This is a genomic window from Chitinophaga sp. XS-30 (genome assembly GCF_008086345.1).
Classification (GTDB): domain Bacteria; phylum Bacteroidota; class Bacteroidia; order Chitinophagales; family Chitinophagaceae; genus Chitinophaga.
On the sequence record NZ_CP043006.1, the window covers coordinates 1960833 to 2191518 of the forward strand.

The 230686-nt window shown below is 52.1% G+C and carries 187 protein-coding genes, 1 tRNA gene and 2 pseudogenes (2 of these 190 only partly in view); 105 read left to right on the top strand and 85 right to left on the bottom strand.

Annotation, left to right across the window (positions count from 1 at the left end):
- Nucleotides 1-1339: the 3' portion of a SusD/RagB family nutrient-binding outer membrane lipoprotein gene (locus FW415_RS08100; RefSeq protein WP_148383761.1), read on the top strand. The gene continues 143 nt to the left of window position 1, outside the view; 1339 of the gene's 1482 nt are visible here — the last part of the coding sequence; its start codon lies off the left edge, out of view; it ends in the stop codon at nt 1337-1339.
- Nucleotides 1340-1355: 16 nt separating this feature from the next.
- On the opposite strand, the gene FW415_RS08105 is transcribed toward FW415_RS08100, so the two are convergent.
- A complete protein-coding gene (locus FW415_RS08105; protein ID WP_148383762.1) occupies nt 1356-1574 on the bottom strand; it encodes a hypothetical protein in 219 nt (72 codons plus the stop codon).
- A 22-nt stretch (nt 1575-1596) separates the two neighbouring features.
- Here FW415_RS08105 and FW415_RS08110 point away from each other — a divergent pair, with 22 nt between their 5' ends.
- Genes FW415_RS08110 through FW415_RS08120 form a run of 3 tightly spaced genes read left to right on the top strand, consistent with a single transcriptional unit; the run spans nt 1597 to nt 4341 of the window.
- Nucleotides 1597-1908 carry a DUF3467 domain-containing protein gene (locus FW415_RS08110; RefSeq protein ID WP_148383763.1) on the top strand — a complete coding sequence of 104 codons (312 nt, stop codon included), beginning with the start codon at nt 1597-1599 and terminating at the stop codon, nt 1906-1908.
- Nucleotides 1909-1917: 9 nt separating this feature from the next.
- Nucleotides 1918-2994, top strand: coding sequence for an Ldh family oxidoreductase (locus FW415_RS08115; protein WP_148383764.1), 1077 nt, complete (start codon nt 1918-1920; stop codon nt 2992-2994).
- A 24-nt stretch (nt 2995-3018) separates the two neighbouring features.
- On the top strand, nt 3019-4341 hold the full coding sequence (locus FW415_RS08120; protein WP_148383765.1) for an aspartate kinase: 1323 nt from the start codon (nt 3019-3021) through the stop codon (nt 4339-4341).
- A gap of 149 nt (nt 4342-4490) precedes the next feature.
- Here the strand turns inward: FW415_RS08120 and FW415_RS08125 are convergent, their stop codons facing one another.
- Nucleotides 4491-7481 carry a DNA polymerase III subunit alpha gene (locus FW415_RS08125; RefSeq protein WP_148383766.1) on the bottom strand — a complete coding sequence of 997 codons (2991 nt, stop codon included), beginning with the start codon at nt 7479-7481 and terminating at the stop codon, nt 4491-4493.
- Nucleotides 7482-7522: 41 nt separating this feature from the next.
- Nucleotides 7523-8761: a DNA polymerase IV gene (dinB, locus tag FW415_RS08130; protein ID WP_371417044.1), complete on the bottom strand. Its 1239-nt coding sequence runs from the start codon at nt 8759-8761 to the stop codon at nt 7523-7525.
- Between the two features lie 124 nt (nt 8762-8885).
- Between dinB and FW415_RS08135 the strand changes: the two genes are divergently transcribed.
- Nucleotides 8886-9560: an SdpI family protein gene (locus FW415_RS08135; protein WP_148383767.1), complete on the top strand. Its 675-nt coding sequence runs from the start codon at nt 8886-8888 to the stop codon at nt 9558-9560.
- Between the two features lie 79 nt (nt 9561-9639).
- Here FW415_RS08135 and FW415_RS08140 read toward each other — a convergent pair whose 3' ends face one another.
- Nucleotides 9640-10095 (bottom strand): cytochrome B, encoded by a 456-nt coding sequence (locus tag FW415_RS08140; protein WP_148383768.1) that lies wholly within the window; start codon nt 10093-10095, stop codon nt 9640-9642.
- 111 nt (nt 10096-10206) lie between these two features.
- Between FW415_RS08140 and FW415_RS08145 the strand changes: the two genes are divergently transcribed.
- From FW415_RS08145 to FW415_RS08155, 3 genes and pseudogenes are all read left to right on the top strand, one after another.
- Nucleotides 10207-10962 (top strand): LexA family transcriptional regulator, encoded by a 756-nt coding sequence (locus FW415_RS08145; RefSeq protein ID WP_148383769.1) that lies wholly within the window; start codon nt 10207-10209, stop codon nt 10960-10962.
- A 149-nt stretch (nt 10963-11111) separates the two neighbouring features.
- Nucleotides 11112-11402 carry a nucleotidyltransferase family protein gene (locus FW415_RS08150; protein WP_148383770.1) on the top strand — a complete coding sequence of 97 codons (291 nt, stop codon included), beginning with the start codon at nt 11112-11114 and terminating at the stop codon, nt 11400-11402.
- 78 nt (nt 11403-11480) lie between these two features.
- Nucleotides 11481-11729, top strand: a pseudogene (locus FW415_RS08155) (DUF86 domain-containing protein); the annotation flags it as partial.
- A 1-nt stretch (nt 11730) separates the two neighbouring features.
- On the opposite strand, the gene pdeM reads toward FW415_RS08155, so the two are convergent.
- From pdeM to guaA, 13 genes are all read right to left on the bottom strand, one after another.
- Nucleotides 11731-12381, bottom strand: a complete 651-nt coding sequence (gene pdeM, locus FW415_RS08160) for a ligase-associated DNA damage response endonuclease PdeM (protein ID WP_246858974.1) — start codon at nt 12379-12381, stop codon at nt 11731-11733.
- A 130-nt stretch (nt 12382-12511) separates the two neighbouring features.
- Nucleotides 12512-14953, bottom strand: a complete 2442-nt coding sequence (locus tag FW415_RS08165) for a ligase-associated DNA damage response DEXH box helicase (protein WP_148383771.1) — start codon at nt 14951-14953, stop codon at nt 12512-12514.
- Nucleotides 14954-15073: 120 nt separating this feature from the next.
- Nucleotides 15074-15889 (bottom strand): sulfite exporter TauE/SafE family protein, encoded by an 816-nt coding sequence (locus FW415_RS08170; RefSeq protein WP_148383772.1) that lies wholly within the window; start codon nt 15887-15889, stop codon nt 15074-15076.
- 322 nt (nt 15890-16211) lie between these two features.
- The gene (locus FW415_RS08175; RefSeq protein ID WP_148383773.1) at nt 16212-17342 is read right to left on the bottom strand and encodes a cytochrome-c peroxidase; all 1131 of its coding nucleotides are present in this window, start codon (nt 17340-17342) and stop codon (nt 16212-16214) included.
- 40 nt (nt 17343-17382) lie between these two features.
- Nucleotides 17383-18930 carry a DUF6850 family outer membrane beta-barrel protein gene (locus tag FW415_RS08180; protein WP_148383774.1) on the bottom strand — a complete coding sequence of 516 codons (1548 nt, stop codon included), beginning with the start codon at nt 18928-18930 and terminating at the stop codon, nt 17383-17385.
- Between the two features lie 7 nt (nt 18931-18937).
- A complete protein-coding gene (locus FW415_RS08185) occupies nt 18938-20272 on the bottom strand; it encodes a DUF4876 domain-containing protein (protein ID WP_148383775.1) in 1335 nt (444 codons plus the stop codon).
- A 12-nt stretch (nt 20273-20284) separates the two neighbouring features.
- Complete coding sequence (locus FW415_RS08190; RefSeq protein ID WP_148383776.1) at nt 20285-23275, bottom strand: TonB-dependent receptor domain-containing protein; 2991 nt, start codon at nt 23273-23275, stop codon at nt 20285-20287.
- Complete coding sequence (locus FW415_RS08195; RefSeq protein ID WP_148383777.1) at nt 23268-24308, bottom strand: FecR family protein; 1041 nt, start codon at nt 24306-24308, stop codon at nt 23268-23270. Before FW415_RS08195 ends, FW415_RS08190 begins: the two co-directional genes overlap by 8 nt.
- A gap of 67 nt (nt 24309-24375) precedes the next feature.
- Nucleotides 24376-24975 (bottom strand): RNA polymerase sigma factor, encoded by a 600-nt coding sequence (locus tag FW415_RS08200; protein WP_148383778.1) that lies wholly within the window; start codon nt 24973-24975, stop codon nt 24376-24378.
- Between the two features lie 214 nt (nt 24976-25189).
- A complete protein-coding gene (locus tag FW415_RS08205; protein ID WP_148383779.1) occupies nt 25190-26782 on the bottom strand; it encodes an ATP-dependent DNA ligase in 1593 nt (530 codons plus the stop codon).
- Between the two features lies 1 nt (nt 26783).
- The gene (locus tag FW415_RS08210; RefSeq protein ID WP_148383780.1) at nt 26784-27887 is read right to left on the bottom strand and encodes a ligase-associated DNA damage response exonuclease; all 1104 of its coding nucleotides are present in this window, start codon (nt 27885-27887) and stop codon (nt 26784-26786) included.
- Between the two features lie 258 nt (nt 27888-28145).
- On the bottom strand, nt 28146-29474 hold the full coding sequence (locus FW415_RS08215; RefSeq protein ID WP_168208729.1) for an ABC transporter substrate-binding protein: 1329 nt from the start codon (nt 29472-29474) through the stop codon (nt 28146-28148).
- Nucleotides 29475-29575: 101 nt separating this feature from the next.
- Nucleotides 29576-31114 (bottom strand): glutamine-hydrolyzing GMP synthase, encoded by a 1539-nt coding sequence (guaA, locus tag FW415_RS08220; RefSeq protein WP_148383782.1) that lies wholly within the window; start codon nt 31112-31114, stop codon nt 29576-29578.
- Nucleotides 31115-31203: 89 nt separating this feature from the next.
- On the opposite strand from guaA, the gene FW415_RS08225 reads away from it, so the two are divergent.
- From FW415_RS08225 to FW415_RS08270, 10 genes are all read left to right on the top strand, one after another.
- Nucleotides 31204-31917: a head GIN domain-containing protein gene (locus tag FW415_RS08225; RefSeq protein WP_148383783.1), complete on the top strand. Its 714-nt coding sequence runs from the start codon at nt 31204-31206 to the stop codon at nt 31915-31917.
- Nucleotides 31918-31976: 59 nt separating this feature from the next.
- Entirely contained in the window at nt 31977-32906 is a 930-nt protein-coding gene (locus FW415_RS08230) for a dialkylrecorsinol condensing enzyme DarA (protein ID WP_148383784.1), read from the top strand.
- A 142-nt stretch (nt 32907-33048) separates the two neighbouring features.
- Complete coding sequence (locus FW415_RS08235) at nt 33049-34185, top strand: beta-ketoacyl-ACP synthase III (RefSeq protein ID WP_148383785.1); 1137 nt, start codon at nt 33049-33051, stop codon at nt 34183-34185.
- A 117-nt stretch (nt 34186-34302) separates the two neighbouring features.
- Nucleotides 34303-34725: a hypothetical protein gene (locus FW415_RS08240; RefSeq protein ID WP_148383786.1), complete on the top strand. Its 423-nt coding sequence runs from the start codon at nt 34303-34305 to the stop codon at nt 34723-34725.
- A gap of 9 nt (nt 34726-34734) precedes the next feature.
- The gene (locus tag FW415_RS08245) at nt 34735-35736 is read left to right on the top strand and encodes a BtrH N-terminal domain-containing protein (RefSeq protein ID WP_148383787.1); all 1002 of its coding nucleotides are present in this window, start codon (nt 34735-34737) and stop codon (nt 35734-35736) included.
- Nucleotides 35733-36479, top strand: coding sequence for an ABC transporter ATP-binding protein (locus tag FW415_RS08250; RefSeq protein ID WP_168208730.1), 747 nt, complete (start codon nt 35733-35735; stop codon nt 36477-36479). Before FW415_RS08245 ends, FW415_RS08250 begins: the two co-directional genes overlap by 4 nt.
- 52 nt (nt 36480-36531) lie before the next feature.
- Nucleotides 36532-37779, top strand: coding sequence for an ABC transporter permease (locus FW415_RS08255; RefSeq protein ID WP_168208731.1), 1248 nt, complete (start codon nt 36532-36534; stop codon nt 37777-37779).
- Between the two features lie 52 nt (nt 37780-37831).
- Nucleotides 37832-38134 carry a phosphopantetheine-binding protein gene (locus FW415_RS08260; protein WP_256378907.1) on the top strand — a complete coding sequence of 101 codons (303 nt, stop codon included), beginning with the start codon at nt 37832-37834 and terminating at the stop codon, nt 38132-38134.
- A gap of 12 nt (nt 38135-38146) precedes the next feature.
- The gene (locus tag FW415_RS08265; protein ID WP_148383790.1) at nt 38147-39397 is read left to right on the top strand and encodes a beta-ketoacyl synthase; all 1251 of its coding nucleotides are present in this window, start codon (nt 38147-38149) and stop codon (nt 39395-39397) included.
- Between the two features lie 53 nt (nt 39398-39450).
- Nucleotides 39451-40464 (top strand): beta-ketoacyl synthase chain length factor, encoded by a 1014-nt coding sequence (locus FW415_RS08270; RefSeq protein WP_148383791.1) that lies wholly within the window; start codon nt 39451-39453, stop codon nt 40462-40464.
- A gap of 8 nt (nt 40465-40472) precedes the next feature.
- Here FW415_RS08270 and FW415_RS08275 read toward each other — a convergent pair whose 3' ends face one another.
- Nucleotides 40473-42203 (bottom strand): M14 family metallopeptidase, encoded by a 1731-nt coding sequence (locus FW415_RS08275; RefSeq protein WP_148383792.1) that lies wholly within the window; start codon nt 42201-42203, stop codon nt 40473-40475.
- A gap of 169 nt (nt 42204-42372) precedes the next feature.
- Complete coding sequence (gene rpsT / locus FW415_RS08280) at nt 42373-42633, bottom strand: 30S ribosomal protein S20 (RefSeq protein ID WP_148383793.1); 261 nt, start codon at nt 42631-42633, stop codon at nt 42373-42375.
- Between the two features lie 310 nt (nt 42634-42943).
- On the opposite strand from rpsT, the gene FW415_RS08285 reads away from it, so the two are divergent.
- Together FW415_RS08285 and odhB are read left to right on the top strand one after the other, a co-directional pair.
- On the top strand, nt 42944-45688 hold the full coding sequence (locus tag FW415_RS08285) for a 2-oxoglutarate dehydrogenase E1 component (protein ID WP_148383794.1): 2745 nt from the start codon (nt 42944-42946) through the stop codon (nt 45686-45688).
- A 67-nt stretch (nt 45689-45755) separates the two neighbouring features.
- Nucleotides 45756-47315 carry a 2-oxoglutarate dehydrogenase complex dihydrolipoyllysine-residue succinyltransferase gene (gene odhB, locus FW415_RS08290; protein ID WP_148383795.1) on the top strand — a complete coding sequence of 520 codons (1560 nt, stop codon included), beginning with the start codon at nt 45756-45758 and terminating at the stop codon, nt 47313-47315.
- Between the two features lie 263 nt (nt 47316-47578).
- On the opposite strand, the gene FW415_RS08295 is transcribed toward odhB, so the two are convergent.
- Nucleotides 47579-49012 (bottom strand): serine hydrolase, encoded by a 1434-nt coding sequence (locus FW415_RS08295; protein ID WP_168208732.1) that lies wholly within the window; start codon nt 49010-49012, stop codon nt 47579-47581.
- Between the two features lie 86 nt (nt 49013-49098).
- Here FW415_RS08295 and FW415_RS08300 point away from each other — a divergent pair, with 86 nt between their 5' ends.
- Nucleotides 49099-50268, top strand: a complete 1170-nt coding sequence (locus tag FW415_RS08300; protein WP_168208733.1) for an RsmB/NOP family class I SAM-dependent RNA methyltransferase — start codon at nt 49099-49101, stop codon at nt 50266-50268.
- A 109-nt stretch (nt 50269-50377) separates the two neighbouring features.
- Here the strand turns inward: FW415_RS08300 and mnmA are convergent, their stop codons facing one another.
- Nucleotides 50378-51472, bottom strand: coding sequence for a tRNA 2-thiouridine(34) synthase MnmA (gene mnmA / locus FW415_RS08305; protein ID WP_148383798.1), 1095 nt, complete (start codon nt 51470-51472; stop codon nt 50378-50380).
- 178 nt (nt 51473-51650) lie between these two features.
- Here mnmA and FW415_RS08310 point away from each other — a divergent pair, with 178 nt between their 5' ends.
- From FW415_RS08310 to FW415_RS08330, 5 genes are read left to right on the top strand one after another with little or no spacing between them, the layout of a single operon-like run.
- The gene (locus FW415_RS08310) at nt 51651-53159 is read left to right on the top strand and encodes a tagaturonate reductase (RefSeq protein ID WP_148383799.1); all 1509 of its coding nucleotides are present in this window, start codon (nt 51651-51653) and stop codon (nt 53157-53159) included.
- A gap of 8 nt (nt 53160-53167) precedes the next feature.
- Nucleotides 53168-54562: a glucuronate isomerase gene (gene uxaC / locus FW415_RS08315; RefSeq protein ID WP_148383800.1), complete on the top strand. Its 1395-nt coding sequence runs from the start codon at nt 53168-53170 to the stop codon at nt 54560-54562.
- On the top strand, nt 54562-55560 hold the full coding sequence (locus FW415_RS08320; RefSeq protein WP_148383801.1) for a sugar kinase: 999 nt from the start codon (nt 54562-54564) through the stop codon (nt 55558-55560). Before uxaC ends, FW415_RS08320 begins: the two co-directional genes overlap by 1 nt.
- Before the next feature lies 1 nt (nt 55561).
- A complete protein-coding gene (gene eda / locus FW415_RS08325) occupies nt 55562-56224 on the top strand; it encodes a bifunctional 4-hydroxy-2-oxoglutarate aldolase/2-dehydro-3-deoxy-phosphogluconate aldolase (protein WP_148383802.1) in 663 nt (220 codons plus the stop codon).
- A gap of 39 nt (nt 56225-56263) precedes the next feature.
- Nucleotides 56264-57556 (top strand): MFS transporter, encoded by a 1293-nt coding sequence (locus FW415_RS08330; RefSeq protein WP_148383803.1) that lies wholly within the window; start codon nt 56264-56266, stop codon nt 57554-57556.
- Nucleotides 57557-57658: 102 nt separating this feature from the next.
- Here FW415_RS08330 and FW415_RS08335 read toward each other — a convergent pair whose 3' ends face one another.
- A complete protein-coding gene (locus FW415_RS08335; protein ID WP_148383804.1) occupies nt 57659-59305 on the bottom strand; it encodes a UxaA family hydrolase in 1647 nt (548 codons plus the stop codon).
- A 318-nt stretch (nt 59306-59623) separates the two neighbouring features.
- Here FW415_RS08335 and kduI point away from each other — a divergent pair, with 318 nt between their 5' ends.
- The 10 genes from kduI (at nt 59624) to FW415_RS08385 (ending at nt 73012) form a co-directional block, all read left to right on the top strand.
- Entirely contained in the window at nt 59624-60466 is an 843-nt protein-coding gene (kduI, locus tag FW415_RS08340; RefSeq protein WP_148383805.1) for a 5-dehydro-4-deoxy-D-glucuronate isomerase, read from the top strand.
- A 119-nt stretch (nt 60467-60585) separates the two neighbouring features.
- Entirely contained in the window at nt 60586-61356 is a 771-nt protein-coding gene (locus FW415_RS08345; RefSeq protein ID WP_210420846.1) for an SDR family NAD(P)-dependent oxidoreductase, read from the top strand.
- 32 nt (nt 61357-61388) lie between these two features.
- On the top strand, nt 61389-62432 hold the full coding sequence (locus FW415_RS08350; RefSeq protein ID WP_148383806.1) for a LacI family DNA-binding transcriptional regulator: 1044 nt from the start codon (nt 61389-61391) through the stop codon (nt 62430-62432).
- A gap of 15 nt (nt 62433-62447) precedes the next feature.
- On the top strand, nt 62448-63629 hold the full coding sequence (locus FW415_RS08355; protein ID WP_148383807.1) for a glycoside hydrolase family 88 protein: 1182 nt from the start codon (nt 62448-62450) through the stop codon (nt 63627-63629).
- 72 nt (nt 63630-63701) lie between these two features.
- Entirely contained in the window at nt 63702-65978 is a 2277-nt protein-coding gene (locus FW415_RS08360; RefSeq protein ID WP_148383808.1) for a cation:proton antiporter, read from the top strand.
- Nucleotides 65979-66051: 73 nt separating this feature from the next.
- The gene (locus FW415_RS08365; RefSeq protein ID WP_246858976.1) at nt 66052-68265 is read left to right on the top strand and encodes a cation-translocating P-type ATPase; all 2214 of its coding nucleotides are present in this window, start codon (nt 66052-66054) and stop codon (nt 68263-68265) included.
- Between the two features lie 24 nt (nt 68266-68289).
- On the top strand, nt 68290-68499 hold the full coding sequence (locus tag FW415_RS08370; protein WP_148383810.1) for a heavy-metal-associated domain-containing protein: 210 nt from the start codon (nt 68290-68292) through the stop codon (nt 68497-68499).
- 72 nt (nt 68500-68571) lie between these two features.
- Complete coding sequence (locus FW415_RS08375) at nt 68572-69099, top strand: hypothetical protein (protein ID WP_148383811.1); 528 nt, start codon at nt 68572-68574, stop codon at nt 69097-69099.
- Nucleotides 69100-69219: 120 nt separating this feature from the next.
- Nucleotides 69220-70257 carry a LacI family DNA-binding transcriptional regulator gene (locus FW415_RS08380; RefSeq protein ID WP_246858977.1) on the top strand — a complete coding sequence of 346 codons (1038 nt, stop codon included), beginning with the start codon at nt 69220-69222 and terminating at the stop codon, nt 70255-70257.
- Nucleotides 70258-70720: 463 nt separating this feature from the next.
- On the top strand, nt 70721-73012 hold the full coding sequence (locus FW415_RS08385) for a GH92 family glycosyl hydrolase (protein WP_148383812.1): 2292 nt from the start codon (nt 70721-70723) through the stop codon (nt 73010-73012).
- A gap of 173 nt (nt 73013-73185) precedes the next feature.
- Here the strand turns inward: FW415_RS08385 and FW415_RS08390 are convergent, their stop codons facing one another.
- Nucleotides 73186-75468 carry a GH92 family glycosyl hydrolase gene (locus tag FW415_RS08390; protein ID WP_148383813.1) on the bottom strand — a complete coding sequence of 761 codons (2283 nt, stop codon included), beginning with the start codon at nt 75466-75468 and terminating at the stop codon, nt 73186-73188.
- Nucleotides 75469-75650: 182 nt separating this feature from the next.
- Between FW415_RS08390 and FW415_RS08395 the strand changes: the two genes are divergently transcribed.
- From FW415_RS08395 to FW415_RS08415, 5 genes are all read left to right on the top strand, one after another.
- A complete protein-coding gene (locus FW415_RS08395) occupies nt 75651-76811 on the top strand; it encodes a FecR domain-containing protein (protein WP_168208734.1) in 1161 nt (386 codons plus the stop codon).
- Nucleotides 76812-76850: 39 nt separating this feature from the next.
- Nucleotides 76851-77054: a hypothetical protein gene (locus FW415_RS08400; RefSeq protein ID WP_148383815.1), complete on the top strand. Its 204-nt coding sequence runs from the start codon at nt 76851-76853 to the stop codon at nt 77052-77054.
- A 232-nt stretch (nt 77055-77286) separates the two neighbouring features.
- On the top strand, nt 77287-77820 hold the full coding sequence (locus FW415_RS08405) for a sigma-70 family RNA polymerase sigma factor (RefSeq protein ID WP_148383816.1): 534 nt from the start codon (nt 77287-77289) through the stop codon (nt 77818-77820).
- A 132-nt stretch (nt 77821-77952) separates the two neighbouring features.
- Entirely contained in the window at nt 77953-81498 is a 3546-nt protein-coding gene (locus FW415_RS08410; RefSeq protein WP_148383817.1) for a SusC/RagA family TonB-linked outer membrane protein, read from the top strand.
- A 10-nt stretch (nt 81499-81508) separates the two neighbouring features.
- Nucleotides 81509-82897, top strand: a complete 1389-nt coding sequence (locus FW415_RS08415; protein ID WP_148383818.1) for a RagB/SusD family nutrient uptake outer membrane protein — start codon at nt 81509-81511, stop codon at nt 82895-82897.
- A gap of 64 nt (nt 82898-82961) precedes the next feature.
- Here the strand turns inward: FW415_RS08415 and FW415_RS08420 are convergent, their stop codons facing one another.
- The 3 genes from FW415_RS08420 to FW415_RS08430 all read right to left on the bottom strand — a co-directional run bounded on the left by FW415_RS08420 (nt 82962) and on the right by FW415_RS08430 (nt 84899).
- On the bottom strand, nt 82962-83234 hold the full coding sequence (locus tag FW415_RS08420; protein WP_148383819.1) for a hypothetical protein: 273 nt from the start codon (nt 83232-83234) through the stop codon (nt 82962-82964).
- 94 nt (nt 83235-83328) lie between these two features.
- Nucleotides 83329-83778, bottom strand: a complete 450-nt coding sequence (locus FW415_RS08425) for a MauE/DoxX family redox-associated membrane protein (RefSeq protein WP_148383820.1) — start codon at nt 83776-83778, stop codon at nt 83329-83331.
- Between the two features lie 179 nt (nt 83779-83957).
- Complete coding sequence (locus tag FW415_RS08430) at nt 83958-84899, bottom strand: helix-turn-helix domain-containing protein (protein ID WP_148383821.1); 942 nt, start codon at nt 84897-84899, stop codon at nt 83958-83960.
- Between the two features lie 367 nt (nt 84900-85266).
- Between FW415_RS08430 and nirB the strand changes: the two genes are divergently transcribed.
- The 6 genes from nirB (at nt 85267) to FW415_RS08460 (ending at nt 96015) form a co-directional block, all read left to right on the top strand.
- Nucleotides 85267-87765: a nitrite reductase large subunit NirB gene (gene nirB, locus FW415_RS08435; protein WP_148383822.1), complete on the top strand. Its 2499-nt coding sequence runs from the start codon at nt 85267-85269 to the stop codon at nt 87763-87765.
- A gap of 26 nt (nt 87766-87791) precedes the next feature.
- Complete coding sequence (gene nirD, locus FW415_RS08440; RefSeq protein ID WP_148383823.1) at nt 87792-88151, top strand: nitrite reductase small subunit NirD; 360 nt, start codon at nt 87792-87794, stop codon at nt 88149-88151.
- Between the two features lie 81 nt (nt 88152-88232).
- Nucleotides 88233-89525, top strand: a complete 1293-nt coding sequence (locus FW415_RS08445) for an alginate export family protein (RefSeq protein ID WP_148383824.1) — start codon at nt 88233-88235, stop codon at nt 89523-89525.
- 12 nt (nt 89526-89537) lie between these two features.
- Nucleotides 89538-90839: an MFS transporter gene (locus tag FW415_RS08450; RefSeq protein ID WP_148383825.1), complete on the top strand. Its 1302-nt coding sequence runs from the start codon at nt 89538-89540 to the stop codon at nt 90837-90839.
- A gap of 21 nt (nt 90840-90860) precedes the next feature.
- The gene (locus FW415_RS08455) at nt 90861-94370 is read left to right on the top strand and encodes a nitrate reductase (protein ID WP_148383826.1); all 3510 of its coding nucleotides are present in this window, start codon (nt 90861-90863) and stop codon (nt 94368-94370) included.
- 199 nt (nt 94371-94569) lie between these two features.
- Nucleotides 94570-96015 (top strand): rubredoxin, encoded by a 1446-nt coding sequence (locus FW415_RS08460; RefSeq protein WP_148383827.1) that lies wholly within the window; start codon nt 94570-94572, stop codon nt 96013-96015.
- Between the two features lie 6 nt (nt 96016-96021).
- On the opposite strand, the gene FW415_RS08465 is transcribed toward FW415_RS08460, so the two are convergent.
- The gene (locus FW415_RS08465) at nt 96022-97230 is read right to left on the bottom strand and encodes a molybdopterin molybdotransferase MoeA (protein WP_148383828.1); all 1209 of its coding nucleotides are present in this window, start codon (nt 97228-97230) and stop codon (nt 96022-96024) included.
- A 35-nt stretch (nt 97231-97265) separates the two neighbouring features.
- On the opposite strand from FW415_RS08465, the gene moaC reads away from it, so the two are divergent.
- Nucleotides 97266-97751 (top strand): cyclic pyranopterin monophosphate synthase MoaC, encoded by a 486-nt coding sequence (gene moaC, locus FW415_RS08470; RefSeq protein ID WP_148383829.1) that lies wholly within the window; start codon nt 97266-97268, stop codon nt 97749-97751.
- A complete protein-coding gene (locus FW415_RS08475; RefSeq protein WP_148383830.1) occupies nt 97738-98322 on the top strand; it encodes an NTP transferase domain-containing protein in 585 nt (194 codons plus the stop codon). Before moaC ends, FW415_RS08475 begins: the two co-directional genes overlap by 14 nt.
- 2 nt (nt 98323-98324) lie before the next feature.
- On the opposite strand, the gene FW415_RS08480 is transcribed toward FW415_RS08475, so the two are convergent.
- Both FW415_RS08480 and moaD read right to left on the bottom strand, forming a co-directional pair.
- Nucleotides 98325-98741, bottom strand: coding sequence for a molybdenum cofactor biosynthesis protein MoaE (locus FW415_RS08480; RefSeq protein ID WP_148383831.1), 417 nt, complete (start codon nt 98739-98741; stop codon nt 98325-98327).
- An 8-nt stretch (nt 98742-98749) separates the two neighbouring features.
- On the bottom strand, nt 98750-98983 hold the full coding sequence (gene moaD, locus FW415_RS08485; RefSeq protein ID WP_148383832.1) for a molybdopterin converting factor subunit 1: 234 nt from the start codon (nt 98981-98983) through the stop codon (nt 98750-98752).
- Nucleotides 98984-99052: 69 nt separating this feature from the next.
- Between moaD and FW415_RS08490 the strand changes: the two genes are divergently transcribed.
- Nucleotides 99053-99424: a hypothetical protein gene (locus FW415_RS08490; protein WP_148383833.1), complete on the top strand. Its 372-nt coding sequence runs from the start codon at nt 99053-99055 to the stop codon at nt 99422-99424.
- Nucleotides 99425-99465: 41 nt separating this feature from the next.
- Entirely contained in the window at nt 99466-100431 is a 966-nt protein-coding gene (gene moaA, locus FW415_RS08495; RefSeq protein WP_148383834.1) for a GTP 3',8-cyclase MoaA, read from the top strand.
- A gap of 18 nt (nt 100432-100449) precedes the next feature.
- Here moaA and FW415_RS08500 read toward each other — a convergent pair whose 3' ends face one another.
- The gene (locus tag FW415_RS08500) at nt 100450-101190 is read right to left on the bottom strand and encodes a sulfite exporter TauE/SafE family protein (RefSeq protein ID WP_148383835.1); all 741 of its coding nucleotides are present in this window, start codon (nt 101188-101190) and stop codon (nt 100450-100452) included.
- Between the two features lies 1 nt (nt 101191).
- Nucleotides 101192-101599 (bottom strand): helix-turn-helix domain-containing protein, encoded by a 408-nt coding sequence (locus FW415_RS08505; RefSeq protein WP_148383836.1) that lies wholly within the window; start codon nt 101597-101599, stop codon nt 101192-101194.
- Nucleotides 101600-101730: 131 nt separating this feature from the next.
- Between FW415_RS08505 and FW415_RS08510 the strand changes: the two genes are divergently transcribed.
- Nucleotides 101731-102300, top strand: coding sequence for a YceI family protein (locus tag FW415_RS08510; protein ID WP_148383837.1), 570 nt, complete (start codon nt 101731-101733; stop codon nt 102298-102300).
- 72 nt (nt 102301-102372) lie between these two features.
- Here the strand turns inward: FW415_RS08510 and FW415_RS08515 are convergent, their stop codons facing one another.
- Together FW415_RS08515 and FW415_RS08520 are read right to left on the bottom strand one after the other, a co-directional pair.
- A complete protein-coding gene (locus tag FW415_RS08515; protein WP_148383838.1) occupies nt 102373-102846 on the bottom strand; it encodes an acyl-CoA thioesterase in 474 nt (157 codons plus the stop codon).
- Nucleotide 102847: 1 nt separating this feature from the next.
- Complete coding sequence (locus tag FW415_RS08520) at nt 102848-103327, bottom strand: thermonuclease family protein (protein WP_148383839.1); 480 nt, start codon at nt 103325-103327, stop codon at nt 102848-102850.
- Nucleotides 103328-103428: 101 nt separating this feature from the next.
- Between FW415_RS08520 and FW415_RS08525 the strand changes: the two genes are divergently transcribed.
- On the top strand, nt 103429-104628 hold the full coding sequence (locus FW415_RS08525) for a glycoside hydrolase family 88 protein (RefSeq protein WP_246858978.1): 1200 nt from the start codon (nt 103429-103431) through the stop codon (nt 104626-104628).
- Between the two features lie 42 nt (nt 104629-104670).
- Entirely contained in the window at nt 104671-105924 is a 1254-nt protein-coding gene (locus FW415_RS08530; RefSeq protein WP_210420847.1) for a DUF2264 domain-containing protein, read from the top strand.
- Nucleotides 105925-105930: 6 nt separating this feature from the next.
- Here FW415_RS08530 and FW415_RS08535 read toward each other — a convergent pair whose 3' ends face one another.
- Both FW415_RS08535 and FW415_RS08540 read right to left on the bottom strand, forming a co-directional pair.
- Nucleotides 105931-107160 carry a PepSY domain-containing protein gene (locus tag FW415_RS08535; RefSeq protein WP_148383840.1) on the bottom strand — a complete coding sequence of 410 codons (1230 nt, stop codon included), beginning with the start codon at nt 107158-107160 and terminating at the stop codon, nt 105931-105933.
- Nucleotides 107161-107326: 166 nt separating this feature from the next.
- A complete protein-coding gene (locus FW415_RS08540) occupies nt 107327-107842 on the bottom strand; it encodes a hypothetical protein (protein ID WP_148383841.1) in 516 nt (171 codons plus the stop codon).
- A 147-nt stretch (nt 107843-107989) separates the two neighbouring features.
- On the opposite strand from FW415_RS08540, the gene FW415_RS08545 reads away from it, so the two are divergent.
- The 4 genes from FW415_RS08545 (at nt 107990) to FW415_RS08560 (ending at nt 110434) form a co-directional block, all read left to right on the top strand.
- Nucleotides 107990-108063 (top strand) — tRNA-Asp (locus FW415_RS08545).
- A 387-nt stretch (nt 108064-108450) separates the two neighbouring features.
- The gene (locus FW415_RS08550) at nt 108451-109032 is read left to right on the top strand and encodes a Crp/Fnr family transcriptional regulator (protein ID WP_148383842.1); all 582 of its coding nucleotides are present in this window, start codon (nt 108451-108453) and stop codon (nt 109030-109032) included.
- Nucleotides 109033-109117: 85 nt separating this feature from the next.
- A complete protein-coding gene (locus FW415_RS08555) occupies nt 109118-109744 on the top strand; it encodes a hypothetical protein (protein ID WP_148383843.1) in 627 nt (208 codons plus the stop codon).
- A 63-nt stretch (nt 109745-109807) separates the two neighbouring features.
- Nucleotides 109808-110434, top strand: a complete 627-nt coding sequence (locus FW415_RS08560; protein WP_148383844.1) for a hypothetical protein — start codon at nt 109808-109810, stop codon at nt 110432-110434.
- Between the two features lie 137 nt (nt 110435-110571).
- Here the strand turns inward: FW415_RS08560 and FW415_RS08565 are convergent, their stop codons facing one another.
- Nucleotides 110572-111441 carry an SDR family oxidoreductase gene (locus tag FW415_RS08565; protein ID WP_148383845.1) on the bottom strand — a complete coding sequence of 290 codons (870 nt, stop codon included), beginning with the start codon at nt 111439-111441 and terminating at the stop codon, nt 110572-110574.
- A gap of 138 nt (nt 111442-111579) precedes the next feature.
- Between FW415_RS08565 and FW415_RS08570 the strand changes: the two genes are divergently transcribed.
- The 3 genes from FW415_RS08570 (at nt 111580) to FW415_RS08580 (ending at nt 113811) form a co-directional block, all read left to right on the top strand.
- Nucleotides 111580-112008: a helix-turn-helix domain-containing protein gene (locus tag FW415_RS08570; RefSeq protein WP_148383846.1), complete on the top strand. Its 429-nt coding sequence runs from the start codon at nt 111580-111582 to the stop codon at nt 112006-112008.
- A 461-nt stretch (nt 112009-112469) separates the two neighbouring features.
- Nucleotides 112470-112868: a hypothetical protein gene (locus FW415_RS08575; protein WP_148383847.1), complete on the top strand. Its 399-nt coding sequence runs from the start codon at nt 112470-112472 to the stop codon at nt 112866-112868.
- Between the two features lie 124 nt (nt 112869-112992).
- The gene (locus FW415_RS08580) at nt 112993-113811 is read left to right on the top strand and encodes a hypothetical protein (RefSeq protein ID WP_148383848.1); all 819 of its coding nucleotides are present in this window, start codon (nt 112993-112995) and stop codon (nt 113809-113811) included.
- Between the two features lie 350 nt (nt 113812-114161).
- Here FW415_RS08580 and FW415_RS08585 read toward each other — a convergent pair whose 3' ends face one another.
- From FW415_RS08585 to FW415_RS08605, 4 genes are all read right to left on the bottom strand, one after another.
- A complete protein-coding gene (locus FW415_RS08585) occupies nt 114162-114428 on the bottom strand; it encodes a helix-turn-helix domain-containing protein (protein WP_148383849.1) in 267 nt (88 codons plus the stop codon).
- A 388-nt stretch (nt 114429-114816) separates the two neighbouring features.
- Nucleotides 114817-115104 carry a hypothetical protein gene (locus FW415_RS24950; RefSeq protein ID WP_168208735.1) on the bottom strand — a complete coding sequence of 96 codons (288 nt, stop codon included), beginning with the start codon at nt 115102-115104 and terminating at the stop codon, nt 114817-114819.
- Nucleotides 115105-115252: 148 nt separating this feature from the next.
- Nucleotides 115253-115639: a VOC family protein gene (locus FW415_RS08600; protein ID WP_148383851.1), complete on the bottom strand. Its 387-nt coding sequence runs from the start codon at nt 115637-115639 to the stop codon at nt 115253-115255.
- Nucleotides 115640-115756: 117 nt separating this feature from the next.
- Nucleotides 115757-116197, bottom strand: a complete 441-nt coding sequence (locus FW415_RS08605) for a YqgE/AlgH family protein (RefSeq protein ID WP_148383852.1) — start codon at nt 116195-116197, stop codon at nt 115757-115759.
- A gap of 90 nt (nt 116198-116287) precedes the next feature.
- Here FW415_RS08605 and FW415_RS08610 point away from each other — a divergent pair, with 90 nt between their 5' ends.
- On the top strand, nt 116288-119341 hold the full coding sequence (locus tag FW415_RS08610) for a PAS domain S-box protein (protein WP_148383853.1): 3054 nt from the start codon (nt 116288-116290) through the stop codon (nt 119339-119341).
- A gap of 77 nt (nt 119342-119418) precedes the next feature.
- Here the strand turns inward: FW415_RS08610 and FW415_RS08615 are convergent, their stop codons facing one another.
- The 8 genes from FW415_RS08615 to FW415_RS08650 all read right to left on the bottom strand — a co-directional run bounded on the left by FW415_RS08615 (nt 119419) and on the right by FW415_RS08650 (nt 126505).
- Nucleotides 119419-119649 (bottom strand): dodecin family protein, encoded by a 231-nt coding sequence (locus tag FW415_RS08615; RefSeq protein WP_148383854.1) that lies wholly within the window; start codon nt 119647-119649, stop codon nt 119419-119421.
- A gap of 194 nt (nt 119650-119843) precedes the next feature.
- A complete protein-coding gene (locus tag FW415_RS08620; protein ID WP_148383855.1) occupies nt 119844-120407 on the bottom strand; it encodes a YdeI family protein in 564 nt (187 codons plus the stop codon).
- Nucleotides 120408-120483: 76 nt separating this feature from the next.
- Nucleotides 120484-122073 carry an ABC-F family ATP-binding cassette domain-containing protein gene (locus FW415_RS08625; protein WP_148383856.1) on the bottom strand — a complete coding sequence of 530 codons (1590 nt, stop codon included), beginning with the start codon at nt 122071-122073 and terminating at the stop codon, nt 120484-120486.
- A 363-nt stretch (nt 122074-122436) separates the two neighbouring features.
- Complete coding sequence (locus FW415_RS08630; RefSeq protein ID WP_246858979.1) at nt 122437-123612, bottom strand: NRAMP family divalent metal transporter; 1176 nt, start codon at nt 123610-123612, stop codon at nt 122437-122439.
- Nucleotides 123609-124352 (bottom strand): 5-oxoprolinase subunit PxpA, encoded by a 744-nt coding sequence (locus FW415_RS08635; RefSeq protein WP_148383857.1) that lies wholly within the window; start codon nt 124350-124352, stop codon nt 123609-123611. Before FW415_RS08635 ends, FW415_RS08630 begins: the two co-directional genes overlap by 4 nt.
- 17 nt (nt 124353-124369) lie before the next feature.
- Nucleotides 124370-125353, bottom strand: coding sequence for a biotin-dependent carboxyltransferase family protein (locus tag FW415_RS08640; RefSeq protein WP_148383858.1), 984 nt, complete (start codon nt 125351-125353; stop codon nt 124370-124372).
- A gap of 12 nt (nt 125354-125365) precedes the next feature.
- A complete protein-coding gene (pxpB, locus tag FW415_RS08645; protein ID WP_148383859.1) occupies nt 125366-126079 on the bottom strand; it encodes a 5-oxoprolinase subunit PxpB in 714 nt (237 codons plus the stop codon).
- A gap of 57 nt (nt 126080-126136) precedes the next feature.
- Nucleotides 126137-126505: a DUF2784 domain-containing protein gene (locus FW415_RS08650; protein ID WP_148383860.1), complete on the bottom strand. Its 369-nt coding sequence runs from the start codon at nt 126503-126505 to the stop codon at nt 126137-126139.
- 176 nt (nt 126506-126681) lie between these two features.
- Between FW415_RS08650 and FW415_RS08655 the strand changes: the two genes are divergently transcribed.
- The 6 genes from FW415_RS08655 to FW415_RS08680 all read left to right on the top strand — a co-directional run bounded on the left by FW415_RS08655 (nt 126682) and on the right by FW415_RS08680 (nt 135641).
- The gene (locus FW415_RS08655; RefSeq protein ID WP_168208736.1) at nt 126682-127545 is read left to right on the top strand and encodes an alpha/beta hydrolase; all 864 of its coding nucleotides are present in this window, start codon (nt 126682-126684) and stop codon (nt 127543-127545) included.
- Between the two features lie 366 nt (nt 127546-127911).
- Nucleotides 127912-131289 carry a SusC/RagA family TonB-linked outer membrane protein gene (locus FW415_RS08660; protein ID WP_148389879.1) on the top strand — a complete coding sequence of 1126 codons (3378 nt, stop codon included), beginning with the start codon at nt 127912-127914 and terminating at the stop codon, nt 131287-131289.
- An 11-nt stretch (nt 131290-131300) separates the two neighbouring features.
- Complete coding sequence (locus FW415_RS08665; RefSeq protein ID WP_148383862.1) at nt 131301-132749, top strand: RagB/SusD family nutrient uptake outer membrane protein; 1449 nt, start codon at nt 131301-131303, stop codon at nt 132747-132749.
- Between the two features lie 9 nt (nt 132750-132758).
- Nucleotides 132759-133682 carry a putative zinc-binding metallopeptidase gene (locus tag FW415_RS08670; RefSeq protein ID WP_148383863.1) on the top strand — a complete coding sequence of 308 codons (924 nt, stop codon included), beginning with the start codon at nt 132759-132761 and terminating at the stop codon, nt 133680-133682.
- A 41-nt stretch (nt 133683-133723) separates the two neighbouring features.
- Nucleotides 133724-135031 carry a DUF4302 domain-containing protein gene (locus FW415_RS08675; protein WP_148383864.1) on the top strand — a complete coding sequence of 436 codons (1308 nt, stop codon included), beginning with the start codon at nt 133724-133726 and terminating at the stop codon, nt 135029-135031.
- A 34-nt stretch (nt 135032-135065) separates the two neighbouring features.
- Nucleotides 135066-135641 carry a hypothetical protein gene (locus FW415_RS08680; RefSeq protein WP_148383865.1) on the top strand — a complete coding sequence of 192 codons (576 nt, stop codon included), beginning with the start codon at nt 135066-135068 and terminating at the stop codon, nt 135639-135641.
- A 179-nt stretch (nt 135642-135820) separates the two neighbouring features.
- Here the strand turns inward: FW415_RS08680 and FW415_RS08685 are convergent, their stop codons facing one another.
- Nucleotides 135821-136474, bottom strand: coding sequence for a (4Fe-4S)-binding protein (locus tag FW415_RS08685; protein WP_148383866.1), 654 nt, complete (start codon nt 136472-136474; stop codon nt 135821-135823).
- Nucleotides 136475-136708: 234 nt separating this feature from the next.
- Between FW415_RS08685 and FW415_RS08690 the strand changes: the two genes are divergently transcribed.
- The 5 genes from FW415_RS08690 to dapA all read left to right on the top strand — a co-directional run bounded on the left by FW415_RS08690 (nt 136709) and on the right by dapA (nt 143050).
- Nucleotides 136709-137695 carry a GlxA family transcriptional regulator gene (locus tag FW415_RS08690; RefSeq protein ID WP_148383867.1) on the top strand — a complete coding sequence of 329 codons (987 nt, stop codon included), beginning with the start codon at nt 136709-136711 and terminating at the stop codon, nt 137693-137695.
- Between the two features lie 327 nt (nt 137696-138022).
- Entirely contained in the window at nt 138023-139366 is a 1344-nt protein-coding gene (locus tag FW415_RS08695; RefSeq protein ID WP_148383868.1) for a Gfo/Idh/MocA family protein, read from the top strand.
- Between the two features lie 147 nt (nt 139367-139513).
- Nucleotides 139514-140812 (top strand): putative oxidoreductase C-terminal domain-containing protein, encoded by a 1299-nt coding sequence (locus FW415_RS08705; RefSeq protein WP_246858981.1) that lies wholly within the window; start codon nt 139514-139516, stop codon nt 140810-140812.
- Nucleotides 140813-141121: 309 nt separating this feature from the next.
- Nucleotides 141122-142075: an acetyl-CoA carboxylase carboxyltransferase subunit alpha gene (locus FW415_RS08710; RefSeq protein WP_210420848.1), complete on the top strand. Its 954-nt coding sequence runs from the start codon at nt 141122-141124 to the stop codon at nt 142073-142075.
- A 93-nt stretch (nt 142076-142168) separates the two neighbouring features.
- Nucleotides 142169-143050: a 4-hydroxy-tetrahydrodipicolinate synthase gene (dapA, locus tag FW415_RS08715; protein WP_148383871.1), complete on the top strand. Its 882-nt coding sequence runs from the start codon at nt 142169-142171 to the stop codon at nt 143048-143050.
- Between the two features lie 117 nt (nt 143051-143167).
- On the opposite strand, the gene FW415_RS08720 is transcribed toward dapA, so the two are convergent.
- The 3 genes from FW415_RS08720 to FW415_RS08730 all read right to left on the bottom strand — a co-directional run bounded on the left by FW415_RS08720 (nt 143168) and on the right by FW415_RS08730 (nt 145438).
- Nucleotides 143168-144007, bottom strand: coding sequence for a DUF3575 domain-containing protein (locus tag FW415_RS08720; protein WP_148383872.1), 840 nt, complete (start codon nt 144005-144007; stop codon nt 143168-143170).
- A gap of 81 nt (nt 144008-144088) precedes the next feature.
- Nucleotides 144089-144997, bottom strand: a complete 909-nt coding sequence (locus FW415_RS08725) for a ribonuclease Z (protein ID WP_148383873.1) — start codon at nt 144995-144997, stop codon at nt 144089-144091.
- A gap of 66 nt (nt 144998-145063) precedes the next feature.
- Nucleotides 145064-145438 (bottom strand): STAS domain-containing protein, encoded by a 375-nt coding sequence (locus FW415_RS08730; protein ID WP_168208737.1) that lies wholly within the window; start codon nt 145436-145438, stop codon nt 145064-145066.
- Nucleotides 145439-145692: 254 nt separating this feature from the next.
- Here FW415_RS08730 and FW415_RS08735 point away from each other — a divergent pair, with 254 nt between their 5' ends.
- The 7 genes from FW415_RS08735 to FW415_RS08765 all read left to right on the top strand — a co-directional run bounded on the left by FW415_RS08735 (nt 145693) and on the right by FW415_RS08765 (nt 157629).
- Nucleotides 145693-148224, top strand: a complete 2532-nt coding sequence (locus tag FW415_RS08735) for an ATP-dependent Clp protease ATP-binding subunit (RefSeq protein WP_148383880.1) — start codon at nt 145693-145695, stop codon at nt 148222-148224.
- A gap of 302 nt (nt 148225-148526) precedes the next feature.
- The gene (locus FW415_RS08740) at nt 148527-150284 is read left to right on the top strand and encodes a hypothetical protein (RefSeq protein WP_148383882.1); all 1758 of its coding nucleotides are present in this window, start codon (nt 148527-148529) and stop codon (nt 150282-150284) included.
- Between the two features lie 92 nt (nt 150285-150376).
- On the top strand, nt 150377-151903 hold the full coding sequence (locus FW415_RS08745) for a hypothetical protein (RefSeq protein ID WP_148383884.1): 1527 nt from the start codon (nt 150377-150379) through the stop codon (nt 151901-151903).
- Nucleotides 151879-153510: a T9SS type A sorting domain-containing protein gene (locus tag FW415_RS08750; protein ID WP_148383886.1), complete on the top strand. Its 1632-nt coding sequence runs from the start codon at nt 151879-151881 to the stop codon at nt 153508-153510. The genes FW415_RS08745 and FW415_RS08750 overlap by 25 nt, the downstream gene beginning before the upstream one ends.
- A gap of 98 nt (nt 153511-153608) precedes the next feature.
- Complete coding sequence (gene cmk, locus FW415_RS08755) at nt 153609-154298, top strand: (d)CMP kinase (protein ID WP_148383888.1); 690 nt, start codon at nt 153609-153611, stop codon at nt 154296-154298.
- Nucleotides 154299-154893: 595 nt separating this feature from the next.
- Nucleotides 154894-156852, top strand: coding sequence for a tetratricopeptide repeat protein (locus FW415_RS08760; RefSeq protein WP_148383890.1), 1959 nt, complete (start codon nt 154894-154896; stop codon nt 156850-156852).
- 15 nt (nt 156853-156867) lie between these two features.
- Nucleotides 156868-157629, top strand: coding sequence for a LytTR family DNA-binding domain-containing protein (locus FW415_RS08765; protein ID WP_148383891.1), 762 nt, complete (start codon nt 156868-156870; stop codon nt 157627-157629).
- Nucleotides 157630-157974: 345 nt separating this feature from the next.
- On the opposite strand, the gene FW415_RS08770 is transcribed toward FW415_RS08765, so the two are convergent.
- Both FW415_RS08770 and FW415_RS08775 read right to left on the bottom strand, forming a co-directional pair.
- Nucleotides 157975-159210, bottom strand: a complete 1236-nt coding sequence (locus FW415_RS08770) for a 4-hydroxy-3-methylbut-2-enyl diphosphate reductase (protein WP_148383893.1) — start codon at nt 159208-159210, stop codon at nt 157975-157977.
- A gap of 23 nt (nt 159211-159233) precedes the next feature.
- Nucleotides 159234-160130 carry a rhomboid family intramembrane serine protease gene (locus tag FW415_RS08775; protein ID WP_148383895.1) on the bottom strand — a complete coding sequence of 299 codons (897 nt, stop codon included), beginning with the start codon at nt 160128-160130 and terminating at the stop codon, nt 159234-159236.
- A 183-nt stretch (nt 160131-160313) separates the two neighbouring features.
- Between FW415_RS08775 and rpsA the strand changes: the two genes are divergently transcribed.
- Entirely contained in the window at nt 160314-162212 is a 1899-nt protein-coding gene (gene rpsA, locus FW415_RS08780; RefSeq protein WP_148383896.1) for a 30S ribosomal protein S1, read from the top strand.
- A gap of 177 nt (nt 162213-162389) precedes the next feature.
- Here the strand turns inward: rpsA and hxpB are convergent, their stop codons facing one another.
- Together hxpB and FW415_RS24955 are read right to left on the bottom strand one after the other, a co-directional pair.
- Entirely contained in the window at nt 162390-163043 is a 654-nt protein-coding gene (gene hxpB / locus FW415_RS08785; RefSeq protein WP_168208738.1) for a hexitol phosphatase HxpB, read from the bottom strand.
- Complete coding sequence (locus tag FW415_RS24955; RefSeq protein WP_168208739.1) at nt 163021-163302, bottom strand: hypothetical protein; 282 nt, start codon at nt 163300-163302, stop codon at nt 163021-163023. Before FW415_RS24955 ends, hxpB begins: the two co-directional genes overlap by 23 nt.
- A gap of 239 nt (nt 163303-163541) precedes the next feature.
- Between FW415_RS24955 and FW415_RS08790 the strand changes: the two genes are divergently transcribed.
- From FW415_RS08790 to FW415_RS08800, 3 genes are all read left to right on the top strand, one after another.
- Nucleotides 163542-165656 carry a HEPN domain-containing protein gene (locus FW415_RS08790; protein WP_148383900.1) on the top strand — a complete coding sequence of 705 codons (2115 nt, stop codon included), beginning with the start codon at nt 163542-163544 and terminating at the stop codon, nt 165654-165656.
- Nucleotides 165657-165684: 28 nt separating this feature from the next.
- Complete coding sequence (gene cobA, locus FW415_RS08795; protein ID WP_148383902.1) at nt 165685-166461, top strand: uroporphyrinogen-III C-methyltransferase; 777 nt, start codon at nt 165685-165687, stop codon at nt 166459-166461.
- A 129-nt stretch (nt 166462-166590) separates the two neighbouring features.
- Nucleotides 166591-167175, top strand: coding sequence for a bifunctional precorrin-2 dehydrogenase/sirohydrochlorin ferrochelatase (locus tag FW415_RS08800; protein ID WP_148383904.1), 585 nt, complete (start codon nt 166591-166593; stop codon nt 167173-167175).
- 3 nt (nt 167176-167178) lie between these two features.
- On the opposite strand, the gene FW415_RS08805 is transcribed toward FW415_RS08800, so the two are convergent.
- Nucleotides 167179-167709, bottom strand: a complete 531-nt coding sequence (locus FW415_RS08805) for an acyl-CoA thioesterase (protein WP_148383906.1) — start codon at nt 167707-167709, stop codon at nt 167179-167181.
- 287 nt (nt 167710-167996) lie between these two features.
- Between FW415_RS08805 and FW415_RS08810 the strand changes: the two genes are divergently transcribed.
- The 3 genes from FW415_RS08810 to FW415_RS08820 all read left to right on the top strand — a co-directional run bounded on the left by FW415_RS08810 (nt 167997) and on the right by FW415_RS08820 (nt 172612).
- Complete coding sequence (locus FW415_RS08810) at nt 167997-169652, top strand: CTP synthase (RefSeq protein ID WP_148383908.1); 1656 nt, start codon at nt 167997-167999, stop codon at nt 169650-169652.
- A gap of 162 nt (nt 169653-169814) precedes the next feature.
- Entirely contained in the window at nt 169815-171647 is a 1833-nt protein-coding gene (yidC, locus tag FW415_RS08815) for a membrane protein insertase YidC (RefSeq protein ID WP_148383909.1), read from the top strand.
- A 20-nt stretch (nt 171648-171667) separates the two neighbouring features.
- The gene (locus tag FW415_RS08820; protein WP_246858982.1) at nt 171668-172612 is read left to right on the top strand and encodes a M20/M25/M40 family metallo-hydrolase; all 945 of its coding nucleotides are present in this window, start codon (nt 171668-171670) and stop codon (nt 172610-172612) included.
- Between the two features lie 55 nt (nt 172613-172667).
- Here the strand turns inward: FW415_RS08820 and FW415_RS08825 are convergent, their stop codons facing one another.
- Together FW415_RS08825 and FW415_RS08830 are read right to left on the bottom strand one after the other, a co-directional pair.
- On the bottom strand, nt 172668-175052 hold the full coding sequence (locus FW415_RS08825; RefSeq protein WP_148383911.1) for a penicillin-binding protein 1A: 2385 nt from the start codon (nt 175050-175052) through the stop codon (nt 172668-172670).
- Nucleotides 175053-175155: 103 nt separating this feature from the next.
- On the bottom strand, nt 175156-178131 hold the full coding sequence (locus tag FW415_RS08830; protein WP_168208740.1) for a tetratricopeptide repeat protein: 2976 nt from the start codon (nt 178129-178131) through the stop codon (nt 175156-175158).
- 304 nt (nt 178132-178435) lie between these two features.
- On the opposite strand from FW415_RS08830, the gene FW415_RS08835 reads away from it, so the two are divergent.
- The 5 genes from FW415_RS08835 to FW415_RS08855 all read left to right on the top strand — a co-directional run bounded on the left by FW415_RS08835 (nt 178436) and on the right by FW415_RS08855 (nt 180577).
- A complete protein-coding gene (locus FW415_RS08835; protein WP_148383915.1) occupies nt 178436-178837 on the top strand; it encodes a hypothetical protein in 402 nt (133 codons plus the stop codon).
- A gap of 95 nt (nt 178838-178932) precedes the next feature.
- Nucleotides 178933-179379 (top strand): polymer-forming cytoskeletal protein, encoded by a 447-nt coding sequence (locus FW415_RS08840; protein ID WP_210420849.1) that lies wholly within the window; start codon nt 178933-178935, stop codon nt 179377-179379.
- Nucleotides 179345-179569 (top strand): AtpZ/AtpI family protein, encoded by a 225-nt coding sequence (locus FW415_RS08845; RefSeq protein WP_210420850.1) that lies wholly within the window; start codon nt 179345-179347, stop codon nt 179567-179569. The genes FW415_RS08840 and FW415_RS08845 overlap by 35 nt, the downstream gene beginning before the upstream one ends.
- On the top strand, nt 179559-179954 hold the full coding sequence (locus tag FW415_RS08850; RefSeq protein ID WP_148383919.1) for a hypothetical protein: 396 nt from the start codon (nt 179559-179561) through the stop codon (nt 179952-179954). The genes FW415_RS08845 and FW415_RS08850 overlap by 11 nt, the downstream gene beginning before the upstream one ends.
- Nucleotides 179955-179956: 2 nt before the next feature.
- Nucleotides 179957-180577: a SprT-like domain-containing protein gene (locus FW415_RS08855; RefSeq protein ID WP_148383921.1), complete on the top strand. Its 621-nt coding sequence runs from the start codon at nt 179957-179959 to the stop codon at nt 180575-180577.
- Between the two features lie 54 nt (nt 180578-180631).
- Here FW415_RS08855 and FW415_RS08860 read toward each other — a convergent pair whose 3' ends face one another.
- From FW415_RS08860 to FW415_RS08885, 6 genes are all read right to left on the bottom strand, one after another.
- Entirely contained in the window at nt 180632-181039 is a 408-nt protein-coding gene (locus FW415_RS08860; protein WP_148383923.1) for an OsmC family protein, read from the bottom strand.
- Nucleotides 181040-181129: 90 nt separating this feature from the next.
- On the bottom strand, nt 181130-183052 hold the full coding sequence (locus FW415_RS08865) for a DUF4139 domain-containing protein (protein WP_148383924.1): 1923 nt from the start codon (nt 183050-183052) through the stop codon (nt 181130-181132).
- Nucleotides 183053-183119: 67 nt separating this feature from the next.
- The gene (locus FW415_RS08870; RefSeq protein WP_148383926.1) at nt 183120-184145 is read right to left on the bottom strand and encodes a DUF4407 domain-containing protein; all 1026 of its coding nucleotides are present in this window, start codon (nt 184143-184145) and stop codon (nt 183120-183122) included.
- Between the two features lie 83 nt (nt 184146-184228).
- On the bottom strand, nt 184229-184975 hold the full coding sequence (locus FW415_RS08875; protein WP_148383928.1) for an SDR family NAD(P)-dependent oxidoreductase: 747 nt from the start codon (nt 184973-184975) through the stop codon (nt 184229-184231).
- Nucleotides 184976-185068: 93 nt separating this feature from the next.
- Complete coding sequence (locus FW415_RS08880) at nt 185069-186112, bottom strand: LacI family DNA-binding transcriptional regulator (protein WP_148383930.1); 1044 nt, start codon at nt 186110-186112, stop codon at nt 185069-185071.
- A 26-nt stretch (nt 186113-186138) separates the two neighbouring features.
- Nucleotides 186139-187173 (bottom strand): LacI family DNA-binding transcriptional regulator, encoded by a 1035-nt coding sequence (locus FW415_RS08885; RefSeq protein ID WP_148383931.1) that lies wholly within the window; start codon nt 187171-187173, stop codon nt 186139-186141.
- A 165-nt stretch (nt 187174-187338) separates the two neighbouring features.
- On the opposite strand from FW415_RS08885, the gene uxuA reads away from it, so the two are divergent.
- Nucleotides 187339-188496 (top strand): mannonate dehydratase, encoded by a 1158-nt coding sequence (gene uxuA, locus FW415_RS08890; protein ID WP_246858983.1) that lies wholly within the window; start codon nt 187339-187341, stop codon nt 188494-188496.
- Nucleotides 188497-188581: 85 nt separating this feature from the next.
- Here uxuA and FW415_RS08895 read toward each other — a convergent pair whose 3' ends face one another.
- The 6 genes from FW415_RS08895 to FW415_RS08920 form a co-directional block, all read right to left on the bottom strand.
- Nucleotides 188582-190498, bottom strand: a complete 1917-nt coding sequence (locus FW415_RS08895; RefSeq protein ID WP_148383935.1) for a sialate O-acetylesterase — start codon at nt 190496-190498, stop codon at nt 188582-188584.
- A 106-nt stretch (nt 190499-190604) separates the two neighbouring features.
- Entirely contained in the window at nt 190605-191624 is a 1020-nt protein-coding gene (locus FW415_RS08900) for a glycoside hydrolase family 43 protein (protein ID WP_148383937.1), read from the bottom strand.
- A 12-nt stretch (nt 191625-191636) separates the two neighbouring features.
- Nucleotides 191637-193739 carry an alpha-glucuronidase gene (locus FW415_RS08905; RefSeq protein ID WP_210420851.1) on the bottom strand — a complete coding sequence of 701 codons (2103 nt, stop codon included), beginning with the start codon at nt 193737-193739 and terminating at the stop codon, nt 191637-191639.
- A gap of 12 nt (nt 193740-193751) precedes the next feature.
- The gene (locus FW415_RS08910; protein ID WP_148383939.1) at nt 193752-195251 is read right to left on the bottom strand and encodes an MFS transporter; all 1500 of its coding nucleotides are present in this window, start codon (nt 195249-195251) and stop codon (nt 193752-193754) included.
- Nucleotides 195229-196395 carry an endo-1,4-beta-xylanase gene (locus FW415_RS08915; RefSeq protein ID WP_148383941.1) on the bottom strand — a complete coding sequence of 389 codons (1167 nt, stop codon included), beginning with the start codon at nt 196393-196395 and terminating at the stop codon, nt 195229-195231. The genes FW415_RS08910 and FW415_RS08915 overlap by 23 nt, the downstream gene beginning before the upstream one ends.
- Nucleotides 196396-196399: 4 nt before the next feature.
- Nucleotides 196400-198967 (bottom strand): glycosyl hydrolase 115 family protein, encoded by a 2568-nt coding sequence (locus FW415_RS08920; protein ID WP_148383943.1) that lies wholly within the window; start codon nt 198965-198967, stop codon nt 196400-196402.
- Nucleotides 198968-199715: 748 nt separating this feature from the next.
- On the opposite strand from FW415_RS08920, the gene FW415_RS08925 reads away from it, so the two are divergent.
- From FW415_RS08925 to xylA, 3 genes are all read left to right on the top strand, one after another.
- A complete protein-coding gene (locus FW415_RS08925) occupies nt 199716-202856 on the top strand; it encodes a TonB-dependent receptor (protein WP_148383945.1) in 3141 nt (1046 codons plus the stop codon).
- A 19-nt stretch (nt 202857-202875) separates the two neighbouring features.
- Nucleotides 202876-204657: a RagB/SusD family nutrient uptake outer membrane protein gene (locus FW415_RS08930; protein WP_148383947.1), complete on the top strand. Its 1782-nt coding sequence runs from the start codon at nt 202876-202878 to the stop codon at nt 204655-204657.
- Nucleotides 204658-204773: 116 nt separating this feature from the next.
- Nucleotides 204774-206102 carry a xylose isomerase gene (xylA, locus tag FW415_RS08935; RefSeq protein WP_148383949.1) on the top strand — a complete coding sequence of 443 codons (1329 nt, stop codon included), beginning with the start codon at nt 204774-204776 and terminating at the stop codon, nt 206100-206102.
- A gap of 133 nt (nt 206103-206235) precedes the next feature.
- On the opposite strand, the gene sucC is transcribed toward xylA, so the two are convergent.
- On the bottom strand, nt 206236-207450 hold the full coding sequence (gene sucC, locus FW415_RS08940; protein WP_148383951.1) for an ADP-forming succinate--CoA ligase subunit beta: 1215 nt from the start codon (nt 207448-207450) through the stop codon (nt 206236-206238).
- A gap of 116 nt (nt 207451-207566) precedes the next feature.
- On the opposite strand from sucC, the gene FW415_RS08945 reads away from it, so the two are divergent.
- The 6 genes from FW415_RS08945 (at nt 207567) to FW415_RS08970 (ending at nt 212991) form a co-directional block, all read left to right on the top strand.
- Nucleotides 207567-208379, top strand: coding sequence for a purine-nucleoside phosphorylase (locus FW415_RS08945; protein WP_148383953.1), 813 nt, complete (start codon nt 207567-207569; stop codon nt 208377-208379).
- 30 nt (nt 208380-208409) lie between these two features.
- Nucleotides 208410-210392 (top strand): putative porin, encoded by a 1983-nt coding sequence (locus FW415_RS08950; protein WP_148383955.1) that lies wholly within the window; start codon nt 208410-208412, stop codon nt 210390-210392.
- A gap of 46 nt (nt 210393-210438) precedes the next feature.
- Complete coding sequence (locus FW415_RS08955) at nt 210439-210828, top strand: hypothetical protein (RefSeq protein WP_148383957.1); 390 nt, start codon at nt 210439-210441, stop codon at nt 210826-210828.
- Between the two features lie 61 nt (nt 210829-210889).
- Nucleotides 210890-211444, top strand: coding sequence for a heavy-metal-associated domain-containing protein (locus FW415_RS08960; RefSeq protein ID WP_148383959.1), 555 nt, complete (start codon nt 210890-210892; stop codon nt 211442-211444).
- Between the two features lie 106 nt (nt 211445-211550).
- Complete coding sequence (locus tag FW415_RS08965; RefSeq protein WP_148383961.1) at nt 211551-212417, top strand: hypothetical protein; 867 nt, start codon at nt 211551-211553, stop codon at nt 212415-212417.
- Between the two features lies 1 nt (nt 212418).
- A complete protein-coding gene (locus tag FW415_RS08970; RefSeq protein ID WP_246858984.1) occupies nt 212419-212991 on the top strand; it encodes an AraC family transcriptional regulator in 573 nt (190 codons plus the stop codon).
- Nucleotides 212992-213059: 68 nt separating this feature from the next.
- Here the strand turns inward: FW415_RS08970 and FW415_RS08975 are convergent, their stop codons facing one another.
- The 11 genes and pseudogenes from FW415_RS08975 to FW415_RS09020 all read right to left on the bottom strand — a co-directional run bounded on the left by FW415_RS08975 (nt 213060) and on the right by FW415_RS09020 (nt 224387).
- Nucleotides 213060-214280 (bottom strand): thioredoxin family protein, encoded by a 1221-nt coding sequence (locus FW415_RS08975; protein ID WP_148383963.1) that lies wholly within the window; start codon nt 214278-214280, stop codon nt 213060-213062.
- Between the two features lie 124 nt (nt 214281-214404).
- Nucleotides 214405-215763, bottom strand: coding sequence for an oxygen-independent coproporphyrinogen III oxidase (hemN, locus tag FW415_RS08980; protein ID WP_148383965.1), 1359 nt, complete (start codon nt 215761-215763; stop codon nt 214405-214407).
- Between the two features lie 77 nt (nt 215764-215840).
- Nucleotides 215841-216548: a sulfite exporter TauE/SafE family protein gene (locus FW415_RS08985; protein WP_148383967.1), complete on the bottom strand. Its 708-nt coding sequence runs from the start codon at nt 216546-216548 to the stop codon at nt 215841-215843.
- The gene (locus FW415_RS08990) at nt 216545-216982 is read right to left on the bottom strand and encodes a FixH family protein (RefSeq protein ID WP_148383969.1); all 438 of its coding nucleotides are present in this window, start codon (nt 216980-216982) and stop codon (nt 216545-216547) included. The genes FW415_RS08985 and FW415_RS08990 overlap by 4 nt, the downstream gene beginning before the upstream one ends.
- 12 nt (nt 216983-216994) lie before the next feature.
- Entirely contained in the window at nt 216995-218383 is a 1389-nt protein-coding gene (gene ccoG / locus FW415_RS08995; RefSeq protein ID WP_148383971.1) for a cytochrome c oxidase accessory protein CcoG, read from the bottom strand.
- A gap of 8 nt (nt 218384-218391) precedes the next feature.
- A complete protein-coding gene (locus FW415_RS09000; protein ID WP_148383973.1) occupies nt 218392-219462 on the bottom strand; it encodes a cbb3-type cytochrome c oxidase N-terminal domain-containing protein in 1071 nt (356 codons plus the stop codon).
- 2 nt (nt 219463-219464) lie between these two features.
- Complete coding sequence (locus FW415_RS09005) at nt 219465-219644, bottom strand: CcoQ/FixQ family Cbb3-type cytochrome c oxidase assembly chaperone (protein ID WP_148383975.1); 180 nt, start codon at nt 219642-219644, stop codon at nt 219465-219467.
- Nucleotides 219645-219647: 3 nt separating this feature from the next.
- The gene (gene ccoO, locus FW415_RS25735) at nt 219648-220478 is read right to left on the bottom strand and encodes a cytochrome-c oxidase, cbb3-type subunit II (protein ID WP_371417061.1); all 831 of its coding nucleotides are present in this window, start codon (nt 220476-220478) and stop codon (nt 219648-219650) included.
- 27 nt (nt 220479-220505) lie between these two features.
- Nucleotides 220506-221773 (bottom strand): annotated as a pseudogene (locus tag FW415_RS25740) (cbb3-type cytochrome c oxidase subunit I); the annotation flags it as partial.
- Between the two features lie 18 nt (nt 221774-221791).
- Nucleotides 221792-221944 carry a cbb3-type cytochrome oxidase assembly protein CcoS gene (ccoS, locus tag FW415_RS09015; RefSeq protein WP_148383977.1) on the bottom strand — a complete coding sequence of 51 codons (153 nt, stop codon included), beginning with the start codon at nt 221942-221944 and terminating at the stop codon, nt 221792-221794.
- A gap of 82 nt (nt 221945-222026) precedes the next feature.
- A complete protein-coding gene (locus tag FW415_RS09020; protein WP_148383979.1) occupies nt 222027-224387 on the bottom strand; it encodes a heavy metal translocating P-type ATPase metal-binding domain-containing protein in 2361 nt (786 codons plus the stop codon).
- A 414-nt stretch (nt 224388-224801) separates the two neighbouring features.
- Here FW415_RS09020 and FW415_RS09025 point away from each other — a divergent pair, with 414 nt between their 5' ends.
- Nucleotides 224802-226460 carry a murein L,D-transpeptidase gene (locus FW415_RS09025; RefSeq protein ID WP_148383981.1) on the top strand — a complete coding sequence of 553 codons (1659 nt, stop codon included), beginning with the start codon at nt 224802-224804 and terminating at the stop codon, nt 226458-226460.
- A 127-nt stretch (nt 226461-226587) separates the two neighbouring features.
- On the opposite strand, the gene FW415_RS09030 is transcribed toward FW415_RS09025, so the two are convergent.
- Both FW415_RS09030 and icd read right to left on the bottom strand, forming a co-directional pair.
- The gene (locus FW415_RS09030; RefSeq protein ID WP_148383983.1) at nt 226588-227820 is read right to left on the bottom strand and encodes an NADP-dependent isocitrate dehydrogenase; all 1233 of its coding nucleotides are present in this window, start codon (nt 227818-227820) and stop codon (nt 226588-226590) included.
- Nucleotides 227821-227979: 159 nt separating this feature from the next.
- Nucleotides 227980-229245: an NADP-dependent isocitrate dehydrogenase gene (icd, locus tag FW415_RS09035; RefSeq protein WP_148383985.1), complete on the bottom strand. Its 1266-nt coding sequence runs from the start codon at nt 229243-229245 to the stop codon at nt 227980-227982.
- Between the two features lie 280 nt (nt 229246-229525).
- On the opposite strand from icd, the gene FW415_RS09040 reads away from it, so the two are divergent.
- On the top strand, nt 229526-230278 hold the full coding sequence (locus FW415_RS09040; RefSeq protein WP_168208741.1) for a LiaI-LiaF-like domain-containing protein: 753 nt from the start codon (nt 229526-229528) through the stop codon (nt 230276-230278).
- 86 nt (nt 230279-230364) lie between these two features.
- On the top strand, nt 230365-230686 hold the 5' portion of the coding sequence (locus FW415_RS09045; RefSeq protein WP_246858986.1) for a DUF4288 domain-containing protein. 20 nt of this gene lie beyond the right edge of the window; 322 of the gene's 342 nt are visible here — the first part of the coding sequence; its start codon is at nt 230365-230367; its stop codon lies beyond the right edge, outside the window.

Consider the following 230686-nt stretch of genomic DNA (forward strand, 5'->3'; position numbering starts at 1 on the left):
CGGCAGCGCCGTAGTGGGCCTGGCCGGTGTGCCGAATGCCGCGGGCGGCGTGCTGTATGTGCAGCATCTGGCGGAATTTATCTATAATAACGAATCCCGTTACTTCAACCGGGAATACAGTTATAACGCCATATACACCGGAGCATTGATGGACCTGACGCGTATCATCGAACTGAATACGGACCCGGACACAAAGGATACCAAGGAAGTGACGGACAACAGTCCGAATGAGAACCAGCTCGGCCATGCCAGGACGTTAAGGGCTTTCCTGATGCTGCATATGACGGACCGATGGGGCGCCATTCCATATACAGAAGCGCTGAAAGGCACGGAGAATATCAAACCGAAGTTCGATGATCAGCAGTCGATATACGCGGATATCCTGAAAGAGTTGAAAGAGGCTTCCGCGCAGATCACCACGGCTATGCCCAACGATCCGCTGTTCGATGGCAACTGGCAGCGCTGGAAAAAATGGGCCAATACGTTACGTGCGATTGCCGCGCTGCGTATATCCGGAACGGAAGATGCCGCTGCGGGGCAGGCTGCTTTTCAGGAAGCCGTGGCTGCCGGCCTGATGACGGGTATTGAGGATGATGCGGCCTACAGTTATCAGGCTACGCAGGCTTTCGAGAGCCCCTGGTTCACCAATTACAGAAGCCGGTACGACTATGGCGTCAGCGAAACATTCGTTGATAAACTGACCACGCTGGCCGATCCCCGCTTGCCCATTTTTGCGCGGCCTCCGGCCAATGCCCCCGGCACCTACAGAGGGGTGCCCTATGGCAGGAATGCCCAATATTCCACTTCGGCCTACAGCCTGATCGGTACCACGCCGGCCAGGCAGGCTTTCCCGAGTGTGCTGACATCCTACGCCCAGGTCTGCTTCACCATGGCGGAAGCGGCCCTCATCGGATGGATACCCGGTGGCGATGCGGAAATGATCAGCTGGTACAACCGGGGGATCACCGCTTCCATGAAAAAATGGAACGGGCTGGCCGGCACCACTGTGGCAGCAGCGGATACCACCGTGTATCCCGTATCACCGGAGGTGGTGCTGTTACCGGCCCAAACGGCTGCCCAAAAGCTGGAGCGCATCCAGACCCAGAAATGGATCAATTTCTTCCTGGGCAACGGTTATGAAGCCTGGGCGGAATGGCGGAGAACAGGCTATCCCGTACTGCAGCCCGCTCCCGATGCAGTGAATGTTGGCGGGCAGATACCCCGCAGGCAATGTTATATCAGCACCGAACGTGATCTCAATACCGAAAATTACAAGGCCGTTGTTGCCGAACAGGGGCCGGACGAATTATCCACCAGGGTCTGGTGGGACAGGCCTTAACCCCAATCGTTTACTTTTATAGAAATTGGTAAGGGTCCGGCTGCTTTGTGCGCCGGACTTTTTTTTGCCCGAAGGCCTGCAGTTTTTCGATAGCCTGTTCCTGATCACCGTTTTTTTCCTGCCGGACGCTTCCCTGTGCAGATATGCCGCCCTGATAATCAGCCTCCCCTGTACGATACGCCTTTTTTCCGCCGCCTTGTTCCGGAATAATCAAAAACAGCCCTGTAAATCCCAAAGGGGTTCTTTACTTTTGTACCATGGAAAATCAAAATGAGCAGCAGCAGCTCAATATTGAATTGAGCGAGGAAATTGCAGACGGGACCTATGCCAACCTGGCGATCATTACCCATTCCCCGTCCGAATTTGTGGTGGATTTTATTAATGTGATGCCGGGTTTGCCGAAAGCAAAGGTGAAATCCCGGATCATCCTGACGCCACAGCACGCCAAGCGCCTGATGAAAGCCATGCTGGACAATATCAAGAAATATGAATCCGCACATGGCACGATCGAGGACCAGGAGCCTGTTACCGTTCCCATGAACTTCGGTGGCCCTACTGCACAGGCATAAATCAAGAGAATGGAGCAAGTTTTTTCCTACGATCATTTACGCACGTTTACAGAAGAGGTTTTTATAAAGATGGGTTGTCCGGCTGACCAGGCTGCCCTGGCTGCGGCCGTTCTCGTGTCCGCCGACCTCCGGGGGATCGATTCTCACGGTGTGGCAAGGCTTTCCGGGTACATCCGGTTGTGGGAGGCAGGCCGTATCAACGCTACCCCGGATATCCGGATCGTGCATGAATCCCCCAGTACCGCGGTAGTGGACGGGGACAGCGGTCTTGGCCTGGTAGTGGCTCCTTTTGCCATGCAGGTGGCGATTGAGAAGGCCCGTACCGCCGGCACAGGTTGGGTGAGCGTCCGCAATTCCAATCACTTCGGTATCGCCGGCTATCATGCCATGAAAGCCCTGGAACACGATATGATCGGTATGGCCATGACCAATGCCAGCCCGCTTGTGGCGCCTACTTTTGCCACGGAACGCATGCTCGGTACCAATCCCATTGCTGTGGCCATTCCGGCGGGGGAGCAACCGCCTTTTGTCGCCGATTTTGCCACCACCACCGCCGCTAACGGCAAACTGGAGATACTGCAGCGCAAACAGCAGGAAGCGCCGTTGGGATGGATACAGGATAAAGCAGGCACCCCCAGTCAGAATCCTGACGAATTGAAGAAGGGCGGGGCTTTGCTGCCGCTGGGAGGCGACCGGGAACACGGAAGTCACAAAGGCTATTGCCTGGGTGCAATAGTTGATATATTTTCGGCCGTGCTTTCGGGGGCAAATTATGGGCCCTGGGCGCCGCCGTTCGTGAGTTTTCTGCCGCTGCCGCCCGATCCGGTGGGGAAAGGGCTGGGCCATTTCTTTGGCGCTATGCGGATAGACGCATTCCGCCCGGCTGATGAGTTCAAAGCGAATATGGATACCTGGATCAACCGTTTCCGGAACGCAGGTACCGTAGCGGGACAGGAGAAAGTGCTGATACCCGGCGATCCGGAGCGGGAAATGGAGGCCGACCGCCTGAAAACAGGCATTCCGCTGCTTGCTCCGGTGGTAAAAGACCTGGGAGAAGTGGCCATGAAACTTAAAATCGATTTTTAAGCATTATATAGATCAAAATAACAAATGAAAGTCTTGAAATTTGGCGGGACCTCGGTTGGAAAACCGGAGCGTATGCATGCCGTAGCGAAGTTGATAACAGCGGATCCCGATGCCAAGATCGTGGTTTTGTCTGCCTTGTCGGGTACCACTAACGCCCTCGTAGAGATCAGCCAATCCCTTTCCGAAGGGAAAAAGGTACAGGCCAAACAGCAGATCGACAAGCTGGAAAGCCATTATCGTACTTTTTGCGAACAGCTGGTCAGCGGAAAAGACGGGCGGGAAAAGACGAAAGCCATTATAGATGAACATTTCGAATTCCTGAATATCATCCTCAAGATATCCTTCAACGAAGCGCTGAACAAAGATATCCTGGCACAGGGAGAACTGTTGTCCACGAAACTTTTCTGCGCCTATCTGGAAGAAGCGGGTATCAATGCAGTGCTGCTGCCGGCGCTGGAATTCATGAGCATAGACGAGTTCGAGGAACCGGAGATCCCGCGGATGAAAGTACGGCTGACCGCGCTCATAGAACAGCAGAAAGGACAGACGATCTTCATCACCCAGGGGTATATCTGCCGTAACGCAAAAGGAGAGATCGACAACCTGAAACGCGGCGGCAGCGATTATTCCGCTTCTCTCATCGGTGCAGCCATCCAGGCCTCCGAAGTGCAGATATGGACGGATATCGATGGCATGCACAACAACGATCCGCGTGTCGTGAAAAAAACCTTCCCGATAGATCAGTTGTCTTTCGATGAAGCGGCCGAGCTGGCCTACTTTGGCGCCAAGATACTGCATCCCGCGTCCATCTGGCCGGCACAGCATTTCAATATTCCGGTAAAGCTGCTCAATACCATGCAGCCCGATGCAAAAGGCACCATCATCACCGAAATGCCTAATGGCGACGGTGTGAAGGCCATTGCTGCGAAAGACGGCATCATCGCCATCAAGATCAAATCCAGCCGTATGCTGCTGGCCTACGGCTTCCTGCGCAAAATATTCGAGGTGTTCGAAAAATACCGTACGCCGATCGATATGATCACGACTTCGGAAGTAGCCGTATCCATCACGATAGATGACCAGAAGAACCTGGAGCAGATACTGAAAGAATTGCAACCCTTCGGAACGGTGGAGTTGGACCATCATCAGGCGATCGTCTCCATTGTGGGCAATGAAGTAGCGGCAACGCCTTCCATTATTAAAAAACTGTTCGATTCGCTGAACGAGATACCGCTGCGTATGATCTCCTACGGCGGCAGTCGTCATAACATCTCCATCCTTGTAAACGGACAATACAAGGAGCGTACACTGCAATTGCTGAACAAAGGGCTCTTCGATCTGGATTGATCGGGACCGTATGATATACCGGGGCTGTATCGCAGGTCGATGCAGCCCTTTTTTTATCCGGTGTCAGGCGCCTGCGCCCGACCGTCCCCGTACTTTGCGATAACTGCTGTGTTACATCGCACCATGCATTTGACCGGGTATAGCACACACTACAGGCTCAGACTATTCCGCATCGCTCCGGTTTCCACAGGTTTATCCTCAAAGTACCCGATCTTCCGCATTCGCTCCACATCGAGGGTAAACACCCCGAATTCTTCTATAATCTTTCCTTCCAGGATGTAAAACCCGCTTTTCTGAAAAGGATATTGCCGCAGGCTGGCGGGAAAATGCACGGTGTCCATGAATGTGCCTTCCCGGTCCAGGAACGTGCCGAAGCACATCGGTTCATTCTTGCTGGTGTACACATGTTTGAGGCATACGAGATAGCCGAGTGTGCAGATGTTTCTGCCGAGGTGCTGCGCAAATTGAGCGCCCGGCAGATAATGGCGCTGGTCGTGGTCCAGCACCTCAAAAGGAGAGCAAAGCGGGAATCCCAGCAGGGCTATTTCTTCAAAAGCGTCCTCATGCCGGTGGTATGCCAGGTCCGGCAGTTCCCAGTCGCGCGAAGGTTCCCGGAACAGACGGGGATGCAGCTCATCTGCGGCGGCATGCTTCAGCAGGGCCGAGCTTTTCCATAACAGCTCTTTTTTTGTGTATCCGGAAAAATTAAATGCCCCGATCCGGATGAGTATTTCCAATTGCGCCGGCGCGGGGGCTTCCCTTTCAACAAAGTTCTCGAACCCTGTAAAAGGCCCGTCCCGTTCCCGGTCTTCCAGCACTTTTTTTATCCAGGCTTCTTCCAGGCTGTCTACATGAATGAATCCTGTGAACACCTCATTGCCCCTGATATCGGTCAGGTAACTGCTGTTGTTGATGCAGGGCGGGAATATATGTACGCCGGTCTTTTCCAGTTCGCGGAAATAAAGCTCGCGGTTGTAGAACCCGCCGAAGTTATTGATCACGGCCACCATGAATTCGGCGGGATAATAGGTTTTAAGGTACAGGCTTTGGTAACTCTCTACGGCAAAGCTGGCTGAATGGGCCTTGGAAAAAGAGAAGTTGGCGAAGCTGGCGATCTGTCGCCATACCTCCCGGCTCACCGCTTCCGGGCGGCCCAGTTTTGCACAGTTATCGAAAAAGAGCTGCTCTATCTTCCCGAAATTATCTTCTCCCCGGTATTTACCGCCCATCGCCCTGCGAAGGGTATCCGCATCCGCCAGTTCCAGGTCGGCATAATGATGGGCTACCTTGATCACATCCTCCTGGTACACCATGACCCCGTAGGTTTCACCCAGCAGCTTTTTCATGATGGGATGCAGGTATTCCACTTTTTCCGGGGCATGAAAATTATGCACGTATTGCCGCATCATGCCGGCTTGCGCTACGCCGGGCCGGATGATGGAGCTGGCGGCAACGAGGGTGATGTAATCATCGCAGGCCAGTTTTTTCAGCAATTGCCGCATGGCCGGGGATTCGATATAGAAACAACCGATCGTATCGACGGTGCGCAGGGCATTTCGTACGTTTTCGTCTTCCATGAAATGCTCCACATCATGAATATCAATTTCCACGCCTTTGTTCCGGCGGATGATGTCCAGCGAATCGCGGATATGCCCGAGGCCGCGCTGGCTGAGAATATCGAATTTGTGCAGTCCCGCAGATTCTGCAATATGCATATCCATTTGCGCAGTGCTGAATCCTTTGGGCGGCATGTACGTGGTGCAGTATTGATGAATGGGCGCTTCGCTGATGAGGATGCCGCCGGCATGGATGCTCAGATGATTGGGGAAGGCGTGTTTTTTATTGGCCAGCATGGTCCCGAACGTAATGATCCGCTGATGCACCGGGTCTCCGCCAAGCTTTACCTGGTAAGGGTTTTCCAGTATTTTGTCGATCTCCTGCCTGGGAAGCCCGTACACCTTACCCAGTTCCCGGACGATGGCATTGGTCTGGAATGTGCTGATCGTGCCCAGGAGTGCGGTGTGTTCCTCACCATGGCGTTTGAAGATGTAATCGATGACCTGGTCCCGGTCCGCCCAGGAGAAATCAATATCGAAATCCGGCGGCGCTGTGCGGTGGGGATTGAGGAAACGCTCAAAATACAGGTCCAGTTTGATCGGATCTACATTGGTGATCTCCAGGCAATAAGCGATAATGGAATTGGCGCCGCTGCCGCGCCCAACATAAAAGAATCCGCGATGCCGGGCATAGCGCACAATGTCCCAGGTGATCAGGAAGTACGCATTGAAGTTCGCCTGATCGATGATACGCAATTCTTTCTCTATCCTTTCCCTGGCTGCTTCCCGCTTCGCGGGGGCGGTGTAACGCCGTTCCATCCCCTCCAGCGCAAGTGCCCGCAGCCGTTCCCGGTCCGCTTCCCGGCTGCCGGTGAAATATTTTTTATTAAGCTGCCGGCCGAATGTAAAATCTATTTCGCATTGCTCCATGACCAGCAGGGTATTTCTGACGATGTGCGGATGCGCTTTGAAATGCTCCAGCAGCTGATAAGGTGTAATAAAGCGCTCATCTGTGCCCGCGGTTTCTTCCGGGGGGAGCTGGCTGATCAGCAGATTGTTGTCGATCGCCCTTAGTACGCAATGCAGTTGATGCTGGCCGGCGTCCTGGAAAGTGAGCGGCTGCAGGATCACCAGCTTGTCCGCATACCGTTTTGTATCGGTGCGGAAGAGTTTGTTGATCTCCCGCGGCCTTATTCCCGCTAGCTCGTGTGGGGCCAGTGTTTCCGGGTCCCTGGCGCCCCAGGCATAAATAACAAACGTATGGGCGAGATAGGGCGCGGTCGCGGGAAAGGGAGTGCCGTTCATCAGGTGGGCGGACAAAAAACGGTTGATCTGCAACCAGCCTTCCATATCCTGCGCCAGCAATATATAGCAGAAAGCGTTGCCATTGCGGCATTCCAGCCCGAGGACAGGTTTGATCTGCTGCTCCCGGCATTCCCTGACGAACACCCAGGCATCCGTTGTGGCGTTGATGTTCGTTAATGCCAGGGACGTAATACCGTATTCTTTTGCAAGACCAACCAACTGACTGGTGCTGATGGTCCCATACCGCAGGCTGAACCAGGTTTTGCAATTGAGATACATGTTCCGTTTGTTTGATGGATGATTGATTTTCCCTGAAATGCTCATCCCGCCGGATACCGCTTTTTCCATACCAGTTCCCGCTGCTCCTTCTGGTAGGGCATCAGCTTTTCCCGGAACCGGCTCTGCTGCGTGCTGCCCCGCACCAGGTATTGCCAGCCATATTGACTTTTAATACTGTCTATCGCCTGGTATAAAGCAACCATTTCTGCCGTATCATCAAAAAGGCTGATCTGGTAGTTGCCCGACACAAGATGGCTGAAGCGGACGCCGATCAGTCTCACCAGCAACCTCTTGTCATACAATTTGCGGAAGAGCTCTTTTACTTTCTCCAGCAGAATATGATCGCTGGCGGTGTACGGGATGCTCATCTGCCTGGTGACCGTTTCAAAATCGGAATACCGGATCTTCACGGTCACACATCCCGTCAGCTTGTTCTGCGAACGCAGCTCAAAGGCTGTTTTTTCCGTCATCCGTACCAGTTCACAATGCAGCAGGTCCATATCTATCGTATCTGTGCCGAAAGTGTTTTCTGTAGACACGGATTTTTGTTCATGATAGGGGATAACAGGTGATTCGTCAATACCGTTGGCTTTATTCCAGAGGGATATGCCATTTTTCCCCAGCCAGGCTTCCAGCAGGCCGATGGGGATCTCGCTCAGCGTCTTTACGGTTTCCACTCCTCTGCGCCGCAGCTGGGCGGCGGTTTCTTTGCCTACCATGGGTATTTTACCAATGTCCATCGGTGCGAGGAACAGCTTTTCCTGTCCGAAAGGGATGGATAGCTGGCCATTAGGCTTCGCCTCGTTGGTCGCCACTTTGGAAACCATTTTGTTGGATGCCAGGCCAAGCGAAATGGGCAGATCGGTTTGTTTGATGATCTTTTGCCGCAGTTCGCTTGTCCATTTCAGCGATCCGAAATATTTATCCATGCCGGTCAGATCCAGGTAGAATTCATCGATGGACGACTTTTCATACAGTGGCGCTATACCGGCGATGATCTCTGTTACCTCCCGGGAATGCCTGCTGTATTCTTCCATGTCCCCGCCGCGGACAATGGCATGTGGACAAAGCCGCAGGGCCACTTTCATGGGCATGGCGGAATGAATGCCAAACTTTCGCGCTTCATAGCTGCAGGCGGCCACCACGGCCCGGTCACTACGCCCGCCCACCAGCAACGGCTTCCCTTTGAGGCTCCGGTCTTTCTTGCATTCGACGGAAACAAAGAAGCTATCCATGTCAAAATGCGCGATCGTGCGCTGACCATCCAGCAACATACTCATGTCTTTATAGCTAAATTACTAAAATAATTAGCATAAACTAAAAATGTTAGCAATTATTTTTCAGTTTTTAAAACATATTGGCCTGATAACTGTAGATTATATAGAGAACTAATCCAAAGCAGCCATGAAACAAACAGGCCTTGTCAAAGAAGTGCTGTTGCTCGCACTTGTGATATTGCCGATGGTGTACCTCGGCGCGATCTGGAATAGCCTTCCGGAGATCATCCCCACCAATTTCAACCTGAACGGCGTGCCGGACAGGGCGGGGGATAAAAGTGAGTTCCTTTTACTGATGATTTTCCTGTTCTTCACCAACGCGTTGCTGTATTTTCTCTTTCGTTATGTACCGAAAGTGGAGGAGGACGAAACCACGGCGGCAGAGGTGGCGGCCCATGTACGGGCGTATTACGGGATCCGTTTCAGGATACATATTTATCTCGCTGTATTTACTTCGCTGATCATTTATCTCGTGAGCGCGGGCCGGGAGCTTTTCCTGGAAAAATGGGTATTTGTGGGCGTGGGCGTGCTGATCGTCTTCATCGGTTTCTATCTGCGCCGGCTGGAGCCCAATAACTTTGTGGGTGTCCGTACGCCCTGGACGCTGAAGGAGGTCGGTATCTGGAGGGAGACGCACCGCATGGCCGGTTTATTATGGATATTCGTAGGGATCGGGATCATTGTGGGTGGAATATTCCTCACTGTGGTGAGCGGGGTGTTCCTGTTCATCTTCGCGGCGGGCGCACTGGCGGCGCTGCCCTACATCTATTCTTACCGGCTTTTCTATAAAACGCAGGGATAAAGGCAAGCGCCCTGTATCAAACAAAAAAGTAAGAACGGGGAAACCTGTTCTTACTTTTTTTGTATAAATAGATGATGATCTAGAATTGCGGAAACCACCCCCTGCCCAGGGCTTCCCGGAACGGCCAGGGAATAAGGGCCAGGATCACGATCAGGGCCAGGCCGAAGAATATCAGCGCGGTACGGTGTTTTTTTGCATCGTCCGTCAGTTTTTTGATCTTGCCGCGACCGATATGTACCAGTGCAATAGCAATGATGGCCATGATCGTGTGTTCAACCGTGAAGAAACGGAGCCCCGGGGACTTCATGGTGGTGCCCATATCGAAGCTCACAAAAGGGCTGATGAACAACAGCACAATGCCCAGCAGCATCTGGATGTCCAGGAAGATCATGAAAAAAAGCCCTGCCTTTGCATCGGAAGAACTGTATGCGGATTTGCCGCTAACGCCCATCAATGCACGAATAACCGCCCAGATGCCAAAAAGCAGGATCAGCCATCTTACGAGTGAATGGATGATCACTAAAGTATGTTGCATAATAATTGAGTTTGTCCGGAACAAAAATAAGCGTTGTGCAGAAGATATATTTGGTTATTATCAAAATTATTTGCTAATTTTGTTAGCATTGTTGTACTAAATAATTTAGGGATGTCTACTGTTTGCCGTAATCTGAAATATCTGCGCAAGCAAAAAGGCTGGACGCAGCAGGAATTTGCAGACCGTTTAAATATCAAACGCTCCTTGCTTGGGGCGTATGAGGAAGAACGGGCCGAGCCGCGCACAGAAGTGCTGGAACAGGTCAGCGATATGTTTCGTGTATCGATCGATGACCTGTTGCGCAGAGATCTGAGCTCCCAGAAGGAGAGCTTCCTGGAAAGGCGCCGCCAGCAAAAGCTGGGGAGCAATAACCGCCAGAATGTGGTCTTCGTACCCGTAAAAGCCGCTGCCGGTTACCTGGCTGGTTTTAATGATGATGAATTTATCGAAGAACTGAACACCTTTACCCTGCCCATGCTGGGTGCAGGAAGTTACCGGGCCTTCGAGATCGCAGGGGACTCCATGCTGCCTACGCCCTCCGGCTCGGTCGTCGTTTGCCACAAAGTAGAAGGATGGGAAGATATCCGGAACAATGAGGCATACGTTGTTGTGACGAACCGGGAAGGCATCGTGTATAAAAGAGTGCTCAAAAGCAACCGCTCCAAAAGCAAGGTGACCCTCGTATCGGATAATCCGCAATACGATCCCTATCCTGTTAATATGGAAGAAGTACTGGAGATCTGGCAGGCCGATGCGGTCATTCAGAAAATGGGGCAACAGCACCGCATGAGTGTAAACCACCTCGCCGGTATGGTCAACCAGTTGCAGGAACAGGTGAGCCTGCTCAAAAAGCAGATGAAAAATTAACATCCTCCCCAATTATATGCAATGAACAGCTCCATTGTGCGTTCCCCTTGGGTTAACCATTAACCAGGTGCCGGATTTTCTCCCCGGCACCTTTTTTGTTTCCGTTATTTCCGCCATGATCGCATGGAAATGTTTGATATATTTGTAAAATGACAGACTTGCGGACCATAAAACAAATATTGCTGCAATTGAAACCGGAATTGGTGGATAAATACCATGTCCGGTCTATTGGGTTATTTGGCTCTGTTGTAAGGGATGATTTCTCCGCTGCGAGCGACATTGATATAATTGTGGATTTCAGCCAGCCTGTCGGCATTGAATTCATAGATTTGGCCGACTACATCGAGAAAAAAATGAAGCGTCCCGTTGATCTCGTTTCGAGAAACGGTATCAAACAGAAATATTATAAGGAAATAGAACCCGAAATAGTCTATGTCTAAACGGCAACTCAGGCTCCTGATTGAAGATATTATCGATAGCGGTGAAAAAATCCTGTCTTATACGAGGAAGCTGACTTACGAACAGTTATCGCGGATAGTATGGTTGTAGACGCCGTGATCAGGAATTTTGAAATTATTGGAGAAGCGGCCAACAGATTACCGGAAGATTTTAAGGACAACTATCCTGCGATCGACTGGCACCGCATAAGAGGGTTTAGAAACAGGATAGTGCATGATTATTTCGGAATCGACTACGGAATTGTTTGGGAGATCAAAAACACCTTTCTGCCGGAGCTGCTGTTGAAATTGAGAGAAATTACCTTCTGAACTACACCCGGAACACCTTCTTCTCCGCAATCACAAACACCGCAGATGCCGGTTCCGGCTCCAGCGAATAAGTACCGGTAAAATGACTGAACGCCGGCAGTACCGCCGCATCAGGACCAAAATAAAAGCAGGGCAGCCGCAGGCTTTGTTTTCCATATCCCACCAACCGCACTCCCGGATGGATATGCCCGGACAGCACATACTGGTCTTTCAGTGTTTCGGGAGTATCAGCGGCATCATGTACAAAGAATATATTACGGAGGCTCAATGTATCCTGCAGGCTGATGCGGAGATCATCGTACATGGCCGGTTCAAGAATATCGTGGTTGCCGGTGATCAGCATAAAATGAATATGCGGGAACTGTTGCCGCCATATCCTGAAATATTGCACATCATTGTTGGCGGAACTGTGAAACATATCCCCCACAACGATCACCCGGACCGGGCAATACTTCGTGATCAGCTGCTGCAGACGATAAAGGTCTTCCTGCACAATATTCGCCGGAACGGCAATGCCGGCTTTCCGGAAGTGGGCCGATTTGCCTGCATGCAGGTCCGCCAGGATCAGGGTTTGTTCCTCCTCCCAATACACGGCTCTTCCGGCGGACAACCGCCAGTGTTGTTCCTTCCACTCAAATGAAACGTCTTCCAAAATATAATGCTGTTTTTGATATGATGCCTGCAAAATTAAAAGATTCCTGCCAGTAGTATTTTAAGCCGCGCAGTTTTTATGTTCACCGCAGCAATATCCCGCGGCGGCATATTGACAATCGTAAAAGCACTTACCAAATGATCATTTTTTTGATCCGGTCTTCCAGTTTTTCACTGGTCAGCTGTTCCCGCAAGCTGTCCACCTTGATCGGGAAGCAGAAAGGTGTCAGCCTTTGCGGAAAAGTGATCACGATCTTGTTATGATAGATGCGTTCCATTGTTTCCCGGAGGCGGGCTTCTTCCATCTGGTAAAAGAATGCTTCATTGAACGCCTGGCGAAGGAGAATATTTTGCGGATCGTAGTCGTGAAAAACGTTGAACAGCAGCGAAGCGGATGATTGCAGGTGCCGGTTGGCCTTGTGCTTTCCCGGAAATCCCTGGAATATCAATCCTGCTATCACGGCAATATCCCTGAATTTCCGCCGCGCCATTTCCGTGGCATTCACACTGCTTTGCAGATCCTGCGTCAGCTGCTCCAGCGAAAAAAGCTCCTGCACATTGGTATCGTCTACCGGGATAGGCTGATCAGAAAGCAGCTCGAAACCGTAGTCGTTCATTGCCAGCGAAAATGTGATCGGGTGCCGCCGGCTGATGCGCCAGGCCAGCAAAGTTGCCATGACTTCATGTACCAGCCGTCCTTCAAAAGGATAGACGAAAAGATGATACCCGTCTTTCGTCTCGATCTGTTCCATCAGCAATTCGTCTTCCCGCGGGATGTGCGAGAGGGCTTGCTGCAGTTCGAACAGGGGTTGCAGGATCAGCACTTCTTCTTCCTGCGCGGTGCCGGACATGGCCTCGTGGAACTTTCGCCGCAGCATCATGCCAAGGTTGGCGGAAAGCGGCATCCGGCCGCCATTCCAGCTGGGCACAATACTTTTTTTCGATTTGGATCTTCGCACGATCACCGTCATATCCTTGATCATCACATATTCCAGGTTTTGTCCGCTCAGGCTGAAGGTATCTCCCGGGGACAAACGGGAAATGAAATATTCTTCTATCAGCCCGATGAACCCGCCTGTCATGAACCGCACTTTCAGCATAGCATCGCTCACGATCGTGCCGATATGCAGGCGGTGGCGCATGGCCTGCTGACGGCTGACGCAATGGTATTCATCGCCTACGCGGTGCAGCTTGCGGAATTCATCGTAGCTGTGCAATGCTTCTCCGCCGGTGGTCAGAAACGCCAGTATCCATTGCCATTCTTCGGGTTGGAGGTCCCGGTAACAGAAAGTGGCGGTCACTTCCTGCCATATCTGTTCCGCGTTAAAGCCATCGGACACGCCGAGGGTCATCAGGTATTGCAGCAGTACATCAAATGCGAGCACCACCGGCATGCGGCTTTCGATGAGATTTATTTTCATGGCATCTTTCAGCGCAGCGGCTTCCACCAGTTCCAGGGAATGAGTGGGCAGGAACCAGATATTGCTCACGGCATCCGGCCGGTGGCCGCTTCTGCCTGCGCGCTGCAGGAACCGCGCTACGCCTTTAGGGCTGCCTACCTGTATCACGGTGTCAACGGGCCGGAAATCCACCCCGAGGTCCAGACTGGAGGTGCAGACAACCAGTTTGAGCGTGCCGGTATGCAGGGCTTCTTCCACCCATATCCGCAGTTCACTGTCAATGGAGCCGTGATGCAAGGCAATAGCGCCGGCCAGTTCCGGGCATTGTTTGAGTATCTGCTGATACCATATCTCGGACTGGCCGCGGGTGTTGGTAAACAACAGGGTGGTTTTGCTGGCATGTATCACCGGCAGTACTTTATGCAGCAGTTTAAGCCCCATATGCCCGGCCCAGGGGTATTTTTCGATCTCGTCAGGCAGGATGCAATGTACGGCGATCTCCTTGCGCACTTCGGCGCGTATGATGGCGGCAGGCTGACCGGACTGGCCCATCAGTACATCCAGGGCTTCTTCCAGGTTACCGATGGTGGCGGATATCCCCCAGGTCTGCAAATGCTTGCCCTGAAGCCCTTTCAGCCGGCTGATCCCCAGTTCCACCAACACGCCGCGTTTGCTGCCCAGCAGTTCATGCCATTCATCCACCACTATTGTATGTAATGAGGAAAAACGCCGGGCATAATCTTTTTGCGCAAGCAGAATGTGAATGGATTCCGGTGTGATGATCAGGACTTCCGGCATCTGTTTTTTCTGTTGTTCCCTTACATGTGTGGCTGTATCACCGCTGCGGATGCCCACTTTCCAGGGAATGTGCAGTTCGTGCAGGGCTTCTTCCATGGCTCTGCCGATATCTTTGGCGAGTGCGCGCAGCGGCGTTACCCACAGCAGTTGCAGCCCATTGTTGGTTTGATGGTGATATGCCGGTTGTTCATTCATCCAGCGGATGAGCACACCAAGGAAAAGGGAGAAGGTTTTTCCGAAGCCGGTTGGGGCATTAACGAGGCCCGAGCGGCCGGCAAGATAGTGTTCCCAGGCTTCTTCCTGAAAAGCAAATGGCTTCAGCTCCTTTGCTGCCAGCCACTGTTCTATCGCCTGCCATCCGGTTGTGTTTTTCATGCGGACATGAAATTAGGCAAGATGACGCCGATAAAAAAATTTGCGTGTGCCGGCAAACGGGTACTTGCCTTCCGGATAAGACTGCGCCGCTGACGGAGACCGTTTGCGCAAAGCGGAGGATCAGGCGAAGATCAGCCGTACGCCTACGATCAGCAAGGCCCCTGCAAGTGCAAGAATGATGCCTTTGGGCTTGACTTTGCCCGATAGCCCGGCACCCAGCTGCGCACCCATGATCACGCCGGCGCCAATGGCCGCGGCGGTCTGCCATCCCTGCTGGAAGCTGCCCTGGATGATGTGTACAACGGTTCCGGCCAGCGCCATCACGGCCAGTATCAGATGGGAGGTGGCTGTGGCGATATGTATCGGGAAATTCAGGAGGCTGATGAGTGCGGGAACATGGATGATGCCGCCGCCAATGCCAAGCAGGCTACTCAGGAAACCGACCGCAAAACTGATGAGGATCCCCGTCCAGATATTGAACGAAAAGCGGTGTTCCTCCCCGTTGCGTTCAACCACATGGCGGTCCACACACCTGCCGCGGTTCATTTTGGCGGCATAAGCGCCCTGCTGCGGCTTCAGCATGAGAAAAACCGATACGGCGATCAGCAACAGGCCGAGAATAATATTAAAGGCATGGCGGGAGATCACGGTGGTGATCATGGCGCCGGCAACAGCGCCTGGCAGTGTGGCTACTGCGAAGATGATGGCGGAGCGGTAGTCGATACGCTTTTTGCGTGCATAGGCAATGGAGCCTGAAGTCGCATTGAGAAAGACGACGGAAAGAGAGATACTGGTAAGGACGTCAGGGGGCATGTCGGGGTACATCAGCAATAGCAGCGGCATCAGTATAAAACCGCCGCCGGCACCGATGAGCGTACCGAACGTGCCGATAAAAAATCCTAGTCCAACTAATAACAATACAGACAACAGGTCCATGTCCTTGCAGGCAATTTTTTTACGTGAAATAGTGCATCCGTCATGCCATGCAGGGAAAAGAAACAAACATTGATCACAGCAAGGAAATGCCGCCAGGAGCGGACAATTGCGTTTTTTTTAATGTTGGTTTTTGCGCGATCTGATCTGCCGGATCAAGGCAGATGACAATTAATGATTGGTTCCTTTTCCTTAATATCTGTTACGGCATTAAGGATGTTTTGGTGGCTGGAACGTGCCAGCAGAGGTAAAGGTAGGGTATTTTTTCGCCACCAAAATTGTAGACTAAAGGACTTTTTTTGAAGTGCCGGAGCGGGTTTTTCCCTTACTCCGGCAGCTCCGGCCGTCTCATTTTATACGGGACGCCCGTTATGGCGTGCAGGAATGCTACCAGGGCCTTTTTCTCTTCCGCGCTGAGATTGAGTGGCTGCATCAGCGGGTCCGTCCGCGGAAAGAGGGGATCGTTTTCCTGGCCGGGCTTGGGCTTCATCATTTGCATGCCGCTGTTATAGATATTGATCAGGCCATCGATATTGTCGAAAAGGCCGTTATGCATCCAGGGGCGGGTTAGCATGACGTCCCGCAGGGACGGAGTGCGGAAACGGCCAACGTCGGCGGGGTCTCCCGTTACGTTGTAGCGGCCGAGATCTTCATATTTCCTTTTATAATAAGTAAGGCCGATATTATGGAACTGGTTGTCCGTCATAAATTGCCCGTTATGGCAGTTCATGCAGCGGGCTTTTGTACGGAAGAGATGGAGGCCGTGTATTTCTTCATCGGAAAGGCGCTTGTAATTGCCGTTTATAAAGTGATCGAAACGGCTGGTGCGGCTGCGAATGGTGCTTTCAAACGCTGCAAGCGCTCCCAGTATGCGATCCACGCTGATGCTGTCATTGCCATACGCAGCGTTGAATAATTGACGGTAACCTGCTATTTCCCTGAGTTTTTCCGGCAGTACGCCTGGGTCCATATTCATTTCGTGGTGTGTACCGATGGGATTGAGGGCCTGGGCTTCCAGTGAGGCGGCCCGCCCGTCCCAGAAAAACTGTTTGTGGATGGCCACATTCAGCAGTGATGGGGTATTCCGGGAACCCTGGAGGTGGTCGTGACCGAGTGATACGCGTCGCCCGTCGCCCCAGGCCAGGTCGGGGTCATGGCAACTGCTGCAGGATATCTGCTTCGAACCCGAAAGGCGGGGATCAAAGAAAAGCATTCTTCCCAGGTTAACCTGCGGGTCATTCAGTTGTGTAACAAGGCTGGTATCGGGCAGCAGCGGGACCAGTTCTTCCCATTGCACGCCGCTGTCTATTACCGGGCGGGGCCACTCACTTATGGGCCGCTCATATAACGCTCTCAGACTGTCTGATTCCCTGTTCCCCCTTTCTGTTCCCGGGTTCAATGAGCACATGAACACGATCAGCATCAACATGGAGAATACAATTGATATACTTTTCATCGTAATGATTTAATACTTCCTTACCGTTGCTCCGCTTTTTTTAAAGATAAAGACTAAAACTTAATGCGCCCTGCAGGCGGTACGCACCGATCTCCGGCACATCTGCCACGGTTCTTTCCGTTTCGCGGAGCAGGCGGTCATATACGATCTTCAGGCGAACGCCCGCCGGCATTTTGTCGATGATCTTCCGCGATATATAATTGGCATGCAGCTGCAATGTTCCGGCAGTGGACGACCAATAGTAGTAATCCCTGAATAACACGTCCATCGAAAATGCTGTTCTTTGCGTTGGCAATACGTTGATCATTTGTGTTAAAGGGCAGCGTACACCCGCTTTCAATTGCAGATAAAACTGTTTGCCCGCGTATAATTCACCATGCACCATTGGCGTGAGATGGGAATATTGCAGGGAATGAGCAGTAACAAAATCCTCCCGTTCCGACTGCTGCCATTGGATGGATGCTCCCCATCCTGTGTTTTTAACACCAGTTTTGCCGTAATCCAGCACTATGCTGCTGAAGCGGTTCCGGTAATTCTGCGCGTTGAGAGCTGGCAACAGGGGGGAACCGCTGTAGGTGTTCTTGTCGTCTCCCCTGATATAGCTGGCTTCCAGGTTAAATGTATGCTGCAGGCCGCTTGCGGCACTGAGGTTCAGGCGATAATTATCCAGCGTGTAAGTTCCCCATTCGAGATCTTTAACGGTGGTTGACTGGGGGCTGCCATACTTGTCCAGGCGGCGTTCCCATGAAAGGCTGTTCTTCCATTGCCAATCTGTGCCGTTATATGCATGATGCACGGCACTGCCCCATGTGCGTACCCGCACATCCAACTGCTGGCTGTTGCTCGCCCGGGGTTGCATATACCCCATCCCCATCATCAGCCAGGTCCTCCGTTCCGGATAACTGTCGTAATTAAACTGATAACGGGGATTCATGTATTTAATGCTGTTGCTCTCATAGCCATATCCCCACATGGCCATGATACCGGTAACATGACGGCCCTGTTGCCAGGCCAGTTCCGGTTTCAGCACCAGTGAAAAATTCTTCACAGATGGTCTGGGATCTTCCTGACGGTGCGCGGTATGGTAAAGGTATGTTACGCCCGATCCTATATAAAGCCGGTCTTCTTTCAGCGTATAGGCAATACGGCCGCTGATATCATACAATTGCCGGTCGAAGCTGCCTGCCTTGCGGGAAGCATAATAAAAAGGGCGCATATGGTCCGGTATCCCCATCAGTGACCAGGACAAGCTGTCCTGGCTGCTGCGCTGATAAGTGAACTTTCCGTAAACCCTGAACCGTTGTATGGTACGTAAACCGGTTGTTGAAAAGGTAATATCCTTGTGTTGCTGAGGGACTTGCGCCTGCCGCAGTCCGCCATCCTCAATGCGCCCGGTGAGCGACAGCATGCCGGTATTCGCAACGGGATAGCTTGCCAGGCCCGCCACTGAGCTGACGGCTTGCCGGTATGCAGCCTGTGCCGGGCGGTACAGCCATATGCTGTCTGATACTGTCTGCGCTGTAGCGGTTGCAGACAGTATCAGCAGCAATCCTGAAAATATTACCCTGGTAAAATGAGTTTCGGTCATCTTCCAATTATTGCGCAAATGCATTTCCGGAAGGGTCTGCATGTATGGTCACAAAATCTATAGATGAATTATTCGTATCCTGCAGCACTATTCTGCCACCCTCTGTTTTTTGTGTTTTGCGGATCAGTGCCTGGGATGAATAAGAGCCGTTAGTTACATAATTGAATCCCGCATCGAGGTCAAGTGAAACCCTTTTGGGACAACGTTTGGTTTGCTCGGTGGGTTGAATTTCCACTATATCGAAGATGTTCATGGCACTTTTAGGCATTTGCAACCTCAGTTTGCCGGAGGTCAGGTTGTCCGGCGTTTTGAATGCTCCCCAGGTGGTAATGTCCGCACCGGATTTAAAGATCAGTACGGCTTCCCTGCCCGGGTTGTCCAATACCAGGTCGCGGTTGGAATTCAGGATAACCGCAAGATGGGTCTTATTGGTATTCATATCGGAGGCGAGCGGGTTTACGCCGGGCTGGTCTCCCATATATACATCAAAATCCGCATGGCTCAGGTCTACGGTCAGATCGGGGTTGCGTACGGTTATTTCCTTGCCGTTAACGCCGATGTAAGGTGCTTTGTGATTGATTGCAGTGGCAGCGATGATAATGCTTTTGCCGGGCTGTACCGGGTAGGTAGTGCCGTTGCCGGGGATGCGGAACAGCGCATCTGCGTAAATATAGTCCGTATTGGCATTTGCATCTGCCATACCCGGGCTTTTCGTCCAGTCCCATTGGCCGGTGGGCAGGTAATATGGTTCGGTCAGATCGATTTTTTCCATAGCGGTATTCACACCTTCCACCTGGCAGATATACAAACTGTCCGCATACAACACTTCCGCTGAGTTATTGTACAGTTCGATGAATTGATCGCGGAAAAGCGCGCCGTCCTTATTGTCAGAGCCTGCGTAATAGATCTGTTTGATGACCCAGTTGCCTTCTCCGCTTCCTGTACGGAGGCCAACGGTGATGGTGTTCTGGTCAGCAACGGCAGACTGTGCATTCGCACTGCCGGAAAAGAACACAGAACCGTCTGCCCTGATACCGGTTACCGCTTCATAGTCTTCGGCGGAAACCTGGAGGTGTACAGCCACGTCATAACTACCCGGGACCACACTGGAAAAAGTGGCCTGATCTTTTTCCTCTGTCAGGCTGTCTTTGTAGGACTGGCCGGTGGTAAGGTTGGAAATAGTGATCACAGCTCCTTTATAAGGAATGGCCATTTCTCCCATCTCTGCGGCTATGGATAATTTAACAGTGACGGATACCGGTTTGAGACCACTATCCTTCTTGCTACAGGCTGTAAGTAATCCTAACAACCCTGCCAATGCGAGGCAGATATTTCTTTTCATATGTTTTGATTTTTAGAATTTGAATGATATTTCACCGGAAACGCTGACCGGTTCACGTAAGGTCCTGACGTCACCGGTGACCCGGTTAAGCACCCGGTTACGCAAATTGAACACATTATAAGCGCGTACGGAGAACCGGATCTTTTTCCTGATCTCTTTCGCTACCTGTAAATGAAAATTCATGTAAAACGGGTCCGAGCCTTCGGAATCTTTTGCGTCGTATAGTCCCAATGCGGTGTAGATCGGGTCTGTGTCTGCATGGGGCCCGAACACGTAATAGTTGCTTTGCAGATCTGCATATCCCAGCGGCATTTGACTGCTGCCGAGGCTTTTGCGTTGCCGGGTAATGAACATGTCAGCGGATATGTTCACGATAAAGCCCAGTTTTGGTATATGCGTAGTAGTATTGAGTTTGCTGGTGAGTGACCAGTATTTGTAGCTGGTAGCCGGGTAAACGCCGAACATCACATTGTACAGGGTCTGCAGGTCTGCTTCCGCGAATTTGAGCCGCTGGTTACTGTTGCTGAAATCGCTGAAACTGAAGCTGGATACCAGTGAGAAACTGGTCTGTATGGATCTAATTTTCTTTGTGCTGATGAACCATTCTACGCCGATATCATTGCTGGATGTACCATTCGTGACCTTGTTATATTTCATAGCGGCGCTCAGTTTGGTAGTCACGCTGTCTGTCTGCCAATACACCAGCTTGTTGTTCTCGATCTTGTAATCATATACCGGCAGCCGGAATGTTTGAAACTGGTCGGCGGTTGTGAAACCATCCCGGTTGCGTTTATAATACAGGAATAATGAACTGCTGATCCGGGCATCCTTGTATTTCAGGCCGCCTTCCAACTGGCTTGCTCTCATCGGTTTCAGCGCGCTGTTGTCCGGCAGCAGTTTCTCCGTGTACACGAGGAATACACGTTTGGCGGGATCGGCATCATATACCTGCAGAACCGGCAGGTCAAAATAAATGGGTGAAGGATAGCGATAAGCCATGGTCGGAGCCTTGGTGGCCAGACCATATCCAAAGGTCACCTGCCACGTTTTGTTCAGGGAATAAGCCATATTCAAACGGGGTTGCAAAGTGCCCTGACCGTTCTGCACATCATACCGGAGGCCCGCGTTCGTGGTTAAAGTACGCCCTGATACCATCAACTCGAAATTGTCCTGCAGGAAGTAGCCGCTGTTGATGATGGCAGGCATCAGGTCGAAGCTGTAGGGGCGCTCATTCTGATAATTCAGGTTGGCGAAGCGCGGTGCTTCGGGATTTACGACCACTCCCTTACCGCCGTTGTTGGAGATATACAGATTTGCACCTGCGCTGAGCTGATGCAGTACCTTTCCTGTGCTGGCCTCCCCGCTGAAGACGAGGTTGCCGTTGAAGTTTTCCGGTTCTCCAAGAATATGATCTATTGAAGTGAAGATGCCGGGGGTGTAATATCCTTCATAGATACCGGTGGTGTCTTTATCCGCCATGGGGCGGGGATCGCTGTTGAATGCATATTGCGTATAGGATTCCTGGTGGCCTTTGCTGTAACCCATGCTGAGGCTGATTCGTTTCAGGTAGTCATGTTGTATGGTAAAAGCGGTACGGTTTGATATGCGGATATTCCGGCTCCTGATAAATGTTTTCTTCTCTCTGATATCTTCAGGGTCCACCTTTATATCATCATTACGGAAACTGTAATCGACGGAAATGGTGTTTTTGATATTCTCCCCGAAGTGGTCGGTCCACATAAGCCCAAGATTTGTGCGGGCGTACGTTTGCAGATTTGTGACGGGATTCTCGTTGCTTCGCAGATAATTGGCGGAGAGGTTCAGTGCACCCCATTTCCTGCCCAGCGCCAGTCCTTTCGAAAGTGAATATTGCGAAGAATATCCGCTGATGCCAATGCCCAATTGTAATTTGTTTTTACCCGCCTGCCGGTCTATGATCACGGCGCCGTTGGTGATGTCGCCGTATTGCGCGGGGGCAACGCCGGATATCACTTCTATCCGCTCGATGTTATTTACCGGGATATCCCGCAGATCGAGACCGGTAAATGGAACATCAAAGCTGCCGTAACCTGCCTGTGAAATAAGGCTTCCGCCGTACTTTCCGATACTCTTTGTCTGCATGTTGGCATTGTTGGAAAGCAGGATGTCGTCAATGATAAATGCAGTGCCGAGAGAGTTGTTCATCGCTGCGCCGGCGTTGGCGCTCGTACGCAATGTAAGTGTCTGCACTTCATGCAGATTGGGCGCTTTGATCTCTTTGCCGGGGAGGTTGTTCAGTATATCGGCCATGCTGAATGCCTGGGACTGCTCGATGGATTCACGGTCGAATACCACGGAAGAATTGGATTGCTGTGCTTTCTGTACACCGGTTACCTGTACGCCTTCGAGAGAAAGGCTGAGGTCCTGCAGCCGGAAAAGCTGCATTTGCCCATATTCTTTTTGTTCGACCAGTCTTTCCTCTGTTCGTTTCCCGACGTATGTTACCGTAATGCGTGCCACTGTGATATGCGGCGGTACCTGCAGCCGGAAAGTACCCTCGTTGCTGGTGGTCAGCAGGCTGCCGGTTTCCCTGACCTTCACGGAAGCAAACTCAAGCGGCTGATCTTTTTCATCCAGCACTTTCCCGGTCAGCACTTGCGGTTCCGCCGCCTTTTCTGCCAGCGGAGCATGGGCTGCTGTTACGTTCTGTTCCCTGGGTTTGTATATCAGCACCCGGGAGCCATTTACCCGGAAGGTGAAGCCGCTTCCTCTCAGGAGGTTGTCAAGAATATGCTGTATGCTTTTCTGCCTGGCGGCGTATGCTTTTACCCGCACCTGCCGCAGCTCAAGGGGATTATAAGTGAGGTTCAAACCTGTGGCGCCGGCCAGCTGACGGAGGGCTTCGTCCAGGGTACCTGCTTTAATCCCGATGTTATAACGTTCGCTCTGCGCCTGCCGGGCATAACTTCCCGCTGTTATCAGGCAGCTGAAGCATAAACAACATATGATGATCCCCTTATTCATTCTTTAAAATTTCACTGCACGGTGCGCCTTTCAGCCGGATGGTATTTCCGTTGACGGTACAGGTAATGCCATAGATAATTTCCAAAGTGCGTAGTATCTCCCGGATATTTTCGCCGTGGCGGAAAGCAGTGGTGATCCTGCAATCTGCCATGGCCGGGTCGCTGAACACCAAATGCATATGGTACAAGTTCCGGAGTACGAGTTGCAGCTCCCTGAAACTAACATCATTCAATACGATCCGGCCGTTCATCCATGCTGCGGTTTCGGGTGAATAGCGCATGAGCCTGAGTGAACCCGAGCTTTTGTTGATGGTGCCACCTTCGCCGGCTTTCAGGCTGATCGCTTCCTGATGTCCTGAACGGCTCAATATTACTTCCCCTGTTACCACACCTACGCTTTCTTCTTCCAGTCCCGAATAGCTTTTCACGCTGAATACCGTCCCGAGGTCCAGTACACGCATGCCGGAGGGTGTTGTAACGGAGAAAGGTTTACGGGTGTCATGTGTTACATCAAAGCAGGCCTCACCCTCCAGCAGGGTTACTTCCCGCTGCTGCCCGAAAGTTTCCCTGTACTGAATACGGCTTTCCGCATTCAGCCATACAGACGAGCCGTCAGGCAGCATGAATTTTTTTATTTCCCCCACGCCTGTCCGCGCCATTACCAGGGAAGCTGAAGGCTGCCGGAATATGAGGATACAGGTGATGGCAGACAGGAGTATCAGGACTGCGGCTGCGGGCAAATGCCATTTCCGGTTCCTTCTTGCTTCAACAGGTACCGTAGCGGTGATGGTGATCTCTTCCGGCTGATGTAGCAGGGCTTTGAGTTTTGCCGTTTCTTCTGCTATTTCTTTTGCCTTCCCATAGCCATGCAGGGCGATGACCAGTTCCCTGGCTTCCCGGAATATGCTGCCGTGCTGCGGGAATTCCTGTTCTTTTTGCTTCCAGTACGCAACGGCATCAGGATCTGTTCCGAGACAGCAGGCTATAAAAGTTTCATCACTTACCAGGTATTCAATGGTAACAGGTTGCTGCATGCAAGTGGGCTTTTTATGTAAGAGGGGATGGGGAAACAGTTTTTACCCTTCAAAAAGGGAATTTTTTTTACCGCAGGGCCAATTGTGCGGTCAACACGGATGGGTAGGGGGTGTCAGTGCCGGCCAGTTGGGCTCTCAGCGTTTTGATGGCCTCGTGTAATTTATTGTAGATAGTGCGCTCGCTCAGGCCGGTGCGGACTGTTATTTCCCTGTAGCTGAGACCTTCGAGATATTTCAGACGGATAAGTTGTTGCTTCCGGGGAGGCAGCAAGGCTATAGCGGCGGATACAGCTTCCTGCAAGCGAAAAGTGTCATCACGATGAACAAGCTCCTGCTCATGGGAAGTTTCGGCCGGTTCATCACATGTATCCGGCCAGCCTGATGAAGAAGGGTCAGCCTGCCTGTTTTCCAGCATGCCAATTAACCGCCTCTTGAAAGCGGTGAAAATGTATGCCTGCGGACTTTGCGCATCCGGGAGCGAGTCGCGTTTCTGCCAGAGGTACAGGAAGGTCTGGTTAATAGCGTCTTTTACCAGTTCCCGATCGGAAGAGAATTTTAACCCGTAGGCCAGTATTCCCGTATAAAGCGTGTTATGCAACCTGTAAAGCAGGCTTTCATCTCCCTGCAACAAACCATGCCACAAATGTCTGATATCAAGGTTGGTCATATTATTCCAATATGATTTGAATAATGGGCAAAATTACGCCCTGCGGTTTGATAAGGTTTACGAAATGCGGAATTTTATCGGCGTATTAAAGAGACGGAAAGGTGGGGAATGCAAGCCAGTAGCGGGATTTATTGTTTTTAGAGCAATTCCCGATTGGAGCAACGGCGTTGCCAGGCAAGTTGTTGCAGCAAAAAGTGGTCGATATGAACCAGGCTTACACCTCCAGCAATTGCTTCAGATCGTCCAGCGTATTGATCTCCTCCGCCGTTTTATCTTTCCGCCACCTGTGGATGCGCGGGAAACGCAGCGCGATGCCTGATTTGTGCCGGTTGGATGCGGCAATGCCTTCAAATGCGATCTCGAAAACAAGCTCGGGCTTCACCGTACGCACGGGCCCGAATTTTTCCACGGCATTCCGTTTTACCCAGTTATCCACTTCAGCGATCTCTTTATCTGTGAGGCCGGAATAGGCCTTGGCAAAGGGGACCAGCTGATCACCGTTCCGCACGGCGAAGGTGTAATCGGTATAAAGATTGGAGCGGCGGCCGTGGCCTCTCTGTGCATAGATCATCACGGCATCTACGGTAAAAGGATCGATCTTCCATTTCCACCAGTCGCCTCGCCTCCTGCCAACCTGGTAAGCGGAATCGAGTTTTTTCAACATCAGCCCCTCGCTTCCGTTCCTGCGGGAGGCTTCTCTGAGCGCGGCCAGCTCTGGCCAGTCGGAGTAAGGGACCAGGGGAGAGAGCTTTAATGCCGGCTGGCGAATGCCGCCCACGAGCTTTTCCAGCAAGGTCCGCCGGTCCTGCAGCGGCAGCAACCGTATGTCGTTGCCTTGCCATTCCAGCAGGTCGTAGCAATAGAAGATCACCGGCGCTTCCTGCAATTGTTTTTTCGTGACATTTTTCCGGCCGATGCGTGTCTGCAGCGCCTGGAAAGGCAAGGGGCGATCACCTTCCTGGTCGTAGGCGAGTATCTCGCCATCGATGGCTACGCCTTCCGGAAGAAAGGTTTGCAGAACGGTCAGTTCCGGGAATTTCTCCGTGATCAGCTCTTCTCCGCGGGACCAGATGAACAATTGCCCGTTGCGGTGGATCATCTGGCCGCGGATGCCATCCCATTTCCATTCCGCCTGCCATTCTTCCGGCTCACCCAGCTCTTCCGGCGGGCTTTCAAGGGCGTAGGCGAGGAAGAAGGGATAAGGCCTGGAATCGTCCGCATTCCGCGCTTCTTCGTTCAGCAGATCTCCCATGGTGGTCTGCTGCGGGTCCCAGTTGCCGCTGATCATGTGGGATATTGTCGCCGGCGCGATGTGATAGGTCTTTGCCAGCGCGTTCACGATCATGCTCTGAGACACGCCGATGCGAAAGCCGCCGGTGATGAGCTTGTTGAAAACAAAACGTTCTGTATGCTGCATCTGGTCCCATGCATTGCGGATGAAGGCCGATTTTTCAGCTTCCGGCGCCTTTTCGAGCGCGATCAGCCGGTCGAGCCAGTAATGCAACGGCCTGGGAGCTGTGGTGATATTGGGTGGCGGCAGCAGCAGTGCAATGGTTTCCGCGAGGTCGCCTACGGTGTGATAACATTCGTTGAACAGCCATTCGGACAGGCCTGCCACTTCCATACACCATACTTTCATGAGTGTGGAATTGACAACGCGTTTTGGTTTTCGCCCGGAGAAGAGCGCCAGCACCCAGGGTTTGTCCTTTTCGTCCGCCGTCGCAAAATAACGGCTTAGCGCAGCCAGCTTTTCGTTGGTCTTCGTGCTTTGTGAGAGCGTGAATATGAGTTGTGAGAAGTGCTGCATACTACTCGGGTGTATCAGGTGTTCCATTCCCCGTTTGAGGTGTTTCCGCACCGGGCGCCTGTATGTGTAATGCCGTATTGCCGGAGGATGCTGCGTTTCCGGCTCCGGTTATTTCTTCTTCCTCAGCACCGTAGGCCGTTTTTGCTTCTTCCGCTTCCAGCCCGTTTTCCTGCAGGTATCGTGCCATTACGCTGCTGAAGCCATGCGTGGCAAATATTTTCTCCGCGCCCGTGGCTTTGATGGCCTGTAAAAGCCCCGGCCAGTCGGCATGGTCCGATATCGCAAAACCGGCATCGGCATTTTGCCTGCGGGTGTTTCCCCTGACCTGCATCCATCCGCTGCAAACGCCCAGTGCGTAAGGGGCAAAGCGGCGCATCCAGGCAGAGTCTGCCGCGGAAGGAGGGGCAATGACCAGGCTGTTCGGGAAAGCTTCCTTTGGTGTTTGCGGTGTGATCAGCTCCACCTGGGGCAAAGGCCATCCATGTTTGCGAAGCATCTCATGTGCATTGAAGATGGCGCCGTGCACCAGGAACCGCTCGACCGAATGTGAGAGGTTGTAGATCAGCCGCTGGGCCTTTCCCAGGCTGTAAGCTACCAGTACGCTGTTCTTTCCCGCTTGTTCATTTTCGTGTATCCACGACCGTATGTCGCTGAAGATATTGTGCTGCGGTTTCCAGCGGTAAATGGGTAGCCCGAAGGTGGATTCCGTAATGAAAACGTGGCATTTCAACGGTTCAAAAGCACCGGAGATACCGTCATTTTCAGTTTTGTAATCACCGCTGGCCACCCAGGTCTGCCCGCCGTAACTCACCTTCACTTGTGCAGAGCCGATCATATGCCCGGCGGGATGGAAGGAGAGGGTAACACCGTTAATATAGATTTGCTCTCCGAAGGCCAGTCCCTGAACGCTGATATCCTGCCCCAGCCGTAACTGCAACAGCGGTATGCTGTCCTTCGCACAGAGGTAGTGCTGATTACCCGGACGGGCATGATCGGAATGGGCATGGGTAATCACTGCACGGGGCACCGGTTTCCAGGGATCGATATAGAAGTCGCCGGCCGCACAATAGATACCTTTGTCCGTAAAGGAGAGAACGGGTTGCATGGATACTGAAGTTAAGATAAAACAGGAGGGCATCAAAATTCAGGCCGGTTGCCGGAAAACAGATTACCGGAAAACAAAGAGGGGATGACTCAAAAGTAAAATGTAGTCCCTTTGAGTCCGCTTTACGTAACCCCTTTGCTCCGCTGAGTCCATGTTTGACAGCTTTTGTGTCAACTTATTTCAGGACGAGGCAGGACCCGAATAAAAAAAAGGCTGCATCGATCTGATACAGCCTCTTCCCCGGATCTCCGAAAAATGTCAGAGATGGGCATTCATCCGGTAGTCGGCGCTGTCGCCTTTCTGGATGATGTAAATATTTTTGTTCTCGAAGTATGCGGGTATTTCGTCTTTCTCTTCGTTCAGATAAACGGGTTGAAAATTGAAATCGGTGTAAACGCGGTTGGCGGGTTTGTTGAGATCTTTATTGAAGTACACGCCATCCTGCGTGAGCGCCTTCACAAAATACCAGGTTTGTTCAAATCCTTTGAAGGCCATGTCCGAAGGGCGTGATTTATACACGCGTTTGAAATAATCGGATACATATTTACTGAAGGTATCTGCTTTCTCGTTGTAATAGGGGGATGAATAGTAGAGGGTAAGCCCTTCGAATTCAGGCTCTTTGAACTTCATCACATCCCAGGTAGGCATACCGAAGATATGCATCGGATAGGTGGCTTTATGCACGGCGAGTTTGCGCAGGATATTCTTGGCGCCGGCTTCGTCCAGTGCTGTGATGATGCAGATGTTCGGCCGGTCTGCCAGCAGGTATTGCGTCAGCTGGGCATCTGTGGTCGCATCGCTCCATACTACCTCACGGATACGGCTTTTTTTGTCATATGACATTTTATCGTAGGCGACCTTGATGTTTCCGCCGATGCTGGCTTCGAAGGAGGAGCCTCTACGGATCACCAGGATATTCTTGGTGGCAAATCCTTTCTGCACGTAGTCGTGTATAGCCTCTACATGTGAGCGGAGAGTGCTGTTGCTGATGAGCAGAAAGGGATTTTCTGAAATGCCGCCGTCGTTAGGGAAAGTGGCGGATACGAGGTTGATCTGTTTTTCCCGGGCAAAATCGCTCAGTGGTTTCAGTTCCGGGGTGCTTACCGCGCCGATGATCAGGTCTACCGCATCCAGCTGGCGGTTGCGGATCAGGGTAGGCACATCGTTCTGACGCGCTTTGTTGTCGAACACCTGCACATTCAGCTGTACGCCTTGTTTTTCCAGGGAATCGAGGGCAAGCTGTACGCCTTCATAGAATTCGAGGCCGGGCAGCACATAACGCGGCATGGTGCGGCCGGGAATCTCCAGCGAAGCAGCGAATACGGAATCCAGGTAAAGCGGTGCAAATACAGCGATGTTGTAGCTGCTGCGTTTCACTTCTTTGGCGAAAGCCGGAACATTGAAGGGAGCTTTGGCATCCGGTTTCTTTGTTTCCTCCGGTTTCTTTTCCTCCGGTTTGGGCTTGCTCAGCTCCGGCGGCGGGCCGTCAGTTTTCGCAGGCGCCGGGCGGAAGATCGCACAGGCCTGCAACAGCATGATGCCGGAGAGGACAAGCGTACACCTGATAAATGTTTTCGATCGGATCATATGGTGCCAGTAATTGCAAAAATCATTCCACGTAAACGAATAACGAACTGCAAATGAGCATTCCCGCATTTGCAATCCGTTATTGCTAATCTGTAATCAATTTATTCCCATTCAATTGTAGCAGGCGGTTTCGAACTGATGTCATACACCACACGGTTGATGCCTTTTACTTTATTGATGATATCGTTGGAAACCTTTGCCAGGAATTCGTAGGGAAGATGCGCCCAGTCCGCCGTCATGCCGTCTGTGGAGGTTACAGCGCGGAGGGCTACGCAAAATTCGTAAGTCCTCTCATCGCCCATTACGCCTACGCTCTGTACGGGCAGCAGAATGGTGCCTGCCTGCCATACCTGGTTGTAGAGGCCGGATTCTTTCAGTCCTTCTATATAAATGGCATCTGCATCCTGCAGCATCTGTACTTTTTCCGGGGTGATCTCTCCGAGAATGCGGATCGCCAGGCCAGGGCCGGGGAAGGGATGGCGGGCGAGGAAGATGTCGCTGATACCGATCTCTTTGCCCACGCGGCGTACCTCGTCTTTAAATAAAAAGCGCAGCGGCTCCACGAGGCTCATGTTCATTTTCTCGGGGAGGCCACCCACATTGTGGTGGGATTTGATGGTGGCCGAAGGGCCGTTCACGGAAACGGATTCTATGACATCAGGATAGATGGTGCCCTGGCCGAGGAAACCAATATCTTTCAGCTGCGTGGCTTCCTGCTGGAATACATCGATGAAGAGCCGGCCGATGATCTTGCGTTTTTCTTCCGGGTCTTTCACCCCGTTCAGCTGGCCGTAGAACAGTTCTTTGGCATTTACGCCCTTGACGTTCAGGCCCATATGTTTATAGGAGTCCAGTACGGTCTCGAATTCATCTTTACGCAAAAGCCCGTTATCCACGAATACGCAGTACAGGTTGGGGCCGATCGCCTTGTGGATCAGCTCTGCGGCTACGGTAGAGTCTACGCCTCCGCTGAGGGCCATCACTACTTTACGGTCGCCTACCTGTTCTTTGATCCGGGCGATGGTTTCCTGTACGAATGCAGCGGGCGTCCAGTCCTGCTGCAAACCGCAGATATGGACCAGGAAGTTGCGCAGGATCTGCTTGCCTTCCAGGGAGTGCGTTACTTCAGGATGGAATTGCAAGGCGAACATCGGGTTTTTGGCGAGGGTATGGCTTTTGAAAGCCGCTACGGGGATGTTCTCGGTGGTGGCGATGGGGGTGAAGGCCTCAGGAAGACGGATGATCGTGTCCGCATGGCTCATCCACACCTGGCTTTTCGCTGAAATGTCGTATAACAGCGGCTCTTCCTTGTCGCTATGCTCCATGAAAGCACGGCCATATTCACGGGTGCTGCTTTTGGCCACTTCGCCGCCGAATACCTTGGCCATCAGCTGTGCGCCGTAGCAAACGCCCAGTACAGGCACTTTTTCCGCCATGGCGGCAATGTCTACTACCGGCGCCTGAGGATCGTTCACGGAGAACGGTGAGCCGGAGAGGATAATTCCTTTAATACTGTCTTCCCAGATGACCGGTTTCAGACAAGGCTGTATTTCACAATAAACATTCAGCTCCCTGATGGAACGCGCAATCAGCTGCGTGTACTGGGAACCGAAATCGAGGATCAAAATCTTTTCTGTCATGGTGGTGCAAAGATAGGGTTTTGGGTGTATATCCAAAATCCGCCGCAGGTCGGGAATTCTTTGTATTTTTCAGCCGTAAAACCCAAAGTATGAAGAAGCAATTAAGGTATTTCCTGATATCCCTGCTGGTAGCCCCTGTTTTTGCCGCATGTGATAATGTAAGCGGCAGCGGCAATGTTGCCCGGGAGGAACGCCGGACCGGCAGCTTTTCCCGTGTTTCCCTGGAAGGGTCGATGAATGTGATCATTGCAAAAGGAGAGCAAAGCACATCCGTGATTGAGGCGGAAGACAATTTAATGGAGTATATTGAACTGATAAATGACGGTGATGAGCTGGTCGTGCGGTTCCGCAGGAATACCAGTATCCGTTCACATAAAAAGATCACGGTTTATCTTACTACCAACACCCTCGAAAGTATGCGGGTTTCCGGGTCCGGTAATATGGAGCTGAAAGGGCTTTTCAGTACAGCAACGGGGATGGATATTGACCTTTCCGGCAGTGGGAACATCACCGGGCAGGTCAACGCACCGGAAGTGGATATTGATATATCAGGTTCCGGGAATGTTACCCTCAGGGGAGAGACGCGGGATGTGGACATCGATATTGCCGGCAGCGGCAACTGTCGCGCTGAAGACCTGCTGGCGGAAAACGTCAGTGTGAGCATTGCCGGCAGCGGGGATGTACGGATATTTGCCAGCCGTAACCTGAAAGCGGATATTATCGGTTCAGGAGGGGTGGCTTACAAAGGAGAGCCTTCAATCAAACTGAATAAGGTAGGTTCCGGCAGTGTGCGCAAGCTGTAGCAACAAATTGGAAAACTTTTGTATGTTTACGGTTTTTTTTAGAGTTTCTATAACTGTTTATGAGCCAACAAGCGAAGATTTTGGTGGTGTATTTCACCCAAACCGGGCAGTTACGCAGGATAATCGACCATGTGACAGCGCCCCTTCAGGGCAAAGCCGCCATTACATATGAGGAGATCGTGCCGGTACAGCCTTTCCCTTTCCCATGGTCCAAACAGGAGTTTTTTGATGCCATGCCGGAAACGGTTTTGGGCAGCCCCCGCGGTATTCAGCCCCTGAAAGTGAGTCCCGATGAACATTTTGATCTGGTGATCATGGCTTATCAGCCCTGGTTCCTTTCCCCATCCCAGCCGGTAGCGGCTTTCCTGCAAAGCCCGGAGGCTTCCCGCCTGCTGAAAGGCAAACCGGTGGTAACTTTGCTGGGTTGCCGGAACATGTGGCTGAATGCCCAGGAGAAAACCAAAAAATACCTCGCCGATATCGGCGCCCATCTCGTTGGCAATATCGTGCTGGTAGACAAGCACCCCAATCTCGTTTCCCTGATCACTATTCTGCGCTGGACCGGCAAAGGGAAAAAGGACGCTTTCTTTATCTTCCCGCCTGCCGGAGTACAGGAAAAAGAGATTGTGGAAAGCAGCCGTTTTGGCGCACCCATTCTGCAAGCCCTGGAACAGCGGAATTTTGCGGGGCTGCATGAACAATTACTGGCCCTGGATGCCGTTGAATTGAAACCCGGGCTTATTGTGCTGGAAAACCGCGGGCGCGGGCCATTCCGTTTCTGGGCCAGGTTCATCAGCGCCAAAGGGGAGCCGGGTAGCGAAAGCAGGAAAACACGGGTGACGATGTATCGCATCGTATTGCTGGCGGCCATTCCGTTGCTGACACCATTCACTACGGTTGCTTCCTGGATGCAGCTCACCTTCCGGAGAAAACAGCTGGAAAATGATGTGACCTATTATAAAGGAGTGAGCCTCCGTGAAATCAATTAATTCGTAATTAACAATTCATAATTATCTTTAAGGCCGCAAAAAACACCGGAAACCATAAAATCGGGCAGAATGACCGATAAACAGGATAATAATACAGATGAAATGCAATTCCATCTGGCAAATAAATAGACAAATATCACTGATGAAAGAAGTATATATTACCAGGCTCTCCAAATTTTTGCCGAATGAGCCAGTTGAAAATGATGATATGGAAAGCATCCTCGGAATGGTGGATGGAAAACCATCGAGGGCAAGAACAATGATCCTGGGTAATAATAAGATCAAAACCCGTTATTATGCGCTGGATAAAGCAGGAAAAAGCACGCATACCAACGCGGAAATGACCGCGGAAGCAGTGAAAAGCCTGTTTGATGACAAATTCCCCATCAACCGTTTGCAGCTGCTGGCCTGCGGCACCACCTCGCCGGACCAGTTATTGCCGAACCACGCCGCCATGGTGCATGGCATCCTGAAATGCCAGCCTGTGGAGCTGATCGCTGCTACGGGCGCATGTGCGGCAGGTATGCAGGCGTTCAAATACGCTTTCATGTCCGTGAAATGCGGCAATACTGCCAATGCCGTAAGCACCGGCTCGGAAAAATTTTCCAGCTGGATGCTTGCCCAGAAGTTTGAACCGGAAACCGAGAATCTCAAGAATCTGGCGGAAAACCCGATCATCGCTTTTGAAAAGGATTTTTTAAGATGGATGCTCTCCGATGGCGCCAGCGCCGCCCTGTTCGAGGACAAGCCGAATGAAGAAGGCCTGTCGCTCCGTGTGGACTGGGTAGAGATCGCGTCCTATGCCAATAATCTCGATACCTGCATGTATGCCGGCGCGGTGAAGAATGGTGACGGTACCACCAAAGGGTGGACCGATATGACACCGGAAGAATGGGCTGCCAACAGCGTGTTCTCCTTCAAGCAGGATACCCGCCTGCTCGGGAAGAATATCGTACCTTCCGGTGCGCAGATGTGGAAAGAGCTGGTAGACAAGTACAATATCGATATCAATAAACTTACCTGGTTCCTGCCGCACCTCTCTTCTGAATATTTCCGTTTCCGGATCGATGAAGAGATCGCGAGGCTGGGCGTGCATATCCCGCAGGAAAAATGGTTCACCAATCTCACCCGCGTGGGAAATGTCGGCACCGCTTCTCCTTATTTTATGCTGGAAGAGCTGTTGAACCAGGGAAAACTGAAAAAGGGGGATACGATCGTGATGATGGTGCCGGAAAGCGCAAGGTTCTCTTACGCCTACGCCCATATTACGGTGGTATAACAACGATCGGAACAATATTATCAATGCAGCAGAAGCGGTACATCTCACCCGGTTTTTGCTGCATTTGATTTGTTTGGCGTTCCTTCCGGCCGCCGCAAAACACAAAAAAACGGGCACATGAAAAAAGATGAAGTTCCCCAGGATGGGGACAACCTGCATCACGGCACTTTCAAGCAGCTCTTTTACGCAGTGGACCAGTCCGGCGAATACACACCGGTAACAAGTGTAGGCTGGGAACCGGAAAATGTGGCGCTGGACCAGGCCTGGGAAGAAGTAGAGCTGAGGGTCAAAGAAACGCGGGACAAAGTGCTGGCCGGGCAGCTTAGTCCCATTGCCTACTACATGGAAAGAACACTGCTGGACCTGCCGCTGCTGGCCCGGAAAGTGGGGAAGTTCCAATGGCAGGTAAAGCGCCATATGAAACCCCATGTGTTCAGCCGCATGAAACGCAGTTTAACAGAACGTTACGCCACGATCTTCGCCATCAGCGCGGACGTGTTGCAAAAAGGGGAACTGCTGCCATTCCAGCGGCCCCAGTAAATATTGACAATGACAGCATTCCATCATGTACAGACCGCACATTGCGAAAGCGGTGTAATTTCGAATATGTTCCGCCATTACGGGCTTCATATCAGCGAGCCGATGGCTTTCGGTATCGGGGCCGGCATCTTTTTCGGCCACCTGCCTTTCGTGAAAGTGAACGGCGTTCCCGGAACAACATACCGCATCTGGCCCGGCGCCATTTTTTCCAGGGTCTGCAAGCGCCTGGGCGTGAAAATGGAATCGCACAAGTTCGGCAGTCCGGATAAAGCCATGCAGGCGCTGGACGATGTCATCGCCCGGGGAATCCCGGTGGGCATGCAATCCAGCGTTTATTACCTGCCGTATTTTCCCGCGTCTTACCGTTTCCATTTCAATGCCCATAACCTGGTCGTGTATGGGAAGAACGAAGATGATTATCTCGTCAGCGATCCCATCATGGAAACCGTTACGACAATAGACCGGGAAAACCTCATCCAGGCGCGGTTTGCCAAGGGTTTCCCCGAGCCGAAAGGCAAAATGTATTACCCACTCGGCATACCGGAGGAAGTGGATCTCCGGGAACCCGTCAGGGCCGGCATTAAACAGGCCTGTTACTATATGCTGAAGATCCCGATGCCAATGTTCGGGGTGAAGGGCATTCGCTTTCTGGCCAAACGGGTGCAGAAATACCCGGGGAAGGTCGGGGACCGGAGGGCAGGGCTGTACCTGGGTAATATCATTCGTATGCAGGAAGAGATCGGCACCGGCGGCGCAGGGTTCCGCTTTATGTACGCTGCTTTCCTCCAGGAAGCCGGTACGCTGCTGCAGAACGAGGCGCTGAAAAAGATCGGGAAAGACCTTACCACTGTTGGCGATCTCTGGCGCAATTTTGCATTTGAAGCTGGCCGTGTGTGCAAAGCCCGGGCAGCGAATAATATATCATACAAAGAGCTTGGCAGTATGCTGCTACATATCGCGGATGAAGAAGAAAAGATTTTCCGTCGTTTATCCAATGTGAAATTGGCATGAACAGCATCGAAGTGAAAGATATGTACAAAACCTACACAGGCGCTTTACAGCCCAGCCTGCAGGGATTGTCATTCTCCTTTCCGGAAGGGAAGATCGTGGGACTGCTGGGGCCGAATGGCGCGGGCAAGACCACAACCATTTCCATTTTATGCGGACTGGTCAAAGCCGATAGCGGAAGCGCCGCGATATTCGGGCAACCGCAGGCTGCCCGCAGCCGGGAGGCGATCAAACGTGCCATTGGCGTTGTGCCGCAACAGATCGCGCTGTTCCCGCAGCTCAGTGCGCTGGAAAACCTGACCTATTTCGGAAACCTTTATGGCCTGAGGGGCAGGCCGCTGAAGGAAAAGATATTGTCGCTCCTGGAGATGTTCGGACTGGAAAAGGCCGCCGGCAAGGAAGTTGGCAGGTTTTCAGGTGGGATGAAACGCCGCACCAATATCATCGCGGCTATTTTACATGAGCCCCGCCTGCTGGTGCTGGATGAGCCTACAGCGGGAGTGGACGTGCAATCGCGCAGTATGATACTGCAATTCCTGCGCGACTACAACCGCCGGGGGAACAGCGTGCTGTACACCTCGCACCTGCTGGAAGAAGCGCAGCAGATATGCGAAGACGTTGCCATTATCGATGAAGGCAAACTGGTCGTGCAGGGAAATCCGCAGACCCTCATTCATCAACACCAGGATTGCCGTAACCTCGAAGATGTGTTCCTGCATTATACAGGGCATGCCGTAAGGGACTGAATATATTATGCTAAGAACTATCGCAACAATCAGAAAAGAATGGCTGCTGCTTATGCGTGACAAAGCGGGGCTGGCATTGCTTTTCGTGATGCCGGTGGTGCTGATCACCGTGATGGCGCTGATACAGGACGCGCCGTTCAGGGACTACCAGGAAGTGAAGTTCGATATACTGGCGGTAGATAACGATCATGGCCGCCTTGGCCGTTACATCCGCGAGGGGCTGGGGCAAAGCGGGCAGTTCAACCTGATCGATTCGCTGAACGAACAGCCGCTGAGCGAAGAGAAAGCCGCGCAGCTCATCCGTGAAGGGGCCTACAAGATCAGTATTACCATTCCCAAAGGCGCCACGGCGGAGATCGTCAGCAATGCCAACAAGATCGTTAACGATATTTCCAAACGGATGGGCATGCCTGCGCAGCTGCCGGTGAAAACGCTTATTACCGATTCGCTGGCGGTGCAGTTATACTTTGATCCCGCGGCTAAAAAGGCGTTCCGGAGCGCGATATACCAGGCTCTGGATAATTTTCTCACGCAGGTGCAGACGGACCTGTTGCTGGAGCGCATCCAGCTGCAGTTGCGGAAGCGTGACAGTACAGCTACGGACACGTTCCCGGCCATCCGGCTGAAAGCCGTTGCGCTGAAGGAAACGGCATTGGGGCATGGAAGGCAGATCGATGTCATCAGCAATTCCGTACAACATAATGTGCCGGCCTGGAGCATTTTTGCGATGTTCTTCATCGTGATACCCATCGCCGGCAATATGATCCGGGAGCGGGAAGACGGGAGCCTGGTGCGGATGAAGCTCATACCGGGCAATTATCTGTCTATCCTTACCGGCAAGCTGGTATTCTTCGTGGGGATCTGTACGGCGCAGTTTTACCTGATGATGCTCGTAGGACTCTATATGCTGCCCCTGCTGGACCTGCCGAGGCTGCAACTGGGCGTGGACCATGCCGCAGGCCTGATCACGGCCATCAGTATCGGTATCACGGCTACAGCATACGGTATCCTCATCGGCACTATTTTCAAAACGCCTAACCAGGCACTGAATTTCGGCGCGATCTCCATCGTGATCCTCAGCGCCATCGGCGGCATCTGGATACCGCTGGAGGTAATGCCGGAGAAAATACAGGCCATCGGCGGACTGTCTCCATTAAGCTGGGGGCTGAATGCGATCAATGATATCTATCTGCGGAATGGCAGCATCCGTTACATCCTGCCGGATATTGTAAAGCTGCTGACCTGCGGCCTGCTGATGCTGGGCATTGCGGGATGGGTGGAGCAGCGCAGGATCGCATAACGGAATAAACATTTTCATAACAACCTTAAAACGATTAATTTTAATCCCTGGAATGCGCCGCGGGCCAATCACCCGGAAGCGCTTAACCTACAACATTATGGAAGCGTTAAAATTGAAATTGAAACAGCAGATCATCGAGGCATTGAACCTGCAGGACACGAAACCGGAGGATATTGACGACAATGCGCCCCTGTTCGGCGAAGGGCTGGGGCTGGACAGTATTGACTCGCTGGAGCTGATGGTACTGCTGGAAAGGAATTACCAGATCAAGGTAGAAGATCCCCGCGAGGGCCGCAAGATATTACAGTCCGTTCAAACCATGGCTGAATTCATTCAAAGCAAACAACCTGCATAAACTTCTGGCTGCATGGCGGAACGTGTGTTTATAACCGGGATGGGTATGATCTCCGCAATTGGCAGCAATGTGAAGGAGAATCTCCGCAGCCTGCGCCTGCAGCGTAGCGGCATAGGTCACACCCGGCATATCGATACCATTCACAAAAACGTGCTCCCCGTTGCGGAGGTGCCGCAGTCCAATGCGGAACTTGCCGCGCTGGCCGGTGTTAATGCCGGGGGAGGATATACACGCACTGCCCTGCTGGGCCTGGTGGCCATGCGGGAAGCGCTGGCTTATGCCGGTATAGAGAATGCCGCATCCATGCCGGCCGCTTTTATAAACGCTTCCACGGTAGGCGGTATGTGCGATACGGAAAAGGTATATTTCGATATCATTGACCCGCAAAAAGAAGGTACCTTTCTTCAATCCATCGATACGCTGGACTGTGCGGATTGCACGCAGCGTATAGCCGATGCAGTAGGTATTCACGAATATGTGACCACCATCAGCACCGCCTGCTCCTCCTCCGCCAATGCCCTGATGTACGGCGCAAGGATGATCCGGCAGGGATTGGTGCAACGCGCTGTCTGCGGCGGAACGGAAGCGCTGACACGCTTTACCATGAACGGTTTCAATTCCCTCAAGAACATCGATAAACAAGCCTGCCGCCCGTTCGATCAGCACCGGAATGGCCTGAACTTGGGTGAAGGCGCAGCCTACCTCGTACTGGAAAGCGAATCCCTGGTGCGGGAAAGCGGCGCGGAAGTGCTGGCCGAGCTCAGCGGCTGGTGTAATACCAACGAAGCTTTCCATCCTACATCGCCTTCGCCGGAAGGGGACGGGGCTTACGAGGCCATGAAGAATGCGCTGGCCATGAGCGGCCGGAGCATTGATGATGTGCAGTACATCAATGTGCATGGCACCGCCACACTGAATAATGATGCATCCGAAGGGAAAGCGCTGGAACGGCTTTTTGGCGCCCGTGTGCCGAAGTTCAGTTCCACCAAACCTTTTACGGGTCATACTCTCGCCGCCGCCGGAGCAATAGAGGCGATCTTTGCCGTGCTGGCCATCAACGCGCAGGTGATATTTCCCAATCTCAATTTCTCTGAAAAAATGGAAGAACTGAACGTTGTTCCGGAAACAAAGCTGCTGGAAGAGTATCCCGTAGAGAACGTGATCTCCAACTCCTTCGGCTTTGGCGGTAACAATGCTTCACTGGTGATCAGCAAATATGAAGCCGGCATGTTTGAAAAAATCGTTAAACACACAGGGGAATGATTATTTCAAACATCCGAGGCTCCATCCGGCCCGTAAAAAATTAAAGAAAACGGATGAAAGGTAGATTTTACATACAGGGCACCGCCGCTATCTCCCCGCAGGAGAGTTTTTCCGGTACATTCACGCCGCAGCTGGCCAGGCTGGAGGACAGGAACCTGTTGCGTGTAAAGGAACCGGATTACCGCGACTTCATCGCCCCGAACAGTCTGCGGCGCATGAGCCGCGTGCTGAAAATGGGGCTGACCACAGCCCTCAAATGCCTGCAGAACAGCAATGTCGCCGTGCCGGATGCGATCATCACCGGAACGGGCAAAGGGAGCCTGCATGATACAGAACGCTTCCTGCACGACATCCGTCAATACAAGGAAACGGCGCTTAATCCCACTCCCTTCATTCAATCCACCTACAATTCCGTAAACGGCCTTATTGCCTTGCAAACCCGATGCACGCAATACAACAATACCTTTGTTCACCGCGGTTTCTCTTTCGAACATGCGCTGCTGGACAGTATGATGCAGCTCAATGAAGGCGCCGCGAAACATGTGCTGGCCGGGGCTTTTGAAGAGATCAGCGACGAGCATTTTTATATCAAAAGCCGTATCGGCTTCTGGAAGGAACAACTGACGCAACCTGCCGATATGCTCACTTCCGGTACGCCCGGCACCATATCCGGTGAGGGGTCGGCATTTTTCGTGCTTTCCACAGCGCCTTCGGATGTGCATATCGCCGGGCTTAAAATGCTGTACAAGCCTACGCAGGAGCAGGTGAGCACTGCGCTCGGGAATTTTCTGCGGGAACATCAGCTGCAGCCGGAAGACATCGGGCTGCTGATCACCGGCCGTAACGGGGATGTGAACTTCGACTTTTATTACCAGGAACTTATTGCGCAGTACTTCCCGCAAACACCGGAACTTCCCTTCAAACAGCTTTGCGGCGAATACGATACGGCTTCAGCTTTTGCATTGTGGCTGGCAGTGGAGCGCATGAGGGCCGGAGGGCCGGAGCATGTGCTGATCTATAACCAGTTCTTCGGGGAACAGCATTCGTTTGTGCTGCTGGGGAGGTGATTACCTCTTCACCTCACTACCCTGAAAACCGGGTAACGCATAAACCCCGGTTCATTCCACGGAGAACTGCGATATACAAAATTTAACTGCGCCTGCGCACTGCTGGCGAAAGTACTATCTTCCGCACGCCGCTTTTCCAGCTCCTTTTTCACTTCCGGATGATTTCGCAAAAACTCCCCGGCGGTATCTTCAAATACATAGGTTGAATATCCTTCCTTCTGGCCGAGTATGGCGTCAAAGAAATTCCAGGCAAAGAAAGAATCGCCGCCTGTGGGTTCCAGTGTTTCCATGAGGTAGCGGTTGGCTACCTGGTTCATGGGGATATAATGATCACCTTTCAGGAATTTGATCTTTTGCTTGCTGGCGGAGACTTTTACACCGCTGTGGAGGTAGTGTTTCTCATACGGCCGTTGCGCTGTTTTGTAATCCTCTATTTTGTAGGTTTCCACTTCTATGGTGGTGTCCCGCTCCAGGCGGCGCATCTCCACACCGTTGTTTTGCAGCAATTCCGTAACGGCCCACCATCCCTGCGGGATGATATAAGCTTCGGGTTTGGAGACGAAGCTGCCTTCTTTGAAATGATTGTAGATCCTGATCTGCCTTTCGTACGGCCTGTTGCGGTCGTAATACAGCCGTGGGAGGCCGGAAACTTCGCTGGGTTTGCGGCCTGCCGCATACCCTTTGAAGGTAAAGAGATCATACCGGCTCATGTCCGGCTCCCAGCTGAGCGGGAACTGCTGTTGCGTTTTAACGGCCTGTTTGGTCTGCTCACGCAGTTGTTTGATCCGGGCGCTGTTCTCGCTGGTAAAGCTGATGAAGCATTCCATAAGGGCGTAGGTGGACTCCACGCGTTGTTTGTAGGGCTTCAGCATGTGGGTTTCCGGTACAAAACCGAAAGTATGGAAGAGCGTGGTATAACCGCTGGAATAACGGGGGCCGTCTGCATAAGCCACCCAGCCGCTGTCCGGCGTATTGCCGAAGTGGTTCACGTAGGGGATCAGGTCATATCCTTTTTCCTTCATTTTTTTGTAAAGCGCCGGTTCGAAGGTATCATGAAGGAAAGCGCCCATGGGGCCGCCCAGTTTGTTGTGCTGGGTGGATAATAATGTCATAATATGTTGATAGTCAGCGCCATTACTCACATGGTTGTCGATGAACACATCCGGGTCGGTCATTTGATAGATCTGCTGGAAAGCCCGGGCATTCCGGGAGTCAGCTTTAATGAAATCCCGGTTCAGATCGAGGTTCTGGGCATTGCCCCGGGACCCGAATTCCGCCGGACCGTTCTGGTCCACCCGGTAATAAGGGCTGCGGTTGAGCGATCCGCCGATATTGTATATGGGAATGACGGCCAGCACGACGTTTGCGGGCAGCTTTTTCTTCCCCTCGGCGAAGTCCCGCAGCAGCAGCATGCTGGCGTCAATGCCATCGGGCTCGCCGGGGTGGATACCGTTGTTGATGAGGATGATCCGCTTGTTCTTCCGGCGGACGCTTTCGAAGCTGAAATCTTTGTCCGGGGAGAGGATCACCAGGTGGAGCGGGTAGCCGCTGTCGGTTTGACCGATAGTTTTCATCTGCAGTTGCGGATAACGTTTCACCAGCCGCTGGTAATAGGCGATACATTCCTGGTAGGTGACGGTTTCCCGGCTGTTGGTGCGTTCGTATTTGGTGGTGAAGTCCTGTCCATAGGATGAAAGGGCAAGGCAGGACAGGATAAGCAGGCTGCAGAGTGTTCTCATATGCGGGTTGAAGTCGCTGGTTTGGAAAGATGTTGTTTATCGGAGGGCTAAAGTACGTAATATGACAGGGATATGGAAGCAGGGGAGGATAAATCACTGGCAATCAATAAAAAAAAGCCCTTCCCTTTTCAAGGAAGAGCCGTACTATCTTTTAAGCAGCAGCAGAAAATCAGGCCACAGCCAGGGTGTTCACCTTTTTAGCAAGCTTGCTTTTCAGGTTGGCAGCCTTGTTTTTGTGGATGATATTACGTTTTGCCAGTTTGTCGATCATGGAGAGTACTTCCGGTAAATCCTTGTCAGCAGCTGATTTATCAGTCAGCTTCTTCAGGTCCCGTATGGCATTACGGGTCGTTTTACCGTAGTAACGGTTACGCTCATTACGCTTTCTGCTCTGACGTACGTCTTTTTTCGTTGCTTTATGGTTTGCCATTTTCTAAATTTCAAGTTTCGGAGGGCAAAGGTAAGGTTTATCTTTTTATAAACAAAAATAAAAGCCGGTATTTCTGTTTTCCAAAGATAACAGCAATACGGCAAGATCGCCTTAAAGATATAAAATTACTTTTATATAAAGTAGTGTTTTTTCGGTGTTTTTAATCAGAAAACACCCATGTTAAATGCCTGAAAATCCCAAATCTTTAGCGATATTTGCAATCCCGTATCTTATTTGCAGGTCTAACATGAGGTCGGGCATCAAAAGAGGATGAAATTGAATCGAAGACCAAGCTTAAATTTCGTTGTAAATGAAGGACTTTTCGTTTGTCACCAACTCGCACCCGGCTTATATTGAATCATTGTACCAGGAATACCGCAAAGATCCGGCTACTGTGGATCCGGAATGGATCAAGTTTTTTGAGGGTTTTGATTTTGCGGTGAGCAATACCAACGGGAAAGCGGTTGCAGCGGGGGATGCTGCGGGCATGCCGGTGAGCAGCGAACAACTGGTAAAAGAGCTTGGCGTGTACCGACTTATCAAGGCATACCGTAAAAAGGGCCACCTCATTGCCAAAACCAACCCCATCCGCGAAAGAAAAGACCGCCATGCTAATCTCGACCTTAAATATTTCGGCCTTTCCGATGCCGACCTGAAAACCGAGTTTTTTGCCGGCCAGGTGGTCGGTCTCGGCAAAACCACGCTTGAGAAGATCCTGGACCGCATGAAAAGTGTGTACACGGCTTCCGTGGGCATGGAATTCGGCTATATCAACGACCCGGCAAAAGTAGAATGGTTGCAGAAGGAAGTAGAAATATCTTTCAGCAAGCCGCTCAGTACGGAAACGAAGAAACGCATCCTTTACAAGCTGAACCAGGGGGTGATGTTCGAGAAGTTTCTGCACACCAAATACATCGGCCAGAAGCGTTTTTCCCTGGAAGGAGGAGAGGCCACCATCCCCGCACTTGATGCCATGATCAATACTGCCGCTGAATATGGGGTGCAGGAAGTGGTCATCGGTATGGCCCACCGCGGCCGCCTCAATGTGCTGGCCAATATCCTTGGCAAAACATACGAGCAGATATTCTCCGAATTTGAAGGCACCGCCGTGCCGGATACCACCATGGGCAGCGGGGACGTAAAATATCATCTTGGCTTCCGTGCCAGCATCGATACGCCCGCAGGCAAGGAGGTCAATCTCCAGCTCGCCCCCAACCCTTCCCACCTGGAAGTGGTGGATCCCGTAGTGGTGGGCTTCGCCCGCAGCAAGGCGGATGTGATCTATAACAGCGATTACGACAAGATACTGCCCATCCTCATCCATGGCGATGCCGCCATTGCCGGTCAGGGTGTGGTATATGAAGTGGCGCAGATGAGCAAGCTGAGAGGCTACTACACCGGCGGCACCATGCATTTCGTTATCAATAACCAGATCGGTTTTACAACGGATTTTGAAGATGCGCGTTCTTCCGATTATTGTACCAGCGTAGCCGCTATTGTGCAGGCGCCGGTATTCCATGTGAACGGGGATGATGCCGAAGCGGTCGTTCGGATCGCTGACCTGGCTACCCGTTACCGGCAGGAATTCAATTCCGATATTTATATCGATATGGTCTGCTACCGCAAACACGGGCATAATGAAGGGGACGATCCCAAGTTCACGCAGCCGGCCCTCTATGCGGCGATCGATAAACATCCCAACCCGCGCGAGGTGTATTCCCAGCAGCTTATCGCTCATGGCGATGTAGATGCCGCCCTCGCACAGGAAATGGAAAAGGCTTTCTGGGCGGATCTTCAGGAACGCCTGGATGAAGTAAAACAACATCCGCTCCCTTACAAATACCAGCAGCCGGAGCGCTGGTGGCAGGAGTTGCGCAAGGCTACGCCGGAGGATTTCACAAAATCGCCGGACACCGCCATTACACCGGAGCAGCTTCAGCAGATATTCAAGGCGATGATGACCATGCCCGAAGGCTTCAAACCCCTTCGTAAAGTGGAAAAGCTGCTGCAGGACAAGCAAAAGCTGTTCGACGGGCAGGGTATGCTGGACTGGGCCTCCGGGGAACTGCTGGCCTACGGAAGCCTCCTGCTGGAAGGTAAGGACGTCCGGCTCAGCGGGCAGGACGTGAAGCGGGGCACTTTCTCCCATCGCCATGCTGTGCTGCGCAGTGAGGAAACAGACGAGGAGCATAACCGCCTCAGCAAGATCAGTGAGGACCAGGGCAAATTCCGCATATACAATTCTCTGCTCAGCGAGTTTGCCGTACTGGGTTTTGAATATGGTTATTCCATCGCCAATCCCAACGCGCTCACCATCTGGGAAGCGCAGTTCGGGGATTTCATGAACGGTGCGCAAACCCTTATCGATCAGTTCATCACTTCAGCGGAAACCAAATGGCAAAAACAGAGCGGCCTCGTGATGCTGCTGCCACACGGTTATGAAGGGCAGGGGCCGGAACACTCCAGCGCCCGTCTGGAACGTTTCCTGCAGCAGTGCGCCGAATACAATATCTTTATTACGAATTGCACCACCGCCGCCAGCTTCTTCCATGCGTTGCGCCGTCAGCTTGCCGAGCCGTTCCGCAAACCGATGATCAACTTCTCCCCCAAGGCCAATCTGCGGCATGCCCGCAGCTATAGTCCCGTTGCCGATTTTACGCAGGGCGGGTTCAGTGAAGTGCTGGATGATCCGTTCATTACGGATGCATCCCGCGTGAAGAAAGTATTGCTGTGCAGCGGAAAGATGTATTTCGACCTGAGCGAGAAACAGATCAAGGAAGACCGCAAGGATGTGGCGATCGTACGGCTGGAGCAATTGTATCCGCTTCCGGTGAACCAGCTGGAAGGCATACAACAGAAATATAAAGGCGCCACCTGGTTCTGGGTACAGGAAGAACCGCTCAACATGGGCGCCGCCAGCTTCCTGCAAATGAACCTGAAACAGTTCAATTACGGCGTGATCAGCCGGAACCCCAGCGCCGCCACCGCTACCGGTTATGCAAAAGTGCATGCGCAGGAACAGCAGGAAATCATAGACACAGCTTTTAATATTTAAGTAAAAAATTGAAAGTAAAAAGCGGACAGATAATTAACTTTTTACTTTTTCACTGGAGGGTAAACACATGATAATCGAAATTAAAGTTCCTACGGTAGGAGAATCAATCAGCGAGGTCACCATCGCCAAATGGCTGAAGAAGGACGGGGATTTTGTGCAGCAGGATGAAGTTTTGTGTGAAATGGAGTCAGAGAAAGCCACTTTTGAGCTGAATGCTGAAAAGCCCGGTGTGCTCAGCATCAAGGCCGAAGAAGGCGCCACCCTCAATATCGGTGATGTGGCCTGCACGATAGATACAGATGCCGCCGCTCCGGCTGCAGCACCCGCCGCCGCTCCTGCCGCAGCAAGTGCGCCCGAAACAAAGGAACCGGCCGCCGCACCGGCACCGCAGGCTCCGGCTGTCAACAAAGGGACGATCGATATCAAAGTGCCCACCATCGGGGAATCCATCAGTGAAGTAACGCTTGTAAAATGGCTGAAGCAAACGGGTGACTATGTAGAACGGGATGAAGTACTGGCAGAAATGGAGTCTGAAAAAGCCTCCTTCGAACTGCCCGCAGAAGAAGCCGGGGTGCTGAAAACCCTTGCCAAAGAAGGCGATACCCTCAACATCGGGGATGTTGCCTGCCAGGTAGACACTTCCGCCCCACGCCCCGCAGGCAAGGCGCAACCTGCGCAGCAACAGGCCGCACCGGCTGCAAAGCCCGCACAACAGCAGGCGCCGGTAACCGCCATCCCCAACGATATTAAAACAACGCCCGTAGCCGCCGCCGTGATCGCAGACAAGAAAGTGGACCCCGCCTCCATTAAAGGCAGCGGCACCCATGGCAAGATCATGAAGGACGATGTGTTCTCCGCCCTCTCCAACCCCGGCGTGGCCATCGGCCAGGAGCTGTTCACCCGCAACGAACGCCGGGAAAAAATGAGCAATCTGCGGAAAACCGTATCCCGCAGGCTCGTGGAAGCCAAGAACACCACGGCCATGCTCACCACTTTCAATGAAGTGGATATGACCAACATCATGGCCATCCGCAGCAAATACAAAGAAACCTTCAAAACCGCGCATGGTGTGAACCTCGGCTTCATGAGCTTCTTTACCAAAGCTATATGCTACGCCCTGCAGGAATTCCCCGCCGTGAATGCTTATATAGATGGGGAAGAGCTCGTGTATCACGATTATTGCGATATCTCCATCGCCGTATCCGCGCCAAAAGGACTGGTAGTGCCCGTGATCCGCAACGCGGAGAGCCTGGGCATGGCCGATATCGAGAAGAAAGTAGTGGAACTGGCTACCAAAGCCCGCGACAATAAGCTCACCATGGATGAGATGACCGGCGGTACGTTTACGATCACCAATGGCGGCGTATTCGGTTCCCTCATGAGCACGCCCATCATCAACATTCCGCAATCCGCTATCCTTGGTATGCACAAGATACAGGAACGCCCGGTAGCCCTTAACGGCCAGGTGGTGATTCGCCCGATGATGTATGTGGCCGTGAGTTACGACCACCGCATTATCGATGGCCGTGAGTCCGTAAGTTTCCTCGTGAAAGTGAAAGACCTGCTGGAGAATCCCGAGCAATTGCTGTTCGGTAAAGATCCGGTAAAAGCTTTGCTGAAAGTATAAACTGAACATATCCGGCCGCATACTGCGGCAGGGCTGTTTCAAAAGTGATCGGTCCGCTTTTATGCGGATGTCCGGTGAGGAACTTTTCGCTTTCGCGATGCACAAGTTCATCAGTTACTTTTGAAACAGCCCTTTTTTTATTCCCGCATCCGGAAGAGAAAGTTCCTGTTGACAGGTTTTTGTTCCGGCATTTGGAGAAGAAAGTTCCTGTTGACAGGAATCCCTGTCCTTTCAGCATATTCCGGAGCCTGACGAAAACACGGTTATTGCTTCTTGAACCGGTCATTCCCGCCAACGATATCAAACCCGTTCCCGCCTTTTTCAAAACGCAGCACGAAAGAAAAATCCAGCACGAAGAACTCATGATGGCTGGTAAAATACATGGCGACCGGCTCTCCGCCATCTATGCTGATGTGCAGTTGTCCGTTGACCAATGTGGTCACCAGCGTGGTATTCCCCAGCTTGTAAGTGCCGGTATATTGCTGCAAAGTGTCCGCAGGCACTTGTATGGGCTTCATTTTCCGGGGCTGGTAGAAATCACTCCAACCATAAGTGCGCCCGATGCTCCTGATCACCTCCCAGGCCACATCAAAATTATCCGAATTCACCATGATCACGAATCCAAAGCCATCATCCAGACTGCCGTAATAGGTGCTGCGGAAACCTTCATTTCCGCCGTTGTGACTAAAGTAGCTGTGCTGTTTTTCTTTCAGGATGAATACGCCCAGTGCGGCCGATTTATCGATATACGGCGTCAGGCGTGTTTTGGTCATCGCAGGAGAGAGTACTTTGGAGGATTTGCCTGCATAGGAAAGTTGTGTTTCGATGATGTATTTAGAAAGATCGGTTGGTGTTGTCCATAATCCCGCGGCAGCCATTTCAGGGTAAGTGTGGTATTTCCCCGGTACGGGTTTCCCGTTGGGTTTGTAGGCAGTGGCCAGCCACGCTTTCTTATCTGCCGGCGCGGGCTGGGTGTAGAAGCTTCCGGTCATGCCCAACGGGTCGAGCACCTCGCGTTGCAGGAACGCATCATATTTTTCACCGGTGATCTCCGTGAGCATCAGTTGCGAGACGGTAGTGCCGCCACCGGAATACTGCATCCGTTTGCCAGGTGCGAAGGCGGGTTTGACTTCCGGGGAGTTGGCGGGCTTCCGGCCGCTGAGGATCTGCACAACAGCAGGCAGCGTATCCGTGGACGTATATCCGCGGAAACCATGCACGGTAAGCCCGGCCGTATGGCTGAGCAGGTTCCGCATGGTGATCCTGCCGGAGTCTGCGGATGGATGCCAGCTTTTAAGGTAAGTATTGATATCCTCGTCCAGGTCCAGCCGCTGCTGTTCCGCCAGTTTCAATATTGCCATACCATTCAGTGACTTGCTGATAGACGCTGCCTGGAAAAGCGTTTGAGGCGTTACCGGTCTTTTTTCTTCCACATCCGCCCAACCATACCCGCGTGCCCATTCGATCTGGTAATCCCGGATAACGGCAATGCTGATGCCGGGAGTTTTGTAATGGCGCATGCGCTCCTGCAACGTCCATTTAACAGGCGGCTGGCCTTCCAGTTCAGCCCAGCTGGCGAGATTGTTTTCTACCTGCTTTATTTTGTCCTCTACTTCTTTAGTGTATTGCTGTGCCGTTGCAGGGATGTACATACAGGCCAGCAGCAGGGGGAGGATGAAGAGTTCTGGTTTTAACATAGCCATAAACTACACTTTTTCCGCCATTGATTTCCGGAGTTGTGATGAACGGGGCGCTTTATGGTGCGAACAATTATCTTTGCCTGATGACGCGCTGGGAAAACTATATTATTGCTGCCGAAAAGATCATACAGGGGTACAACGGCACACTGCCGCTCCACCATTACCTGAAAACCTTTTTCAAAGCGCATCCGCATATGGGGAGCCGGGACAGGAAAAGGGTGCAGCAACTGGTGTATCATTACTTCCGTATAGGCCGCCTGGAAGCGGCTTTGCCCTTGCGTGAAAGAATACTGCTCGGCACTTTCCTCTGTGAACAGTCGCATGATGAACTGCTGGCTTTTTTCAAGCCGGAGTGGAATGATGCAGTATCTCTGCCCTTGAAGAAAAAGCTGGCGCAGACAGGTGGTGGCAGCCATACGCTCCGGCATCTTGCGGAGACGATATTCCCTTTTTCCGCGCATCTGTCCGGCGGCATCGATCCGGATATTTTTTCCTTTTCTTTTCTGCAGCAGCCGAAATTATTTATCCGCATGCGGCCGGGGAAAGAAGCCGCCATACGTCGTTTGACGGATAATGCCGAAATGATCGGGACAAATACGCTGGCCTTCCCCAATGGCACAAAAATAGAAACGCTTATCCCGGATAAAAGCTGGTATGAGGTGCAGGACCTGTCCTCACAGGAAACCGGGCTTCGCTTCCGGCCGAAAGCCGGGGAGCATTGGTGGGATTGTTGTGCGGCCAGCGGAGGGAAATCCATTCTCCTGCACGATCTGCAGCCCTCCATTCATCTTTTTGCCAGCGATGTCCGCGCCAGCATTATCGAAAACCTGCGCAAACGCTTTGCGGAAGCCGGTATCAAAAATTATAACGCAAAAGTGATCGACCTCACGGGTCCCGGTTTACAAGCTTCACTGCCGCGCACCCGCTTCCCGGGGATCATCCTGGACGCGCCTTGCAGCGGTTCCGGTACCTGGGGCCGCACGCCGGAGAACCTGTGTTATTTCCGGGAGGAACAGATCGCAGCCTATGCCGCGCTTCAGCGGCAGATCGCGCGGAACGTGGCGCCCTATGTTGCACCTGGCGGCACACTCATTTATATCACCTGTTCGGTTTTCAGAGAGGAAAATGAAGAGACTGTGGCGTTCATCGAAAAGGAATGCGGATTGACAGTAGTGGAAAGCGGAGTGATCAGCGGATATCAGCGGCAGGCGGATACGATGTTCATTGCGGTGTTTGAGCGGAAGAATGTTTGATCGGGAAGGGAAGGCCGGAAGCAAAAATGATCCGGACAACCGCAGGCTCCAAATAAAAAAAAGGGTGCATCGGTCTTGATACACCCTCTTCCAGTACAGTATTTTTCGGTTACCGGCGGATGATCCCGCCAGCCAGCACATCATCCCCTTCATAGAAAACGGCAGATTGCCCCGGAGCGATGCCTTTCACCTGTTCGTAAAAATTCACTTTGGCCGTGCCTGCTTCAATGCCGTTGTACACATTGGCCAGCGCACCTTTATCCTTATACCGGATCTTCACCAGGGCTTCCATCCCTTCGGGAAGATGATCATATTTCACGAAATTGATGCCGCCGACGTTCATCACGCTGCGGTTCAGCTCATGTTCCTCTCCCAGCACTACGGTATTGGTTTCCGGGATGATCTCGGTCACAAAAACGGGCTTGCCCAGCGCAATATCCAGCCCTTTCCGCTGCCCGATGGTATAGAAAGGATAGCCTTTATGTTTGCCCACGATCGTGCCGTCCGCCAGCACGAAGTTGCCCCCGTTCACTCTTTCTTCCAGCCCGTCCACTTTCCGCTTCAGGAACCCGCGGTAATCATTGTCCGGCACAAAACAGATTTCATAGCTTTCCGCTTTTTTAGCCAGCTCCGGGTAACCGAAATCCATGGCCATCTGCCGGATCTCCGTTTTGCGGTAAACGCCCAGCGGCAGGAGGGTGCGTTTCACCACATCCTGGTCCAGCCCCCAAAGCACATAACTCTGGTCCTTCGTCTCATCCACCCCGCGGCTGATCACCCCCCGCCCGTTCTCCACGCGCAGGCGCGCATAGTGCCCGGTGGCAATGAATTCGCAATCCATGGCATCCGCCCTTTTCATCAACGCGCGCCACTTGATATGGGTATTGCACAGCACACAAGGGTTGGGCGTCCGTCCGGCAATATATTCATCCACGAAATTGTTGATCACAAAATCGCCGAACTCATCCCTGATATCCAGGATAAAATGCGGAAAACCATGGTGCACGGCAGCCGCACGGGCATCATTGAAAGAATCCAGGTTGCAGCAGCCCGTTTCCTTTTTGGAAGGACCGGCCGAGGCGTAATCCCAGGTCTTCATGGTGATGCCCACCACTTCATAACCCTGCTCATGCAGCATAAGGGCAGTGACCGTACTGTCAATCCCTCCGCTCATGGCTACCAACACTTTTCCATGCTTGCTCATCTTTTCATGCTTGTTAAGGCTGCAAAATTACTGAAATCCTGCCAAATGCTTATAGATACTCACAATACGGCTATAGATCGGCCATTTTTGCAAAATCTTTGCTAATTTGTCAAAAATCCGGATTGCTAATTATATATTTATCGATGATTAGCTATGTTATTTAATAAATTTTCCATGCATGCTGCCTAGACTTAACAGACAACACGTTGTGAACCATCCCGCTTTGGGAATATCAGAAGATCATTTTCAATATCCTGAAAAAGTGCTGCAATTCGGTACCGGCGTATTGTTACGCGGACTGGTGGATTACCTGGTGGACAAGGCCAATAAAAAAGGCCTCTTTTCCGGCCGGATCGTTGTGATCAAATCCACCGAAGGGGAAGCCGGCGCTTTTGCCGCGCAGGACGGACTTTTTACCACGCACATCAAGGGTGTGGCGCAGGGGAAGCCTGTTGATCAGTACCTGGTGAACGCTTCTATTAGCCGCGTATTGCAATCGAATGCAGAATGGGAGGCCATTCTGGAAACGGTTGCCCAGCCAGCATTGGAGATCATCGTTTCGAATACCACGGAAGTAGGCATTCAATATGTGGAAGAGGATATCGCCGCTGGTGTACCGGCATCTTATCCCGGCAAGCTGCTCGCCTTGCTGTATGAGCGCTACCGCAGGTTCAACGGGGACCCGGGGAAAGGCTTCGTGATCATCCCCACGGAACTGGTGGTGGATAACGGTCAGCTGCTGCAGGAGATCGTGCTCAAACTGGCGGCATTCAACAAGCTGCCGGAAGAGTTTGTCAGCTGGATCAAAACGGCCAATCGTTTTTGCAGTTCACTGGTAGACCGGATCGTGCCGGGGAAGCCGAAAAACCTCAGCGAATGCTGGAAGGAAGCGGGTTATGAAGATGAACTGTGGATCGATGCGGAACCTTTTCTGCTCTGGGCTATCGAAGGTGACGCGGCGGTTGCAGAAAAACTCTCGTTTCAGCAGGCGGATGAAAGGATGCTGATTGCGCCGAGCATTACGCCTTACCGTGAGCAGAAACTCCGCATCCTGAACGGCAGCCATACCGCCGCCGTTTGCCTCGGTTATCTCTCGGGGCTGAATACGGTGTACGAATGCATGCAGGACGCCTTCATGAATAACTTCTTTAAAAAGGCGGTCATGGAAGAGATACTGCCTACGCTTTCCGCACTGGGTCCGCAAACGGCCCGGTTTGCGCAGGATGTGCTGGACCGTTTCGCCAATCCTTCCATAGAACATAAACTGCTCAGCATAACTTTCCAGACGAGTTCCAAGATGAATGCGCGCAATGTGCAGACCATCCTCCGGTATCACGATGCAAAAGGGCTGCTGCCCGAAAGCATCTGCCTGGGTTTTGCCGCCACATTGCTGTTCCTCAAACCGGCGCAGGAAGTGAATGGAAAGTTCAAAGGAGAGCGCAAGGGTGAATATTATGGTATCAATGATGACAACGCCGCCGTATTCGCAAAATACTGGCAGGCCGTTTCATCGCCGGAGTATGCGGAGGTTGCGGCAATGGTGAATGCTGTTTGCGGGGACAGGAAACTATGGGAAACTGATCTCGCCAAACTGCCGGGCTTCACGGATGCAGTGGCCGGCCACCTGACAGGTATGATGAAACACGGCGTTAAGGCATACATCGCCAATTATTCCAGGGTTATATAAGCAGCGTTATGAGAACATTTCTTTCCGAAGATTTTCTGTTACAAACGGAAACGGCTAAACGATTATATTTTGATTATGCGAAGGATATGCCGGTGATCGATTATCATAATCATCTCCCGCCGGACGAGATCGCAGCGGACCGGAAGTTTTCCAGTCTCACGGAGGCCTGGCTGAAAGGCGATCATTATAAATGGCGCGCCATGCGGGCCAACGGTGTGCATGAGGACCTGATCACCGGGGCGGCAGGCGACTGGGAAAAGTTCAAAGCCTGGGCGGAAACCGTGCCTTACACCATGCGTAACCCGCTTTATCACTGGACGCATATGGAACTGCGCAACCCCTTCGGCATCACGGAAATACTGAACGGCGATAACGCGAAAAAGATATATGATGCCTGTAATGCGCAGTTGCCGCAGCTAAGCACAAAGGCGCTGTTACAGCATTTCAAGGTAGATGCCCTCTGCACAACGGATGACCCCTGCGATTCGCTGGAGCATCACACGGCTGTTCGGGAACAGGGATTTGCCACGAAGGTATTGCCCACCTTCCGGCCGGATAAGGCCATGGGAGTGGAAGATCCCGCGGCGTTTAAAGCGTATTTGCAACAGCTCGGCGCCGCTGCCGATATCGATATCAACAGCTACGCTGCTTTGCTGGAAGCGCTGAAAAAACGTCACGACTATTTTCATGCCCGGGGTGGACGGCTTTCCGATCACGGTCTTTCTTTCTTTATGCAGGAAGACTTCACGGAATCCGCGCTCGAAGAAGCATTTAAAACATTGATGGCAGGCCGGCAACTCGATGCCAAAGCAACGGCCATGTTCAAATCCGGAACGCTGCATTTCATCTGTACCTGGAACCACGAAAAGGGATGGGCGCAGCAGTTCCACGCAGGCGCGCTGCGGAACAACAATTCCCGGCTGCTGCAACGCATCGGCGCGGATGCCGGTGTGGATTCTATCGGGGACTGGCCCATGGCCGAAGCCATGAGCCGTTTCTTTGACGGACTGGACAAACAGGGAAAACTGGCAAAAACGATCGTGTACAACCTGAACCCTGCTCATAATGAAGTGTATGCGACCATGATGGGCAATTTCCAGGATGGAAGCGTAGCCGGCAAAATGCAGTTCGGCTCCGGATGGTGGTTCCTGGACCAGAAAGACGGCATGGAAAAACAGATGAACGCGCTCAGCAATATGGGCCTGCTCAGCAGGTTCGTGGGTATGCTCACGGATTCGCGCAGCTTCCTGTCCTATTCCCGCCATGAGTATTTCAGGAGAATATTGTGTAATTTGATCGGCCATGATGTAGAGAACGGGGAACTGCCGGCCGATGAAAAATGGCTGGGCAAAATGGTACAGGATATCGCATACAATAACGCCAAAGCCTATTTTAATTTTTAATGGAACCGGTAAGAGTAATCACATTCGGAGAGATATTATTACGCCTTTCCCCGGAATGGGCTAAACAGCAGGCCGCGCTCTTTGTAGGCGGTGCTGAAGCCAATGTGGCTGCGGCACTGGCAACATGGGGCAACAAAGTGGCCTATATCAGCAAAGTGCCGGAAAATGGTTTATCCAGGCAGATATTGCAGCAATTGGAGCAGACAGGCATATCTACAGACAGGATGTTATGGGGAGGGGACCGCATCGGTGCGTATTATCTTGCACAGGGCGCGGACCTGAAGCATGCGGAAGTGGTTTATGATCGCAAATATTCTTCCTTCAGCGAAATAAAACCCGGCACAGTGGATTGGGATGCGCTGCTGGGAGATGCGGAATGGTTCCACTGGAGCGCCATTTCCCCTGCACTGAACGCCGATGCCGCAATGATCTGCAAAGAAGTGCTGGAGGCCGCTACACGGAAGGGGATGACGATCTCGACAGATCTCAACTACCGCAGCAAGCTCTGGAAATACGGACAGTCCCCCTTGCAGGTAATGCCGGAACTGACGAAGTATTGCCACCTCATTATGGGGAATATCTGGGCGGCGAATATGATGCTGGGCACACCGCTGGATGAAGCGGCCATTGCCGTTGACCGGAAAGAACAATACCTGGAAGCCGCCAAAGCCGCTGCAGCGGACATCATCCGCGCATTCCCGAAATGCGATCGCGTAGCCTTCACATTCCGTTTTTCCGCCGCGCCGTCCCACAACCTTTACTATGCGGTGTACTGGAAGGGTGGCGAACTTTTTGTGTCCAAACAATATGAAACGAATGAAGTGGTGGACAGGGTAGGGAGCGGCGATTGTTTTATGGCGGGTTTGATACACGCCAACCTGAATGGCTATACGGAACAGGAAACAATTTCCTTTGCCGCCGCAGCTGCCTACAGCAAACTGTTCGTGACCGGTGATTTTAATTTGACAACCAGAGAGACCATCTCGCAACTGATGTAATATGGCACCACATCCTGATACCGTTATCAAGGCATTTGAGCAAACCGGCGTTATACCCGTTTTTTATCACGATAGTGCGGAGATCAGCGCCGAAGTGCTGAAAGCCTGCTACGAAGGCGGCATCCGGGTATTTGAATTTACCAACAGGGGGGAGAACGCAAGACATAATTTTTCGGTGTTGCGCGATCTGAAGACCACCTCTATGCCGGACCTTTACCTCGGTATCGGCACCATCAAAAATGCTGCGGAAGCAAAACAATTCATCGACATCGGCGCGGATTTTATTGTCAGTCCCGTTGTAGATGCTGAAACGGGGGCTTACTGCAAGGAACAGAACGTATTATGGATTCCCGGCTGCATGACGCCTACCGAGATATCCGTTGCGGAAAAAAGCGGCGCGCCGCTGGTTAAATTGTTCCCGGGAAGCGCACTGGGCCCTGGTTTCGTGAAAGCGATCAAACCACTATTCCCTGCCATGAAATTTATGCCAACAGGAGGTGTGGAGCCTGAAAAAGAAAATCTGAAATCATGGTTTGATGCCGGCGTGGTATGCGTGGGCATGGGATCCAATCTCCTGTCAAAATCACTCATTGAAAACAAAGACTGGGCGGGGCTGACCGCAAAATTTGCGCAAACGATTGCATTTATCAGGGCATTAGTGTAATTTGAACGGAGATTAAGTATTTATCCTAAATAATCTGAAATGAATTCCACAATTGTTGGCCGGTACCGCTGGCGCGTAGTTGCTTTATTGTTTTTTGCAACGACCATTAACTACATCGACCGGCAGGTAATAGGATTGTTGAAACCTATGCTGGAAATAGAATTTAACTGGAGTGAAAGTGAATATGGCAGGATCGTGATGATCTTCTCTGCCTGTTATGCCGTAGGCCTTTTGATTTTCGGGAGATTTGTAGACAAGGTGGGAACCAAGGTCGGCTACACGGTATCGATCGTAGTCTGGAGTATTGCGGCAGTGGGGCATGCCTTCGCAAAATCCACTTTCGGCTTCGCTATGGCCAGGGGATGGCTCGGCCTGGGGGAGGCAGGCAACTTTCCGGTGGCTATTAAATCAGTAGCCGAATGGTTCCCTAAAAAAGAACGTGCGCTGGCTACGGGAATATTTAACTCCGGCGCCAATATCGGCGCAGTGGCCGCACCGGCTATCGTGCCCTGGCTTGCAGGCGCCTACGGATGGCAGCAGGCTTTTATCTGGACCGGTGTGATCGGTTTCGTATGGCTGGCTTTCTGGCTGGTGATGTACGAGATACCTTCCCGTCATAAAAAAATATCCAAAGCAGAATTTGATTATATCCACAGCGATCAGGTGGCTGGCGATCCCGCTGTAAAAGTAAAGGTACCCTGGATCAAGCTGTTCAGTATCCGGCAGACCTGGGCATTCCTGTTTGGTAAATTGCTGACCGACCCTATCTGGTGGTTCTTCCTGTTCTGGCTGCCCTCTTATTTCTCCACCACCTTTAATCTCGATATGAAGAACATCGGCCTGCCGCTGATCGTAGTGTACACCGCTACCACCATCGGCAGCATCGGAGGAGGTTATCTTTCCGGATGGTTCATCAATAAGGGATGGCCGGTATTCAAGGCGAGAAAAGTATCCATGCTGATCTTTGCGATTTGTGTAGTGCCGATCATGGCTGCACGGTATGTGGACAATATGTGGCTGGTGGTAGCCCTGATCAGTCTGGCTGCGGCTGCACACCAGGCGTGGTCCGCCAATATCTTTACCACAGCATCTGACATGTTCCCGAAAGAAGCCGTAAGTTCTGTTGTAGGGATCGGCGGTATGGCCGGATCTATTGGCGGGATGTTATTCCCCATCGTGGTGGGCGCTTTGCTGGATCATTACAAGGCGCTGGGCAATATTGAAGGTGGATATAACGTGTTATTTCTCATCTGCGGGGTAATGTATCTCGTTGCCTGGCTGATGATGCACATCTTCGCACCGAAGATGGAGCAGGTGACCATAAAAAGCTGATCTTCGTTTATATGAACAACAAAAAAGCAGGCTGTATCACATGAAACTGATACAGCCTGCTTTTTATAATTAATGATCTTTATCGCCGCAACCGCCGCTGCATTAGAGGCTCACACCCCGCTTCCAGGGAATGAAATCATCCTGGCGCAGTATCTCTGCTTTCGTCAGTATCTCTCCGCTGGCAACTTTTATAACATACTCAAGGATATCCTCACCCATTTCAGGGATCGTTTTCTGCCCGCTGATGATGCTGCCGGTATCGATGTCGATAATATCAGGCATGCGCTGCGCGAGGCGGGTGTTGGTGGACAGTTTGATCACCGGGGCGATGGGATTGCCGGTGGGCGTGCCGAGACCGGTGGTGAACAATACGATATTGGCGCCTGAGCCTACTTCCGCGGAGGTGGACTCCACGTCGTTGCCCGGAGTGCAAAGCAGGTTGAGCCCGGGTTTTGTCACATATTCCGTATAATCCAGCACATCCGTTACCGGGGAATTGCCGCCTTTCTTGGCAGCTCCGGCTGATTTGATGGCATCGGTGATCAGGCCGTCCTTGATATTGCCGGGGGAGGGATTCATGTAGAACCCTGAGCCCACGGACTCCGCCTTGTCCGCATAAGTGCGCATGATCGAGATGAATTTGTCAGCCGTTCTATCATCCACACAACGGTTGATCATTTCCTGTTCAACACCGCAAAGCTCCGGGAATTCAGCCAGGATAGTCGTGCCGCCCAGCGCCACCAGCAGGTCGGAAGTATGCCCGATAGCCGGATTGGCCGAGATGCCGGAGAACCCGTCCGATCCGCCGCATTCCAGGCCAATTACCACTTTGGAGAGCGGAGCAGGCTTTCGCTCCTGTTTGTTGGCTGTTATCATCGCCAGGAAAGTATCGCGGATGGCATTGGACAGCATCCTGAACTCGGGGCCGCTGGTCTGCTGCTCGTACACCAACACCGGTTTGTCGAACTGCGGATTGAGCTTTTTCAGCGCATCCTGCAGAATGGAGACCTGTGCATGCTGGCAGCCAAGGCTCAGTACCGTGGCGCCTGCCACATTGGGATGATGAATATAGCCGGCCAGCAGCGCGCACAGCGCATCGGAATCCTGTCGGGTACCGCCGCAGCCGCCTTCGTGCGTGAGGAATTTGATGCCGTCGATATTCGGAAAAACGGAATTGCGTTTATTGGTATGCGTTACCATATCCGGCTCATAGTTCCGGATAGCTTCCAGGTCGCCGTTCTGATAAAGCCTCACAAGTTCGTTCACCTGTTCATTGTATGCTTCGGTCGGTGCAAACCCCAGCCCTTTCTCAAAAGCTGTTTTGATCACGCCAACATTCCTGTTCTCACAGAACACCATGGGTATCACCAGCCAGTAGTTGCGGGTGCCTACCTGCCCGTCCTTGCGATGGTAGCCCTGGAAGGTCTTGTGCTGCCAGCGGCTGACATCCGGTTTTTGCCACTCGAAGCTGCTGTCTTTTTCATGAAAAGAATCGGCATCATGGCGGAGGTTCTTCACGGTAATGGCCTCGCCGCTGAGGATCGGTGCGGAAGCCTTGCCTACCAGTACGCCGTACATCACAACGGAATCGCCGGGCTGAAGATCTGTTAAAGGGAATTTATGTTTTGCGGGAATCGTTTGTTTCAACTGTAAGATGGAGCCATTGAACTGAATTTCCTTTCCTGCCGGAAGGTCTTGTAGAGCAACCAGCACATTGTCTTTCGGATGGATCTGAAGATAAGTGTTCATAATAGCTAAAATAGCGTATTTACAAGCTCCCTGTTAATACTAAAATCTGAATTCTTGATCGGATATTAACTAAAGCAAAGTTAAGCAAAAGTTTCACCCCGGAAAGCGCTCAAACCCCGTCGCCGCCCAGCCCGAACGTTTATTTCAGTGACTTGCCCGGACGGTACCCGGAAGGGAATGCCGGGGCACGCTGCGGCCCGCAACCTATTATTATGCAAACGTTTGCATTTCTCGTCTTTTCATATTACCTTTCCGTTGTTAATGCAACCCGCAGGTTACGGCCTGTGGCCGAAAAACTGAACAAATTAACCTTTCATCATGAGCACATCCATCGAAACAAGATATGCCAGCAGTCCGCGTGAAGCCAAATCCTGGGATACCACGCAGGCGAGGGAAGCCCTTTTGATCCCTTCCCTCTTTGAACCGGGCCGCATAAAGCTGGTGTACAGCCATTACGACCGTTTTATCGCCGGCGGGGCCATGCCCGTTGCGCAGCCGTTAAAGCTGGAAACAACTGATCCGCTGAAAGCGGATTATTTCCTGGAGCGCCGGGAGCTGGGTATCATCAACACCGGCGGCGCCGGAACGGTAACGGTGGATGGCGAAGTGTTCGGCATAGATTTCAAGGAAGCATTGTATATCGGAAGAGGGAAGAAGGAAGTCGTGTTTGCCAGCAGCGATGCGGCATCACCGGCCCTTTTTTATATCAACTCAACGCCCGCGCATACCAGTTACCCCACCCGCCGCATTACCCGGCAGGAAGCGGATATAGTTGTGCTGGGTGCGCAGGAAACCTCCAATCTCCGCACCATCAATAAATTGCTCGTGAATTCCGTGCTGCCTACCTGCCAGCTGCAGATGGGCATGACGGAGCTGCAGCCCGGGAATACCTGGAACACCATGCCGGCCCATACGCACGACCGCCGTATGGAAGTGTATTGCTATTTTGAAGTGCCGCAGGGCCAGGCTGTTTGCCATTTCTGGGGGGAGCCGCAGGAAACCCGGCATATCTGGATGCAGAACAACCAGGCCGTGATATCCCCGCCCTGGTCCATTCACTCCGGTGCAGGCACCAGCAACTATACCTTCATCTGGGGCATGGCCGGCGAGAACCTGGATTATGGGGATATGGACCATTGCGCCATTCCTGACCTCCGGTAGGCGGCGCCGGTTCGGGCAACAGGCGGGTGCCTGGCATCCCCCGATTGCCGCAGCAGTGCTTTGGTCAGCCTGTGGGAGAAACAGGCTACCGATTTTTCACAAGAAAACTTCCTTACATAATGAGCGTACGCGATCTTTTTAGTCTACAAGGTAAAACCGCGCTGGTCACCGGCTGTAAAAGAGGGATCGGCAAAGCGATGGCTGTGGCGCTGGCAGAGGCCGGAGCCGATATCATCGGCGTATCTGCCTCCCTGGAGACCACCGGCAGCGATGTAGAAAAAGCAGTACTGGCCACCGGCCGGAAATTCCGCGCCTACCAATGCGATTTTGGGAAGCGCGAAGCATTGCATACTTTTATCCGGACGGTACAGAAGGATTTTCCGGTCATAGACATCCTTGTCAATAATGCAGGGACCATCATGCGCAAGCCGGCGGCAGAACATCCTGACGAGTATTGGGATGAGGTGATCGCAATCAACCAGACGGCCCAGTTCATTCTCACCCGCGATATCGGGAAAGGAATGCTGGAACGGGGGAAAGGTAAAGTGATCTTTACAGCCTCCCTGCTTACTTTCCAGGGCGGTATCAACGTACCCGGTTATGCTGCCAGCAAGGGAGCAGTGGGACAGTTGACGAAGGCCTTTGCCAATGAGTGGGCCTCCCGCGGTGTGAATGTCAATGCCATTGCTCCCGGTTATATTTCCACGGATAACACGGCAGCATTACGCGCAGACGAGAAACGCAGCCAGGGCATATTGGAACGCATTCCCGCAGCACGCTGGGGGGAACCGGAAGACTTTATGGGACCCGTCGTATTCCTGGCTTCCGAAGCTTCCAGCTATATGCACGGCACCGTCATGACGGTGGATGGCGGCTGGATGGGACGGTAAGCTTTCTGCTTCCAAAATTAACGCATCAACGTATGTCCATCCGCTCAGAAAAAACTATCGTAGATATTGCGGCAGAGTTGCAGCTTTCCGTGTCCACCGTTTCAAGGGCACTGAACGATCATCCCAATATCAGTGTAAAGACCAAGGAAAGGGTAAAGAAAATGGCCCGCAAGCTGGGTTACCGCCCGAATGCCATGGCCGCCGGCCTCCGTAACAACAAAAGCAGGACCATCGGCCTGATCGTCCCGCGCATCTCGATGTTCTTTCCCGCAGCGATCACCACCGTGATGCAGAACAAATTACAGGAATACGGATACAACCTGATCATCTGCCAGAGCAACGATTCCCTGGAGCAGGAGATCGCACTGGTGAATACGCTGTACTCTGCCCGGGTGGACGGCCTCGCCGTATCCGCCACACTGTACACCACCGATTTTTCGCATTTCGATGTCTTCAAGCAGCACAATATCCCCCTTGTTTTCTTCGACCGCGTACCGAAAGATTACAACGTAAAAGTGATCAAGGGCGATGACCTGCAGGGCGGGTACCTGGCAACGGAACACCTGATCAGTAAAGGCTGCAGGGATATTGTGCATATCTCCGGCCCCCTCACCTGCAATCTCTACAGGGAGCGGCTGGCAGGTTATAAAGATGCGCTCCAGAAACACAAGATCCCCTTTAAAAAGCAAAGGGTCTTCTTCCACGAACTGACGCGGGAAAATGCTTTGCAGACGGCTCAAAGGATATTTGAAAAGAAACCTTACCCCGATGGCATTTTCGCTACCAACGATACCACCGCCGTCACATTGCTGGAGTATTGCCGGAACAATGGCATATCCGTGCCGCAGCAATGCCGCATCATCGGTTATTCCAACGATCCGCGAACAGAGATCGTGACGCCATCCATTACTTCGGTGGACCAGCATCCTGTTACCATGGGGGAACGGATCGTGGCTTCGCTGATGGAGCTCATCCAGGCCAAACACCCATCCACCTACAAACATTCCCAGGAAATAGTGCCGATAGAACTGGTGGAAAGGGATTCCACCGGCGGCCCGGCCAAACGAAAGAAATAAACCTGATCGAACGTTATGAAAAAAATTGCCTTCCTGTTATTTGCCTGCTGGATCACTACCGCCCAGGCACAAACGAAATTATCCGCTGACGAAATGAGCGCCCTGGTGGAAGAAAGCTTGCAGTTCTCCGCCCGGCAATATAAACATATGATGCGGTCGGTACCGGATTCCCTGCTGCCCCGTTCCACCAATACAGACGGCAGCCTGATGACCGCAAAGTTCAACTGGTGGACCGGCGGCTTCTATCCCGGCTCCTGCTGGTACCTTTACGAATACTCGAAAGATCCGGTATTCCGGCAGGAAGCGGTAAAACGTATGACGTTGCTGCTCCCCAATCAGTACCGCACCAATACGCACGATCTCGGGTTCCTCATGTACTGCAGCTTTGGCAATGGTCTCCGGCTGGAAGGCACGGAAGCGTACAAAGATATCCTGATGACCAGCTCCCGTTCCCTGTCTACCCGCTTCAAACCCACCATCGGCGCTATCCGCTCCTGGGACCACCGCCAATGGAAATGCCCGGTGATCATCGACAACATGATGAACCTCGAAATGCTTTTCTGGGCCTCAAAGCATAGCGGCGATCCTGCTTTCCGCGATATCGCCGTTGCCCATGCCAATACCACCATGAAAAATCATTTCCGGCCGGATTACAGTTCTTACCACGTCGTGGATTATGATTCCATCAGCGGCCAGGTGATCGCCAGAAAAACCCATCAGGGCCATGCCGATGAATCCGCCTGGAGCCGCGGCCAGGCATGGGGCCTGTACGGATACACGTTGATGTACCGCGAAACAAAGGATAAAAAATATCTCACCCAGGCCCGCCGCATTGCGGACTATATGCTGAACCATCCCCGTATGCCGGAAGACCTGGTGCCGTATTACGATTATGATGCCCCCGAAATACCGAACGCTATCCGCGATGCTTCCGCCGCAGCCGTCATGAGCTCCGCCTTGCTGGAACTGAGCCGGTACACAAAGAAAAGAGACAGCAAACGGTACTGGAATGCCGGCGCGGACGCCCTGGCCAGTCTTGCCGGGCCTGCCTATCGCGCAAAGGAAGGGGAGAACAATCACTTCATCCTCATGCACAGCACCGGCTCCAAGCCTGGTAACTCCGAGCTGGATGTGCCGCTGACGTACGCGGATTATTACTTCCTCGAAGCACTGCTCCGGTACCGGCAGTGGAAATAAATCCCGATACTCTGTTAACCCTGCGACCCGTTTTTTTTGTTTATTTTAGCCAAAATACGAAACGACGGGCGCATGATTCATTTACCAAATCTTATTATGGACCTGGCCCTGATCCTGGGCGCAGCTGCCGTGACCACGCTGATATTCAAGAAGCTGAAGCAGCCGCTGGTATTGGGCTACCTGATCGCGGGCATCCTGGTAGGTCCTTATTTTGACTTGTTTCCGACCATTAAAGAGAAAGGCAATATCGAAGTATGGGCAGAGATCGGTGTGATATTTTTATTGTTCAGCCTGGGGCTTGAATTCAGTTTCAAAAAACTGATGAAAGTAGGCGGCTCCGCTTCTATCACTGCTTTGGTAGAAGTGGTGGTGATGCTGTGCCTGGGGTATGGCACCGGCCAGTTATTGGGTTGGTCGCAAATGGACAGCATTTTCCTGGGAGGGGTGTTATCCATTTCCTCCACAACCATTATCATCAGGGCATTTGAAGAACTGGGGGTGAAAGGCCAGAAGTTTGCCGGCCTGGTTTTTGGCATCCTGGTGGTGGAAGACCTGGTGGCTATCGTGCTGCTGGTGTTATTGTCCACCGTTGCCGTCAGCCAGCAGTTCGCGGGGCAGGAGATGCTGGTTTCCGTGATCAAGCTCGTGTTCTTCCTTATTCTCTGGTTCATCGGCGGTATCTTTTTTATCCCCACCCTGCTCAAGAAAACAAAATCGCTGATGAGCGAGGAAACCCTGTTGGTAACCTCGCTGAGCCTGTGTTTGCTGATGGTGGTACTGGCTACCCAGGTAGGTTTCTCCGCGGCGCTCGGCGCCTTCATCATGGGCTCCATCCTGGCCGAGACTACCCAGGCGGAGAAAATAGAACACCTGGTGAAATCCGTGAAAGACCTCTTCGGCGCCATCTTCTTCGTCTCGGTAGGTATGCTGATAGATCCCCGGATGCTGCAGGAACACTTCGGGCCGGTGATCCTTATCACCCTCGTGACCATATTCGGTAAAACCATCAGTACCGCTACCGGTGCGGTTTTATCGGGACAGCCACTCAAATCCTCCGTGCAGGCAGGCATGAGTCTCGCGCAGATCGGGGAATTCTCGTTCATTATCGCCACATTGGGATTGACTCTGAAGGTCACCAGTGATTTTATATACCCGATCGCCGTGGCGGTTTCTGCAATTTCCACCTTTACCACACCCTACATGATCAAGGTGGCGGAACCGTTTTATAATTGGCTGGACAAGCGTATCCCTGAAAAATGGAAAGCGGCTTTGTCCCGCTACAGCACCGGCGCACAAACCATCTCACAGGCGAGTGACTGGCAACTGGTGCTGAAAGGATATGCGATCAATACCGTTGTATTTTCGGTGATCGTGATCGCCATCAGCCTGCTGTCGTCCCTGTACGTGCTGCCGAATGCCGATCTGTGGTTCGGAGAGCAATGGGGGCGGGCTGCAACGGCTGTAGTGACATTGATCGTTATGATGCCTTTCCTCTGGGCGCTGGCCGTCAGGCAGGTGCAGACCACCGCGTTTGCCAACCTTCATGCGCAGAACCGGTATAAAGGGCCGCTGTGGCTGTTGCGCATCGCGAGGATAGGGCTTGCCGTGTTCTATATCGGATTTACGCTGGGCCGGTTCTTCTCTTTTGCCATAGCCGTCTCCGTTACCTTGATGATCGTGGTGATACTGATACTGCTGTCAAAGAAGATCCAGCTGTTCTACAACCGCCTGGAAGCCAGGTTTCTCAGGAATTTCAATGAACGCGAAGCCGCAGCGGCGGCAAAAGAGCAACAAAAAGTGGTGTTGGCTCCCTGGGATGCACATCTTACTTCGTTCACCGTTCATCCGGAATGGGAAGGCGTGGGCAGAACACTGGAAGAGCTGAGCCTACGGGAGCGTTATGGGGTGAATATCGGTGTGATAGAAAGAGGCGAAAAGCTGATACCCATTCCCCAGAAATCTGAACGGCTGTTCCCGGGAGACCGGTTGCAGGTGATCGGAACAGACGAGCAGATCACACTCTTCCGCAATTATATTGATCAGCATTTGCCGCAAAGCAATACTTCCAGAACAGAAGTGGAGCTGCGCCGGTACGAAGTATTGCCCGGATCAACGGTACATAACAAAACCATCCGCCAGTCCGGTATCCGCGAGTTGGCCCGCAGCCTGGTAGTAGGTATAGAGCGTGGCGATCAGCGTATCCTGAACCCCGTTTCTGATATGGTACTGGAAGAAAATGATGTGGTATGGGTCGTAGGCAATCCCCGCCGTATCGCTACGCTGTTCCGGGTGAAGAACGACAGCAGGAGCGAAACGAGGGGCGAAGCCCAGCAACCGCAAACTATATAAATCTTTCCCCTAATTCTGTAATGCTTTCCCCTTTGTATCGGCGGACCTTTGTATGGTAAAAAAGGAACAGCAGATGCAAACGAAAGAACATACCGTCAAACAAAGTTTTCCCGTTACCGGCATGAGTTGCGCCGCCTGTGCAGGCAGCGTGGAAAGCATGCTTGGCGCACAGCCGGGCATCCGGTCCGTAGCGGTGAACTTTGCCAATAATACCGCCCTGGTGGAATATTCCCCCGAACAGGCAGACCCCGCCGCCTGGAAGAAATCCATCCAGTCCATCGGTTATGATCTGCTGACGGACAATGTAACGGAAAGCCTGGCCGCCCATCAGCAGGCACATTATAAAGCGCTGCGGAACAAAACCTGGCTGGCTATTGCTTTTGCTGTTCCCCTGGTGGTGATCGGGATGTTCTTCATGGATATTCCCTATGCCAATTACATCATGTGGGCACTGGCAACCCCGGTAGTGCTGATATTCGGCAGCCAGTTCTTCATCAACGCCTGGAAACAGGCCCGGCATGGCAAAGCGAACATGGATACCCTTGTGGCGCTGAGCACCGGCATCGCCTATATTTTCAGTGTATTCAATACCGTTAACCCGCAATTCTGGCACAGCCGCGGACTGCACGCACATGTGTACTTCGAGGCCGCAGCTGTGGTGATCGCTTTTATTTTACTGGGCAAGATGCTGGAAGAAAAGGCAAAAGCATCTACTTCCTCCGCCATCAAAAAGCTGATGGGCCTGCAGCCGAATACGGTAGTGCGCGTAGGCGAAAGCGGTGCGGAGCAGATCGTTCCGCTGGGCGAAGTGCTGGTGAATGATGTGCTGATCGTAAAACCGGGGGAACAGGTGCCGGTAGACGGAACGTTGACCAGCGGCAGTTCTTATGTGAATGAAAGCATGATCACCGGGGAGCCGGTACCGGTGGCGAAGCAGGAAGGCGATACGGTATATGCCGGAACGCTGAACCAGAAAGGCAGTTTCCGTTTCCGGGCAAAACAGGTAGGCAGTGATACGCTGCTGGCGCAGATCATCCGCAGGGTGGAAGAAGCGCAAGGCTCCAAAGCACCGGTGCAGAAACTGGTAGACAAAGTTGCGGGCGTATTTGTGCCGGTGGTCATGGGGATAGCTGTGCTGGCTTTTTTCTCCTGGGTCATCTGGGGCGGTGAAAACGGGCTGACGCAGGGGCTGCTGGCTATGGTGACCGTGCTGGTGATCGCCTGCCCCTGTGCGCTGGGACTGGCCACTCCTACCGCTATCATGACAGGCATGGGTAAAGGCGCGGAAAACGGCATCCTCATCAAGGATGCGGAAAGCCTCGAAAAAGCCTATCGCATAGAGGCGCTGATACTGGATAAAACAGGCACCATCACGGAAGGCCATCCGGAAGTGGCCGGAGAGTCCTGGCGGGCGGAAGGGGACAGGTTGCGGTATGCTGCGGTGCTGACCGGACTGGAAGCACAATCCGAACACCCGCTGGCGGATGCCGTAGTACGCTACTTCCCGTTCGACCCTGTGCATCCCGGGCACTTTGAAAGCCTCACAGGCCGCGGGGTGAAGGGAATATTCCAGGGCAGTACTTTTTATGCCGGCAACAAGGCTTTGCTGGATGAGCATCGTATCAGTATTGCTGACACATTGCAGCAACAGGCCAATAAATGGCTGGAGCAGGCGCATACCGTGATCTGGTTTGCAGACGGAAAGGAAGCACTCGCGGCCATTGCGGTGGCGGATAACGTAAAAGCTGGTTCCGCCCGGGCGGTGCAACGCCTGCAGCAAATGGGAGTGGAAGTGTATATGCTGACGGGAGACAATGCACAAACAGCCGCCGCCGTGGCTAAAGAAACCGGCATCCGCCATTTTGAAGCCGGTCTGCTGCCGGAGGATAAAGCAAACTTCATCGAAAAGCTGCAACAACAGGGCAAAACAGTAGCCATGGTAGGGGACGGGATCAACGACAGCCATGCGCTGGCACAGGCTGATGTAAGCATTGCCATGGGCAAAGGCACGGATATTGCGATGGATGTGGCGATGATGACACTGATCTCTTCCGATCTGCAACAGCTGCCCAAGGCCATCAAACTCTCCCGTAAAACTGTACGCCTCATCCGCCAGAACCTTTTCTGGGCCTTTATTTACAACATCATCGGTATTCCCCTGGCTGCCGGAGTACTGTATTCCTCCACCGGGTTCATACTTAACCCGATGATCGCCGGAGCGGCCATGGCGCTCAGTTCTGTATCGGTCGTAAGCAACAGCCTCCGGCTGAAATGGGCGAAAATATAATTATCGAATTAAAAAACAACAAGCATGAAAACGTTGAAGTTCAAGACCAATATTAATTGTAGCGGCTGTATCAGATCAGTAACGCCTTTCCTCGATGGGGAGAAAGAGATCGCGCATTGGGAAGTGGATATCGTCAATCCGGACAAGGTACTCACGGTATCTACAGGGACCCTGTCTGCCGGAGAAGTAAAAGAAGTAGTGAAGAAAGCAGGATACACGGCGGAAGAAGTATAATGAGGAAACCGGTATTGGTAAACGGGTGCGGCCTGCGGGTCGCATCCGTTTTTTTTTATTATCTTGATAGATATGAGAATAACTGGGCTGTTAATATTGACCATATGGTTTTCCTCGTGCCGGTTTTTTAGCGAAAAGCGGGCAAAGGAAGAGCAGGTTGAACTTTGGAAAGAAAGGGTGAATAGTCCTGTTCACATACAGCAACCTGCCTTTGAAGGATATATTTATCCAAGGGCATTTAAAGCAGCTGCCTTGTATCCCGGCCGGTTTACACCAGGAGAAGCAGATATCATACTGGTGGAGAAAGTGTTGTCCAGACAATTAAAAATACTGAACGAGTCTTCATTCACTGCAACCTGGCATCCTGCAAAGGTTCATGAGGAACTGCCGGGGTATGTACGGCAGTATGTCGGATATATAGATGACAGGGGCGAGAAGATTATATGGATCAATTGCACATATGAGCCGGATATCAGGCAGAGGCCCCGGTATGGGGATGGGATCATTAAAATGCGCGATGGAGGAAGCGCATACTGGAACGCACGGGTGAATCTTTCAACGGGTAAGCTATTCAATCTGTATATTAATGACGATGTCTGATCCAATTTATACCCTGCTCCTCAAATCCCGGATTTTAGCCGTAATTTCCCGTCTTAGCACCAATAATAGCTGACCAAATCTATTCCTTAATGCTCATGCCAACAAATTGCTGTACGACTTATGAATGATAAAGGCCCGGAAATGAAACGCCTTTCCCTGAAGGATGTGGCCCGTATGGCCGGAGTGGCGCCGTCTACCGTATCATTCGTTTTGAATGGGAAGGCCCGCCAGATGCGCATCAGCGATGAGCTGGCCGCAAAGGTCATGGCCGTTGTGAAAAAAACAGGGTATCAGCCGCACCATGTGGCGGTGAACCTGCGTACCGGCCAGTCCAAAACACTGGGCCTTATTGTAGAAAGCATCTCGGGCAGCTTCTTTGCTGCACTTGCCAGAGTGATTGAAACGGAAGCGGACCGCTTTGGCTACAAGATCGTGTATTGCAGCACAGAGAACAATGCCAGCAAAGGAAGCGAACTGATCCGCATGCTGTCCAGGCAGCAGGTGGATGGTTACCTGATCACACCCGCTGCCGGCATGGAAAAAGATATACAGCAGCTGCTGGCGCATAAACGCCCGGTTGTGCTGATGGACAGCTATTTCCCGGAACTGGAGGTGCCGTATGTGTTGATCAATAATTATGAAGGTGTAAAAGAAGGCATCACCCACCTGCTTGCAAAAGGATATAAAAAGATAGGGTTTGTGACGGTGGATATGGAACTGGTACAGGTGCAGCAGCGCCTGAAGGCCTACAAGGATACCCTGCGGGACCATGGCATCTCCGTGCATAGCAGGCAGATATTGAAGCTCTCATACAACAGTCCCCGTGAAGAAGCGATCACCAGGATCCAGGAGCTCATCCGCGGAAATAAAGGCATGGATGCTATATTCTTTTCCACCAATTACCTGGGCATCCTGGGCCTGGAAAGCATAGCGGGCCTTGGTCTGACGATCCCGGGAGATCTGGCGATGGTGTGTTTTGATGATCATGATATCTTCCGCCTGTACCCTCCAGGCATAACGGTCGTGCAGCAGCCCATCGAAGACATTGCCAAAACCGCGATGGGATTGCTCATGCAGCAGCTGGACAAGAACAGGGAGCCTGCAAAGAATACCCATGTGGAACTACCCGGCAAATTCATACAACGCGGCTCCGCATAACCATGCACCACAGAAAAAATGCCGGCGTTTTCGCATGAATCCCGCCAGGGAAAGTGTATATTGCCAAACTGCGAAATATCCAATACTTCAATTATCTTTGGGCCGGCCCCTGACCGGCAAGAACTGCAGATTATTTTTTAAGGAGAAATGAAGGAGATTGGGTCAGGTTTGGTAAATTTACCGCCGCAAGTTGACAACAATACCGGTTTCAGGACCAGGTAAATGGATTGCTTCCCTATTCCTTGGCAGTTAAAAATGATCCTGAAACAGGAACGGAGGGAGTACATTCATAAATTATTATATAGTGCTTATCATACAAACAATAAAGAGTAGCATCTAACGGCTGGCCCATTCCTGGGCCGGCCCACGTTTATTATGCTAAATCGATTTTGTAGTGAATGGATGTAATAATTGATTGAAAATTAAAGTGATGAACATGATTAAAATAAAATATTTTACACACATGAAAAAGGCAGCATGGAGTTTCCTTGCCCTGTTCGCAGGCTTCCAGACCAGCGCGCAGACCGTATCCTCAGTGACGGACCCTGTAGAGTGGGTGAACCCCTTGATGGGTACCGATTCGAAGGTCAGCCTCTCTAACGGCAATACCTATCCCGCAGTGGCTACCCCCTGGGGCATGAACTTCTGGATGCCGCAAACCAATACCATGGGTAATGGTTGGGCCTACCAGTATGGGGCGGACAAGATCCGCGGCTTCAAACAGACGCACCAGCCCTCCCCCTGGATCAACGACTACGGCCAGTTCTCTATCATGCCGGTAACGGGGAAACTGCGCTTCCACCAGGATGCCCGCGCCAGCTGGTACTCTCACAAAGCGGAAGTTGCCAAACCCTATTATTACAGCGTGTACCTGGCTGACGCAGACGTTACCACCGAGATCACCCCCACCGAAAGAGCTGCCCAGTTCCGCTTTACCTATCCGGCATCAGACAGCTCCTTTGTAGTCGTGGACGCATTCGACAGAGGCTCCCACATCAAGATCCTCCCGCAGGAGAAAAAGATCATCGGTTATACCACCCGCAACAGCGGTGGTGTTCCCAAGAACTTCAAGAACTACTTCGTCATCTATTTCGATAAGCCGTTTACCATAGCCCACACCTGGAATGGCGACAAGCTGGAAAAGGGTGTGCTGGAACTGACGGATGGCCATGTTGGCGCCATCGTAGGTTTCAAAACGGCCAAAGGCGAAAAGGTGGGCCTCAGGGTAGCGTCTTCCTTTATCAGTTTCGAGCAGGCCGAACTGAACCTGAAACGTGAACTGGGCAACGATGCTTTCGATGTCACCAAACAGAAAGCCAAGGCAAGCTGGAACAAGGAACTGAGCCGCCTTTCCCCCGAAGGAGGGACAGTGGACCAGGTACGTACCTTCTACTCCTGCCTCTACCGCGCCCTGCTTTTCCCGCGCAAGTTCTATGAATATGACGCGCAGAACAGAGTGGTGCATTACAGTCCCTTTAACGGCGAAGTATTGCCCGGATACATGTTCACCGATAACGGTTTCTGGGATACCTTCCGCTCGCAGTTCCCTTTCCTCACCCTGATGTACCCTGAAATGAACAGCCACATCATGGAAGGCCTGGTGAACACCTACAAGGAAAGCGGCTGGTTGCCGGAATGGGCCAGCCCGGGGCACCGCGACTGCATGATCGGTTCCAACTCCGCTTCTCTCATTGCGGACTCCTACCTGAAAGGTATCCGCGGTTACGATATCAATACCCTCTACGAAGCGCTGCTGAAGAACAGCGAGAACGAAGGTCCCCTGACCTCCGTAGGCCGTAAAGGTGTTAAATTCTATAACGAGCTGGGCTATGTTCCGTATGACGTGAACATCAACGAAAATGCCGCCCGTACGCTGGAGTATGCGTATGACGACTTCACCATCTACAAGCTTGCCATCGCGTTGAAGCGCCCGCAGGAAGAGATCGAACGGTTCCGGAAACGCAGCCAGTTCTACCGTAATCTCTTTGATCCGGAAACAAAGCTGATGCGCGGTAAAAACAAGGACGGCAAATTCCAGGCGCCTTTCAATCCCTTCAAATGGGGAGATGCCTTCACCGAAGGCAACAGCTGGCATTATACCTGGTCTGTATTCCACGACATCCAGGGCCTGGCCGACCTCATGGGCGGAAGGGAAAGTTTTGCGGAAATGCTGGACTCCGTGTTCAACATGCCTCCGGTGTATGATGAAAGCTATTACGGTGGCGTGATCCACGAGATCCGCGAAATGCAGATCGCCAACATGGGCCAGTATGCACACGGCAACCAGCCCATTCAGCACATGATCTATCTGTACAATTACGCAGGCCAGCCCTGGAAAGCCCAGTACTGGGTGCGCCAGGTGATGGACAGGCTGTACCATTCCGGTCCTGATGGCTATTGCGGTGATGAAGACAATGGGCAGACTTCCGCCTGGTACGTGTTCTCCGCCATGGGTTTCTACCCGGTTTGTCCGGGTACGGACCAGTACGTTTTCGGAGCGCCGTTGTTCCCGAAAATGACGGTAACTATGGAGAACGGAAAGAAACTGGTGATCGAAGCACCCGGCAACAGCGCTGCCAATGTTTACGCACAAAGCATTTCGCTGAACGGCAAGAACTACGGCAAGAACTGGATCAGTCATGCAGACCTGCAAAAGGGCGGTGTGCTGAAAGTAGTGATGGGTGCGCAACCGGAAAAAACGAGGGGAACGAAGGAAGAAGCCTTCCCTTATTCCTATTCAACGGAGAAAAAATAAACGGGGAATCAGTCAGCAGGTGATGCGTGGAATTTGCACAACAGATGCAACGGGCTAACCAAAAAACTGTTTCACTGTAATCGAACTATAAAGATCCTGGAATAGTAGCAACTTGCTATTTCATTGTTCACTGTAGACACTACATCCCGATTCTTCGGGATGTTTTTTTATGCCTACTTTGCGGGTTTGGCGGCCATGTGGAAAACGATCCTGCCGCCGTTCATGATATCGTCATGAGAAAGAAAGCGGCTGTTCAAAGGGTTGTCGTTCAGCTCTATTTTCTTCACATATACATTTTTAGCGCTCTGGTTCACGGCTTCCACGGTAAAGGTCTTGCCGTTTTCCAGCTGCAGCGTGGCAGACCGGATGGCGGGGCTGCCCAGTGCATATTCCGTAGCGCCGGGAGCAACGGGGTAGAAGCCCAGCGCGCTGAAAATGTACCATGCGCTCATCTGTCCGCAGTCGTCATTCCCTCCAAGCCCGTCTGCTGTGGGTTTATACATTTTTTCCAGGATCATGCGCACACGTTCCTGTGTTTTCCATGGAGCATCCGTCCAGTTGTACAGGTAAGCCGCATGATGAGCCGGTTCGTTGCCGTGTACATAGTTGCCGATGATCCCCTCGCGCGTGATATCCTCCGTTTCCGCAAAGAATTCATCCGGCAGGTGCATGGTAAAGAGGGAATCCAGGTGACCGGTGAATTGTTTTTTGCCGCCCATCAGCGCGATCATCTCCACCGGGTACTGCGGGACGTACAGGCTGTAGTTCCAGGCATTCCCTTCAATGTATCCCTGGCCGTGGGTGCTGAGCACATCAAATTCTTTCCGGAAAGAACCGTCGCTGAGCCTGGGGCGCATGAAACCGGTAGAAGGGTCGAATACGTTGCGGTAGTTTTCCGAACGTTTGATGAATTCCTGGTACAGATCGTTGCGGCCCAGTTTTTTGGCGGCCTGGGCAATGCACCAGTCGTCATACGCATATTCCAGCGTTTTGGATACGGAGGAGCCGTTCTTGTCTTCCGGCACATATCCCATATCCATATAATAGCCGAGCCCATCGTATTTCCGGTACCTGGCGGTGGTGGCGCAGGCTTCCAGGGCGGCATGGGCATCGTAACTTCCGGTATTGCCTTTCATAATGGCATCGGCCACTACGGAAACGCTGTGATAACCGATCATGCACCAGTTTTCGTTGGCATGGTGGCTCCAGACCGGCAGCATGTTATGCACGCTCTGGTTGTAGTGTTCGAGCATGGAGCGTACCATGTCCGCATTCCGCTTCGGCTGAACGATATTAAAGAAGGGATGCAGGGCGCGATAGGTGTCCCAGAGCGAGAAGGTCGTATAATTGGTAAATCCGTCAGCCTTGTGGTTCAGCTGATCCAGCCCCCGGTAGCCGCCGTCCACGTCCATATAAGTGGTGGGGCCGAGGAAGGTATGGTACATGGCGGTGTAGAAGTTTACCATATCATCTTCGCTCAGGGCTTTTACCCTGATCTTTGCCAGTTCTTTGTTCCATTCCGCCTGGCCCTTGCGTTTCACGGCATCGAAGTCCCAGCCCGGCGCTTCGGTGCGCAGGTTGTTGAGCGCGCCTGCGGTGCTTACCGGGGACAATGCGAATTTCACCTGGATCTTTTCACCTGGTTGGGCATCGAAATCGAACCAGGCCCTGATCCGGCGGCCGGCCATTTCAGGGAAGTCGGTCGTCTGATCGAATTTCCGCCAGAAACCGCGGTACACATCATTGGCATAGTTCTGATGGCCGTACTTTTTGATGGGTTTGCTGAAGGTCATGGCAAAATAGACCGTACGGGTTCTGGCCCAGCCGCTGGTCTGCCGGTAGCCGGTGATCAGGGAATCGTTCTCCACCCGTACGAAGGTCCACACATTCTTGTTGTCATAATTATAGATACCCGCCATCAGGTCCAGTATAATATGGGCGTTCCCGCCGTCCTGGAAGGTGTATTGGTGGAAGCCCACGCGGTTGGTGGCGGTGAGTTCGGCCAGGATGTTATGGTCATCCAGCTTTACTTTGTAATAAGCCGCTTCGGCGGTCTCGTTGTCATGCGAAAAACGGGAGCGGTAACCATTCTGTGGCTGGTCCGCCGTTCCGGGGTTCAATTGGAGGGCGCCGGTGGTGGGCATGATGAGGAAATCCCCCAGGTCCGAATGCCCGGTGCCGCTGAAATGGGTGTGGCTGAAACCCACGATGGTCTTGTCAATGTACTGATAACCAGCGCAGTACTTGTACACGTCCGGGTTGTATTTGCCATTCATCTCGTAGGGAATGGTATCCGTTTCCGGGCTGAGCTGCACCATGCCGAAGGGGACCGTGGCCCCCGGGTAGGTATGCCCCATTTTTGCTGTGCCGATGATAGGCTTTACATATTGTACCAGGTCCTGCCCAAAAACCAGGGTGGGGGACAATAATAAAAGCGCGAGGGAAAATCTTCTCATGCGTTGCGAATTGGTTTTAATGCTACCAAAGATAAATCGTTTTAGCGTAGATAGGTAGCGGTTTTCCATGTGTTTTGCAGATGTTCCCCGCAAGGGGTTCTGCTTTTTTTTGAAATTTTTTTTGCCCCCGATACCCCCGATTTGTATTTATGCTCAGTCTTAGTAGCATATCCGGGTTTACCATGGAATTTGATCAGGAACATATCAGGCAATTATACCTGCAAAAGTTGACCAATTCGCTGACTCCGGAAGAGGAGCAGGAACTGGAGGCCGCAATGCGTTCTTCAGCGGTACGACGAATGTGCAGGGAGCTGGATGACCTGTATGCTTCCCCTGAGATGCAGGATCTGTTGAGGGAAAAGCCTACCAGTACCCGATGGGATGAGCTGGTGGAGCATGTGATGGAGAAAGAAGAGGCCGTGGTCATCCATAGCATGGGAGTCCGCCGCTGGTTGATGGCAGCCAGTGTAACGCTGGTAGTGTCGGTAGGGCTTTACCTGATCTGGCCGGAGCCCCGGCAACAATCCGTTAACTTTTCCGCGCTGGCTGCGGCTACCGGAAAAAATTACGATATCCGCCTGAAATTGTCTACAGGAGAAGAGGTGGCGCTGACCGGCGCCGGTGCGCAGAAAAAAATCATGGCGGGAACGGTGCAACTGAGCAATCAAAATAAAACATTACGTTATGAGCATGGCGAAGCTCACGCAACGCAATGGAACACATTAGAAGTGCCCGCAAGGGAGGACTACAACATTGTTCTTTCTGACGGCACTGAAGTTAGCCTCAATTCAGCTTCGAGCCTGCGCTTCCCCTTCTCATTCAACGGTAGCAATACCCGGGAAGTGGAAGTGCGGGGAGAAGCATTCTTCAAAGTAGCCCCCAATGCGAGTAAACCATTTATAGTTCGTACCCAGGCCGGCGATGTGCAGGTATTGGGTACTTCTTTTAACATCAATACCTACCAACCCGGCAGGCTGAGCGCCTCGCTGGTAGAAGGCAGCATAAAGGCCGTGTATCGCGGCGATGCCAGGTTGCTCCGCCCCGGAGAACAGGTGGTCAATCAGACCTCTTCCGGAATGACTGTCCGGAAATTCGATGAAGATGAGGTCTTGTCCTGGAGAAAAGGGATCTATTATTTCAACAGTAGCAGCATGGTAAAGGTAGCGGAAGTAATGGACCGCTGGTATGATGTGCAGGTGGTATTTGACAACCCGGCCATCGCATCGTACAAACACGATGGAAAGCTGGAGAAATCAGTTCCCCTGGAGGATTTTCTCGAGGTACTGCGCCTGACACAGCGGATCAACTACAGGTTGGAAGATGGCGTATTGCATCTTTTTTAGCACAAAAACGATTAGAAAATATTCTTTAAAGCCAGACAGATGAAAAATGTTGATCTGACGAATAGACTGCAATATATATTCCTGGCCGATAATCTAAGCTGGGAAGATTTTGCAGAACGGGTAGGAGAGAAGAATACCCGGCTGCGCAGTGAACTGATGGACCTCCTGGAAGAGACCAACGAGATCCTGTCTCATATCGGATACCATATCGAGATCGTAAAGGATGCTGAACGCATTCGCTAGTACCCTCCTTTTTTGCCTGCTTTTATCCAATACGGACTTTTTTTGGGTTTTTCACCAATGCAATCGCCTATTAACCGAAGATTAACATCTTCAAATGATTCAAGCAGCAGTTTTTTCAGTATTTTCAATAAGATGTTTCAACCGGATAATTTTTCAAAACAGGTTAACAGAAATTTACTAACTTGTTTTGAATTTGCTGTATTTGAACAAGTTGCCAATCTTACTCTGATTTATGAATGAAGAATGCACAACTATGAATGGTTCCGGGCTTACGGAGGAGGAATTTAAAGTTTTGTATTTCAGTTTTCGCGAAGCACTCGTCGTAGAGGCTTTCAGGATTTTGCGTGACGGGCATGAAGCGGAAGACGTTGTACAGGATACATTTATCCGCCTATGGGAGAATAATTATCTGAAGGATGTAAATCCGGCTGCGATCAGATCCTATCTGTACAGCGCGGTAAAGAATAATTGCCTGACCCGGAAGAGCGCAAAAGAAAGTACGGAAAAAAGACATGGCCATTTCGTAGATATGAATGGCGGTTATATTATAGAAGACCAGTCAGAGACCTGGGAATTGCGCGAACGTATCAACCAGGCAGTACAGGATCTGCCCTTGCAACGCCGTTGGGCCTTTACGAAGACCTATATCGATAATAAATCGTACCGGGAAGCCGGTCAGGAAATGGGATTGGCCATGGAAACAGTAAAAAGCCATGTAAAGATCGCCCTTAAAACCCTGCGTATTTCCCTGTCAGGCCTGCGCTGATTGTTAAGCGATTATTATTTACGAAGCTTTTGACATTTTTGTGATCCTATGTTGCATAGGATTTTTTCATTTTGCGTCCTGTAAAGATATCCACGCCATGTACAGCAACTTTTATAAAAAGGAAGAGATAAGATGACAGGAACTGTTATATCGGCGCTGTATAAACGTTCAATCTGGATCATACTATGGATCTTTACCTCTTCCGCATTGCTTGCACAAAACACCCCTTCAACATCCCGGCTGAACCTGAGCGGTAACCATACCGTGGCGGAAATATTCAGGGCCATACGCGTGCAGATGGGCCTGACCGCTTCTTTCAGCAACGCCGTAATAGACAAGGAACGAAAACTTTATGTGGATTTCAGGGATGCATCCCTCGAAGAAGTGATGGATGTGGTTACCGACGGGTTGTATGTTGCCTGGAGCCTGCGGGGAGACCTCGTGCTGCTGACTGCATCAGCAACGCAGCATGTGTCCCGCAGAACAAACCCGGCGCCGTTGACCGGTATTGTCCTGGACAATGAAGGCGCACCCGTGCCCGGCGCTTCCGTTGCCGTCAATGGCTCACCCAGAGGTTTCACCGGCACCGATGGCAGCTTTCGCATAGAGAACGTGGCGGATAAATCAGTGCTCCTTATCAGCTCGGTCGGATACCTCGCCCGGCAACGCCGGCTGGATGGAGAACGGCATGTGATATTCCAGCTCGACCCCGCCATTACACATATGGAAGGCATCACCGTAGTGTCCACCGGTTTCCAGACCCTCCCGAAAGAACGCTCTACCGGTTCCTTTGTGCTGCTGGACAGGGAACTGATCAACCGGAGGCCCAACGGCAGCATCCTCGACAGGCTGGAAGGCATTACCAGCGGCCTGCTGAATTTCAATACCCCATCCCTCGGACTGATCTCGAAGATGCCATCCAGCGCTTCCCTCGGCATGAACCTCCGGGGCATCAGCACTTTATCTCCCAACCAGGTCAACCCCAATCCGCTGATCGTACTGGATAATTTTCCATACGAAGGCGATATCAGGAATATCAACCCTAACGATATCGAATCCATCACCGTACTGAAAGATGCCGCCTCTGCGAGCATCTGGGGATCAAGAAGCGGTAACGGCGTCATCGTGCTCACCACCCGCAAAGGCCGGAAGAACCAGAAAATGCGGATGGACTTCAATACAAATCTCACCATCACCCGCAAACCGGATCTCTATTATGATCCCAATTACATGAGTGCGGCAGATTATATCGATGTGGAGGAAGAACTTTTTGAAGCCGGTTATTTCAATTCCGATATCAGCAACCAGAGCAGTTTTCCCCCGCTGTCCCCCGTAGTGGAGATACTGGCCAGGGAAAGGAACGGCCTGCTTTCCGAAGCTGAAGCCAATGCACAGATCAATGCGCTGAAATCCAATGACGTCAGAAAGGACTTTCTCCGGCATATCTACCAGGAAGCCGTCAGCCAGCAATATGCGCTGAGCATGCACGGCGGCTCCGAAGATCATGCCTACTATCTTTCCGTGGGCCATGACCGGAACCGGGACAACCTGGTGAGGAACGGCAATGTCCGGTCAACGATCACTTCTTCCAATACCTACACACCGGTAAAAGGCCTGGAGGTCACCGCCTATATCAATTACAGCCACAGCAGGGTGAACCAGCATAATGAGCTGCGGTTCGGCGCCCTGTCTGTAAACGGTACAAAATACGGCATGCTGTATCCTTATGCCCGGCTGGCCGATGCCAACGGTCATGCGCTGCCTACCGCCAGGGATTACAGGCCTTCCTTCATAGACAGCATTTCCCAGGAAGGGTATAAGGACTGGCACTACCGTCCCCTCGACGAGATCAGGAATGCGGACAATAGCACAACTATACAGGACCTTGTGCTGCGCGCCTCTGTCAAATACCGGTTCACACCATTTCTCAATGCCGAAATGCAATACCAGAATGAAAGGCAGCTGATCTCCTCCCGGAACTATAGAAATGAGCATAGCTACTTTGCCCGTAACCTGATCAACAGATTTTCCGTGAAAGACCCGGTTACCGGTATTTTCACCTATAATTTCCCGAAAGGCGGTATCCTTTCGCTGGGCGATTACGACTGGCGGGCCAATAACCTTCGCGCCAATCTCAACTATCACCAGAAGTTCAACGACCATGGCATAACGGCCATTCTGGGAGGAGAGATCAGGGAATTGTCAGCCGTTGGTACGGAGCGGCATACCATCGGGTACTCGGACGCCACCGGCACCGGTACGCCCAATCTGAACTATAACACACTGTATCCCACTTTCCCAAGCGGAGCATCCACACTTAATACCGCCTTCCCCATGAACGGAGATGTGTCCGGTATCCTGAACAGATTTGTTTCCTACTACGCCAATGTGGGCTACAGCTACAAAGAACGGTACGATTTTACGGTCAGCGGCAGAAAGGATGGTGCGAACCTCTTTGGTGTGCGCACGAATGAAAAGATCACACCGCTCTGGTCCATGGGCCTGGGCTGGGATATCAGCCGGGAGCCATTTTACCGTGCGGGGAGCTGGTTACCCGAGTTGCGCCTGCGCAGCTCGTACGGGTTTAACGGTAATGTGTATAATGGTTCGGCGTATATGACTGGGACATACCTGACGGAACCATTAACAGGGTTGCCTTCGATTGTCAATATTTCACCGCAGAATGATCAGCTGCGATGGGAGAAAGTGAAAATATTTAATGCAGGTCTGGACTTTATGTCGAAAGGCGCAAGGTTTTCCGGCACGGTAGAGTATTTTGACAAGAGGGGCCTGGATCTGATCGAAAGAGCGAATGTAGCGCCGCAGGTTGGTTTTGTAACGGTGATCAAGAACTCGGCTACCACCCGTACGGCTGGTTTCGATATTACCCTGAGAGGAAAGATATTGGATGGGCCTGTGAAATGGATGTCGACTTTACTTTTCAGTCAGTTGAAGGATAAGATTATCGATTATGATATGAAGCCTAATGCTAATTCGGTCATACTAAAAGATCCTTTAGGAATTCTTTATGTTGAAGGGAAACCCATAAGGGGGTTGCTCAGTTATAAATGGGCCGGCCTGGACCCAACAAACGGTGATCCCAGAGGCTACCTGAATGGAGATGTGAGCACAGATTACAGTGGGATCATCAATAATTATAACCCCGATAGTCTTGTGTTTCATGGTTCAGCTTCACCGACAATTTATGGAGCTTTCAGGAATGACTTTGTTTTCAAAGGATTTTCGCTGTCACTGAATGTGACATATAAACTGGGTTATTATTTCAGGAGAGCGGGTGTTAGTTTGAATTACCCGAGTATATTGACCGGTAGTATGAATAGGGATTATGGTGCTAGATGGCAAACACCTGGAGATGAAATAACTGGCAATGTGCCATCCCTGAGATATCCTCCAAATAATTTCCGCAATAACTTTTATCAATATTCCGAGATACTTGTTGAGAGAGGGGATCATATAAGATTGCAGGACATTCGCTTCGGTTACGTAATTCCATCGAAACGTCGCGGTATTCAAGTATATACTTATCTTAATAACCTGGGAATTATCTGGCGGGCCAATAAACAAAAGTTGGATCCGGATGTAGATCATCTTTCCCCCAACGTTCACATGTTACCGAATCCATTCTCGTGTACATTTGGTGTGCAGACTACCTTTTAACAATACGCCGATGAAAAAAGCTATAAAAATCAGTTTATTTTGTTTAACGGTTATGGCAGGTTGCCAAAAACAGAATGATTGGTTGGATGCAAAAAGACAGCAATCTGATATAGTACCCACGACTTTGGATGATTTCCAGGCGATATTGGATAACTCAATTATGAATGCAAACTATCCGGTAATCGGGCAGTTGGGAGGAGATAATTATTACTTTCCAGACGATAATATTGGTGTAGTCAGTTCTATTGAACGAAATGCATATATCTGGTCGAAAGATATTTTTGAGGGGTCAGTTTCCTCCGACTATACATTTTCTTACGTTGTTGTAGGATATGCTAATATTGTACTGGAAGGATTAAATAATGTGCAGGTTGATGCCGTCAATTTGGAGCGGTACAGTAGTATCAAAGGGCAAGCCCTGTTCTTTAGGTCCAGTATGTTTTATGAATTGGCCAGTATTTTTTGTAAGCCTTTTGATAATGAAACCGCAGCAACAGATTTAGGAATTTGCATTAGGACAAAATCCAACGTCAACCAAATTGAACCCAGATCCACTATTCAGCGTACTTACGAACAAATTGTCAACGATTTAAGTTTAGCAGTTACTTTGTTGCCTGCTGCTCAATCTCACAAAACAAGGCCGTCAAAGCCTGCCGCTTTTGCATTGCTGGCAAGGGTTTATTTATTGATGGGGGATTATATGAATGCCAGGCGGTTTGCCGATTCTACTTTGGTTTATTCAAATGCGTTGCTGGATTTTAACAGCAGTGCAGTTTCGCTTTCTAAGCCATATAGGTTTCCTGATTTTTCGACAGGCAATGACGAGATTATTTTTTATGCTTATGCAATTGGATACGGTGCGACGATTCCCAGTGAGAGCCTGAATCGTTCATACGTTGACAGTGTATTATATGATTCTTACGATAACGATGATCTGAGAAAAGATTATTTCTTTAGTGTCGCAACTTCAGGTAAACCAAAGTTTCGAGGAACGTATGCGGGGATAGGCAGAAATTTTGCAGGATTGGCCACAAATGAAATATACTTGATAAGGGCGGAATGCAATGCAAGGCTTGGCAATCCAAGTGCCGCTGTTGCTGATATAAATACTTTGTTGGAAAAGCGGTATAAAACAGGCACTTACATTCCGTTTGATACCAACGATGCCGATATAGCCTTGCTAAAAATACTAAATGAAAGAAGAAGAGAGTTGCCGTTTTCTGGACAGATACGATGGCAGGATTTGAGAAGATTGAATAAAGAACCTCGTTTTGCCAAGACGCTTATAAGGAATGTAGGTGGAACGCTGTATCAATTGATCCCGAATGATAAACGATATGTTTATCCCTTCCCCCAGAATGAAATTGACCATGCCGGAATTGAGCAGAATGAAAGATAGTGCGCGACTGGTAAAAACAGGTTGTTGACTTTAGATTTCAACAACCTGTTCGTATTTGCGTAACTCAATCATATGAACTGATGATGATACATTCATATGAAGGTATGGATTGTCCTTGTTGGTAGCCATTTGCTGCACTAACCACGCAAACATTGTCAAACCCGGGGGCACCGCAAGTACCAGATGGTTCTTCTAGCGCCACAGGATAAAACGAGTTGTATTGAGAAGTGCCAGCGACGATATAATAATGCTGTGCCCTCATCTGATAATTGGCATACCCGCCGGCCGCGCTTAAAATCAGGGCGCCTACCAGTGCAACTAGTTTGATCTTTTTCATGGAAAAATTGGTTTTGTTGGTTTTAAAAATCTTCGAACATTATTTAATTGATATGCAGGTGGCTAAACCTGCCTTGTAATAGGGATAAGTTGCCTCAAGACGCCAATATCGTGCCGTTATCCTGTTTATCTTGTTGCTGTTTCCTGTGCAGGATAATACCTGCAATGCTGATGAACACGAAGAACAAATTGAAGAAAAGATGTTGTGTCCAGTTCAACTGGCTAATCACTCCGCCACATGAACAGGGTATCTTGCCAAAATAGTTCAACTGGATCAGTATGATATACACTGTAAATATCACCATCAGTATCAAAGAGGCCCAAAGACCGGCCATCAGTGTTCGTTTATAGATCAGCATGGCAGCTATAACAAATTCCAGTCCCGGAATACCGAATACGATCCAGGGTGTGAAACGGTTGTCCAACGGCTGAGCATCTATCTGGAATGAAAAGTGCTTGTAATCGACCAGTTTGCTCGTCGCCGCATACACGAATAGTATAAAAAGCAGCAACGCGATGGTTTCCACCAACCATTTTCTTGACATAGATTAAAATTTATAACAGGCTAAAGTTGCTTCCCGGTTGTTGGTGTTGGTTTTTGATCTCTGCATGTCTCTGCCGTCGAATTGACAGTTATATTTCTCACATGTAATGTATAAAGTCAGCCGCTGTGAAATTAATAATATTATTTTTAAATCGCTGTGCCGAAATAGAAAGTTTCTTTTCAAAGAGGATTGCACTCCCGGCGGCGAGAGTGCCTGAAAGCGGAAGGGGATTGTTTGTATAATGCATTGAATATCCGTGCGAAGCTGGCAGCCGACTCGTATCCCACCTCCCAGGCGATTTCGTGTACGGGCATATCTGTCTGATACAGTAGTAATTTTGCCCGTGACAGCCGTTCCTGGCGGATGTAGTCAGTCAGATGATGTTTGTACACTTGTTTATAGGAATATCTTAATTGGGCAGCCGGTATGTCGAACCGGTCCGCCAGCGTTTGGAGGGACATTTTTTTGCCAACATTCTCCCGTATATAACCTCTTACTTCCTCCAGTTTCCCGAAGTCGCGATGCCGCGGGCGGCCCTGCTGGCAACTGAATTCATGCATGGTGCTGAATAGGAGATCGAGGAAAAGCACTTGTCGCTTGAAGCGCCAGGTATCGCCTTTAACCTTGTTCTGCAGAATGTCGTTTATCAGTCTGCGGCAATTCTCATTGCAGCTGATATTCAGGACCCCGGCCACCGGGTGGGCGGTATTGTCCAGCAGGGAGGTGAGTAATGGGTTGAATAACAGGAGCATGATCCGGGAATAACCTGGTTCAATGCTCAATGCCGGAGCTTCGGGGCCGTGCAGCAGCGTGCAGCCCTGTTCCTGAAGTTGCAGGGAACCATAGGGGGCCAGCAGGGACGCCTTACCCGTCAGCATATACAACAATGCGAGGGAAGATCCTGGCAGACCGGCCTGCAGGGTGGTTCTTTTTTCCAGGTTAACGTCGCATATCCATGCAGTATAATGCTGATCCTGAAAGTATTGCAGGAGAATATTACCATATGGCGCTTCGGCACACAACGTTTGGGCCTCGTTCAGGACAAAAGGGCCTGGTGCGGCAGGGACCTGCTGCAAATAGCTGAACTGATCGCCCTGAAGAATACCGGGTGTCACGCTCATAAAGCTGAATGTTAGGTGTTAGAAATGGCTATAAGCTAGTTGGCATACCGCAGCCATTTGGAGAATTAAGATAAGGTGCTTTTTTTAGATGTTGTAACATCTGAAACGGGAAATTATAAGGCACTCCCGGGGTAATCTACCAGGGATATACGAAATCCTGCCCCGGGGCGATTTCCCAGTAGTATATATATTATAATATAAATTATATGATGTTTATCAAGGATTTAATATGAAAAATTAGATCAAAATGCCTTAATTTTATGATTATAGTCATACACCTTATTCAATTTTCATGGTAATTCTCGTTATAAAACTGATATTAATAAAATATTAATATATCAAACCGGAACTTTTAAAATCACCCACCATGAAAATCGTAGTAATTGGTAATGGCATGGTCGGCTATAAATTTTGCGAAAAAATAGTCGAAAAATCCAATAATCAGGGCCTGGAACTGGTCGTTTTTGGAGAAGAACCCTTACCTGCCTATGACCGCGTTCACCTGAGCGAGTTCTTTTCCGGTAAAACCGCCGCAGATCTGAGCATGGCTCCCCTTGAATGGTACGCCTCCAAAAATATCAGGCTTCACCTCGGCGATCCTGTACAGCAGATCGACCGCACCCATAAAACCGTTCTTTCCTATAAAGGTATTACTGAACATTATGATTACCTGGTACTGGCTACAGGTTCGGCCGCTTTTGTGCCGCCGATCGCCGGCATCGATAAAAAGGGCGTATTCATTTACAGGACGATAGAGGATCTGGAATTGATGCAGGCCTATGCTCCCAAGGCCCGCAAAGGCACCGTAATAGGCGGTGGCCTCCTGGGGCTGGAAGCTGCAAAAGCGCTGCTGGACCTCGGCGTGAAGGAAACCCACGTCATCGAATTCGCTCCGCGCCTCATGCCCAGGCAGATCGATGAACAGGGCTCCAACATCCTCTGCTCCAAACTCGAAAAACTGGGCCTTAAGGTCCATACCAGCAAAAATACCAGTGATATCCTCGGTGATGATTGTATTACCGGTCTCCGTTTTTCTGACGATACGGCGCTGGACACCGATATGCTGGTGATCTCCGCGGGCATCCAGCCCCGGGATGAGCTGGCGAAGCTCTCCGGCCTGGAAACCGGTCACCGTGGCGGCATTGTTGTAAATGAACAGATGCAGACCACGGACCCCTCCATTTACGCGGTGGGCGAATGTGCATTATATAATGGTATGATATACGGCCTCGTGGCGCCGGGCTATGAAATGTCCGAAGTTGCGGCTTCGCACATCCTGAATGAACAGAAATCCTTTACCGGTTTCGACATGAGCACCAAGCTGAAGCTGATCGGTGTGGATGTGGCCAGTTTCGGCAATCCCTTCATTACACCGGAACAGGGCAGCAGCATTGTGCTGGAAGATACCATGAAGGGCATCTACAAGCGCATCAACATCTCCCCGGACGGTCAGCATCTGCTGGGCGGTATCCTTATCGGGGATGCGGAAGCGTATAACCTGCTGCTGCAGACCTGCAAGAACAAGGTGGTCCTTCCGCCGAACCCGGAAGATATCCTGCTCGGCGCCAGGAACGGCAATGCTGCGCCGGGTGCCGGCGTAACCGGCCTGCCGGATGAAGCGGTGATCTGCAGCTGCGAGAACGTCAGCAAGCTGACCATCTGCCAGGCTGTGGAAGCAGGCCAGGAAACCCTGGATGCCGTGAAGAAATGCACGAAAGCCGGTACCTGCTGCGGTGGCTGCGCCCCGATGGTCAAAGACCTCATCACAGCTACCATGAAAGCCCAGGGCAAGTATATCCGCAACGTGGTCTGCGAACATTTCGCTTACTCCCGCCAGGAGCTGCTGGACCTGATAAAAGTAAAATCACTGCGCTCGTTCGATGAGGTGCTGGACCACTACGGTCACGGAGAAGGCTGCGAAGTGTGCAAACCCGTGGTCAGCTCCATTCTCGCCAGCCTCTGGAATGATATGATCCTCCATAAAGGGAACGATACGGCCCAGGATTCGAATGACCGCTACCTGGCCAATATCCAGAAAGGCGGCACCTACTCTGTTGTGCCGCGCATCCCCGGCGGCGAGGTTACACCGGAAAAACTGATCGTCATCGGGCAGGTGGCGCAAAAATATCATCTCTATACCAAGATCACCGGCGGCCAGCGGATAGATCTGTTCGGCGCTCATCTCAGCGATCTTCCGCTGATCTGGGAAGAACTGATCGCCGCAGGTTTCGAAAGCGGCCATGCCTACGGCAAAGCCCTGCGTACGGTAAAAAGCTGTGTGGGATCTACCTGGTGCCGCTTCGGGCTGCATGACAGCGTGAGCTTCGCCATACAGATCGAAGAACGTTACCGCGGCCTTCGCGCGCCGCACAAGATCAAGTCCGCCGTTTCCGGCTGCATCCGCGAATGCGCGGAAGCCCAGTCGAAAGACTTCGGCATCATCGCCACGGAAAAAGGATGGAACCTCTACGTATGCGGCAATGGCGGCTCCAAGCCCCAGCATGCCCAACTGCTGGCCGGAGACATCGACAGCGAAACCTGTATCCGGTATATAGACCGGTTCCTGATGTTCTACATCAAAACAGCTGACCCGCTCACCCGCACCGCCACCTGGCTGAACAAACTGGAAGGCGGCATGGACTACCTCCGTAATGTAGTGGTGAATGACAGCCTGGGCATCTCCGCACAGCTGGAAGCAGAAATGCAGCTGCTGGTGGACAGCTACAAATGCGAATGGAAAGAAGTGGTGGACAGCCCCGAATTGCGCAAACGCTTTTCGCACTTCGTAAATGCTCCGGAAGAAAAAGATCCGACTGTAAAATTTGAAACGATGCGCGCCCAGAAGAAAGCTGCGGAATGGAAATAATCTATCAACCTTAAAAGCCTTCAGTTATGTCAACTATCAGTACAACAGACGTTACCTGGTTCTACGCCTGCAAAACATCGGATGTTCCCGCCAATGGAGGAGTTTGTGTAAAGTATAAGGAGGAGCAGATCGCATTGTTCTATTTCACGCGCAGCGATACCTGGTACGCCACGCAGAACCTTTGTCCGCACCGCCGGCAGATGGCCCTGAGCCGGGGAATGACGGGTACGCATCAGGGAGAGCCGAAAGTGGCCTGCCCGTTTCACAAAAAGACCTTTTCCCTGAAAGATGGCAGATGCCTTTCTGATGAACAGGAATGTTCACTCACCGTTTATCCCGTCAGAATAGAAGATGACCGGGTGTATATCGGCGTTAATACATATTAAGACGAAACCCGGCAACTGGCAGGTTGACCGGGCTTCTGAATTTTAATATGATCGGCTCACTTAAAATTTAACCAAAGTTACATGAAAAAGTTATTCCCCGGCGGGGTGTTTTCAATTTTCTTTGGCTCCTTCATCGTCCAGGAGTGCAGCGCACAAATCTCGCTCGGCGCACAGCTCAGGACCCGCACAGAACTGCGGGACGGACAGGGAGCCCCCCTTCCTGAAGGGGCGAAACCCGCAATTTTCACCTCCCAGCGAAGCCGCCTCATGGCGGGTTTTACCAGCCACAGGATCAGACTTGGATTGACCGTACAGGATGTGCGGGTCTGGGGGCAGGATGTCTCCACCATCAACCGTACCACCACACCTGACAACAACGGTTTCATGCTGCACGAAGCCTGGGCGGAAGTATTGCTGACAGATACCATCATCAAAAATAAAAGCCTCCATCTGAAGATCGGCCGGCAGGAACTGGTGTATGACGACAGCCGCCTGCTGGGCAACCTGGACTGGTTGCAGCAAGGCCGCCGTCACGATGCCGCCGTGCTGAAGTACAAGGCCGGCAGCTGGAACCTTCATCTCGGCGGCGCATTCAACCAGAACCGGGAAAATGCTTCCGGCACGGTGTACTCCGCTGTTCCCGCCGGCAATTATCCCGCTAATACCAACGGCGGCGCGGCATACAAAGCCCTGGAGTTTTTGCACATCAATAAACAGCTGAACAAAAGCAGCCTGTCTTTCCTCTTGCTGGCAGATCAGTTCTCGAAATATTATACGGACAGCCTGGCGGTGAAGCAATGGGAAGCCGCTACCCATCAGCGTTTTACGACCGGTTTTCATTTCAGTTTCCGGAACGCCCTGACAGCCGCCGCCTACTACCAGGCAGGTAATAACGCCGCCGGGAAGTCCGTCAGCGCGGCGCTGCTTTCCCTGGCTTACCAGCACCGTTTCTCCGGCAGCTTCGCCGCAGAAGCGGGTGTGGACTATACCACAGATGATTTCGATCCTTTGTACGGAACGCCGCATAAATTCTGGGGTACCATGGATTACTTCTATGTAGCCAGCGGATTCGGCAATAAAGGCCTGCAGGACTACTACCTGAAGGCAAAATTCAAAAAAGGGGAAAAGTGGATGGTCAGCGCCGATGCGCACCAGTTCTACAGCGCGGCGATGAGCAGCAAATTCGGAACGGAAGCGGACCTTACGGTAACGTATAACCTTACCCGTATGATCGGCTTCGAAGGCGGATACAGTCATTTCTGGAACACGGCATGGCTCACATCTTCCGCAGTGAAGAACGTCACGAACGCGCAAAGCAACAGCAACTGGGCGTACCTGTCCATCAACATCAAACCGGAACTGTTTTCCAAATAAAAAGCGAACCTTATGCAGATCAATAATAAACCACTTGAAAAATTAAACATCTTTAGTCTGAGCGGCATCCAGATGCGCACCTTCCACATTACCTGGCTCATGTTCTTCGTTTGTTTCTTCGGATGGTTTGGCCTGGCGCCGCTGATGCCTACCATCCGGGAAGACCTTGGCCTGTCCAAATCACAGGTGGGCAACATCATCATCGCTTCGGTATCCGGTACGATCATCGCAAGGCTGATCATCGGGAGGCTGTGCGATACCTGGGGGCCGCGGAAAACTGCGGTACGGCTGCTGCTTTTCGGTTCCATCCCGGTTTTCCTGGTGGGGCTGGCGAATGACTATACCTCCTTCCTGATATTCCGGCTGGCCATCGGCACTATCGGCGCTTCATTCGTGGTCACCCAATTTCATACCGGCATCATGTTCGCGCCAAAGATCAAAGGCACGGCCAATGCGGTTACAGGTGGATGGGGCAACCTCGGCGGTGGCGTGACCAATATGGTGATGCCGCTGATCTTCGCGGCCATTGTGGGTTTTGGCTACACCAAAGCGGAAGCCTGGCGTTATGCCATGATCGTTCCCGGTTTGATGATGCTGGGCGTGGCGTTCCTTTATTATCGATATACAAAAGATACGCCGGCCGGCAACTACGATGAGATTGGCCATACGGTGAAAAAAGGGAAAACGGATTGGTCTGTGCTCACGGACTGGCGCATCTGGGCGCTGACGCTTGCCTACGCCATGTGCTTCGGGATGGAGATCACTTTTGATAATGTGGCATCGTTGCACTTTGTGGATACATTCGGGCTTTCGCAGGCCAGCGCCGGGTTCTGGGCCGGTATCTTCGGGTTGATGAATCTCTTTGCACGGGCATTGGGCGGTTTTGTGTCCGACCGTGTAGGCCTAAAACAGGGGATGAAAGGCAAAGGTACATTGCTGGCGCTGATGTTGCTGGCGGAAGGTGCGGGCCTGCTGTTGTTCGCGCATTCCGGCTCACTGGGCCTCGCTATTTTTGCGATGCTCGGTTTTGCGCTCTTCCTCAAAATGGCGAATGGCGCTACCTATGGTATCGTGCCTTTCGTGAACCAGCAGAATGTAGGGCTGGTCAGCGGCATCGTGGGCGCCGGAGGCAACCTTGGCGGCATGATGTTCGGGTTTTTATTCAAGTCGGAAAATATCAGCTACGAACAGGCTTTCACCTATATCGGTTACGCCGTGATCGCTACGGGTTGCATTGTTATGCTCACCAGGTTCGGCAAACAGCATGCGGAAGTGCCGGCAAACGCCAAAGCACAGCCGGTACTGGCAGATTAAGGAATCATTTAAAACAGGGATATGCCGTCATCATTCAAAACAACATGTTGCTACTGCGGGGTAGGCTGTGGAATTGTGGTACACAAAGACCGCCAGGGCAGGTTGACGGTGGAAGGGGACAAAGATCATTCGGTGAACAGGGGCATGCTTTGTTCGAAAGGCATGAACCTGCATTATACGGTGACAGATACTTCGGACAGGCTGTTGTACCCGGAGATGCGTTATAGTCGCAACATGCCGCGGCAAAGGGTTTCCTGGGACCAGGCGCTGGAACGCACCGCGGCGGTCTTCAGCAGGATCATTGCGCAGCACGGTCCCGATGCCGTTGCATTTTACGCCTCCGGGCAGTGCCTTACAGAAGAATACTATGTGGTCAACAAGCTGATCAAGGGTTTCATTGGCAGCAATAATATCGATACCAATTCCCGGCTTTGCATGAGCAGCGCGGTGGCGGCATATAAAATGTCCCTCGGTGAAGATGCCGTGCCGGGAACCTACGATGATATTGAGCAGGCGGATTGCATCTTCGTGGCCGGCGCCAATCCCGCCTGGTGCCATCCCATCCTGTGGAGAAGGGTGGAAGCGGCCAAAGCAGCCAATCCTGATCTGAAGATCATCGTCAGCGATCCGCGGGTCACCCAAAGCTGTGCGCTGGCGGACCTGCACCTGCAGGTACATCCCGGTACGGACATTGTGCTGCATCATGCGATCGGCCGCCTGCTGATAGAACAGGGAAAGACCGATGCCGCCTTTATCCGCCAGCATACCGAAGGATTTGCGAAATACCGGGAAATGGTGATGGAACGCAGCATTGCCGAAGCGGCCATCATCTGCGGTATTCCGGAAAACCAGCTATACGAAGCGGCGGCGCTTATCGGGAATGCTGCCGGGTTGATGACGATGTGGACGATGGGGCTGAACCAGAGTGTGGTGGGTGTCCGGAAGAACCTCAGCCTTATCAATCTTCACCTGATCACGGGCCGGATCGGCAAACCCGGATGCGGGCCTTTTTCGTTGACAGGCCAGCCCAATGCCATGGGCGGCCGGGAGGTAGGCGGCCTGTCCAACCTGCTGCCGGCGCACCGGGTGCTGGATAACCCGGAACACCGCAAAGAAGTGGAAGCCTTCTGGGGCGGTGGCCCGCTTTCGGAAAAACCGGGACTGACGGCTACGGAAATGTTCTCCGCCATGCATGACGGCCGCCTGAAAGCGATCTGGATCATGTGCTCCAACCCGCTCGTCAGCCTGCCGGATGTACGTTTCATGGAAGCGGCCTTGCAGCAGGCGAAGTTCGTGGTGGTGCAGGAGATATCGGATAAACCGGAAACATTGCAGTATGCGGATGTGGTGCTGCCCGCTGCGGCCTGGACCGAAAAGGAAGGCACCATGACGAATGCGGAACGCCGCATCAGCTACCTGAAAAAGATCAACGACGCGCCCGGGGAAGCTTTGCCGGATGCGGAGATCATCTGCCGGTTCGCAAAGAAAATGGGATATCACGGTTTCGACTACACGCAGCCGTCGGAAATATACGCAGAACATTGCCGGCTCACTGCCGGCACCAATATCGATATCAGCGGTCTTGACTACGATCAGCTGCAGGAAAAACGCAGCGTGCAATGGCCTTACAAAGCCGGAAAAGGCACTCCCCGCCTGTTTGCGGATCACCGGTTCTATACGGCTTCCGGCAAAGCGGCGATCCATTCCTTCGATGATGCGAACAGCTCTGAACCGATCGATGGGAACTTCCCGCTGATACTCACCACCGGCCGCATCCGCGATCAGTGGCATACCATGAGCAAGACGGGAAAGGTGAGCAAACTGAAACAGCACATCGCTTCCCCTTTCCTGGAGATACATCCCGAAGATGCCCGCGCCCGCGGCATCCGCCATAACGATATGGTGGAGATATTCAACGGACGAGGGACGGTAAGGGTGAAAGCGCAGCTTTGCACCACTATCAAAAAAGGCGTGGTGTTCCTGCCGATGCACTGGGGCAAGATATTGAACAGCGATCTTGGCCGCGCCAACAATCTCACCAATAACCTGGTAGATCCCATCTCCAAACAGCCGGACCTGAAATATGCGGCGGTGCAGGTATCCCGTTACGAGAAACCTGCCCAGCGCATCATCATCATCGGTGCCGGTGCGGGTGCCTATGGCTTTGTGAAAGCAGCCCGCGCGCTGAATGACCAGGATGAGATCATTGTATTCAGCAAGGAGGATCAACCGTTCTATAACCGGGTGATGCTGCCGGATTATATCAGCGGTGCGCAGCAATGGGCGCAGCTGGTAAAGATGTCCGACGCCGAAGAAAGCGCCCTCAATATCAGCCTGCACCGCGGGGTGAGCGTGGAGTTTATCGACCGGCAACAGAAGACCGTGCGGGACAGTCGCGGTAACACCCATGCATACGATATACTTATCCTCGCCACCGGCAGCCGCCCCGCGGTGCTGAAAGATGTGCCGCCGCTGGAAGGCATTTTTACCATGCGCAGCCGCCGGGATGCGGATGCCTTTGTGAAGCATGTGGACCCGGCCAAAGGGAGGATCGTGATCGCAGGCGGCGGTTTGCTGGGAATCGAACTGGCGGCTTCGCTGCGGGAGATCAATATCAGCGTGAGCGTGGTGCAGCGTACATCACGACTGATGGACAGGCAGCTGGACCTGCTCGGTGCGCAGCTGTTGCATGAAGAACTGAAAGACCGCGATATAGAAATATTGTATGATGATGAAATAGAACAGTTCACCGGCTTCCGGCAAGTGGAGGGCGTACGCCTGAAAAGCGGCCGCCAGCTGGACTGCCAGGCGGTGGTGATGTCCATCGGTACGATCCCGAACATTGAACTGGCGCAGGCCTGCCAGCTGAATTGCAATCGTGGTGTAGTGGTCAATGAATATTTGCAGACCAGTGATCCTTCCATATATGCCATTGGAGAGATCGCATCTTTCAATGGGGTGCTGTACGGCATTACCGCGGCGGCAGAGCAGCAGGCGGGCATCGTGGCAAGATACCTGAACGGTGAGATCTCCGGTTATTATGAAGGCTCGCTGTTCATGAACATCCTGAAGATGCAGGGGATGGACCTTTGTTCGCTGGGTATGGTGGAAACTCCGGCGGACCCGGATTTTGAGGAAGTGGTGTTCATCGATAAAGCACGGCGGTTTTACAAGAAATGTATCATTCATCAGGACCGCCTTGTCGGCGCAATACTTATCGGTGATAAATCCGAGTTTTTGGAGTTCAAGGATCTTATCGAACAACGTACGGAGCTGTCAGACAAGCGGCTGGAGTTGCTCCGTTCCGGCAAAAAAGGAGCACCGGTGCTGGGCAAGCTGGTTTGTTCCTGCGGGAATGTGGGGGAAGGGAATATTTGCGAGAAGATAAAGGAAGGGCATACGGAGTTTGACAGTTTATGCCGCGCCTCCGGCGCGGGGCTTGGTTGCGGCAGCTGCAGGCCGGAAGTGAAGTTGCTGCTGGACAAAAGCAAGCCGAAAGTGAAACCGGCATTGGCTGGACAGTTGCTATAACAGGGTGGCACAATCACACGTCGCCGGCATTTGTTTAACAAGAGCATACCCGCTGGCCGTGTAGTGGATATAAAATAGTCACTTCGCCGGCCCTTGTTTAACAAGAGCATACCCGCTGGCCGTGGAATGGATATAAAATAATCACCTCGCCGGCATTTGTTTAACAAAGGCATGACCGCTGCCGGGCAATGGATATAACATGGCAAAACAATCACACATCGTCAGCATCAATTTTACCGGGGGCATCATCTCTCCCGGTTATCTGCGTGAAGTACTGGATATAGCATCGGCGGCGCAGGTGACGCAGGTGCGGTTCGGCCTGCGGCAGCAGCTGTTTATCGAAGTACTGTACAAATATTTCGATCAGTTTGCCGCGGCCTGCAAGGCAAAAGGGATTGCTTTTCACCTGGACGGCGCTTTTCCCAATATCACCAGTTCCTATGCTGCCGCAGGGATCTTTATCAACGATTCCTGGCTGAGCGAGGGCATTTACAAGGATATTTTCGATCTCTTCGATTACACGCCTTCGCTGAAGATCAATATCTGCGACAGCCAGCAGACCTTCGTGCCTTTTTTTACCGGGCACATCAACTGGATCGCTTCTTCCCATACGCACTACTGGTATCTGTACATCCGCCGGCCCGGTACAGCTACGGCGGTTTGCTGGCCGGAACTGATCTATACGAACAGCATTGCGGCGGTGAGCAGGCAACTGGAATCACTGATAAAGGAAGATAATGTTTATCCGCAGATCACCGGAAGCACATCGTATATCAGCAGGCCGAAAGACCGGGAACTGGAGCCGCCGGTTTTCCATCTTCCTTACTACGAAGGGTTCAATAAATACAACAACAGTTACTGGCTCGGCATCTACCGGCGTGATGAGGAGTTTTCGGTTCCGTTCCTCAAGGATGTCTGCTCCATTTGCCTGGAAACGGGCACGGGGCAGCTGCATGCCACGTCCTGGAAATCCGTCATCATCAAGAATATCCGCCCGGACCACCGGCGGTTATGGGATTATGTGCTGGGAAAATACAATATCAATGTGCGGCATGCGGCGAATGAACTGAACTGGCAGGTGCCGGATAACTGTGAGGACAGCCTCATCATCAAAAGGCATATCATCCGTCATTTCGATACGGCGGATGTGCGGACCTACGGGTTGTGCTTCAGCATCAAGCTGCACGCGGCCAATAGTCATTTCGGCGCCATCGTGATCCGCAGGCAGGAGAATAAATACGGCAGCAAGCTGAAGTATATGCAGCGTTTCGATATACTGTATTCCGCGGATTTCAATCCAAATAATAATGCGCTGGCATTGTACCGGGAGGGCGTTTCCAAGGAACATCTCGGTCCGTATATCGTATCGCTTTGCAAGGATTTTTATGAGAAGGGCAGCGCGCTGAATGTGCTGCAGCATTACGTCACGGAGCAACAATCGCTCGTGACGGCCGCGCCGGTAAAAATAGTGCATCAGTGCCCGGATTGTTTTACGGTATATGATGAAACGGCCGGAGATCCCGGGCAGGATGTAGCGCCGGGTACCCCATTCACCGCTTTACCGGATACTTATGCCTGTTATATCTGTGATGCGCCGGTGAAGGATTTCAGGGAAGTGGATATGTCAGCGTTGATCCACCAGTAAATGTAGTTAGCGGAATGGCCATACCGGGAAGAGGCTTCCCTTGCCAAATTCCTGCTGCGCGGCAGGCAGTTCCATGAAGGCATCGGCAGTCAGCAGGCTGGCGAGATCCCCCGAACCGTTGTACGGGACGGGCTTTGCGGTGTACTTTCCATCGGGCATGGGCGTCAGCTGTACCGGCAAAAAATAATCCATCGGTTTATCGAATACCACATCCTCTTCCAGCGCGGCAAATAGTTGTTTCCCCGGTTGCTCCTGCATGCAGGCTTTCAGCCAGGGCAGCACGTACCGGTAAAAGCACATGAAACCGGAAACCGGGTTGCCCGGCAGGGCGAATACTACCGGCCCTTTCGGGAAAGCGCCGAACAGCAGTGGTTTGCCGGGGCGCTGCGCTACTTTGTGGAATATTTCCTTCATGCCGCAGGCTTTCAGCGCGGCCGGCAGATAGTCGAATTTTCCGGCGGAAACGGCGCCGCTGCAAATGAGCAGGTCCGTTTGCGGAAGGATGCTCCGGATATATTGTTCGAGGTGCTGCCGGTCATCCTGCAGATGCGTTTTCTCAGCGGAGATACCTGTTTGCAGCAGTGAAGCATGCAGACTGTGGAGGTTGGACATGCGCAGCTGATGCTCGGCCGGCACGGTATCCACCGGCACCAGCTCATTGCCGGTGGAGAGGATCACCGTCCGGGGATGTTTGCTCACCAGCACTTCGCTTTTGCCCACGGTGGCCAATACGCCAATTTCTGCCGCGCCGATGCGGATGCCCGGTTGCAGCAATATTTTTCCAGCGGAAGCATCGGCGCCTTTGGGATGGATGTTTTGCCCTTTTACGGCATCCTTTACGATGGTGAACCTTTTAAAACCCTCATGCTCGGTGATCTCCAGGTGTTCATAGGGGATGACGGTGTCGGTAAGGTCAGGCAGCACAGCGCCGGTCATTACTTCCATGCAATCAGCCAGGTTGGCCAGCTGCATCCGCGGCATACCCGCTGCCTGCACATCTTCCAGCCCGAAGATCCGCTGGCCCCTGTCATAGCTGTCGTAATAAATGGCGATGCCATCCATCGTTACCCGGTCGAAAGGCGGGAAGGGCCTGTCTGCCAGCACCATTTCCCGCAATGTTCTGCCGGTAGCGGCTTCCAGCGGAACGGATTCCGTTCCGGTATCCCGCACGGCAGCCATGACGGCAGCAAAAGCATCCTGAACAGGCATCATCATTTTAACTATTTTTGTTGTACTAAATTTATTCAATTATGGGCAATGATTCAAATGCTTCCGGTTTCACCCATCTGGATGCAGGCGGAAAGCCGCAGATGGTGGATGTGGGAGGGAAGGCGGAAACGGTGCGGGAAGCGGTGGCGGAAAGCCGGGTGTATCTGCCCGAAGTGATCCTGCGGCAGTTTTCCGGGCAGGAGCTGGTGACGAAGAAAGGCGCTGTTTTCCAGACGGCGGTCATTGCCGGGATCATGGCGGCAAAGCGCACGCCGGAGCTGATCCCCTTGTGTCATACATTGTTGCTTGATAATTGTAAAGTGGATATCCAACTGGAGCAGGATGAAGCGGTGATCCGCTGCACGGTGCGCACAACCGGGAAAACAGGTGTGGAGATGGAAGCGCTGACCGGCGCCAGCATCGCGGCATTGACCGTGTATGATATGTGCAAGGCCTTTTCACAGGAGATGGTGATCAGGCAGACGAAGCTCATCAGTAAAAGCGGAGGGAAACATGATATCGGATAAACAGCTGAAAGGATTGGTGCTTTGCGGCGGGCGCAGTACCCGTATGCAGCAGGATAAAAGCCATATTGCCTATCACGGCAAACCCCAGTGGCAATACCTGCACGATCTCCTGCAGGAATTCTTGCCCGAGGTGTATCTTTCCTGCCGCCCGGAGCAGGAATTCCCGGGCTGCGACAAACGCATCACGGACAGTCTCCAAAGCGCCGGTCCCTCCACCGGCCTGCTAAGCGCCTATCATGCACAACCGGAAACATCCTGGCTGGTGCTGGCCTGCGATCTTCCGCTTATCAGCAGGCAAAGCGTGGAACTGCTCATCGGCTCCCGTCATCCTGAAAAAGCGGCCACAGCATTCATCAGCCCGTTCAACGGGCATCCGGAACCGCTGATCGCCATATGGGAACCGGCGGGACTGGCCGCGCTGGAACGCGAATACCTTGATGGAAAGAATTGTCCACGTAAAACGATGCTGAAAAGCGATGTGTTCGTACTGGAGAACCCGTATAACACGGAGCAGTTCAATGCCAATACGCCGGAGGAAATGCGGGATGCGATGGGGAGGATAGGGGAGTGAAGCTACGGATGCGCCGCCACCCATACTGCTCCGTCTTCAAAAAACTCCTGCTTCCAGATGGGTACGGTCTCTTTTAAAGTATCTATTGCGTACTGGCAGGCCTCGAAGGCCGCTCCGCGGTGAGGGGCTGCAACAGCGATCACCACTACCGTTTCGCCGGGCAGTTTTTCACCGGTCACATGCAGGATGGCGATGCGCTGCACATGCCAACGCTCTTTTGCCGTTTGCGCGATCTTTTCCAATTCCAGTACCGCCATGGCTTCGTAACATTCGAAGACCAGCTTCAGCACTTTTTTCTGTTGGGTATGATTGCGTACCAGGCCAATGAAAGTCACTACACCGCCACTTTCCGGCGATTGTACAAAATCAATGGCTTCCTGTGCGGTCACCGTATTTCCGATCCTGATCAATTGTTCCATAAAAAAAATTAACCGCCGCTTAAAGGAGGGATGACGGCAATCTCGTCGCCGGGGGAAAGCGCTGTATCGTCCGCTGCATAGGCTTTGTTCACTGCGATCATCACCGAGCGGAGCTGTTGCATGGCGGGATATTTTGATGTGAGCCACTGCTTCAGCGCCCCCACGTCGGGAAGCGCCGTGTCTACCGTCAGGGTCCGCGCTGCTGCTATATCTTTCATGATGCCGAATAGCGTTACTCTCATGTGTTAAAGTTACAATTAAGCGCTGATAATTTAGTAAATTAGCCGGGAGGCTTTCTTAAAAATACCAGTATGAAGATAAGGATCAGGGGCAACAGCATCCGCTACCGGCTCGACAAGAACGATATCGAAAAACTGAAGGAGACAGACAAGGTGGAAGAGCATACCTGGATCGGTGCGCATAACCTGCATTTCTGCATCCGTTCCCGCAACATCGTGATCCCCGCCATCAAGCTGGAAGGCAGCGGCGTTCATCTTTCCGTACCTGCTCCGCTGGTGGAAAAATGGACAGATTCAGATGAGACCGGTTTCAGTTTTGATATCGCCAATCCTGACGATTCTGTACTGAAACTGCTGATAGAAAAGGATTTTAAATGCCTGACCGTGCGGGAGGAGGACGACAGTGCCGCTTTCGAGAATCCGGATGCCGGGAAGGCCTGTTAGCACGCCGCGGTAAAACAACCGCTTTCACAAAAACAAACAGGATGCTCATCGATAATCATCACCGTGTCATCAACTACGTAAGACTGGCCGTGACCGACCGCTGCAATCTCCGCTGCACTTATTGCATGCCGGAGAAGATGCAGTTCCTGGAACGGGAAGCGCTGCTGTCTTACGAAGAAATACTGCGCTTCATGCGGGTGCTGACGGGCGCGGGGGTGAGCAAGGTGCGCATCACCGGCGGAGAGCCTTTCCTGCGGAAGGACCTGCTGTATCTGCTGGAAGAACTGGTGAAGATATCCGGCGTGTCCATCACCACCAATGGCGTGCTTACCGCTCCTTACATCCCGCAGCTGAAAGCGCTGGGCATTCAGCAGGTGAACCTTAGTCTGGATACCCTGCAGGCGCCTAAATTTTTCCGCATCACCCGGCGCGATCAGTTCAGTGCCGTGCAACAGACCTTACACCGTCTCCTGGAGCATGATATACCGGTCAAGCTCAACATGGTGGTCATGGATGGGGTGAATACGGATGAACTGACGGATTTTGCGGCGCTGACACGCGATCATCCGCTGTCTGTCCGCTTTATTGAAGAGATGCCATTCAACGGGCAGGGGAAAGGTTTTTCCGGGATCAACTGGCACTATAAACGTATTCTCGATACCATTCGCGTGGCATATCCGCTGGAAAAGCTGACCGATGCACCCAACAGCACCTCGCTGAACTACAGCATACCCGGTCATGCCGGCAGCATCGGGGTGATCCCCGCTTACAGCAGAACGTTCTGCGGCAGCTGCAACCGCATCCGCGTTACGCCCACCGGCAATCTTAAAACATGTTTGTATGGAAAGGATGTGATGAATGTGCGGGACCTGATGCGGCAAAATGTAACGGACGAAGAACTGCTGCAGCACTTGCAGGCCGCGCTGTATCAGCGGTTTGCGGATGGTTTTGCCGCCGCGGCCGACAGGCAGGCGCCTGCGGAAAGCATGTCGGTAATAGGAGGATAGCGCATCACCCGGCTGTCATCAATGAATGGAAGACAACATCCTCACCCCCGCATACAGGATCAGGAAAGCCGTAGCCGCCTCTACCCATCGGGGTTTCAGCCAGCCTGCGCTCAGTCTCGCTCCCACCTGTCCACCTGCGATCACCGCCACCAGCAAAGGCAAAGTAAACTCCCATTGAAACACCATGGCACCTTTAGCGGCTTGTCCGGATAAACCCGCAATGGAATTGACAAGAATGAAGAAACTGCTCAATCCCGCGATGTTCTTGGGGCTTTCATACTGCCCGAGGCGCAACACCGGCGCGAGGTAAATACCGCCCCCGATCCCCGTCATCCCGGAGAGGAAACCGATACCCCCGCCGATCAGGGCATAGGAGCGGATGCGCTGCGCTTTCACCGTATAACTTTTCTGCGCGAACAAGCGGTAGCACATCAGTGCCGCGGCAACCGTCAGCGAAATGCCCAGCACCAGGAAAAAAGCGGATTGTTTCAGGGGAAGATAACTGCCGGCGAAGGCCAATGGCACGCTGACAAGACTGAGCAGCAGGGCCTTTTTCAGGGGCAGATGCCCGTTGCGGTAAAAATGATACACGCCGCCGGTCACCACCACAATATTGCAGAGCAGGGCGGTGGATTTCATCAGCTGAAAGCCGATGCCCCAGAGGGCCATCAGGGCCAGGTAGCTGGAGCCGCCGCCAAATCCGGCGGAAGAGTATATCAGGGCGATGGCAAAAAAGATCAGGCAGAGTTCGGGCACCATATCAGCTGATCTTTTTCAGTATTTCCGGCTGCGGCCGGGGATCTTTCTGTTTCAGCTGGCTGCGGATCTTCTCGCGGTGCATCACTCCCCAGTCCCGCAGCGACCGCACCACATCTCCCAGCGTATTGCTGTAATCCGTCAGTTCATATTCCACCATTACCGGTGTGCCGTTATGTACCTTGCGGATGAGAAAGCCGTTCAGCTCCAGTTCTTTCAGTTCGTGCGAAAGCACTTTGGCGGCAATGCCTTTGACCGTTTTTTGCAGTTCATTAAAGCGTTTGTTGCCGCTGCTGAGGGCCACGATGATCGGCAGCTTCCATTTGCCGTTCAGTACGTATAATGCATCCTGTACGGCGCTGAGCGCGGAACAGGCTTCCCATTCTGCTGAAATTGTCTGTAATTGTAACATTCCCGTATCTTTATATAAATAACCGCTTGTTAACTAACCTGGAAGTAAGTGCTTACCTTTAGGTAACTGCTAACCATACGTAAGCAAATGTACATAAGTTTGCATTCCTTTAATTAAACAAACAGCATATTATGAAAAAGATCACCTTTTTAGTGCTCATTCTGGCTGCATCCATCAGCACCTTTGCCCAGACCTGGAAGTCGGACAAAGCACACTCCCAATTGAAATTCGATATTACGCACCTGGGTCTTTCCACAGTATCCGGCGCATTTACTGATTTCGAAGCTTCCGTAACAGCCGCCAAACCGGATTTCAGCGATGCCAAATTTGAGCTGACCGCTCAGGCTGCGTCCATCAATACCGGAATTGGTCAACGGGATGACCATCTGAGAAGTGCCGATTTCTTTGACGTAGCCAATCATGCTACCCTTGCTTTCAAGAGCACTTCCGTGACGAAAGTGAGCGATGGCAAGTACAAGGTGAATGGCGATCTGACCCTGCATGGTGTGACCAAGCCCGTAACGCTGGACCTCTGGTACCGCGGTACTACGGAGAACCCCATGAGCAAGAAGCCCACTGCCGGTTTCCGTGCTACAGGCACCATCAAACGCAGTGATTTCGGTATCGGTACCAAATTCCCCGCTGCCATGCTGAGCGAGGAAGTAGCGATCATTGCCGATGGTGAATTCGGAAAAGAGTAGTCGTTTATAGTGATATTCCAGCTAACGGGGTTGTGCGCAGGCGCAGCCCCGTTTTTTTGTCCATTTCAAGGCCTACAAATAAGCCTTCATTTCATCTTCAATATCTTTCCGCAGGTCCATCAGCCGATGGGCGTATTTTTCCATATTGATCTCCTGTTCGGTAACCGGGTTCCATTTGGGCACCGGTACGGTTTGCCCCTGTTCATCTATCGCGGCGAACACCATGATGCAGTGGGTGGTTTTCACTTTTTCTGTCTGCCGGGGATTGCCGGCATGTACATGGATGGAAATATGCATGCTGGTATTGCCGGTGTAGATGATGGCCGCATCGATCTCCACCAGGTCGCCAATGGAAATGGGCTTGTAGAAGCGGATGCCACCGACATACACCGTCACGCAGTATTGTCCGCTCCAGTTGGCCGCGCAGGTAAACCCTGCCTGGTCGATCCATTTCATTACCGCGCCGCCATGTACCTTTCCGCCGAAGTTTACATCCGAAGGCTCCGCCAGGAAGCGCAGGGTAACCGTATGCCGGGGTGTGCTCATATCAGGAAGCTTTTTTTCTCTTGTGTTTGCGCCAATCCCAGGGCGCTACGGGATGGGCATCTTTCCATAATCCGCGTTTTTCTTTCCGGGCCTGCATTTCCGCTTCCGCCAGCAAAGGATTTTTGCTGAATTGCCGGTAATGCCAGGCATATCCTCCGCTCACAATGGCCGTATTCAGGGAAATGCCGTCCGGCAGAAAAACTTCCGCCACGATCCTGCCGTATTGATCCCTGCTTTGCTGCACCGCTTTCACCGTTTTCCCGAAACATAGCTCCGCGGTGAATTCCTTTGCCTTTGTGGCATGCGGCTGCCCCTTTTCCGGGGAATCGATGCCGAATAAACGGATGCGCAGCTTTTTGCCTTTTACCAGCATTTCGATCGTATCGCCGTCCTTTACCGCAGTCACCTTGCCGGCATAGGTCTGTGCCGCAACCGCAATGGGTATAACGAGGCAGCACAGGGCTGTCAATAGCATTCTCATGCTGCAAGTATATGGAATAAGTGTTGCTTTCCTTAAAATATTCACTATTTTTATCGTGTTATGCAAACGTTTGCAAGGATGACGTTTTAAATCAATTCAACATGACTTCCACATTACGAAAACTTTACGCCCTCGCTCTCTTTTCCCTGGTCGCGCCGATGATCGTCTCCGCCCAGAAGCCTTCCAAAAAAGCGATGAAGAAAATGATCGCGGAAAACATGCAATTCGCCGCATCGCAATACAAAGTGTTGCAGCAGAACACGCCGGCGGACCGGATGCCGCGCAGCTTCAATAACGGCAAATCCATCACGTCGGACACGGAATGGTGGTGCAGCGGTTTCTATCCCGGTTCGCTCTGGTACATTTATGAATACACCGGTGATGAGCAGATCAAGGCAGAAGCAGAGCGCCGCCTCGCCATCCTTGAAAAGGAAAAACGGTACACCGGCAATCACGATATCGGTTTCATGATCTTTTGCAGCTTCGGGAATGCATACCGCATTACGGGGAACAAGCAATACAAGGATGTGGTGGACACGGCGGCAGTGTACCAGATCACCCGCTACCGTCCGGCGATCCAATCCATCCAGTCATGGAACGGGAATAAAGACCGCAAATGCCCCGTGATCATCGACAATATGATGAACCTGGAGCAATTGCTGTGGGCGGCGGAGAACGGCGGCAGCCAGCAGTTCCGGGACATTGCGGTAACGCATGCCAACACAACGCTGAAGAACCATTATCGTCCCGATCACAGCACTTTCCATATTGTGGACTACGACCTGTCCACCGGGGAGGTCATTAAAAAGATCAACGGTCAGGGTGCGCATGATACCTCCGCCTGGAGCCGCGGACAGGCATGGGGACTGTACGGCTTCACCATGATGTACCGTTTTACAAAAGATCAAACCTACCTGCAGCATGCGAAGAATGTTGCGGATTTCCTGCTCAGCCATCCCAATATGCCGGCAGACCTGATCCCTTACTGGGATTACAATGCCCCGCAGATTCCCAATACTCCCCGTGATGCCTCCGCCGGCGCCATTATGGCTTCCGCTTTGCTGGAACTGGGGCAGTATGTGGACAAAAAAGACAAGGCCCGGTATGTGCATGCAGGCGCACTGATGCTGCGGTCCCTCGCTTCCCCCGCTTACCGCGCCAACCTTGGGGAGAACGGCGGTTTCCTGCTGAAGCACAGCGTAGGTTTTTTCCTGCAGAACTCTGAAGTGGACGTGCCGCTGACGTATGCGGATTACTATTTCCTGGAAGGGCTGCTGCGATATAAGAAGTGGTATCTCTGATCCGGTGAATGCGATGAAGAGCCAGGACTTATAAATTTTTCCATGATGAAAAGAAGAAATTTCCTGAAATGGTCATCCATGATGGGTGCCCTGGCGTCACTGCCGGGCGTTCCGCTTGCTGCGGGAACCATAACAACCCCTCCGCCGCCGGCGGGTGACCGGGCCTATTGGGTATCCCTGATGTACAGGATGGCATCGCCCATACTGAAAAATATGAGCAAAGGTGAGCTGAAGAAGAACTTCCCGGTGGAGTATTCCCCCAGCTGGGATAACCGCGATAATAATGTGGCTTACCTGGAGGCATTAGGCAGGCTCACGGCAGGCATAACGCCCTGGCTGGCTTTGCCTGATGATGCCACAAAAGAGGGCGCCATGCGGAAGGAATTGCGCGAACAGCTGCTGCAAAGCCTGCGGCATAGTGTAGATCCCGCCAGTCCGGATTACCTGCTCTGGCGCACCGGCGGGCAACCGCTGGTGGATGCGGCTTTTCTGGTGCATGGTTTCCTGCGTGCGCCGCAGGCGATCTGGGAGCCGCTGGACAGCCAGACGAAGGAGCGTTTTGTGACCGAGCTGAAATCCATGCGCCGCATGAAAACCTTCTCCAATAACTGGGTATTGTTCGTGGCCATGGTGGAAACATTTCTGTACAGCATCGGAGAAGATCACCTGATGGACCGTATTGATGACGCCATAGCCAAAACGGATTCCTGGTATAAAGGCGACGGCATGTACGGCGATGGCCCCGCATTCCATTACGACTATTATAACGGTTACGTGATCCAGCCCATGTACCTGGATGTGCTGAAGGTTTTGGCTGCAAAAGATACTGCCAAACAACAGCAATATGCTATCGCCCTGAAACGCATGCAGCGCTACGGCGCTATCCTGGAGCGGCAGATCTCCCCCGAGGGCACCTATCCCATTGTGGGGAGGTCCAGCACCTACAGGGCCGGCGCATTCCAGCCGCTGGCGCAACTGGCGCTGAACAGGGAGCTGCCTGCGGAGATCACGCCCGCGCAGGTGCGTTGTGCGTTAACGGCAGTGATGAAAAGGCAGTTCGAATTCAAAGGTACGTTCTCCCGCGAAGGCTTCCTGAGCCTGGGTGTTGTGGGGCATCAGCCGGAGGTGGCGGACAGCTATTCCAACAGCGGAAGCATGTACCTGGCCTCACTGGCTTTGCTGCCATTGGGACTGCCCGCTACCGATCCGTTCTGGTCCGCCCCGTATGCGGACTGGTCCATGAAGCGGGCCTGGAGCGGAGGGGATATTGTGCGGGACCATGCGATAAGGGAGTAGCGGCGGTTAAAAGGATGCCGCCACCCGCGCTGCGATCTTTTTCTGCGGTTTCAGTTCCGGTTTTTTAAGCGATTTCTTTTTCTTTCTGCCCCACCAGACGTAAAAGCCGGTAATGGGGAGGCTGGCGCAGATCAGACTGACGAAGAAGGCCAGTATTTTCCCGGGCAGGCCGGCGATGGCGCCCACATGGATGTCGTAGTTCATGCGGTACACTTTCTCCCCGGTGGAAGCCTGTTCAAACGTTCTGCCGTATAACCCGCCGCCTTTCATTTCCTGCAGGGTGCTCTGATCGAAATACCGGAACTGCCTGCGGTAGTAGGTGCCCGGATCAGGGTTGTAGATCACGGTGTAAGGGTCTTTGGGAAGATAAGCGAACTGGAACTGGATGGAGCCGGTGATCACGGGGTGTTCTTTGCGGATGGAAGCATACAGGCGGTCTTCCGGGGTGAGCTGGAGGGCCGGGCGCGTGAGCGTAGTATCGGATACCGGCTTTTCGAATTTGGGCAGGGTCTTTCCCCCGGTCAGCGCCCAGTAGTAGGATTTGGAGAACCACTGGAAGCCCCATACCAGTCCTGTCAGCCCCAATACCAGTGCCAGCGCCAAGGAATAGAAGCCCAGTACATTATGCAGGTCGTAATTGACGCGTTTTTTGCCCGCGCTCCATTTGATGGAAAAGCTTTTCTTGCGGTTGGCCTTGTTCCATTTTTTCGGCCACCACATGATGAGGCCGGTGATCAGCAGTATGACGAATATCAGTATGCCTGTGGCAACAACCGGCTGACCGATCTTGCGGGGCAGCCAGAGGTTGAAATGCCCTTCCAGGATGATGCGGAAGAAATCTCGCTTCAGTATTTTGGTTTTGAGCACATCGCCGTTGTAGGGATTGAGGTAGATGGTGGTATAGCCGTTCTCTTTATCCATGAAGGCGGCGATGGCGGAACGTTCCGCAGTGCGGTAGCTCACGCCGGTGATCCGGTTGGTGCCGGTATCCCCCTGCGGGCCGAAAGCTTCCTTTGCCGCAATGGCTTTCAGCTCCGAAGGCAGCAGGTAAGGTTTGGCTTCGGCTTTGACGTGCTGGTAGGGTTGTGTGAGGTCGGACAGCTCATGCTGGAAAGCGTAGATGCAGCCCGTAACACTGACGATCACTACGATGATGCCTGAGGTAAGCCCCAGCCAGAGGTGGAGCCAATCGTTGATGCTGCGGAATACGGATTTGCCACGTTTCTTTGTCGCCATGCTGCCGGTTCGTTGGATTTTGGGGCAAAAATCGGGTGCGGGCGGGAATTGTGTATGCGCAATCGGGAAATTGATTTGCGCGATCGGGAAACTTTTTGAGTATCAGGCAGTTTGGTCACGGGATTGTCTTGAAAATGCCGTGTTGGTATCCGTGGCGAGGGAGGCGTTATTTGTTGATGGCGATGATCTTGTATTCCCCTTTGATGACGCTGAACCAGATTTCCCCGTTTCCCAGCATGGCGCCCTGGTAGTTGCGGAATATCCTGTCCAGCCGCAGGGTATCCACCAGGGTCTTCATTTCCGCGTTGAATATTTCCGGGTAAGCTTTTCTGAAGGCCTCCGGTGTTTTCGATGTTTTCAGGGGGAAGCTGACGTGCGCGGTGATGCTGTCGATGTTATCATTTTTCACCCAGTCTTTAAAGCTGAGCAGGAAGAGCTTGAAATCCGCCGGATCGTCGAAGCCCGCGTTGTACCAGGAGGAGGGGATGGAGCCGTCTTCGAACAGGGTATCCTGTGCGTTGAGCTGGTCGTTGATATTGGGGTTTCCGGGGGGCGGGGCAACAGGGATCATTTGTTTTGCGGCATCTACGATATTGGAATCTTTTGAGTTGCTGGTTGTTGCGGTATTGCATGCGGATAAACAGATGATGGTGTATCCGGTGGCGAGGAGGAATAGCTTCATGCGGGAAGATTTTGTTTTATTTCAACGTTCTGATGGCTGTTTTGTTCAAATATTGGGCCTGGGGGGATGGTTTCGGGCAAAAAAACTGTGAAAAAGATTTGTATGTATGATTTATTTGTCCTTATCTTTGCAATCCCAAATCGGGAAGGATCGGTAGTTCAGTCGGTTAGAATGCCGCCCTGTCACGGCGGAGGTCGCGGGTTCGAGTCCCGTCCGGTCCGCAGAAGATCGAAAGAGAGACAGTAATTTTGATCTCTTTTAAACGAAAAAGCCTGTAAATGTTGAATTTGCAGGCTTTTTTAATTCGCCTCCCTGAAGTTTTCATATCAAATCACACCAACGAAACGCAAGTTGAAAAGGTACCAATTCGGGTACCTATTTTGGCGTCGTAAATTAGGTACCCTCGCTGCTGGAGGCTGTTTGGAAGGTTTGAAAAATTAAACCCTGTGAGTTATGAAAATCAACGACAAGCTATCATTGCTTTTCCTCCCGGAAAATCAAAATTGGACAAAAAAGGGCGCGCACTCGTTTTTTTAAAATTGTAGAATTGCCCCTATTTTTGAGTTGGTGGCAAGTGTAACGGACGACAGTAACAACATATAAAAACAATGCAAGACATACTATTTGATTTTATAGCAAAATACGTTTCTCTGACAGATGATGAGAAGAACGCAATACTTTCATTAGACATATTCCGCTCTGTTAAGAAAGGGACGATCTTACTCAAAAAAGGACAAAAATCGAAGGATAGCTACTTTGTGTTAAAAGGCTGTATTCGGACATATTATATTTTAGATAGTGAAGAAAAAACTACGGCTTTCTATACAGAAATGGAAGCTTTGACCCCTCCTTGTGTAATAAGCAAAACCCCGTCCGAATATTATATAAGTTGTATAGAAGACAGCATACTTACCGTTTCAAATTCTGATATGGAAGTAGAAGTAAACAGTAAATTTCCGAAGTTTGAAATCATATGCAGAATATTGGCCGAAGAACTTTTAGCTAAACAACGAATAGACTTTGACGAGTTTAAAACTTCTTCCCCTGAACAACGATACCTGAACTTAATGCAAAAAAGACCAGACCTTATTCAGCGTGTGCCACAGCATCAATTAGCGAGCTATTTAGGTATCAAACCCCAGTCTTTAAGCAGGTTAAGAGCAAGGATTGTAGAGAAAAACAAGGGATAGGGTCCATTTCTTAACTTAAGTGAACGGGTTATAGCATCCTGCCAATCTACCTTTGCATTATCATTCAACAACTAATAGTATTGATGTGCAAAAGAAGATTTTATTATTCGCTTTGACCCTAATGATGGCGAGCTGTTTACAGGTGAACGCGCAATATGCCAAACAAGACAGTACTTATAAAAAGTATTTTGTCGGGAGTACGTTCCTGATGTTAGGAAATTTTATTCCTAATGACCGGAATCCACCTCATTTTATACAATTAAATGTTGGATATAGGATCACACCTGGAGATGTTGTTTTCCTGGAATTAAAGAGATCCAGGTTTGCTTACCCATTAGGTATCCCCTGGGGAAAATCATTTGATGCGCCGGGAGAAAACTATCCCGGACATGTACGCCAAAATGTAATTGGATTAGCATACAATCGTTTTTGGTGGAAAGGATTATATACAGGCATTCATGCAATGAATGCTTTTCAAAGATATTATGATGAGGGTAATGAAAAGATTGCAAATGGATTCACATTATTTATGACCTACCGTTTGGGCTACCAGGTTAAACTGTTTAAAAACCGCTTCTTTATAGAACCATCTATTGGTTTGACTCATTGGCCTGTAAAAACTAATACACCACAATCTTTTGAAGAAAAGGAAAGTAAATGGCCTGAATACTTTGGTTTTGAACCCGGGCTTCATTTCGGGTTTAATTTTTAGCTGTTTTACGGACAGTTTAAACATCTTCACAACACCGATTGGCAAGTTTTATATAAAATAGATATGCAAAAGAGAATTTTATTGTTCGCTTTGACCTTAATGATGGCCAGCAGTTTACAGGTAAACGCACAATATGCCAAACAAGACAGTACTTACAAACGGTGGTTCGTTGGCAGCACTATATTTTTATTGGGTAATTTGGCTTCTACAAACAGTCCCGACTTCGTTCAACTCAATTTGGGCTATCGTATTACAGGAAAAGATGTAATTACATTAGAACCAAAAACGTGGAAATATGCCTGGCCGAATGGTATTCACCCATTTTTTAACAAATCATACGGAAAGCCGGAAGAAGAATTTCCAGGGTATATTCGTGAGTATGGCTTATCAGTGGCTTACCAACGATTTTTGTGGAAAGGTTTATATGCCGAACTTAATGTAATGCCTACCTGGCAAACTTTTGTGAATGCTGACGGCAAAAAAAATGACAATGGATTTCAGCTTTTCAATACTTACCGCGTTGGTTATCACATCAAACTTTTTAAGGACAGATTTTTTATTCAACCATCAATAGCCATTACGCACCGTCCTTATCACACAAAAATGCCTGATGGGTTTAAACAGTTAGACGATAGATGGTCGAAATTTGTTTTCGGAGAACCGGGATTTCATTTTGGGTTTAATTTTTAGTTGATAATTTATGAACACAAAAAAACACCCCAAAATGAGCAGCAGGTTGGAAAGCCTATGCAGCATTTTATACCCTGGATGAAGATAGCGGATTCGCTCAACCTCATCGGTAAAGGCAAAAGTAATCCGGCAGCATACTAAGCCAAAGTTGATGCTATGTATTCTCTGAAAGTTTTTGTCTTTCTACCTAATAGCCGCTCCATATCGCCCGATTGATAGGCGAACTCGCCTTCTTCAATTGCCACTACCCAATTCGTTATAAATTCGGCAAAATTACGGGGGAATCCTTGGGTAACTTTCATATCAATATATTCTTCTGCTGCAATGGTGGTAAAAGGGACAGGCCGGCCTTTTATTTCCGCAAGAATTTTTGCAATGTCAGCAAACGAAACAGCATCGCTGCCGCCTAATGAATAGGTTTTATTTTCGTGTCCCGGCGCAGAAAGTATTTCAGCGTGAGCTTCCGCCAGTTCATCTCTTGTTGCTGGCGCCATTTTTCCATTGTTTGCAGGAACTTTTATTCCGTTTTCATAAGGATCGGGACCGTAGTAGGCCGATAAAAGGTCTGTAAAAGGTGGGTGGTATAAAATGGTATAATCAAGCCCGGAAGATTTGAGTACCTGTTCAGTAAAAAGGTCGGATTCCGTAATTCCAGGCATAATACGTCCCGAGCCTTCTTTGCGCATAATTGACATATACACCACATGCTTAACACCAGCCTGGCGGGCCGCGGTAACCGCATTATAATGTTGGGTAGACCGGTCTGTGAAAGCGATCGTACTTGTAAGCATTACTTTGTCAACACCTTCAAACGCACGCAGTAACGAATCATAGTCAAAGTAGTCACCAAAACGAACTTCAATACCTTTGGCAGCCAGGTCTTCTATCTCTTCTTTTTTCCGGGAAAGTCCGATAATTTGGCTTGCAGGAACTCCTTTTTTTAACAAATGTTCAACAGTGCCTTTCCCAACTACACCTGTAACCCCTGTTACTAATATTTTTGCCATAGTGTAATGTCTTTTTTCATCTTGAAATGATTATTTTTGCTTTTGATTTGCAAGTGAAAGATGAAATTTATGCTTTCAAATTGCAAGTGTAAAATTAGGTAATTACTTTCAATATGCAAGTAAAAAAATAAATAATTTATGAAATCAGGTGAAAAGCGCTCCGATTGCCCTATTAGTTCATCATTGGATATTTTCGGAGACAAATGGTCGCTATTAATTGTAAGGGATTTAATGCTTTATAAAACGCGTACTTATGGAGATTTTACAAAGTCTACAGAAAAAATAGCAACGAATATATTAGCGAATAGATTACAGATATTGGAGGAAAACGGTATAATAGTCAAATTACCCTATCCGGATAATAAGGTAAAAGGACTGTATAAGCTTAGTTCAAAAGGTGTTGATTTAATACCAGCTTTGATTGAAATAGCCCTTTGGGGTGGGAAATATTTATCCAATTCTGATGAATGTTCGCCTTTTCTCAAAGAAGTAAAAAAGAACAAAACAAAATTTCTGAAAAATATTATGGCTAAGCTACCGGCAGATCATGAGGTTAATGCTGAGTAACCGTTTTTCTTAATGTTAAGTGTTTTTTATCCATCTTCTTTATAAGTCCCTTTCAGAACGCAATATATACCCCCAACCGAAACGACCATCAAAAAACACTGTCTGTAAAATCGGCTTGACGTTACGGCGGCTGACCTGCAAAAGCTCAATGAAAGTAGACACATTGAGCTTTTTATGTTTTGGCTGATGACTTTCAAAATCACCTCCCTTTTAACTTCTTTCTACGCTTCAAACCAAAATCAATTAAGGCATATATGACGGGGCAGTTTCTTTGGCGTGTTCGGTAAGTGCGTAAGAAACGTTACAGGTTTTGTGTTATTAACGGTTCGGGTAATCAATTGCGAGTGGACATGCGGATTACTGGCAGAACTGGTTCTGCAATGGCGACTGTAATTTTAACATGGATGATATTGGTGGAGTAAATGCCGTATATTTTTGGCAGTTAAACTAAAATGAATCATATGCAACGAATGCTGACATACCTGATTGGTGCGACCCTGTTAGCGGGATGCGCCACACAACGGAAGCAACCAGAGAAAGAGTACTGGATACCTTCATACAAACAAGCGATTATAATTTCCGCCTTAAAACAAGCTATTCCCAAAGTTGATTCCATGGATTCAACACCTGCTACCACTTTTGATCTCATCGGAGATTATCGATTTAAGGTCGAAGCGGACAGTATCGGCAAAGCGTTTTACCAGACTATTAAACCCGCTCCTGTCTTTCGGGAGCAGGGCTGGAAGCCTGTACTTAAAAGTGTATTGGAGTATTATTCCAGTAAAGAGCTCGACCGGTGGGCCAAAGCTGCCTATAAGCGTTATAAAATTGCCCGTAAGGCAACCGAAGCCCTTTATTAGGTTTGAATGCCGAAGGGTACTGGCTAACTCTATTTCAAGTTCCTTCAGGGAATTGATAGCATGAACATTCGTTTTTGGTAATGAAAGATGTGTTATATTCATATATTAACAAATACTGTATCCAATGGCAAAACAAACTTCCTTCTTTACCTTCACGGGTAAGGCCGGCAATATGATCGGCTATTACCGGGATGGTAAACACTACTTCCGCAGCATGCCGGAAACCGTCCGGCAGACGACTGCCACCCGCCGTGCCGCGCAGCGCTTCGGGGCCGCCAGCAGCAAAGGCCGCCTTATCCGCAGCGCATTCGCCAATCACTTCGATGTTCGTTGTGATGGCGGGCATATCAACCGCCTCAACAAGACCATCATCAAAGGCGGCCTTCGCAATACCGAGGCCATCGCAGGCTTCCGCTTCAACCAGCACACGGGAACAGACCGCTTCTTTACCGTAGCGCCAACACTCGCTGAGGACGGCATTTTACATATTCCCCCGCAGGTACTGCCGCAGTTCAGGGGCATCTCCGCGCTGGAAGTAAAAGTGATCGCCACCCGTATTCATTTCGGAGAACGCCAGGTAACGGGCACGGAAACCGCTAAGATCGTGCTGGATACCCGCGAAGCATTTGCAGGCGCGGCGCTGAATGTGGATGTGCCCGGTAAGGGAACGCTGATCGTAACCCTGCAGGTAAGAGGTATGTGCAGCGGCAGCGCATCCTTTAACAGGAAATACCTGGCCGCCGATATCATTGCCGTGCAGGAGCCGCAGACAAAGCAGGTCTTCCACAAACCCGGATACCAGCAAGCGGGGATGTTGCCGCAGCGGTGGCCATCACTGGCAGGAACTGCTCAGCAGCAGCAGGCAATATCAGCACATCAGCAGAAAATGGCGGCAGCCTCCGCATACACTTCCCTAACCCCGCCAGTCATCCAGCGGGAATAGGCCATTCCCCGCCTAAGGATACATTTTGTTAAGTAACCCATCCATTGAACGCAGACCCTCCCACACCATATTTCCAGTCAAAATTCCGCAAGCGCCAGTCCTTGTGGAGCATCTGTTATTGCCCGGATATTCCCCTTCACCAGATTTTTCAAACCCACACGAACTTCAGACCGTCTCCGCATTAAGTCCACGTGCCCCGGTGTGATCCCCCGGTCTTCCTTCGCTTTTCAGGACGAATGAGAAGCATCTACAAATCTATCCAGAATGGTCCATTACGGCAACTCTTAGCCAACCTTTCCGATTTCTTCACCAAAGACATGGAGGGTAATAATGCCATTCCCAGCCATAACTTAGTATAACGGGGTGACATTCTTATCCGCGATATTCTCTGCAATGAAGGCATCGAATTTTTCCAGCAGATCAAAGTGTTGCAAGACCTTTAAAAAAGTATCCAGTGTAACATTCTTCGGTCGCTCCAGGTTCTGAATAGTGATGCGGGACATATTAAGCTGTTCGGCAAGCTGGTCTTGGGAGATGCCTTCAAAACCCCTTAAAGTTCTGCTGAGTTTGGCAATTTGACTTTTTACGTCATAAACGGTCAACTCGTTTAATTTCATAAATAGCATATTATATTATGCAAATGTGCTGATTTTCATTGTTTTTGCACAGTATAATATGCTTTTGCTCATTTGCATTTTATAGCCGTTTAGCATATTGTAATATGCAGAAGCTTCGAATATCAATGCTATTACATACCATAACATGCTCGTCTTGCCTGAAAAACCCGGGAGAGGAGTTCTGTGAACTTTTATGATATTAGATCCGCAAAGGTTAATAAAGGGATCAGGAGCGCGGCTTGCCCCGCTCGCAGAATATTGAGAAAGTCCGCGTTGCGCGCAGGAGGGGCGAATGGCGGGGTTAGTTGGGTATTTTATCCCAATACATCGAACTTATGTTTCTTCAGCAGCTTGATGATGTCTTTCAACCCCCTCTTTTCCAACTCTTTCATAAACGCGTCAGGCGGCGGCCAGTTTCTGGTATATGGAGGATTGGAAGGCCCTGTATATAATCCGCCTCCTGGTCCTGTATATAATCCCCCACCAGGGCCGGTATATAGTCCTCCTCCCGGCCCGGTGTACAACCCTCCGCCGAGACCTGTATATAGCCCTCCGCCGGGTCCGGCGTATAACCCTCCTCCCGGCCCTGTATAAAGTCCTCCACCCGGTCCGGAATATAGTCCGCCTCCGGGTCCGCTGTATGCACCACCTCCGGGGCCGCTATATAATCCCCCACCGGGTCCCGTATATAGTCCGCCTCCTGGTCCTGTGTATCTGTCTCTTGGCCACATATTTTATGTGTTTTTGTAAAGGAAATTTTACTAATGTAGCAATTTTTTGTTATACCTGTTGATGGGAGAGGCGGGCTGCGGACCAAATTGGATTCACATATAAAATACGTTGAACTTATGCCCGTCCGGATCGGCAAACACAAGACCATAATACCCTTCTCCAAATTCTTTAGCCTTTGAAACGATTTTTCCGCCCGCGTTTTGAACTGCCTTCTCCCATTCGTTCACCTCTTCTTTGCTTTCAGCGGAAAGGGTAAAGATGATTTCATTGGCAACGTGTGCATCGGAAATTTCAATCTCCACATTCGCTTTTAGCTTATCTTTTAAAAAGAAGTGCATGATAAAATTATCCTCACCTGCAAGAAAGCTTGTCAGGTCGCCAGACCTCCCGTTGAATTTAAATCCCAGTGCCGTATAAAAATTCGTTGTCCGGTCCAGGTCACTTACAGTTAAGTTTGACCATATCTTTTTCAGGTTCATAACTATTTTTTTTAGTTAAAGACTATTTCAAAGGTACCGTGTAGCGGCGAAACAGATGGGGGGTAGAAGCGACATTCAGGCGGGGAGTTTGTTGCATCCGGGTCCGCCGCAAATCCATCAAAATAAAACCACCTCTTCCAGGATCTGCCAGCTGCCTTCCGCTATTTCTTTATCCAGTTCCTGGTAATCCCATCCGCAGTAACCAATAAATATTTTTATGTCTTTTTCCGTGAGGATACCACTATCAATATTTTTCACGGCGGATGGAAAATCTCCTCCCAGAAAAATATGATCAGCTACCGGCACACCTCCCGCTATCAGATCCGGCCGCTGATGTACAAAGTAAAGATGCTCCTGGTCTACGGGACCTCCGAGTTGTATAGGGAAGGGGGGAATATGTCTGAATTCTTCCAGCTCATTTAATTTTCGGGGAAACGTTTTATTGATGATAAAACCCATCGCACCTTTGTCGTTATACTCGGTGATCAATATCACCGATTTTTCAAAAAAGGTATCGTCCAATAGCGCGGTACTTTTTATAAAAATGCCAGGTTTCATATGACATAAAGGTAAGTCTCAAAATCCACCATCCATATAATGCCAAAAAAAATTTACCTTGTAGTAACGCGCTAACCTGAAAAGCCGCATATGACGTCATTGGAAGAGATAAAGACGTTATTTGATTGCCTGCCAGTACCCAGCATCATTCTGAAAACGGACGCGCCGGATTTCACGATTGCCGCTGTGAACAAGGCTTTCATAGAAGTGACCTTTTCCCAGGCCAGGGAATTGACCGGCATGCCTTTTTTTCAGGCTTTCCCCATGAATGCAGACGATGACGGCACCAGAACAGACACCATCAAATATGCATTTGACTACGCCCTCCGCCATAAAAAGCTGTACCGGATCGACAAGCACCGGTATGATATGCCGTCTGACAACAACAGCGGCCAACAGCCGCGCTACTGGAAAATAGATACCTACCCCCTGTTCGATGCCGGCGGGCAAATGACCTATATCGTTCAAAGCTCTACAGACATTACTTCCCTGCACATCGCGGAACAGGAGGCGAGCCGGAACGAGGAAAAGGCCAACCGCATCCTGGAAAGCATTACCGATGGCTTCTTCTCAACGGATGCGCAGGACAGGGTCATTTACTGGAATGTTGCCGCGGAAAGGATCTCCGGGCTTAAACGGGCGCAAGTGGAAGGCAGATCGCTATGGGACCTCTACCCCGATGCGGAATTGTCCGGATTCAAAAAGCAATACCGCAAGGTCAGGGAAACCCGGCAGGCGGTCAGTTTTGAACAGGCGTTCGATAACCCTTCTGCCCAGGTCGATATCACGCTTTACCCTTCAGGAGAAGGTGTTTCCGCATACTTCAGGAACATTACCTACCGCAAAAAAGCGGAGGCGAGGGAAAAGCTGATGCAGCAACGCAATAGCGACCTCTTCAATTTCAGCCCTATGCCCATGTGGGTATATGACTTGCAAACACTCCGCATCAGGGCGGCCAATAAAGCGGCCTGCCGCGATTATGGCTATTCGGCGGAAGAATTTCTCTCCCTGACCGTAGCGGTATTGTGGCCGGAGGAAGACAGGGACCGCATGCTCCGCAAGGTGAGCGGCCTGGCCGCAAAGGGACTGCCCAGCATCGCACAGGTAAGGCATATCACCCGCGACGGAAGAATACTGTATGTAGACATCACCTCCGAACCACTGCCCACCTGGGACGAGAATGCCCGTATCATCGTAGCGCTGGATGTAACGGACAAACTCCGGGCTACCCAGGCGGAAAAGCTTTTCAATGACCTTAACCAGCTGGAAAGAAATGTGCTGGAGCTTCATTCGAAAAGCGGCACCGCAACGCCCGAGGTGCTCGCAGCCTACCTGTCAGGCATTGAAGCGCTTTTCCCGCAAATGATCTGCTCCATCATGCGCGTCCGGAACAGGCGTGTCTATAACTGGGCTTCGCCATCGCTGCCGGCGGTGCTGACGAACGGGATCGAGGGAATAGCGGTTGGACCGGATGCAGGGTCCTGCGGTGCGGCGGCTTATTGGAGGGAAAAGGTCATCGTAAAAGATATCACCAAAGATGAACGTTGGGAGCGTTTTAAGGATATTACCCTGCAGGCGGGTTTCAGCGCCTGCTGGTCGCATCCGGTGATCGATTCTTCCGGCGAGGTGATCGCCACTTTTGCCGTGTATTACCGCAAACCGGCGGTACCGGACGAGCAGGAGCAGCGGATCATCGAACGGGTGGTGGCGCTTCTCGCGATCATCCTGGAAAACCGCCAGTATGCAGAAACGATCACCGAGAACAGTGTGCTTATGGCGCAGGGGCAGGAGCTGGCGCAGTTCGGCAACTGGTCATGGGAAATTGCCGATAACGTGGTCAGCTGGTCGGATACCCTGTATCATATCTACGGCATCGATAGAAATGAATTTAAAGCCACTTTTGAAGGCTACCAGGAACTGCTCCATCCGGATGACCGGCAACGTGTTTTTGAGATCATCAACGGCATGCTGCAGACGAAAGAAGATGTGGAGTTTGAAGAGCGCATCGTCAGAAAGAACGGGGAGGTCAGATACCTCCGTTCCTGGGGGACCCTGAAATGCGATGAGGCCGGCGTGCCCGTAAAAATGGTGGGCGCCTGCCTGGATATTACCCTCAGCAAAAAGATACAGGAAGAATTGCAGGCCAGCGAAGCCCGCCTGCGGAGCCTGGTGGATGCACAGACCAATTATGTGATGCGAATGGATGTGGCAGGCAGATACACTTACTATAATGAAAAGTACCGGCAGGATTTCGGCTGGTTATATGATCACGCTGATTTTACGGGCGCTGACACCAGGCGCTCAGTTGTTCCTGCGCATCAGGACCGGGCAGTAGCCGCCGCACAAAAATGCCTGGATGCTCCCGGCGAGGTCATCGAACTGGAGCTGGACAAGCCTGCGGAGGACGGATCGGTAAAAACTTCCTACTGGCACCTCGTTGCCCTCACAGATGAATCCGGCACGGTAACGGAGATCCAGTGCATCGGCATCGATGTGTCCGAATGGAAACGGGCGGAACGGGAGCTGCGCAAAAGCAATGAACGGTACGAATACCTGAGCAAAGCCAGTAACGATGCCATCTATGACTGGGATACCGCGGAGGACCATATCACCTGGGGCGATGGCTTCAGCAGGGTTTTCGGTTATCCGGTCTGTGAAGACAAGTTTCCGCTGAAGAGCTGGACAACGCTGATCCATGCCGATGATCTGGACGCTATCAGCACCAGTCTTCAACATGCCCTGGACGATCCTGAAAAGGCGAGCTGGACAGCGCAATACCGGTTCCGGCGTGCAGACGGCAGCTACGCCTTTGTGGAAGAGATCGGTTACATCGTCCGTAACGAGGCCAAAGCGCCCGTCCGCATGATCGGTTCCGTACAGGATGTTACCGAGCGGGTAAAATATGTGCAGGAGATAGAGGCGCACAACGCCCGGCTGAAAGATATCGCATGGACGCAATCGCACCTCGTCAGAGGCCCGCTGGCCCGTATCCTGGGATTGGTGGAGTTGCTCAATTATCCGCAGACAGACCAGGCCGGGTATGAAAAAATCCTGACCTACCTGCATCGCTCCGCAACGGAACTGGACCAGGTGATCACGGATATTATCGACAAAAGCCAGCGCCATAACGGAACCGCATCATAGGGCAAACAACCCCCGTACGGATACCCGAAAGGTACCCATACCGGTTAATGATGATCTTTTAGTGAGGTTAACCCCGGTTACAATCCGGATCTTCCTTCCCGCGCACGATCGTCTATTCTGAACGATACTTTGCAGATCACGCCGTAGCTGGTGATCTTCCCATCGCTCACATGCACTTTGATGTCCTTTACAAACACCGAATCAATGTTCTTGATCGTTTTCGATACTTCCACTACAGCATTGTTGATGGCGTCTTCAATACCTTTTTCGGAGGAAGCGATGACTTCAATTACTTTGACAATAGACATAGCGCCTGGTTTTTATGGTGAAGAATCTGCCCTCCAGCCACGAAAACCAGGCCAGAACCAGGCTCTTGCGCTAATGTGTATATAATGAGGATGCTATGTTTTAAGGAAATTATGCAGGGAAAATATATGTAACGTGTATGAGGATTTACAACGGCAAACTGTACAGCATACCGTTTTGCAACTGAACGGGACCGTCAACCCTGCATGCGCCGCATGGACGCCACGAGGGCTGCGATCCTTTTCTGCCTGGTTTCCGGCCGTTTCGCCAGCGCCAATGATTGCAGATGCAGCTTTTGCATGGAAGGGCTTGAACGCGTAAAACCAGCTCTGGCAGCCGGGTGCTTCCGGAATGCCGCTTCCAGGTCTTCGGGAATGGTGCGCGCTTCCACTTCGTCCAGTATCGACCAGTAGCCGTTCTGTTTGGCGGCATTGATCCGGTCGAGGCCTGCCGGGGTCATCAGCCCCTCTCTGATCAGTTGTTTTACCCTTTCCTTGTTGAGCCCGCTCCACGCACTCCTGGGCTTGCGCTTCGTAAAGGACTGCATGAACCGTTCGGCATCCAGCGATAAGGTCTTGCCGTCTATCCACCCGAAGCAAAGGGCTTCCAGCACAGCATCGGGATAACTGATCGCCGGGCGGCTCGCGTTCTTTTTCGTGCATACCACCCATACCGTCAGGTCGGCAGTATGGTTTTTCTCCAGCCAGTTCCGCCATTGCTGCCTGTTCCGGGGGCGGAGGGTTTTAGATGGTGCGGGCATTTTACCGCGTTTTGATGTAAGCATATCCAAAACTAGCATGGGGGGATGACAGCCTTATGTCAGCAGCAGAAAGAATTTATCCGACGGTCAGCGTCCGCATGATGCGTATCTGTTCCAGGAAGTATTCATCGTGCGATACGGCTATCACCGTGCCCTGGTATTCATTGATGGCGGCGGTCAGTATTTCCGTGTTCCGGATATCGAGGTTATTGGTCGGCTCATCCAGGATGATCATATCCGGGGCCTGGTTGCTGATCGTCAGGCAACAGAGGATCAACCGCATCTTTTCCCCGCCGCTGAGCGTATGGCAGGGTTGGTCCCAGCATGCCTGCGTAAACAGGAATCTGTTCAGCCGCACCTTTATCTCATGTTCCTGCAGGCCGGTATGATTGAATTTCTCCGCCTGTTCATATACGGAGTTGGCATCGGTTATCAATGAATAATCCTGGTCGATACAGATCACTTTATCGGCAGCATGATGGATAATGCCGGATACCGGCTGCAGGATGCCCAGGATGATCTTTATCAGCGTTGTTTTGCCGGAGCCGTTCAGCCCCCTGATCACGATCCGTTCGCCGCTCGTGATCAGGAAGTTCAGCGGCGTTTCCCAAAGCGGCCGGCCATCATATCCGAAGTTGATGTTCCGCGCGGTGATCAGTATTTTACCTTTGTGGAGGGATGAATGATCGAGATCGATCTTCATTTTGTCCGTACCGGGCAGCTCTTTGCGCAACTGGTTCAGCTCCCGGGAAATGGCCCCGGTTTTTTCCGCATGCACATTTTTCATGCGGGAAGTGCTTTTTTCCGCATTGTTGCGGAGCGTGTTCATGGATATGGTGGGCAGGCCCGCTTTTTCCTGTTTCTTTTTGCCCCGGGCATCCAGTTTCTGCTGCCGTTCCAGGGTTTCCCGTTCTGTTTCCCGGGCTTTGCGCAGTGCTTTCTCCTTGCTTTTCAGGTCCTGCTGCAACGCCTCTTCTTCGATCATCTTCTGCGCGGCATAGAAATCGTAGTTGCCGCCATAGGTGGTCATGCCGCGCTGGTCCAGTTCGCAGACGGTGTGCAGGAGGTTGAGCAGCGTTCTGTCGTGGCTCACCACCAACAGCGTATTGCCGGTGGTGCGGATATATTGATAGAGGAGTTCCCGGCCGGGTGTATCCAGGTGATTGCTCGGTTCATCCATCAGCACTATTTCCGGTTGATGAATGCTGATGCCGGCGAGAAAGACCTTCGTTTTTTGTCCCCCGCTCAGGCTGCCCATCGTGTGGGTCAGCTCCACATCATCCAGCTGCCAGTGCGTAAATGCTTCCCGGCACCGTTCTTCCAGCCCCCAGTCGTCATCCAGCAACAGGAGGTTGGCATCGGTCACCTTGCCGTCCAGTATCTCCCGGAGCGCATGCAGCTTTTCATCGATCTGCAGCGCCCGGGCAACGCTGAGATGATGGTATGCGCCAAAAAGCTGCGGCACATAATAAGGCCGGGAACCGGACTTTACGGTCCCTTCCGCGGGATGCAGCAGGCCCGCCGCAATTTGCAGCAAAGTGGATTTGCCCGCACCGTTATTGCCGATCAGTGCGATCTTGTCATGTTTATGGACGATAAGGCTGATATTATCAAACAACAGCTCCCGGTTGGGATGCAGATAGGTAATGTTTTGTAGCGCAAGCATATTTCTTTCTTCAAAATGGAAAAATCAGGGGCGGCTTTTGCCCCGGGTCGTTATGATTTTTTGAAAGAAAGTATGGTCTACATGCGTGTTGTTTATTTTGATGAGCGGATGCAAAGATAAGCAATTGCCCGTAAACAGGAAAGCCCTCCGGCCCGGCCCCGTCATTCAAAATCCCCGGTTCATTCCCTTTTTTCTGCCATTCGCGCCGTTCCTGTTCCCGGCTTGCCCGTTTCACGGCAGCTTTGCGGGAAAAACGAATGAAACCATTGATTTGGCTGCCTGGCCTGTTATTGCCATTGCGCAGCGTACCTCAGCAAGTAATTTCCACGCAAACGGTAAGGAATGGCTGGGTAAATAACCGCACTAACTTATCCATCCCCACAGCGTAACCGCGCATAACCAGCTCATCACCCCTACCACCATCCAGCCCGTTACCTGCATCCACAGCGGATGGCGGTAATCCTGCATCAGCCTTTTTTTGCCGGCGGCCACCAGCACAACGGCCAGGGCCAGCGGCAATATCAGGCCATTGAATGCTCCGGCCATGATCAGCAGCTGTACCGGTTTCCCCACCAGCACGAACACTATCGTAGAGGAAACGATAAAGGCGCTGATGAACCAGCGTTCATGCTGCGCGATGAAATGATGGAAGGTCTTGAGAAAGGAAACGGAAGTGTAAGCCGCGCCTACAACGGAAGTGATCGCCGCGCTCCACATCACCATGCCGAAGAAACGGTACCCCACTTCCCCGGCTGCGCTGCGGAAAACGGAGGCGGGCGGGTTGCCGGGGTCCAGCACCACGCCCTGCGACACTACGCCGAGGGCGGCGAGGAACAGCAGTGTGCGCATAACGCCGGTGATCACAATGCCGCTCACCGCGCTGCGGTTCACATACCTCACCTGCGCCTTTCCGCCGATGCCGGCATCCAGCAGGCGGTGCGCGCCGGAGAAGCTGATATACCCGCCCACGGTGCCGCCTACCAGCGTTACAATGGAGGCGGTATCGATCATATCCGGCCATACGCTTTGCTGCAGGGCTTCCAGCACGGGAGGGCGGGAGCTGGCGGCCACGTAAAGCGTCAGCAATATCATCAAAATGCCCAGTGCGCGCGTGAAATGGTCCAGCGCCTTGCCGGCTTCCTTCATCCAGAAAATGAACAGGGCAATGCCGCAGCTGAGCATTGCGCCATAAAGTGTATCCATCCCCGTTAGGGCCTGCAATCCAAGCCCGCAGCCGCCGATGTTGGCGATATTGAAGGCCAGTCCCCCCAGCACTACCAATCCCGCCAGCAGATAGCCAAGCCCGGGCAGCAAGGCATTGGAGAGGTCCTGTGCGCGATGCTGCGTAACGGTAAGCACCCGCCAGATGTTCAGCTGTGCGCCGATGTCCAGCAGAATGGATACGAGTATGACGAAGCTGAAGGCCGCGGCCTGCTGCTGGGTGAATACGGTGGTCTGCGTGAGGAACCCGGGACCGACGGCGGATGTCGCCATCAGGAAGGCGGCTCCCAGGAGAACGGAGGATCTTTGCTTGTTCAAATGTGCTGTATTGAAATATGATGTTGACGTAAGGCGGTGTTGATAGCCCTGGCGAAAGGAAGGGCATGCTCCCCGTCGCCATGCAGGCAAATGGTTTCGGCGGCAACCGGTATGATCTTGCCGCTTGTGGTGGTCACCTGCTGCTGTGTGACCATTTGCAGCACTTGGCTGATGGCGGCGGCTTCACTGGTAATGAGCGCGCCCGGTTGCTGGCGCGGAGTGAGACTGCCATCGGCCTGGTACGTTCTGTCTGCAAATACTTCCCCGGCGGTTTTCAGGCCGGCTTCCACGGCGGCCTTGATGAGCCAGCTGTTGCTGAGGCCGTAGAGGCAGAGCTGCGGATAGTTGTCGCTCACCGCTTTGGCGATCACCTGCGCCATGGCGGGTGTTTGTGCGGCCATGTTATATAATGCGCCATGCGGTTTGACGTGCGTCATCACCGCGCCGTGCGCCTGGCAGATGGATTGCATGATCTGCAGCTGTGTGGCTACGAGATCATACAGGGCCGTATCGGAGAGCTGTTGCGGTGTTCTGCCGAAATTTTCCCTGTCCGCAAAGCCGGGATGAGCGCCGATGGACACCTGGTGTTGCAGTGCAAGGTCAATGGTGCGGGCGATGGTCTCCCGGTCTCCCGCATGATATCCGCAGGCGATGTTGGCGCTGCTGATGAAAGGCATGATACCGGCATCGGTACCCAGTCCTTCCCCCATGTCGCAGTTCAGGTCGATCTTGTTGAGCATTACAGGTTGTTGGTTGGCTAGTGAGTTGTTTGTTCCCACTCCTCCAGCCGTAATTTACAGGCATTTTGCAGAATTAGCAAACCTTGTTCCTGCTGCCAGAGCAGGTCTTCCGCCGTTTTGAGATCAACCGTGCTGAAGCGCAGCGGCTGATGCGGCGCATAGCGGGAGAGCGCGGGCATATCCGCCGATATCACATGTGCCACCCGCGGATATCCGCCGGTGGTCTGATGGTCTGCCATCAATATGATCAGCTGCCCGCCGGGCAGGAGTTGCATGGTGCCTCTGCTGACGCCGGCGGAAAGCCGTTCGCTGCGGTCGCGGGTCTTTAATACGGGGCCGCGTAAACGAAATCCCATACGGTCGCACTGCGCCGTCAGCATAAACGCTTCCCCGCTGAGGTCTTCCTGCGATCCTTTTTCGAGCAATGCCCATTCATGGCCGTGGATGATGCGGATGGTGCCGGTGGTTGCATAGAGATGGCTAATGTCGGCGGACCATGGCAATACCTGCGGTTGTTTGAGCGGGGGCAGCGCGAGTTCCTGCCGGAAGGGGAGCCGGTCGCCTTTCTGCAATGCTCTTCCCTGGAAACCGCCGGTGCCGGCCTTCAGGTGAGTGCTGTAACTGCCGAGCCAGGGCGTGAGCGCAAACCCCCCGCTTACCGCAAGGTAACAGCGGGTGCCGGAAACCGGCCGCGAGAAACGTAATACGGCATGCTTGGGCGCCAGTACAGGCTGGTTGAGCGGAATGGGCTGTTCATTCAGCATCGCCCCGAAATCGGCTCCGGACAAAGCGATCATCGCATCGGCCTCAAAGAGGAAGGCGGCTGCGGGAAAATGCAGTTCTATGGCAGCTTCCGTACCGCTATTGCCCGTAAGGCAATTGGCCGTGAAAAGGGCAATACGGTCCATCGCCCCGCCGGGATTGATCCCGAGGTGCTGATAGCCATACCGTCCTGTATCCTGTATGGTATCCAGCAGCCCTTGTTGTACAACCTGTATCAAAGATGGGTCAGTTTAAATTTGTTGCCCGGACATATCCCGGAATGTTGCCAATGATATGGGCACGAACCGTATGGCATCACCGGGCTGGCAATAGCAGGGTTGCTCCCTTGCAGGATCGAACATCTGCAGCGGCGTCCGCCCGATGATGTTCCAGCCCCCCGGGGATTCCATCGGGTAAATGCCCGTCTGCGCCCCCGCAATACCTACGCTTCCCGCCGGTACTTTCAACCGGGGCTGCTTCAGCCGCGGTGTGGCCAGCCTGTCATCTACTTTGCCCATGTAAGGGAAACCCGGCAGAAAACCGATCATGTAAACGGTATATGTTCCTGCGGTATGCAGTGCTATGATCGCTTCCACGGTCATTTGCTTCTCTTCCGCCATCGCTGCGATATCCGGCGCGAGGGAAATATCATAACATACCGGTATCTCCAGTTGCCGGGGCGCGGCCGTTACCTGTTCTACCTCCTGTTCCAAAGCCTGCATGACAACCGTACGGATGACCTCTGCGGGAGAGAGCGGATGATGCCTGCGCATCAGCGCCGTATCATACACAATGGTCAGCGAGGCATAAGCGGGAATGAGGTCCAGGATATAAGGCCGCTGCATGGACTGCAATGCATGGAATGCCTGCATGACCCGCCGGTGCACCACAGGATCGATCTGCTGCGCCCATTCCACAATAACGGAACGATCGCCCAATGGAGCAATGCTGTAATCTTTTTTCATGCCTTTTCAAATGCGGTATCCCACTAAAGTAAGATATCCCGCTGTTTAAAACCCCATCTATTTTTTCGGGCACCGGAAGAAGTTGAGGTAAACGGAAAGCAATACCGCAGGAGCGAACAGTAACAGGATCATCAGATTGATGAACGTATCGCTGAAATCATGACCGGTGATCTTGTTGGCAAAATAGGTGACAAAAGATGCCGGCAGGTTACGTTCGCCCAGTTGTTCCTTTACCCGCCACTGCCAGTCGGTTATAGGGCAATACCCCATCCCGAACCATATGCCGAGGATCACCCAGCTGAACAGGGTAGCGCCGGCAAAGATCAGATGCAGCCTGCGGGTGGCGCGGAATATCCATCCGGATAAATTGAAGCCGATGATCAGCAGGTGGAGGATGGTGAAAAATATGTCGAGGAATGTCAGCATTGTTGAGATCAGTTTTTATGGTGAAATTTCCCGCGTTCCGCTAACAGCCGAAAATATAATGCCAGAACAGGGGGCGTCTGCGCTCCCTGCCGGTTTTTTATAGGTTATGCACTTTTTTCGATAGCGATGGCGTTATGAAAAAAGAGTAAATTTAATACATGCGAAAACTTCCGCTTATGCGAACATCCGGATTTTACGCCTGCCTGGTGGGCATTTGCCTGCTGCTTTCCTGCACCAAATCGAATGAAGAGAGACAAACAGATCCTTCCCGGCAGGAAGATCTTGTGAACGTTGCCTATGGTTCCGATGGCCGGCAGCGGTTCAATATTTACCTGCCTGCGGGCCGCAGCGATACCGCCACGCCGGTGCTGTTCTTTATTCACGGCGGCGCCTGGACGGGTGGCAGCAAGGATGATTTAGTGAGCGCGATCCCTGGATTCCGGCAGCTGTTCCCGGACTGTGCCATCGTGCTGGTCAATTACCGCCTCTTTAACCTGCAGACGGGCGGCAACAAGTTCCCCGTGCAGGAGCAGGATGTAAAGGCCTGCATCGATGCGGTCATGACCAATAACAGCGACTATCATATCTCGCGGAAATTCGTGTTATGGGGACAAAGCGCCGGGGCGCATCTCGCCGCGTTGTATGCCTATAAGCATGCCGGTACGTTCAAACCCCGTGCCCTGATAGACCAGGTAGGCCCAACGGATATGCTGTCCATGTACACCCAGCTGGCCGATCCTAACCTGAAGATACTGATGAAGGCATTGATCGGTGATCCGCAGACCGGGGATTCCGTCCTCTACAAAAGTTCAAGCCCCTCGCAATATGTCAGCCCGGACTGTCCGCCTACCCTGATATTGCACGGCACGGCGGACGAGGTAGTGCCCTACAAGCAGGCGGAACTACTGCGGGACAAACTGCAGCAGAACGGGGTGCCGTTCATCTACAAGCTGTACCCGGGCGAAGGGCATGCGCTGACCGGTGTTGCCGCGGAGGTGAACAGCGAGATCGTTGCATTTCTGCAAACCTGGCTGAAATGAGCCGGCTTATCCTGAAACGTCAATGCCCCGGCAACCGCATTGAATAGTTTGCCCGCAGCCGGAGGGCCATTTTCGTATAGGCGGCCCGGATCGCCGGCCGGTAAAACCTTTAAAACCCCGTTTTGCTGCTTTGCAAGTCCCGCCGCAACTGCCTGCCCCTTTCAATTTTTCAGGAAAAAATGCCCGGAAATAGAAAAACACTGATTTTATCCGTAACTTATGTATCGTATCAGTGTGTAAGATCGGAGCACAGGAAAATTGTCTGTTAAACTCGATTGTGGAAGCGCTCAGGAGAGAGAGTCAGAGCCGCCGGCAATATCAACCAGAGGATCGTTTACTTTCTATATTCAAAATAGAATCATGCCTATGTATTTAATGGTACATTGTTGTTCTGTCCGGGAATGGCTGAGAAAGCGCCCGGCAGTTGTAGTCTTGTTGCCCTTGCTGCTTGCGCTGTCCATAAACACGCATGCGGCCGCTTTCCAGGATAGTGTGGGTACCAGAGCCCGCGGCAGGGTCATGGATGCTGAAGAGAACATACCCCTTCCCGGCGTGACCGTGGAAAACCTCATCAATCACAAAGGCGTATTGACGGATGTTAACGGCATGTTCGTGCTGGATGCGCGCTCCGGCGACAGCATCCGTTTTTCGTATATCGGCAAAAAGCCGGTGATAGCAGTGTTCCGGGGGGTGAACATGAATGTGAGCCTGACCGGTCAGGAGGGAATGCTTTCCGAAGTAGTGGTAACAGGGTTCCAGGATATTGACCGGCGCAAGTTCTCCGGCGCGGCGGTTACCCTCAAGGCGGAAGACGTGAAAATGGATGGCGTTATCGATGTCAGCCGCATGCTGGAAGGGCGCGCGGCCGGTGTATCGGTGCAGAACGTATCCAGTTCCTTCGGCGCCGCCCCCAAGCTTCGCGTCCGCGGCGCCACCTCCATCAATGGCGATAATAAACCGCTGTGGGTAGTGGATAATGTGGTGCTGGAAGATATCATCAATATCTCCAACGATCAGCTCTCCAGCGGTGACCCTACCACGCTGCTCGGCTCGGCTGTCGCCGGCCTGAATGCCAATGATATCGAAAGTTTTGCCATCCTGAAAGATGCCGCGGCCACCGCCCTTTACGGTGCAAGGGCCATGAACGGCGTGGTGGTGATCACCACGAAGAAAGGACGTGTCGGCAAACCGCTCGTTACCTACACCGGCAATTTCAGCACCCAGCTGAAACCCCGGTACGCGGATTACAATATCATGAACTCCGTGCAGCAAATGTCCGTGCTCGCAGAGCTGGACCGTAAGTCCATCATCACGCCGTCTATTCTCGATCGCGCAGATTACGGGGTGTATGGTAAGTATTACAACCTGGTGAACGCGGACGATAACGGCAATTTCCCCGTGCCGAACACGCCGGAGGGAAAAGCGGCGTTCCTGAGAAGATACGCTACCGCCAATACGGACTGGTTCGGCTTGCTCTTCAAGAATAACCTCATGCAGGAGCATTCCCTCGCCATCTCCTTCGGTACAGACCGTTCCCAATCCTATTTCTCTACCAGTTATTTCGGGGATAATGGTTGGACGATAGCCGACCGGGTGGGGCGTTATACGCTCAATTTCCGCAATAATTACAAGTTCTCCGACCGCCTGTCCGTTGGCTTTGCCACCCTGGCTTCCGTACGACGGCAGAAAGCGCCGGGAGCGCTTGCCCGTGAAGCCAATGCCGTGGAAGGGCAGTTCGATCGCGACTTCGATATCAATCCCTTCAGCTATGCCCTGAATTCAAGCCGTACGCTCACCGCATACGATGAGAACGGGGACAGGGAATACTTCCGCCGCAACTTTGCCCCTTTCAACATCCTCACCGAACTGGAAAATAACTATATCCATATCAATGTGGCAGACCTCCGCCTCCAGGGCGACCTTTCCTGGAAGATCACGGATGCGCTGCGGTACGAGTTCGTTGGTGCGCTGCGGTACGTGAAATCATCCCGCGAACACCAGATCACGGAAAATGCCAACATGGCCAATGCTTACCGCGCTGCGGGAACATCTACCATCAGGGAGAATAACCGCTTCCTCTACCGCGACCCTGACAATCCGGAGGCGGAGCCGGAAGTAGTGCTGCCCTATGGCGGTTTCTACAACCGCACGGAAGACCAACTGGTAAACTACGATTTCCGGAACAGCCTGAACTATGTGAAGACCTTCGCCGGTCTCCATTCCCTGAATGCCCTGGCCGGTATGCAGGTGAAATCGGCCGACAGGCAGAACTTCTCCAATACCGGTTATGGTTATCAATATGATAACGGCGGCGTTCCTTTTGTAGATTATCGCATCCTCAAACAAACCATTGAGAGCAATTTCCCGTATTATGGTATGAGTAAGGATTATGACCGCTTTGTGGCCTTTTATGCCTCAGCAGGATATTCTTACGACCAGAAATATAATTTCACCGGCACGGCGCGGTACGACGGGTCCAACCGCCTGGGCAAATCCCGTGATGCACGCTGGCTGCCCACCTGGAGCGTAGCAGGCTCCTGGAACGCAGACCGCGAGCCATTCATGGAGGATGTCAGGTGGGTAGATTATCTCACGCTCCGCGCTTCCTACGGCCTCACCGCCAGTATGGGCCCGGCCACCAATTCCACCATCGTGTTAAGGAATATCAATACAAACCGCCCGTACCTCACCGAAGTGGAATCGGTGATACAACTGGCCAACCTCGAGAACTCGGAGCTGACCTGGGAAAAATCCTACACCACCAACCTCGGGCTGGATGCGGGACTTTTCCAGCAGAAGGTCAATTTCAGCCTCGATGTTTACCAGCGCAACAGTTTCGACCTGATCAGCCTCATCCGTACCTCCGGTATCGGCGGCGAACAGGAAAAAGCGGCGAATTATGCGGATATGCGGTCCCACGGGCTGGACCTCCTGATCGGCGGCAACGTGATCAAAAAGCGGGACTGGGGCTGGCGGACCAATCTCACCTTCGGATATAACAAGAACGAGATCACCAACGCCCTGAACCGCCCCCGCATTTTCGATCTCGTAGTGGCCGAAGGCGGCAACCGCCAGGGATATCCCGTACGCAGCCTTTTTTCCCTCGATTTCAAAGGGCTGGATCACCGCACCGGCATCCCGCTGTTCACCAATGAAGAAGGCAAAACCTCCGGCGGCGTGTACCTGCAGGACCAGAATATAGATCACCTCGTATATGAAGGCCCGGTAGACCCCGTTGTTACCGGCGGGTTCTCCAATACTTTCAATTACAAGTCGTTTTCGCTCAACATATTCGTTACTTACCAGGCCGGCAACAAGATCAGGCTTTATCCCGCATTCAAAACCGATTACTCCGACCTGGATGCCATGCCCAAAGAGTTCTATGACCGCTGGATATTTCCCAACGACGAACGGTTTACCAATGTGCCATCGATATTGGGCGCTTACGAGCTGTCACAGCAGGGCGGGAACTATCCCTACAATAACTACAACTATTCTACGGAACGGGTGGCAAAAGGTGATTTCATCCGCCTGAAGACCGTATCGCTCAGCTATCAGCTGAAACCTTCGCTGCTGAACAGGATCGGTTTCAACAGCGCCAGCGTTACCGGAGCGGCTACCAATCCCTGGCTCATTTATGCCGACAGCAAACTGAAAGGGCAGGACCCCGAGTTTTTTAATTCCGGAGGTGTGGCGCTGCCCATCCAGAAACAATTTACACTCTCGTTGAAAGTGGGAATTTAATCGCATCGACCATGAAGAAACTGACAATATACACAGCCATATTACTGGCATTCACGGCAGGCAGCTGCAAAAAGTTCCTGGAACAGCCGCCGGACAACAGGGCGGAGCTGACCTCGCCTGAACAGGTGTCCCGCCTGCTCGGTACCGCCTACCCGCAGGCCAATTACGCGGGATTCTGCGAATCCTCTTCCGATAATGTGGCGGACAAAGGCGCGGGCATCATCGAGAACTTTAATGTGGATGCCTACCGGTTCAACGAAATAAATGACGATCAGCAGGATTCCCCCGAACTGTACTGGAATTCCTGTTACGCGGCCATTGCCGTAGCCAACCTGGCGCTGGAAACCTGCCGTAACGCCGATAATCCGGAAGCGTACTCCGCACAGAAAGGAGAGGCGCTCCTTGCGAGGGCATACGCCCATTTCATGCTGGTCACCATCTTCGCTGAGGTGTACGATCCGGCCACAGCAGACACCGATCCGGGCATTCCTTATGTTACCGTGCCGGAGAACGTTGTGTTCAAGAATTATGAGCGCAAAACCGTGGCCTACGTATATGATATGATCGAAAAAGATCTGTTGACAGGGCTGCCGCTGATCGATGATAAAACCTACAGCGTGCCGCGCTATCATTTCAACCGCGCCGCCGCCAATGCTTTTGCCGCGCGCTTTTACCTGTTCAAAAGGGATTATGAGAAAGTAGTGGCGTACGTCAACCAGGTATTCCCTACCAACAATGCCGCCAATATGCTCCGCCCCTGGAATACCACTTACCGGACCATGACCTACCAGGAGCTGTTTGCCGTATATGCCCGCGCCACGGAGCCGGCCAATCTGCTGTTATGCGAAACCCAGTCCGTATGGGGCCGGTATTATTATACCCTTCGTTACAGCCTGACAGCCGCCAAGCGTAATGAAGTGCTGTTCAGGAACGTTACCGGAGGGCAATGGTCATTCCAGAACCATGTGTACACCGCCGGAACGGATAATTACCTGATCCCCAAGATCAATGAGCATTTTGTGCGGAATAATGTGAATGCCAATATCGGGCTGCCGTATGTGGTAGTGCCGCTGTTCACCGCGGAAGAAGCGCTGCTGAACCGGGCGGAAGCCAATGCGCTGCTGAACAATACCGCTGCCGCCATGACCGATCTGAACACTTACGCCGCAACACGCATCAATAATTACAGCGCCGCCGTACATGCCGTCACATCAGCAAAGGTGCAGAGCTATTACGGCACCAATCTGCAGACAGGCCTGCTGAGAACAGCGCTGGATTTCAAGCGTGCGGAATTTGTGCAGGAAGGGATGCGCTGGTTCGACATCCTGCGTTACCGCATCCCCATCACACATACAACACGCGAAGGAGAAACATACACACTCACCGGCGATGATCCGCGGAGGCTTTTCCAGATACCGGAATCCGCGACCATTGCAGGTATATCCCGAAACCCCCGTTAATCATCACCAATGAAAAAGACATTGCATATGCATATCAAACATCTCCATATACTGGTCCTCCTGCTCTGCGGCACACTAGCCGCCTGCAACAGGGAAGATGCGCTGGGAAATGTGGATGACATCAACCTCGGCGGCGATACCTGGGTAAAAGGCCCGATTGATGAATGGATAGCAGACAGCCTCACCACACCGCTGAACGTTTCCGTCAAATACAAATGGGACCAGGGCGAGCTGGACTTCAACCGCACCCTTGTTCCGCCGAAAGAAGAAAAGATCATTCCCGTGCTCAGCGCCATCCGGAAAGTATGGCTGCAGAATTATATCGCGGAAGCCGGGGAGATATTCATGAAGAAGTATTGCCCCAAGTTCTTTGTGCTGGTGGGTAGCGCCAGTTATAATACAGACGGCACCATTACCCTCGGTACCGCCGAAGGTGGCCGCCGCATTCTCCTGTACGTGCTGAACGATTTCCGCATCAAGGGAATGACTGGATATGTACCGAGCGATTCGTTCAACGTGAAAATGATGTTCCATACCATTGAGCATGAATTTGCGCACATCCTTCATCAGAACGTGATGTATCCGCTGGATTACAAACGCATATCCGCAGGGAATTACACCTCCAACTGGAATAACGTCACAGACAGCGATGCCCGGTCAGACGGTTTCATCACCGCATATTCCATGTCCAATCCCGATGAGGATTTTGTGGAAATGGTATCGATGATGCTGGTGGAAGGCCGGCAAGGATTCAACGATATCGTGAACAGCATCACTGAGCCGGGGCCCAATGGCACTACGCCGGAACAGGCGAAGAGCATATTGCGCCAGAAGGAAGCGATGGTGGTCAGCTATTTCAACGACACCTGGGGCATTAATTTTTACAGCCTGCAGACGCGTACACGCACGTCCATCAATGAGCTGGTGAAATAGCAAGGTTAAAGACATTCATTCAAAGCGAAAAATATTTACGGATGCAAAGAGTATTACTTTTTCTACTCGTCACCCTTACCCTTTTTTCCGCATGCCGGAAAGATGATGACCCCGTGTTCGACCAGTCGCCGGATGAGCGGATCAATCAAACGCTGGAGGCTTACCAGACCGCGCTGGCCGGCTCAACCTACGGTTGGAACGCTGTGTTGACGACGGCGAATGGTGTATCCTATCACTTTCATTTCAGCTTTAACGACGCCAACCGGGTGCAGATGTTTGCGGACATCGATACCGTCAGCGCCATTGAGCGGAAAGAAAGCAGCTTCCGCCTGAAAGCCCTGCAACAGCCCGCCCTGCTCTTCGATACCTATTCCTACATCCACGTTCTGGCCGATCCGGACGGCAGTGTGAATGGCGGCGAGTATGGCGCAGGCCTCCGCTCGGATTTCGAGTTTTCCCTGGATACGCTGACAACGGACAGCATCCGGCTTACCGGCCGCTTCAACGGCAGCAGCATGGTGCTGTCAAGAGCCACACAGGAAGATCTGCAGAACTGGTCAGGCGGCGAATGGAAAAAGGCGATGCTGTTTGAATATACCGGGCAATACATCCTGAATTATTTCAGAAGGCTGGTAACCGGCGGCCGTCAATATGAGATCATGGTAAACCCCGTCAGCAGAACGGTCACTTTCACCTGGATAGACGGCAATGGTGTTGTACAGCAGCATACCACGGCGTATTATTTTACCAGTGAAGGCGTGGTGCTGGAATCGCCGTTGACGGACGGCGCCACAACGGTCAGCTCTATCGCGGACATTGTATGGGATGCCAATGCAGGCGTTTTCCGGGTAGATGTGAACGGTGTTACCGCCGCAACGATACAGGGCGCCATTGCCCCGGTGCGTGTAGACCTGGATGGCCCGCAGCGGTGGTGGCAGCGCATGCTTGCTGTGGATGGTTATTGGGTATCGCTGAATGGATTTCATGTAAACGGGGTGGACGATGCCTATGGTCTCCGCAATCTCCCGAATTTTTATTTCCTGCTCTTCTGGCCCGGGTATGGCGCTAATTACGACCTGGCGGGATATGTATTCCTGCAGGGAGGAGGGCTGGCGCTTAACTTCGGTACTGCAACCGCCAGTCCGCCTTTATTTACCGCCAATGGCCGGATCATATTCAATTACCTCGGAGACCTCGGGAACATTCCCGATGAAATGCTGGATGAATACGTGAATACCGCACTTAAATTTATAGACGCGGACGGTTTTTACCTGGTACAGACCAGCACTACGAGCTACGATATGGTGAGCGCAAAAGATGCAAGAACATGGATCACATGGACAGAATAAACAACCTATTTAATAACCAAAATCAATTTATTTTATGAGAAGGATTACGACCCGCATTTTATATGTTTTGCTGATGGGCGCTATGGTATCCATCGCTTCCTGCGGCAAGGACGGAGATACCGGCCCACAGGGTGAACAAGGCCCTCCCGGCCCAACCGGCCCTCCCGGTCCCGGTGGCGCACAGGGTGATCCCGGAACGGCCAATGTTATTTATTCCGGTTGGCTGGATGTAGTATTTGAACCCGTGACGAATGACGCCGGTGATACGCTTGCCTTCAGCGCAGTCATCACAGCGCCGAAACTGACGCAGGAGATACTCAACTCCGGTGAGATCAAGGTGTATATCAACTGGGGAACGGCTACGCAATCACAGATCGATCCCCTGCCGCAGGCCGATCCGTTTTTCGGGACTTATATCACTACTACATTTTCGCTGACGGAGATATTTATGCTGGCGAACTTCGATGCAAGTACGTTTACCGAAGATGGCGCAAAATATCAGCAATACCGTTATATCCTGATCCCGGGCGGCACTACCGCACGTACATCGAAATCTGTAGACTGGAACAATTACAAGGAAGTGCAAGCCTATCTTGGTCTGAAAGACTGAGGCAGGTACAGCAGGACATAAAGCAATTTGGAGTGCGCCGCATGATGAACACCCTTGCAAGCCAAACACTTTTAAGGGAGGACACATGATGGGCGCACTCTGTCATTTAAGGATTTACACAACACATTTCCCTGGTGCAGCTGTTATGAAGCCGTAACGTACAGCAGTCGCCTGACCGCCTAAACCGTCCCTTCTTTTTCGTTATAAAAATACCGCAACGCTCCCGAGGGACATCTCTTCACCTGTTCCACGATCCGCTCCGTCGTTGCCCCGTTTGCATTGATCCAGGGCTTCGCATTAGGATCGAATACCTCCGGCAACTGCGAAGCACATCGCGCCGCATGTTTGCAAAATTCAGGTTTCCATACCACCGTTACTTCACCGTTGCTGTAATGCACTTTCTTCTGTACATCTTCTTCCCTGAACAGGTAGGTGCGCAATTGGATTTCCCCTTCCAGTATCTTCGATACAGGGCAGGCTTTTGCGATCTCCAGCAACCTGCTGCGCTGCTCTTCGGGGAGCGGGTTCCCGAAAGCTATATCCCGGTCGAATACCGTAACCGTCTTGCCCTCCCGGATCTCCTGGTAGAAATTCGCATTCACCGAGATCTGCGGTACATCCCATCCTTTCCGGTCGATATACATCCGCAGGGTGGCGAGCGTACAGGAAGCGAGGGAAGAAACGAGGAGCGTAAAGGGATCGGGGCCGGTATCCTGCCCGCCTGACTTCAGCGGTTCATCCGTGATGAAAGTACCATTGCGCCATTCAATGGTGCATTGATACTTTACCGTGCCAATAGTACCGTGAACCGGTTTTTCCAGCTTGTATTGCATATGATGATTTTAAATTGGGGGAATCCTTATCGCCATCAATTTAGCGAAATTATTGACAGGCGCGGCAAACAGGTACGTAAAAACGCCAAGTGCAGGGGTAAGTTACGACACGCCTTTCTGCTACCTTTGAAAAATGAAGCAAACCTCGGTGGGACGCACACCACAGGTAAGCAGCAGGGAGGGCAGCATCGTTTGTTGCTGTTTGAATTATACTGACAATGAATCATTATGCAGATGAAAACGGTATCTCTTTTAGTGCCTGAGAACGGCGTAGCTGCTGCAGTGGCAGACACCTGGTATCTCTTCACCGCGGTGAACGAATTGCTGAAAGCAGCCGGTCGCCCGGCTTTGTTTAAAGTGCAGCTGGTAGCGCTTTCAAAAGAAGTGGAACTGGCTGGCGGAAAATTTGCGGTGCGGCCGGACCGGGTACTGGCAGATGCAGGGCGGGCGGACCTGGTGATCGTTCCCGCCATTACCGGCAATATGAAAAGCACGCTGAAGAAAAATGCAGCATTCATCCCCTGGCTGCAGCAGCAATATGAAAAAGGCGCGCAGACCGCCAGCCTCTGCACAGGGGCATTCCTGCTGGCCGCCACCGGTCTGCTGGATGGGAAAACCTGCTCCACGCACTGGATGTTCGCGGAGGAATTCCGGAAGATGTTCCCCGCTGTGGAAATGGTGGACGAGAAGATCATCACCGGGCAAAAAGGCCTCTACACCACCGGCGGCGCCAATTCCTACTGGAACCTGCTCATCTACCTCGTGGAGAAATTCACAGACCGGCAAACCGCCATCCTTACCGCCAAATATTTCCTGGTGGAAACAGGCGCGAACAACCAGTCCGCTTTCGTGATATTCAAAGGGCAAAAGGACCATCACGATGATCTTGTTAAAAAAGCGCAACTCTACATCGAGCAACGCTACCGGGAAAGAATAACGGTAGACCAGCTGGCCGAATTGCTGGATATTGGACGCCGCAGCCTGGAACGCAGGTTCCGGAAAGCCACGGCCAATACCCTGATCGAATACATCCAGCGGGTAAAGATCGAGGCTACGAAAGCGGAGCTGGAAGCCGGTGTGCGGCCGGTACGGGAAGTGATGAAAGAAGTAGGTTATACGGATGTGAAGGCATTCCGGGATGTGTTCCGGAAATTCACCGGCATGTCTCCGGTGGATTATAAAGATAAATACAGCAGGGTGCCGGGTTTCCCGCAACCCTGAAATGGTTTTCCCCAAAACACGGCTGCGCATATGGCAGGCGGTGGATGGCCTCCAGGGCCGATCTGATGAGGGTTTCCCCCGTTGCACGCATGAGCAAAGATCGCAGCAAAAGAATCGCCGGTGACGGTCAGCACCATACTATGACCGGATGTTATCGTTTTATTTGAGCGCTCCGCAACCCACCCTTTTCCACTTGGAATACTGTTTTTTCAAGATAATGCTTTGAATTGCCAAAGAATTTCCACAATTTTCGGTTACGTACACGAATTTCATGCAGCGCGATCATTAAAACGCACCGCCTGCAAACCCAAATAAAATTCTGCATAAATGGAAAACTCCCGCAGGGCATTTGTCCGCAAAGCTTTAAAGGGCGCCGCAGCCGTTGCGATCGGTGGTGTGCTGCCAAGCATCAGCGCCCGCAGTTATGCCGCCATCATCGGGGCCAACGAACGTGTTCGCGTAGCCGTTATGGGCGTGAATGCCCGCGGCCTCGCACTGGGCTCCAATTTCGCGAAACAATCAGATTGCGAAGTGCTCTACTCCTGTGATGTGGACAGCAGGGCATCGGACAAGTTCATCGGCGCCGTGGAAAAGATCACCGGCAAACGCCCGAAGGCTGCGCCTGATTTCAGGAAAGCGCTGGAAGACAAGGCACTTGATGCGCTCGTTGTAGCCGCTCCGGACCACTGGCATGCGCCGGCCGCGCTGTTGGCCGCAAAAGCGGGCAAACATGTGTACCTGGAAAAGCCCTGCAGCCACAATCCCCATGAAGGCGAACTGCTGGTAGCAGCGAGGGCGAAATATGGAAAAGTGATGCAGATGGGGAACCAGCGCCGGTCCTGGCCTAACGTAATAGCCGCGGTCAGCGAACTGAAAGCCGGGGCTATCGGCAGGTGCTACTTCGCAAAAACATGGTACACCAATAACCGCGCGTCCATCGGGAAAGGCAAGGAAACCGCCGTACCATCCTGGCTGAACTATGATCTGTGGCAGGGCCCCGCTCCCCGCGAGCGCTTCCGCGATAATATCATTCATTACAACTGGCACTGGTTCTGGAACTGGGGCACCGGCGAAGCGCTGAACAACGGCACCCATATGGTGGACGTTGCCCGCTGGGGGCTGGGCGTGGATTATCCCGTCCGTGTCAACTCTTCCGGCGGCCGCTATCATTATAACGATGACTGGGAAACGCCGGATACGCAGATCATCAACCTGGAATTTGCCAATAACACCTTCATCAGCTGGGAAGGCAGAAGCTGCAACGGCCGCCCCGTAGAAGGCAGCAGCGTTGGCGTAGCCTTCTATGGAGAGAACGGTTCGCTGGTGATCGACGGCGGCAACAGCTACACCATTTACGACCTGAAGAACAAGGTGGTGAAAGCGGCAAAAAATGATATAGAGATCGATGCCCGGAACAATATGAATCCATCCGAGCAGCTGGATGCCCTGCACATTCAGAATTTTTTCGATGGCATCCGGAAAGGCACTGCGTTGCACTCGGATATCGTCAGCGGCCACCAGAGCACGCTCCTGGTGCAGCTGGGCAACATCGCGCAACGCACGGGCCGTACGCTGAACATCGACCCGAAAACGGGCCGGATAAAAGATGATCCCGGCGCGCTGGAATATTGGAGCAGAAAATATGAACCGGGATGGGAACCCTCCGTCTGACACATTTACATCAGCCATAAACTCATTCATGCCGCGGACCGTTGCAATACGGTCCCGCTAAAAACAGCATTTCCTGTCATGCATAACATCAAACGAACAATGTTACTGGCCGCCATCGCATTTGCCGGCTGCAAAAATGAACAAAGTATGAAAAAGGTATCCTTCATCACGGTAGATCCCGGTCATTTTCATGCTGCGCTTGTACAGAAATCCATGTACCCGGATGTTGATTCCGTTGTGCATGTATATGCCCCGGAAGGGAATGATGTGAATGCATACCTGGGTATGATAACGCAATACAACAGCCGGGAAGAGGCCCCCACCACCTGGAAGGAAGAAGTGTACACCGGAAGCGACTACCTGGAAAAGATGCTGGCGGACAAAGCGGGCAATGTAGTGGTGCTGGCCGGCAACAACGGCAGGAAAACCGGGTATATCAGCCGGTCCGTTTCGGCCGGGCTCAACGTGCTGGCGGATAAACCGATGGCCATCAGCCCGGAAGGCTTTACCCTGCTGAAGGCAGCATTTGATACCGCTGTGGAAAAAAATGTGCTGTTATACGATATCATGACCGAACGCTACGAGATCACCAGTATGCTGCAACGGGAGCTGTCGCAGTTGCCGGGCGTTTTCGGAACGCTGCAGCAGGGCAGCGCGGCAGAACCGGCCGTGATCAAGGAAAGTGTGCACCATTTCTTTAAATACGTTTCCGGCAAACCCCTGGTACGCCCGGCCTGGTTCTTTGATGTAAAACAGGCGGGTGAAGGGATCGTGGATGTGACCACCCACCTGGTAGACCTTATTCAGTGGACCTGTTTTCCGGAAGTTACGCTCGACTACAGCAAGGATGTGAACATTACCAGCGCACGGCGCTGGCCTACGCAGCTCACGCCCGCCCAGTTCAGCCGCGTTACCAGTACGGAAGGCTGGCCGGACTACCTGCAGCCGTATTTGCAGGACAGCATGCTGTTTGTGTATGCCAACGGCGAGATCAACTATACGCTCAAAAACGTACATGCCAGAGTGGCCGTGATGTGGAATTTCGAGGCGCCCGAAGGCACCGGCGACACCCATTATTCGCTGATGCGCGGAACGAAGGCCGATCTGCTGATCAGGCAGGGCGCGGAGCAACAGTATAAACCGGTGCTGTACATCCGGCCGCATCAGCAGGAAGATGCGGAAAGCGAAGTGTGGAAGAACGAACTGCAGGATATGCTGAAGAAATATCCCGGCGTAACGGTGCAAAAAGCAGCAGAAGGATGGGAGGTGATGATCCCGGAGGAGTACAAGACAGGGCATGAGGCGCATTTTGCGGAGGTGACGAAGAAGTACCTGCAGTTCCTGAAGGATGGCGGCATGCCTGCCTGGGAAGTGCCCAATATGCTCGCAAAATATTACACAACAACGGAAGCGCTGCGCAAGGCGGAAACAGTGGAGGCAAGATAGTTCAGTCTCGTTCCCGGACGCAGCAGGGTGTCAACAGCCGTTCTGCGTCGTGGCTTTACTCCGCATAATAAATAATCGCATGCGCACCATACAGATAATCAATGATCTGTGGCGAAATATTGTTATATCATCCTAATTATACTACATTTGCCGCCCTGAGTTCTTTACGGACCGGAAAGCAGCATAGACAGGCCCGGTAGATCCGGGTTTATCTTTTTATGGAAATCCCTGTACTGGCGGCTCTGTTGGGGCACTTGTGAGGGTTTACTATCTTTATGACGATGTACTTTAACCTTTTTAAATCTGATTATGCAATTTCTGGATTTTGAAAAACCGATTGCGGACCTGTATGAACAGCTGGAGAAACTGAAGGAGAACGGCAATAAGTCCGGCGTGGATGTTTCCGCAACCGTTAGCGAGTACGAACAAAAGATCATAGATACCAAGAAGCATATCTATAATAATCTTAGCAGCTGGCAGAAAGTACAGCTCAGCCGTCATCCGGACAGGCCCTATACCCTCGAATATATTGAACGGATGTCCACCAATTTCGTGGAGTTGCATGGGGACAGGAATGTGAAGGATGACAAGGCGATGGTAGGTGGATTTGCGGACCTGGACGGCGAAACCGTGATGTTCATCGGCCAGCAGAAAGGGGTGAATACAAAGATGCGCCAGATCCGGAATTTCGGTATGGCCAATCCCGAAGGGTATCGCAAGGCGCTGCGGCTGATGAAGCTCGCGGAAAGGTTCAACAAGCCCATCATCACCCTCATTGATACACCGGGCGCCTATCCGGGCCTGGAGGCAGAGGAGCGGGGGCAGGGCGAAGCCATTGCCCGGAATTTGTTTGAAATGGTGAAGCTACGTGTACCGGTGATCTGCGTGATCATCGGGGAAGGTGCTTCCGGCGGGGCTTTGGGCATCGGTATGGGAGACCGCATCTTCATGCTCGAAAACAGCTGGTACACCGTGATCTCCCCCGAAAACTGCTCCACCATCCTCTGGCGCAGCTGGAACTTCAAGGAAAAGGCCGCGGAAGAACTGAAACTGACTTCTGACTATATGAGCCAGTTCGGCCTGGTGGACGGGGTGATCAAAGAGCCGGTAGGCGGCGCACATTCCAGCCACGAGGAAATTGCGCAAACCCTGAAGCTGAAGCTGAAGGAAACGCTGGCGGAACTCAGGAAGATCAGTCCTGATGACCGCATTGAGCAACGTATCGAGAAGTTTTCCAATATGGGATTTTTTGAAGAGCGCTGAATAAATTAACGGGCTTTTATTGCGGGAACCGATCCAAATTTTCATCTTTGCATTTTTCGGGCTTTTAACGGCATTGATACACCATAATTAAATATGTTACAGCAACAATTGAGGGGTACCGGCGTGGCGCTGGTTACGCCCTTCACCACACAGGGAGCGATTGATTGGAATAGCCTGGAAAGGTTGATCGATCACGTGATCAGCGGTGGTGTAAATTATGTGGTGACCCTGGGTACCACCGGCGAAACGCCAACTTTGTCTTCCGACGAGAAGCTGGACCTGATAAAGTTTACGTTCGAAAAGGTGGCGAAGCGGGTGCCTGTTGTTGTTGGCATTGGCGATTACAGTACGCAGGATGTTGTAAGCCGGCTGGAAAAATGCCCGCTGGATGAAGCTGCTGCGGTGCTGAGCGTAGCGCCTTATTACAGCAAACCCACGCAGGAAGGCATTTTTCAGCATTATAAAGCCATTGCGGCAGCGTCTCCGAAACCCATCATACTGTACAATGTACCGGCCCGCACCGGCCGTAATATGACCGCGGATACCACCCTGCGCATTGCCAGGGAAGTGGAGAACGTGATCGCCATGAAAGAAGCGTCCGGGGATATGCTGCAATGCATGCAGATCATCCGCGACAAACCCGAGGGTTTCCTTGTGATCAGCGGCGATGACGGCGTAGCCATGCCTCAGCTGGCCTGTGGTATGGATGGCGTGATCTCCGTAGCGGCCAACTACTTTGCAAAAGATTTTTCCGGCATGGTAACGGCCTCGCTGAAAGGGGATTTTGAGACGGCCCGCAATCTGCATTATAAAATGCTGGAAGGCTTTGATCTGATGTTCGCGGAGAACAATCCCGCGGGTATAAAGGCATTCCTGCACTACAACGGGATCGTGGAAAACGTTTTCCGCCTGCCTGTGGTACCGGTGACTGACGGGTTATACGAAAAGATAGCGATTTACCTGAAGGGGTATTGATAATACTGGAATGAGCGTTTGAAAGGCTGCACCGGAGACGATGCAGCCTTTTTTAGTTCTATAGGTTGATAATTAAGTCTTTAGTGATGAGGTTCCCTTCACCTCCTGGTCAGCCCCTTAAAACGCAAACCCCACCGTGAAACCCAGGCCCCGCACCCCCAGGAAAGGCATGCTTACGTCCGCCCGGACGCCGTCTTCACGCACCGTTGCCGTGATATTTTTCCGGTCCCCGATCTCGATCAGCGACTCCAGTTCGTCTTTCAGGTCGGTCCGGTCCTGCTCACTGAGGTCACTCAGGTCGGCAAGGCCGTCCACTTTACCGGAGAAGCTGCCATAATGGCCTCCAATGATATAAAGGTCGATGATCACCCGTTTGTGCACATTGAATTGTCCCCCCAGGATGATGCCGCCGCCGATGCCGCTGCTTTTTCCCTTGAACGGTACGCGGGTGGTGGTGCCCAGCTCACTTTCGAAATCGTAGGGATAATCATAGGTGAAGGAGGCATACCTGCCGTACACGCCGGCGTAAAAGCCTTTGGCGCCGGGCCGGCGGCCGGTGTAGAAGCGCACTTCCGCCGTAAGGGCATTGCCGCTCATTTTCAGCTGGTCCAGCTGTTCGTTGATATCGCTGTCCCCCTCCTCAAAATATTTCATCACCTCTTTTGTGAGGGCCGTTTGGGTCATATGGGTATTGGGCATGTGGCGCCAGCCGAGGGAAGCGGAAATCTTGCGGGCGATCAGCCGCTCATAGGTCAGGCTATAGTTGTTCAGTGCCAGCGTGGAGAGGTTGGTTTTGATGATGTTGCTGAAATAAGGCTGGTTGCGTAATCCCGTGCTGCGGTCTGGCGCTTCCGCCGCAGTGGTGGCGGGATCTTCGGTTGATGGTGGTATTTCCTGCGCGGATGCCCCCAGGCAAAAGCATAGTGCTACGGAAGCCGACAGTGCTGCTCGTTTCATAGTTACAGGGATTTTGATATGTTGCAAAATTAAATCATGTGATTTAATGCGCAATACCTAGTTCTAAGTATTTCAGGGAGTTCAGACCAGGTAGCTCACCCCTTCAAGCGCCAGTTCGGTATGGGGGAAAACCGGCAGGGATTCTTCGAGGAAGGGTTCCAGTTCCGTGTATTTGGAGGAAAAGTGGCCGATAAGCAGCCGTTTGGCTTCTGCTTTGAGCGCCAGGGTGGCGGCTTGTACGGATGTGCTGTGATAGCGGTCCGCGGCACGCTGCGCCAGGTCGTGCAGGTAGGTGGCCTCATGATAAACCAGGTCCGCCCCCTGGATGTGGGGAATAAGGCCTTCGTCATAGATGGAATCGGCGCAGTACACGTAGCGCTTGCCTTTGGGCGGCGGAAGGGTCACCCAGTCGTTTTTGACCAAAGTGCCGTCTTTCCGCTGATAATCAGCGCCTTCCTGCAGACGGGAAAAGAATGCGGCGGGAATGTCATACACGCGGGCCTGCTCCGGAATGAGCCGGCGTTTCCGGCGCTGCATCGAAAATGAGAAACCATAGCAGGGGATGCGGTGCCGGGTGGGAAAGCAGTGAACTTCCATATCCTTTTCCGAAAACAGCAGTCCGGTCCTTTCCGGCAGCAGGGCATGGAATTGAAGGTCGAATTTCAGTACGGTAGCGGCGCTGCGCAGTTGCAGCTGGATGATCTCTTCCAGTTCCGGCGGTCCGTAAACGGATAGCGGATCGGTACGGCCCAGGAGGCTGAGGCTGTTGATCAGCCCGATCAAACCGAAGTAGTGGTCGCCATGAAGATGACTGATGAGGATATGCCGGATCCTGCTGCGCCTGACCTTGTAGCGGGTCAGTTGCATCTGGGTGCCTTCTCCGCAATCCACCAGTATCAGCTGATCGTTATAGGTGATCACCTGTGCGGTGGGATGCCGGTCCGGGGTGGGAATGGCCGAGTTATTACCGAGAATGGTTACAGCGAACATATAACGAAAATAGTCAATCATTAACAATTTGGGGCAGGTGGCGTATTTTCAGGCGTTCAATGGGGATTATTCCGAGCCAAGGTCCAGGTCGCGCTCGAAATCTTCCATCATAACCATATCAATAGCTTCGGATTCAGTAGGAACGATGTTCTGCATCTCCGGATAGGTTTCCGAGAGTGTAGTCGTTAAAGTTCTGTTAAGGTGGGCAATAGCTGCCGAAAGCCCGCGTTCATACTGGCGATGATATACTGTAAAAATGGCTTTCAGGCCGGATTCATCTGCCGACTGAAGGGAATGCAGGTCCAGTATAAGGTTCTTCTCTTCCAGTCCGGGTATATTCCCTATAGCATTGACCAGTTCATCTGACATTTTAGCATCCAGTGTTGTTTCTTCCAGCCGGAATATCACTATTTTTTCTTTGGTATCAATTTTGAATTGCATAATGCCGGATGTTATTTTCTTACATTTAAAAAAAGGATTCATCGCTTAAAGGAACCCTCGCCATTAAGATCCTTGCCTGAAGTATCGCATACAATACAAGACATCCTTCTTCTCGTAAGTATATAAGACAGGACCTTCCAAAACAAAAGTAAATCTAATGTATAAATGTGCAAGGATAAAAAGTAAATCCAAATTTATTTGGTAATATTGTATAAGCAAGCCCCCGTAAGGGTTTAACCAAAAAATCATCTACAATGGATCAGAATTTTTCACCGCAAGTCAAGGAGATCATTTCGTTCAGCAGGGAGGAGGCTTTACGCTTGGGAAATGATTTCATCGGTACGGAACACCTGCTGCTGGGTATTATTCGGGAAGGTGAAGGGACGGCTGTTAAAATTCTACAGGCTTTGAACGTGGATCTTTATGAACTGCGCAAAGAAGTGGAACTGGCTATTAAAGATAAGACGGGCAAGAATATCGCGAATATCAACAGTTTACCTTTAACGAGGCAGGCAGAGAAAGTGATCCGTGTTACCGTGCTGGAAGCAAAGGCGCTCAAGAGCCCTACCGTTGAGACAGAACATCTCATGCTTTCCATCCTCAAGAATAAAGAAAACGTATGTACTCAAATCCTTCAACAGTTTGATGTGGACTACGATACCTTCAAAAACGAACTGGGCTTCGTAAAATCTGCCGATCCGAAAGCAGAATTCGATGACCCCGGAGAAGAGGAGTTCGAGGACGAACGGAAAAGTTACGCTTCCAAAGCGAAACAGACCAATACCAAGTCCAAGACCCCTGTACTCGACAATTTTGGCCGTGATATCACCAAGCTTGCCGAAAGCGGCAGCCTGGACCCCATCGTTGGCCGCGAGCAGGAAATAGAGCGTGTATCGCAGATACTTTCCCGCCGTAAAAAGAACAATCCCATCCTCATCGGTGAACCTGGTGTGGGTAAGACCGCCATCGTGGAAGGCCTGGCTCTCCGCATCGTGCAGCGCAAGGTGTCCCGCGTGCTGTTCGACAAAAGGGTGGTTAGCTTGGATCTCGCCGCGCTGGTTGCCGGAACCAAATACCGCGGCCAGTTCGAGGAAAGGATGAAAGCCATCATGAACGAACTCGAAAAGAACCGTGATGTGATCCTGTTCATCGACGAGATACACACCATCGTAGGCGCCGGAGGCGCTTCCGGTTCACTCGACGCGTCCAATATCTTCAAACCCGCTCTCGCCCGTGGCGAACTGCAGTGCATCGGCGCTTCCACACTGGATGAATACCGCATGTACATCGAAAAGGACGGCGCGCTCGACCGGAGGTTCCAGAAAGTAATGGTAGATCCCCCCACCGTGGAGGAAACCATCATGATCCTCAACAACATCAAACCGCGCTACGAAGAATATCATAACGTCAGCTATGCCGATGATGCCATCGATGCCTGCGTGAAGCTCAGCGACCGCTACATGACGGACCGTCTGCTGCCTGATAAAGCCATCGACGTGCTGGATGAGGTAGGCGCACGCGTGCATCTGAAAAACATCAATGTCCCGCAGAATATCCTCGACCTGGAAAAACAGATCGAAGACATCAAACAGGAAAAAAATAAAGTAGTGAAGAGCCAGCGCTTCGAAGAAGCCGCTGCCCTGCGCGACACCGAAAAGAAACTCGGAGAAGACCTCGAAAAGGCCAAAGGCGAGTGGGAAGAAGAAGTGAAGCACAAACGCTACCCCATTGATGAAGAAGCCATTGCGGAAGTGGTGAGCATGATGACCGGCATCCCCGTAAAAAGGATGGTGCAGGCGGAGAATGAGAAGCTGCGCAGGATGGGTGAAGACCTGAAGAGCGCCGTGGTAGGGCAGGAAGAGGCCATCAGCAAGGTGACCAAAGCCATCCAGCGTAACCGCGTAGGCCTGAAAGATCCCAAGAAGCCCATCGGCACATTCATCTTCCTCGGCCCCACCGGCGTTGGTAAAACAGAGCTGGCAAAAGCCCTCGCCAAATATATGTTCGACTCTGAAGATGCGCTTATCCGCATCGACATGAGCGAATACATGGAAAAATTCTCCGTAAGCCGCCTCATCGGCGCGCCTCCGGGATATGTAGGATACGAAGAAGGCGGGCAGCTCACCGAAAAAGTACGCCGCAAACCCTACTCCGTGATCCTGCTGGACGAGATCGAGAAAGCTCACCCGGATATCTACAACATCCTGCTGCAAGTGCTGGATGACGGTATCCTGACGGATGGCCTGGGCCGGAAAGTGGACTTCAAGAACACGCTCATCATCATGACCTCCAATATCGGTGTACGTCAGCTGAAAGACTTCGGTGCAGGGGTTGGTTTCACCACCAGTGCACGCGCCGTAAACGAAGAAGACAACACCAAGGCCGTGATCGAGAAAGCGCTGAAACGTACCTTCTCCCCCGAGTTCCTGAACAGGATCGATGATGTCATCATCTTCAACTCCCTGTCCAAAGAACATATCTATACCATCATAGATATCACCATGAAGGGAGTGCTGGTGCGCCTGCAGAACCTGGGCTTCAGCCTGGAACTGACAGAGGAGGCCAAAGGCTTCCTGGCCGAAAAAGGGTACGACCAGCAGTTCGGCGCCCGTCCGCTGCACCGCGCCATCCAGAAATACCTGGAAGATCCCCTGGCCGAAGAGATCCTCAATATGAACATTCATAACGGGGATATCCTCATCGCGGATCTCGACAAGGAGAATCAAAAACTCGTGTTCACCCTGAAGAACCCCTCCAGGAGCAAACCCGAAAAATCAGAAGCATAATTCACACTATTCATATAGTCGAAAGGCCACCCGAGACGGTGGCCTTTTTTGTTATGTTAACATCCTTCCCCGCGCCAAATAACTGAGAATCACCCCGCTCTGTTACCGGAATATTAAATAACCAAAAAACATTATAAATATTATGTATTAATCAAATTATATATGTAATATTGTATATGCATTATAGTCCTGCGAAATAAGACAGCTTGCAAGACAAAACATGGGGACAGGCGGGATCAATTTTGCAGACGCAAGAATGGAGCAAACCATAAACTGATAAACCTATATTTCAACCTATTCCTATGAGAAAATCGTTACGTATTGCCAGTATGGTACTGGCATCGCTGTTGTTCTTCTCTTACAACAGCCTGAAAGCACAGGTCAAGATCGGGGGGAATCCCGCGGTTGTTGATCCAAACGCCCTCCTTGAGCTGGAGAGCAACCGGAAAGGCTTTCTTCTTCCCCGTTTGAACAACGATGGTTTTGATGCCATAATTGCCGCCAATGCCACAGTGGGTATGGTGGTGTATTATACGGGCACCAACTACGACGGGGCGGGCCTTTATGTAAAGCAAACCACCGGTACCACTATAACAAGCTGGGCCAAGCTGGCCGGAGCGGACCTGGCGGACGGGACCTGGAAGATCGCCGGTAACACCGGTACCAATCCCGCTACGCAATTCATCGGTACGCTCGACAATCAGCCCGTAGTATTCCGGACCGATGCGGTGGAACGCTTCAGGATCTCTGCCACAGGGGAATTTTTGCTGGATAATACCGGCATTCCGGTAGATAACGCCGAGAACCAGGTGCTTTTGCTGGCTGCGGATGGCACGGTAAAACGGAAAACACTGAACCTGACCATGGTGGAGTCCCTGAGCGGCAAAACCGGTCCGGTTGACCTGAAAATACTGGCAGGCACCGGCTTTGAAGCGGAAGAAGTGGACCTGACCGTACCTGGCGAGATCACATTGAACCTGCCGGTAATGAGCGGCGGGGTGGCTACACAGCCATATGGTTTCATGCGCCTGGAAGACTGGGAAAAACTGAATCACCTGACCACCAGCGGTATCACCGTAGGCACCCTTGTAACAGACGAATCTCAGGGCGCTTCCGGTGCAAAGATCACTGCCGATGGAGACGGCGGTTACGAGATCGCATTGGGTGAGGCTACCGAGAATGTACCGGGGGTAGTAGGAACAGGAGTGCAATCTTTTGCGGGAGACAAGACCTTCACCGGCCTTACCACCTTCAGCAATAATGTGGCTATCGACAATGGTGTGGGTGGAGACCTGCTGGTGAGAGGCAAACTGAATATCGGTTACCCCACTTTGTATAATCCTGTACCCGCTCCTGCATCCTATAATCTGCTGGTGCAGGAAGGGCCAGCCGCAACGGAAGTAAAAAGGTTCAATCTCCCCTCCTGGAAACTGGATGGCGGCCTTGCCTCGGTGAATGGCGTTGTCGGAGCCGTAGCAGACGGCGAATTGACGCTCCTGGCGGGAACAACCGGTACCGAGCCGAATATCGTTCCGGACGCACTTGCCAATACCGTTACCATCAATATCCCTAACGCCGCTCCCGCCAATACCGCTGGTCTGGTAACGAATGCGGACCAGGAATTTGCCGGTAACAAACTCTTCGGCGGAAATGTGACCGTATCCGGTGGAAATGTAACCGTGAACAGCGCTACGGCCGGTAATTCCAACCTTAGCGTAAACGGTTCTATCGGCGTGAAGTTCCGCAGGCTGACCACCAATGGCAATATTGATGTGGATGATTACATGATCTTCGTTAAACCCACCGGCAGCACGGACGTTACGGTAACTTTACCTGATCCCGCAGGTTGCTCCGGCAGGGTGTACGTCATCAAAAGAGAAGCAAAGGCTTTCCCGATCGATGAACTGCAGGAAGATTTCAGCGTGATCGTTGCCACAATGGGCGGCACCGGCAAATTCCACGGTGAGAACACTACGCCGATCACTGTGCCCAATACTACACTCAACCTGATGTCTGACGGTACGAACTGGCAGATCATGAGCAGAGGATCAGGCTTATAATCTGATATGATGGAATGGGTGCAGGATAAACATCCATTCCATCACTATCAATTCAGCGAATCTTGTCTCTGAACCCTACGCTTAAAATTCTGATGAACAGATTGAATGGACATTTCAAAAAAGCATTTTTATTACCGGCATATCTGCTCTGCGCATTTTCTTCCGCTGCGCAATTGAAGATCGGCGGAGAATCCGCCGCTATCCGCGGAGATGCCGCACTGGAACTGGGTACCACACGAAAAGGCCTCTTGTTGCCGCGTGTCGGTAATGCGGCATTGAGTGCTTCCCCGCTGGACACTGCGGCCAATGGGATGTTGCTCTTCAATACCGGCACCAACAGCCTGATGGTGAAGAACGGCAGCGGTGCAGCCGGATGGAAACAGGTGGCCGATGCCTCCGCGCTGGATTATCTCTGGACGATGGCGGGCAATGCGAATGCAGATGATACGCATTTTCTCGGCACCGCCGGTATGCAGCCGCTTATATTCAAAACAAATCTTTCAGAGGCCATGCGCATAGATCCCGCAGGGAACATTGGCATCGGCACTTCATATCCCTCCTCCCGCCTTCATGTAAATGGATCACTGGCTACCAACCTCGTGATCGCTGCAACAGATTTCTCCGTTGCGGACTCCAACAGCGTGATCATCATGAACAATGCTGCGGACGCAACGCTTACACTCCAGTCCGCCGCCGCAAACCGCGGCCGCGCACTGGAAATTGTTTCGTATAACCTCGGTAAAATAATTTATGCCGGCGCTGATGTGAAAACACAGACAGGGGCCGGACAAACAGTATTGCTGCCCGGATACTCCGTCAGGATCGTAAGCGACGGAACGGACTGGGTGGTAACATCCCGTCAGCGGAATGGCCTGCCTATGTACCTGGCCACTGCACCGGGCACGGAAGAAGGAGAAGCACCCCGCGACTATGATGCTTTTGTGGACAAAGGCTCCGGCCTTTTCCTGACAGACGGCATCACCAATCCCGCTAACCCCATTCCCGGTGAAACGGCGGCGTTCAGCGCCACCTGGCAGGGAACGGGCGCCGCCAGCTTCGCGCAGCTGAATGTGAACGCGGGAAAGGCCTATTTCAGAAGCGGCGTCAACAGCAGTGTGGCTGCTTCGGTATGGAACAGGTTCCTCAGCATTCCCGCTGCGTCCCTGTTTTCCGTAGCAGATGATGGCGCGGACAATATTGTATTCCGGCACAGCGGTAATAACAGCATCAGTTTCAGCACCGGCAACACGGTACGGGCAACCATTACGGAAGCCGGTGAAACAAGGTTGAACCATGCTTTTTCACTCCCCATCGCGGTAGCGGGCACGAGTCCATACACAGCTACCGTTGACGATTATACGATAATAGTGACGCCCTCCGGCGGCACGGGGAATTTCGTGGTAACGCTGCCTGCGGCATCTGCCTGCAAGGGGCGGATATACATGGTGAAGCGCTTTGACGGCGCTTTTGCAAGACCCGTGGAGGTGGGGCCGGCAAGTGGGGACCGGATTGAGAACGGCGTTGCCGATGCTTCCTTTATGCTGGATGACGAAAACCTGCGTTGCTATACATTTCAATCTGATGGTACGGACAGATGGTACGTCATCAATATTCAATAAAAAGAGATCACCTGAAAAAGCTGTTTTCCATATTGCTGATCTTTTTCCTGCCGTTGGCCATATACGCGCAGCAGGGGCTGTATATCGCTCCCGGAACGCGTTTGCAGGTGACCGGGAATGAAGTGGTGAGCATTTTCGGCAATGTGTCCAATAACGGCGCATTCGGGTCATCCAATGTAGCGGTGATCAATTTTTTCGGAAAAACATGGAATAACGGAAATGGATCTACGTTGCCTGACGAAAGTGCGGATGGTTTCAGCGGAAAGGGCGGCTTGTTCCGTTTTTCCGGGGATAACCCTCTGTACGGCAACCTCGGTGCGCAGCAGCTTTTCGGCGGGTACAGCGTGGTGACGCGTACCGGCGCTACCTTCCCGAACTTTGAAGTGAACAACAGGCTGGGTATTCTTTTATCGGACCTCAGCGATGTGAAAGTGCGCAACAATCTCCATTTTACCACGGGGCATATTTTCCTGAACGGCTGGAACCTGGTGGTGGGAGACCGGCATCCGGGCACCATTACCGGTTACAGTGAACAGACCTTTGTGGTGACGGGCACCAATATCGCCGGAGGCTTCCTCTACCGTGAACAGGTGAATGCTGCGGCCGGTAAAGTTGTATTTCCGGTGGGTACCTCACCCTCCGCATATGCGCCGGCGGCCGTCGAATTTGGCGGTGCCGCGGATGACTTCAAGGTCAGGGCATTCGACAGCGTGTATCAGTTTGCCATATCCGGGCCGGCGAACAGACTGGATTTTACCAATAAGACCTGGAACATCGCCAGGGAACAGAATCTTGCAGGTGAGGCGAAAATAACCCTGCAGCATATGGATGCGGAAGAAGGGCCGGATTATGCGGATTACCGCAGTTCCAGCTACCTTTCCCGGTACATCAACAATGCCTGGGACTACCTGGAAACACCCGAGAATTTTCCTTTGCCCGGCAATCTAACGACAACGAATACACTCCGCAATGCCACGATGCATTACCGTGTTTTTGCCGGCATCAACAGCAATGAATATTTCGCAAAATCTTCCGTGGTCTACGGTCCATATGCACCGGCTGTTTTCATTGATTTCAATGCATGGCGCGTTTCCGCTAATTTTGCGCAGCTGGAATGGTACGTCAGCCGGGAGCTGAACAACGATCGCTTTGAAATAGAACGCCGTTTCGACAGGGATACAGGTTTCACGAAGGTGGGGGAACTGCCCAGCCAGGCGCCTGACGGCAACAGCAATATCCGGCTGGATTACCGTTATACCGATGCGAACAATTACGAAGGCTGGACCTATTACCGCATCCGTGCGGTGGCGAAGAACGGCCGGGAAAGTTATTCCAGGGTCAAAGCGGTGCCGCCATTCCTGACGGTGGACGTCTGGCCCAACCCGAACCGCGGCCAGTTCAACGTGCGGGTAAGGGGGGAACAGACGGATATGATCATGCAGGTCGTGAATATGGCAGGCCAGGTGATGAACCAGTATGCCATCCGGGGTGAGGCCAACATTCGTGTGGAAGGCCTTGCCAAAGGCTCCTATCTGCTGGTGTTCTATGACCGGCATTCAAGCCGCCTGATGTACACCCGGAAAGTGATCGTGATCGACCGCGGATAAGCCCGGCGCATTGCCGATTTCTCCTTGATTTTTACCGGAATTACGGCTACTTTTGCAGGAGCAATTGTTAAAACACCTGCATCTCTAAATTCCGGGGCTTGAAAAAGATCATCATTACGATAGACGGGTATTCTTCCTGTGGTAAAAGCACGCTGGCAAGGCAACTGGCGGGCCGGCTGAACTATCTGTACATAGATAGCGGCGCCATGTACCGTGCTATCACCCTTTATTTCATTCAGCAACAGGTAGACTGGAACAAGACGGATGCGGTGAACAATGCATTGAACAATATTCAGCTTGAATTTATATACAACCAGATATCCGGACAGAGCGATATGTTCCTGAACGGTGAAAATGTGGAACAGATGATCCGCGAAATGCTGGTGGCGGAAAAGGTGAGCGAAGTAGCCGCTATCCGTGAAGTGCGGGAGTTTGCCGTAGCCCAGCAGCAGAAAATGGGCGCCGGAAAAGGTATTGTGATGGATGGCAGGGATATCGGGACCGTTGTATTCCCCGATGCGGAACTGAAAATATTTATGACGGCAGATCCTGCAATCCGCGTGGAGCGCAGGTTTAAGGAGCTTTATCAGAAGAACAGGAATATCACATTGCATGAAGTGAAAGAGAACCTGGAGTTGCGTGATTATATCGATGCCAACAGGGAAGTAAGCCCTCTCCGGAAGGCAGAAGATGCTATTGTGCTGGATAACAGCCAGTTAACAACAGAAGAGCAGCTGCAACTGGTGATGCAGTGGGTAGAAGACGCAATCATGGCACATTCTTCCTGATTTTTTTTGCATTATAAAAAAAGTTATTACCTTTGGAACATCAGGGCGTTTTACCCCTGAACAAGTAATAATACCTCATCCTCAGAAATTCCTGAAAATTTAATGGTCTTGGCCCTGATTTCCGTTTACGGAACGTGAGTGATACATGCCAATATATCTTGGACCGACTAGAGACACATACCTGGAAAAGAACCTGAACTTTGTTGCCATCATTTGTAAAATGATAGAAGTTACCGGATAACGCTTTGCGGATCCCGTAACTTGTTATCGCAGCAAAGCGGTTCGCGTGACTGTCCAAATAATAAAGGCTTTTCGGCCATATCCGGAATGTATCCAGCAAAAGACCAGCTATTAACCGTCTATAAACGAACTACTATATAAATCAACAGCTTGTTCCTCAGGGAATTAGCTGCTTTTAAAACTAAATGTGGAATGCAGTCGCAAGACGGCTGGGTTTCATATTTTCAGTAGGTGTATTCGGTTAATAGGAAAGGGGCGAATTCTTTCGCCCCTTCGCTTTTCATCCTCCATGGCCCGTTTTAATGAATAATCATTTAAAATTTCTACCTTGTGGGCACTGTTTCACCCTTTTACCATGTCTTTTAAAGGTCTCATTTTCATTGTGATCCTTCTCTCCGGCATGTGGATGCATGCATCCGCACAGGATTCCACATTGGTATTCAGAACGCTGGATTCCGTATTGTCCATGCGGGACGATACCGTGAAAGTCAACCGGCTCATGGCAAAGTCCAGGAACTTTTTCAGGTATTTCGACCGGCAGGGGCTGGAAAATCCCTTCCTCGGGGAAGCCATCGCTATATCCCACAAGATCCGTTACAGCAAAGGCTTGTCGGAAGCCTACAACGAACTCGGAACGGCCAAACGCAACAAATCCCAGTACATTCTTGCGGCAGATTACCACGAAAGGGCGCTCCGTTATGCGGAAGAGATACAGAACGACCGGCTCATGGCCATTTCCCTCAATAATATGGGCGTCGATTACCGCCGCCGGGATATGCTGCAGAAAGCCTTCGAGGTCCATTTCCGGGCACTGAAGACCGCCGAAAAGATCAACGACATCCGCAATATCACCATCGCCATCAATTCCATCGGCAACATCCAGCTGTCAGCCGGCAAATACGAAGACGCCATCGAAGAGTTTACCAAAAGCCTGAAACTGGAACAGGAAAGCAATAATGACCTGGGCGTGGCCATCAACCTCGGCAATCTCGGTTTTGCCTACGAGGGCCTCGGGCAGCTGGACAAAGCCATCGAATATTATAATAATTCCCTCGCGGTGAACCAGAAGATCGGGGACAACAAAGGCATCGCCATCTGTTATACCTGCCTTGGCACCGCTTACCAGAAGAAAAAAAATTACCCCCTGGCCATGCAGTACCTGCAAAAAGCGCTGGAGGCCAACGATAACAACCGGGTGGCGGACAAGATCCACCTGGCGGAGAGCTACCTGGCTATCGGGAGATTGCTGAATGAGGAAGGGAAACTGGAAGAAGGGCGCAAATATGTCCGCCAGTCCATCGACCTTGGCAAAAGCTGGGGCTTCAAATCCATTCTGCAGGAGGCCTACAAGGCCATGGGAGAGAACTTTCACCGTGCAGGCATGTACGACAGTTCTATCAGCAGTACAAATATCTCCCTGCTGTACAAGGATAGCCTGCTGGATGAAAAATCCATCACAGAATTCGCCCAGATGCAGGCCATGTACGATGTGCATCAGAAAGACAATCAGATCAAGCTTTTGCAACAGGAGCATGATATCAACCAGTTGCGTATCCGCCGCAACCTGGCGCTGGCCATTGCGCTGGCGGGTTTTCTTTTCATGCTGATCGTCGGCGGTTTCTTTTATATCCGCCACCGCAACCTGCAGGCCAACCGGCAAACGCTGCAGCTGGAACTGCGCTCCCTGCGCTCGCAGATGAACCCGCATTTTATTTTCAATTCGCTCAGCTCCATCCACCGTTATATCTGGAGCAATAACCAGGAAGAAGCCTCCGATTACCTGACCAAGTTCTCCAAACTGATGCGCATGATCCTGGACAACAGTCAGCATACTTTCATTCCCCTGAATAAAGAACTGGAATCATTGCGTCTGTACCTGGACCTGGAAGTGCTGCGCTGCAATAATATTTTCGATTACCGCATACAGCTGGCCGACGATATCAATGATGAAGAAGTGCTGATACCGCCCATGATCATCCAGCCTTATGTGGAGAACGCCATCTGGCACGGGCTCGTACACCGGAAAGAGAAAAAGGGCCGGCTGGATATTGCCGTTTCGCTGAACGGGAGAGTGCTGGAAGTGACCGTGACGGATAATGGCATCGGCCGGAAAATGGCGATGGAGATCAAAGAGAAAAAAGACCGCACCCATCATTCCATGGGCATGAAAGTAACGGAGGGGCGTATTGCCCTGATCCGGAAGATCAATAATACGAAAGACGCGAATGTGGAAGTGCGCGACCTTGAAGACCAGGTGGGGCAGGCAGCCGGCACCCAGGTCAGGATCATATTACCCGCAGAATTTTTGTTCTAAAAACCATATCACCGTATGAGCGAGATCAAAGCAATTATCGTGGATGATGAACAGCATTGCATTGATGCATTAAAGGCCATGTTGCAGAAAAAATGTCCGGAAGTAACCGTGCTGGCCGGCGTGAACAGTGTATCCGACGCCAGGCAGATCATTGACGAACTGCAGCCGGACCTGGTGTTCCTTGACGTGGAAATGCCTCATCAGAACGGGTTTGAACTATTGAAGCAATATGATAAAGTGGTATTTGACGTCATCTTTACCACCGCTTACGAACAATATGCGCTCAAAGCGATCAAGTTCAATGCGCTGGATTACCTGCTCAAACCCTTTAGTGTGCAGGACCTCCAGGAAGCCCTGCGCAAGTATCATGAGCGGCGTCTGAACAAACAGGATGCCGGTATCACCCCTATCGAAGCTTTTTTACAGAACATGAAAACGATGCAGCAGACGAACAAAAAGATCGCGCTGCCTACCATCAACGGACTGGTTTTCATGCCGGTACAGAATATTGTGCGTTGTGAATCCACCGGTAATTACACGAAGATATTTTTTACCGACCGGAAGCAATTGCTGGTGTCCAAGCCGCTGAAGGAATTTGAGGAGTTGCTGACGGATGTGGACTTTTTCAGGATCCACAACTCCCATCTGATCAATCTGCAACAGATGGAATCCTACATCCAGGGGGAAGGCGGGTTTGCGCTGATGAGCGATGGCACGCAGGTAGAAGTGTCCCGCAGACGCAAGGCGGACTTCCTCAAAAAGGCCATGCAATTTTGACCGTATCCAGATACCATCCCAATCGTGCCACTTATCGCCAATTGCATACCGGATATTAATTGGAGGTTGCAGTGCCTTTTCTTACATATTACTTTTGTATCACAATAGGAAAATATATTGTTTGTTAAAAAGATTTTCTCTGCATTACTAGCGTTTGATTAGCCCCAAAGAAAAAAGGCACCTTCAGGTGTCTTTTTTGTTTTTATGCTTCCGCGGAAAACGCTGGCGAGCAGCGGAACCTGGCACCTTCCGGTGTCTTTTTTGTTTTTATGGTTCGGGGAGAGCGCTGGCGAGCACCGGAAGCCGGCACCCTCCGGTGTCTTTTTTTACAACGATAGGAATTGATCACGAAAAGTTGGCGATAGCTTCTTCGGCCTTATGTTCCAGTCCATAGAAGGAAAGGAGTTTCCGGATGACGGATTCCACGATGGCGTCAGGGCAGGAGGCGCCGCTGGTAAGCAGGACGGTCACCGGTCCGTTTTCCGGTTTTTCCGGGAGGAATTGCCGGCTGTGCAGCTCCTGGTGGTGATGGAAGTCCCAATGCAGCAACTCGCTGGCGGACAGCAGTTTTTCTTCGGAGGAGATGAAATAGGTGGGCAGTTTTTCTTCGCAAAGCTCTACGAGGTGCGAGGTATTGGAGCTGTTATAGCCGCCCACCACGATCGCCAGGTCTGCCGGAGCATCCAGCATGCCGGTCACTGCCGTCTGATTGTCATTGGTGGCGTAGCAGAGCGTATCCCGGGTGTCCGCGAAACGTTCTGATACCTGGTCATCAGCCAGCTGGTAGCGTTGCTGGATGGCCTGACGGATATAATCTGCGATGGCCTGTGTTTCGGATGCCAGCATGGTGGTCTGGTTCACCACGCCCACCCTTTGCAGGTGGCGGGTAACGTCAAAACCCTCGGAATACTGGCCTTTGAATTCTTCATAAAACTGCTCCGCAGGCACTGTGCCGAGAATATAGGCAGCGAGGCGATGGGTTTCCGCCATGTCTTTCACCACTACGGTAGGAGTATGCTGGCGGCTGTGCGAGAAGGTGGCGCGGGTTTCTTCGTGTTTGGGCTTGCCATGCACGATCACGGTATAATCTTTTCCGGCGATCTGTTCCGCTTTGTTCCAGACCCTTTCCACAAACGGGCAGGTGGTATTGTACTGCAGCGGGGTGATGCCCAGCGCTTCCAGCTTTGCTTCGATCTCCAGCGTGGTGCCGAATGCCGGGATGATCACGATATCATCCGCATGCAGGGATTCCCAGGGGATCAGCTGCTTGCCGGAAGTATCCATGAGGAACTGCACGCCACGGGAAAGCAGGTCATTGTTGACCTGGGGGTTGTGGATCATTTCACTCAGCAGGAAGATCCGTTTCCCTTCATTTTCCTCCACCGTTCTGAAAGCGATCTCGATCGCGTTCTCCACACCATAGCAGAAACCGAAGTGCCGCGCCAGTTGTATGCGGATGGGCCCGAAATCCAGCAGGGTAGGCGTGAAATCCTTTTTCATGCGGTCCTGTTGCTTCCGGTATTGCTTGATAGCGGAGATCAGGGGGCTGCGGTATATGACGGGAACGTTAAATGTCTTCATGGTCTGGCAAAGATAGCAAGAATCTATTTTTCATCGCTGTACTTGCGCAGCCATTGCTTTTCATCCGCGGACAGGCTGTCGTACCCCTTTTCATTGATCTTGTCCAGCAACTCATCCAGCCGGGAGGCATGAAGATTTTCATTTTTGCGCACCACGCGGAGGGGTGATTTCTTCGGTTTGAATTTTTTCGGGGGGTGTTTGCTGCGGTCGAACAGGCCGGCTGTTGTCCTGAAGAGGGCGATCAGCGGAGCGCAGAGATCGGTACCGCTCCGGAGGGTGAGCACGTAGATATACCCGAAAGCGGCGCCGCCGAGGTGGGCCAGGATACCGCCTACATTTCCCTGCGGGATGAGGATGATATCGATCACGATCACGCCTACAGCTACCCATTTCAGTTTGATGGAGCCGAGGAACAGCAGCCCGATCTCCACATCCGGCATCAGCGTGGCGCTGGCCACCAGAAAGCACATCACGGCTGCCGATGCGCCTACCATCGGGCCTCCGAGGTAAGATGTCGGCGGGAATACGAGATAGGCGGCGAGATAAACAAGCGCACCGATGAGGCCGCTGAGGATGTAAAGGGGCAGCACCCGCTGGTTCCCCAGGGTAGTTCTGAACATATTGCCGAACCAGTACAGGTTGAGCATATTGAAGAAAATATGGAATATCCCCGCGTGCATGAACATATACGTCAGCAGGGTCCAGGGTTTGCGGAGGAGCAGATCCGGCTGCACATGCAGCTCCAGCTGGTACAGCAGGAAAGCATACACGGCCCCGAACATGCCTTTGCTGAGAAATGCCAGCAGGTAAAGGATTCCCATCACCACAAAAACGGTAATATTGACGAACATCAGGTGGTTTACACTGTTCTCCTGTTTCAGCCAGTACCGGATATCAGATTTGAAAGAAGTTCCGTTCATAGCGGCAAATTAAGTAAAATTGCTTTATCACAAAGGAAAGCAGTTGTGTGGATGATAATAAAATTTATATGTATCCTATTCATTTACACGCCCCGTATCGCTCAAATAAACTTGCCCGGAAGGGAATATCTCCGTATCTTTGCCTCCCTTAAAATACTTTACTTTAAAAGGAGGAAACAAAAATTGACAGAAAACAACATTACTAACGAACAAAACGCTGAACAACAGGCACCGGTAGCGGAAACTGCTACGGTCGAGACAGCGACAACAAATGCGCCTGTTGCCACCGCTCACGATGATTTCGACTGGAGCGTGGACAAACGTAACGTATCTTCTTATTCCAAAGAAGAGAAAGAAAAGTATGACCTGACTTACGACAGCACCTTCAAGGCTATCGAGGAGAATGGTCTGCTGACCGGTATTGTAGTTGGTCTGACCAACACAGACGTGGTACTGAACATCGGCTTCAAATCCGATGGCCTGATCTCCCTGAATGAGTTCCGCGATCTGCAGGGCCTGAAAGTGGGTGATGAGGTGGAAGTGCTGGTAGTAGAAAAGGAGGACCGCGACGGCAACCTTCACCTGAGCCGCAAGCAAGCACGTGCACAACGTGCCTGGGAGCGTATCGTTGAAGTGTACAAGACCGGCGAAGTGGTTACCGGTACGGTTACCAGCAAAACCAAAGGCGGCCTGATCGTGGATGTACATGGTATGGAAACCTTCCTGCCCGGTTCACAGATCGACGTTAAACCTGTTACCGATTACGATCAGTTTGTAGGTAAAACGATGGAATTCAAGGTGGTGAAAGTAAATGAAGCCATCCGCAACGCCGTAGTATCCCACAAGGCGCTGATCGAAAGCGATATCGAACAACAACGTGTGGATATCATCTCCAAACTGGAAAAAGGCCAGGTATTGGAAGGTACCATCAAGAACATTACAGACTTCGGTGCGTTCATCGATCTGGGTGGTCTCGACGGTCTGCTGTATATCACCGACATCAGCTGGGGCCGTATCTCTCACCCGAGCGAAGTGCTCCAGATGGATCAGAAGATCAATGTGGTGGTGCTGGACTTCGACGACGAGAAGAAACGTATCAGCCTTGGTTACAAGCAACTGACCCCGCATCCGTGGGATACCCTGCCTGCAACCATCACCGAAGGTGCAAAAGTGAAAGGCAAAGTAGTGAATATCGAAGATTACGGCGCATTCCTGGAAATCCTCCCCGGTGTGGAAGGCCTGGTGCACGTATCCGAGATCTCATGGGCTTCCACTCCGATCAACGCCAAGGAGTTCTTCAAACTGGGCGAAGAATACGAAGCAGTGGTTGTTACCCTGAGCAAAGACGAGCGTAAAATGAGCCTGTCTATCAAACAACTCACCGAAGACCCCTGGTCTACTATCGAAACCAAATTCCCGCTGGACAGCCGGCACAAAGGTATCGTGAAGAACATCACTCCTTATGGCGTATTCGTTGAGCTGGAAACCGGTATCGGCGGTATGATCCACATCTCCGACCTGAGCTGGATCAAACGTTTCAATCACCCGAGCGAGTACACGAAAGTGGGCAACGAGATTGAAGTAGTGATCCTGGGTATTGATAAAGACAACCGCAAACTGAGCCTCGGCCACAAACAAATCGAAGAAGATCCCTGGAACACTTTTGAAACGATCTTCCCCATCGGTTCCATCCATGAAGGTACCGTTGTGAAGAAAGATGAAAAAGGTGCTACCGTGCAGCTGCAATACGGCCTGGAAGCTTACGCTCCCGCCCGTCACCTGCGCACCGAGGATGAAAAACCGATCGCTGTTGAAGATGTGAAAGAATTCCAGATCATTGAATTCGACCGCAACGAAAAACGCATCCTGGTTTCTCACACCAAGGTTTGGGAACAAGTGAAAGCAGAAGAAAAAGATGCTGTCATTAAAGAGAAACGCGCTGATGCTGAAAAGACCCGCAAGACTGTGAAGAACATCCAGTCCAAGGTAGAGAAAGCAACCCTGGGCGACCTGGGCGCGCTGGCCGAACTGAGAGAAAAACTGAAACAATCCGAAGGCGGTGAAGAAAAGAAAGGTGAATAAGTAAGCCCGATTGTTTTAAAGGATAAAGGTCCCCTGGCAAGCGCCAGGGGATTTTTTTTATGCGCAAAGGGGCAGCGGCATCCGGTGCTCAGCAAAGCTGCCCACATTCCGGATGCGGTAACAAGGAGGCTGGCCGCATTAAAGGTGCAGGAAAGAAGGATGGGGTAAACATATGCATTACAGCTTTTCCAGCAGCATATCGTTAAACTCCAGCAGGGAGCCTAACTGCATATCCGCCAGCCCGAAGCGCTTGTCATTCCGCTTGTGCGCTTCCGGTACCACCACCACTTTCATGCGCGCAGCCTTGGCGGCCGTCATGCCCGTTACAGAGTCTTCGAATGCGAGGCAGGAAAGCGGGTCGCTGTCCAGCTCCCGTGCGCAGGCCAGGTACACGGCCGGATGGGGCTTCCCATAGGGTTCGAACTCCGCGGAAATAACCGCATCAAAGGATTCGCGGATACCCAGGTGGTTCAATGCCGACTGGATAAGCTGCATGGGAGAGGAGGAGGCGAGGCCCATTTTGAAGTTCCGCTGCCGGAAGAAATCCAGGATATACTGCAGGCCTTCCATTGGCTGCCCTTCCCGGAGGATCTTGCCGGTGACGTTTTCGATGATCTCGGCGGTGACCTGCTCCGGCGTTTTGCTGTTCCATTTAAAATAGTTGTGCCAGTAGCTGACCACTTCTTTGGTGCGGAGACCGGTGGTGAGGTGCGTCAGTTCGGAGCTCAGTTCCACGCCAACGGAGGAGAAAACTTCCTGCATGGCGATACCCCAGAGCGGCTCCGAATCGATCAGCAGCCCGTCCATATCAAAAATCACCGTATTGATCATAGTTGTTCTTTTTGCTGTTTTGCGCCGCAAAGGTAAGCAGAAAAGGGGAATGCCCCGGTATTCGACGGCATGTCCACCGAACCAGGGCTGTCTGCATTGCATCTTGATGACGGAGTCTGATGATATGGCCCGTGACAAGCTGACGCCCCACCGCATATACCCGGATATCTTGCTGTTTAGGCTTTAAATCCCCCTTTCTTTGAATATTTTCTAATTTACCCCCCTCTTTTTTAGTGAAAAAAGTTTTGTGGTTACGCATCGGGTATCTACCTTTGTATTACTCTACAAAATCTATAGGATTATGGGTTATAAGATATCGATAGGAATGAACATGTGCAAATGCTGTCGGGACCGCTCGGCAGACTAGGGGGATTCTATATATGAAACTGTTTTCAGCAATCATACAATGAAGGCCTCCGGATGCAAACGGAGGTTTTGTTTTTACAGGCATCTGCCGGAAGTTATGAATACCAATTAATCACGAGCAACTTATTTATCATGCAAAGCTTCAGAACCGAACTGGAAAATCCGATAGTAGAAAGGGACATCATTGAACTGGAACAAAAGATCAGGCTGTTTCGCGAAGGCAAAATGCCGGAAGAGAAATTCCGCAGCCTCCGGCTGGCGCGTGGTGTTTACGGGCAACGCCAGCAGGGTGTTCAGATGGTGCGTATCAAACTGCCTTACGGCAAAATGACGCTGCAGCAGTGGATCCGCATCTCCGATATCTCGGATGAGTATTCTACGGGGAACCTGCACCTGACCACCCGTCAGGATATCCAGATCCACTTCGTGTCGCTGGACAGAACGCCCGAACTCTGGGCGAAGCTGGAACAGGACGATATCACCCTTCGGGAAGCCTGCGGGAATACCGTCCGTAATATCACCGGATCTGACGCTGCGGGCATCGACCCGAATGAGCCCTTCGACGTAACACCATACGCGGACGCGGCCTTCCGGTATTTCCTGCGTAACCCCATCTGCCAGGATATGGGCCGCAAATTCAAAATGTCCTTTTCCTCCAGTGAAAAAGACACGGCGTTTGCCTTCATGCACGATATTGGCGTGATACCTAAAGTGCGGGTGGTGGAAGGAAAGGAGATCAGGGGCTTCAAGGTAATGGTGGGCGGCGGTCTCGGAGCGCAGCCCTATCTGGCGAAAACGGCATTCGAGTTCCTGGAGGAAGATCAGCTGATCCCCTACATTGAAAGTGTGCTGCGGGTGTTCGACCGCCACGGCGAACGGTCCAGCCGCCATAAAGCGCGCATGAAGTTCCTGATCCAGAAAATAGGGATGGAAGAATTTACGCGCCTTGTGCAAGAAGAATACAAGGCTATCAAATCCAAAATAGTACCGGTGGACCATGCGTCCTGGCAGGAGGCGGCCGCACCGGCTGCGGATGCGCAGCTGCCGGCATATGAGGTGAAAGATCAGCAGCAATACGAAGCCTGGAAGAAAACGAACACTTTTGAACAGAAGCAGAAAGGCTTTTACGCGGCATATGTTCGCGTACCGCTGGGTAACATCAGCTCCGTTACTTCCCGCTCCCTGGTGGAAAAACTGCGGTTGGTGATTGCGGATGACGTGCGCATTACGGTGAACCAGGGCCTGCTGTTGAAATATATCCGCCCGGAGTATCTGCCGTACGTTTACAGCGTACTGGCGGAGGCCAAACTGCATGCACCGGGTTTTGACAGCATTGCGGACATCACGGCCTGCCCGGGTACGGATACCTGCAACCTGGGTATCTCCAGCAGCACCGGTATTGCCGCTGCCCTGGAAAATGTGATACATGATGAATTTCCGGACCTGATCTACAACAATGATATCAAGATCAAGATCAGCGGCTGTATGAACTCCTGCGGCCAGCACGGTATGGCCAATATCGGCTTCCATGGTTCTTCCCTGAAGAGCGCGGGTAAAGTATTGCCGGCCCTGCAGGTATTGCTGGGCGGTGGTGTGCTGGGCGATGGCGCGGGCCGTGTGGCGGACAAGGTGCTGAAAGTGCCGAGCCGCCGGGGACCTGATGTGCTGCGCACCCTGCTGCATAACTATGAAAGCAATGCCCTGCCGAACGAATTGTTCAACGACTATTATGACCGCCAGGGGGAAAAATATTTCTACGATCTGCTGAAACCGCTGGCTGACCTGAGCGCGGTGAAGGATGGTGATTTTATCGACTGGGGCCAGGCGGAGACCTTCAGCACCGCGATCGGTGTGGGAGAGTGCGCCAGTGTGATCATCGATCTGATCGCCACCCTGCTGTTCGAAGCGGAAGAAAAGCTGGAATGGGCGGCGCAATCCTTTGCCAATAACGCATGGGCCGACGGCATCTACCATACTTACGCCTGTATGATCCAGACCGCCAAATCCATCCTGCTGGATGAAAACGTGAACTGCAACACGCAGCATGGTATCATCAATGATTTCGACAAGCACTTTGTGGCAACGGGCCGTTTCCAGATGGAGAGTTTCCGTGACCTGGTGCTGCAGATCAATCAGCACGAACCGACAGAAAGTTTTGCCAAGCAATATTTCCAGCAGGCAAAAGCATTTTACGACAGGGCACAGCAGTACCGCCTGGAGAAACAGGCTGCTGGTGTGAATGCCTGACCAAACCAACCACTTAAACTGAACGATCATGCAAGTAATCCAACCGAAAGTGACGCTGGTAGGCGCGGGTCCAGGTGACCCGGAGCTGATCACTGTAAAAGGCCTGAAGGCGATCCAGAACGCCCGGGTGATCCTGTACGATGCTTTATCGAACAACGAATTGCTGGACCATGCGCCGCAGAACTGCCTCCGGCGTTTTGTAGGCAAGCGTGCCGGTATGCATGTGTACACCCAGGCGGAGATCAACCGCATGATCGTGACGTATGCGCTGACCTATGGCAGCGTGGTGCGCCTCAAGGGTGGTGATTCCTTTGTGTTCGGCCGCGGACAGGAGGAAGTAGCTGCCGCAGCGCAATATGGTATTGAAACCGAAGTGATCCCGGGCATCAGCAGCGCTATTTCTGTGCCGGGGGTGAACAATATTCCGGTAACGGCGCGGAACGTGAGCGAGGGTTTTTGGGTGATCACGGGCACTACGCAGGACGGAAAGCTGTCCCGCGACCTGGAATTTGCCATACAGGCGGATACCACCGTGGTGATCCTGATGGGGATGAGCAAACTGGACGAGATCGCCGCGATCTACTCCCGTCACGGGCGCGGTCAGGTTCCGGCTGCCATTATTCAGAACGGTACGCTGCCAACGCAGAAGATCGGAGTGGGGGTAGCGGAAGACCTGGGCAATATTGCCCGGGAACAGGGGTTGCGCAACCCGGCCATCATCGTGATCGGTGAAGTGGTGCGCTTCCACGAGGCTTTCCAGGACCTGCAGAGCAGGCTGGCGGAGAACTACCGGCTTGCAGTATAAAAAAGTATTACGAAGAGAAAGACTTTTTTCGGAAATGAGCGGGGAGCGCCACTCCCTGCGCTGAACAAAACAGATTTCCGGGAAGCGTTTTTCTCTTCGTATTTTTATAGGGCCTCAAATCGCATTTTTATGGAACAGAATCATTTATTTCCTGTGTTTTTCAAGCTCGAGCAGCTGCAGATGCTGGTCGTCGGAGGGGGGAATGTAGGGCATGAGAAGGTGAACGCCATCCTGCAGAACTGTCCCGCTGCGCGGGTAACCGTGGTGGCTACCTGGTTTGCGCCGGAACTGGAAGCGCTGGCGGCGGGGTTTCCGAATGTAACGCTGGTGCAGAAGGCCTTTTCCTGCGGGGATATCTTCGGGAAAGACCTGGTCATCGCCGCTACGGCGGACAAGGAACTGAATGCGTGCATCTGGGAAAAGGCGAAAGCGGGCAAGGTATTGATCAATGTGGCGGACACGCCGGCCTTGTGCGATTTTTACCTCGGCTCTGTCGTGCAAAAGGGCAGTCTCAAGATAGCGATCTCCACCAATGGCAAATCGCCCACTATTGCCAAGCGTTTGAGGGAGGTGCTGCAGGATGCGATCCCCGAAACCCTGGAAGCCGTTCTGAACAACCTGGGCGCCATCCGGGAAAGGTTGAAAGGCGACTTTGCGGATAAGGTGAAAAAGCTGAATGAGCTGACGAGTGTGCTGGTGGGAAAGGGGAGCTGATGGTCAACCGTCGATCTCCCCGGCAAAGAGGGCTTTCAGCTCGCCGGCGTCGGCGGGTTTCATTTTGCCGCTCAGGATGAGGCGGAGCTGCCGCCTTCTGAGGGCGCCATCGAACAATTTCTTTTCTTCTTCTGATTCTGCGATGATTGCCGGAACGGGGCGGGCCTTGCCATTGGGGTCCAGGGCCACGAAGGTCATAAATGCCTCGTTGGATTTGTAACGGTATTGCAGCACGGGATCTTCTCCCCATACCCGCATATGCACCTCGATAGAAGTGGTGAACGCCCGGGTGACCTTGGCCTCGATATGTACCACATTGCCCAGCCGGATAGGCGTCTCAAAGGAAATATTGTCGACAGACGCGGTTACGACCGGAGCGGCGCAGTGTTTCATGCAGGCGAGCGCAGCGGCAATATCCATCCAGTACATTAATCTTCCCCCCATCAGGTTGCCAAAAGTATTGGTGTCGTTCGGGAGCACCAGTTCCGTCATATTGATGAGGGATTCATGGGCCGTTTTGGGCGATAAGGTCATATTTCTTTGTTTCAGCTTTAATTCAGCAGGCAAAATTACGGGAATGCCACGAGAATTCCCGGTGCGCCGGGAAAAACGGCCGCTGCTTTACGGGAAAATGAAAGTCGCTGTGGTAAAGGGTTTGAGGTCACCCGGGAATGCCATCCGGAAAAATAGACTTGGGAGCGAGGCAAATTTGTGTAACTTTGCATGACCTTACGGAAGTAAATTACTTGACAGGATACACCAAATTTAGTCCGGCAGCACTTCCTCTTTAGGTCAAGTAAATTTCTGGGAACTTAGTTTTTATGGCAAAATATATCTTCGTTACGGGAGGTGTTACTTCCTCATTGGGTAAAGGAATTATAGCAGCGTCCCTCGCTAAACTATTGCAGGCACGAGGCTTCAGAGTGACAATTCAGAAGTTTGATCCGTACATCAATGTGGATCCGGGAACACTAAACCCCTATGAACACGGGGAATGTTATGTAACCGAAGATGGCGCCGAAACAGACCTGGATCTGGGCCATTATGAGCGTTTCCTCAATACCCCTACTTCACAGGCCAACAACGTGACCACCGGCCGTATCTATCAGACTGTCATCAACAAGGAGCGTGAAGGCGCTTACCTTGGGAAAACCGTACAGGTGATCCCGCATATTACAGACGAGATCAAGCGCCGCATCCTCCTGCTGGGAAAGGACGGCAAGTATGATATCATTATCACGGAGCTGGGCGGTACCGTGGGTGACATCGAATCCCTCCCTTACATTGAAGCGGTACGCCAGCTGCAGTGGGAACTGGGTGAAGAGGATTGCCTGGTGGTGCACCTCACCCTCATTCCTTACCTGCGTGCGGCAAAAGAGCTGAAAACCAAACCCACACAGCATTCTGTGAGATTGCTGAGTGAGAATGGCGTACATCCGGATATCATCGTCTGCCGTACGGAAGAGCCGATGTACCGCGAACTGAAGAAAAAGATCGCATTGTTCTGTAATGTACAGGTAGATGCGGTGATAGAAGCGAATGACGTGGGCACCATCTATGAAGTGCCGCTGGAAATGATGCGGGAGAAGCTGGATGTGATCTGCCTGAAAAAGCTTAACCTGCCCATCGAAAAGGAACCTGAGCTGGTGAAATGGCGGGAGTTCCTGGACAAGCTGAAATATCCGAAAACAAAAGTAACGATCGGCCTTATCGGCAAATACGTGGAATTGCAGGATGCCTATAAATCCATCCTGGAATCCTTTATACATGCCGGTGCGGTGAACGAATGCAAAGTGATCGTACAGAATATTCATTCCGAGCATATTACGCCTGAAAACGTCTGCGAAAAACTGAAGAACCTCGATGGCCTGCTGGTTGCGCCAGGCTTCGGTCACCGTGGCATTGAAGGCAAGATCACGGCTATCCAGTACGCCCGGGAAAATAACCTGCCGTTCTTCGGCATCTGCCTGGGCATGCAAATGGCCGTTGTAGAATACGCCCGCAATGTGCTCGGCCTGCGGGAAGCCCATTCTACCGAAATGAATCCCGAAACCCCTTACCCGGTGATCAGCCTCATGGAGGAGCAAAAAAAGGTCACCAAAAAAGGAGGGACCATGCGCCTGGGCGCCTATACCTGCGACCTGAAGCCCGGTTCGCAAGCCTCGGCCATATACGGCGGCGCCAGCACCATCAGCGAACGCCACCGCCATCGTTATGAATTCAATAACGACTTCCTGGACCAGATGGAACAGGGCGGCCTGACCGCTTCCGGGAAAAACCCGGAAACCGGACTGGTGGAAATGATCGAACTGCCCACCCATCCCTTCTTTATCGGAGGCCAGTTCCACCCGGAGCTGAAAAGCACCGTGGAAAGTCCCGCTCCCATCTTCGTCAGCTTCATTCATGCCGCCAAGAACTTTGCTGAAAGCAGGAACGGCAAGACCCGCCAGGCGGAAGAGAAAGTGGTACATGATTAGAAATACTTATGCATAACATGGAATTTCTGCCAGGAGGGACCTTCTGTTTGGTGATTATCAATAACTTAGCCACCAGATAGAACTTTTCGGTTTCGTCTGGCAGAAATCGTACATCATTCTGCCTTATATATTACCTTTGCTCCTTAAATTTTAATTTTCGACATGGATAGAAACTCGGTCATTGGTTTTGTACTGTTAGGAGCTTTGCTGATCGGATATATTTTCTGGAATCAAAAGACGACTACGGAAGCAAGACTGGAAAAAGCCCGTCAGGATTCCATTGCCAACCTGAACAAGCCGAAGGACCAGCAGGTCAGAACAGATACGGCTTCCTCCCCTGTACCGGATTCAGCCCGCCTGAGCACCGAATATGGTTCATTTGCCGCCGCCGCCATCGGCGCGGAGCAGACCCAGGTGCTGGAAAACGAGTTGCTCAGGATCGTATTGACCAACAAAGGCGGTGAGCCAAAGACCATCGAGCTGAAGGAATTCAAGACCTCGGAAGGCCAGCCGCTTTTCCTCCAGTCCGGTTCCTTTAACAGAACAGGTCTGAAAATACCGTTGAACAATAACCAGGAACTGAATACCTCTGATGTTTTCTTTACACCCGGCAACATCCAGGAAGGCGGGGATGGCAGCAAAACGGTCAGCTACCGCCTGACTACCGATCAGCCCGGGCAGTACCTGGAATATGTTTATACCATCAAACCCGGCAGCTACCTGGTGGATTTTACCATCAATATGGTCGGGTTGCAGAACACCTTGCCCAAGGGCAATATCAGCCTGCAATGGAACAGCCAGGCCAACCGCCAGGAGCATGACATGAACCAGGAGCGCCTCAATAACCAGGTGCATTACCGTTTCGCGGATAAGGAGCATGATTATTTCACCCTGCAGAACCGTTCCCAGGAAAAGCTGGAAAGGCCGCTGCAATGGGTGAGCTTCAAGCAGCAGTTCTTCAATATCACCATGCTGGCCCGAAAAGAGAACTTCGCCAGCGCGGAGATCAACACCAAAGTGCCGGAAAGCGGCAACATCGTTGGGCAGAACATGACCACCCTGGCCATCCCCTACAACGGTGCCGCAGCTTATAGCTTCCCGATGGAAGTGTATTACGGTCCCAACCACTACAAAACACTGAAAGCAATGGATATCGAGCTGGAAAAGATCATCCCGCTCGGCACCGGCATCTTTGCTTTTGTAAAATATGTCAACAAGTGGATCATCATCCCGGTGTTCAACTTCCTGGGCGGACTGACCAGCAATTATGGCCTCATCATCCTGCTGCTCACCATTTTCATCCGCCTGATCATCGCTCCTTTCACCTACCAGAGTTATGTTTCGGCTGCCAAGATGAAAGTGCTGAAGCCGGAACTGGATGAATTGCGCGCGAAACACAAAGATGATCAGCAGGCATTTGGCATGGAGCAGATGAAACTCTTCCGCAGCGCCGGTGTGAACCCGCTGGGAGGTTGTTTGCCCGCGCTTTTGCAGCTGCCGATCCTCGTGGCGATGTACTCTTTCTTCCCCTCTTCCATTGAGCTGCGGCAGGAAAGTTTCCTGTGGGCGAAAGACCTTTCCACCTACGATTCCATCTACAACTTCGGTTTTACCATACCGCTGTACGGCGATCACATCAGTTTATTCACCATCCTGATGACACTGACCAGCCTTGTGCTCGCATTCTACAATCGCGGTATGACGGACCAGAGCAATCCCGTGATGAAATACATGCCATATGTATTCCCCGTGATGCTGCTCGGTATCTTTAACAGCATGGCCGCGGCGCTGACCTATTATTACTTCCTGAGTAATGTGATCAGTATCCTGCTGCAGTGGGTGATCCAGACGTTCATCATCAACCACGACAAGATCCATGCGAAGATCCAGGCGAACAAGCTGAAGCCTGCCAAAACATCCAAGTGGGGAGAACGGCTTGCGGAGATGCAGAAGCGGCAGCAGGAAATGCAGAAACAACAACAGAAAAAGAAATAAACAAAAAGGCTCCACCCAAAATGGAGCCTTTGCTTTTGCAGGACATGAGAAGGATATTTTTAGCGACATTATTACTGGCCGGGCTTTCCGGTTATGCACAGGATTATCTGCCTTCCGCAACACGCATTACGCAGACGGTGAACTACCTGGCGTCAGACAGGTTGAAAGGGCGCGGCACCGGAGAGAAAGGGGGAGAAAAAGCGGCCCGGTACGTAAAGCAGCAATTCGCAAAGATCGGGCTGGTGCCGGGTAACCACGACATGTGGTTCCAGGATTTTACATTCGACCGGGGCAAACATACCGGTCTGAAAAGCAGGAATGTGATCGGGTATCTCGATAACGGGGCCGCATATACGATCGTTATCGGTGCGCATTACGATCATCTCGGCCGCGGCGGTCTCTTCGATGGCAAATACCCGGTAGGGCAGATACACAACGGTGCGGACGATAACGCTTCCGGTGTGGCCGGATTGCTGGAACTGGCGCGGTATTATACAGAGAACAGCGAACGGGAGAACTTCAATTTCATGTTCATCGCCTTCGGCGGGGAAGAGCTGGGATTGCAGGGATCGAAATACTATGTGAAGCACCCCGTGGATTCACTGGCCAATATTCATTTCATGCTGAACATGGATATGATCGGCCGTTACAATCCGGAGCGCGGAGTGGGCATTGGCGGATACGGCACGGCGGAGGAATGGCCGGCAATATTCAAGGGAGTGACCGGCGATGTGAAATTCTTCACCGATGCTGCAGGTAAAGGCGGCTCGGACCATCACAGTTTTTATATGGCCGGAGTGCCGGTGCTGTTCCTGCATACGGGCGGGCACGATGATTATCACAAGCCTACTGACGATGTGCCGAAGCTGGAAGCAGTGGCGGAAGCCGGAATACTGCGTATTGCGATCGAATTGATCAACCGGGCCATGGGGTATCAGAAACTGAATTATGCGGAGGTGAAATAATACCGTCTGAATAAAAAAACGAGGTGGATCATATGACCCACCTCGTTTTTTTATTTTAGTTATTTTTGATCGGCTTGGGCATCAGTGCTTTCGGGTTTCTTTCCTTTTCATCCTCTTTTTTCTTCTCTTTCCCTTTCTGCGTATCCTTTGCCGGTGGCGTTGTTTCCTGAACCGGTTCGCCGTAGTCTCTCAGATCGATCGTTTCATAGTCGCTGGCAGCGCCATTGCCCACATCCTCTGCTTCAGCGCCCGGTTGTACGTTGGATTCGTAATTAAAGTACAGATCGTTGCGCAAATTGGCGGGGATGGGGAAAGTGGATTTCGGGTCGATGCCCAGTGTTTTGTCCGCATACACTTTCTGCATGAAGAGCGCCCAGATGGGCAGGCCGGTATTGGCGCCCTGTCCCATTGCGGTGGTGTTGAAGCGGAGGTAGTTGTTCTCGCAACCTACCCATGAGCCTGCCAGTATCTGCGGAGTGTAACCAATAAACCAGCCATCCGTATTATCGTTGGTAGTACCGGTTTTGCCGCCTATTTCACCGGGGATATTGTAACGGAAGCGCAGGCGTGCGCCGGTACCGCCGCTTTGCGTAACGCCTTCCATCATTTTCACCATGGTGTAGGAATCATTTTCACTGATCACTTCCCTTTTTTCCGGTACGAAGGTTTCCAGGATGTTGCCGTTGCGGTCTTCAATACGGGTGATGTATATCGGTTTGGTGATGACGCCGCGGGCGGGGAACATGGTGTAGGCGCGCAGCATATCGTATAACGAAAGTTCGGAAGTACCCAGCGCAATGGAGGGGTAGGGATCGATCTTTTTGGAGAAGCCGATCTTGCTGTTGGCAAAGTCCGCGAATGCTTTGGCGGTCATCTGCTTGATAAGATAGGCGCTGACCAGGTTGAGCGATTTGGCGAGGGCGCCGGCCATGGAAATGGAACCGCCTACGCTGCCTTCGGAGTTGCGGCTGAGCGTCCAGTTACCTATGGTCACCGGTTCGTTGGGTAACATGGTATTGGGGCCGATGCCGTTCATCAGTGCAAAGCAGTAGAGGAAGGGTTTGAAAGTAGACCCTACCTGGCGTTGTGTTCTGATAACGTGATCATTCTTGAAATAGCGGAAATCGGGACCGCCTACCCAGGCTTTGACTTCCCCGCTTTCAGGGTCCATCGCCATAAATCCGGCCTGCAATACGGCGCGGGAATAGCGGATGGAGTCCATTGGCGTCATCACAGTATCGATCTCGTTCATTTCAGGATCGGTAAAACTGCGCCATGCGAACACCTGCATTTTGGTGGGGGTATTGAAAGCTTTTTCAATATCCTCATCGGATGCTTCATCTTCCTTCATTTGCCGGTAACGCTCTGAATCTTTCATGAACCGGTTCAGATCGGACTGGCGTTTGTCCCACACCTTGCCGGATTTGATGTTGGATTGCGCGTAGAAGGATTTTTGCAGGTCCTTCAGGTGCCTGGCTACCGCTTGTTCGGCATATATCTGCATGCGCGGGTTGATGGTGGTGTAGATCTTCAGCCCGTCCCGGTACAGATTATATTCCGTACCATCGGCTTTTTTATGGTCCTTGCACCAGGCTTTCAGTTCACCGCGCAGCACTTCCCGGAAATAGGGTGCCAGGCCTTTGTTATGATCGAGTTTATTATATCTTAAAACGATGGGTTTGTTTTTGGCGGCATCGCCTTCGGCGCGGGTGATATATCCTTCATCCACCATATTCTCGATCACGGTATTGCGCCGGTCGCGGGACATCTGGGGATTTCTCCGCGGATTGTATTGGGTAACGCCTTTGAGCATGCCCACCAGCACGGCGGCCTCTTCGATGCTGAGGCGGCTGGGTTCTTTGCTGAAGAAGGTCCTTGCCCCGTTCTCGATACCGTACACATTGTCGCCGAACGCCACTGTGTTCAGATACAACGTCAGTATCTCTTCCTTGGTAAAATTCCTTTCCAGTTTAATGGCGATCACCCATTCGGAGAGCTTCTGGAATGCGCGTACGAAGGTGTTGCGGGAGCGTTGTTTGCCCTCTCCGTCCTGCTGCAGGTTCAGGGCCAGCTGCTGGGAAATGGTGCTGGAACCGCGTTTTTTCCCGACCATGAGATAGAACGGGATGGCCAGGGTGCCTTTGGCATCGATGCCTGAATGATCGTAGAAGCGGCGGTCTTCCGTAGCCAGCAGGGCATTGATCACATTTTTGGAAATATCTTTATAATCAATATTTGAACGGTCTACCTGCAAATATTTGCCCATGATGGTGCCATCTTCCGCATACACGGTAGAAGCCAGGGCGGTACGGGGATTTTCCAACTCCTCAATACTGGGCATATGCCCGATAATGCGGAGATTGATCAGGAGGATAAGGACCAGAAAGAGGGTTACCCCTCCGCCGAACACTATCCACAATAACTTTACGGATTTTTTCATCAGTATATTTTTCTAAACAGTCTGCTGCTAAATTATCTAAAATTGCCGGTATTTCCGGTACTGGGCGTGCTTCACCCGTCAGCAGCCATTTTTATCGCAAATATTATTCCGTTATGTAGTTGTTATCAAAGAATTTGCGGTAGCCGGTGAGATCTTTGGTATTATTTAACAGAATGAAATTGTCCCGGGAAATGATAAAGAATTTATACTCAGTGGGTTTTATTCTTGGAATAATTACAGTCGATGCCGCTTTGGATATTTCATCGAAGTAATTCAGTGCGATTTCCTCTGACGGGAACAGCCGGAAAATGACCATGATGTCCGTTGGTGTCAGCGCGAAGCTGCTGGTTTCCACCTTGTCTGCTGCATGTTTCTCCGCATTGTATTTGGAGAATTGTGCCAGCGCTTCATCCAGCAGTACTTTGGACACCCGGTCGAAATACATGACCACAAAATGCGGGATGGCGGCCTTCTCATCGCCCAGTTTGTACGGCGTTACCGGCGGTGGCGGCGGGGGAGGAGGCGTTACGGCGATGGCGGCGGAATCTCCCGGTGCTTTCAGGGCATTGCCGGCGGAGTCTGTAGCTGGTTTGTTTGCCGCTATGGCCGCGGAATCCGGCACCGGCTGCAAGGTCTGCTGTTGCCGCTGCCAGGGGTAACGGATGGACACGTTCTCATCGATCCGTGTTACGGATGTATTATCCCTGGCTACTTCCAGGTTGCCGAGGTAGTCCACGATCTGCTGTTTGTTGTTCAGCACGTTCCGGATGGCTGTAGCCTGAGCGAGTATGGCATCTTCTCCGGGATATTTTTTAATGACAGCCTCAATAGCGGCTTTGCCTTCTTCTTCGGTGCCTGTTTTGATAATGGTCATGGCCTCCAGCAGATCGAAGCGCGGCTGCATGGAGGTGAAGCCGAACACGGAGTCCGCCATGTGTTTCAGGGTAAATACGGTATCGTAGCGGCCGGTAAGGTAGGCCATGTAAGCGGAGTCGTAAACGGCGCTGACCGCATTCCTTTTTTCCACGCTTTCATCTTTGGGTGAGCCATGCAGCAGGATGCCGGCGAAGTTGCTGTTGGCAAACCTGGTCAGCAGCATCTGCTTGTAATGTGCGGCTTCGCGGGTATGGCTGAGCTTGTCATGCCACACATACAGGGAGTACACCACTTCCGCCTGGCGCGGGTTGTCCGGAAAGCGGTCCAGCAGCGTATCGTAGGCGGCGATGGCCTCGCGTGGATTATCCAGCTTGTCGTGGTACAGTTTGCCCAGATCGAACCAGGCATCCATTTGCCTGTTGCGGGAAACTTCAAGTTTTTCCGGGGTAACGGGCAGGTTCACTGCCAGTGTGGCAACGTTGATGCTATCGGCAGGCAGGCGGTCGATGGCGGTTGCCAGATCTTCCGGTGCGGTTTCTTCGGTGGCTGCGGGTTGGCCGGGTACCTGGCCGATGGGGGCTCCCTGGCTTCTGCGCCAGTCGTCCGTCAGCTGGCGGCTGCCCCAGCGGCGCCTGAATTCGGAGTAGCCGGTGGATTTGCTGGCGGCATTATAAAAATACCATTGGCCTCCTTCGTCTTTGCCGGCCATGGAAAAAGGGTCGCCGGAGGGATTATTGTTCAGTGTCCGGGATGACCTGTTCTCGTTCCTGCGGCCTTTTGCCGGCGGCGCTTTTGCGGTGCGCAGTGCGGTGACCTGCCGGGCCAGCAGGGAATCGCGTTCCGCCGGGGGGAGCGCGGCGATCCGCTGCAGGCTGTCTTCCTGGCGGATCAGCGCTATGGCGGCGGCTACTTCCGTGAGCACTTCCTTGCGGGTGTTGACCAGCTCCGCGTCCTCAAACTCCGGTCCCATAATGGCCGCCGTGCTGTCGTAATACTGCTGGGCGGTCAGGTAATCTTTGCGGAAATAGTGGATATCGGCAATGCCTTTGAAGGTCAGTGTTTTCTGCAGCATGTTGGCGCTTTCCACCTTGAGGCCTTTGTGCAGGTATTCCAGGGCCAGTTCCGGGCGTTCGTTGGCGCTGATGACCGCCATATTGTAGTAAATGGCATCGCGGAAGGGGATAAAGCGCTCTTTGCGCAGCATTTTCTGCAATGCGGCCAGGCTTTGATCCAGTCCGCCGCCGCTGGCTTTCACGTTGGCGCGGGCGATCTGCACCCGGGCGTTGAAATCCATGATGGCATCGGGTTTATAGGCGATCACATCCCGGAAGGCTTCCATGGCGGAATCCAATACGTTCCGGGAGGCATAAATCTGGCCGAGAATGAAGCTCATGCGTGCTTTCTGGTCGCGGTTACCGCGGCTTTTGCGGATGGCTTCCCGCAGCGGGTCTATTGTTTCCGCATACATTCCCTGCTTGTAGAAGCGATAGGCTTGTATTTCCGCCAGCTGACCATCGAGGCGCCGGGGGAAATTCGGATCTTCTTCGAGGATATTGAGCAGGGATTGCGCTTCGTCGTGTTTCCGCTGTTCCAGGAAAGTGCGTGCCTGCCATAAAAAGGCATCGTTGCGGGCGGATTTATGGCGGAAACGGCTGAACCAGGTCTTATGTTTTTCTTCTGTGGCGATGGATATCCGCGAGTCTTCGCTCCGGCCTACCACGGTATTGTATTCGGATTTCTTTTTCGGGGCAAAAGTGGCGTTGATGTACTGGAAAGTGGTGTTGGCGTTTTCCATATCGCCCTTGTAATAATAAGCTTTGCCCACCAGCAGGTAGCAGTCGTCTATCCAGCTTCCGCGGGGATCGTGTATCTGTACGGCTACGGACGCTTTCTGGATCACGGAGTCCAGCTCGTTCATATCCAGGTTCAGCTTGTCGATCGTAAAGGGATAGAAGGGGAGGAATACGTTATAGTTATCCTGGCGCTGAGTGTTGATCGCTTTCAGTACGCCTTCGAGCTTCAGTTTTGCATGATAGTAGTAATTATAGCGGGTAACGGTGTTTTGCACCAGCTTGCGCTTGATGGTAAAGGGCTTTTCGGCCATTTTTTCGGAAGGTGGACGGCGGTCCTCTACTTTAGCCGGTTTGTCCGTTGACTGGTTTTGCCCGAATACGGCCATCGTTCCCGAACAACATATCAACATCAGCACACAGGCACGTATCAATAAGGATCTATAATGATTCATGTAAAGCCAGGGTCAATAAAAACTACTATATAAACTGTATTATCGAAATAAATATTTTAAAGATAGGATAATTTTTTTCTCAGCCCGGCGTATAAAAAGGACGTTGAACCGAACTGCGAATTAAGGATTTTTTGATGGATAATTGCATTTTTTCTTTAATCTTTACATCCCGGCGGGATTTGTAATGAATCCATTACGATTTTTGGCGGATAATTGCATAATTTCTTTAATCTTTACAATCCATTCGTAATTTTAACGCATAATGGCTTCAGACGACAGAAATAAAGGAGGCGGCAGGAATCTTGACAGGTTGAACCACAAGTACCGGCTGGTGATCATGAACGACGACACGTATGAGGAGGTGACTGCATTCCGGTTGTCCCGCATGAGCGTGTATGTTGCGCTCAGCACGCTGTTTGTGCTGCTGGTGGCCATTACGGTAGCTACTGTGGTGTTTACGCCTTTGCGATATTATATTCCGGGATATGGCGATTTGAAACAGCGGAAGGAATTCATGCAGTTACGGATGAAAGCGGATTCCCTGGAGCGGGCTATTTCTACGCGGGACCGGTACCTGGAGAACCTGAAGAATGTGATCAGCGGGGATATCAAACTGGATACGACCATGCTGAAGGTGCCGAAAGTGGATAACAGTACATATTAAGTTCGCTGCCAAAGATTTAATGATTAAACAACATATATTTTATTTATTTACTATCTTACACCCGTATCTTTCAAAACTGAAAAACCTTTTCACCTATGTTTAACCAGAACAAGAAAGGCGATGGCAAGAGCATCATGCCTACATCCAACATCAATCTCATTGGGAATGGCACCTCTATCCAGGGCGATATTGTGTGTGAGGGAGACATCCGCATAGACGGTCAGGTGAATGGCCTGGTATCCACAAAAGCGAAGATCGTGGTGGGCCCTGAAGGGGAGATCACGGGCGATCTGGTGTGCCAGAGCGCGGATATCCTGGGCAAGGTGACAGGCATCATCAAGGTGGATGATCTGTTGTTCCTGAAAGGCAATGCGGCGATCAAAGGCGACATATATACCACGCATTTCGAGATGGAGCCTACCGTGAAGTTCAACGGCCGCTGCTATATGGACCCTGCGGAAGCTCCGCAGATCGGTACCGCGGCGGATAATCATGCTGATACCCGTCATGACAGATCCTTCATCCAGGAAGAAACCGTATAATTCGCTCTGGAAGTACGCCGGGCTGGCGTTCCAGATGCTGGCGGCCATAGGTTTGTCCCTGTGGCTGGGACACCTGCTGGACCAGTGGACCGGCATGCGTTTCCCGCTTTTCATGATCATTTTGTCCTTACTGGCTTTAGCGCTACTTTTGTGGCAAATCGTTAAAGATACCAGCAAGCATGACCGATAAATTCATTCTCTGGCTGGCAGTTGTATCCGGACTGATCACTGCCGCCCTGTTCTTTCTTAAAGGCTGGCTTCAGCAGGCACTGGGAGTGCACTTCGAGGTGCTGGTGGCCGGCAATATTGCGCTGGCGCTGATCACTTTTATCAGTTATTCCCTTAACCGGAAAGGCATGAAAGCCGACAATCCGAATGTCTTCGTCCGTTCGGTATATGCCTCCACCCTGGCTAAACTGATGCTCTGCGCAACAGGCATCGTTGTTTATGTTATGGTTAACCGCAGTACGGTGAGCAAAGCCACCATCTTTTTATTAATGTTCTTTTACCTCGTGTACACGGTGTTCGAAACCATGCACCTGTACCGTACCAGCATCAAGCAAAAGAAGTATTGACATTGAAGCAGGAAGCTCCTTTACAGGCATTGGCCGGCTATCTGCCAGAGGGGACCTTTGAGCAGGTGATCGCCTATATTACCCAATTCAAAGTACATCTTACCATTACCCGCGAACGGCAGAGCGTGCTGGGCGATTACCGCCATCCCTATGAGAACAAGGGGCACCGCATCAGCATCAATGGCGGGTTGAATAAGTATGCTTTCCTGCTGACGCTCCTGCACGAGATCGCCCACCTGGTGACCTTTATCAAATACGGGCACAGGGTTTCCGCGCATGGGAAGGAGTGGAAACAGGAATATGGACTGATCCTGAAGGAATTTGTGGGCAAACAGTATATGCCGCATGATGTGGAAGCCGCGGTGCGGGAAAGTTTGCATAACCCTGCCGCCAGTTCCTGTGCGGATGAGGCGCTGATGCGCGTTTTAAAGCAGTACGACCGGCGGAAGGAAAATCATTACCTGGTGGAGCAGCTGCCGGCGGGGCAGTTGTTCAGAACAAAGGACGGGCGGGTTTTCCGCAAAGGAGAACGGGTCCGCAAACGTTTCCGTTGCGAGGAGGTGCCGTCAGGCAAGGTGTATCTCTTCAGCCCGGTGTACGAAGTGGAGCTGGTGAGTGAGTAACCGGTTTGCCTTGAAAGCGGGTTTGTACCTGGACAGGCAAGCCTCCCGCCAAAATCATTGAACGATATTGATCGTATTCAGTTTCACCGGAGTGCCTACACGCAATGAGTGCGGTATCTCGGCCACCTGGTCGATAAAACGCACCATTTCCTCGATCTTTTCCCGCGGCGCGGAGGAATGCACTTTAACATCATACCGGATATTGCGCGCATGCGCCGGCTCGCCGCTCCAGTCCCCGTTGATGATGATCTCCACATCGGAGATCTCCAGTTCCAGATTGGCGGCTTCCCGGAACAGGTCGTTACAGATGCTGGCGCCGATGGACATCATGAACAGTTCTTCCCCGCTGAAACCTATACCCAGCCCGCCGGTACGCGGCGTACGGTCGATCACCAGGCTGCGGGGGCCAGCCCAGCCTGCTGCGGCACTGCTGTCGTGGATTGTTTTGATGTGTATTTGCATAATATGTTTAATGTACGCAAACTTGGGGGGATAAACAAAAACCTCCCACCGGGGGGCGGGAGGTTGCGGGATAAACGGACCTTGACCGTATCAGTCCAGGTTTATCACACGGCCTTTCGGATATTTCACCACATATTGCAGGTTCGTTTTCTTTTCTTCCCTGGCGGCAATGTTCAGGTCCCAGGTCACTTTCTGCGTAGCTTCGTCCAGCACGGCGCCGGGGTATTCCGTTTTGCTGATCTCCACTTCGCGCTGAACGGATATGGGCAGCTGATCTTCCAGGAATACGCGTACGGGTTCGCGTTTGTTGTTGCGCACGCTGATCTCCCAGTTGCGGGCCACGATGTGGTTGCTGCCCAGGTACTGGCTTTTCGAGAAACCTTTCTGCAGGCTGCGGTTGATCACGATGCCTTTATCTTTTCCGAGGGAAACGAACAGGGTGTCCGATGCCGTTTGCAGGTTGAGCAGGGATTTGCCCAGGTAGGTGCCTTCAAAGTAGATGCTTGTTTCGCCTTCCAGCAGGTTGAGCTGTTCCCAGTCCGTGATGCCCGCCAGGAGGTAGGCGGAAAGGTCTATTTTGGGCGCGGAATGATATTCGTAGTGGGCGGGCACTTCTTTTTCCATGATATTCACGGTGTAGGGTTTGCCATCTGAAGGGATCGTATAGGCGGTGGCGATATCGAAATGAACGCTGGTGCTGTGGAAGGTGGTATTCACTTCCAGCGGGACCTCCGATTGCTGTTTGAGCTTCGGCGGCGCCGGTGCTGACGCTGTACCTCTGATGCGTACTCCGGATACGTTGCCTTGGAGGCTGCCGGTCATGTCGGCCTTTTTCTGTACACCGTACCCCATTACCACTACTTCTTCCAGCGCTTGCGCGGCCGGCTGCAGGCGTATGTTGATGTCATTCCCGGTCAGCCGTACTTCCTGCGGCTCGTACCCGATATAGTTCACTTTCAGCGTTTGGGCATCCGGCGGCAGTTGCAGGCTGAATTCCCCGTTCTCGCGGGATATGGTGCCGATGGTGCGCCCGGGGATGGTGATGCTTACATTGGGGAGGGGATTGTTGTTTTCATCGTATATCCGTCCCCGTACTTCGTTCCTGCCCATGCTGCTCTGTCGCATCTGCGCAGCCATCATTTCCTGCCGGCTATAGAAGGTGCGCATCAGCCAGGGTTGCAATTCCGGTTTCAGCCCGCTTTCGGAGGGGTTGCCGCTGGAGAGGCTCAGCTTCACATTTTTCCATTCCTCTCCGCATTGCTGGAATACATTGGCTTTATAGGCCAGGTCCATCGGCTGGCTGATGCTCTCCACCCGCAGGTCATAACTGGGGTACCATCCGGCGTTCTTCACCATATAACTGAGGGTAAGCTTTCCGTTGATGTTTTCTTTGGACAGGACGGTGATGAGCAGGTCGCTGGTGGAACTGTCCTTCACGGCCATCAGCACCTTTTGCTGGGCCAGGAGGCGGCTGATGCCGTTGTTGAGCTGTGTGATATGCTTGTCGATGCTGATCTGCTGTTCCAGTATCTCTGAAAGCCGGGCACGCTGGAAGTCCAGCGCTTCCCGGAGGTCCTGCGTTTTGAGGCCGGTGTTGGTGCCCCGGAGGTCCTGGTTCTTCGTCAGCATCGCTTCTTCCTGGGCAAAGACTTTCTGGCGGGCCTTTTCCCGGGCTACTTTTTCCTCCAGTACGGTCTGTTGCTGTTTCAGTTTTTCGATCTCCTCATCCGGGGCCTGGCCGCGGAGATAATTCCTTTCCCGGGAAACCGACAGGATGGTGAAAGCCCCCTGGCCCTGCACCTGGATGCTCTTTTCCTCCAGTTCGGGAGATATCTGCGGGAATACAAGCGTGGTGGTACCGGCTGGGATAGCCGTATTGGCGGAGCGCATGACCTGCGCTCCCTGCATGAAAACGGTCACTTTATCGATCTTCGATAATACCGTTTGTTTTTTCGTTTGTGCATTTCCGTGAAAGGACAATACGGCAAGCAGCAGCGTAAGGTATGTTTTCATACGAGGATTTATGGCAGGATGCTGTTTTTCCCCCTATTCCATAAATCTGCAAAAAAATATTGCCGGATCAGGTAAACGCGGTCTGTTTCACGCTTTGCTCACTTTCCGCCTTCCGTTTTGCGATGCGTTCTTCGGTGTCCATGCCGAGCATGGCCTTGCGCTCTTTCCTGAACATGGTAAAGCTGTATTCGTGCTGTTCCAGCAAGTCGTCATACGGCCCGCGCGGCGAGATCAGTTTCACGAAAACGGGCGCTGTTTCAATGGCAATGAACAGCAGCATGATGAACCAGTTGGCCCAGCGGATGGGGGTGCTGTTGCGGGTGAGGGTGCCAAGAGCGTCCAGGCGGGAGGCAAACCCGTCCAGGCTGCCCCTTTCCAGCTGATTGATGCCGGATGTTACGGAAGAATCTACCTGTGCCAGTTCCCTGTTGAGCAGGGCATATCTTTGTTGCAGTGCTTCCAATGCCACGCCGGCACTGTCCGCATCGGCTTTTTTGGCCTTGTAGATCGGTCCCAGGTTCCGGATGCGCGATCCTCCGGTGCCGTCAGCCTCCTGTTGCGCCAGCAGCATCAGCGTGTCCCGCCGGGCGGCCTGCAACCTTATCTCCTCCTGTAATATCTGTAAACGGCTTTTGATCTCCTGGCTGCGCGCTGCGTAGCGTTCCCCTACTTTTTCTTCCTGCGCGCGGAATTTCTGCTGTTCCATGATCACCAGCTCGGCGCGGATCTCCTTGTCGAATACCCTCAGCTCCAGCGGTTTGGAGATGACGATGGCGATCAGCACGGCCAGGACCACACGCGGCAAAGCTATCCACAGCTCCTGCCCGAACCTGTCCCGCTTTCGCATGCTGGAAACAATATACCGGTCGAGGTTAAAGATCATCAGTCCCCATACGATGGCGAACAGCACAGCAGCCCAAGGCTCCTGGAAAACGGTCCAGAGCGCATAACCGCCGGATAGTGCGGCGAGCAGGCCGGTAAAGAAAATAGTGGCGCCGATCCCCGCGTATTTGTTCATTTCGGCAGGTGCACGGCGAAGCATCGGCAGGTGAGCGCCGGAGCAGATCAGGAAGAATTGGCGAATACGCAACATACTATTGGATTAAGTTACTCCCCAAGCATGTTTCAGTAATAAGGATGGAAGTATAAAGATAGGGATTTAAGCGGGAAAGGGGATCAGAACCCGATGGCGTTGCCGCCATCCACCGGAAGCACTACCCCCGTGATGTACTTTGCGGCATCCGAGGCGAGAAAAGCGGCGGCGTCCCCGATGTCCGAGGGTTGCCCGAGTGCGCCCATCGGTGTTCTGCCGAGCGCTTTCGCTTTGCGTTCCGGGTCGCTGTCCAGCGCCTTCGCGCTCATATCCGTAGCAATAAAACCGGGAGCAATGCAGTTGATGCGTATCCCTTCGGGTGAAAGCTCCGTAGCCATGGCCCTCGTCATCCCTTCAATGGCCGATTTGGCGGCGGTGTAGGCAATGACTTTAGGGATGCCATACCGGGAAGCCATGGAACTGATATTGATGATACTGCCTTTTACGCCGTTCTGCAGCATACTTTTGACCACTTCCCTGGAGAGCACGAACACGGCCGTGACATTCGTTTGCAGGATGGATTGAAAATCCCCGTCCGTCACTTCGGTGAATGCTTTTTTCATATTGATGCCCGCATTGTTGACCAGGATATCGATCTTCCCGTGCTGATCGATGATGCGGCTGACAAGCGCCGGGATTTCCGCAAAGTTATTCAGGTCGAATGTTATCGCCTGGCATAATGCGCCAAGCTTTTCCGCTGCGGCACCGAGCTTGCCGGCATCCCTTCCCACAATGATCGTATGAATATCCTCCCTGATGAATTTTTCGGCGATGGCCAGGCCAATGCCGGAGCCTCCGCCTGTTACTATCGCTATTTTTTGTTTATGCATGTTTTCTGCTTGTGTTTTGAGATGCTGCACATGTTTTGCGCAGGTGAAAAGATATGGCGATGCAGTGTTCCGGGCATATGAAAAACCGTTTGATCAGCTGCCTGGTTTATGTTTGACGGAAGATGCCCGTACGATAAGTTCCGACCGGAGGATGATCGTGTTTGTAGGATCAATGGGAAAGGTGCCTTTCAAATGATTGATCATATGCCTGGCGGCCACCTGGCCCATTTCATATCCTGAATACCCGATCGTTGTAAGGTTGGGTTCTATCACGGTGGATACCGGATCATTATTGAAACCGGCAAAAGCAATGTCTTCCGGAATGCGGATGCCCTTTTCCTTGAGGGCAAGCATGCAGCCGATCGCACAGCTGTCATTGGCAACAAATACGGCATCCGGCCGCTGTTCCCATCCGGCTATTTTTTGCGCTGTCTGGTAACCGGCATCCTGGGTGAGATCGGTGATGATCACATTGCCCTCTTCAAAGGCGATGCCCGCATCGGCCAGCGCTCCTTTGTACCCCGCAAGCCTGTCCCGGTACACATTTTGCCTGGGCGGAGCGGTGATGTGAACGATCTTTTTGCATCCCTGTTCGATGAGGTGTCTGGTTACATTGTAACCTGCGCGGTAGTTATCGATCAGGATATTGGTGGAGCTGTCATGCGGCATGGTCCGGTCGAAGAAAAAGACAGGCGTGTTCCGTTTGAAAAAGCTGTCGAAATGCTCCAGCGATTCCGTGTCAAAGGCGAGGGAAACGAGGAGCCCGTCTACCCGGCTGTTGAACATGGTTTTGGCGCTGGCGGCTTCTTTTATGGCGGATTCGGACGACTGGCTGATCAGCAGGGAATAGCCATGTTCGTTGGCGATCATTTCCATGCCGGCAATGGCGGAGGACATGAAATTACTGTTGAGCCGCGGGACGATCACGCCCAGCACGAGTGTTTTATCGCTTCTGAGATTGCGGGCAAAATGGTTCTGGCGGTAGCCGACTTCCGCAGCCAGTTCGAATATGCGTTTCTTCGTTTTTTTGCTGATGCTCGGATGGTCTTGCAGCGCGCGGCTGACGGTGGACGGCGATAGTTTCAGCTTGGTGGCGATATCATAGATCGTGATCTCTTTTCCTTCTTTTTTTAGCATAATCTGACAGAATAACTAGCTCAAATTTACGGATACTGCTTTTTCAGGGATGATTCCCTTACAATTAATTGTGACCGGACGACGATCGTGCTGGTATGATGAATGGGGCTTACCCCTTTAAGATGATCGATCATATTGCGGGCAGCGATCTCTCCCATATCCATGCCCGGATAATCGATGGTGGTCAGGGCCGGTTCGATCAATGTACCGATGGCGTCGTTGTTGAACCCTACTATCGCTATATCTTCCGGTATGCGGATGCCCTGTTCTTTCAGGGTACGGATGCACACTGCCGCTACAAAATCGTTGGTCACAAAGATACCATCCGGCAGCGGTTTCATGCTTAATATTTGTGTTGTGGCATCAACCGCCGCCTGTTCGCTCAGGGCGGAAATGACAACGAGGCTTTCATCGAAAGGGATATTGTTGTCGGCCAGCGCATCCTGGTAGCCTTTGTGCCGCAGGGCATACACGTTCCGGCGGAGGCTGGAGGTGATGTGCGCAATCCGTTTGCAGCCTTGCTCAATCAGGTGGCTGGTGGCAATATAACCGCATTTGGCGTTGTCGATGACCACTACGGTGTTCTGGCCGGTTTGTTCCACACGGTCGAAGAATATTACCGGAACGCCTTTGTCGGCAAACGGCTGGAAATGGTCCAGGTCCGTTGTGTCAAAGGATAATGAGGCAATAAGGCCGTCCACTCTTTTGTTGAAAAGGTTTCGGGCGTTGGCCGCTTCTTTTTGGGCACTTTCGGAAGAGTGTGCGATCACGATGTCGTATCCGGCAGTGGCCGTGATCTTTTCAATGCCGGCGAGTACGGAGGTAATGAAGCTGCTTTTCAATTCATGTACAAGCACGCCGATGGTCTTGGTTTGCTGCTGGCGCAGATTCCTGGCGAACTGGTTGGTGCGGTACCCCATTTCATAGGCCATGTCGTTGATCTTTCGCTTCGTTTTTTTGGAAACTGCGGGATGATCCTGCAGTCCGCGGCTGACGGTGGCTGCCGAGATGCTGAGCCTTTTGGCGATGTCGTAAATAGTGACTTCTTTGCCGTTTTCCATACAATCGCTTGTGCTTATTACTGGCACTAAAGTAACGAGTTTTTGGTTAAAAATAATACAATCGGTTGCGTATATGAGAATTCTCCCTACATTAGCCGGTGAATTTGCTTTATATACCATACCTGAACGCAAAAGATGATATCAATTATGCAAATGCATCAGACAATGAGATGGTTTGGTCCCAATGATCCGGTAACGCTGGCGGATATCCGGCAGGCCGGTTGCAGCGGCGTTGTTACCGCACTGCACCAGGTGCCGGTGGGGGAAATCTGGACAGTGGAAGATATCAACCGGCGGCGGGCACTCATTGAAGCGGCCGGTATGCGCTGGACGGTGATAGAAAGCCTGCCGGTGAGCGATGACATCAAAAGACGGAGCGGCCGCTATCGGCAGCATATCGCGCATTACAGGCAAAGTCTGCGGAATGTGGCCGCCTGCGGCCTGAAAGTGGTGACTTATAATTTCATGCCGGTGCTGGACTGGTTGCGTACGGATGTGGATTACCGCATGCCGGATGGCAGTAAAGCCTTGTATTTCGAACGGCTGGCTTTTGTTGCGTTTGATCTTTTCCTGCTCGAACGGCCGGGAGCCTCAGCAGCATATAGCCACGAAGAGGCTGCCGCTGCGCGGTTGTATTTCGATGGACTGACAACGGAGGGAAGAGAGCGGCTGTTCAGGAATGTGCTGCTGGGCCTCCCCGGTAGTGATGAGGCTTTTACGCCTGCACAGGTGCTGGCGGCGCTGAAAAGTTATGAAGGTATCGATGCCGGCAGGTTAAGGGATAACCTGTTCCTTTTCCTGCAGGAAGTGGTCCCGGTTGCTGAAGCCTGCGGGCTGAGCATGGCCATACATCCGGATGATCCGCCGTATCCGGTGCTGGGGTTGCCGCGCATCGTCAGCACGGAAGAGGATATTGCGGCGATTATTCACGCTGTGCCTTCACCCGCGAACGGGTTGTGTTATTGCACCGGCTCGCTTGGTGCGCGGGCGGATAATGATGTGCTGCGCATACTGCGGCGTTTCGGGGATCAGATCCATTTTTTGCATCTGCGCAACACAAAGCGGGATGAAAACGGTAATTTCTTCGAAGCCCCCCACCTCGAAGGTGATACGGATATGTATGCGGTGGTGAAGGAAATCGTGCAGCTGCAACGGCGAAGGAACACCGCCATTCCCATGCGCCCGGACCATGGCCACCAGATGCTGGACGACCTTCGGAAGAGGACCTATCCCGGGTATTCCGCTATCGGCAGGCTGAAGGGGCTGGCGGAATTAAGGGGCCTGGAAACAGGGATCAGGCGATGGATGGATGAGGCGGGCTGATGCCCTGTTTTGCGAGCCAGAGACGGGAACGGTCATCATCGCAGCGGGCATAGTACATGGTGGCGGGGCATGAGCGTCCTGCCTGCTATTTATCCGTTCTGAACGGCGATGCCGGCAATCCTTCCCTGTTGAACAGGTTCGGGTTCACCGGGTTATCCGCCCAGGCATAACGGACATACCGTGGCCTGGGGATCTCATCGTTCCATACCACTACCTTGTTGTGCTCAATCTTTGTGCTGGCCCAGACAAATTTTTTGTCCTCCCCCGCAATGGCAAATTCCGCCGGCGCTTCACCATCAGCGGTGGTCAGTCCGCTGCCCGTATGATCGAAGCTGATGATGATCCTGTTGCCCTCGATCGTATATTCCCTGAAAAGGGGGCCGGACCCTGTAACGGGTTCGTTGTACGCTAATTTAAGCGCAGCTTTTGCCAGCCTTTCGCCTACATCTTTTTTATTATCGGGATGAATGTCATTCCATTCTCCAAGATCAATGGCAACTGCCATAGCGGTATTGGGAACGGACAATGCTTTCAGCTGCGCTTCTCTCAGCATAGCCCAACTGCTTTCCGATGGCAGGTAGTTATAGTCCATAAAACCCGGAAGTTGCACGTACAGGAAGGGGAGTTGGCCCTGGCCCCATTTGCTGCGCCAGTCATTGATCAGCGCGCGCTGAAGTTTTTCATATTCAACAGGATTACCGGTATCCGATTCACCCTGATACCAGCAGAAACCTTTGACGGTATAAGCGGTCACCGGTGCTATCATCGCATTGTACAAAGCGGCGGGCTGGCTTTGACGGGAGATGCCTCCGCCAAAATTTCCGGTGGATGGCGTGAATACTTTTCCCACCTTGTAATGCCAGTAGCCCAGCAGGCTGATGGTATCGTTGCCGCTGAAAAGGCAATAGGGCTTATCCGGCACAAAGCCGCCTTTGCCATAGTTATTGGTCACGCGCACAACGAAAATATTGCGACCGCTTTTCAGAACCCCTGCAGGCACCGTGTACCGGCGTTGCGGATACTGATAGCTGGTGTTGCCCACCCGTTTGCCGTTGATGTACAGTTCATCCGCATCTACGATCCTGCCCAGGAACACTTTCGCTGCTTTTCCCGCCATCTGCGCAGGTACCTCAATTTCTTTCCGGTACCAGACCACGCCATCGAGGTCCCTGATGCCCTGGTCTTCCCAGTATCCTGGGATATTGATGCGCCGCCAGCCTTTTGGGGAGTATGTCGGGTCGAACCATTTGATGGCGCCGGTGAGCCCCGCATCTGCCGTTTCCGCAGGCATGGCAGGCCGTCTTCGGTTGAGGGAATTGAGGTAGGCCGTGTCCTTGTTTTTCTCCATCGTGGCTTGCAGTGCCGGAAAATCCCGGAGGCCTTCTTCACTTATCCATGCCTTGATAGGCGTACCGCCTACACTGGCGTTGATGATGCCTACCGGCACCTTGTATTTTTCATGAAGCCTTTTGGCGAAGAAATAAGCGACAGCGGAAAAAGGTCTTATATCCTCCCCTTTGGCTGACATCCAGCGGCCGGCCGGAAGGTCGTTCTGCGGCGCTTCAAGGCTGGTCAGTGTGGGTATCCAGAATTGCCTGATCTGCGGATCATTGGCTTCCGCTATCTCCTGCGCATAGGCTACATCATGGATATTCATCTGATGCACCATATTGCTTTGTCCGCTGCATATCCATACATCACCAAAGAGCACGTCTTTCAATATGATCCTGTTGCTGCCGGTGATCTCGATGGTGTGGGGACCTCCGGCTATGGTAGGAGGCAGCTTTACGCGCCACTTACCCGCTGCGTCCGCTTGCGCACGATATCGCTTGTTCTTGAAATGCACGGTTACTTTTTCACCGGCAGCCGCCCATCCCCAGAGGTTCACCGTTTCATCGCGCTGCAGTATCATGCTGTCCCGCAAAATAGCCGGCAGCCTGATCTGGGAGAATGTTTTGCCGGACAGTAAAAGCCCTGTAAGAATGATCAATAATTGTTTCATGTTTCTCATGTTTCGCGTGTGCGGATCAACGTTTATAAGGATGGATCGTTCTGATGCGGCCATCTGCTTCATGTATCTCATGTTTCTCATGTTTCGCGTGTGCGGATCAATGTTTATAGGGATGGATCGTTCTGATGCGGTCATCTGCTTCATGGATCAGCTCCGTTACCTTGATGCACCGCAGATGGGTGACGCCGTGGCTCAGGCTGCTGTCGTGGTAGAACAGGTACCATCTCCCTTCAAAGGCACAGATGGAATGGTGGGAGGTCCAGCCCACTACCGGACTGAGTATCTGCCCTCCGTAGGTGAACGGGCCATACGGGTTATCACCTGTGGCATAACACAGTAAATGGGTATCCCCGGTTGAATATGAAAAATAATATTTTCCGTTGTGCTTATGCATCCAGCTGGCTTCGAAGAAGCGCCGTTCATTGTCCCCGGCGGCAAGCGGCCGGCCGTTTTCATCTGTGATGATGATCTCTTTCGGGGCTTCGGCAAACTGCAGCATGTCTTCCGTTAGCCTGGCGATCCGCGGACCCAGTGCCGGCTCTCCCGGCAGCGGCTCACGATTGCTTTCGGCAAAAGTGTTGTGGCGATAGGATTGCAGCTGGCCTCCCCAGAGACCACCAAAATACATATATGCGTCTCCGTTATCATCCACAAACACGGCGGGATCGATGCTGTAGCTGCCTTTGATCGCTTCCGGTTCCGCAGCGAACGGCCCCTCCGGCGCATCGCCCGTAGCTACCCCTATCTGGAATATGCCGTCCGGTCTTTTTGCGGGGAAGTACAGATAGTATTTGCCGTTGCGGCAAGCGGCATCCGGCGCCCACATCTGCCGGGCAGCCCATGGCACGTCTTTTACATGCAAGGCTATGCCGTGATCGGTGACTGCGCCTTCCGGTGCATCCATCGAAAAAACATGATAGTCTTCCATCGCAAAATGACTGCCCAGGTCATCAAACGGAATAGCTGTATCGATGTCGTGGGACGGGTAGATGTAGATCCTTCCGTTGAATACATGTGCGGAGGGATCTGCGGTGTACAGGTGACTGATCAGCGGTGGCGAGATAGCCTGTTTCTTCAGTTCATCGAAATTGATATGATCGATATTTTCTTCTGGCATAACAAAAACGGTTTAATGGTGCTGCCGGGCATTACGTTCAAATACCTGTAAGGTCAGCGGGTTCAGTTTCATGAGATAATCGAGATCGTACACCGGCCGTTCTATGTCAAAAGGTATCGGCCGCCGGCTGAATTGCTGGAAATATAAAAGGCAGGCATCTTTCCATATCTGCGCATCGAGGCATTGCCGGCGCAGTTTGCTTTGCACTTTTCGAAAGCGGGCCGCATCAGCATAGGGTTCCACCTTGTCCCAGGTCTGCTGGAACCCGCGTACCTGAAGCAATCCTTTCTGGTAACTGTAACACAGCTCATCCCACAGGCTGCGGCCGCTTTTTACGCGGTAGTCCCATGGCAGATGGTGGAACCACAGGAGCAACTCTTCCGGGCAGGTGGCGGGATTGGCCAGTTGTGTGTGTAGCGGTTCCTTGTATTGACTCAGGGTATTGCTGCCGGTGGCAGTGCGGTTGAAGCCGATACCATTGGTATCGGCCTGGTGATAGTACGGTGGCGTCCAGTCCGGCCTGACGCCTTTGGGGCCGTACCAGGGACCGGGGCCGTAATGCTCGAATACGGAGAAAATGTGATGAAGGCCCAGCGGCATCATATAGTTGACCACTGCTTCCCGGCTTTCCAGCATCATCTGTTTGACGGGGAGAAAGAATTGCTGCTGCCACTCTTCTTTGGCCGGCGCAGGCCCGGCGGCATCTTCCGGCCCGAAGGTCAGTTGCAGCCATTCCTCCGCGATCTTTTCACTACCGAGCTGGTTGTTCCAGGCTAAACGGCCGAATGCATACCAGTTGGCCTGTGCAAACGTATGCCCGCACCAGTTGGTATCCAGCCCGGTATTGGCAACACCGGCGATAGCCGTATATCGCTGCGGATAAATGCTTCCATCGGAGCAACGGGCAACGGTACTGCCGGCGCCCTGCTGATAGGTGTCGCTTTGCAGGCATTCTTCCCACATCGGGGCGAGGAAAGCCAGGTGATTGGAATGCCCGAGATATTCCTGCGTGATCTGCAGTTCAGGCATCACCGAGGTTTTTTTCATTGCACCGAAAAGCGCGCTGAAAGGCTCGCGCGGCTGAAAATCGATCGGGCCGTTTTTTACCTGGATGATCACATTATCGCGGAACTGCCCGTCCAGCGGAACAAACTCGGTGTAAGCCTGCCCGGCGCGGTCGTTGTCATTCGGGGCGTACACGAAAGCGCGCCACATCACGATGCCGCCATAGGGTTTAAGCACATCCGCCAGCATATTGGCGCCATCCGCATGTGTGCGCCCGAAATCCTGCGGCCCCGGCTGCCCTTCACTGTTCGCTTTCACGAGGAAACCGCCGAAATCCGGGATCAGTGCATAGATCTCTTTTGTTTTGTCTTTCCACCATTGCGCTACTTCCGGTACAAGCGGGTCCGAGTTCTTCAAACCGCCGAGTTGTGCCGGAGAAGAGAAGTTAACGGAGAGATAGGTACGGATGCCATACCTGCGCATGATATCGGCCACCGCTTTTACCTTTTCCAGATAGGGGCGGGTCAGTACCCGCGGCGATGCATTCACATTATTGATGACGGTGCCGTTGACCCCCAGGGAAGCATTTGCCCGCGCGTATTCCAGCCATAACGACCGGTCTTTTTCCGTGACGGCAGGGGCATCTTTTTCATCCCGCCAGAAGATGGACAGGCCGGCGTAGCCGCGTTCAACACTGCCGTTCAGGTTATCCCAGTGGTTGAGGATGCGGCGGTCGTACGAAGGATTGGAGACGGTGGGCATTACAGGCAGCCCTGTCTGCTGGCGGCGCAGCACTTCATATACACCGTACAGTATGCCAAGTTCGGTGTTGGCCTGTACGCCTGATCCGTCGAATCGGTAACCGTCGCCGCGGATAGACCGGTCTTTTTTGATGGTCAGCACAAAGGTGGCGCCGGCGCTGCCAAGCCATCCGTCCTGCAATTCCTTACGGGCGATCTCAAGGATGGGCGATTGCTTTGCGGAAACCACGTTTACTGGATTGGCTGGGCGCTTGCGCAGCCACAAGGCATGGCCGTCATCTGCTTTAACGGCGAAGCCGAGCAAGAGGAACAGGCAATATGTGCAGGCTATCTTGATTCCGGGCATCATGATGTTTTTAATTTATGAAAATGATTCCTTCCTTCTTTCTTTCAGCGCTTTCTCTATCTGCAATTCGCTCTCTTTCCCTATGCTGTAAGCCGACAGCAGCGCTGCTCCGGCAATGAACAATGTTCCCGGTATTACGCTCACGAGCAGTCTTATCCCTTTCACGGCCGCAGCTGTCTGTCTTGTTGCTTCCGCATCGTAGCCGAACAGTCCCAGCAGCCATGCTGAAAGCGCGCCGCCGAGACTCAGGCCCACCTTTAATCCGAATATCATAGCTGAGAAGATGATGGCAGTGGCTCTCCGGTTATTCCTCCATTCGCTGTAATCGGCCACGTCGGCGATCATGGCCCATAGGAGGGGAATGGTTACGCCATACACGAGGCCGTGCAACGTTTGGATGATAAATACCGCAGCCACGGCGGTGTCGGATAAAAAGTTGATGGCGATCAGGCAAAGGGCGGATAATGCCAGGAAGATGCCAAAGATGTTCCGTTTGCCGAATTTGTCCGCCAGTGATTTCGAGAAGAGTATCCCGATGATCATGGCGATGGTGCTGGCGGCGCTGGTGATGCTGGCCGCGGCATAAGGCGCGCTGTCCGGATTTCTGAATTCTTCAAACGCCTCGGGACCGAATGTGCTGCTGAGGTTGTCCAGCAGATGGCTGAAACCCAGGGATTGCAAAAAACTGCTCTGGCTGGCTTCATTCAGGTAATACCGGAAATAGTAAATGTTCATGCCGCCTTTGATGGCGAGTGTGATGAAAACCAGCACGGTCAGGGTCAGCATGATCAGCCAGGGCTTGTTTTTCAGCAGGTCGCCGATGTCCTCTTTCAGCGGTGTCCGTTGTTCCTTTGGTGGTGTTACCCTTTCCCTTGTGGTCAGGAAAGTGATGAGGAAACAGATCACGCCGGTGACGGCGAAAACCAGCATCACCTTTTCAAATCCGGCTGCCTTGTCGCCATCGCCAACCGATATGGCCAATGGCAGCAGGAATACCTGGATGATGAATTGCGCCAGCATTACGGCAACAAACCGGTAGGATGAAAGGCTGTTCCTTTCTTTCATATCGCCGGTCATCACACCGCTTAGCGCGGAGTAAGGGAGGTTGTTGGCGGAATAGATGATGACCAGCAAAAAATACGTAACAAAGGCATAGGCTACTTTACCGCCTTCATTGAAATCCGGGGTGGAAAAGGCCAATAGTGAAATGGCGCCGAACGGTATGGCTGTCCACAATATCCAGGGCCTGAACTTCCCCCATCTTGTCTGCGTACGGTCCGCCACTGCGCCCATCACGAGGTTGAACAATGCCCCGGCGAAGCCGCCGGTGAGCATAACGAGACTGGCCTTTGCGGGAGGTATCCTGTAAATATCGGTGTAAAAGAATGCCAGAAAGGCCATCAGCGTCTGAAAAATGAGATTGGCAGCCAGGTCTCCCAGGCTGTAGCCGACCTTTTCCAGAACGGACAGGTGATGGGTGGGAGTTTGTTTTTCAGGGGTTTGGGGACTCGCCATTCGGGGATTTTTTTGCGGTTACGGGATGCTTTTTGGTGGCAATTACTTTGTAAAATGCGGGCTTGGGCTGGAATGCACGGTCGAACAGCAGGGGATAATTGGTACGCCCTCTCACCGGCCAGCCATTAAGCCAGCTTTGGCCATCATTAACGCCCCAGAAGGTTACCCGCGTAACTTTGTCCCGGTGTTTCAGGAAGAGGCGGAACAGGGCTTCGTAGTCATCTGCGAGTTGCTGCTGCACACTGTCCGGCAGGCCGTTCGGATAAGGATTCAGCGCCGGGCTGGCCTGTATCCGCTGGCTGACGTCCGCCCCCTGGAAATTACGCGGCAGCACTTCGATATCCAGTTCCGTGATCATTACTTTCAGGCCGAGTGCTGCATATTGAATGATACTTTCCTCGATATCTTTCAGCGGAACTTTGCCCAGGTGCCAATGCCCTTGTATGCCCACACCATCGATCCGAACGCCGGCCGCCTGTACTTTTTTTACCAGTGTGATGCAGCCTGCGCGTTTGGCCGGCTGTTCGTTATTGTAATCGTTGTAGTACAATTCCGTACCGGGAGATGCGGCGGCGGTCAGCCTGAAGGCCTCGGTAATGTAATCTTCGCCCATCTTGTCAAGAAACACGGATTTGCGGAGGGAGCCGTCTTCATTCAGGGCTTCATTCACCACGTCCCAGGAAAATACTTTGCCGTGGTAGCGGCGGGCGATGGTGTTGATATGCTCCGAAAAGAACATCCGGAAGGAATCTGCGCGCTGGATATGACGGACAAATGGCGGCAGCTGGCTATGCCATATCAGCGTGTGGCCGTTGATGCCGATGTTGTGTTTTTTTCCGTATTCAACAAGCTTGTCTGCCGGGCCAAAATTATATTTGCCCCATTCCGGATGGATGATCACCGCTTTCATGATATTTTCCGGAGTGATCATATTGAACTGTTGGGGGACGAGGGCTGCAGCACCAGGATCTTTCTCTTCTATCTGCCGGGCGCTTAATGCAGTGCCAATAGTAAAATCGTCGCGGAAGACCTCCTTCAGGGAAGGATAGTCCTGCAAAGCGGGACTGTTGTCGCTGCCTGCGCCCGCAGTGAGCAGGAGGCCGAGTGCGCATATGGTTATTACCGTTGTGGATCTGTGCAGCATGATGCTATTTTTTATTGTGATGATGGATCGTTTCGGGTGGCCCGAGATAACTTTGTTTTACATGGCCGAAGTCCAGCACGAGTTGCTGGAGCACTACGCCCGGATCTACCATCCAGTACCTGATATGATGTTTGCCGGGCTTTGCAATATAGTGTTTACTGGTTTTGATGATGATGTTTTCTGCCACCCATTTGTTCCATATGCCGGAGCCGGTGGCTTTATCTTCTTTGTTGATGCTGATGATCTGCGGTGTTTCGTCATCTATCGAAACGGCGTACTGCAGGCCCTCTTCCGCGCCGGTAAAGTTCAGCGTGGGAGAGCAGTATGCGCTCAGGGTGCAGGGGCCTTCGCTGTAAGTATAAAATTCATACACAACATGCGGCGCTTTGCCGCCAGGATTTTGCGCGGCTGCCGTAACCGGGAAGGGAGTGATGGCGCTGCCTGTTCTGCCATGGTCAGGCAACACCTGCCAGCTGATGCCGTTCGTATTGACGGCGCTGGTGAAATGATCCGCGGCTATGGATACCCCGCGCCATTCATCTTCATAGAAAACATTACCGTTTACGTTTGCCGGCACCGGGGCTTTTTTGGCCGGATGTTTTTCCTCAGGTGGTGTGGCTATAACCGCGTCCGCCGACAGGTATTTGACAGCGGGCATTTTCTGCTGTGGCGGTTGCTGCCAGTAAGTGTACCCGATATGGGCCTGGCTCATCATATGGTTCCATTTGCCATTGTTGAGCTGATGATAGGCCAGCGTGATGAGCGAGTCGTTCCGGTACAGCTCCTGTACTTTGTCCGCATGCATATTGGCCGCTTGCTGTTTTTGCGCATAGGCACGGTGGTTGAGGGCTGCATGATAGTACATTTCGTTCAGGTTGGCGCATGCTTTTACGGGATGGAGGACGAGTTGAAAGAAAGCGTCCCGGTATTCCGGCGCCAGCGCTGTGTTGAGCTGTTCCGCTTTTTTGAGCAGCGTGTTGTAGTCTTCCACAACATTGTCCCATTCATTATAGTTGAAGCTGTAGGTGCCGGCATCCAGCAGTTCGGGTTTTCTCCTGCTGTTGTATTTGCCGTATCCGGCAACCAGTTCCGCAATGGCTGCGGCATGCGGCTGACCGAATTGTTCAGCTGCCCATTGTTCCGTATAGGATTGCAGGTCATCCGCATTTATCCTTTCAGGGTCCCAGGCGTAGTCCAGGAAAAAGGAGATGGGAAATTCCATCGGTTTGATGTCTCCCACATTCACGATCCATATCTGCCGGGCATTATAGCGGTAGGCGAGGTGCAGCTGTTCCCAGATCCTGGGGAGCGGGTTGGTGTTGAGCCACTTGTAGTTCCTGGGGCCGCCAACGTAGTCGAAATGATAGTATATGCCATACCCGCCTTTGCGCGGCGCTGCATGAGGATCGGGCAATCGCCGGATATTGCCCCAGTTGTCGTCGCACAGGAGCAAGGTAACATCATCAGGAACGCTCATGCCTTTATCATAATAATCCTGCACTTCCTTGTACAAGGCCCATAGCTGCGGCGTTTCGGCGGCAGGTTTGCCTGTTGTGGCGGAGATGATGTTCCGTTGATCTTTTACAATGCGTTCCAGCAAGGCGGTTGCCGTTTCTCTTGACATCGGCTTATCGCCATCGCCTCTCATGCCGATGGTAACGATCTTCTCATTCCAGGCCCTTTGCAGGCCGGCGCGCCAGAATTCCTGCAGCCTGACGGCATTGCTGTCGTAATTCCAAAGGCCGCTGCCGTATCGCCGCCATTCGTCATGCGCTCTCATCAAAGGTTCATGGTGCGAGGTGCCGATGACTATGCCAAAGCGGTCCGCCGTGTTGATGTTCAGGGAGTCATCATCATAGAAAGCATTGCCCCACATGGCTGGCCAGATGTAATTTCCTTTCAGGCGAAGGATCAGCTCAAAGACCTTTTCATAGAATGTATGGTTGAAGCCGCCGAATTTTTCCCTGCTCCAGCCGGAAAGTGCCGGTGCTTCATCATTGATAAATATGCCGCGGTATTTTACACGGGGCGTATCTGATACGGAAGCGTTCTTCCGGATATGTACAACATCCTTTTTCTTTACGGGTACATCAGCCCACCAGTACCAGGGAGATACGCCCAGTTGCCTGGACAGTTCAAATATCCCGTAGGCTGTTCCCCTCCGGTCGCTTCCCGCGATCACGATGGCCTGGGCAATGCTGCTGAAAGGGTTGCTGATGGTCCGGATCGTATAGGCTTCCCATTTACCTTTTATTGTGCTGGCATCCAGTTTATTCTCTTTGATGAGGGATCGGATCAGGGGGGATCTTTCCAGCGAGCCTATGATGATAACGGTATTTGCTTTTGCGGGAATGGCATCGCTGAGCCCCGGCGTGCGGCCGGTCACGGCGGCAAGGTCTTTTTGCAGGAAGCCTGCGGCAAGTCTAACCAGTTCGTCATCACCGGCAGCTACGCATATGTGGGCATTCCCGAGTGTGAAGGAATGGGCCGTTGCTTTCGTTTCAATGATTGTCTGGCCATGCAGGCGGAGGAATAACGACAGACAAACCAGGGCAGTCAGTAGTTTTTTCATACGGGAATTTTTTCAAAAGGCCGATCTCGTTCCCGGCTTTAATAACGTACAGCGTATGCGATGACATCGGTTGATGTCTGCTGTTTTCACAGGTGGCGTGCCTATGTCTTCAAGCGGTCTCCAAAGCCGGAAAACCAATCCTGTAAAGTCAATCGGTTGCATAAAAATCGCAAAAAATATTTTAAATACAAAGCTTTTGTTTTCCTGGTGGTTTTATTGCTATATGAAGGGGCTTTCTTCAGGGCTGCCGGGGTATCCGGAGACTGGTCTCAGATCATTCGGAGTATGTTGACTGCTGCCGGCCAGCTCATTATCACCGCAGGCTGGTGTTGCACAGCTTTTGAGAGGCCATTGCCGGGGATAAAAAAAATGCACCGAAGCAGCAGCTATTTTTGATATTCATAAGATATTGGAATATAAAATATTATACACCCTGGCCGGTTTTTCATCCCTGCCTTTACGCAGCCATCGCCAGAATCTTTTCAAGTTAAAATTAACGCAATCGGTTGCGTTTTTGTGAAAAACCCCTATATTCGTTTTCACATGATGTTCGGTAAGCACGAATATCATTCCCCTGTTAACATCGGCTGCGTTATGAAAACTGTTCAATACTTACTATATGCTTCGGCTTTTTCGCATGGGAGTATCCCGTCTCCTTCATTAGTGCATGTCGTTATTAACCTGCATATCTATCTCGACCAATATCTCACCCGGGTTAATCATCCGGACAATTCCCAAAAACTGATATATGAAACAAATTGTAAACTTCTCAAAACAATTGCTGCGGCTCGCTCTGCCTGCGCTATTTCTCCTGGTGGCGGAGCGTGGATCAGCCCAGAACATCACCGTTAAAGGACGGGTGCTCAAGATCGATGGCCTGCCTGCACAAGGCGTAACGGTGCAGATCAAAGGCACCACCCGCGGTACCGTCACTAATGCCGAAGGCGAATATTCCCTCTCTGCCCCACCGGGCGGAACGCTTGTTTTTTCTGCCGTGGATTTTGAAAGGCAGGAGGTGCGTATTGACAGCCGGGCGCTTGTAGATGTACGCCTGGTACCTGTTGAGCGAATGCTGGAAGGTGTAGTTGTTGTCGGATACGGCACACAGAAAAAAAGAGATGTTACCGGCGCCACGGTTTCCGTAAAAGGGGAAACCCTTCGCGAAGTCGGCGCCCCGAACGTCTTCAACCAGCTGCAGGGAAGGGCCGCGGGCGTGGATATTGTGAGCAACGGTTCTTCTATTGGCACGGGAGGCGAAATACGTATCCGCGGTAACCGCTCCCTCGCCACTTCCGCATCTAACAATAATGCGCAGAACGGGCCGCTGGTGGTAGTGGACGGCATCGCACTCTCAGGCGGCAGTATCAATGATATCAATCCTGCCGACATCGAAAGCATGGACATCCTGAAAGATGCATCCGCTACGGCTATCTACGGATCGCGCGGCTCCGGAGGCGTGATCATCATCACTACCAAACGCGGCCGCACAGGCAAACCCGTGACCAGCTACGACGGTTATGTGGGCATCTCCGAAGCCATTGGCACCTACCGCCTGTTCAACGGGCAGGAATATGCTGCCTTTAAACAGGCGGCAAGAGAAGGCCAGCCTGATCCCAACAGCCCGCATCCCAACGCACTTACACAGGTCGAAACAGATAACCTTGCCAACGGCGTCAGTACAGATTGGCAGGACCTGTTGCTGACCCGGGGCATCAGAACGGATCACAACCTGAATATCTCCGGCGGTTCGGAAAACACACAGTACAGCTTCGGATTCGGATATTTCCGGGAAACAGGGATCATTCACGACCAAAGCTTCGATCGCGGTTCCCTGCGGTTCGCGATCGATCACAAAATGAGCAAGCGGCTGAAAGTGGGCATCACCAGCAGCAATATCATGAGCTACGGCAATCGTATCGGCACCAATGCCTACGGCGCGGCTACCAGGCTCAGTCCATTGTACCTGCCGTATAATGCTGACGGGTCCATCAATTTCCAGCCGGCCATTCAGCAATCCAACGATGCCACCCAGATCAGCCCGCTGACATCCATCGGCAATAACGACAAGATCAAAGCGCTCACGCGGAGGTTCCGCACGCTCAGCAGCGTCTACGGCGAACTGGGGATCATCGACAACCTCAAATTCAGAACGAGTTTTTCATTCGACTGGATACAGACCAGGGGCAGCAACTATACCGGCGCCGGCACGGTGTTCAATGCCAATACCACAACTGCCGGTGCAAACCTGAGCCAGAATAATGAAGAGACCTGGCAATACACGATTAACAATACATTGACCTATGACAAGACATTTGGGGACAAGCACCGCATACAGGCTACCGCGCTGCATGAAGTGATAGAGAATTATTTCCATGGCCAGGCCTTCGACGGCCAGGGCGTTCCCGCGGATTATATCCAGGACTATAATTTCCAGCTGGTGAATACCGTTAATGCCCAGGCCAGCGGATACAGCAAAAGAGGATTATTGTCCTATATGGGCAGGGTATTTTATTCTTACGATAACCGGTATATGATAACGGCTACCGTTAGAAGGGATGGAGCATCCGTACTGGCGCCGGGCAACCAGTGGTTCACCTATCCCGCGGTTTCCGTGGGATGGAGCCTGAGCGATGAGCGCTTCATGGAAAATGTCAAATTTGTGGATAACCTGAAACTGCGTGCCGGCTGGGGCATCAGCTCCAACCAAACCATTGCGCCGTACACAACGATAGGAAGCCTGTCTTCCAACTTCTATAACTACGGGCAGGGCACAACGCCGAATGTCAATTATGTAGCGGGCTACATCATCAACTCCCTGCCCAATCCCGCGCTCACCTGGGAATCTACGAGAGGATATAACCTGGGGCTGGACTTTGCCTTGTTTTCCAATCGCCTGAGCGGTGCTGTGGAATACTATAATGTAAAGACAGGAGACATTCTGCTGAACAAGGAACTGCCCCGCAGCAACGGCGCCAATTTCGTTCTCGTCAACCAGGGGCAGACCGGCGGGCATGGCTTCGAGATCAGCCTGAGCAGCATCAATGTAAAGAGCAACAGCGGGTTCTCCTGGAGCACAGATGCAAACCTGTTCCTCTCCAGGGAAAAGATACTTGCGCTGCAACCCGGACTGATGCAGGATGTTGGCAATGGATGGTATGTCGGGCAGCCTTTGACCGTGATCTATGACGTGAAAAAAACCGGGATATGGCAGACTGGCGAAGCGACCGAAGCCGCTGTTTACGGTGCAGCTCCCGGAGATATCAAAATTGAGGACGTCAACAAAAGCGGATCGATAGATGCGGCGGACCGGCAGGTGATCGGGGATTTTCAACCGGATTTCGTAGCGGGGCTGACCAATAGTTTCCAGTACAAGAATTTTGATCTGAGCTTCACGATGTTCGGCCGTTTCGGACAAACGGTCGTGGTCACTTACCTGACCGCGGACGGCGGCGCCAATGGTTATCCCTTCTTCATGAACAGCCGGGTAAACCAGTTCAAGGTCAACTACTGGACGCCCGATAACCCTACGAACGAGTTCCCCCAGCCCGATGCCAGTCGGGATGCCCTGCAATACACGTCCACCCTCTCTTATCGCGACGGGTCATTTATAAAACTCAGGACGATCAATCTTGGCTATAATCTGCCTTCAACGCTGCTGAACAGGTTTGGGGTCAACTCCCTGCGGATCTATCTCTCCGCGCAGAACCCCTTCATCGTCTGGGCCCCTCTCGTGAGAGACGGACTGGGCATAGATCCGGAAGGGAACGGGAATGGCAATGCAGTAGGTTCCACTGCCGGCGGTACGCCGGTGGTAGGCCGTGCAGTGACCGTTAACATGGGCGTGCCGCCCAGCCGGCAATTTATTTTCGGCGCAAACCTGAAATTCTGAACCTAAAAATCTGTTCAATATGAAACGCAGCATATTATTAAGTTTGACGCTTGCCCTGGCCATCCTCGCGGCAGCACCGGGATGCAACAAGGTGCTGAACGAACAGCCGCGGGCATCTATCGACCCGGCCTTTTTCAGGACCCCGGAGGGGCTTGAAGGTGGGATCGCCGGCATATACTCATCACTGCGGGGCCACTGGAGCACCCAGATATTTTCCCAGCTGTTCAACGGCGGAACGGATGAAATGGTACGCGGCGGCGCTGCTGATGTACAGCATTACTTTACGTATTCCCCGCTGATGGCCAGCAATACGAATGATTATTCCGGCTTCTGGAACAGCCTGTACATTGATATCAATACAGCGAACGGTATATTGCAATACGGCGCTGATGCCCAGATGGACGCCGCCCGGAAGGCCCAGTTGCTCGCACAGGCCAAGTTCCTGCGCGCATTCTGTTACTACTTCCTGGTCACCACATTCGGGGATGTGCCTTTGCATCTTGAATTCAATACCTCTCCAACCTCCGCGGATGCAAGAGCGCCCATTGCGGATGTTTATGCGGCGATCATCAAGGATCTTACCGAAGCGGCGGCGGAGCTCCCCGATCAGCCGGGAACCGGCCTGGGAAAGCCGGCCTACAAAGCAACGGCGCTCTTCCTGCTGGCGAAAACATATCTCTGGCGGGGATGGTCCGCTGCCGCCCAGGCATCCGACTTCAACAACGCTTTTGATATCTCCAAAGAACTGATTGATAACAAAGCAGTATATGGCCTGGATCTGTGGCCTGCTTTTATAGATGGTTTCCTGGAAGGGAATGAATACGGCATGGAAACGATCATGGTGGTGGACCATACGAAGGATCTGAAATTCGGACAGAACTCCGCACCGGGATCGTTCGCTTCGAATCTCAGTGAGAACAAGTCCAACTTCATGTTCCGCCCCAATTATCCTACCGTCAATGCCAATTACCCGGCTTCCGGCGGGGCTTCTGTATGTGTGCGGGATATTCAGAACGGGCGCCCTTTCCTGCGCATCCGCCCCAATATGCGCTACCTCCTGGATGTTGCGTTCGCCAACAGGGCAACGGACAGCCGCTACGATGGCACATTCCAGACGGTTTGGCTATCCAACAGCACACAGATGGCGCCGGCCGGCACGCCCGGCGCGGTAACCCCGAGGGGAACGCTGATCAACAAAGTGGATACGGCTATCTGGTGCGCGGATCGTGTGGTATCACCAGCAGAACGAGCCGCCTTCAAAGGGATCATCCTGGAACCGGAACATCTCCCCGGAGCAACGGTACCTTTTACCGGCACCATGTTCCCCTCCCTCAGAAAATGGGACGATTCCACAAGAGCGGACCTGAATGATTATTCAGACCGGCCTTACATCCTGTTCCGGTTTGCGGAGGTATATCTCATTGCGGCGGAAGCGGCATTCAAAGGAGGCGCAACCATGCAGGATGCTGCCGATATGCTGAATGTGCTGCGGATCAGAGCGGCGCGGAAACCCGATCAGACGCCTGCCGAATATGCTGCTGCCGTTGCCGCGCAAACCATTACCCCCGCACAGGTTACCCTCGATTTCATCCTGGATGAAAGAACGCGGGAGCTGTATGGTGAGGCCGTGCGCTGGTGGGACCTTGCCCGCACCAGAACGCTGGTGCCGCGTTTGCAGCAGTACAATCTCGAAGGTGGTCCCAATGTAAAGGATTTCCATATGCTGAGGCCCATCCCGCAACAACAGATAGATCTGGTGACGGAAGGCCCCCCATTCCCGCAGAATGACGGCTATTTCTAATGTTTTTATATCACGTGGAATTATAACTTAAAGGAGGGATGATTCTTCATCTTTCCTTTAAGTTCCTCCAACGTATAGTGCATCAACATTATTTACATAAATCGAATATTCGGAAAATGACAACCATCGCAGCAAAAAAGGAATTTTTCAAAGGCATGCCCGCCATCCGGTATGAGGGCAGGGATACAGACAATCCGCTGGCATTTCGCTGGTATGATGAGAACAGGATCGTTTCGGGCAAATCGATGAAAGACCACCTGCGTTTTGCCTGTGCCTACTGGCATAGCTTCAACGGCAGCGGAGCGGACCCCTTCGGCGAACCTACGCATCTGTTTCCCTGGAACGAAAAGCAGGACCTGCTGCAACGGGCAAAGGACAAGGCGGATGCGGCTTTCGAGTTCATCACCAAACTGGGAATGCCTTATTACTGTTTTCATGACGTTGATGTAGTGGACCATACCGGCACGATTGCCGAAAATGAACGGCATCTGCAGGTCATGGTGGATTATCTGCAGGAGAAACAGGCGGAAAGCGGTGTAAAACTGCTGTGGGGAACGGCCAACCTTTTCTCGCACCGGCGTTATATGAACGGCGCGGCCACGAACCCTGATTTCCTGGTGCTCGCGCATGGCGCCGCCCAGGTCAAAGCAGCGCTGGACGCCACTATTTCCCTCGGCGGAGAGAATTATGTTTTCTGGGGTGGGAGAGAAGGGTACATGAGCCTGCTGAATACTGACATGAAAAGGGAAAAGGAGCATCTGGCTACATTCCTGCACACGGCAAAGGATTATGCCAGAAAGCAGGGCTTTTCCGGGAAATTCTTTATCGAGCCAAAGCCCTGTGAGCCAACCAAGCATCAATACGATTACGATAGCGAGACGGTGATCGGTTTTTTACGGCAATACGATCTGTTGCAGGATTTCAGCCTGAACATTGAAGTGAACCATGCCACACTGGCGGGGCATACTTTTGCGCATGAGCTGCAGGTGGCCGCCGATGCGGGCCTGTTGGGAAGCATAGATGCCAACCGCGGGGATTATCAGAACGGATGGGATACGGACCAGTTCCCGAATAATGTTGGGGAACTGACCGAGGCTATGCTGATCGTTCTGCAGGCCGGAGGCTTCAAAGGCGGCGGCATCAACTTCGATGCAAAGGTCCGCCGCAATTCCACGGACCCTGCGGACCTGTTTCATGCTCATATCGGCGGGATGGACGTTTTTGCCAGGGCTTTACTGGCTGCTGATGCCATGCTGCAGGATACGGCGTATAACGCCTTTCGCCGGGAACGGTATGCTTCTTTTGACAAAGGGGAAGGGAAGGCCTTCGAGGAGGGAAAGCTTTCCCTGGAGGAATTAAGGGCCTTTGCGGTTGAAAAGGGCGAACCGGCCATGAAAAGCGGCCGGCAGGAATGGCTGGAGAATATCGTCAACCGGTATAGCTGACACCTGGGATCTTTATGAGGATCGGATATCAACGTCTCCCGTTTGGCGGAAAGAGAGGGATGGCGTTGCCCAAAAACAGAATGACCGGCACAGTGGCCGGTCATTCCTTTATCATGTAACATTTTCTCAGTGATTATGCGCTCACGGCTTTGTTCACCAGTGTAGCGGCCTCGCTCAGCAGGATGGCGGACTGTACTTTCAGGCCGCTTTCCTCGATGAGTTTCTTGGCTTCCTCCGCATTCGTGCCTTGCAGGCGTACGATGATGGGTACTTTGATGGTACCGATGGAGTTATAAGCATCGATCACACCCTGCGCAACCCTGTCGCAACGAACGATGCCGCCGAAGATATTGATCAGGATGGCTTTTACTTTCGGATCTTTCAGGATGATGCGGAACCCGGCTTCCACGGTCTGCGCGTTGGCGGTGCCGCCTACGTCCAGGAAGTTGGCCGGTTCGCCGCCGCTGAGCTTGATCATGTCCATCGTGGCCATGGCCAGACCGGCGCCATTCACCATACAACCTACGTTGCCATCGAGTTTCACGAAGTTGAGGTTATGTTTGCCGGCTTCCACTTCTGTGGGGTCCTCTTCGGTCACATCACGCAGCGCTACCAGGTCGGGATGACGGAGCAGGGCGTTATCGTCCAGGTTCATTTTGCAGTCAACAGCAATGATCTTTTCGTCGCTGGTCTTGAACAGGGGGTTGATCTCCAGCATGGCGGCATCCAGGCCAACATACGCATTGTAGAGGTTGGTCACGAATTTCACCATGTTTTTGAATGCCTCGCCTTTCAGGCCGAAGTTGAAGGCGATCTTCCTGGCCTGGAAGGCCTGCAGGGGGCCACCGGGGTGCACCAGTTCCTTGAATATCTTGTCAGGCGTGTTGTGGGCCACTTCTTCAATGTCCATACCGCCTTCGGTGGAATACATGATCACATTCTGGCCTTTCGCCCTGTCCAGCAGGATGGAAAGGTACAGTTCCTTGACAGGGTTCGGGCCGGGATAGTACACATCCTGTGCTACCAGCACTTTATTCACCACCTTGCCGGCGGGGCCTGTCTGTATGGTTACCAGGGTGCCGCCAAGGATATTGCCGGCAATGGTTTTGACATCTTCTGAATTTTTTCCTACCTGCACACCGCGCTGCTCAGTACCGTTTACCTTGCCTTTACCACGGCCACCGGCGTGGATCTGCGCTTTAACTACAGCGAACTCATTGCCAAACTGCACTTTCAGTTGCTTGTAAGCCTCTGCAGCTGCTTCGGGAGTATCTACCGGGATACCTTCCTGTACCGGTACGTTATATTTTTTCAACAGTTCCTTAGCCTGGTACTCGTGTAAATTCATCGGTATTTAATTTTGGCCGCTAATTTAGGCAATTTATGTTTTAGATAGGCGATTTCTTTGACAGAAGCTGATAGTATTCATTATAGAATTAACTTTGCCGGGCATAAATACCGGCTATGCTGACACAGATCAACGAAGCTACGGCTTACATACAACAATTCGTAAAGGCACAGCCGCAGGCTGGCATTATCCTGGGCAGCGGCCTTGGCAACCTGGCCGACGGGATAACGGATAAAACAGAAATATCATATAACGATATTCCGCACTTTCCTCCGGCAACGGTGGAAGGGCATTCCGGCAGGCTGATCCTGGGGAAGCTCGCGGGGCGTCCCGTGGTGGCAATGGCGGGCCGTTTTCATTATTACGAAGGGCTGAGCATGCAGCAGGTGACCTTTCCGGTGCGGGTCATGAAGGCGCTGGGCATCCATACCCTGCTGATCTCCAATGCCGCCGGCGGCATGAACAGCCAATTCCGGGTGGGCGACCTGATGATCATCACCGATCATATCAACCTGCAGCCGGAACATCCCCTGCGGGGCAAAAATATTGAAGCGCTGGGCCCCCGTTTCCCGGATATGAGCGAGCCTTACGCCAAAACGCTCATCGCATCGGCAAAATCCATTGCTGCCGCCAAAAACATACCTTTACACACCGGCGTTTATGTAGGCGTACAGGGGCCTACGTTCGAAACCCGCGCCGAATACAAATTCATGCACATCATCGGGGGAGATGCCGTGGGCATGAGCACCGTGCCGGAAGTGATCGTAGCCGTGCACAGCGGCCTGAAGGTCTTTGCCATGAGCGTGATCACAGACCTGGGCATCCGCGAGGAAGAAAATGTTATCACGCATGAAGAGGTACTGGCAGCCGCCAACGCAGCAGCACCACATTTAACATATATTTTCAGCGAACTGGTCCGACAATTGTAAGGAATTGCGGGCCCTACACGAATCATCAGAATGAGGCAGTTCATCATATTTTTCCTTTTGCTGGTATGTACCGGCACCGCCCTCCGGGCACAATTCAATACCAACCGCCTCCCGGTAGGCGGCGGTGGCAACGCCTCCATGCAGCGGGACACCACAAAGCATGAGCATGAACCGGATACCCTCACCCTCCGTTTCCGCTACCTGGATGAACCGACGGACTTCATGCTGGATTCTTCACTGTACGACTTCAATCTCAATTACCTCCGCGTTCCGGCCAGCTATACCACCCTGGGCAATAACGGCACCGCCGCACGCAACCTTATTTTTACCCCGCGCATGCAGGCCGGCTTCGATCCGGGCTTCCACGCCTTTGATATTTACGGGTACAACCACCAGAATGCCCGCTTCTATAATACCAACCGCCCCTATTCCGAACTGGGCTACCTTATCGGCGGACAGCAGGAACAGATGATCAACCTGATGCATACCCAGAACCGCGGCCAGAAATTCAACTTTTCCTTCGATTACCGGAAAGTAAATTCTCCCGGTTTTTACCTGAACCAGAGCACCAATCACGATACCTACCGTGTAACGGCCAATTACAACAGCCAGAACAAAAGGTACCATGTGCTGGCAAGCTATTATCTGAACAAATTCAACGGCGGCGAAAATGGCGGTATCAGGGCGGATTCCTTTCTCCATAAACCGGAATACGACCAGCTGCGCCTCATCCCCACAAAACTGGGCGGCGAAGGCACTGCCGGCAATTCCTTCTTCAATACTTTCATCCCCGTAAAGAACGCCTACCAGGAAGCCAGCTTCATGCTCCGTCACCAGTACGACTGGGGGCGTGGCGATACCGTGCATGTGAATGACACCACACAGTATTACAAATTCGATCCTTTCTTCCGGGTGGAACATACCTTCACCTATACGCAGAACACTTACCGGTATATGGATACCGACCCGGATTCAGCCTACTATCAGCCGCGGTACGGGTTTAGCATCCTGCCGGTCGCCGAAGGCAGAGATTCCGTGCTCTCCCGCCACCAGTGGCGCATCCTTTCCAACGACCTGTCGCTCATGCAGTTCCCGGTAAGGGGGAATATGGCCCATTTTATCAGAGTGGGAGCAGGCATCGATAATATCATCGGGGAATTCATGCGCAGCAGCGTCACTTTTCAGAACCTGAGCATTCACGGGGAATACCGCAATAAAACAAAGAACGGGAAGTGGGACCTGCAGGCAAAAGGCGAGTTTTACCTGCTCGGCGAAAATGCCGGGGACTACATGGCCACAGGCACTTTAAGCCGGTATATCAACGATCTGCTCGGCAACGTGAGCCTGATGGCAAAGAATGTGAACAAGGAACCTTCTTATGTTTACCGTTATTTCGAGCTGAATCACGACCAGATATACCGCAATCCCGATATCGGCAAGGAGAATATCACGCAGCTGCAGTTCCGCGCCAATAACCGCCGCCTGAAATATGATCTCCAGGCAAACTATTATCTCTTTAACAAATACACTTACTTCCGGAGCTTTAATGAAAGCGATCAGTTCACAGGATTGTTCAATCTTTTGCAGATCGTGTTCCATAAACGGTTCAATATCCGCAGCTTCACCTGGGATGCGGACCTGGCCTTCCAGCAGCTGGCAGGCAGCGCACCCATCAATATGCCTACGGTATGGACGCGCCAGCGTTTTGCCTATAACGGTCAGCTGTACAAGAACCTGAACCTCTATACCGGCATCGAAGCGAAATACAATACGCCTTATTATGCGGATGATTATTCTCCCGTAATGGGGCAGTACTTTTACCAGGATACGCTGCAATTCTCCAATGTTCCGGATATTGCGGCATTCGTGCATTTCCGCATCAAATCCTTCACCGCTTATGTGCGCGCGGAAAACCTGAACATCTTTGTGTTCGACCGGAATTTCTACGCGCCTTCCTATCCCGCCAACAATTTTGCTTTGCGGGTGGGCCTGCGCTGGTGGTTTGTCAACTAGCCGGACCGGGTTGGCCGCCAGGCGAAAAAGCCTTACATTTGTATCAATGAAAAAGATGCTCGCCATATGTTTTGCTGTACTTTACACGCTGATAACCAGCGGGTTCACAGTAAACATGCATTATTGCATGGGCGAGCTGGCGTCTATAGACCTGCATGATTCCCATAACGACAGCTGCGGCAAATGCGGCATGCCGGTAAAAGGGGATTGCTGCCAGGATGAAGCCAAACTGCTGAAAGTAGATGATTCCCAGCTGGCTGCCAAAGCCTTCGCCGGGCTTACCCAGTCCATCACGGCAGTATCTGTTACCCTTCAGCCGGCATGGCTGCAATCAGCTCCCGTTCAACCTGTGCTGCAGGCCTGGGCGCCCCTTCACGCACCGCCGCTGATATCCTCCGTTCCCCTTTTTACCAGTCATTGCGCTTTCCTGATCTGATATCCGGGTAGTACGCCATTCGTATTATCAGTTTATCCGTTCATTTAAAATCAAAAAGATCATGAAAGCAATTATCATAGCGCTGACGCTGCTGGCCGGTGTACAATTCTCCGCAAACGCACAGCAATATAAAAAGGCATCCTTACAGGCAGCAGGCCTTACCTGCGCCATGTGCTCCAATGCCACATTCAAATCCCTCAAAACACTTCCGTTTGTAGACAAGATAGATACAGACCTGAATAACACCACCTTCGTGCTGCATTTCAAACCCGGTTCCGCCGTTGATCTCGATCAGTTGAAGAACAAGGTGGAAAATGCCGGCTTCTCCGTGGCAAAGCTCACCGTAACGGCCAGCTTCAACAAAGTGAAGGTGGAAAACGATACCCACATCAATTTTGCCGGTAACACGCTGCATTTTATGAACGTAAAACCGCAGGTACTGGAAGGGGATAAGGATATCACGGTGATAGACAAGGACTTCATTCCCGCCAAATCCTTTAAAAGCTATAGCGCAAAAACAACCATGCCCTGCTACAAAACAGGGGTTATGGCGGATTGTTGCAAACCGGCACAGGGCGCTGCTACTGAGAAACGCGTATATCACGTCACTATCTGAAACCCCGCAGCGTGAAGCCGTTTTGCACGAACAACGGGGCGGACATCTCCGCATACCTGCATAAACGGGGAAAACAGCTTCATGCCGCTTTAAATCACGACCAGGAATGAAAAAATTATTGATCCTGCTGGCCATCACCTGCACCGGTATGGCCGTACACGCACAGGAGCTGTATGTGAACGCGGAGCCGGCCAGCAATATGGCCACCAATTCCCTTGGCATCCGCTTGACCAACAAGTTCTTTAACATGAAGCACGAAAGCAGCACCGGCATGCGGTTTGAACCGGAACTGATGTTCGGGTTCTCCAAAAAACTGATGGTGCATGTGCTGGGATATGTATCCAACAATATGCAGGAGGCTATGCGTTTCGAGGGTGGCAGCATCTACGCCAAATACCGTTTCCTGTCCAATGACGACCTGCATTCGCATTTCCGGATGGCAGCCTATGTCAAAGGCTCGCTGATAGACAATCCATATATCCCGGCCATGGGCGATGATCACGACCATGATGCAAAGCCTTTCAGTAATGAAGAGCTGGATCTTGCGGGAATGAGCTCAGGCGTAAGCGGCGGTATCATCGCCACCCAGCTGGTGCACAAGTTTGCGATATCCGGCACCCTGGGCTACAACCGGTTCATGAAGAACGTGAAAGATGAGCTACCCCTGTTCTTTTCCCGGAATATGCTGAATTACAGCCTGTCCGCCGGTTACCTGGTGCTGCCGGTAAAATACAAAAGCTATGAGCAGACCAATCTGAACCTCTATGTGGAGCTGCTTGGCAAATCCAATATCGACCAGTACCGGCAGAACTATTATGTGGATGTGGCGCCTGCCATCCAGTTCATCTTCAACAGTACCACACGGCTGGACCTTTCCTACCGCACACAGCTGTTTGGCGATATGCCGCGGAATATGGACCGCAGTTTCCTCGTCAGGCTGGAACATAATATCTTTAACATCAGAAACAGGTAATATGCAAACAACCGTATTACATATCAAGAACATGGTTTGCCCGCGCTGCATCAAAATGGTGCGCTATGTACTGGAGCATCAGGGGCAGAGCGTGGTGGACATCAGCCTTGGCAAAGCCATCGTAGAAGGCGTGCCGGATGCGGACAGGCTTGGGGATATTGCCGGAGCGCTGGAAGCGGAAGGTTTTACCCTGCTGGATGACCGCCGTTTGCAGATCGTGGAAAGCATCAAGAATTTTGTGATCGCAACGGTGCATTATGGTGAGCTGGACGAGTTGAATGAAAATTTCTCCACGCTGCTGGCGCAGCATCTGCAGAAGGATTATCATCAGCTCAGCAAACTGTTCTCTGAAACGGAACATTCCACCATCGAACAATATGTGATACAACAGAAGATAGAACGGGTAAAGGAATTACTGGTGTACAACGAACTGACCTTAAGCGAGATCGCCTACAAGCTGGGATATAGCAGTGTGGCGCATTTATCCGGCCAGTTCAAAAAGGTGACGGGGCTTACGCCCAGCCATTTCAAGCAGGTGAAGGAGGAGAAACGCAAACCGCTGGACAGGATATGAATGTTCTAAAACAAACAAGGGGCGTATCAGACTTTGATACGCCCCTTGTTTGTTAATATCATTATTCCTTATTCCCAGGTCTTTTCCCCGTTCTTCATTTTATTCAATGTGGCGGTGAGGTCTTTATCCCCGTTGGATAATTTGACCGCTTTTTCCTGTACGGCGATGGCCTCGTCTTTGCGGCCCAGTTTGTAGAGGATGTTGGCGTAGGTATCCATGAACATGGGGTTCTCTTTCCCTGCCAGGGAGCGTTTGCTCCATTCCAGCGCTTCTTTTACGCAATTCATGTCCGGGCAGTTCTCGAAAACGGTCCAGGCGAACTGGTTCAGTTCTTCGGGAGAGGCTTTCTGGCCATATTTATTCATATACGCCAGGATCTGCGTCTGGAAGTTGGGCCAGTCCTTTTTGTACATATAGTACTGTGTTTTGGTCTGTGCCAGCAGTTCTTCCGCCACCTGGGGATATTTCTCCTTCATGGCAGCTTCTACGGGCGCCCAGTCGCCAGTGGAGTTGCGGCCGAACATTTTTGGATAGATCTCTTCATTGGCGGCAATGGACTTCACTTTAGCCAGGGCCTTGCCTTCACCCAGTACGGCATCCACTTTTTTGCCTTCGTTCAGGAAGATGGGGAAGCCTTTGTCTTTGCTGCTGAAAGTAAAGCTGTTCAGCAATTCGATGTTTTCCTTTGTGTAAAGGTCTTTTTGTGTATCCAGGTATTCGGAAAAGATAGCGGAGCCGTTCTGCATATCGCCTGCTGCCTGGGCTGCGAGCGCTGTTCTGCGGAGGTCTTCCGGTTTATTGTTGCCTTCCTTGTATTTGGCGAGGAGGGTGTAATACTGGGTTTCCGGTTTGAGTGCCATGGCGGACTTGGCAATGAAATCTTGTGCTTCTCCACCACCTACTACGCGATGCACGATCTTGCCGTCAGGGGAAAAGTAAAGGAATGTGGGGTAGGCGCGGATCGCGTATTCTTTTTCAATGCCGGCAGCATCTTCATACCAGCTTTTTACATAATCATTGTCTCCTTCCGTTTTATCCATCTGCACCTGTACATTGATGAATTTGTCGTTGAAATAATCACCCATGATCTCCTGGGGGAAGACGTTGTTGGTCATGTATTTGCAGGGGCCGCACCAGGTAGTGAAACAGTCTACGAAAATGAATTTGTTTTCGGCTTTGGCTTTAGCCTGGATCTGGGCCCAGCTGAGATCGTTCTCAAAGCGAATGCCTTTTTGTTGTGCGAAACCGAGGAAAGGTAACAGCATCAACAGGATGAATAGTTTTCTCATTGTTGTGTTGGTTTAGATTTGCCCTTTCAAGATAGGCCAATTTCGCCAATAAACAGTGAGGCCGGGGGGATTATGGTTTTGCGGAGGATCCGGCTTAGGATTGGTCAAATTCACGGATAAATCGTCAAATGGAGGAACTGAACAATCTGGCTGCCGGTTCACTTCTCCAGAGGCGGGCGTCAAAGGCCATGCAGATATTGCGGATGAAGGGTTTCCCTTTTTCCGTAACGGTCACGCCAGCCTTGGTAACGGTCACGAGACCGTCCTGTTCCGGTTCCCGGAGCCGCTGGAGCCCCTCGATGACCGCATCGCAGTCCGTATCCCGGCGCGTCCATCCGGTGCGGAAGCCGCACATGAGGGCCTGGATGTGCTTCCGCAGCAGCATGTCCTCCCCGTTCAGCATATGCCCTTTGCATACCGGGAACCGGCCTTCCCGTACCCTGGCCTGGTAGGCGGCGAGATTTTTTTCGTTCTGCACATATGCCTGCCAGTGATCGCTGATGGCGGAAACGCCGAGGCCAATGAGCATTTCTGTAAATGTCACCGTATATCCCATAAAATTCCGGTGCAGGCGGCCGGCTTTCCAGGCGGTGTATAACTCATCGCCCGGCAGGGCAAAATGGTCCATACCGATCTCCTCATAGCCATACGCCTGCAAAAGGGATCGGCCCAGTTCATACAAAGCCCGTTTCTCCCCGTCTTTCGGCAGGTCCTTTTCCGAGAACAGGCGCTGCCCGTTCCCTTTCACCCAGGGTACATGGGCATAGCTGTAAAAGGAGATGCGCTCCGGGCTTAGCTGCATGACCTGCGTGATGGTATCGCGGATGCTGTCTTGTGTCTGGAACGGCAATCCGTAAATGAGATCGAAGTTGATGGAGGTGTAACCGATGCTGCGCGCTTCCTTCACGACCTTTTCCACGGTTTCAAAGGGTTGTATGCGGTTGATGGCATGCTGTACCACCGGATCAAGGTCCTGTATGCCGAGGCTCATCCGCCTGAAGCCCAGTTCGTACAGGGCCTGCATGTGTTCCGCTGTGGTATTGTTGGGATGCCCTTCAAAACTGAAAGCGGCATCCGGCAGTATATCACAGGTATCGAAAATAGCCGTGAGCAGCATGCGCAGGTTATCCGGACTGAAGAACGTTGGCGTTCCGCCGCCCAGATGCACTTCCCGCAGGCGGGGGCGCTCACCGAACAGTTGCAGGTACAATTCCCATTCTTTCAGCAGGGTGTCGATATACGGTGTTTCATGGCCGTGATTCACGGTGATGTATTTGTTGCAGCCGCAGTAAGTGCAGAGGCTTTCGCAGAAAGGAAGATGCAGGTACAGGCTGATGCCGCTGCCGGCGTTCTTTTCCGCAAAGGACTGTTGCAGGCTATGTTTCCATTGTTCTTCGCTGAAGGTTTCGCTGTCCCATAAAGGAACGGTGGGATAGCTGGTGTAGCGTGGTGCGGCTACGTTATATTTTTGCAGGAGTTCCATTGCTGTTCGTTTTTAGCTTGATGTGATGGCCGGAGCAATTTTCGCTGGCTTGATGCAGTTATCGGGGCCGGCTGCATTCAACCCGGTTTGTGGCAGCATTCCACGGTCACTTTTTCTTCCGTCTGCTGCATGGCGGGACTGATGTACGGGATGCCCAGGTTCAGTCCCCGCAGAATAAGCAGCACGGCCATGAGGCTCACCATCACCGGTATCATTTTCCGGATGCGGGTGCGCCATTGCAGCGTGATGAGCTGTCCGAACCAGCTTACGGCGATCATCGCGGGCAGTGTTCCTGCTCCGAAAGCGCCCATGAACAGGGCGCCTTTCAGCACATCGCCGGTAGCGAGCGCCCCTGCAATGCCGATGTACACGAGTCCGCATGGCAGGAAACCATTGAAGAAGCCGATGCCGAACAGGGTGCGGAACTGTTGCCGGGCCAGCAGGCGCCCGAGGATCTGCCTGACCTTTCCCTGCCAGAAGGCTAAACGCGGCATCCGGGGCAGAAAACGCTGAAACAGCACCGTGGCCAGCAATAGCAGGCCGAGGGCGATGGACAGCCCCTGCTGCCATCCCCCGATATAGAATTGCCTGCCCAGCCATCCGAATAGTACGCCCATGAGCATGTATGCCATTACACGGCCGGCGTTGTACAGCAGAATGCCGCCCATCTTTTTGCCGCCTTCCAGGTGATGTACGGGAAGGGTGAGCGCAATGGGGCCGCACATGCCGATGCAGTGGAAGCTTCCGAGGAAGCCAAGCAGTATGGCCGATAACAGGTAGGTCATTGCACAAAGAATTGTTTCTCCTGGAAATAGGGCGTGTCCCCGGACGTCCACCGCAGTTTGATGCGGTAATTCCCGCGGTCGAACTTTTCGCGGGCGACCAGCAGTTTCCCCTGCCCGTCCAGTTGCAGCGGCAGGGTAAAATCCTTGCGGGAATCGGAGGGACGGTAAAAGATCACTTCGCCTTCCAGCGCAGCGCCGATGCATTCCTGCGGAAAGGCGATCTCCACGGCATCCGGCGTTTGCGTAACATTAACGGAGGCGGATAAACGATGATAGTTTACCTGCGCATCGATGTTCTGCTGGTATTTCAGTTCCTCCGCATAATAGTCCGGCGATGCCATGTCTAAACGGGTGCGCATGCTTTTGATCACCAGGGTAAGCATCCCGGCTGCAAAAACGATAAATACCAATGTGATACTGTATCCCCAGTTCATGATCTTGTTTTTTTATTTTGCCGGTCCCAGGAAGGTGGTCTGTTTTGTGATGATCAATTCATCTCCCTGATATAGACCGATGGTGAGCACTGATTTTCTTTTTTGTATGGCATTGCGGGGCAGTACCACGAAGAACGTGCCTTCGCCCTGCCCTTCGGCTTTGATATGTATCTGCGGCTGGCCTATCGTTTCCACATGCCCCGGTGTTTTTTCCAGGCGCAGGGTAAGCGGTACCTCCGATGTGGTTTTGTTCACCAGCTTGATGCGGTACAGATTGCTGATACTGTCCAGCCCCCTTTCCTGGTACAGCATGCCCGCTGTGCGGATGATGGTGCCGCTTACCGGCTTCCGGCTGATGAGCAGGAAAACGATGGCGCCGGTGATCAGCAGCAGCACGGTGCTGTACGTTTTCAGGCGGGGCGTAAACCGCAGCGGCTGTTTTTTGGCGATGCCGTTTTCCGAAGCGTAGCGGATCAGGCCGGTGGGCCTGCCTGTTTTTTCCATCATGAAATCACAGGCATCGATGCAGGCGGTACAATTCACGCATTCCAGCTGGGTACCGTTACGTATATCTATGCCCGTTGGACAAACATGCACGCATTGCATGCAGTCGATGCAATCGCCCAGTTCCGGTGCATCTTTTTTGTACTTCCCCCGTGGTTCGCCGCGTACGTAGTCATATGCCACCACCACCGAATCTTTGTCCAGCAGCACACTTTGCAGCCTGCCGTAGGGGCAGACCACGGTGCAGACCTGTTCCCGGAAGAAGGCAAAGACGGCATAGAACACGCCGGAGAATACCATCATCGCTATAAACCCGCCTGCGTGGCTGGAAAGCGGATCGGTGACGATGGCCTGCAGGTCCTGTATGCCGATGATATAGGCAAGAAAGGTATTGGCGATCAGTACGGAGAGCACAAAGAAGATCACGTGTTTCAATGTTTTCTTCCTGATCTTTTCCGCATTCCAGGGCGCTTTGTCCAGCATTTTCTGCGCCGGGGCATCGCCTTCTATCCAGTATTCGATCTTGCGGAACACCATTTCCATGAAGATCGTCTGCGGGCAGACCCATCCGCAGAAAAGCCTTCCGAAGGCCATGGTAAAAAGCACGATGAAGAGAATGAAAGCCACCATGGCCAGTCCGAATATGAAGAAATCCTGCGGCCAGAAGATGGCGCCGAAGAGAATGAACCGCCCTTCCGTTACATCGAAAAGAAACAGGGGCCTGCCGTTCACTTGTATGAACGGCAAGCTGAAAAATACGATGAAATAAATGTAGCTGACGATGCTTCTGATGTTGAAAAGCCTGCCTTTGGGTCTTTTGGCGTAGATCCATTTACGTTTGCCCTGTTTGGTAACGGTGGCGATACTGTCTCTGAATATTTCTTCTTCTTCTTTCATGGTTTTGCTTATTCCTCACCTTCGTATAAAGTACCCTGTTGTTCCTTCGGGTTCGCGGGATTGGTGCCGCGAATGGTCCTGATGTACGCGGTGAGCTGTGCCAGCTGTTTGGGTGAGAAGTCCTCTTTCCAGGATTTCATGCCTTTTTCCGGTACACCATATTTGATCGTTGAAAATATTTCATTCACTTTTCCGCCATGTATCCAGTAGTTGTCCGTCAGGTTGGGGCCTACGGTGCCTTGTCCGTCAGGACCATGACAGGCCGCACAATTGATCACGAAAAGTTTTTTGCCGGTCTCGATATCCGCCGCTTCTGCCAGCAGCGTTACATTATTCTCGTCAATATTATTGGCTGCATTTTTCAGGTACGCTTCTTTGGCTGCCGCCGCTTTGGCTTCCGCTATGGCCAGTTCTTCGAGCTGCAAGGGCGCGGCGTGTGTCACGTGGTAACGCCAGAGATATACTACGGCAAAGAGAATGCTGAAGTAGAAGCCGTAACGCCACCAGGGGGGCGTAGGATTGTTCAGTTCGCGTATGCCGTCGTAATCATGCCCCATGTCCGCTTCCGCTTCGGTAACCGCATCCAGGCTTTTTGTGCGGTTGAGTTTTTCCATCCAGTTGATGCGGGGTTTGCCGGGCGCGGGTGTGTGGGCCTTCTTCACTTTTTCCTTGCGTTTGATGCCGGTGAGCACACGCAAGGCGCTGATCAGCATCATGATCACCAGCAATTCCACACCGATCATCAATGCCATCAAAGTGAATACGGTATCGGACAATCCGGGTACAATGCTTGTCGAAGCACCCTGCGCCTGAGCGCCGGTGCTGATCAGCAGCAGCAGTGCCACGGGCAGTATCTTTTCTTTTTTGATCCTTTCGCGGTAGATGTCCATGGCGCCCATAACGGTGTAACCAAGTATCAGGATGGCGATCAGCAGGCCGAAGGCCACGCACAGGAGCAGTAGTGCCACCGGGTGGCTGAGGTCTTTGAACGGAGAGGATGCGGGGCCTTGTGCGGATGCTGCGAGGGCGGGCAGCATCAGCAGCACAAAGGCCAGTAGTCGTTTAGTCGTACAGCGCATGCTTAGCGGTTTTTAGGTTCGTCGTTGTCTAAGGGAATGTGGCTGATCTGGTCCATCATTTTCTTGTCTGCCCGGAATGCCCAGAAGGCGGCCAGCAGGAAGAAAATGGAGAAGATCAGCAGCGAGGCCATCGGATAAATGCTGATGCCTGCAATGGATTCGAGATATTTGATGAATTTCATGACCTAGTTTTTTTCAGGTGAAACCTTGATGTCTTTTCCAAGCCTTTGCATATAGGCGATCAATGCCACGATCTCCCGGTCTTCCGCTATTTCCAGCTTGTCCTGTTTCAGATTCGCCGTGATCTGTCTGGCCTGTTTGTCATAATCTGCATTGGCTGTCTTTTCATATCCCTGCTCATATGGCACGCCGAGCTTCCGCATCACATTGATCATCGCCGGGGTTTTGCTCTTGTCCACACGGCTGTCGAACAGCCAGGGATAAGTGGGCATGATACTGCCGGGAGACATGGATGTGGGATCGAGCATGTGGTTGTAGTGCCAGGAGTCCGGGTACTTGCCGCCCAGTCTCGCCAGGTCCGGACCGGTGCGTTTGGAGCCCCACTGGAACGGGTGGTCATAGATGAACTCGCCCGCTTTGGAGTATTCGCCATACCGCGCTACTTCATCGCGGAAAGGGCGGATCATCTGGGAGTGACAGGTATAACAGCCTTCGCGGATGTAGATATCCCGCCCGTGCAGCTCCAGCGGTGTATAAGGTTTTACGGTGCTGATGGTGGGAATATTGCTGCGGATGAGGAAGGTGGGCACCATTTCCAGGATGCCGCCGATGCCTACAACGATCAGGCTGAACACAGCCATCTGTACCGGTCTTCTTTCTATCCAGTTATGCCAGTGCGCTTTGCCGTATGTGGCGGTAATCTTTACCAGCGGGGGCGCCTCGGCTTCTTCATTGGCCACGAATTTGCCGCGGCGTACTGTTTTTACAATATTCACGATCATCAGGATCAGCCCGCTTACGTACAACAATCCACCGAAGGCGCGCAGGGCGTACATCGGCACGATGGTGGTCACGGTTTCCAGGAACTGGAATTTCAGCTGTCCTTCTTCGGTGAACTGTTTCCACATCATGCTTTGTGTGAAAGCGGCCCAGTAAAGGGGAATGGCATAAAAGATAATCCCCAGCGTACCGATCCAGAAGTGGGTGTTCGCCCATTTTTTGGAGTATAAATTGGTGTTGAACAGGCGCGGGACCATCCAGTAGAGAATGCCGAAGGTCAGGAACCCGTTCCAGCCCAGCGCCCCAACATGCACGTGGGCGATCGTCCAGTCCGTATAGTGAGAGATCGCATTCACATTTTTCAGCGAAAGCATCGGGCCTTCAAAAGTGGCCATACCGTATGCCGTCAAGGCTACCACGAAGAATTTCAGGATAGCATCTTCCCGCACCCGGTCCCATGCGCCGCGCAATGTCAGCAAACCGTTGAGCATACCGCCCCAGGAAGGCGCAATGAGCATGATGGAGAACACGGTGCCGAGGGATTGCGCCCATTCCGGCAGCGCAGTGTACAGCAAGTGGTGCGGACCGGCCCATATATAGATGAAGATCAGCGCCCAGAAGTGAATGATCGACCAGCGATAGGAATATACCGGCCTGTTCGCCGCTTTCGGCACGAAGTAATACATCAGGCCGAGATAGGGCGTGGTGAGGAAGAAAGCCACCGCGTTGTGGCCGTACCACCATTGCACCAGCGCATCCTGTACACCGGCATACCAGGAGTAGCTTTTGAAAGCGACAACGGCATCTCGAAGGAGTTGACAATGTGCAGCATGGCGATGGCTACCCAGGTGCCGATGTAGAACCAGATGGCCACATACAGATGGGAAACGCGGCGTTTGAGGATAGTGCCCAGCATGTTGGCGCCGAATACCAGCCAGATCAACGTAATGGCAATGTCGAAAGGCCATTCCAGCTCGGCGTATTCCTTGCCGGTGGTATAACCCATGAATAACGTCAACGCACCTCCGGCGATGATGGCCTGCCATCCCCAGAAGTGTATCTTGCTCAGCAGATCGCTGAACATTCGCGCTTTACAAAGCCTTTGCAGGGAATAGTACACCCCCATGAAAATACCGTTGCCCACAAATGCGAAGATCACCGCATTGGTGTGTACGGGGCGGAGGCGGCCGAAGGTGGTGGGTGCATAACCAAGGTTCAGGTCAGGGTACACGAGTGCTGTTGCCGCCCAAAGGCCTGCCAGCATGCCGATCAGGCCCCAGAACAGGCAAGCCCAGGCGAACCATTTGACGGTGCGGTTGTCGTAAGAGAATTTTTCCAGTGAAGACATCATACAGTTTATTGTTTCAGATTAGTCGTTGTTGATCTTTTCGTCAAACAGCATACGGCGGGCTGGCGAGTAATCATCTTCATACTGTCCGTCTTTGACGGACCAGATAAAGGCGATCAGAAAGAACAGCGCAACCACGAGGCTCGCACCGAGGAGGAGGAATATCACACTCATAACTGGTTGTTTTAATAATGTAAAAGTAGGGGGTGATGCGAACCTGGCTGATGATGCCAGTCAAATCCGCTGATGACTGTCATCAGCGCAGCAGGCGCTTTCCGGCCCATTCACTCATGCCATAGGTGATCAGGATCAGGCTGATGGAACTGGAAGGCATCAGGATGGCAGCTGTCAGGGGAGACAGGATGCCCTGCACGGCAAAGTACAGCCCCGTGATGTTATAAATAGTGGAGTAAGCGAAGCTGAAAAGGATAATACGTTTGTTCACTTTGCATAACCGGATGAATGCCGGGAGCTTCCGCAGCTGCGCCGCTTCCATGATCCCGTCGCTGGCAGGGGTGAAGTTGTTGCTGTTCTCTGTGAGGGAGATGCCCGTATCGCTTTGTTTCAGTGCACCGGCATCATTCAGGCCATCCCCGATCATCATGACGTGCTTGCCTTGCTGCTGCAGTTGCAGGATATAATTGAGCTTGTCATCCGGCTGTTGGCGGAAGCGCAGGGTGGTTTCCGGTCCCATCATTTTGCGGAGCGGCAACTCTTCCCCGGCATGGTCGCCGGAAAGTACGGTCATGGGATATTTGAGGCGTTTCAGCATGTGGTCTATGCCCGCGCGGTAAGTATTGCGGATGAGGAAGTATCCCGCAGGCTGCCGGTCAATGCGAAGATGAACGATGCTGCCGTATTGGTCCGCCGGATCTGGTATGCCTGTCCATGCCGAATTGCCGAGCCGGATGTGCAGATGATGTGCGGTGCCTTCAATGCCCTGGCCCGCCCGTTCTGAAAAGTGCGCTACCGTTGAAGAGAAGGGCTGCCCCAGGAACCCCTGTATCATTTTGCTGGCCGGGTGCTGCGACTGCCCCGTCAGCGCGGAAACGGCATCTTTCTCGGGGATGGACAGCGGCCGGCCATGCCATTCCACGGCCGTATCCTCGCGGGAAGTGAGCGTACCGGTTTTGTCGAATACAATATGATCGCTGACGGCAAGGCTTTCTATGGCCTGTGCGTTCCGCAGGTATAACCCGTGGCGGCTCAGGATGCGCAGGATGTGGCCGTTGGTGAACGAAGCCGCCAGCAGCAATGCGCAGGGGCATGCTATAATGAGAATAGCGGTAACCGCCGGCCATATCTTCGATGCGTCATAAATGCCCCAATAAATGGCCGTGGCCGCCGCAACGGTAAGTACGATCCAGGTGAAATACTGGCCGAGCAAATGAATGAAGGATGCTTTCTGTTGTTTGTCGCCTTTCAGTTCATCCCGGTTCCAGAGGCTGGTGAGGTAACTCTGCGCCACTTCGCGGATGGTCAGTATCTCTATATTCCCTTCCAGCTGCCGCCCGCCGGCATAGACCAGTTCTCCCATATTCTTCATGACCGGTTCTGATTCCCCGGTCACGAAACTATAATCGATCAGCGCCTTGCCTTTTACCAGGATGCCGTCCGCAGGCACCAGCTCCTGGTGATGAATGAGCAGTGTGTCGCCGGCTTTCACATCCGGCAGCACTTTGGTGGTTTCCTGCCGGCCGTTGATCACGCTGACGGCTATGGGGAAATAGGCGGTGTAGTCCCGGTCGAACGAAAGCCCCTGGTAGGTCTTGTCCTGCAGTATCCTGCCAATGAGCATGAACAGTACGATGCCGGTCATCGAATCGAAATAACCGGCCCCGGAGCCGGACAGCACATCCACGAGACTGCGCACAAAGGTTACCACGATGGCCAGTACAATGGGCACGTCTATATTAAGAAAGCCGTGTTTCAATCCTTTCCAGGCGGAGGCATAGAAAGCCTGGGCGCTGTAAAAGAACACAGGGAGGGATAAAGCGAGATTAAGGTATCTGAAAACGGTGCTCATGCCTGCTTCCAGGTGCTCGCCGGAGAAATATTCCGGGAAGCTGAGCAGCATGATATTGCCGAAGCTGAAACCGGCAACGCCCAGCTGGTAGATCAGCCTGCGGCTGACGGCGGGTTTTTTCTTTCCCAGGTCCTGCAGGCTGATATAAGGCTCATAGCCTATGCTGGTGAGCGTTTCCGCCACTTTCCGGAGGGAGGTTTGCTGCTGATGGAAGATGATACGGGCTTCTTTCTTCGAAAAGTTCACATTCACCTGTTGTACACCGGCATCCAGCCGGTGCAGGTTCTCCAGCAGCCAGAGGCAGGAGCTGCAATGGATGTTCGGGATATAAAAGGTCACATGGGTCTGCTGATGGTCCTGGAACTGGACCAGCTGTTGCTGTATCCTGTCATCTTCCAGGAAAGCGAATTTGTCTTTCCGGACGGCCATGCGCTGGGCCATGCCCGGCCTTTCATTCATTTCATAGTAATTGCATAGGCCGTTCTCGTTCAGCAGCTCATATACCATCTCACAACCATTGCAACAGAACCGGTCGCCCTGCGGGCAGGGTTCCCCGCAGTGTGCGCATAACTGTTGTACCTGTGTATCCATTCCGTAAAAGTAACCGGGGTACGGTCGCTGTACGATGATGGCTGTTACAGCCGGAACTGATTGTGATCAGCGATATCCGTCAGTCCGGGGCATGACCGCGGTCAGGAATCTGTAAAAGCATACCATAATTCTGTAACAATCACTTTGTTGGCCGGGCTTACCTTTGTACCATGCAAAAGATGATCATCGGCATATTCCGGTTTATCCGGTCATTCTTCAAAAAGAGTTGTTGCCGGTAAAACAGAAGCTGTGCGCAGGTATTATTATCCGGCTGCTTTTTAGCCGCAACGGCATGCCGGGCGCACCGGCAGATCTATAGGCCAGACCCGCCCTGCACGGGTTAATCACACGTTAATTCGCTGCCGGAGAACCGGCTTTTTGCTATTTTCGCTGGAAAATATAGCTGTTAACCTGATGGATCAATTAACAAAAGGCTGGATCATACCGTTAGTCATCATCATCGCGGCATGCGGGCATAAACGGGGGCAACCGCAGCAGGAGGAGATCGTCAAGGATATTCGTCAGCTGGATGAAGTTGTGCCGGAGCAGATCGCGGAGCGGCTGGATTATATCGTGGGCAATGAAGGCGTGATGGAGGACAGTATCCCTGTTTTCCGGCACTCTGCATTAAGTTATGCCTACGGTCTGAATAAGGCACATGCTTTCTGGTCCGCAAACGGGAAGATGCATCCGGCAACGGGTTCCCTGCTGGAATGGATCAGCACAGCAGATAACTATGGCCTTGTTCCCGGACATTTTCACAGCAAAGCACTTGACGATGCGGCCCGGCGGCTGGAGGCAGATGCCGGCGCGGCAAAAAATGCGGCCCTGTGGGCAAAGATGGATGTGATGCTGACGGATGCATTCATGAAAATGGCCTATCAGCTGCATTACGGCGTAGCGCCAAGGGACAGCATTACCCTGCGCAGGGATTCCTTGCTGACCGATGAAACGCTTGCCGCGCTGATGCAGGATGCGTTGGGCCTGGGGAATGTTTCTGCCGTACTGCAACGGCAGGAGCCGCCGCATGCAGGCTACACCGCCCTGAAGACTGCGGTGCGATTGTTCAAACAGCAATATGCCAACCGGTATTGGGACACATTGCCGCAACAATACACGGATACGCCGTTATTCCGCCGCCTGCTGACTTCCCGCCTGATCCAAAGCGGTCATCTTGATTCATTGCTGCAAGTGGATTCGGTTACGCTGCGCAATGCCGTCAGAACATTTCAGCGCGAGTTCAATATCTACCCGGATGGCGTGGTGGGTAAACAAACCGTTCAGGTGTTGAATAAAAGACCGGCCGAATGGCTGCTGCAGGCTGCGGTGAACCTGGACCGCTGGCGGAAACTGCCGGATACCCTGCCGGAGCGTTACCTGATGGTGAATATCCCCGCTTTCCGGCTGACCGTTCTGGAACATGAAGATACAGTGCTCGATTCCCGCGTGATCGTGGGAACCCCACGCACCCGTACGCCGGTGCTCAACTCGGTTATGACCAACTTCGTGCTTTTCCCGTACTGGCGCGTGCCTTACAGCATCGTTTTCAAAGAAATGCTGCCGCAGATCAAAAAGAACCCTTACTATCTCATAGAAAAGAACCTGGAAGTGGTAACGCATGACGGCGAAGTCGTGAATCCTGATTCTATAAACTGGGCTAAGCTCGGGCGCAATCATTTTCCCTATGTACTGCGGCAGATGGACGGGTTGGATAATTCGCTCGGCATCATGAAGTTCAATTTTTTCAATAAATACAGCGTGTACCTGCACGATACGAATAACCGCACTTTGTTCAGCAATTCCAACCGGGCGCTGAGCCACGGTTGTGTAAGAGTGCAGCAGTGGGACAGCCTGGCCATGTACATGGTGCGGGAAGATCCTAAGCCCGGTATGCGGGACAGTGTGCGCACCTGGCTGGAACGGGAGGAAAAGCGGCAATACGATCTTGCCAGGCGTTTGCCCATTTACGTGAGATACTTCACGGCGGAGATGCGGTACGGCAGGATGCAGTTCTATGAGGATATTTACGGGGAGGATAAGGTGTTGATGCAATATTTTGCTTTGGGGAAATAGCGCGCGTATCAGGTCGTTGCAGTCGTTGTATGGCTATGCGCGGAAGGTATAGCGGCCTTTTTTTGAAAGGCATAAAAAAAGTCCCGGGCCAGCAGAAGGCCCGGGACTTTTTATTATCTGCAAAATATTATTTGCCAAGTTTCGCTTTCAGCGCTGTATCCAGCTCCTGCAGGAACTCTTCGGTGTAGAGGTAGTGTTTGCCATGCTCTACTTTATTACCGTGGATACATACGGCCAGGTCTTTCGTCATTTTGCCGCTTTCAACGGTTTCGATGCACACCTGCTCCAGGGCCTGTGCGAAGTTGATCAGTTCCTGGTTATTGTCCAGCTTGCCACGGAACTCCAGGCCGCGGGTCCATGCGAAGATGGAGGCGATGGGGTTGGTGGATGTGGGTTTGCCAGCCTGATGGTCGCGGTAGTGACGGGTAACGGTGCCATGCGCGGCTTCCGCTTCCATGGTCTTGCCATCGGGAGTGACCAGGGTGGAGGTCATCAGACCGAGGGAGCCGAAGCCTTGTGCAACGGTGTCGGACTGTACGTCACCATCATAGTTCTTGCACGCCCATACGAAGTTGCCGTGCCATTTCAGTGCGGAGGCCACCATGTCATCGATCAGGCGATGCTCGTAGGTGAGGCCCAGCTTTTCAAATTCGGCTTTGAACTCTTTCTGGTAAGTCTCTTCAAAGATATCTTTGAAACGGCCATCGTATTTTTTCAGGATGGTGTTCTTGGTGCTGAGGTACAGCGGCCATTTTTTGATGATGGCCTGGTTGAAGCAGGCGCGTGCGAAGCCGCGGATGGACTCGTCTGTATTGTACATCGCCAGGGCAACGCCGTCGCCTTTGAACTGGTACACTTCATGCTCGATCACTTCTCCGTTCTCGCCTTCGAATTTGATGGTCAGTTTGCCTTTGCCTTTCACGACGAAATCGGTGGCGCGGTACTGGTCGCCAAAAGCGTGACGGCCGATGCAGATGGGAGCGGTCCAGTTCGGCACAAGGCGCGGAACGTTCTTCATTACGATCGGTTCACGGAATACGGTGCCGTCCAGGATGTTGCGGATAGTACCGTTGGGGGACTTCCACATCTGTTTCAGCTTGAATTCTTCCACACGTTGCTCATCAGGGGTGATGGTAGCGCATTTGATGCCGACGTTGTATTGCTTGATGGCATTGGCCGCATCTATGGTCACCTGGTCGTTGGTGGCATCGCGGTGCTCCATGCCCAGGTCGAAATACTTAATATCTAAATCAAGATATGGAATGATCAGTTTGTCTTTAATGAACTTCCAGATGATCCGCGTCATTTCGTCGCCATCCAGTTCAACTACAGGGTTTGCAACTTTAATTTTCTGAGACATCGATTAATGTTTTTTAAAATGTGTTCGTGGTTTATCGCACGAAATATACAAATCAATTATGAATTGTCAATTATCAAATGGGGCAAGGGTTTGCCGGGAGTAAAAAAACAGGGGCTGTACTTCCGGGTACGGCCCCTGTTTTCTCTGTGTGTATGAAGATTACAGTTGTTTGATGATCTCATCCGCGAACTCGCTGCATTTTACGAGGGTGGCATCATCCATCAGCTTGTAGAAATCAATCGTTACGCGTTTGCGCATGATGGCGGTGCTGAGGCCATGAACGATAATGTCCGCTGCTTCTTTCCAGCCCATGTATTCCAGCATCATCACACCGCTGAGGATCACGGATGAAGGGTTCATGGTATCTGTATCCGCGAAGCGGGGAGCAGTGCCGTGCGTAGCTTCAAATACGGCGTGGCCGGTAGTGTAGTTGATATTGGCGCCGGGGGCGATACCGATGCCGCCTACAGCTGCAGCCAATGCATCGGAGATATAGTCGCCGTTCAGGTTCAGGGTGGCGATCACGGAATAGTCCTGCGGGGCCAGCAGTATCTGCTGCAGGAAGTTATCGGCGATCACATCATTGATAAGTACTTTGTTTAGCGCCAGCGCTACTTTCATTTCACGGTTGGCTTCATCTTCCCCTTTTTCTTTCTTCGTTTTTTCCCATTGCTCCCAGGTGTACACCTGATCGCCGAATTCCCTTGCCGCCAGCTCATAGCCCCAGTGCTTGAAGCCGCCTTCGGTGAACTTCATGATATTGCCTTTATGCACGATGCTGACGGTAGGCCGTTTATGTTCGATGGCATACCGGATGGCAGCGCGTACCAGCCTTTCCGTTCCTTCTTTGGACACCGGTTTGATGCCGAAGGAGGAGGTTTCAGGAAAGCGGATCTGTTTTACTTTCAGTTCGTCCTGCAGGAACTTGAGGAGTTTGTTGGCATCTTCCGTTCCGTACATGTATTCGATACCCGCGTAGATGTCTTCCGTGTTCTCGCGGAAGATGACCATATCCACCTTTTCAGGGTGTTTGACAGGGGAGGGCACTTTGTTGAACCAGCGGACGGGGCGCACACAGGCATACAGGTCCAGCTCCTGGCGCATGGCTACGTTCAGGGAACGGATACCGCCGCCAACCGGAGTGCTCAGCGGGCCTTTGATGGATACCAGGTATTCCTTCAGCGCGTCAAGGGTTTCTTTCGGCAGCCATTCACCGGTGGCATTGTGGGCTTTCTCTCCAGCCAGTACTTCTTTCCATTCAATTTTCCTTTCCCCGCCATAAGCCTTTTCAACGGCCGCATCGAACACCCTCACACTGGCGCGCCAGATATCCGGGCCAATGCCATCGCCAATGATAAAAGGAATAATCGGGTGGGCAGGAACTTTGATCTGCCCGTTCGTCATCTGAATTTTTTCTGCCGGCATATATAATGTTATTATTTGCTATGAAATGCTCCGCAAAGGTAAGACATTTGCGGGCGGGGCAGTATCAAAATCCCTGAAATTTGACTGTAAAAGCATCTTTTTGCTGCGGCCGCCGGCGAAAATGGCGGTGAAATTTGCCTTTAAGGCCCTGTTATCCGTTTTTACCGGCGATTTCCCCCATTTTACCGGTAAAAGCCCCTGTTACGCCTAAGCAGCATTGTTCCGCCGGATGAGCGGCTGTAGATTTGTGCTATCAAAAATTCAAAAACAATACAAACGTATGAGCAAGTGTAATCGTCATTCTGATAATAGTGGTAGCGGTCTGTGGGGCGGTGTTGCGTTATTGTGCGTAGGCCTGTTCTTTTTGCTCCGCAAAATGGATGTGAGCCTTCCCCACTGGCTGTTTTCCTGGGAGATGCTGCTGATCGTCATCGGCTTCCTGATGGGTATCAAGAGCAGGTTCCAGGGCGCTACCTGGTTCATTATTACCGCGGTGGGCGCCGTTTTTCTGCTGGATGATATCCTGCCGTTCACCTGGCACCTGGACCGCTATCTGTGGCCTGTGCTGCTGATGGTGCTCGGTATCTATCTCATCGGGCGTTCCGCCAGCCGGAAACAGCGGTATGCGGAATACATGCCGGGGGAAGGCGGCAACGGCGGACATAGCGGTTTCAGCAGCAGCAGTAGCGCCGGCGGGGATGATTTCCTGGAGATGACCTCCATATTCAGCGGGAATAACCGCACCGTCCTGTCCAAGAACTTCAGGGGAGGAACGGTGTCCACCATTTTCGGAAGCACGGAACTGAACTTCATGCAGGCCGACATCAGGGGAGAAGTGATGCTGGAAATTACCACCGTATTCGGCGGCGTGGAGCTGACCGTTCCTGCCAACTGGGAGGTGAAAACGGCTGTGGACACCATTTTTGGAGGGATTGAAGACAAACGCTCCGCGGTGGTAACGCCCATGCCGGACAAAGTGCTCGTTTTAAAAGGCTCCTGCATATTCGGGGGCGTAGAAATCAAAAGTTACTGACCCTTTTCTTCCGCCATTCTTTTATTCATTGTTTGCCCGCCCCCATCCATCCTTTCACCTGAAAATATTAAAACATGCATTGGTTTGTGGCGAAAATCGTTTACCAGATCATCTGCGGAAAAGGGGAGCATATTCCCCAGTTCGACGAGCAGTTGCGCCTTATCAGCGCTGTGAACAGGCAGGAAGCCTGGCGCAAGGCACAGGAGATCGGGCAGCAGGAACAGTATGCCTTCCATAACCAGAAACAGGAACTGGTGGAGTGGCGTTTCATCAACGTACCGGAACTCCATACGCTGGACGAGCTGAAAGACGGTATGGAAATATACTCCCGTGTGGAAGAGCCTGACAATGCCGGGAGCTATATTGCCCTGTTGCAGATGAAAGCTGCACAGCTGCAGTCGCAAAAGC

Bases quoted from the DNA above. Each gene is read 5' to 3' on its own strand.
- FW415_RS08320 (WP_148383801.1), top strand. From the start codon at position 54,562: ATGGAACCGGTAAGAGTAATCACATTCGGAGAGATATTATTACGCCTT.
- FW415_RS08400 (WP_148383815.1), top strand. From the start codon at position 76,851: ATGAAAAATGTTGATCTGACGAATAGACTGCAATATATATTCCTGGCC.
- FW415_RS08480 (WP_148383831.1), bottom strand. From the start codon at position 98,741: ATGGAACAATTGATCAGGATCGGAAATACGGTGACCGCACAGGAAGCC.
- ccoO (WP_371417061.1), bottom strand. From the start codon at position 220,478: ATGTACGCCCTGCGCGCCTTCGGTGGATTGTTGTACGTAAGCGGGCTG.
- FW415_RS08990 (WP_148383969.1), bottom strand. From the start codon at position 216,982: ATGAACTGGGGATACAGTATCACATTGGTATTTATCGTTTTTGCAGCC.
- nirB (WP_148383822.1), top strand. From the start codon at position 85,267: ATGAAAATCGTAGTAATTGGTAATGGCATGGTCGGCTATAAATTTTGC.
- uxaC (WP_148383800.1), top strand. From the start codon at position 53,168: ATGAGAACATTTCTTTCCGAAGATTTTCTGTTACAAACGGAAACGGCT.
- sucC (WP_148383951.1), bottom strand. From the start codon at position 207,450: ATGAATTTACACGAGTACCAGGCTAAGGAACTGTTGAAAAAATATAAC.
- FW415_RS08125 (WP_148383766.1), bottom strand. From the start codon at position 7,481: ATGTATCTCAATTGCAAAACCTGGTTCAGCCTGCGGTATGGGACCATC.
- FW415_RS08530 (WP_210420847.1), top strand. From the start codon at position 104,671: ATGATGAAAAGAAGAAATTTCCTGAAATGGTCATCCATGATGGGTGCC.
- FW415_RS08330 (WP_148383803.1), top strand. From the start codon at position 56,264: ATGAATTCCACAATTGTTGGCCGGTACCGCTGGCGCGTAGTTGCTTTA.
- FW415_RS08410 (WP_148383817.1), top strand. From the start codon at position 77,953: ATGACAGGAACTGTTATATCGGCGCTGTATAAACGTTCAATCTGGATC.
- FW415_RS08720 (WP_148383872.1), bottom strand. From the start codon at position 144,007: ATGAAACGAGCAGCACTGTCGGCTTCCGTAGCACTATGCTTTTGCCTG.
- FW415_RS08245 (WP_148383787.1), top strand. From the start codon at position 34,735: ATGACAGCATTCCATCATGTACAGACCGCACATTGCGAAAGCGGTGTA.
- FW415_RS08965 (WP_148383961.1), top strand. From the start codon at position 211,551: ATGAAAAAATTATTGATCCTGCTGGCCATCACCTGCACCGGTATGGCC.
- FW415_RS08195 (WP_148383777.1), bottom strand. From the start codon at position 24,308: ATGCAGCAACCTGTTACCATTGAATACCTGGTAAGTGATGAAACTTTT.
- FW415_RS08465 (WP_148383828.1), bottom strand. From the start codon at position 97,230: ATGATGATGCCTGTTCAGGATGCTTTTGCTGCCGTCATGGCTGCCGTG.
- FW415_RS08800 (WP_148383904.1), top strand. From the start codon at position 166,591: ATGGAACAGAATCATTTATTTCCTGTGTTTTTCAAGCTCGAGCAGCTG.
- FW415_RS08505 (WP_148383836.1), bottom strand. From the start codon at position 101,599: ATGTTACAATTACAGACAATTTCAGCAGAATGGGAAGCCTGTTCCGCG.
- FW415_RS08540 (WP_148383841.1), bottom strand. From the start codon at position 107,842: ATGAAGCTATTCCTCCTCGCCACCGGATACACCATCATCTGTTTATCC.
- FW415_RS08840 (WP_210420849.1), top strand. From the start codon at position 178,933: ATGTTTAACCAGAACAAGAAAGGCGATGGCAAGAGCATCATGCCTACA.
- FW415_RS08235 (WP_148383785.1), top strand. From the start codon at position 33,049: ATGAAAGAAGTATATATTACCAGGCTCTCCAAATTTTTGCCGAATGAG.
- FW415_RS09005 (WP_148383975.1), bottom strand. From the start codon at position 219,644: ATGAAATTCATCAAATATCTCGAATCCATTGCAGGCATCAGCATTTAT.
- FW415_RS08955 (WP_148383957.1), top strand. From the start codon at position 210,439: ATGAAAAAGATGCTCGCCATATGTTTTGCTGTACTTTACACGCTGATA.
- FW415_RS08270 (WP_148383791.1), top strand. From the start codon at position 39,451: ATGAAAGGTAGATTTTACATACAGGGCACCGCCGCTATCTCCCCGCAG.
- FW415_RS08760 (WP_148383890.1), top strand. From the start codon at position 154,894: ATGTCTTTTAAAGGTCTCATTTTCATTGTGATCCTTCTCTCCGGCATG.
- FW415_RS08860 (WP_148383923.1), bottom strand. From the start codon at position 181,039: ATGCAAATACACATCAAAACAATCCACGACAGCAGTGCCGCAGCAGGC.
- FW415_RS08920 (WP_148383943.1), bottom strand. From the start codon at position 198,967: ATGAAAAAACTACTGACTGCCCTGGTTTGTCTGTCGTTATTCCTCCGC.
- FW415_RS08985 (WP_148383967.1), bottom strand. From the start codon at position 216,548: ATGACCTACCTGTTATCGGCCATACTGCTTGGCTTCCTCGGAAGCTTC.
- FW415_RS08265 (WP_148383790.1), top strand. From the start codon at position 38,147: ATGGCGGAACGTGTGTTTATAACCGGGATGGGTATGATCTCCGCAATT.
- FW415_RS08295 (WP_168208732.1), bottom strand. From the start codon at position 49,012: ATGTTAAAACCAGAACTCTTCATCCTCCCCCTGCTGCTGGCCTGTATG.
- FW415_RS08205 (WP_148383779.1), bottom strand. From the start codon at position 26,782: ATGCAGCACTTCTCACAACTCATATTCACGCTCTCACAAAGCACGAAG.
- FW415_RS08635 (WP_148383857.1), bottom strand. From the start codon at position 124,352: ATGCTCAACAAGATCGACCTGAACTGCGACATGGGGGAAGGACTGGGT.
- FW415_RS08680 (WP_148383865.1), top strand. From the start codon at position 135,066: ATGAGAAGGATTACGACCCGCATTTTATATGTTTTGCTGATGGGCGCT.
- ccoS (WP_148383977.1), bottom strand. From the start codon at position 221,944: ATGAGTGTGATATTCCTCCTCCTCGGTGCGAGCCTCGTGGTTGCGCTG.
- FW415_RS08690 (WP_148383867.1), top strand. From the start codon at position 136,709: ATGAAAACGGTATCTCTTTTAGTGCCTGAGAACGGCGTAGCTGCTGCA.
- xylA (WP_148383949.1), top strand. From the start codon at position 204,774: ATGACAACCATCGCAGCAAAAAAGGAATTTTTCAAAGGCATGCCCGCC.
- FW415_RS08865 (WP_148383924.1), bottom strand. From the start codon at position 183,052: ATGAAAACATACCTTACGCTGCTGCTTGCCGTATTGTCCTTTCACGGA.
- FW415_RS08925 (WP_148383945.1), top strand. From the start codon at position 199,716: ATGAAACAAATTGTAAACTTCTCAAAACAATTGCTGCGGCTCGCTCTG.
- FW415_RS08510 (WP_148383837.1), top strand. From the start codon at position 101,731: ATGAAAAAGATCACCTTTTTAGTGCTCATTCTGGCTGCATCCATCAGC.
- FW415_RS08335 (WP_148383804.1), bottom strand. From the start codon at position 59,305: ATGAACACTTATCTTCAGATCCATCCGAAAGACAATGTGCTGGTTGCT.
- FW415_RS08875 (WP_148383928.1), bottom strand. From the start codon at position 184,975: ATGCATAAACAAAAAATAGCGATAGTAACAGGCGGAGGCTCCGGCATT.
- FW415_RS08360 (WP_148383808.1), top strand. From the start codon at position 63,702: ATGATTCATTTACCAAATCTTATTATGGACCTGGCCCTGATCCTGGGC.
- FW415_RS08705 (WP_246858981.1), top strand. From the start codon at position 139,514: ATGAAAAAGGTATCCTTCATCACGGTAGATCCCGGTCATTTTCATGCT.
- FW415_RS08835 (WP_148383915.1), top strand. From the start codon at position 178,436: ATGGCTTCAGACGACAGAAATAAAGGAGGCGGCAGGAATCTTGACAGG.
- FW415_RS08420 (WP_148383819.1), bottom strand. From the start codon at position 83,234: ATGAAAAAGATCAAACTAGTTGCACTGGTAGGCGCCCTGATTTTAAGC.
- FW415_RS08310 (WP_148383799.1), top strand. From the start codon at position 51,651: ATGCTGCCTAGACTTAACAGACAACACGTTGTGAACCATCCCGCTTTG.
- FW415_RS08350 (WP_148383806.1), top strand. From the start codon at position 61,389: ATGTCCATCCGCTCAGAAAAAACTATCGTAGATATTGCGGCAGAGTTG.
- FW415_RS08910 (WP_148383939.1), bottom strand. From the start codon at position 195,251: ATGGCGAGTCCCCAAACCCCTGAAAAACAAACTCCCACCCATCACCTG.
- FW415_RS08740 (WP_148383882.1), top strand. From the start codon at position 148,527: ATGAGAAAATCGTTACGTATTGCCAGTATGGTACTGGCATCGCTGTTG.
- FW415_RS08150 (WP_148383770.1), top strand. From the start codon at position 11,112: ATGACAGACTTGCGGACCATAAAACAAATATTGCTGCAATTGAAACCG.
- FW415_RS09000 (WP_148383973.1), bottom strand. From the start codon at position 219,462: ATGCGCTGTACGACTAAACGACTACTGGCCTTTGTGCTGCTGATGCTG.
- FW415_RS08455 (WP_148383826.1), top strand. From the start codon at position 90,861: ATGCCGTCATCATTCAAAACAACATGTTGCTACTGCGGGGTAGGCTGT.
- FW415_RS08190 (WP_148383776.1), bottom strand. From the start codon at position 23,275: ATGAATAAGGGGATCATCATATGTTGTTTATGCTTCAGCTGCCTGATA.
- FW415_RS08850 (WP_148383919.1), top strand. From the start codon at position 179,559: ATGACCGATAAATTCATTCTCTGGCTGGCAGTTGTATCCGGACTGATC.
- dapA (WP_148383871.1), top strand. From the start codon at position 142,169: ATGTTACAGCAACAATTGAGGGGTACCGGCGTGGCGCTGGTTACGCCC.
- FW415_RS09040 (WP_168208741.1), top strand. From the start codon at position 229,526: ATGAGCAAGTGTAATCGTCATTCTGATAATAGTGGTAGCGGTCTGTGG.
- FW415_RS08885 (WP_148383931.1), bottom strand. From the start codon at position 187,173: ATGGAAAACGGCAAAGAAGTCACTATTTACGACATCGCCAAAAGGCTC.
- FW415_RS08960 (WP_148383959.1), top strand. From the start codon at position 210,890: ATGAAAGCAATTATCATAGCGCTGACGCTGCTGGCCGGTGTACAATTC.
- FW415_RS08905 (WP_210420851.1), bottom strand. From the start codon at position 193,739: ATGATGCCCGGAATCAAGATAGCCTGCACATATTGCCTGTTCCTCTTG.
- FW415_RS08565 (WP_148383845.1), bottom strand. From the start codon at position 111,441: ATGGCAAAAATATTAGTAACAGGGGTTACAGGTGTAGTTGGGAAAGGC.
- FW415_RS08225 (WP_148383783.1), top strand. From the start codon at position 31,204: ATGAAGAAGCAATTAAGGTATTTCCTGATATCCCTGCTGGTAGCCCCT.
- ccoG (WP_148383971.1), bottom strand. From the start codon at position 218,383: ATGAAAGAAGAAGAAGAAATATTCAGAGACAGTATCGCCACCGTTACC.
- FW415_RS08255 (WP_168208731.1), top strand. From the start codon at position 36,532: ATGCGTGACAAAGCGGGGCTGGCATTGCTTTTCGTGATGCCGGTGGTG.
- FW415_RS08445 (WP_148383824.1), top strand. From the start codon at position 88,233: ATGAAAAAGTTATTCCCCGGCGGGGTGTTTTCAATTTTCTTTGGCTCC.
- FW415_RS08515 (WP_148383838.1), bottom strand. From the start codon at position 102,846: ATGAGCACACCCCGGCATACGGTTACCCTGCGCTTCCTGGCGGAGCCT.
- FW415_RS08620 (WP_148383855.1), bottom strand. From the start codon at position 120,407: ATGCCCGCACCATCTAAAACCCTCCGCCCCCGGAACAGGCAGCAATGG.
- uxuA (WP_246858983.1), top strand. From the start codon at position 187,339: ATGAGATGGTTTGGTCCCAATGATCCGGTAACGCTGGCGGATATCCGG.
- eda (WP_148383802.1), top strand. From the start codon at position 55,562: ATGGCACCACATCCTGATACCGTTATCAAGGCATTTGAGCAAACCGGC.
- FW415_RS08710 (WP_210420848.1), top strand. From the start codon at position 141,122: ATGCAATTTCTGGATTTTGAAAAACCGATTGCGGACCTGTATGAACAG.
- FW415_RS08375 (WP_148383811.1), top strand. From the start codon at position 68,572: ATGAGAATAACTGGGCTGTTAATATTGACCATATGGTTTTCCTCGTGC.
- FW415_RS08575 (WP_148383847.1), top strand. From the start codon at position 112,470: ATGCAACGAATGCTGACATACCTGATTGGTGCGACCCTGTTAGCGGGA.
- FW415_RS24955 (WP_168208739.1), bottom strand. From the start codon at position 163,302: ATGCGTAACCACAAAACTTTTTTCACTAAAAAAGAGGGGGGTAAATTA.
- FW415_RS08430 (WP_148383821.1), bottom strand. From the start codon at position 84,899: ATGAGCGTGACACCCGGTATTCTTCAGGGCGATCAGTTCAGCTATTTG.
- FW415_RS08110 (WP_148383763.1), top strand. From the start codon at position 1,597: ATGGAAAATCAAAATGAGCAGCAGCAGCTCAATATTGAATTGAGCGAG.
- FW415_RS08725 (WP_148383873.1), bottom strand. From the start codon at position 144,997: ATGTTCGCTGTAACCATTCTCGGTAATAACTCGGCCATTCCCACCCCG.
- FW415_RS08365 (WP_246858976.1), top strand. From the start codon at position 66,052: ATGCAAACGAAAGAACATACCGTCAAACAAAGTTTTCCCGTTACCGGC.
- FW415_RS08975 (WP_148383963.1), bottom strand. From the start codon at position 214,280: ATGAGAAAACTATTCATCCTGTTGATGCTGTTACCTTTCCTCGGTTTC.
- FW415_RS08390 (WP_148383813.1), bottom strand. From the start codon at position 75,468: ATGAGAAGATTTTCCCTCGCGCTTTTATTATTGTCCCCCACCCTGGTT.
- FW415_RS08170 (WP_148383772.1), bottom strand. From the start codon at position 15,889: ATGGACCTGTTGTCTGTATTGTTATTAGTTGGACTAGGATTTTTTATC.
- FW415_RS08380 (WP_246858977.1), top strand. From the start codon at position 69,220: ATGAATGATAAAGGCCCGGAAATGAAACGCCTTTCCCTGAAGGATGTG.
- FW415_RS08970 (WP_246858984.1), top strand. From the start codon at position 212,419: ATGCAAACAACCGTATTACATATCAAGAACATGGTTTGCCCGCGCTGC.
- FW415_RS08200 (WP_148383778.1), bottom strand. From the start codon at position 24,975: ATGACCAACCTTGATATCAGACATTTGTGGCATGGTTTGTTGCAGGGA.
- FW415_RS08765 (WP_148383891.1), top strand. From the start codon at position 156,868: ATGAGCGAGATCAAAGCAATTATCGTGGATGATGAACAGCATTGCATT.
- FW415_RS08660 (WP_148389879.1), top strand. From the start codon at position 127,912: ATGTATTTAATGGTACATTGTTGTTCTGTCCGGGAATGGCTGAGAAAG.
- FW415_RS08570 (WP_148383846.1), top strand. From the start codon at position 111,580: ATGAAATCAGGTGAAAAGCGCTCCGATTGCCCTATTAGTTCATCATTG.
- FW415_RS08615 (WP_148383854.1), bottom strand. From the start codon at position 119,649: ATGTCTATTGTCAAAGTAATTGAAGTCATCGCTTCCTCCGAAAAAGGT.
- kduI (WP_148383805.1), top strand. From the start codon at position 59,624: ATGAGCACATCCATCGAAACAAGATATGCCAGCAGTCCGCGTGAAGCC.
- FW415_RS08145 (WP_148383769.1), top strand. From the start codon at position 10,207: ATGTCTACTGTTTGCCGTAATCTGAAATATCTGCGCAAGCAAAAAGGC.
- FW415_RS08650 (WP_148383860.1), bottom strand. From the start codon at position 126,505: ATGCTGACATTCCTCGACATATTTTTCACCATCCTCCACCTGCTGATC.
- FW415_RS08285 (WP_148383794.1), top strand. From the start codon at position 42,944: ATGAAGGACTTTTCGTTTGTCACCAACTCGCACCCGGCTTATATTGAA.
- moaD (WP_148383832.1), bottom strand. From the start codon at position 98,983: ATGAGAGTAACGCTATTCGGCATCATGAAAGATATAGCAGCAGCGCGG.
- FW415_RS08810 (WP_148383908.1), top strand. From the start codon at position 167,997: ATGGCAAAATATATCTTCGTTACGGGAGGTGTTACTTCCTCATTGGGT.
- FW415_RS08665 (WP_148383862.1), top strand. From the start codon at position 131,301: ATGAAGAAACTGACAATATACACAGCCATATTACTGGCATTCACGGCA.
- FW415_RS08580 (WP_148383848.1), top strand. From the start codon at position 112,993: ATGGCAAAACAAACTTCCTTCTTTACCTTCACGGGTAAGGCCGGCAAT.
- FW415_RS08405 (WP_148383816.1), top strand. From the start codon at position 77,287: ATGAATGAAGAATGCACAACTATGAATGGTTCCGGGCTTACGGAGGAG.
- moaC (WP_148383829.1), top strand. From the start codon at position 97,266: ATGGGCAATGATTCAAATGCTTCCGGTTTCACCCATCTGGATGCAGGC.
- FW415_RS08450 (WP_148383825.1), top strand. From the start codon at position 89,538: ATGCAGATCAATAATAAACCACTTGAAAAATTAAACATCTTTAGTCTG.
- guaA (WP_148383782.1), bottom strand. From the start codon at position 31,114: ATGACAGAAAAGATTTTGATCCTCGATTTCGGTTCCCAGTACACGCAG.
- FW415_RS08845 (WP_210420850.1), top strand. From the start codon at position 179,345: ATGACAGATCCTTCATCCAGGAAGAAACCGTATAATTCGCTCTGGAAG.
- FW415_RS08830 (WP_168208740.1), bottom strand. From the start codon at position 178,131: ATGTTGATATGTTGTTCGGGAACGATGGCCGTATTCGGGCAAAACCAG.
- FW415_RS08790 (WP_148383900.1), top strand. From the start codon at position 163,542: ATGCAAAGCTTCAGAACCGAACTGGAAAATCCGATAGTAGAAAGGGAC.
- FW415_RS08180 (WP_148383774.1), bottom strand. From the start codon at position 18,930: ATGACCGAAACTCATTTTACCAGGGTAATATTTTCAGGATTGCTGCTG.
- FW415_RS08820 (WP_246858982.1), top strand. From the start codon at position 171,668: ATGGAGCCTTTGCTTTTGCAGGACATGAGAAGGATATTTTTAGCGACA.
- FW415_RS08805 (WP_148383906.1), bottom strand. From the start codon at position 167,709: ATGACCTTATCGCCCAAAACGGCCCATGAATCCCTCATCAATATGACG.
- moaA (WP_148383834.1), top strand. From the start codon at position 99,466: ATGCTCATCGATAATCATCACCGTGTCATCAACTACGTAAGACTGGCC.
- FW415_RS08120 (WP_148383765.1), top strand. From the start codon at position 3,019: ATGAAAGTCTTGAAATTTGGCGGGACCTCGGTTGGAAAACCGGAGCGT.
- FW415_RS08550 (WP_148383842.1), top strand. From the start codon at position 108,451: ATGCAAGACATACTATTTGATTTTATAGCAAAATACGTTTCTCTGACA.
- FW415_RS08275 (WP_148383792.1), bottom strand. From the start codon at position 42,203: ATGAGAACACTCTGCAGCCTGCTTATCCTGTCCTGCCTTGCCCTTTCA.
- FW415_RS08240 (WP_148383786.1), top strand. From the start codon at position 34,303: ATGAAAAAAGATGAAGTTCCCCAGGATGGGGACAACCTGCATCACGGC.
- FW415_RS08425 (WP_148383820.1), bottom strand. From the start codon at position 83,778: ATGTCAAGAAAATGGTTGGTGGAAACCATCGCGTTGCTGCTTTTTATA.
- FW415_RS08250 (WP_168208730.1), top strand. From the start codon at position 35,733: ATGAACAGCATCGAAGTGAAAGATATGTACAAAACCTACACAGGCGCT.
- yidC (WP_148383909.1), top strand. From the start codon at position 169,815: ATGGATAGAAACTCGGTCATTGGTTTTGTACTGTTAGGAGCTTTGCTG.
- FW415_RS09020 (WP_148383979.1), bottom strand. From the start codon at position 224,387: ATGGATACACAGGTACAACAGTTATGCGCACACTGCGGGGAACCCTGC.
- FW415_RS08115 (WP_148383764.1), top strand. From the start codon at position 1,918: ATGGAGCAAGTTTTTTCCTACGATCATTTACGCACGTTTACAGAAGAG.
- FW415_RS08500 (WP_148383835.1), bottom strand. From the start codon at position 101,190: ATGGTGCCCGAACTCTGCCTGATCTTTTTTGCCATCGCCCTGATATAC.
- FW415_RS08395 (WP_168208734.1), top strand. From the start codon at position 75,651: ATGGAATTTGATCAGGAACATATCAGGCAATTATACCTGCAAAAGTTG.
- FW415_RS08370 (WP_148383810.1), top strand. From the start codon at position 68,290: ATGAAAACGTTGAAGTTCAAGACCAATATTAATTGTAGCGGCTGTATC.
- FW415_RS08655 (WP_168208736.1), top strand. From the start codon at position 126,682: ATGCGAACATCCGGATTTTACGCCTGCCTGGTGGGCATTTGCCTGCTG.
- FW415_RS08695 (WP_148383868.1), top strand. From the start codon at position 138,023: ATGGAAAACTCCCGCAGGGCATTTGTCCGCAAAGCTTTAAAGGGCGCC.
- FW415_RS08165 (WP_148383771.1), bottom strand. From the start codon at position 14,953: ATGAAAAACACAACCGGATGGCAGGCGATAGAACAGTGGCTGGCAGCA.
- dinB (WP_371417044.1), bottom strand. From the start codon at position 8,761: ATGAGTATGTTGCTGGATGGTCAGCGCACGATCGCGCATTTTGACATG.
- FW415_RS08230 (WP_148383784.1), top strand. From the start codon at position 31,977: ATGAGCCAACAAGCGAAGATTTTGGTGGTGTATTTCACCCAAACCGGG.
- FW415_RS08490 (WP_148383833.1), top strand. From the start codon at position 99,053: ATGAAGATAAGGATCAGGGGCAACAGCATCCGCTACCGGCTCGACAAG.
- FW415_RS08950 (WP_148383955.1), top strand. From the start codon at position 208,410: ATGAGGCAGTTCATCATATTTTTCCTTTTGCTGGTATGTACCGGCACC.
- FW415_RS08585 (WP_148383849.1), bottom strand. From the start codon at position 114,428: ATGAAATTAAACGAGTTGACCGTTTATGACGTAAAAAGTCAAATTGCC.
- FW415_RS09030 (WP_148383983.1), bottom strand. From the start codon at position 227,820: ATGTCTCAGAAAATTAAAGTTGCAAACCCTGTAGTTGAACTGGATGGC.
- FW415_RS08610 (WP_148383853.1), top strand. From the start codon at position 116,288: ATGACGTCATTGGAAGAGATAAAGACGTTATTTGATTGCCTGCCAGTA.
- FW415_RS08605 (WP_148383852.1), bottom strand. From the start codon at position 116,197: ATGAAACCTGGCATTTTTATAAAAAGTACCGCGCTATTGGACGATACC.
- FW415_RS08185 (WP_148383775.1), bottom strand. From the start codon at position 20,272: ATGAAAAGAAATATCTGCCTCGCATTGGCAGGGTTGTTAGGATTACTT.
- FW415_RS08750 (WP_148383886.1), top strand. From the start codon at position 151,879: ATGGTACGTCATCAATATTCAATAAAAAGAGATCACCTGAAAAAGCTG.
- FW415_RS08870 (WP_148383926.1), bottom strand. From the start codon at position 184,145: ATGTTGCGTATTCGCCAATTCTTCCTGATCTGCTCCGGCGCTCACCTG.
- FW415_RS08915 (WP_148383941.1), bottom strand. From the start codon at position 196,395: ATGCTGCACAGATCCACAACGGTAATAACCATATGCGCACTCGGCCTC.
- FW415_RS08560 (WP_148383844.1), top strand. From the start codon at position 109,808: ATGCAAAAGAGAATTTTATTGTTCGCTTTGACCTTAATGATGGCCAGC.
- FW415_RS08825 (WP_148383911.1), bottom strand. From the start codon at position 175,052: ATGAAAAAATCCGTAAAGTTATTGTGGATAGTGTTCGGCGGAGGGGTA.
- FW415_RS08770 (WP_148383893.1), bottom strand. From the start codon at position 159,210: ATGAAGACATTTAACGTTCCCGTCATATACCGCAGCCCCCTGATCTCC.
- FW415_RS08415 (WP_148383818.1), top strand. From the start codon at position 81,509: ATGAAAAAAGCTATAAAAATCAGTTTATTTTGTTTAACGGTTATGGCA.
- FW415_RS08385 (WP_148383812.1), top strand. From the start codon at position 70,721: ATGAAAAAGGCAGCATGGAGTTTCCTTGCCCTGTTCGCAGGCTTCCAG.
- FW415_RS08300 (WP_168208733.1), top strand. From the start codon at position 49,099: ATGACGCGCTGGGAAAACTATATTATTGCTGCCGAAAAGATCATACAG.
- FW415_RS08625 (WP_148383856.1), bottom strand. From the start codon at position 122,073: ATGCTTGCGCTACAAAACATTACCTATCTGCATCCCAACCGGGAGCTG.
- FW415_RS08880 (WP_148383930.1), bottom strand. From the start codon at position 186,112: ATGCTAAAAAAAGAAGGAAAAGAGATCACGATCTATGATATCGCCACC.
- hemN (WP_148383965.1), bottom strand. From the start codon at position 215,763: ATGGAACTCCTGCAAAAATATAACGTAGCCGCACCACGCTACACCAGC.
- nirD (WP_148383823.1), top strand. From the start codon at position 87,792: ATGTCAACTATCAGTACAACAGACGTTACCTGGTTCTACGCCTGCAAA.
- FW415_RS08945 (WP_148383953.1), top strand. From the start codon at position 207,567: ATGCTGACACAGATCAACGAAGCTACGGCTTACATACAACAATTCGTA.
- FW415_RS08930 (WP_148383947.1), top strand. From the start codon at position 202,876: ATGAAACGCAGCATATTATTAAGTTTGACGCTTGCCCTGGCCATCCTC.
- FW415_RS08735 (WP_148383880.1), top strand. From the start codon at position 145,693: ATGGATCAGAATTTTTCACCGCAAGTCAAGGAGATCATTTCGTTCAGC.
- FW415_RS08210 (WP_148383780.1), bottom strand. From the start codon at position 27,887: ATGCAACCCGTTCTCTCCTTTACGGACAAAGGTATCTATTGTGCGGCC.
- FW415_RS08730 (WP_168208737.1), bottom strand. From the start codon at position 145,438: ATGCAATTCAAAATTGATACCAAAGAAAAAATAGTGATATTCCGGCTG.
- FW415_RS08135 (WP_148383767.1), top strand. From the start codon at position 8,886: ATGAAACAAACAGGCCTTGTCAAAGAAGTGCTGTTGCTCGCACTTGTG.
- FW415_RS09025 (WP_148383981.1), top strand. From the start codon at position 224,802: ATGGATCAATTAACAAAAGGCTGGATCATACCGTTAGTCATCATCATC.
- FW415_RS08895 (WP_148383935.1), bottom strand. From the start codon at position 190,498: ATGAAACAATTATTGATCATTCTTACAGGGCTTTTACTGTCCGGCAAA.
- FW415_RS08520 (WP_148383839.1), bottom strand. From the start codon at position 103,327: ATGAGAATGCTATTGACAGCCCTGTGCTGCCTCGTTATACCCATTGCG.
- FW415_RS08900 (WP_148383937.1), bottom strand. From the start codon at position 191,624: ATGCCAGAAGAAAATATCGATCATATCAATTTCGATGAACTGAAGAAA.
- FW415_RS08140 (WP_148383768.1), bottom strand. From the start codon at position 10,095: ATGCAACATACTTTAGTGATCATCCATTCACTCGTAAGATGGCTGATC.
- FW415_RS08525 (WP_246858978.1), top strand. From the start codon at position 103,429: ATGACTTCCACATTACGAAAACTTTACGCCCTCGCTCTCTTTTCCCTG.
- hxpB (WP_168208738.1), bottom strand. From the start codon at position 163,043: ATGATCAATACGGTGATTTTTGATATGGACGGGCTGCTGATCGATTCG.
- FW415_RS08675 (WP_148383864.1), top strand. From the start codon at position 133,724: ATGCAAAGAGTATTACTTTTTCTACTCGTCACCCTTACCCTTTTTTCC.
- FW415_RS08600 (WP_148383851.1), bottom strand. From the start codon at position 115,639: ATGAACCTGAAAAAGATATGGTCAAACTTAACTGTAAGTGACCTGGAC.
- FW415_RS08345 (WP_210420846.1), top strand. From the start codon at position 60,586: ATGAGCGTACGCGATCTTTTTAGTCTACAAGGTAAAACCGCGCTGGTC.
- icd (WP_148383985.1), bottom strand. From the start codon at position 229,245: ATGCCGGCAGAAAAAATTCAGATGACGAACGGGCAGATCAAAGTTCCT.
- FW415_RS08745 (WP_148383884.1), top strand. From the start codon at position 150,377: ATGAACAGATTGAATGGACATTTCAAAAAAGCATTTTTATTACCGGCA.
- mnmA (WP_148383798.1), bottom strand. From the start codon at position 51,472: ATGAGCAAGCATGGAAAAGTGTTGGTAGCCATGAGCGGAGGGATTGAC.
- cobA (WP_148383902.1), top strand. From the start codon at position 165,685: ATGCAAGTAATCCAACCGAAAGTGACGCTGGTAGGCGCGGGTCCAGGT.
- FW415_RS08260 (WP_256378907.1), top strand. From the start codon at position 37,832: ATGCGCCGCGGGCCAATCACCCGGAAGCGCTTAACCTACAACATTATG.
- FW415_RS08685 (WP_148383866.1), bottom strand. From the start codon at position 136,474: ATGCAATACAAGCTGGAAAAACCGGTTCACGGTACTATTGGCACGGTA.
- FW415_RS08355 (WP_148383807.1), top strand. From the start codon at position 62,448: ATGAAAAAAATTGCCTTCCTGTTATTTGCCTGCTGGATCACTACCGCC.
- FW415_RS08175 (WP_148383773.1), bottom strand. From the start codon at position 17,342: ATGAAAAGTATATCAATTGTATTCTCCATGTTGATGCTGATCGTGTTC.
- FW415_RS08775 (WP_148383895.1), bottom strand. From the start codon at position 160,130: ATGAACGGAACTTCTTTCAAATCTGATATCCGGTACTGGCTGAAACAG.
- pxpB (WP_148383859.1), bottom strand. From the start codon at position 126,079: ATGAAAAAAGATTACAGCATTGCTCCATTGGGCGATCGTTCCGTTATT.
- FW415_RS08670 (WP_148383863.1), top strand. From the start codon at position 132,759: ATGAAAAAGACATTGCATATGCATATCAAACATCTCCATATACTGGTC.
- rpsT (WP_148383793.1), bottom strand. From the start codon at position 42,633: ATGGCAAACCATAAAGCAACGAAAAAAGACGTACGTCAGAGCAGAAAG.
- FW415_RS08535 (WP_148383840.1), bottom strand. From the start codon at position 107,160: ATGGCGACAAAGAAACGTGGCAAATCCGTATTCCGCAGCATCAACGAT.
- FW415_RS08475 (WP_148383830.1), top strand. From the start codon at position 97,738: ATGATATCGGATAAACAGCTGAAAGGATTGGTGCTTTGCGGCGGGCGC.
- FW415_RS08215 (WP_168208729.1), bottom strand. From the start codon at position 29,474: ATGATCCGATCGAAAACATTTATCAGGTGTACGCTTGTCCTCTCCGGC.
- FW415_RS08460 (WP_148383827.1), top strand. From the start codon at position 94,570: ATGGCAAAACAATCACACATCGTCAGCATCAATTTTACCGGGGGCATC.
- odhB (WP_148383795.1), top strand. From the start codon at position 45,756: ATGATAATCGAAATTAAAGTTCCTACGGTAGGAGAATCAATCAGCGAG.